At 61.7% G+C, this 229474-nt stretch carries 204 protein-coding genes and 7 pseudogenes (2 of these 211 running past the window's edge); 106 read left to right on the forward strand and 105 right to left on the reverse strand.

What is annotated here, in order from left to right; all coding sequences use genetic code 11:
• Positions 1-15, forward strand: the final stretch of a protein-coding gene (locus NL154_RS24210; protein ID WP_434734169.1) for an alpha/beta hydrolase. It extends 831 nt beyond the left edge of the window; the window shows 15 of its 846 coding nt (coding positions 832-846); its start codon lies off the left edge, out of view; it ends in the stop codon at positions 13-15.
• Here the strand turns inward: NL154_RS24210 and NL154_RS24215 are convergent.
• On the reverse strand, positions 12-641 hold the full coding sequence (locus tag NL154_RS24215) for a TetR/AcrR family transcriptional regulator (protein WP_434734170.1): 630 nt from the start codon (positions 639-641) through the stop codon (positions 12-14). The two genes, NL154_RS24210 and NL154_RS24215, sit on opposite strands and share 4 nt — an antisense overlap.
• A 170-nt stretch (positions 642-811) precedes the next feature.
• On the opposite strand from NL154_RS24215, the gene NL154_RS24220 reads away from it, so the two are divergent.
• Together NL154_RS24220 and NL154_RS24225 are read left to right on the forward strand one after the other, a co-directional pair.
• Complete coding sequence (locus tag NL154_RS24220; protein WP_434734171.1) at positions 812-3277, forward strand: glycoside hydrolase family 3 C-terminal domain-containing protein; 2466 nt, start codon at positions 812-814, stop codon at positions 3275-3277.
• A 234-nt stretch (positions 3278-3511) separates the two neighbouring features.
• Complete coding sequence (locus NL154_RS24225; RefSeq protein WP_210632121.1) at positions 3512-3982, forward strand: Hsp20 family protein; 471 nt, start codon at positions 3512-3514, stop codon at positions 3980-3982.
• Between the two features lie 285 nt (positions 3983-4267).
• Here the strand turns inward: NL154_RS24225 and NL154_RS24230 are convergent, their stop codons facing one another.
• Complete coding sequence (locus tag NL154_RS24230) at positions 4268-4804, reverse strand: OmpA family protein (RefSeq protein WP_434734172.1); 537 nt, start codon at positions 4802-4804, stop codon at positions 4268-4270.
• A gap of 14 nt (positions 4805-4818) precedes the next feature.
• Positions 4819-5493, reverse strand: coding sequence for a L,D-transpeptidase (locus tag NL154_RS24235; RefSeq protein ID WP_210632123.1), 675 nt, complete (start codon positions 5491-5493; stop codon positions 4819-4821).
• Positions 5494-5873: 380 nt separating this feature from the next.
• Here NL154_RS24235 and NL154_RS24240 point away from each other — a divergent pair, with 380 nt between their 5' ends.
• Positions 5874-8048 (forward strand): TonB-dependent siderophore receptor, encoded by a 2175-nt coding sequence (locus NL154_RS24240; RefSeq protein WP_434734173.1) that lies wholly within the window; start codon positions 5874-5876, stop codon positions 8046-8048.
• 4 nt (positions 8049-8052) lie between these two features.
• The gene (fhuF, locus tag NL154_RS24245) at positions 8053-8838 is read left to right on the forward strand and encodes a siderophore-iron reductase FhuF (RefSeq protein ID WP_434734174.1); all 786 of its coding nucleotides are present in this window, start codon (positions 8053-8055) and stop codon (positions 8836-8838) included.
• Between the two features lie 12 nt (positions 8839-8850).
• Here the strand turns inward: fhuF and NL154_RS24250 are convergent, their stop codons facing one another.
• Positions 8851-9768, reverse strand: a complete 918-nt coding sequence (locus NL154_RS24250) for an AraC family transcriptional regulator (protein WP_210632126.1) — start codon at positions 9766-9768, stop codon at positions 8851-8853.
• Between the two features lie 96 nt (positions 9769-9864).
• Here NL154_RS24250 and NL154_RS24255 point away from each other — a divergent pair, with 96 nt between their 5' ends.
• The gene (locus NL154_RS24255) at positions 9865-10614 is read left to right on the forward strand and encodes an SDR family oxidoreductase (protein ID WP_434734362.1); all 750 of its coding nucleotides are present in this window, start codon (positions 9865-9867) and stop codon (positions 10612-10614) included.
• Between the two features lie 10 nt (positions 10615-10624).
• Here the strand turns inward: NL154_RS24255 and fhuB are convergent, their stop codons facing one another.
• The 3 genes from fhuB to NL154_RS24270 are packed head-to-tail and all read right to left on the reverse strand — an operon-like array spanning position 10625 to position 13943.
• Entirely contained in the window at positions 10625-12589 is a 1965-nt protein-coding gene (gene fhuB, locus NL154_RS24260; protein WP_434734175.1) for a Fe(3+)-hydroxamate ABC transporter permease FhuB, read from the reverse strand.
• Positions 12589-13419 (reverse strand): iron-siderophore ABC transporter substrate-binding protein, encoded by an 831-nt coding sequence (locus tag NL154_RS24265; protein WP_434734176.1) that lies wholly within the window; start codon positions 13417-13419, stop codon positions 12589-12591. The genes fhuB and NL154_RS24265 overlap by 1 nt, the downstream gene beginning before the upstream one ends.
• Positions 13420-13451: 32 nt before the next feature.
• Entirely contained in the window at positions 13452-13943 is a 492-nt protein-coding gene (locus NL154_RS24270; protein WP_221156313.1) for a GNAT family N-acetyltransferase, read from the reverse strand.
• 163 nt (positions 13944-14106) lie between these two features.
• On the opposite strand from NL154_RS24270, the gene NL154_RS24275 reads away from it, so the two are divergent.
• Positions 14107-14763 carry a sigma-70 family RNA polymerase sigma factor gene (locus NL154_RS24275; RefSeq protein WP_210632130.1) on the forward strand — a complete coding sequence of 219 codons (657 nt, stop codon included), beginning with the start codon at positions 14107-14109 and terminating at the stop codon, positions 14761-14763.
• On the opposite strand, the gene NL154_RS24280 is transcribed toward NL154_RS24275, so the two are convergent.
• From NL154_RS24280 to NL154_RS24290, 3 genes are read right to left on the reverse strand one after another with little or no spacing between them, the layout of a single operon-like run.
• Positions 14654-15841 carry a PLP-dependent transferase gene (locus NL154_RS24280; RefSeq protein WP_434734177.1) on the reverse strand — a complete coding sequence of 396 codons (1188 nt, stop codon included), beginning with the start codon at positions 15839-15841 and terminating at the stop codon, positions 14654-14656. The two genes, NL154_RS24275 and NL154_RS24280, sit on opposite strands and share 110 nt — an antisense overlap.
• A gap of 10 nt (positions 15842-15851) precedes the next feature.
• Entirely contained in the window at positions 15852-17270 is a 1419-nt protein-coding gene (locus NL154_RS24285) for an MATE family efflux transporter (RefSeq protein WP_210632132.1), read from the reverse strand.
• On the reverse strand, positions 17267-18256 hold the full coding sequence (locus NL154_RS24290) for a GNAT family N-acetyltransferase (RefSeq protein ID WP_210632190.1): 990 nt from the start codon (positions 18254-18256) through the stop codon (positions 17267-17269). Before NL154_RS24290 ends, NL154_RS24285 begins: the two co-directional genes overlap by 4 nt.
• Positions 18257-18450: 194 nt before the next feature.
• Between NL154_RS24290 and NL154_RS24295 the strand changes: the two genes are divergently transcribed.
• The 3 genes from NL154_RS24295 to NL154_RS24305 are packed head-to-tail and all read left to right on the forward strand — an operon-like array spanning position 18451 to position 24035.
• The gene (locus tag NL154_RS24295; RefSeq protein WP_221147124.1) at positions 18451-18669 is read left to right on the forward strand and encodes an MbtH family protein; all 219 of its coding nucleotides are present in this window, start codon (positions 18451-18453) and stop codon (positions 18667-18669) included.
• 18 nt (positions 18670-18687) lie between these two features.
• Positions 18688-22680, forward strand: a complete 3993-nt coding sequence (locus NL154_RS24300; RefSeq protein ID WP_434734178.1) for an amino acid adenylation domain-containing protein — start codon at positions 18688-18690, stop codon at positions 22678-22680.
• Complete coding sequence (locus NL154_RS24305) at positions 22677-24035, forward strand: lysine N(6)-hydroxylase/L-ornithine N(5)-oxygenase family protein (protein WP_434734179.1); 1359 nt, start codon at positions 22677-22679, stop codon at positions 24033-24035. Before NL154_RS24300 ends, NL154_RS24305 begins: the two co-directional genes overlap by 4 nt.
• Here NL154_RS24305 and NL154_RS24310 read toward each other — a convergent pair.
• Genes NL154_RS24310 through NL154_RS24325 form a run of 4 tightly spaced genes read right to left on the reverse strand, consistent with a single transcriptional unit; the run spans position 23993 to position 27848 of the window.
• Entirely contained in the window at positions 23993-24727 is a 735-nt protein-coding gene (locus NL154_RS24310; RefSeq protein WP_434734180.1) for a 4'-phosphopantetheinyl transferase family protein, read from the reverse strand. The genes NL154_RS24305 and NL154_RS24310 overlap by 43 nt on opposite strands.
• A 46-nt stretch (positions 24728-24773) precedes the next feature.
• Entirely contained in the window at positions 24774-25571 is a 798-nt protein-coding gene (locus NL154_RS24315) for an ABC transporter ATP-binding protein (protein ID WP_085781813.1), read from the reverse strand.
• A gap of 11 nt (positions 25572-25582) precedes the next feature.
• Complete coding sequence (gene ntrB, locus NL154_RS24320; protein ID WP_221156245.1) at positions 25583-26476, reverse strand: nitrate ABC transporter permease; 894 nt, start codon at positions 26474-26476, stop codon at positions 25583-25585.
• A 58-nt stretch (positions 26477-26534) separates the two neighbouring features.
• Positions 26535-27848: a CmpA/NrtA family ABC transporter substrate-binding protein gene (locus tag NL154_RS24325; RefSeq protein WP_097601190.1), complete on the reverse strand. Its 1314-nt coding sequence runs from the start codon at positions 27846-27848 to the stop codon at positions 26535-26537.
• Positions 27849-28264: 416 nt separating this feature from the next.
• Here NL154_RS24325 and NL154_RS24330 point away from each other — a divergent pair, with 416 nt between their 5' ends.
• Entirely contained in the window at positions 28265-30028 is a 1764-nt protein-coding gene (locus NL154_RS24330) for a putative bifunctional diguanylate cyclase/phosphodiesterase (RefSeq protein ID WP_221156243.1), read from the forward strand.
• 146 nt (positions 30029-30174) lie between these two features.
• Here NL154_RS24330 and NL154_RS24335 read toward each other — a convergent pair whose 3' ends face one another.
• Positions 30175-30639 carry an Lrp/AsnC family transcriptional regulator gene (locus tag NL154_RS24335; protein ID WP_221156241.1) on the reverse strand — a complete coding sequence of 155 codons (465 nt, stop codon included), beginning with the start codon at positions 30637-30639 and terminating at the stop codon, positions 30175-30177.
• 124 nt (positions 30640-30763) lie between these two features.
• Between NL154_RS24335 and alr the strand changes: the two genes are divergently transcribed.
• The 3 genes from alr (at position 30764) to NL154_RS24350 (ending at position 34296) form a co-directional block, all read left to right on the forward strand.
• Positions 30764-31897, forward strand: coding sequence for an alanine racemase (gene alr / locus NL154_RS24340; RefSeq protein WP_434734181.1), 1134 nt, complete (start codon positions 30764-30766; stop codon positions 31895-31897).
• 30 nt (positions 31898-31927) lie between these two features.
• Positions 31928-33196, forward strand: coding sequence for a D-amino acid dehydrogenase (locus NL154_RS24345; protein ID WP_434734182.1), 1269 nt, complete (start codon positions 31928-31930; stop codon positions 33194-33196).
• A gap of 80 nt (positions 33197-33276) precedes the next feature.
• Positions 33277-34296 (forward strand): AraC family transcriptional regulator, encoded by a 1020-nt coding sequence (locus NL154_RS24350; RefSeq protein ID WP_210632154.1) that lies wholly within the window; start codon positions 33277-33279, stop codon positions 34294-34296.
• A gap of 34 nt (positions 34297-34330) precedes the next feature.
• Here NL154_RS24350 and NL154_RS24355 read toward each other — a convergent pair.
• Positions 34331-34609: pseudogene (locus tag NL154_RS24355) on the reverse strand (amidohydrolase); the annotation flags it as partial.
• Positions 34610-34695: 86 nt separating this feature from the next.
• Between NL154_RS24355 and NL154_RS24360 the strand changes: the two are divergent.
• Positions 34696-35102: pseudogene (locus tag NL154_RS24360) on the forward strand (Lrp/AsnC family transcriptional regulator).
• Between the two features lie 48 nt (positions 35103-35150).
• Here NL154_RS24360 and NL154_RS24365 read toward each other — a convergent pair.
• Entirely contained in the window at positions 35151-36485 is a 1335-nt protein-coding gene (locus tag NL154_RS24365; RefSeq protein WP_210632155.1) for an aspartate aminotransferase family protein, read from the reverse strand.
• A 140-nt stretch (positions 36486-36625) separates the two neighbouring features.
• On the opposite strand from NL154_RS24365, the gene NL154_RS24370 reads away from it, so the two are divergent.
• Entirely contained in the window at positions 36626-37174 is a 549-nt protein-coding gene (locus tag NL154_RS24370; protein WP_210632156.1) for a cupin domain-containing protein, read from the forward strand.
• Here the strand turns inward: NL154_RS24370 and NL154_RS24375 are convergent.
• Positions 37171-37902 carry a pyrroline-5-carboxylate reductase gene (locus NL154_RS24375; protein ID WP_221147168.1) on the reverse strand — a complete coding sequence of 244 codons (732 nt, stop codon included), beginning with the start codon at positions 37900-37902 and terminating at the stop codon, positions 37171-37173. The genes NL154_RS24370 and NL154_RS24375 overlap by 4 nt on opposite strands.
• 410 nt (positions 37903-38312) lie before the next feature.
• On the opposite strand from NL154_RS24375, the gene NL154_RS24380 reads away from it, so the two are divergent.
• The gene (locus tag NL154_RS24380; RefSeq protein WP_434734183.1) at positions 38313-39152 is read left to right on the forward strand and encodes a hypothetical protein; all 840 of its coding nucleotides are present in this window, start codon (positions 38313-38315) and stop codon (positions 39150-39152) included.
• 84 nt (positions 39153-39236) lie between these two features.
• Here NL154_RS24380 and NL154_RS24385 read toward each other — a convergent pair.
• The 9 genes and pseudogenes from NL154_RS24385 to NL154_RS24425 form a co-directional block, all read right to left on the reverse strand.
• Positions 39237-39494: pseudogene (locus tag NL154_RS24385) on the reverse strand (hypothetical protein); the annotation flags it as partial.
• Positions 39495-39577: 83 nt separating this feature from the next.
• Positions 39578-40162 carry a TadE/TadG family type IV pilus assembly protein gene (locus NL154_RS24390; RefSeq protein WP_221147146.1) on the reverse strand — a complete coding sequence of 195 codons (585 nt, stop codon included), beginning with the start codon at positions 40160-40162 and terminating at the stop codon, positions 39578-39580.
• Position 40163: 1 nt separating this feature from the next.
• Positions 40164-40694: a TadE/TadG family type IV pilus assembly protein gene (locus tag NL154_RS24395; RefSeq protein ID WP_210632159.1), complete on the reverse strand. Its 531-nt coding sequence runs from the start codon at positions 40692-40694 to the stop codon at positions 40164-40166.
• Positions 40691-42055 (reverse strand): TadE/TadG family type IV pilus assembly protein, encoded by a 1365-nt coding sequence (locus NL154_RS24400; protein ID WP_210632160.1) that lies wholly within the window; start codon positions 42053-42055, stop codon positions 40691-40693. Before NL154_RS24400 ends, NL154_RS24395 begins: the two co-directional genes overlap by 4 nt.
• Positions 42056-42442: 387 nt before the next feature.
• Positions 42443-43153, reverse strand: coding sequence for an RNA polymerase sigma factor (locus tag NL154_RS24405; protein WP_210632161.1), 711 nt, complete (start codon positions 43151-43153; stop codon positions 42443-42445).
• A gap of 36 nt (positions 43154-43189) precedes the next feature.
• Positions 43190-43510 carry a cupredoxin domain-containing protein gene (locus NL154_RS24410; protein ID WP_210632162.1) on the reverse strand — a complete coding sequence of 107 codons (321 nt, stop codon included), beginning with the start codon at positions 43508-43510 and terminating at the stop codon, positions 43190-43192.
• A gap of 7 nt (positions 43511-43517) precedes the next feature.
• Positions 43518-44039 carry a DUF4142 domain-containing protein gene (locus NL154_RS24415; protein WP_221147149.1) on the reverse strand — a complete coding sequence of 174 codons (522 nt, stop codon included), beginning with the start codon at positions 44037-44039 and terminating at the stop codon, positions 43518-43520.
• Between the two features lie 79 nt (positions 44040-44118).
• A complete protein-coding gene (locus NL154_RS24420) occupies positions 44119-44466 on the reverse strand; it encodes a DUF488 domain-containing protein (RefSeq protein WP_434734184.1) in 348 nt (115 codons plus the stop codon).
• 27 nt (positions 44467-44493) lie between these two features.
• Complete coding sequence (locus tag NL154_RS24425; protein ID WP_210632165.1) at positions 44494-45519, reverse strand: aldo/keto reductase; 1026 nt, start codon at positions 45517-45519, stop codon at positions 44494-44496.
• Positions 45520-45751: 232 nt separating this feature from the next.
• Here NL154_RS24425 and NL154_RS24430 point away from each other — a divergent pair, with 232 nt between their 5' ends.
• The 3 genes from NL154_RS24430 to NL154_RS24440 all read left to right on the forward strand — a co-directional run bounded on the left by NL154_RS24430 (position 45752) and on the right by NL154_RS24440 (position 50333).
• The gene (locus NL154_RS24430) at positions 45752-47680 is read left to right on the forward strand and encodes a diguanylate cyclase (protein ID WP_210632166.1); all 1929 of its coding nucleotides are present in this window, start codon (positions 45752-45754) and stop codon (positions 47678-47680) included.
• 95 nt (positions 47681-47775) lie between these two features.
• On the forward strand, positions 47776-50070 hold the full coding sequence (locus NL154_RS24435; protein ID WP_434734185.1) for an FdhF/YdeP family oxidoreductase: 2295 nt from the start codon (positions 47776-47778) through the stop codon (positions 50068-50070).
• A complete protein-coding gene (locus NL154_RS24440; protein ID WP_210632168.1) occupies positions 50067-50333 on the forward strand; it encodes a hypothetical protein in 267 nt (88 codons plus the stop codon). The genes NL154_RS24435 and NL154_RS24440 overlap by 4 nt, the downstream gene beginning before the upstream one ends.
• Before the next feature lie 51 nt (positions 50334-50384).
• Here NL154_RS24440 and NL154_RS24445 read toward each other — a convergent pair whose 3' ends face one another.
• The 7 genes from NL154_RS24445 to NL154_RS24475 form a co-directional block, all read right to left on the reverse strand.
• The gene (locus NL154_RS24445) at positions 50385-51383 is read right to left on the reverse strand and encodes an AraC family transcriptional regulator (protein ID WP_221123557.1); all 999 of its coding nucleotides are present in this window, start codon (positions 51381-51383) and stop codon (positions 50385-50387) included.
• A 120-nt stretch (positions 51384-51503) separates the two neighbouring features.
• The gene (locus tag NL154_RS24450; RefSeq protein WP_221123558.1) at positions 51504-51830 is read right to left on the reverse strand and encodes a hypothetical protein; all 327 of its coding nucleotides are present in this window, start codon (positions 51828-51830) and stop codon (positions 51504-51506) included.
• A gap of 705 nt (positions 51831-52535) precedes the next feature.
• The gene (locus tag NL154_RS24455; RefSeq protein WP_221123559.1) at positions 52536-53615 is read right to left on the reverse strand and encodes a quaternary amine ABC transporter ATP-binding protein; all 1080 of its coding nucleotides are present in this window, start codon (positions 53613-53615) and stop codon (positions 52536-52538) included.
• Positions 53608-54495, reverse strand: coding sequence for an ABC transporter permease (locus NL154_RS24460; RefSeq protein ID WP_210632172.1), 888 nt, complete (start codon positions 54493-54495; stop codon positions 53608-53610). The genes NL154_RS24455 and NL154_RS24460 overlap by 8 nt, the downstream gene beginning before the upstream one ends.
• A gap of 89 nt (positions 54496-54584) precedes the next feature.
• Positions 54585-55586, reverse strand: coding sequence for an ABC transporter substrate-binding protein (locus tag NL154_RS24465; protein WP_210631724.1), 1002 nt, complete (start codon positions 55584-55586; stop codon positions 54585-54587).
• Between the two features lie 68 nt (positions 55587-55654).
• Positions 55655-56449, reverse strand: coding sequence for a pyrroline-5-carboxylate reductase family protein (locus tag NL154_RS24470; protein ID WP_434734186.1), 795 nt, complete (start codon positions 56447-56449; stop codon positions 55655-55657).
• A 10-nt stretch (positions 56450-56459) separates the two neighbouring features.
• A complete protein-coding gene (locus NL154_RS24475; RefSeq protein WP_210631726.1) occupies positions 56460-57089 on the reverse strand; it encodes a TetR/AcrR family transcriptional regulator in 630 nt (209 codons plus the stop codon).
• Between the two features lie 147 nt (positions 57090-57236).
• Here NL154_RS24475 and NL154_RS24480 point away from each other — a divergent pair, with 147 nt between their 5' ends.
• From NL154_RS24480 to NL154_RS24520, 9 genes are all read left to right on the forward strand, one after another.
• On the forward strand, positions 57237-59273 hold the full coding sequence (locus NL154_RS24480) for an NADH:flavin oxidoreductase (RefSeq protein ID WP_221156204.1): 2037 nt from the start codon (positions 57237-57239) through the stop codon (positions 59271-59273).
• A gap of 42 nt (positions 59274-59315) precedes the next feature.
• Entirely contained in the window at positions 59316-59921 is a 606-nt protein-coding gene (locus NL154_RS24485; protein WP_434734187.1) for a dimethylsulfoniopropionate lyase, read from the forward strand.
• Between the two features lie 131 nt (positions 59922-60052).
• Positions 60053-60802 carry an electron transfer flavoprotein subunit beta/FixA family protein gene (locus NL154_RS24490; RefSeq protein ID WP_430962038.1) on the forward strand — a complete coding sequence of 250 codons (750 nt, stop codon included), beginning with the start codon at positions 60053-60055 and terminating at the stop codon, positions 60800-60802.
• 25 nt (positions 60803-60827) lie between these two features.
• Positions 60828-61757 carry an electron transfer flavoprotein subunit alpha/FixB family protein gene (locus NL154_RS24495; RefSeq protein WP_434734188.1) on the forward strand — a complete coding sequence of 310 codons (930 nt, stop codon included), beginning with the start codon at positions 60828-60830 and terminating at the stop codon, positions 61755-61757.
• Positions 61758-61772: 15 nt separating this feature from the next.
• Complete coding sequence (locus NL154_RS24500; protein WP_210631731.1) at positions 61773-62465, forward strand: dimethylsulfonioproprionate lyase family protein; 693 nt, start codon at positions 61773-61775, stop codon at positions 62463-62465.
• 89 nt (positions 62466-62554) lie between these two features.
• The gene (locus NL154_RS24505; RefSeq protein WP_210631732.1) at positions 62555-63682 is read left to right on the forward strand and encodes an S-(hydroxymethyl)glutathione dehydrogenase/class III alcohol dehydrogenase; all 1128 of its coding nucleotides are present in this window, start codon (positions 62555-62557) and stop codon (positions 63680-63682) included.
• Positions 63683-63684: 2 nt separating this feature from the next.
• Complete coding sequence (gene fghA, locus NL154_RS24510; RefSeq protein WP_210631733.1) at positions 63685-64521, forward strand: S-formylglutathione hydrolase; 837 nt, start codon at positions 63685-63687, stop codon at positions 64519-64521.
• A 55-nt stretch (positions 64522-64576) separates the two neighbouring features.
• Positions 64577-65149 (forward strand): S-(hydroxymethyl)glutathione synthase, encoded by a 573-nt coding sequence (gfa, locus tag NL154_RS24515; protein WP_221123450.1) that lies wholly within the window; start codon positions 64577-64579, stop codon positions 65147-65149.
• Positions 65150-65593: 444 nt separating this feature from the next.
• Positions 65594-66607 carry a GlxA family transcriptional regulator gene (locus tag NL154_RS24520; protein WP_221147421.1) on the forward strand — a complete coding sequence of 338 codons (1014 nt, stop codon included), beginning with the start codon at positions 65594-65596 and terminating at the stop codon, positions 66605-66607.
• 366 nt (positions 66608-66973) lie between these two features.
• Here NL154_RS24520 and NL154_RS24525 read toward each other — a convergent pair whose 3' ends face one another.
• Positions 66974-68620, reverse strand: coding sequence for an acyltransferase (locus NL154_RS24525; protein ID WP_434734363.1), 1647 nt, complete (start codon positions 68618-68620; stop codon positions 66974-66976).
• 301 nt (positions 68621-68921) lie between these two features.
• Complete coding sequence (locus tag NL154_RS24530; RefSeq protein ID WP_210631735.1) at positions 68922-69416, reverse strand: Lrp/AsnC family transcriptional regulator; 495 nt, start codon at positions 69414-69416, stop codon at positions 68922-68924.
• Between the two features lie 172 nt (positions 69417-69588).
• On the opposite strand from NL154_RS24530, the gene NL154_RS24535 reads away from it, so the two are divergent.
• Positions 69589-69795 (forward strand): hypothetical protein, encoded by a 207-nt coding sequence (locus tag NL154_RS24535; protein ID WP_221147342.1) that lies wholly within the window; start codon positions 69589-69591, stop codon positions 69793-69795.
• Between the two features lie 27 nt (positions 69796-69822).
• Positions 69823-73530, forward strand: a complete 3708-nt coding sequence (gene putA / locus NL154_RS24540) for a trifunctional transcriptional regulator/proline dehydrogenase/L-glutamate gamma-semialdehyde dehydrogenase (RefSeq protein WP_221155941.1) — start codon at positions 69823-69825, stop codon at positions 73528-73530.
• Positions 73531-73697: 167 nt separating this feature from the next.
• Here the strand turns inward: putA and NL154_RS24545 are convergent, their stop codons facing one another.
• Complete coding sequence (locus NL154_RS24545) at positions 73698-74549, reverse strand: sugar phosphate isomerase/epimerase family protein (protein ID WP_221155940.1); 852 nt, start codon at positions 74547-74549, stop codon at positions 73698-73700.
• On the opposite strand from NL154_RS24545, the gene NL154_RS24550 reads away from it, so the two are divergent.
• The 5 genes from NL154_RS24550 (at position 74536) to NL154_RS24570 (ending at position 78696) form a co-directional block, all read left to right on the forward strand.
• Positions 74536-74733: a hypothetical protein gene (locus tag NL154_RS24550; protein ID WP_127248936.1), complete on the forward strand. Its 198-nt coding sequence runs from the start codon at positions 74536-74538 to the stop codon at positions 74731-74733. The genes NL154_RS24545 and NL154_RS24550 overlap by 14 nt on opposite strands.
• 157 nt (positions 74734-74890) lie before the next feature.
• A complete protein-coding gene (locus NL154_RS24555; protein ID WP_210631739.1) occupies positions 74891-75778 on the forward strand; it encodes a sugar phosphate isomerase/epimerase family protein in 888 nt (295 codons plus the stop codon).
• Between the two features lie 57 nt (positions 75779-75835).
• Entirely contained in the window at positions 75836-77005 is a 1170-nt protein-coding gene (locus NL154_RS24560; RefSeq protein ID WP_210631740.1) for a mandelate racemase/muconate lactonizing enzyme family protein, read from the forward strand.
• Positions 77006-77007: 2 nt separating this feature from the next.
• The gene (locus tag NL154_RS24565; RefSeq protein WP_210631741.1) at positions 77008-77700 is read left to right on the forward strand and encodes a FadR/GntR family transcriptional regulator; all 693 of its coding nucleotides are present in this window, start codon (positions 77008-77010) and stop codon (positions 77698-77700) included.
• A 21-nt stretch (positions 77701-77721) separates the two neighbouring features.
• Positions 77722-78696 carry an NAD(P)-dependent oxidoreductase gene (locus NL154_RS24570; protein ID WP_221147346.1) on the forward strand — a complete coding sequence of 325 codons (975 nt, stop codon included), beginning with the start codon at positions 77722-77724 and terminating at the stop codon, positions 78694-78696.
• Between the two features lie 66 nt (positions 78697-78762).
• Here the strand turns inward: NL154_RS24570 and NL154_RS24575 are convergent, their stop codons facing one another.
• From NL154_RS24575 to NL154_RS24605, 7 genes are all read right to left on the reverse strand, one after another.
• Positions 78763-79839 (reverse strand): ABC transporter ATP-binding protein, encoded by a 1077-nt coding sequence (locus NL154_RS24575; protein ID WP_210631743.1) that lies wholly within the window; start codon positions 79837-79839, stop codon positions 78763-78765.
• A complete protein-coding gene (locus tag NL154_RS24580; RefSeq protein WP_210631744.1) occupies positions 79839-80948 on the reverse strand; it encodes an ABC transporter ATP-binding protein in 1110 nt (369 codons plus the stop codon). The genes NL154_RS24575 and NL154_RS24580 overlap by 1 nt, the downstream gene beginning before the upstream one ends.
• Complete coding sequence (locus NL154_RS24585; protein ID WP_210631745.1) at positions 80945-81148, reverse strand: hypothetical protein; 204 nt, start codon at positions 81146-81148, stop codon at positions 80945-80947. Before NL154_RS24585 ends, NL154_RS24580 begins: the two co-directional genes overlap by 4 nt.
• Positions 81145-82104: a carbohydrate ABC transporter permease gene (locus tag NL154_RS24590; RefSeq protein WP_003572879.1), complete on the reverse strand. Its 960-nt coding sequence runs from the start codon at positions 82102-82104 to the stop codon at positions 81145-81147. The genes NL154_RS24585 and NL154_RS24590 overlap by 4 nt, the downstream gene beginning before the upstream one ends.
• Before the next feature lies 1 nt (position 82105).
• A complete protein-coding gene (locus NL154_RS24595) occupies positions 82106-82996 on the reverse strand; it encodes a carbohydrate ABC transporter permease (RefSeq protein WP_405047677.1) in 891 nt (296 codons plus the stop codon).
• Between the two features lie 171 nt (positions 82997-83167).
• Entirely contained in the window at positions 83168-84478 is a 1311-nt protein-coding gene (locus NL154_RS24600; RefSeq protein ID WP_210631747.1) for an ABC transporter substrate-binding protein, read from the reverse strand.
• 351 nt (positions 84479-84829) lie between these two features.
• Positions 84830-85468: a TetR/AcrR family transcriptional regulator gene (locus NL154_RS24605; protein ID WP_210631748.1), complete on the reverse strand. Its 639-nt coding sequence runs from the start codon at positions 85466-85468 to the stop codon at positions 84830-84832.
• A 98-nt stretch (positions 85469-85566) separates the two neighbouring features.
• Here NL154_RS24605 and NL154_RS24610 point away from each other — a divergent pair, with 98 nt between their 5' ends.
• From NL154_RS24610 to NL154_RS24625, 4 genes are read left to right on the forward strand one after another with little or no spacing between them, the layout of a single operon-like run.
• Complete coding sequence (locus NL154_RS24610; RefSeq protein ID WP_434734189.1) at positions 85567-86763, forward strand: Tm-1-like ATP-binding domain-containing protein; 1197 nt, start codon at positions 85567-85569, stop codon at positions 86761-86763.
• Positions 86764-86775: 12 nt separating this feature from the next.
• A complete protein-coding gene (locus NL154_RS24615; RefSeq protein ID WP_210631750.1) occupies positions 86776-87618 on the forward strand; it encodes a phosphoenolpyruvate hydrolase family protein in 843 nt (280 codons plus the stop codon).
• A 25-nt stretch (positions 87619-87643) separates the two neighbouring features.
• A complete protein-coding gene (locus NL154_RS24620) occupies positions 87644-88057 on the forward strand; it encodes a cupin domain-containing protein (RefSeq protein ID WP_434734190.1) in 414 nt (137 codons plus the stop codon).
• A gap of 31 nt (positions 88058-88088) precedes the next feature.
• Positions 88089-89279 (forward strand): M24 family metallopeptidase, encoded by a 1191-nt coding sequence (locus NL154_RS24625; protein WP_210631752.1) that lies wholly within the window; start codon positions 88089-88091, stop codon positions 89277-89279.
• Positions 89280-89347: 68 nt separating this feature from the next.
• Here NL154_RS24625 and NL154_RS24630 read toward each other — a convergent pair whose 3' ends face one another.
• Positions 89348-89941 (reverse strand): DJ-1/PfpI family protein, encoded by a 594-nt coding sequence (locus NL154_RS24630; RefSeq protein WP_221147348.1) that lies wholly within the window; start codon positions 89939-89941, stop codon positions 89348-89350.
• Positions 89942-89989: 48 nt separating this feature from the next.
• Positions 89990-90688, reverse strand: coding sequence for a GntR family transcriptional regulator (locus NL154_RS24635; RefSeq protein ID WP_221165006.1), 699 nt, complete (start codon positions 90686-90688; stop codon positions 89990-89992).
• A gap of 94 nt (positions 90689-90782) precedes the next feature.
• On the opposite strand from NL154_RS24635, the gene NL154_RS24640 reads away from it, so the two are divergent.
• The 5 genes and pseudogenes from NL154_RS24640 (at position 90783) to NL154_RS24660 (ending at position 98233) form a co-directional block, all read left to right on the forward strand.
• Positions 90783-91817: an Ldh family oxidoreductase gene (locus NL154_RS24640; protein ID WP_434734191.1), complete on the forward strand. Its 1035-nt coding sequence runs from the start codon at positions 90783-90785 to the stop codon at positions 91815-91817.
• Entirely contained in the window at positions 91814-93043 is a 1230-nt protein-coding gene (locus tag NL154_RS24645; RefSeq protein ID WP_210631756.1) for an iron-containing alcohol dehydrogenase, read from the forward strand. Before NL154_RS24640 ends, NL154_RS24645 begins: the two co-directional genes overlap by 4 nt.
• 14 nt (positions 93044-93057) lie before the next feature.
• Positions 93058-94545 (forward strand): NAD-dependent succinate-semialdehyde dehydrogenase, encoded by a 1488-nt coding sequence (locus NL154_RS24650; RefSeq protein ID WP_210631757.1) that lies wholly within the window; start codon positions 93058-93060, stop codon positions 94543-94545.
• 10 nt (positions 94546-94555) lie between these two features.
• Positions 94556-95469: pseudogene (locus tag NL154_RS24655) on the forward strand (alpha/beta hydrolase).
• A gap of 223 nt (positions 95470-95692) precedes the next feature.
• Entirely contained in the window at positions 95693-98233 is a 2541-nt protein-coding gene (locus NL154_RS24660; protein ID WP_434734192.1) for a methyl-accepting chemotaxis protein, read from the forward strand.
• 29 nt (positions 98234-98262) lie between these two features.
• On the opposite strand, the gene NL154_RS24665 is transcribed toward NL154_RS24660, so the two are convergent.
• On the reverse strand, positions 98263-99588 hold the full coding sequence (locus tag NL154_RS24665; RefSeq protein WP_221098914.1) for an NAD(P)/FAD-dependent oxidoreductase: 1326 nt from the start codon (positions 99586-99588) through the stop codon (positions 98263-98265).
• A 236-nt stretch (positions 99589-99824) separates the two neighbouring features.
• Here NL154_RS24665 and NL154_RS24670 point away from each other — a divergent pair, with 236 nt between their 5' ends.
• Positions 99825-100301: an Lrp/AsnC family transcriptional regulator gene (locus tag NL154_RS24670; protein ID WP_210632195.1), complete on the forward strand. Its 477-nt coding sequence runs from the start codon at positions 99825-99827 to the stop codon at positions 100299-100301.
• A gap of 336 nt (positions 100302-100637) precedes the next feature.
• Here the strand turns inward: NL154_RS24670 and NL154_RS24675 are convergent, their stop codons facing one another.
• The 10 genes from NL154_RS24675 to ltnD all read right to left on the reverse strand — a co-directional run bounded on the left by NL154_RS24675 (position 100638) and on the right by ltnD (position 112195).
• A complete protein-coding gene (locus NL154_RS24675) occupies positions 100638-102293 on the reverse strand; it encodes an ABC transporter ATP-binding protein (protein ID WP_210631762.1) in 1656 nt (551 codons plus the stop codon).
• Positions 102290-103156, reverse strand: a complete 867-nt coding sequence (locus NL154_RS24680) for an ABC transporter permease (RefSeq protein ID WP_434734193.1) — start codon at positions 103154-103156, stop codon at positions 102290-102292. Before NL154_RS24680 ends, NL154_RS24675 begins: the two co-directional genes overlap by 4 nt.
• The gene (locus tag NL154_RS24685; protein ID WP_434734194.1) at positions 103153-104103 is read right to left on the reverse strand and encodes an ABC transporter permease; all 951 of its coding nucleotides are present in this window, start codon (positions 104101-104103) and stop codon (positions 103153-103155) included. Before NL154_RS24685 ends, NL154_RS24680 begins: the two co-directional genes overlap by 4 nt.
• A 73-nt stretch (positions 104104-104176) precedes the next feature.
• Entirely contained in the window at positions 104177-105787 is a 1611-nt protein-coding gene (locus NL154_RS24690) for an ABC transporter substrate-binding protein (RefSeq protein ID WP_434734195.1), read from the reverse strand.
• A 62-nt stretch (positions 105788-105849) separates the two neighbouring features.
• Positions 105850-106563, reverse strand: a complete 714-nt coding sequence (locus NL154_RS24695) for an HAD-IA family hydrolase (RefSeq protein ID WP_210631766.1) — start codon at positions 106561-106563, stop codon at positions 105850-105852.
• A gap of 221 nt (positions 106564-106784) precedes the next feature.
• Positions 106785-108161 (reverse strand): aspartate aminotransferase family protein, encoded by a 1377-nt coding sequence (locus NL154_RS24700; protein ID WP_210631767.1) that lies wholly within the window; start codon positions 108159-108161, stop codon positions 106785-106787.
• A gap of 12 nt (positions 108162-108173) precedes the next feature.
• Positions 108174-109010 (reverse strand): GNAT family N-acetyltransferase, encoded by an 837-nt coding sequence (locus tag NL154_RS24705; RefSeq protein ID WP_210631768.1) that lies wholly within the window; start codon positions 109008-109010, stop codon positions 108174-108176.
• Positions 109011-109177: 167 nt separating this feature from the next.
• Positions 109178-110455 carry a 3-oxo-tetronate kinase gene (gene otnK, locus NL154_RS24710; RefSeq protein ID WP_434734196.1) on the reverse strand — a complete coding sequence of 426 codons (1278 nt, stop codon included), beginning with the start codon at positions 110453-110455 and terminating at the stop codon, positions 109178-109180.
• Positions 110456-110458: 3 nt separating this feature from the next.
• Positions 110459-111235: a 2-oxo-tetronate isomerase gene (gene otnI / locus NL154_RS24715; protein WP_210631770.1), complete on the reverse strand. Its 777-nt coding sequence runs from the start codon at positions 111233-111235 to the stop codon at positions 110459-110461.
• Between the two features lie 15 nt (positions 111236-111250).
• Entirely contained in the window at positions 111251-112195 is a 945-nt protein-coding gene (gene ltnD, locus NL154_RS24720) for an L-threonate dehydrogenase (RefSeq protein WP_434734197.1), read from the reverse strand.
• A 227-nt stretch (positions 112196-112422) separates the two neighbouring features.
• Here ltnD and NL154_RS24725 point away from each other — a divergent pair, with 227 nt between their 5' ends.
• The 4 genes from NL154_RS24725 to NL154_RS24740 all read left to right on the forward strand — a co-directional run bounded on the left by NL154_RS24725 (position 112423) and on the right by NL154_RS24740 (position 116221).
• The gene (locus NL154_RS24725; RefSeq protein ID WP_221155947.1) at positions 112423-113421 is read left to right on the forward strand and encodes a LacI family DNA-binding transcriptional regulator; all 999 of its coding nucleotides are present in this window, start codon (positions 112423-112425) and stop codon (positions 113419-113421) included.
• 16 nt (positions 113422-113437) lie between these two features.
• Entirely contained in the window at positions 113438-114106 is a 669-nt protein-coding gene (locus NL154_RS24730) for an aldolase (protein WP_210631772.1), read from the forward strand.
• A gap of 158 nt (positions 114107-114264) precedes the next feature.
• Positions 114265-114933, forward strand: a complete 669-nt coding sequence (locus NL154_RS24735; RefSeq protein WP_210631773.1) for a haloacid dehalogenase type II — start codon at positions 114265-114267, stop codon at positions 114931-114933.
• 13 nt (positions 114934-114946) lie between these two features.
• The gene (locus tag NL154_RS24740) at positions 114947-116221 is read left to right on the forward strand and encodes an NAD(P)/FAD-dependent oxidoreductase (protein WP_434734198.1); all 1275 of its coding nucleotides are present in this window, start codon (positions 114947-114949) and stop codon (positions 116219-116221) included.
• Positions 116222-116351: 130 nt separating this feature from the next.
• Here the strand turns inward: NL154_RS24740 and NL154_RS24745 are convergent, their stop codons facing one another.
• The 6 genes from NL154_RS24745 to argE form a co-directional block, all read right to left on the reverse strand.
• Positions 116352-117809, reverse strand: a complete 1458-nt coding sequence (locus NL154_RS24745; protein WP_434734364.1) for an NAD-dependent succinate-semialdehyde dehydrogenase — start codon at positions 117807-117809, stop codon at positions 116352-116354.
• Positions 117810-117883: 74 nt separating this feature from the next.
• Positions 117884-118927: a tartrate dehydrogenase gene (locus NL154_RS24750; protein ID WP_434734199.1), complete on the reverse strand. Its 1044-nt coding sequence runs from the start codon at positions 118925-118927 to the stop codon at positions 117884-117886.
• A 9-nt stretch (positions 118928-118936) separates the two neighbouring features.
• The gene (locus NL154_RS24755; RefSeq protein ID WP_434734200.1) at positions 118937-120400 is read right to left on the reverse strand and encodes an aldehyde dehydrogenase family protein; all 1464 of its coding nucleotides are present in this window, start codon (positions 120398-120400) and stop codon (positions 118937-118939) included.
• A 179-nt stretch (positions 120401-120579) separates the two neighbouring features.
• Positions 120580-120933 carry a cupin domain-containing protein gene (locus tag NL154_RS24760; protein ID WP_210631777.1) on the reverse strand — a complete coding sequence of 118 codons (354 nt, stop codon included), beginning with the start codon at positions 120931-120933 and terminating at the stop codon, positions 120580-120582.
• Between the two features lie 41 nt (positions 120934-120974).
• Positions 120975-121898, reverse strand: a complete 924-nt coding sequence (locus NL154_RS24765) for a 2-hydroxyacid dehydrogenase (RefSeq protein ID WP_434734201.1) — start codon at positions 121896-121898, stop codon at positions 120975-120977.
• A gap of 24 nt (positions 121899-121922) precedes the next feature.
• The gene (gene argE / locus NL154_RS24770; protein ID WP_434734202.1) at positions 121923-123047 is read right to left on the reverse strand and encodes an acetylornithine deacetylase; all 1125 of its coding nucleotides are present in this window, start codon (positions 123045-123047) and stop codon (positions 121923-121925) included.
• 253 nt (positions 123048-123300) lie between these two features.
• Between argE and NL154_RS24775 the strand changes: the two genes are divergently transcribed.
• On the forward strand, positions 123301-124203 hold the full coding sequence (locus NL154_RS24775; protein WP_434734365.1) for a GNAT family N-acetyltransferase: 903 nt from the start codon (positions 123301-123303) through the stop codon (positions 124201-124203).
• A gap of 7 nt (positions 124204-124210) precedes the next feature.
• Here NL154_RS24775 and NL154_RS24780 read toward each other — a convergent pair whose 3' ends face one another.
• The gene (locus tag NL154_RS24780) at positions 124211-124411 is read right to left on the reverse strand and encodes a hypothetical protein (protein ID WP_434734203.1); all 201 of its coding nucleotides are present in this window, start codon (positions 124409-124411) and stop codon (positions 124211-124213) included.
• Positions 124412-124561: 150 nt separating this feature from the next.
• A complete protein-coding gene (locus tag NL154_RS24785; RefSeq protein WP_210632198.1) occupies positions 124562-124873 on the reverse strand; it encodes a hypothetical protein in 312 nt (103 codons plus the stop codon).
• A 314-nt stretch (positions 124874-125187) separates the two neighbouring features.
• Here NL154_RS24785 and NL154_RS24790 point away from each other — a divergent pair, with 314 nt between their 5' ends.
• Together NL154_RS24790 and NL154_RS24795 are read left to right on the forward strand one after the other, a co-directional pair.
• On the forward strand, positions 125188-126093 hold the full coding sequence (locus NL154_RS24790; RefSeq protein ID WP_221164995.1) for a LysR substrate-binding domain-containing protein: 906 nt from the start codon (positions 125188-125190) through the stop codon (positions 126091-126093).
• 56 nt (positions 126094-126149) lie between these two features.
• Positions 126150-127280, forward strand: a complete 1131-nt coding sequence (locus tag NL154_RS24795; protein ID WP_210631783.1) for an HPP family protein — start codon at positions 126150-126152, stop codon at positions 127278-127280.
• An 83-nt stretch (positions 127281-127363) separates the two neighbouring features.
• On the opposite strand, the gene ydiJ is transcribed toward NL154_RS24795, so the two are convergent.
• The 4 genes from ydiJ to NL154_RS24815 form a co-directional block, all read right to left on the reverse strand.
• Entirely contained in the window at positions 127364-130411 is a 3048-nt protein-coding gene (ydiJ, locus tag NL154_RS24800) for a D-2-hydroxyglutarate dehydrogenase YdiJ (RefSeq protein WP_434734204.1), read from the reverse strand.
• 244 nt (positions 130412-130655) lie between these two features.
• Positions 130656-130907, reverse strand: coding sequence for a hypothetical protein (locus NL154_RS24805; protein WP_210631785.1), 252 nt, complete (start codon positions 130905-130907; stop codon positions 130656-130658).
• 57 nt (positions 130908-130964) lie between these two features.
• The gene (gene groL, locus NL154_RS24810; RefSeq protein WP_434734205.1) at positions 130965-132593 is read right to left on the reverse strand and encodes a chaperonin GroEL; all 1629 of its coding nucleotides are present in this window, start codon (positions 132591-132593) and stop codon (positions 130965-130967) included.
• 150 nt (positions 132594-132743) lie between these two features.
• Complete coding sequence (locus tag NL154_RS24815; RefSeq protein ID WP_210631787.1) at positions 132744-133058, reverse strand: co-chaperone GroES; 315 nt, start codon at positions 133056-133058, stop codon at positions 132744-132746.
• A gap of 351 nt (positions 133059-133409) precedes the next feature.
• On the opposite strand from NL154_RS24815, the gene NL154_RS24820 reads away from it, so the two are divergent.
• The 6 genes from NL154_RS24820 to NL154_RS24845 all read left to right on the forward strand — a co-directional run bounded on the left by NL154_RS24820 (position 133410) and on the right by NL154_RS24845 (position 138142).
• A complete protein-coding gene (locus NL154_RS24820) occupies positions 133410-133700 on the forward strand; it encodes a hypothetical protein (protein WP_210631788.1) in 291 nt (96 codons plus the stop codon).
• Between the two features lie 107 nt (positions 133701-133807).
• On the forward strand, positions 133808-134164 hold the full coding sequence (locus tag NL154_RS24825; protein ID WP_210631789.1) for a hypothetical protein: 357 nt from the start codon (positions 133808-133810) through the stop codon (positions 134162-134164).
• Between the two features lie 69 nt (positions 134165-134233).
• The gene (locus tag NL154_RS24830) at positions 134234-134557 is read left to right on the forward strand and encodes a DUF2934 domain-containing protein (protein WP_210631790.1); all 324 of its coding nucleotides are present in this window, start codon (positions 134234-134236) and stop codon (positions 134555-134557) included.
• Between the two features lie 5 nt (positions 134558-134562).
• The gene (locus NL154_RS24835; RefSeq protein ID WP_210631791.1) at positions 134563-134982 is read left to right on the forward strand and encodes an HD domain-containing protein; all 420 of its coding nucleotides are present in this window, start codon (positions 134563-134565) and stop codon (positions 134980-134982) included.
• Positions 134983-135180: 198 nt separating this feature from the next.
• Positions 135181-137547, forward strand: coding sequence for a PAS-domain containing protein (locus NL154_RS24840; RefSeq protein WP_434734206.1), 2367 nt, complete (start codon positions 135181-135183; stop codon positions 137545-137547).
• 85 nt (positions 137548-137632) lie between these two features.
• A complete protein-coding gene (locus tag NL154_RS24845; RefSeq protein WP_434734207.1) occupies positions 137633-138142 on the forward strand; it encodes an HIT family protein in 510 nt (169 codons plus the stop codon).
• Here the strand turns inward: NL154_RS24845 and NL154_RS24850 are convergent.
• The 3 genes and pseudogenes from NL154_RS24850 to NL154_RS24860 all read right to left on the reverse strand — a co-directional run.
• Positions 138139-138561 carry a type II toxin-antitoxin system VapC family toxin gene (locus NL154_RS24850; protein ID WP_210631793.1) on the reverse strand — a complete coding sequence of 141 codons (423 nt, stop codon included), beginning with the start codon at positions 138559-138561 and terminating at the stop codon, positions 138139-138141. The two genes, NL154_RS24845 and NL154_RS24850, sit on opposite strands and share 4 nt — an antisense overlap.
• On the reverse strand, positions 138561-138803 hold the full coding sequence (locus tag NL154_RS24855) for a type II toxin-antitoxin system Phd/YefM family antitoxin (protein WP_210631794.1): 243 nt from the start codon (positions 138801-138803) through the stop codon (positions 138561-138563). Before NL154_RS24855 ends, NL154_RS24850 begins: the two co-directional genes overlap by 1 nt.
• 164 nt (positions 138804-138967) lie before the next feature.
• Positions 138968-139321: pseudogene (locus NL154_RS24860) on the reverse strand (DUF2264 C-terminal domain-containing protein); the annotation flags it as partial.
• On the opposite strand from NL154_RS24860, the pseudogene NL154_RS24865 reads away from it, so the two are divergent.
• Positions 139321-139632: pseudogene (locus NL154_RS24865) on the forward strand (carbohydrate-binding protein); the annotation flags it as partial. The pseudogenes NL154_RS24860 and NL154_RS24865 sit on opposite strands and share 1 nt — an antisense overlap.
• Here the strand turns inward: NL154_RS24865 and NL154_RS24870 are convergent.
• Both NL154_RS24870 and NL154_RS24875 read right to left on the reverse strand, forming a co-directional pair.
• Positions 139627-140637, reverse strand: coding sequence for a GlxA family transcriptional regulator (locus NL154_RS24870; protein WP_434734208.1), 1011 nt, complete (start codon positions 140635-140637; stop codon positions 139627-139629). The pseudogene NL154_RS24865 and the gene NL154_RS24870 sit on opposite strands and share 6 nt — an antisense overlap.
• On the reverse strand, positions 140634-141212 hold the full coding sequence (locus NL154_RS24875; RefSeq protein ID WP_434734209.1) for an isochorismatase family protein: 579 nt from the start codon (positions 141210-141212) through the stop codon (positions 140634-140636). Before NL154_RS24875 ends, NL154_RS24870 begins: the two co-directional genes overlap by 4 nt.
• Positions 141213-141393: 181 nt before the next feature.
• Here NL154_RS24875 and NL154_RS24880 point away from each other — a divergent pair, with 181 nt between their 5' ends.
• Both NL154_RS24880 and NL154_RS24885 read left to right on the forward strand, forming a co-directional pair.
• Positions 141394-142062 (forward strand): response regulator, encoded by a 669-nt coding sequence (locus NL154_RS24880; RefSeq protein ID WP_210631797.1) that lies wholly within the window; start codon positions 141394-141396, stop codon positions 142060-142062.
• Positions 142052-143452 (forward strand): sensor histidine kinase, encoded by a 1401-nt coding sequence (locus tag NL154_RS24885; RefSeq protein ID WP_210631798.1) that lies wholly within the window; start codon positions 142052-142054, stop codon positions 143450-143452. The genes NL154_RS24880 and NL154_RS24885 overlap by 11 nt, the downstream gene beginning before the upstream one ends.
• Positions 143453-143533: 81 nt before the next feature.
• Here the strand turns inward: NL154_RS24885 and NL154_RS24890 are convergent, their stop codons facing one another.
• The 5 genes from NL154_RS24890 to NL154_RS24910 form a co-directional block, all read right to left on the reverse strand.
• Entirely contained in the window at positions 143534-144415 is an 882-nt protein-coding gene (locus NL154_RS24890) for an ABC transporter permease (RefSeq protein ID WP_210631799.1), read from the reverse strand.
• Between the two features lie 11 nt (positions 144416-144426).
• Complete coding sequence (locus NL154_RS24895) at positions 144427-145245, reverse strand: ABC transporter ATP-binding protein (RefSeq protein ID WP_221164764.1); 819 nt, start codon at positions 145243-145245, stop codon at positions 144427-144429.
• A gap of 94 nt (positions 145246-145339) precedes the next feature.
• A complete protein-coding gene (locus NL154_RS24900) occupies positions 145340-146353 on the reverse strand; it encodes an ABC transporter substrate-binding protein (protein WP_221147366.1) in 1014 nt (337 codons plus the stop codon).
• Between the two features lie 268 nt (positions 146354-146621).
• Complete coding sequence (locus NL154_RS24905; protein WP_434734366.1) at positions 146622-147350, reverse strand: FadR/GntR family transcriptional regulator; 729 nt, start codon at positions 147348-147350, stop codon at positions 146622-146624.
• A gap of 404 nt (positions 147351-147754) precedes the next feature.
• Positions 147755-148762: a LacI family DNA-binding transcriptional regulator gene (locus NL154_RS24910; protein WP_210631802.1), complete on the reverse strand. Its 1008-nt coding sequence runs from the start codon at positions 148760-148762 to the stop codon at positions 147755-147757.
• 207 nt (positions 148763-148969) lie between these two features.
• Here NL154_RS24910 and NL154_RS24915 point away from each other — a divergent pair, with 207 nt between their 5' ends.
• The 6 genes from NL154_RS24915 (at position 148970) to NL154_RS24940 (ending at position 156697) form a co-directional block, all read left to right on the forward strand.
• Positions 148970-150289 carry an alpha-L-fucosidase gene (locus NL154_RS24915; protein WP_210631803.1) on the forward strand — a complete coding sequence of 440 codons (1320 nt, stop codon included), beginning with the start codon at positions 148970-148972 and terminating at the stop codon, positions 150287-150289.
• A 46-nt stretch (positions 150290-150335) separates the two neighbouring features.
• The gene (locus NL154_RS24920; protein WP_434734210.1) at positions 150336-151556 is read left to right on the forward strand and encodes an ABC transporter substrate-binding protein; all 1221 of its coding nucleotides are present in this window, start codon (positions 150336-150338) and stop codon (positions 151554-151556) included.
• Between the two features lie 52 nt (positions 151557-151608).
• Entirely contained in the window at positions 151609-152535 is a 927-nt protein-coding gene (locus NL154_RS24925) for a carbohydrate ABC transporter permease (protein WP_434734211.1), read from the forward strand.
• Entirely contained in the window at positions 152525-153409 is an 885-nt protein-coding gene (locus tag NL154_RS24930) for a carbohydrate ABC transporter permease (protein WP_210631806.1), read from the forward strand. The genes NL154_RS24925 and NL154_RS24930 overlap by 11 nt, the downstream gene beginning before the upstream one ends.
• A 197-nt stretch (positions 153410-153606) precedes the next feature.
• Complete coding sequence (locus tag NL154_RS24935) at positions 153607-154536, forward strand: substrate-binding domain-containing protein (RefSeq protein WP_210631807.1); 930 nt, start codon at positions 153607-153609, stop codon at positions 154534-154536.
• 16 nt (positions 154537-154552) lie between these two features.
• Positions 154553-156697 carry a methyl-accepting chemotaxis protein gene (locus NL154_RS24940; protein ID WP_434734212.1) on the forward strand — a complete coding sequence of 715 codons (2145 nt, stop codon included), beginning with the start codon at positions 154553-154555 and terminating at the stop codon, positions 156695-156697.
• Between the two features lie 96 nt (positions 156698-156793).
• Here the strand turns inward: NL154_RS24940 and NL154_RS24945 are convergent, their stop codons facing one another.
• Entirely contained in the window at positions 156794-157162 is a 369-nt protein-coding gene (locus tag NL154_RS24945) for an antibiotic biosynthesis monooxygenase family protein (protein WP_210631809.1), read from the reverse strand.
• 97 nt (positions 157163-157259) lie between these two features.
• Here NL154_RS24945 and NL154_RS24950 point away from each other — a divergent pair, with 97 nt between their 5' ends.
• Positions 157260-157736 (forward strand): MarR family winged helix-turn-helix transcriptional regulator, encoded by a 477-nt coding sequence (locus NL154_RS24950; protein WP_221147372.1) that lies wholly within the window; start codon positions 157260-157262, stop codon positions 157734-157736.
• Between the two features lie 134 nt (positions 157737-157870).
• Here NL154_RS24950 and NL154_RS24955 read toward each other — a convergent pair whose 3' ends face one another.
• On the reverse strand, positions 157871-159157 hold the full coding sequence (locus NL154_RS24955) for an ABC transporter substrate-binding protein (RefSeq protein ID WP_210631811.1): 1287 nt from the start codon (positions 159155-159157) through the stop codon (positions 157871-157873).
• Between the two features lie 190 nt (positions 159158-159347).
• Between NL154_RS24955 and NL154_RS24960 the strand changes: the two genes are divergently transcribed.
• The 6 genes from NL154_RS24960 to NL154_RS24985 are packed head-to-tail and all read left to right on the forward strand — an operon-like array spanning position 159348 to position 167482.
• Positions 159348-161870 (forward strand): hypothetical protein, encoded by a 2523-nt coding sequence (locus tag NL154_RS24960; protein WP_434734213.1) that lies wholly within the window; start codon positions 159348-159350, stop codon positions 161868-161870.
• A 17-nt stretch (positions 161871-161887) separates the two neighbouring features.
• On the forward strand, positions 161888-162982 hold the full coding sequence (locus NL154_RS24965) for a glycoside hydrolase family 88/105 protein (protein ID WP_434734214.1): 1095 nt from the start codon (positions 161888-161890) through the stop codon (positions 162980-162982).
• Entirely contained in the window at positions 162979-164343 is a 1365-nt protein-coding gene (locus NL154_RS24970) for a glycoside hydrolase family 28 protein (RefSeq protein ID WP_434734215.1), read from the forward strand. The genes NL154_RS24965 and NL154_RS24970 overlap by 4 nt, the downstream gene beginning before the upstream one ends.
• Positions 164331-165437, forward strand: coding sequence for an ABC transporter ATP-binding protein (locus tag NL154_RS24975; RefSeq protein ID WP_221147376.1), 1107 nt, complete (start codon positions 164331-164333; stop codon positions 165435-165437). Before NL154_RS24970 ends, NL154_RS24975 begins: the two co-directional genes overlap by 13 nt.
• Before the next feature lies 1 nt (position 165438).
• Complete coding sequence (locus NL154_RS24980; RefSeq protein ID WP_210631816.1) at positions 165439-166434, forward strand: carbohydrate ABC transporter permease; 996 nt, start codon at positions 165439-165441, stop codon at positions 166432-166434.
• Position 166435: 1 nt separating this feature from the next.
• A complete protein-coding gene (locus NL154_RS24985; protein ID WP_434734216.1) occupies positions 166436-167482 on the forward strand; it encodes a carbohydrate ABC transporter permease in 1047 nt (348 codons plus the stop codon).
• A gap of 137 nt (positions 167483-167619) precedes the next feature.
• On the opposite strand, the gene NL154_RS24990 is transcribed toward NL154_RS24985, so the two are convergent.
• Positions 167620-168771 (reverse strand): ROK family transcriptional regulator, encoded by a 1152-nt coding sequence (locus tag NL154_RS24990; RefSeq protein ID WP_210631818.1) that lies wholly within the window; start codon positions 168769-168771, stop codon positions 167620-167622.
• Between the two features lie 168 nt (positions 168772-168939).
• Here NL154_RS24990 and NL154_RS24995 point away from each other — a divergent pair, with 168 nt between their 5' ends.
• Positions 168940-169968, forward strand: a complete 1029-nt coding sequence (locus NL154_RS24995) for an AraC family transcriptional regulator (protein ID WP_434734367.1) — start codon at positions 168940-168942, stop codon at positions 169966-169968.
• Between the two features lie 161 nt (positions 169969-170129).
• Here NL154_RS24995 and NL154_RS25000 read toward each other — a convergent pair whose 3' ends face one another.
• Both NL154_RS25000 and NL154_RS25005 read right to left on the reverse strand, forming a co-directional pair.
• Positions 170130-171167, reverse strand: coding sequence for a LacI family DNA-binding transcriptional regulator (locus NL154_RS25000; RefSeq protein ID WP_434734217.1), 1038 nt, complete (start codon positions 171165-171167; stop codon positions 170130-170132).
• A 113-nt stretch (positions 171168-171280) separates the two neighbouring features.
• Complete coding sequence (locus NL154_RS25005; RefSeq protein ID WP_210631820.1) at positions 171281-171913, reverse strand: TetR/AcrR family transcriptional regulator; 633 nt, start codon at positions 171911-171913, stop codon at positions 171281-171283.
• Positions 171914-172021: 108 nt separating this feature from the next.
• Here NL154_RS25005 and NL154_RS25010 point away from each other — a divergent pair, with 108 nt between their 5' ends.
• The 4 genes from NL154_RS25010 to NL154_RS25025 all read left to right on the forward strand — a co-directional run bounded on the left by NL154_RS25010 (position 172022) and on the right by NL154_RS25025 (position 178931).
• Positions 172022-173095, forward strand: a complete 1074-nt coding sequence (locus tag NL154_RS25010; protein ID WP_434734218.1) for an efflux RND transporter periplasmic adaptor subunit — start codon at positions 172022-172024, stop codon at positions 173093-173095.
• A complete protein-coding gene (locus NL154_RS25015; protein WP_434734219.1) occupies positions 173092-174177 on the forward strand; it encodes an efflux RND transporter periplasmic adaptor subunit in 1086 nt (361 codons plus the stop codon). Before NL154_RS25010 ends, NL154_RS25015 begins: the two co-directional genes overlap by 4 nt.
• Entirely contained in the window at positions 174174-177245 is a 3072-nt protein-coding gene (locus NL154_RS25020) for an efflux RND transporter permease subunit (protein ID WP_434734220.1), read from the forward strand. The genes NL154_RS25015 and NL154_RS25020 overlap by 4 nt, the downstream gene beginning before the upstream one ends.
• A 234-nt stretch (positions 177246-177479) precedes the next feature.
• Complete coding sequence (locus NL154_RS25025) at positions 177480-178931, forward strand: NCS1 family nucleobase:cation symporter-1 (RefSeq protein WP_221147380.1); 1452 nt, start codon at positions 177480-177482, stop codon at positions 178929-178931.
• Positions 178932-179020: 89 nt separating this feature from the next.
• Here NL154_RS25025 and NL154_RS25030 read toward each other — a convergent pair whose 3' ends face one another.
• Positions 179021-180904, reverse strand: a complete 1884-nt coding sequence (locus NL154_RS25030) for a methyl-accepting chemotaxis protein (protein ID WP_221147381.1) — start codon at positions 180902-180904, stop codon at positions 179021-179023.
• A 197-nt stretch (positions 180905-181101) separates the two neighbouring features.
• Here NL154_RS25030 and NL154_RS25035 point away from each other — a divergent pair, with 197 nt between their 5' ends.
• The gene (locus NL154_RS25035) at positions 181102-181812 is read left to right on the forward strand and encodes a DUF4272 domain-containing protein (RefSeq protein ID WP_434734221.1); all 711 of its coding nucleotides are present in this window, start codon (positions 181102-181104) and stop codon (positions 181810-181812) included.
• Positions 181813-181972: 160 nt separating this feature from the next.
• Positions 181973-183016: a magnesium and cobalt transport protein CorA gene (locus NL154_RS25040; protein ID WP_221147383.1), complete on the forward strand. Its 1044-nt coding sequence runs from the start codon at positions 181973-181975 to the stop codon at positions 183014-183016.
• Positions 183017-183078: 62 nt separating this feature from the next.
• Here NL154_RS25040 and NL154_RS25045 read toward each other — a convergent pair.
• The 3 genes and pseudogenes from NL154_RS25045 to NL154_RS25055 form a co-directional block, all read right to left on the reverse strand.
• Positions 183079-183330: pseudogene (locus tag NL154_RS25045) on the reverse strand (aminoglycoside phosphotransferase family protein); the annotation flags it as partial.
• Positions 183331-183340: 10 nt separating this feature from the next.
• Positions 183341-184222 carry an MBL fold metallo-hydrolase gene (locus NL154_RS25050; protein ID WP_221155914.1) on the reverse strand — a complete coding sequence of 294 codons (882 nt, stop codon included), beginning with the start codon at positions 184220-184222 and terminating at the stop codon, positions 183341-183343.
• Between the two features lie 70 nt (positions 184223-184292).
• Positions 184293-184655, reverse strand: coding sequence for a hypothetical protein (locus NL154_RS25055; RefSeq protein ID WP_221147385.1), 363 nt, complete (start codon positions 184653-184655; stop codon positions 184293-184295).
• A gap of 269 nt (positions 184656-184924) precedes the next feature.
• On the opposite strand from NL154_RS25055, the gene NL154_RS25060 reads away from it, so the two are divergent.
• Genes NL154_RS25060 through glgB form a run of 3 tightly spaced genes read left to right on the forward strand, consistent with a single transcriptional unit; the run spans position 184925 to position 193635 of the window.
• A complete protein-coding gene (locus tag NL154_RS25060) occupies positions 184925-188152 on the forward strand; it encodes an alpha-1,4-glucan--maltose-1-phosphate maltosyltransferase (RefSeq protein ID WP_434734222.1) in 3228 nt (1075 codons plus the stop codon).
• Positions 188153-191434: a maltose alpha-D-glucosyltransferase gene (gene treS, locus NL154_RS25065; RefSeq protein WP_434734223.1), complete on the forward strand. Its 3282-nt coding sequence runs from the start codon at positions 188153-188155 to the stop codon at positions 191432-191434.
• A complete protein-coding gene (glgB, locus tag NL154_RS25070) occupies positions 191431-193635 on the forward strand; it encodes a 1,4-alpha-glucan branching protein GlgB (RefSeq protein ID WP_221155911.1) in 2205 nt (734 codons plus the stop codon). The genes treS and glgB overlap by 4 nt, the downstream gene beginning before the upstream one ends.
• A gap of 21 nt (positions 193636-193656) precedes the next feature.
• On the opposite strand, the gene NL154_RS25075 is transcribed toward glgB, so the two are convergent.
• Complete coding sequence (locus NL154_RS25075) at positions 193657-195285, reverse strand: thiamine pyrophosphate-dependent enzyme (RefSeq protein ID WP_434734224.1); 1629 nt, start codon at positions 195283-195285, stop codon at positions 193657-193659.
• Between the two features lie 25 nt (positions 195286-195310).
• Positions 195311-196489, reverse strand: coding sequence for an amino acid aminotransferase (locus NL154_RS25080; RefSeq protein ID WP_221147389.1), 1179 nt, complete (start codon positions 196487-196489; stop codon positions 195311-195313).
• Between the two features lie 153 nt (positions 196490-196642).
• Between NL154_RS25080 and NL154_RS25085 the strand changes: the two genes are divergently transcribed.
• Positions 196643-197110: an Lrp/AsnC family transcriptional regulator gene (locus NL154_RS25085; protein ID WP_210631836.1), complete on the forward strand. Its 468-nt coding sequence runs from the start codon at positions 196643-196645 to the stop codon at positions 197108-197110.
• A gap of 18 nt (positions 197111-197128) precedes the next feature.
• On the opposite strand, the gene NL154_RS25090 is transcribed toward NL154_RS25085, so the two are convergent.
• The 5 genes from NL154_RS25090 to NL154_RS25110 all read right to left on the reverse strand — a co-directional run bounded on the left by NL154_RS25090 (position 197129) and on the right by NL154_RS25110 (position 200871).
• Positions 197129-197890 (reverse strand): ABC transporter ATP-binding protein, encoded by a 762-nt coding sequence (locus NL154_RS25090; protein WP_210631837.1) that lies wholly within the window; start codon positions 197888-197890, stop codon positions 197129-197131.
• A complete protein-coding gene (locus tag NL154_RS25095) occupies positions 197887-198927 on the reverse strand; it encodes a FecCD family ABC transporter permease (RefSeq protein ID WP_221147390.1) in 1041 nt (346 codons plus the stop codon). Before NL154_RS25095 ends, NL154_RS25090 begins: the two co-directional genes overlap by 4 nt.
• The gene (locus NL154_RS25100; RefSeq protein WP_434734225.1) at positions 198924-199949 is read right to left on the reverse strand and encodes an ABC transporter substrate-binding protein; all 1026 of its coding nucleotides are present in this window, start codon (positions 199947-199949) and stop codon (positions 198924-198926) included. Before NL154_RS25100 ends, NL154_RS25095 begins: the two co-directional genes overlap by 4 nt.
• 161 nt (positions 199950-200110) lie before the next feature.
• Positions 200111-200392, reverse strand: a complete 282-nt coding sequence (locus NL154_RS25105; RefSeq protein WP_210631840.1) for a hypothetical protein — start codon at positions 200390-200392, stop codon at positions 200111-200113.
• Positions 200393-200418: 26 nt separating this feature from the next.
• On the reverse strand, positions 200419-200871 hold the full coding sequence (locus NL154_RS25110; RefSeq protein WP_221147391.1) for a hypothetical protein: 453 nt from the start codon (positions 200869-200871) through the stop codon (positions 200419-200421).
• A 168-nt stretch (positions 200872-201039) separates the two neighbouring features.
• Between NL154_RS25110 and NL154_RS25115 the strand changes: the two genes are divergently transcribed.
• Together NL154_RS25115 and NL154_RS25120 are read left to right on the forward strand one after the other, a co-directional pair.
• A complete protein-coding gene (locus NL154_RS25115) occupies positions 201040-207339 on the forward strand; it encodes a HAMP domain-containing protein (protein ID WP_210631842.1) in 6300 nt (2099 codons plus the stop codon).
• A 10-nt stretch (positions 207340-207349) separates the two neighbouring features.
• On the forward strand, positions 207350-209023 hold the full coding sequence (locus NL154_RS25120; protein WP_221147393.1) for a response regulator: 1674 nt from the start codon (positions 207350-207352) through the stop codon (positions 209021-209023).
• A gap of 60 nt (positions 209024-209083) precedes the next feature.
• On the opposite strand, the gene NL154_RS25125 is transcribed toward NL154_RS25120, so the two are convergent.
• Entirely contained in the window at positions 209084-209566 is a 483-nt protein-coding gene (locus NL154_RS25125) for a hypothetical protein (protein WP_434734226.1), read from the reverse strand.
• Positions 209567-209871: 305 nt separating this feature from the next.
• On the opposite strand from NL154_RS25125, the gene treZ reads away from it, so the two are divergent.
• From treZ to NL154_RS25160, 7 genes are all read left to right on the forward strand, one after another.
• Entirely contained in the window at positions 209872-211650 is a 1779-nt protein-coding gene (gene treZ / locus NL154_RS25130) for a malto-oligosyltrehalose trehalohydrolase (RefSeq protein WP_434734227.1), read from the forward strand.
• 13 nt (positions 211651-211663) lie between these two features.
• Positions 211664-213583 (forward strand): 4-alpha-glucanotransferase, encoded by a 1920-nt coding sequence (gene malQ, locus NL154_RS25135; protein WP_434734228.1) that lies wholly within the window; start codon positions 211664-211666, stop codon positions 213581-213583.
• An 11-nt stretch (positions 213584-213594) separates the two neighbouring features.
• A complete protein-coding gene (locus NL154_RS25140; protein ID WP_210631846.1) occupies positions 213595-213795 on the forward strand; it encodes a hypothetical protein in 201 nt (66 codons plus the stop codon).
• Between the two features lie 103 nt (positions 213796-213898).
• Positions 213899-214114, forward strand: coding sequence for a hypothetical protein (locus NL154_RS25145; RefSeq protein ID WP_210631847.1), 216 nt, complete (start codon positions 213899-213901; stop codon positions 214112-214114).
• Positions 214115-214124: 10 nt separating this feature from the next.
• On the forward strand, positions 214125-214301 hold the full coding sequence (locus NL154_RS25150; RefSeq protein WP_210631848.1) for a hypothetical protein: 177 nt from the start codon (positions 214125-214127) through the stop codon (positions 214299-214301).
• A gap of 9 nt (positions 214302-214310) precedes the next feature.
• A complete protein-coding gene (locus NL154_RS25155; RefSeq protein WP_434734229.1) occupies positions 214311-214499 on the forward strand; it encodes a hypothetical protein in 189 nt (62 codons plus the stop codon).
• An 83-nt stretch (positions 214500-214582) separates the two neighbouring features.
• Positions 214583-214744 (forward strand): hypothetical protein, encoded by a 162-nt coding sequence (locus tag NL154_RS25160; protein WP_210631850.1) that lies wholly within the window; start codon positions 214583-214585, stop codon positions 214742-214744.
• Between the two features lie 57 nt (positions 214745-214801).
• Here the strand turns inward: NL154_RS25160 and NL154_RS25165 are convergent, their stop codons facing one another.
• The 5 genes from NL154_RS25165 to NL154_RS25185 all read right to left on the reverse strand — a co-directional run bounded on the left by NL154_RS25165 (position 214802) and on the right by NL154_RS25185 (position 216373).
• Positions 214802-214945, reverse strand: a complete 144-nt coding sequence (locus NL154_RS25165) for a hypothetical protein (protein ID WP_434734230.1) — start codon at positions 214943-214945, stop codon at positions 214802-214804.
• A gap of 11 nt (positions 214946-214956) precedes the next feature.
• Complete coding sequence (locus NL154_RS25170) at positions 214957-215178, reverse strand: hypothetical protein (protein WP_210631852.1); 222 nt, start codon at positions 215176-215178, stop codon at positions 214957-214959.
• Between the two features lie 47 nt (positions 215179-215225).
• Positions 215226-215516: a hypothetical protein gene (locus NL154_RS25175; RefSeq protein WP_247241766.1), complete on the reverse strand. Its 291-nt coding sequence runs from the start codon at positions 215514-215516 to the stop codon at positions 215226-215228.
• 207 nt (positions 215517-215723) lie between these two features.
• Complete coding sequence (locus NL154_RS25180) at positions 215724-215912, reverse strand: hypothetical protein (RefSeq protein WP_184491010.1); 189 nt, start codon at positions 215910-215912, stop codon at positions 215724-215726.
• Between the two features lie 200 nt (positions 215913-216112).
• Positions 216113-216373, reverse strand: a complete 261-nt coding sequence (locus NL154_RS25185) for a DUF982 domain-containing protein (protein WP_221155901.1) — start codon at positions 216371-216373, stop codon at positions 216113-216115.
• Positions 216374-216659: 286 nt separating this feature from the next.
• On the opposite strand from NL154_RS25185, the gene NL154_RS25190 reads away from it, so the two are divergent.
• From NL154_RS25190 to NL154_RS25210, 5 genes are all read left to right on the forward strand, one after another.
• Positions 216660-216950, forward strand: coding sequence for a hypothetical protein (locus NL154_RS25190; RefSeq protein ID WP_434734231.1), 291 nt, complete (start codon positions 216660-216662; stop codon positions 216948-216950).
• A gap of 15 nt (positions 216951-216965) precedes the next feature.
• Positions 216966-217373, forward strand: coding sequence for a hypothetical protein (locus tag NL154_RS25195; protein ID WP_434734232.1), 408 nt, complete (start codon positions 216966-216968; stop codon positions 217371-217373).
• Positions 217374-217439: 66 nt separating this feature from the next.
• A complete protein-coding gene (locus NL154_RS25200) occupies positions 217440-217688 on the forward strand; it encodes a hypothetical protein (protein WP_210631857.1) in 249 nt (82 codons plus the stop codon).
• A gap of 209 nt (positions 217689-217897) precedes the next feature.
• Positions 217898-218128: a hypothetical protein gene (locus tag NL154_RS25205; RefSeq protein ID WP_221155945.1), complete on the forward strand. Its 231-nt coding sequence runs from the start codon at positions 217898-217900 to the stop codon at positions 218126-218128.
• Between the two features lie 99 nt (positions 218129-218227).
• Positions 218228-218491, forward strand: coding sequence for a hypothetical protein (locus NL154_RS25210; protein ID WP_210632202.1), 264 nt, complete (start codon positions 218228-218230; stop codon positions 218489-218491).
• A 31-nt stretch (positions 218492-218522) separates the two neighbouring features.
• Here NL154_RS25210 and NL154_RS25215 read toward each other — a convergent pair whose 3' ends face one another.
• Positions 218523-219593 carry a LacI family DNA-binding transcriptional regulator gene (locus tag NL154_RS25215; protein WP_210631858.1) on the reverse strand — a complete coding sequence of 357 codons (1071 nt, stop codon included), beginning with the start codon at positions 219591-219593 and terminating at the stop codon, positions 218523-218525.
• A gap of 178 nt (positions 219594-219771) precedes the next feature.
• Between NL154_RS25215 and NL154_RS25220 the strand changes: the two genes are divergently transcribed.
• The 5 genes from NL154_RS25220 to NL154_RS25240 all read left to right on the forward strand — a co-directional run bounded on the left by NL154_RS25220 (position 219772) and on the right by NL154_RS25240 (position 224390).
• Positions 219772-220599 carry an ABC transporter substrate-binding protein gene (locus tag NL154_RS25220; RefSeq protein WP_434734233.1) on the forward strand — a complete coding sequence of 276 codons (828 nt, stop codon included), beginning with the start codon at positions 219772-219774 and terminating at the stop codon, positions 220597-220599.
• A gap of 76 nt (positions 220600-220675) precedes the next feature.
• Complete coding sequence (locus NL154_RS25225) at positions 220676-222214, forward strand: amino acid ABC transporter permease/ATP-binding protein (protein ID WP_434734234.1); 1539 nt, start codon at positions 220676-220678, stop codon at positions 222212-222214.
• 64 nt (positions 222215-222278) lie between these two features.
• A complete protein-coding gene (locus NL154_RS25230; RefSeq protein ID WP_434734235.1) occupies positions 222279-223415 on the forward strand; it encodes an NAD(P)/FAD-dependent oxidoreductase in 1137 nt (378 codons plus the stop codon).
• Positions 223416-223509: 94 nt separating this feature from the next.
• Positions 223510-224022 (forward strand): hypothetical protein, encoded by a 513-nt coding sequence (locus NL154_RS25235; RefSeq protein WP_434734236.1) that lies wholly within the window; start codon positions 223510-223512, stop codon positions 224020-224022.
• Positions 224023-224138: 116 nt separating this feature from the next.
• Positions 224139-224390, forward strand: a complete 252-nt coding sequence (locus tag NL154_RS25240; RefSeq protein WP_210631863.1) for a hypothetical protein — start codon at positions 224139-224141, stop codon at positions 224388-224390.
• A 149-nt stretch (positions 224391-224539) separates the two neighbouring features.
• On the opposite strand, the gene NL154_RS25245 is transcribed toward NL154_RS25240, so the two are convergent.
• Together NL154_RS25245 and NL154_RS25250 are read right to left on the reverse strand one after the other, a co-directional pair.
• Complete coding sequence (locus tag NL154_RS25245; protein ID WP_434734237.1) at positions 224540-227044, reverse strand: methyl-accepting chemotaxis protein; 2505 nt, start codon at positions 227042-227044, stop codon at positions 224540-224542.
• 211 nt (positions 227045-227255) lie between these two features.
• Positions 227256-227984: an endonuclease/exonuclease/phosphatase family protein gene (locus NL154_RS25250; protein ID WP_434734238.1), complete on the reverse strand. Its 729-nt coding sequence runs from the start codon at positions 227982-227984 to the stop codon at positions 227256-227258.
• A 124-nt stretch (positions 227985-228108) separates the two neighbouring features.
• On the opposite strand from NL154_RS25250, the gene NL154_RS25255 reads away from it, so the two are divergent.
• Positions 228109-229068, forward strand: coding sequence for a lysylphosphatidylglycerol synthase domain-containing protein (locus NL154_RS25255; protein ID WP_434734239.1), 960 nt, complete (start codon positions 228109-228111; stop codon positions 229066-229068).
• On the opposite strand, the gene NL154_RS25260 is transcribed toward NL154_RS25255, so the two are convergent.
• A protein-coding gene (locus NL154_RS25260) for a phospholipase D-like domain-containing protein (protein WP_221147401.1) crosses the window boundary here: on the reverse strand, positions 229015-229474 show its end. It continues 1076 nt past the right edge of the window; 460 of the gene's 1536 nt are visible here — the last part of the coding sequence; its start codon lies off the right edge, out of view; its stop codon occupies positions 229015-229017. The genes NL154_RS25255 and NL154_RS25260 overlap by 54 nt on opposite strands.

A 229474-nucleotide genomic window follows, 5' to 3' on the forward strand; every position in this document is an offset into this window, starting at 1 on the left:
GAAGAGAGTGCCTAGCCCTCGAGGCCGAGGCTCGCCAGCAAGCGACCGACATAAGCTTCCAGGCCGCCGACCATATCGAAGCGATCGGGATCACGCAGCCAGAGCATCTGCAGGCCGTCCATCACGGCGATCAGCTCGGCGGCCATGGCCTTGCTGTCGATCCCTTTGTCGATCGAGCCATCGGCGATCGCCCGCTCGAAGGTCGCGGCGATGTCCTTCTGCATCTCCGCAGTGCGATCGAGAAACCACGCCTTGGCGGGGTGATCCTTCATCAGGCTTTCGGCATTCAGGATGGCGAAGGCTCTGACGACCTCGATCATTTCGGTGTTGCGGCGGAAGATCTCGACCATGCCCTTGAGTAGGGCGCTGACATCGGAGCGGAAGTGCCCGATGAAATTAGCGCTATCGAGATCGCGCTTGGCGAGGATCGCCAGCAGCAGCTCGACCTTGGTTGGGAAATGGTGCAGCAGGCCGGGCAGCGACAGGCCGACATCCCGGGCGATATCGCCGATCGCGGCATTCTGATAGCCGTCTTCGGCAAAACGCCGCATCGCCGCCGCCAGGATCTCTGCGCGTCGTTCCTCTCCCTTGCGGGAACGGCGCCGTCGTTTTTCTTCCTGTCCTGCCTTGTGTTCTGCCATCGTTTCTCCTGTCCGGCCTTTTTAGCGGCGATGCGACGGTCCACAATGCTCCGGCCGATATCTCGTCTGCTTTCTCCTTACATTAGGCCCGTCGGATTGACATCTTAAAAATACCGAGTAATCGGTAGGTTTAATAGGCGCGATGCTCGCGGTCTTTTGAGGAGGTTTGCATGATCGATTCCATTCTCGACAGGATGACGCTCGAAGAGCAGGTCTCTTTGCTGTCAGGCGCCGATTTCTGGACGACCGTTCCCGTCGAGCGGCTCGGCGTGCCGAAGATCAAGGTGACGGATGGGCCGAACGGCGCCCGCGGCGCGGGTTCGCTGGTCGCCGGCGTCAAGGCGACCTGCTTTCCCGTCGCAATCGCGCTCGGCGCCAGCTGGAATCCCGATCTCGTCAAGCAGATGGGCGTTGCCCTTGCGCGCCAGGCCAAGAGCAAGGGAGCAGCCGTGGTGCTCGCACCGACGGTGAATATCCATCGCTCCGGCCTCAACGGCCGCAATTTCGAATGTTATTCCGAAGATCCGATGCTGACATCGGAACTCGCCGTCGCCTATATCGAGGGCGTGCAGGGCGAGGGGATCGCGGCGACCATAAAACACTTCGTCGGCAACGAATCCGAGATCGAGCGTCAGACTATGTCGTCCGATATCGACGAGCGGACGCTGCGCGAAATCTATCTCCCGCCCTTCGAGCAGGCGGTGCGCCGCGCCGGCGTCATGGCTGTCATGTCCTCCTATAACCGCCTTAACGGCACTTATACGAGTGAGCATCATTGGCTGCTGACCAAGGTGTTGCGCGAGGAATGGGGCTTCGACGGCATCGTCATGTCCGACTGGTTCGGCTCACATTCGACGGCTGAGACGATCAATGCTGGCCTCGATCTCGAAATGCCGGGTCCGGCGCGCGACCGCGGCGAGAAATTGGTTGCGGCCGTGCGTGAGGGCAAGGTGGAATCGGCGACGGTGCGTGCGGCAGCACGGCGCATGTTGCTGCTGCTCGAGCGGGTCGGCGCATTTAAGAGCAAACCCGATCTTACGGAGCGGGCGATCGACCTGCCCGAGGATCGGGCGCTGATCCGGCGTCTCGGTGCCGAAGGCGCGGTACTCCTCAAGAATGACGGCATGCTGCCGCTCGCCAAGACCTCGCTCGACCGGATCGCCGTCATTGGGCCGAATGCGGCCACCGCCCGTGTCATGGGCGGCGGCAGCGCGCAGATCGCAGCGCATTATACGGTGAGCCCGCTCGAAGGCATTCGCGCCGCCCTTTCCAACGCCAACAGCATCAGCCATGCGGTCGGCTGCCGCCACAACCGGCTGATCGACGTGTTCAAAGGGAAGATCACCGTCGAATATTTCAAGGGGCGCGGCTGCAAGGGCAATCCCCTTCATGTCGAGACCGTCGACAAGGGCGAGTTCTTCTGGTTCGAGCTGCCGTCGGGCGAACTCGATCCCGCCGATTTCTCGGCCCGGATGGTGATGCAATACGCGCCGGAGGAGAGCGGTGAACATGTCTTCGGCATGACCAATGCCGGGCTGGCGCGGCTCTTCGTCGATGGTGAGCTCACGGTCGATGGCCGTGGGGGCTGGACGCGCGGCGAGAATTATTTCGGCACCGCCAATGACGAGCAGCGCTGTGGGGTGAGTCTGGAAGCGGGCCGGCTGTACGAAATCACCGTCGAATATGAGCCGTCCACGGCGAGCGAGGAGGGGATCAACCTCATCGCCGTCCGTTTCGGCGTCGAAAAGCCGCTCGGCGAGGCCGATATCGAGGCCGCCGTCGAAACCGCCCGTAATGCCGACGTGGCGCTGCTCTTCGTCGGCCGCGACGGCGAGTGGGACACGGAAGGACTTGATCTGCCCGACATGCGGCTGCCTGGCCGGCAGGAGGAACTGATCGAGAAGGTCGCTGCCGCCAACGCCAACACCGTCGTCGTGCTCCAGACCGGCGGTCCCATCGAGATGCCCTGGCTCGGCAAGGTCGGCGCCGTGCTGCAGATGTGGTATCCCGGCCAGGAACTCGGCAATGCCGTCGCCGACATTCTGTTCGGCGATGCCGAGCCGGGCGGCCGCCTGCCGCAGACCTTCCCCAAGGCGCTGACCGACAATTCCGCCATCACGGGCGATCCTGCCGTCTATCCCGGCAAGGACGGGCATGTGCACTATGCCGAAGGCGTCTTCGTCGGCTACCGCCATCACGATATCAGCGCGGTCGAACCGCTCTTCCCCTTCGGCTTCGGCCTCGGCTATACGAGTTTCCGCTGGGGCGAGCCGCGGCTTTCGGTGCGTGAAATGGGACCGGACGGCATAACCGTCAGCATTGACGTCACCAATACAGGCGACCGGCCAGGTTCGGAACTGGTCCAGCTCTACGTACGCTCACCGTTAGCCAAAGTGGAACGTCCGGACAAGGAACTGCGCGCCTTCGCAAAGCTCTCGCTGCAACCCGGCGAAACAGGCACAGCCGTCATGAAAATCGTGCCACGCGATCTGGCCTATTTCGATATCGAGGCCGGCGCCTTCCGAGCCGAACCGGGTGATTATCAGCTGGTCCTGGCGGCGAATGCCGCGGACGCAAGATCCGTGATCGACCTGCCGTCGCCAGCCGGCTACGTGCTGCCGCCTTCGACCTCATGATTCCGATATCGAACGGCCAGGCGCCTATCGTTGAGTTGAATGAAAACAGTGTCAAGAGGTGCTCCGGATTACCGGATAAAGCAGACTGAAAATTTTTAGATTCTCCTCTTGAATCGAAAATCGTGCGAAACCAGATCATCGTCGTCGGCAGCGCAAAAGCGGGCCGATGATCAGAGCGGAGACGCAGGTTTCCAACGCGTCTCCAACCCATGTTGCTTTACGGAGGATATGGCTATGAGAAACGAACTTGATTTCGCCCCCCTTTACCGGTCCAGCATCGGCTTCGACCGTGTCTTCAATCTCCTGAACAATGCGCAGCGCCTGCAGGCAATCGAGGCCTGGCCGCCCTATGACATCGTCAAGACGGGCGAAGACGACTATCGCATTCAGATGGCAGTGGCCGGCTTCGCCGAAGGCGACCTCGACATCACCCAGGAGCGGAACGTCCTTCTCGTGAAGGGGCAAAAAGCCGACGGCAAGGACGGCGAATATCTCCATCGCGGCATCGCCGGGCGCGCATTTGAACGCCGCTTCGAGCTCGCCGATCACGTCAGGGTCGAGAATGCCTCGCTGACGAATGGTATTCTCTCGATTGCGCTGAAGCGTGAAGTGCCCGAAGCCATGAAACCGCGCAAGATCGCCATCGGAGACGGCTCCTTTCAGCAGGCGCCTCTTCAGATCGAAGCCGAGCGTCAGGTGGCTTAAGGAGAGCCTCTCCATGAAGTCCCGGATAAAGCCGTTTATCGTGGAGATCAGGAAACGTCGCGGAAGCAGCGCGAAAAATGCGGCTAAGGCTCTGTTTTCGAAGTCGTTAAGCAAGCTCCGCAGCGCGGACGCGGTTTCTGAAGCGCGATCCTGAACAGGGATTCACATCAACTGGGGCCGGCGCCGTGGGGCCGGCCCTTGTGCACGAATGATCCCCTCGAATTCTCTTGCCGCAACCCCTTGCGGACCAAGCCTGCCTTTGTTCGGTCCCTCCTGTGGGCGCAATCAGACCGCATCAGGCTGAGTGCGCAGATTGGTGACCACGCGCCGGTTCTGCACCTTGCAGGAGCGCTCTGTGCAGTCGCGGACTTCGCGGTCGTTGCCGTAGCCCTTGGCCCACATGCGCTTGGGGTCCACACCCTTCGAGGTCAGATAGGCCATCGCCGCATCGGCACGTTTCTGCGAGAGCGTCTGCATTTTGGAGGCGGAACCGGTATCGTCGGCGAATCCCTGAAGCTTGAGCAGCCAAGTCGGGTTCTTGTTGAGCCAGGCCGCCTGATTATCCAGGGTGGCCATGGCGACGGCATCGAGCGCGGCGGAGTCCTGCTTGAAGTAGATCCGTCGGCCGACACTAAGAATGAAATCCTCCTCGCTGCCCTGCGCGACATTCTCGAAGCCGGGGGCGGGGTCGTTGGTCTGCCCGGTCATCGGCGCCGCCGCCGGTTCTTCCAGGGAGGCGACCTCGGTGGTGGAGCAGGCGGCGAGCGCCAAGAGCATGGCTGCGCCAGCGAGGCGCTTGGTGTATCCGATCATCGCAGACATAGGGGTGATATTCCTCATTCGACCGGAGTTGTTTCGCTAACCTGGGTGGCGCCCTCAGCCTGGTCGGCAATATGCGGCAGAACCTGTACAGCGGTGCCAATGGGGCAGCGCTGATAAAGATCGATGGCGTCTTCGTTGAACATGCGGATACAGCCGCTGGAGGCGTCCTTGCCGATGCTCCATGGCTCCAGCGTGCCGTGGAACCGATAGCCGGTGTCGACGCCGTCGCGATGCAGATACATGGCGCGGGGCCCAAGCGGGTTCTTCGGTGAGCCACCCGAGACGAATTCCGGCAGTTCGGGATGGCGCTTGCGCATCTCCGGCGGCGGCGTCCAGCGCGGCCAGAGCGATTTGGCGTCGATGGTGGCGCGGCCAAACCATTTGAAGCCTTCGCGGCCGACCCCGACGCCATAACGGATGGCGGTCTTGTTCTCCATGATCAGGTAGAGAAAATGGTGCCTTGTATCGACGACAACGGTGCCGATCGGCTCGCTGCTGAAATATTTGACGACCTGGCGATGCCAGCGCTTGTCGATTTTTGCGAAATTGGTGCTGCGAAATGTCACGCCGTTGTCGACGGCTGCGCCGCCGAAATAAGAAGCTGCCGCGGCGGCTGCCGGTTTGCTGGCGGCGCCGGTCCCCAGCAACGCCAATCCACCGAGCATAATACTCCTGCGGGTCCACACCATCGGCTAAACTCCCCCTGAAAGCCAACAAGCGAAGTGCAGTAAACCAGATTTTTTGTTTGCCTCAATAGGAAACTTCTCTTCCTATCAAGAACGGTAGGGAATTGGGGACTTCTGAAGCTGTATTGCTTCGGTCGTTACTCCGGCTGGGATAAGGTTATGCAGTCTGGGTACGGGTTCGGGAACGGACAGGAGGAGCGGCTGGAGCCCGCATCGGAGGTGTGCCCTCCGAGCGGTTCAGACGATCTGCGTGCAACCTGTTCGCGAATGACAGTCACAGACGGACCATCGAATTAAAAGGTGACAAAAATAATCATCTTATGTTGACAAGCTCCATTTCGCTCCATAGGTTCCGCCCGCATCCGTGACGTAGGGACCAGGTAATGGCGCGTGTTTTTTTGAATGTTTCTAATAATGTATCGCGAGTTTACAGAGAGAGCCTTTTTGCTACGACCGCAGTTGTCCTGATCGGCATGACAGCATCGCCGGCTGCCGCCCAGAGCGCCTCTACGGGTGACGCGGCGACGACACTTGAGCCGATCGTCATTCAAGGTGCATCCTCAGATAGCAAGACCGACCGAACATCCGTCACCGCCAAGAACAGCGCCGGTGCGACCAAGATCAGCACACCGCTCGTCGAGACGCCGCGTTCGATCTCCGTCACCACCGAGAAGGAAATCGAGCAGCGCGGCGCCCAGTCGGTCATCGAGGCGGTGCGTTATACGGCCGGTGTGACGACGGGACCGAACGGTTTCGATCCGCGTTTCGACCAGATCTACATTCGCGGCTTCAACGTCACGACGGTCGGAGACTTTCGTGACAGCCTGCGCCAGCCCTATATCAATTACGGCATGTTCCGAACCGATCCCTATCAGTTGCAGCGCGTCGAGGTGATCAAGGGACCGGTTTCCGTTCTCTATGGTGCGGGATCACCGGGCGGCCTCGTCAACAAGATCTCGAAACTTCCGACCGAGGAGCCGATCCGCGAAGTCGGCATTGCCTACGGGACCAAGGACCGGGTGCAAGGGATGTTCGATTTCGGCGGGCCGATCAGCGAAGGCAACGACGATTTCCTCTATCGCATCGTCGGCCTCGCCCGCCGCGGCGACACCAATTTCGATATTGCCGACGACCGCTATTTCCTGGCGCCGTCCTTCACCTGGAAACCCGACGAGGGCACGACCTTCACGGTTTACGGCCTTGTGCAATCCGACGAGACCGACTCCAACGTCGGCGCGATCACGACCCTGGACGGTAAGATTCATGAACTCAGGGCGAGCGACCCCGACTACGACTACCAGAAGGTCAAGCAGCAGCAGATCGGCTATCAATTTGAGCATGAATTCGACAATGGCCTGACCTTCCGGCAGAACCTGCGTTATTCGCATCTCGATCTCAGGGCTCGCTACCTCGGTGTTACCGGTTGGACAGGGACCGTTGCACATCGTGGCACGAATGCGATCCGGGACGAGATGAACGTTTTCCAGCTCGACAATCAGCTCGAGGCGAAGTTCGATACCGGCCCGCTTGCTCACACGATGCTGTTCGGGCTGGACTATACCAATCTCAAATCGAGCTTTGGCTATGGCGCTGGAGCAGCCGATCCGGCATTCGACTTCGATATCGCCAACCCGACCTATGGAGTCTCAGGCGATACGCCGGACTATAGTATCTTAGCGTCCAAGGCCGACATGCGGCAGGTCGGCATTTATGCCCTGGACCAGATCGAGGCTGGAAACTGGCGCTTCAATCTCGGCGGCCGGCAAACATGGGTGAACCAGACGCGCGATGCGACCCTGCCTTCGATCAGCTCGGAGGAGGTCGACAAGAGCGCCTTCTCCTGGCAAGCCGGTGCACTCTATCTGTTCGACAACGGCATTGCTCCCTTCGTCTCCTATGCAACCTCATTCGATCCGGTGACCAACCGGTCGACCTCAGGCAAGATACTGGCGCCGACAGAGGGTGAACAGTACGAGCTCGGTGTGAAGTACCAGCCGCCCGGCTCCGATATCCTCTTGTCGGCCGTTGCCTATCATATTGTCGAAAAGAACAAGCCGGTGCTGGTGGATCCGGTGATGTTTGCCTATGGCTCGATCGGTGAAGTAACCGGAAAAGGCATCGAACTCGAAGCCCGCGCGGCGGTAGCCGACGGCTGGGATCTCATTGCGGCCTACACTTACAACCAGTCGGAAGTGACGGGAGGCGGTGAAAACGAGGGCAATACGCCTGCCCTGACGCCCTCGCATGTGGCAAGCCTCTGGGCCAACTATACGTTCCAGGAAACCAATCCATTCCATGGTCTGTCAGTCGGCGCGGGTGTCCGTTACGTCAGCGAAAATTGGACGGATACGGCCAATACGTCGAAGAATCCTGCGAGCTTCTACATCGACGCCTCCGCCGCTTATGATTTCGGCGCGGCCGACAAGAAATACGAAGGCCTGACGGCGGCCTTTGCCATCCGCAACATCGCCGACGAGCGCGACACCGTCTGCAACGAGGGCTTCTGCTACCTCGGCCAGGGTCGCAACATGACCGGCACCCTGAAGTATCGGTGGTAGCACCATGACGTTAGAGACGAACGGGGCGGCCTCGCGCCCTTCGATCGGCGATCGCCCTGTCGGCCGCCAGGCCATCGACCTCGACGGCCTGGTGGGCGATGGCCCGTTCGCCTATTGCCGCGGCAAGCTGCTCGCCTCTCCGCCGCCGGCTGGTTTGGTGGTTTCCTGCAGGGATCTCGGCGACCGCGACGTCTTTGACGGGATCATCGCCCGCTATGGCCAGAAGTTTCCGGGCAGCGACCGCCGCGCGATTGTCTCCATGTGGACGCTCTATTATTTCAGCATGCTGACGATCGCGCCTAGCGTCCATATGTTCGTCAACCGCATCGCGCTGCCGATGGAAATCGACCGGCTCTCTCTCGTCTGCAACGAACAGACATGCGAGCCGGAAGCGTTCGTGATGTCGGGCAGGCCAGAGCCGACGACCGATCCGGCCGGCGAGCTTCACCGACTGATGCTCGGCCATGCCGAACCGGTCATTGCGGCGATTGCCGCCATTGCCGGCGTGGCGCCGAAGCTTCTCTGGAACAATCTCGCGGCCTATCTTTCCTGGATCCTGAAAGAGATCGCTCACCGCCACGAGCCTGCCCTCGTCGAAGGCGGCCTGGCGCTGCTGAACGATGCCGAGTGGCCGGGCGGCGGTCGCAATCCAATGTTCGGCATGATCCGCATGGCGCGGCAGCAATGCGGTCTGGAATTCGCTCGCCGCAAGGTCTGCTGCCTGCGCTATAACCTGCCTGGCGTCGGCGGCTGCGGCGAGGCCTGCCCGCTGCCGGACGGGCGGCATTGAGGCCGATTAGAATTATGCGGCGGCATTTGACATGGTCTTTGCCTGCTCGGCATATCGTGACGGCGGCAACCCGACAAAGCGCGTGAATGCCGTGCTGAACGCGCTCGCGGAGCCATAGCCGACGCGCTCGGCGATCTCCTGAATTCCGATATCCTCCTGCCTCAGCAGATTTCTGGCGAGCGCCATGCGCCACGATATGAGATATTCCATTGGCGCCATGCCCACAGTGCGACGGAAGCGATTGAAAAACGCCGACCGCGACAGGGCCGCCTCGCCGGCGAGCTGTTCCACCGTCCATTCCCTGGATGGATCTTCATGCAGCCGACGGATAGCCAGGGCGAGGCGTGTATCGCTCAGGCCCCGCAGAATTCCAAGCGGCGCCTTCTCCCCGAAATTCGAACGCAGCGCCTCGACAAGCAAGACTTCCAACAGGCGCGCCAGGATCATGTTCTTTCCCGGCCGCTCGGCGCGGGCTTCGTCGGTGACGAGCTGGACGATCGCCGACAGTCTGCTGTCGCCGCGGATGTGGATGATCCGCGGCAGCAGGGAAACCAGCAACGCTGCATCCGGCGAGCCGAAGGCGAAGTGGCCGACAAGCAAGCGTGCATTCACAGCCCCTTCGGGATCGCCGTGACGGGTTTCTTCAGGAAGCATCGTGACGGTAAAGGGATCAATGCCGGGCGATAATCCGTCGTCCAGGCTCGACATCGTGAAGGCATGGGCGGCCGGGATCAGGATGAAGTCGCCTTCTAGGAGTGTGACTTGCTCGTCCTCCGCGCTCAACCTTGAAGAACCTTCCAGCACGACGCAATAGAAAGGCTGACCCGTCTCCTGGCGCTCGACGCGCCACGTCCCTGCGCCGCTGACGAGCTTTGAATGGCGCGCCGCTGGCTGCAGCAGCGTGACCATATCGGCCAGCGGGTCGCTCATTGATACTCCTGATAATGAAACAAGGACGATGCATGATAGTAAGTGCCGCGTTCGCCGTCTACATCTGTTGCTGGCAGATGGATAGGAGACAAAAATATGAAGACCGTTCTTGTTACCGGATGCTCGTCGGGGTTCGGGCTGGAAATTGCCAGGTTCTTTCTCGCGCAGGGCTGGAAGGTGATCGCCACCATGCGAACGCCTCGCCAAGACCTTCTGCCGCCTTCGGACCAACTCACGATCATTGCGCTCGATGTCACAAGCCCTGAAAGCATCCGTGCTGCGGTTGAGGCCGCCGGGCCTGTGGATGTGCTGGTAAACAATGCCGGCATCGGTTGGCTCAACGCGCTTGAGGGAACGCCGATCGAGATCGCCCGCGAAATTTTCGAGACGAACACCCTTGGAACGATCGCGATGACCCAGGCGGTTCTGCCGCAGATGCGGGAGCGCCAGGAAGGCGTTATCATCAACGTCACGTCAAGCGTGACGCTCAAGCCGCTTCCGCTCCTCTCGGTCTATACGGCGAGCAAAGCCGCGGTGAACGCGTTCACCGAATCTGTCGCGCTCGAGCTCGAGCCTTTCAATGTGCGTGTGAGGATCGTGCTTCCGGGGCGCGCGCCGGAGACGCAGTTCGGCGATACGGCGCGCGCACGGATTCAACAACAGGGCGGCTTCCCGCACGCCTATTCGTCGGTCGTCGCAAAGGTGTTCGCGTCTTGGGAGCAGCAGTCGGTGACCGCCCTGACCCAGCCCGTCGACGTCGTCGAGGCGGTATGGCGCGCTGCGACCGATCCTTCCTCTCCATTGCGCATCCCTGCAGGGGCCGACGCCGAAGCATTGGCGGGATGAAGGCGGCTTCTCAAGGCCGCCGGCGCAGAACGAAAAGCAGCATCGGCGCCCCGACCAGGGCCGAGATCAAGCCGGCCGGCACCTGATAGGGGAAGGCGATCATCCGGCCGGCCCAGTCGGCGATGACGAGCAGGGTCGCGCCGATGAGGGCGGCGGCGAGGAGCTGGACTGAGGGGCGGCGAAAGCCGAGGCCGTGGGCGAGGTGCGGCGCCATCAGCCCGACGAAGCTCAAGGGGCCGACGACCAGCGTCGCGGCTGCCGTCATGATCGCAGAGAGCCCGAACAGGGCCGCGCGCGTGGGGACGATCCTGAGGCCGAGTTCGCTCGCCGCTTCCGGCCCGAGTTGCAGCAGCGCAAGCCACCGGCTGGCGAGAAAGGCGGCGACGAGGCAGGCCGGCGCAATCGACAGGGCGCTTGCGGCAACCGCATTGTCGACGAAATAGGTCGAGCCCGCCATCCAGCGGATGAGCGCGAGGCCGCGGGGATCGCCGCTCGCGGCAAGGACGCCGATCCCGGCATCGAGCATTGCGCCGAAGGCGATGCCGGCGAGCAGAACGCGGTTCGGGCCGAAGCCGGAACCGGCGCTCAGGAGGAAGATCAGCAAAAGCACGGCGAGCGCTCCGCCGCCGGCAAAGGCAAGCTGGACCGTCAGCCCCGGTGCAGAAACGGCGAAGAGGGCGGCGGCGACGCCGAGGGTCGCCCCGGCCGATACGCCGAGCACCTCGGGACTTGCCATTTCGTTTCCGGTCAGCCGCTGCAGAATGAGGCCGGTCACGCCGAGCACCGTTCCGGCGCCGAATGCCGCGGCGACGCGCGGCAGGCGAAGGGGAAGGATGTCGTCCCATGAGGCGGCCGGCAGCCAGGCCCAGTCTCCGTCGGGTGCCCGGCCGAAGAAGATCGCGGCGATCGCCAATGCGACGATCGAGGCCAACAGCAGAACAAGGGGAGCCCCTTTGCTGCCGACCGCGAGCCGTGGCGAGGCGATGCCGGGCAGTGCGCGCGAGGCGGTGGCGAGGCGTGGGAGCAGAGCGATCAGGATCGGCCCGCCGAGCAGTGCCGTCACCGCGCCCGTCGGCACGAAATCACCGGGAGCCAGAAGCTTGATGGTCTCGTCCGTCATGAGGAGAAGGCCGGCGCCTGCGACCGGCGACCAGATCAATTGGCTGAGGATGCGCCTTGCACCGGCCATCCGGACGATCTGCGGGGCGGCCAACCCGACGAAGCCGATGACGCCGACCGCGCTGGTGACGAGGGCGCTCAGCGCAATCGCGATCGCCAGGACGAAGCCCCGCGCCCATTTGATCCGCAGGCCGAGGCTGGTCGCGCCGGCATCGCCGAGCTGGCTCAGCGCCAGCGGCCGGGTGGCGAGTAGGGCAAGGGCGGTAAGCAGCGCCACTTTCGGCAGCAGCGATAGCGGGATCGCCCAGCTTTGCTGCGAGAGCGAGCCGGCGCCCCAGATGAAGATCCCCGAGAGATATTGATCGTTCATCAGAATGAGGATGGCCGCCGCCGCTCCGCACCAGAGGCCGATGATCATGCCCGACAGGATGAGGGAAAAGGGCGAGAAGCCGTGCCGGGCGCTGATCGAAAAGATCGCGAAGGCAGCAGCCGCACTTCCGCCGAGCGCGACCGCGTCGCGGCCCCATCCCGCCAGTGAGGGAAAGGCGAGCATGACGGATACCAGCGCCAGATTGGCGCCGGCCGAGACGCCGAGTGTCGTCGGCGAGGCCAGCGGATTGCGCAGCACCTGCTGCAGAATCGTTCCCGAAAGTGCAAGGGCGGCTCCCGTGATCAGTGCCGTCGCCATGCGAGGCAGCGTGGAATAGAGAAGCAACAGGTGCTGGGCGTCGTAACCGCCTGTCGTCTCGAGATGCGGCAGCGCCGGCAAGAGATCGAGGGCGGCGAGGCTGAGGCCTGAAAACAGCAATAGCGTCGCAAGTGCCGGCGCGCCGAAGCGGGAATATTGAGGCTTCATCAGGCGGCAGTCTCCAGAACATCGACCATCAGGGTCGAAAAGCGCAGCGCCTCCTGGACCATTCCAAACATCAGGACGCCTGGAACGACCGAGATTCGCTGGCGCTGGACGAAGGGAAGGCCTGTCCAGAGCGGGCTTTCGGAAAGCCGGGTCAGGACATCGGGTGGAAACAGCGGCGACACGACGACGAGGTGCACGTCGTCACCGAGTTCGGCGAGCTGCTCCAGGCCGATCGTCTGAAATCCCCAGTAGCTGGCCTCTCCCTTCCAGGCGTTCTCAAGGCCGATGCGTCTCATGGCGCCGCCATAGAGCCCGGGGCCGCCATAGATGCGCGCATGCCTCTGGTCGATAAAGTTGATGACCGCCACAGGAGGCGCGGACAGGCTCTTCGCCGTCTCGCGCAACCGCTCGAATGTAGCATCGGCGCGGGCGAGAAACGCCTCCGCCTGCCTCTTTCGCCCGATCATGGCGCCGAGACGTCGCGTCTCGGCGTAGGAACGGTCGAGCGCATCGCCGTTCGCGGCATAGACGGTGAAGGTCGCGACCGGTGCGATGCGGGAGAGTTTTTCATCCAGCGCTGCCAGGAAGGGCGTGCTGAGGATGAGCGATGGCCGGAGGCTGGTAAGGACTTCGAGATTGATCTCGGACGTTGTGCCGATATCGACGACGCCTTGCGGCATGGCCGGCTCGACGACCCATTCCGACCAGTTCCTGAGCGAGGCGATCGCACGCGGCACGCTGCCGAGCGCCAGCATCGTCGATGCCAGTCCGTAATCGAGCGACACGACGCCGCCGTCGCCGGCGCGCGCCGTGTGGGGCGCGCTCGTCATTGCCAGCGCGCCCAGAAGAAAGTCCCGTCGTTTCAAAGCGCGGTCTCGCTCGGCTGATTTCCGACGAGCGGCTTGACCATGAAGAGGCACGGATGGTCCTCGTGCCAGAGCTTGTCAAACACCTCCGCCCTGACGAAGCCGTTCCGGTCATAGAAGCGGCGCGTCGCCTCGAATTGCGGCTCGTTGCGGCCGCGCGGCGCGAGCGTCTTGACGGTCAGCAGCCGGGCGCCCGATTGATGGGCGAAGCGTTCGGCCGCATCGACAAGATGTCGTCCGCCGCCGCGGCCGCGATATTCCGGCCGCGTCGCGATCAGCGCGATCTCGACTGCGCCTGGCAGGTGCGGCTTCAGCGCGATCATGGCGGTGACGACATCCGCTTCGATATAGGCGAACACCGGCAACTCCTCGATCGCCCGGGCGCTCGCTTCGATGACCTCGGGCTCCGAAAACCAGTCGGGCAAGGCACTCATGATCGATCGGCAGAGCTCCGCCTTGCCCGTCAGGATCTCAACTGTTCGTCCCATTCTTTCTCGCCTTCAGCCCGTCGATTTAAACTTGACTCCTGTTATCACCTTAAAATAGACACTGCAATCAAATCGTGCACATTCGCTTTGAAAAAGGAGCGCCGCGGCCGAACCGACCAGCAAGACAGAGCCTGATTTTCCATTCGTAAAAGGGTACAGGACAATGCGAGCATCGCATCGTGATGTGAACGGGAATGCGGTTGTCAACGCAATGATCGAAAATAAGGAAAAGCTCCTAAGAACGATCGAAAGCGTTATCAAATCAAGGTCATACTCCGAGGATATATTCCAAGACGGAGTCATCAAAGCTTATGGGGTCAATGTCGACGGTATTCGTTGCCCCATCGGCTATGCCTTCCGGATGGTCTATAATCTCGCACTGGATGAGGGCCGCCGCCGGCGCCATCAAACGAACAACCACAGGTCGATAGATCAAATCCAGGAGATCACCGCTCCCGTCCCAACGGTGCTCGACCAACTCGTTGCCGCAGAGACCCTGCGTGACGTGCTTGCTTCGCTCGAGGCGCTGCCGAAGCGCACCAACGACGCCTTCATCCGCCACCGCCTGAACGGCGTGCCGCAGAAGGATATCGCGGCCGAACTCGGCGTCTCGAGGACGCTTGTCAATTTCATGATCAAGGCGGCGGAGCAGCATTGCCATTCGGCGATCACTGAACCCGCCCGCCCCGATCATGAACCTCGCCGGGATACTACCGCCGTGCGGCGTGCAGCGCCTGCTGCAAATCGCTCCACAGCAGTTCCGGTTCTTCCAGTCCAACGGCGAAGCGAACCGTCTGCTCGCTCACGCCGAACCGGATGAATGTGGTCATCCGGTCGGGGATCTGCAGCGCCACCTTGGCGGGGACCACGAGCGTTTCCGGTCCTCCCCAGCTGACGCCGAGACGGATCTCGCGAAGCGCGTTGACGAAGCGCGCGACATCGATGTCGGGCGTGAGGTCGAAGGCGAAGAGCCCGGCATAACCCGACAGCGTCGCCCTGCCGGGATGATCCTGAAAGGCCGGGTGGCGAACGTGGGCGATGTCGGGATGCTGTTTAAGCCGGTCGGCGAGCAGAAGCCCGCTGCGCTCATGCTCCTTGAGACGGACGCGCAGCGTGCGCATGCCGCGCAGCAGGAGCCATGCCTCGAAGGGCGAAAGCTTGGCGCCGACATAGGGATAGGAGGCCGAGTTGATCCTGGCGATCGCCTCCTTCGTGCCGACGACGACGCCGGCGACCGTATCGCTGTGGCCGCCGAGATATTTCGAAGCGGCATGAATGACGATATCGACGCCGTGCTGGATCGGCTTCTGGAAGAGCGGCGTTGCCCAGGAGTTGTCGATGATCGTGGTGACTCCAGCCTCCTTCGCCATGGCAGACAGCGCCACGATGTCCTGAAGCTCGAAGACGAAGGAGGAGGGGTTTTCGAGATAGAGCAGCTTGGCGCCCGGCAGCGCCTTGCGCACCTCGTCATGGTCGGAAGGATCGACGAAATCCACTGTGACGCCGAGCCTTCCGAGCAGCTTCACGAGAAGGCGATAGACGTCATTATAGAGGTGGCGGACGGCAACGACCCGGTCGCCCGCTTCCACGAGGCTCAGAATGGTCGCGGTGATGGCGGCCGTTCCGCTGGAAAAGGCGCGCCCATCCTCCGCGCCTTCGAGGCGGGCGACCAAGAGCTCGAATTCGCGGACGGTAGGATTGTCGCCGCGCGAATAGATGAAGTTGCGCGCCCGGCCGGCGAAGACATCCTCCATCGCCTCGTAGCTGTCATAGGTGAAGAGCGAGGTCTGGAAGATTGGCGGCGACACGGCGTTGAAGGCGGCCGGATCGACGGGGGTGAAGAGATCGTCGGCGGCCGCATGGGCGCCAAGGTCGCGCGGGCTGAAGGACTGGTTCATGATGATCCTCTCATGGACAAAAGCTGGGAGGGGGACGGATAGCACTCAGAGGTTCGGCCGAGCGCTGCCGGAGTGCGCCGATCGACCTTGCCAGGCAGAAGCATGACAGCAGGCCGGTGAGCGCCGAGGCCAGAAACATGGCTGCGAGCAGACCCGAAAAACCGAAGAAGGGCGGCAGGAGAGCAAGCAGCGGAAAGAGAAGATATCCGTTCTGCGCCAGGCCGAGGGCAAGGGCGGCTTTCGGCCTGCCCTGCGCCTGGAAGAGGATCAGCACGGTCTGCCGGATGCCAAACAGCAGGAAGGGCAGGTGGGCCGCGACGATCGCCTGGCCTGCGATCGACACCACGGGCGCATCGTCGGTGAAGAATGAGGCGAGGTGTTCGGAAAAGATGATCGCCGCCAGTCCGTAGACGCCGCCGACCGCGCTCGTGACGGCGGTCAGCATCCGGGCTGACGAGAGCACCCGTGATATATCCCCGCGGCCCCAGGCAAAACTCAGGATGGCCTGCGCGCCGAGCGAAATACCGATGACGGGAAGTGCGCCGACCGCAAGCAGCCGCAGGGCGATCCCGACTCCGGCAATGCCGTCCTCGCCATGATAGATGCCGGCCACCGACAGCATCGCGGCGATTGCGCCGGCCGTCGCAAGGCTCGTCAGCGTCGTCGGCGCGCCCACGGCAAGCACCGGCCTGAGATGCCTGAGATCGCCGAACCGCCTACCGAATGTCAGTCGGATCGTGCCGAGCCGTCTCGCGTGATAGGCGCCGTAGATGGAGAGCGCCACGAGTTGGGAGAGGATGGTTGCCATTGCCACCCCCTGCAGGCCGAGGCCGAAGCCGAAGATCATGATCGGGTCGAGGATGATGTTCAGCGCGAAGCAGGCAACCAGCGTCCACATGCTGAAGCGGGCATTGCCCTCGGCGATCGCCAGGAAGTCGAGAATGATCTGCCCCATCGTCAGCGGGATCGAGACTGCGATGATGAGGAGATAATGCTGCGCAAGCGGCTCGATGGCGGGTGTGGCGCCGAACAGCAGGAAAGATGGGAATGCGACGATGGCGACCGCGCTTGCCACGCCGAAGGCGATGCCGGCGGCAAGGCTGATCGAGGCAAGCGTGCTCGCCCGCGACCGGTTTCCGGCGCCGAGCGCCCGGCCGACCTCGGTTGCCACACCGACGCCGATGCCTTCGCCGAAGGCGGCGACAAGCATCAGGATCGGCAGCACGATCATGATCGCGGCGATCTGGTCTTCGCCGATCATGCCGACGAACACCATGTTGATGGTGTGATGCGCGGCATTGATCGACAGGCCGAACATGGCTGGCAGGCCGAGGCGCAGCAGCAGCCGGAAAAGCTGCGGGCTGGCAAGATCTTCCGGGGCAAGCCGGCGTTTGCGCAGGCTGCCGCTCATCTCGCTCATGTCGTTCATGATGCGGGCACCCAGAGATGATCACCGAAGAAGCGCTCGCGGGTCAGCATGACGAGAAGCGCCCGCTTGTGCGGAAAATCGAAATGCTTGACCTTGGCAAAGCCTGAGCGGTCGAGATTGCGGATTTGCTGCTCGTGGCTGGCGCGCGGCTCGCCGACGATGCGCTTGGTGCGGGGATCGTCGAGGAAGATGAAATGCATCAGCGAGGGAAGCCAGGCGCTGATCCATTTCTTGCCGCGATAATCGGGCTCGCCGATCGCCACATGCCATCCGCGATCGTAATCGTCGGCATCGTAATAGGGGCCGAGTCTGTTTTCCTTGGCCCAGTAGACCTCGAAATAGCCGAAGGGAATATCGGCGAAACTGCCGATCAGCGGCAGGATATGCGGATCGGCGATCCTCTCCTCCAGGATCTTCCGGTGCTTGTCGATCGAGCCCGCATCCTCCCAGATCGTGTTAACCTGCTCGTCGTTCATCCAGCGATGGAAGACCGCAAGATCGGTTTCGGGATCGGCCACCCTGAAGCTGATATCCCGCTCCAGCCAGGGGATGAAGCGCTGGTAGACCGTGTCCTTCGGCTTTGCCGGCCGGCGCGGATGATAGCGACCTGCCGTCATCTCCTGCACGGGCGGCAGCGGATAGGACATCTGCGGCAGCCACGGGGAGGGCCATTGCCAGAGGATCGCGGAATCGAGCCGTCCGTCGATGCCTGCGATGTGCCGGGGAAGGCTCGCCTGATGGCCTTCGAAAGCGACCGATTTGATCGAGCGGTCTTGCGCCGTCACCGCCTCGGCGGCCGCCATGAGAAGCTCCGCCGATTGCACGGGATTTCCCTCGTAGAAGGTCAGCAAGGCGATGCCGGCTTCGGCTTCGACTGTGAGTTCGTGATTGCCGTGTGCGGTGTGGAGATGGACGATATTGGGGGCAAGCCTGACATAGCTGCGCGCCTGCAGAACCCGCCTTTGCTTGGCGGCATCGAAATCCATGATGTTCTCCTTGATCGGCAGGGCTTTTGATGCTGCGAGCATGAAGCCCGCTCCTGCGCCGATTTGATAGAATGACGATCCATCCCCAGGCAGATTTAGGGGTAAACGAAGAAAAAAATTCTCAGCAATTTTCTAAACTCCGGCAGGGGGGATCCGTCATTTGCGCATGGCGTCAATCTTTGCAGGAGCTTCGAATGGACAATCTTGAGCCCCGCGACGATCTCTGGATCGTCGTCATCGACACCGAGCGACATTACTCGGTCTGGCCGCAGGACAAGCGGATTCCGGTGAGCTGGCAGGCCGCGGGTTTTGCCGGTTCGCGCGAGGAGTGCCTCGCCCATATCCGCGAAATCTGGACCGATCCTCGCCCGCTCTCGCTGCGTTCGGCGATGGCCGCCGATGCGCGTCTCTGAAAAGGTCTGGATGGCAAGATGAACAAGCAGATTACCAATTTCGCCGATGCCCGCCCGACCGACGCTGTGGATACCGTCTTCGAGAGCTTTCCGCTGACGATCGCGCAGAAGCGCATCTGGTCGCTGGAGCAGATCGGCAATTACACGGTCTTTCCCGACCAGATCATCGGCTTGCGGCTGGGTGCCGCAATCGACGTCGAGACGATTGCCGGAGCCTGCCGTGCGCTCGTGGCTGAGAACCCGTCGCTTGCCACCCGCTTCCGTCGGCTGGCGGGCGGCCGCATCGAGCAGTATCGCGGCGCATCGAACGCCGTGCCGATGGAAATTCTCGGCAAGGAAGGAGCCGCTCTTTCCGAGGCTGAAGCCTTGGCCGCGCGAAAAGCCTTTCGCGACAGACGCTTCGATCTGCTGGACGGGCCGGGGGCGCGCATTCAGATCATCCTGCTTGCCGATGGGCAATCAATGCTGACGATCGTGCTGCATCCGATCGTCTCAGACGACCGCGAAAAATCCGTACTTGCCGCTTCGCTGGCGCGCATCCTCGACGGCGCGCCGGCCGGCGACGTGCAGCCGGCGGAAGTTTCGACCGGAACGCGGGAGGAAGAATGGCTGGAGACGGATGAGGCGCGGGAAGCGTTTGCCTATTGGTGCGAGACGATCGGTCTCGACTATGCGGCCTCGGCCTTTCCCACCCGTTTCAACAGCGGCGGGCTTGCGGGCGTGGCGCGCGCTGAGCATCGGTTTGCGATTGAGCCCAACCTCTGGGCCAAGCTCGAACGGCATGCACAGGGCAAGGGATACCAGATCGAGCGCGTGCTTCACGCCGCCTTCTGCGCGCTGCTGGCGCGCTACAGCGGCAACTATGCCTTGCTGACCGGGCTGCTGATCGCGCGGCCCCGCACGGAACATTTCGCCAGCCGCGGCCGCGCCGAACAGGTCCTTCCCCTCGTCCTGCCGCTCGCCTCCCGGCATTCCCTCGACCACGTTGTTGCGACCATCTCCAAGGTGACGGAGGAAGGGCTTCTCCGGCTCGTGCCGTTGGAGCGCATCACGCAGGAATTGGTGGTCGACGAAGCGGCCGCCCAGGAAGCCGTGGTCAAGGCGCTGTTCGAATTCCGCGAGCCCTATCCCGTGCCGAGAGACGCGAAAAATTTGGAACCGTCAGGCGCGCGCGCCGACAGCGAGCTTTCCCTGGTGGTCGAGGCGCGTCTGGAAGGCGGTGCATTCGGGCTGATCGACTATGCCCAGGATCTTTACGACGGCGCCGTGATCGCCCGTGTCGCCAAGCATTTCCGCCTGGTGCTCGAACAGATCGTCGCGCAGCCGGATCTCCGGATCAAGGATATCGAACTCGTCGGCAGCGAAGAGCTCGACTGGTTGTCCGCCCCCTACGAGGATGATGTCGTCGACGACGATCGGCCGGTGCACGAACTGATCTCAACCCATTCGCGCCGGACGCCTGAAAAGACCGCGATCGTCTATGGTGACGAGGAGTGGAGCCATGGCTGGCTGGAGGCGAGCACCAATCGCCTCGGGCATCGGCTGCGGCAGTTCGGCGTTCGCGCCGAGGTGACGGTCGCGATCTTCATCAAGCGTTCGCCGGAGGCGATCGTCGGCATTCTCGCCACGCTGAAGGCAGGCGGCGCTTATATCCCGGTCGAGCCCGACCATCCGCCGGTCCGCAACCATCACATCCTGCGAGACGGCGGCGTCAAGATCGTCCTGACCCACAGCTGGCTGCGCCATCGCCTGCCGGACGAACTCGATGCGATTATCCTCGAACTCGACAAGCTTGATCTCGAAGGCGAGCCGGAGACGCCGCTCTACGTTCCCACGCATAAGGATCAGCTCGCCTATGTCATGTACACCTCGGGATCGACCGGATTGCCGAAGGGTGTGGCCGTCGAGCACGGCCCACTGACGCATCATTTGCAGAATACCTCGCGTGTCTACGGCATGAGCTCGGAGTCCCGCGAACTGCCATTCCTGCCCTTCAGCTCGGACGGCGGCCATGAGCGCTGGATGAACCCGCTGATGGAAGGCGGCAGCATCATTCTTCCCGACCAGCCGCTCTGGACACCGGAAGAGACGCTGACGGCGATGCGCAAGCATGGCGCCAACAATGCGAGCATCCCGACAACCTATTTGCAGCAGCTGGTGGAATGGGCCGACATTACCGACGGCGCGTCGCCGATGCGGCTTTACTCCTTCGGCGGCGAAGGGCTGGCGCAATCGACCTTCGATCTCCTGTCGCGGGCGTTGAAATCGGAATGGCTGATCAACGGCTACGGTCCGACGGAAACCATCATGACGCCGATGGTCTGGAAGGTGAGGGCCGGCACCAAGTTCCAGGGCGTCTACGCCCCGCTCGGCCGCGCCGTTGGGCTCCGGCGCGTCTATGTGCTCGACCCCGACCTCAATCCGTGCCCGATCGGCGTGACCGGCGAGCTTTATATCGGTGGTGAGGGCATTGCGCGCGGCTATCTCGGCAAGCCGGATACGACGGCGGACCGCTTCATCCCCGATCCGTTTTCGATAGAGGGCGGCCGGCTTTACCGCTCCGGCGACCTGACGCGCTGGCGCGAGGACGGAACCGTCGAATTCGTCGGCCGCGTCGACCATCAGGTGAAGTTGCGTGGATACCGCATCGAGCTCGGCGAGATCGAAGCGGCGCTGCTGCAGCAGCCCGGCGTCGGCGAAGCCCTGGTCGTGCTGCGTGATCACGATGCCGGCGGCGAAAAGGCCCTCGTTGCTTATGTCGTTCCCAAAAAGGACGAGAGGCTTGATGTCGAGACGGTCCGCGCCGGCCTCGAACGCAGTCTGCCATCCTACATGGTGCCGGCGGCCGTGGTCGAACTGGAAAAGATGCCGACCAATCCGAACAGCAAGCTCGACCGCTTCGCGCTGCCCGCACCCCAGCCGGTCAAGCGTGCCATCGTCGAGCCGGCGACCGCGCTCGAAGAAGAGGTGCTGGATGTCTGGCGCCAGGTTCTCAAGCTGGAAGCGATCAGCGTCGAGGATAATTTCTTCGCGATCGGCGGCAATTCGCTGGGCGCGATCCGCATCCTGTCGCAGCTGCGGCAGCGCCGGCCGAAGATCCCGCTCACCGTCGCCGATATCTTCAACAACCCGACCATTCGCGCCTTTGCCGGCGTGATGGAGCAGGGGGAAGAGCGGGATCTTTCCGAGGTGATCGTGCTGCGGGCATCGGGCGCCAAGCCACGGCTCTATTGCTTCCCAGGACTTCTCGTCAGCACCCGCGAATATGTGAAGCTCGTCGATTATCTCGGCGCCGACCAGCCGGCGACCGGCTTCATTTGCCATTCGCTGTCCGAGAAGAAGGAAGTCGGCGCGCCTGTCGAAGAGATCATCGAGAGCTATGTCGACTATATCAGGAAGCACAGCTGCGGCGCGCCCTGCACTTTCCTCGGCTGGTCCTGGGGCGGGCTTCTGGCTTATGAGGCTGCCCGCACGCTTGCCAACGAGGTCGATGTGCGGATGATGGCGATGGTCGATGTTTGCGACCTCGGATCGGAATTTGCGATCGGCGCCAAGCCGCGTTTCCGGCCGGGCGAACGCGACGCGCTTCACCGGGACGTGCAGGCATGGCTGCAAAAGACGGCGATGCGGCCGGAATGGGACCGGCTGCTGTCGACGATGGATGCCGACACCTACGAGCAGTTCCTGCGCTTCGTCGGCGACGAGAAGGACCCGCTTCCCACAGACGGGCCCGATATCAGCAGCCGCGAGCATACGTTCTGGGTGCTGATCGATAATGCCCTGATCTTCCGCAAGCACCGGCTCGTTCCCCATGACGTGCCGATCTATCCCTGGGCAGCCGACGACAGCCTCAACCGCGGCCTCAACCTGATCGATTGGCGCCGCCTGTCGCCGCGCGCGCATGCTGCCGAGATCATCACCGGCACCAACCACCTGCACATGATCGGGTCGCCCGCCTTCCACTCAAGGCTTGCCCTGCGTCTCAAGGAAACAGAGAAGGATAACGCATGACGGTCGCTTTTACCCGCAGGGATGCCCTCAACGAGCCGCTCGATCTTGCCGGTATCGGCATCGGTCCCTCCAATCTGAGCCTTGCCTGCCTGCTGGAATCCGTGCCCGAGGTCCGCAGCCGCTTCTTCGAGCGGCGCGGCGCCTTCGACTGGCATCCCGGCATGATGATGCCCGGTGTCGAGTTGCAGTCCTCCTTCCTGAAGGACCTCGTCACCCCGGTCCTTCCGACCAGCCGCTGGTCCTTTATCTCCTATCTGGTCGCCCATAAGAGGCTCTACGCCTTCCTGAACGCCAATTACAACGCCGTTCCCCGGCAGGAATTCGCACGTTATCTCGCCTGGGTCGCTAAGGGCGTGGAAGGCTTGCGCTTTTCGAGCGAGATCCGCGACGTCGAACACCGCGACGACCGCTTCGTCCTGCGCTTCGATGACGGCCAGGAGGAAGCGCGCAACCTGGTGATCGGCACGGGCTCTTCGCCCTTCGTGCCCGATTGGGCAAAACCCTTCCTGGGTGCGGATTGCTTCCATAACAGCGAGGCGAAATCGCGTCTCGGCAATCTCGGCGCTTCCCGCATCGTCGTGGTCGGCGGCGGCCAGAGCGGCGGCGAGGTGGTCGATGCGCTGCTTGGCGATCCCGGTTCGATCATGGAACTGACCTGGATCAGCCGGCGCCATAATTTCGAGCCGATCAACGATACGCCGTTCTCAAACCAGGTCTTCTCGCCGGAATATGTGCAGGCCTATCTGAAGCTCGGCGCCGAGCAGAAGCAGGCAGCTCTGACGAACTCGATCCTGACCAGTGACGGCCTGTCGATTTCGACGATCCACTCGATCTACCGCCGCCTCTATGCGCTGCGTTACCTTGAGCAGAGCACGCTGAATGCATCTTTGTCGCCGAACCGCGATGTGATCCAGATGGAGCGGAACGGCAATGCCTATCGGCTCATCGTCCGCAACCATTTCGATGGCGGGATCGAGGTGCTGCATGCCGATGCGGTGGTGCTGGCAACCGGCTACAGGTTCCGTTTGCCGGATGCGCTCGGATCGCTAAGCGAAAGGATCAGCCTCGACAGAAACGGCTATCCCACCCTGAACGACGACTACACGATGCAGTGGACAGGCCCGAGGACCAACCGCCTGTTTGCGCAGAACGCCGGCCGATACTCGCACGGCATTGCCGACTCGCAGCTCAGCCTCATGGCGTGGCGTAGCGCCAAGATCGTCAACACCCTTCTCGGCCGGCAGCATTTCGATGCCGAGCCTGACAATGCCCAACTGGTCTGGGCGACGGAGGCAGCTTCTGCCATGTCGCATCAGCTCCGGGCCGGCCATTCGGACGGCATGCTGTCATCCTGAAACGTCAGGACATGAATGCTGGGGGCGCGAAATTGTGAGTGGACGGCCAGCGCGGCGACGTGCTGGCTGCCGCTCTCGATCAGGCGGTGATGCCATTGCCGGTCCGGTGCGCCGCTCTGAACCAGGTCGGGGATGCCGTCCTGCCAGGAAAAGGCGACGCTGCGGGGATCTTCACGCAAGCCTACCCCGAGTGCCTTGAGATGGCTCTCCTTGAGCGCCCAAAGGGCAACGGCTGCACGCGATCGTTCGCCCGGAGGCAGTTGATCGAGCCACTGCCGTTCGTCCAGGCTGCAATAGCTCTCCAACGCCGCCGCTTCGATTTCGGCGTCGGCGCGTTCGCAGTCGATCCCGACGCGCTCGCATTCTGAAGTGACGGCGACGGCCACCAGCCCGTCGGCATTGGAAAGGCTGAAGTGCAGCCCGTCGTGACCCTCGGCCCTCAGCCTGCCGTACGCATCCGCCTGCAACAGCAGCTTGTCAGGCTGCGTCTTGGTATGCGCGCTCAGCACTTGCCGCAGCAGACAGCGGCCGGCGATGAACGAGGTCCGGTCGCGCTCGAAGCGATAGGTCGCGGCGCGCTCCCGCTCATTCGGTGAAAGCCACTGCATCCAGCGCTTCTCGCCGCTGTCGTTCTTCGGATATTTCCAGAGCACGACATCGATGGCGGCCGGTTGATTTTCTGATTGCTGCATCAGGCCAGTATGCGTAACGCGGCCCGATTGGCAATCTCCGCGGGATTTACTCCGCGGCTTCGATGAAGCGGTGGCGTTCGTAAAGGAATTTGAGCACGGCCTCGCGGCATTTGAGATATGTCCGGTCGGAGGCGAGCTCGATGCGGTTGCGGGGGCGGGGCATGGTGACGTCGAGCACTTCGCCGATGCGGGCCGCCGGGCCGTTGGTCATCATCACGATGCGGTCGGAGAGCAGCACCGCTTCATCAACATCATGGGTGATCATCACCATCGTGTTGCCGAGCCGGCTATGGATCTCCATCACCGCATCCTGAAGATGGGCGCGGGTCAATGCGTCGAGTGCCCCGAACGGCTCGTCGAGCAGCAGGATCTTCGGCTCCATTGAAAGCGCGCGGGCAATGCCGACGCGCTGCTTCATGCCGCCGGATATCTCCGCGGGCCGCTTGTCCCTGGCATGGGCCATCTGCACGAGGTCGAGATTGGCCATCACCCAGTCATGTCGCTCGGCCTTGGTCTTCGTTCGGCTGAAGACCTTGGAGACGGCGAGATTCACGTTCTCATAGACCGTCAGCCAGGGCAGGAGCGAATGGTTCTGAAAAACGACGGCGCGTTCCGGGCCCGGCTCGTTGACCTCTTGATTTTCCAGAAGCACGGCGCCTGCCGAAACCGGGGTCAGGCCGGCAATGAGATTGAGCAGGGTGGACTTGCCGCAACCGGAATGGCCGATGATCGAGACGAATTCGCCCTGTGAAATCGTCAGGTTGATGTCCTTCAGGACTTCGGCGCGCACGCCGCCGCGATCGAAATGCTTGTCGATATGATCGAGCTTGAGATAGGCGTTCATCGATATGGTCCTCAGTTGGCCATGGCGCCGCGGGTGACGAGTTTGCCGAGCGCGGCCACCAGCTTGTCGAGAGCAAAACCGACGATGCCGATATAGGCGAGCGCGACGATGATGTCGGGAAGGCGCGAGGAGTTCCACGCATCCCAGATGAAGAAGCCGATGCCGACGCCGCCGGTCAGCATTTCGGCCGCGACGATGGCGAGCCAGGAAAGGCCGACGCCGATCCTGAGGCCGGTGAAGATGTAAGGGGCCGCCGACGGCAGCATGATCTTCCAGAAGAATTCGAGCTGGTTGAGCCGCAGCACCTTGGCGACGTTGCGATAGTCCTGCGGAATATTGCGGACGCCGACGGCGGTGTTGATGATGACAGGCCAGATCGAGGTGATGAAGATGACGAAGATCGCCGAAGGGCTGGAATCCTGGAATGCGGCGAGCGACAGCGGCAGCCAAGCGAGCGGCGGCACCGTGCGCAGCACCTGGAAGATCGGATCGAGGCCGCGCATGGCCCAGACCGATTGACCGATGATCGCCCCGATGATGACGCCGGTGACTGCGGCAAGGCCGAAGCCATAAGCCACGCGCTGCAGCGAGACCAGCACCCGCCAGCCGAGCCCGATATCCTGGGAGCCGTAGTTGAAGAACGGATAGGCGATGAGGTCGTAGCTATCCTGCCAGACTTGGTGCGGCGAAGGCAGAGAGGCGTCCGCCGATGAACAGAGCGCCTGCCAGAGGAGGAGGACGAGAGCCAGCACGACGGCCGGCGGAACGACATTGTGAAGTGCGGTCAGCGCCGCGCGGCGAAAATCGATCCGCGATGCTTGCTTGCCGGAGAATGACAGAACCTTCGCCGCCGGCTTTGCAGAGGCGACGATCGAGGGATTTTCTTTATTTGCCAGGGCGGACATCAGCGCGCTCCTCACGGGAATGGAAGGCCGGCGCGCCGGTCGCGCGCCGGAGGCGGGATCAGGAGACGGCCTTGATCGAAAGGCTCTCCAGGTAGGCGGAGGGATTTTCAGGGTCGAAGACCTTGCCGTCGAAGAAGGTTTCCTTGCCCCGGGACGACGATGCGGGAATGTCGGCAGCAGCGATGCCGAGATCCTTGGCAGCCTCGCGCCAGATATCCTCGCGGTTCACCTGGTTGACCAGCGCCTTCACATCGGTCGTCGCCGGCAGGTTTCCCCAACGGATGTTTTCCGTCATGAACCAGGCATCGTGGCTCTTGAACGGGTAGGAGGCGCCGTCCTTCCAAAACTTCATGTAGAGATCGGTCGCCTTGACCTCGCGGCCATTGCCATAATTGATATCGCCCTTCAGGCGGCCGAGCACATCCTTGGTCGGAACGTTGAACCATTGACGCTTGCCGAGAATCTCCGCCATCTCCGCCTTGTTGTCCATGCTGTCGCACCATTGCTGCGCTTCCATGACGGCCATCAGCAGGGCCTTGGCGGCATTCGGGTTCTTTTCGATCCATTCGGCGCGGAGCCCCAGCGCCTTTTCGGGATGGCCCTTCCAGAGCTCGCCGGTGGTGGCTGCCGTGAAGCCGATGCCCTGGTTGACGAGTTGCTCGTTCCAAGGCTCGCCCACACAGAAAACGTCCATGTTGCCGACCTTCATGTTGGCCACCATCTGCGGCGGCGGCACGACGATGGTCGAAACGTCCTTGTTCGGGTCGATGCCGCCGGCGGCGAGCCAGTAGCGGATCCAGAGGTCGTGGGTGCCGCCCGGGAAGGTCATGGCGGCCTTGATCTCCTTGCCTTCGGTCTTCTTCTTTTCGAAGGCTGCCTTCAGCTTCGAGGCATCGAGCTGGACGCCGGTTTCGGCATATTCCTTGGCGACGGAGATGCCCTGGCTGTCGAGATTGAGCCGGGCAAGGACTGCCATCGGCACCGGCTTGTTGTTCTGCGTCACCTTGCCGGTGTGCATGAGATAGGGGAGCGGCGAGAGGATGTGAGCGCCGTCGATACCGTTGGCTGCGCCGCCCAACACGAGATTGTCTCTCGTCGCACCCCAGGACGCCTGTTTGGCGACATCCGTTTCCGGAAGTCCATATTTTTCGAACAGGCCTTTTTCCTTGGCGATAATCAGCGGCGCGGAATCCGTGAGCGCGATGAAGCCGAGCTTGATGCCGTTCACTTCAGGGCCTGCCCCGGCCGCAAAGGCGCCGGAGGGAAAGGCGGTCTTGACGGCGCCGATGAGGGCGGCCGCTGCAGTCGTCTTGAGCATGCTCCGGCGGGTGATGCCGGTTGCCGATATCGCAGTCGTCGAAATCTTCTTCATCTGCAGGTTCCCCTCTGCTTGGTGAATTCGGACGCAAAAAAACGCCGCCGGAATGCGTCCACGGGATGAGTGCATCCCGGATGGCAATCCTTGCGACGTCGATGTCTAACGCAAGCGCTTATGTCGCGCCCATCTGCAGCGGTCGCCGTTGACCGATGCACATTGAAGGCCTGCAATTGGTGTGCCAAGTCCAAAGCGACGGCAGTAACTTCATGAGCTGAAAGGCAAAAATAGGTCAGTTCCAGCGTGCTTATTTCCTGGGCAGTCTGAATATGTGATTAGTATTTGTGCTGTTACCAGGGCGGTGGCATTCGCAAGAGCGTTATATTTGTGCATCGCACTGGCCGTTTATCGGCTGACTGATTGGCCAACAGGGTCTTTGGCCTTCGTTCGATTAGCACTCTTTAAGATATTCAATGCGACACTCGGGCGAACGTAACAGCGAGATTGCCTTGAGCAGCAAACGATCCAGAACGAATGTCGAACTTGAAAATCTGCTTCGCCAGCTTGGCTTGGCTCTTGAGGCATCCAGGATTGGCATCTGGCAACACAATATCGCAAAAAATCAGACGCGCTGGGACGAGCAGCTCAAGCTGATCTATGGCGTTCCGAAAGCGCCGCTTGACGTTATCTGGCTGGACAGCGTCCACCCCGATGATCTGGCGGCGACCAATGAAATATTTCTGCGGGCGATCGAAACCAGATCGGATTACGCATCGGAATTTCGCATTGTTCGACCAGACGGAGCGATCCGCTATCTGCGTTCGCGCGCTCGCTATTTCGTCGATGTGGCCGGCGACCCCTGCTTTGTCGGCGCCGAATGGGATGTGACCGACGACGTCCTGCTCAACAAGGAACTGGAGAGGAGCCGCGCGGAAGCTCGGTTCGCGGCCGATCACGATCACCTCACCGGTCTCTTGAACCGGCGTAGTTTCGATTTCGCCCTGTCCGAGCTTGCCAGGCAGGAGGGCGTCAAGGTTGCGCTTCTCCATATAGACGTGGACCATTTCAAGGAGATCAATGATCGCTTCGGGCATGCGGTCGGCGACCTCGTTCTGTGTCATGTCAGCGAGATTCTTCTGGAGGCCATTTCCGCAGATGACGTCGCAGCGCGCCTCGGCGGCGATGAGTTCGCAGTCATCGTCACTGAAGACGAGCCCGACAGGACGAGGGCGGTGCTCGATCATATTCAGCGACGCCTGGAAAGCCCGCTTCCTGGTGTCGACCAGGCACTCAGCGTGCAGTGTTCCATTGGCGTTGCCAGCGCCATGAGCGGAGACTTTGCCAAGCTGCTCTCCCAGTCGGACCTGGCTTTGTACCACGCCAAGCGGAATGGCCGGAATCGCGCCGAGATTTTTACCGACGAGATGGCTTCGAGGCTGGCGAACGAAAGGCAGCTCGTCCAGGATCTGCGATCCGGATTGGCGCTCGGCCAGATCCGTCCATTTTACCAGGTGCAGGTCGACGCCAGGTCTTTCCGGGTAAACGGCGTCGAAGCTCTGGCGAGATGGCACCATCCGACGAGAGGAATTCTCGCTCCGGCGCATTTCCTGCCTCTCGCCTCGTCGAACGGATTGGTCGCAGAGCTTGACGATGTCATCCTGAGAGCCGTCCTATTGGATATGAGATCCTCGGCCTCGCTGCTCGAGCGCGTTCGGCTGTCGATCAACCTCTCCGCCGAGCGTCTCGATGATCCCGAATTGACAACGAAACTCGGCGGCTATGACATCCCGCCCGGCCGATTGAGCTTCGAGCTGATAGAGACGATATTCCTGGACAGCCTGAGCGATCGGGTGCGCCAGAACATCCAGGCCATCAAGTCCTTCGGTATCGACATTGAGATCGACGATCTCGGATCGGGGCATGCCTCCTTGCTGGGCCTGCTCGAGCTCAGACCGGACCGCGTCAAGATCGATCGCCAGCTTGTGATGCCGATCCTGCAATCCGTTCCCAGCCGCCGGCTTGTCAGTTCGCTGGTCGACATAGCGCGCGCGCTTGACATGGAGGTGATTGCGGAAGGCGTGGAAACCTTCGAGCATGCCAAAGTGCTCGCCGATCTTGGCGTCCACACTCTCCAGGGTTATGCTTTTGGACGGCCGCAGTCGTTTGCCGAACTGGCAGGGCGATTGGCGCAGGAAGCATTGGAGTTCGGGCAAGCCAACTCTATCCGGTTAGCCTGACAGAGCCTCGAAGTGATCAGTGACTCCGTTGGAGTGATCGGCCCGACACCGCAACTGCTTCAGGGAAGCAATTCGAGGATCAGTGTCGTCTACGCGTCTGGAGACGCGGGCTGCAAGACTGGAGAGCGATTCAGGCCGACGCCTGCTCATCGCTTATTTTTGGTGCGCGTCGCCAGGACGTTGCGGATCGAGAAGCTGGAGTGAATCCTGAGGACGCCTGGCAAGGCCGATAATATTTCCTTGTGGATCCGTTCGAATTCGCCGGCATTGGCGACTTCCACGCGCAGCAGATAGTCGGATCCACCCGTCATCAGGAAACATTCGCGGATTTCCGGATGACGGCGGACGGCCGCCTCGAAACGGTCGAGATAATCCTCCGTCTGCCGTTCGAGGGTGATGTTGATGATAACGGCAATCATCGCATCCGCATTGCTCGTATCGAGAAGCGCCGTATAGCCGCGGATCACGCCCGTCTTTTCCATGATCTTGATGCGTCTGAGGCAAGCAGACGGCGACAGGCCGACCTCGACGGCAAGCTTGGCATTGCTCATCCGGGCGTCGAGGCGCAGGAGCCTGAGGATGTTGCGATCTGTGGTGTCAAGGGCGGGCATGATCGATTATTCCAAATTTTCACCGATCATGCGCATAAGATGCAATAGATGCAATAATCAATGACAAATTGACCTGCAATATCGCTTATTCTTTCATACACTGCAGGGAAACAAGAGGGTGAACATGGACAGCGATATTTTGGTTTCGCATGCACATACTGCCGTGACCATGCAGGGGGCTACAGGCTACCTGACGGTCGATCTTGCTGCGCTCGGCCGCAATTATCGCAAGCTGGTGTCGATGCTGGCGCCGGTTCGTGCGGGCGCCGTCGTCAAGGCCGATGCCTATGGACTCGGCGCGGAACGGGTGGCGAAAACGCTCTACGGCAAAGATTGCCGGCATTTCTTCGTTGCTCAATTCGTCGAGGCGGCGAGGCTCCGGCCGGTGCTTGCGCAGGACGCCCAGATTTTCGTGCTGAACGGCTTGCAGCCGGGTAATGAAATTGCCTGCGCCGAAATGAATATTGTCCCTGTTCTGAATTCGCTTGCCCAGTGGCAGCAATGGTCGGCGGCGGCGCGCGCGCTGAAGCGCTGCCTGCCGGCCGTCCTGCAATTCGACACCGGCATGTCGCGGCTGGGCTTTCCCCCGGAGGAAAGGGCGGATCTGGCGACAGCCCTTCGCAATGGCACCAATATCGAAGTCCTGTTCATCATGAGCCATCTGGCTTCGGCCGATGAGACCGATGGCGAGCAGAATGGCGACCAGCTGGCAGAAATGTCCTGCATCGCCGACGACTTTCCAGGCTTCGACATCTCCTTCGCCAATTCCGGCGGCGTCTTCCTCGGCGAAGCCTATCATGGCGTGCTCGCCCGGCCGGGCATCGCGCTTTATGGCGGCGCTGCGAGCGCCGGCGCGCCGAACCTGATGGAGCCGGTCGTCAGCCTCGATGTCGCCGTCGTGCAGACGCGGACCGTATCACCGGGCACGAAGGTTGGTTACGGCGGCGCGCATGTCGCGCAACGGGAAATGTGTCTTGCCACCATTGCCGCCGGCTATGCCGACGGCCTGCCGCGCTGCCTCAGCGACCGCGGCGCCGTCTATTACAAGGGCACGCGCCTGCCGATCGTCGGCCGCGTTTCGATGGACAGCATCACGGTGGATATATCGGCGCTGCCCGAAGGCGCGCTGACGCTCGGCAGTCTTGTCGAGGTGCTCGGGCAGCATCAGACGCTTGAGGATATTGCGCGCGATGCCGACACCATATCTTATGAAATCCTGACCGGTCTCGGCGATCGGTATCACAGGCAATATCGCTGAGAGCCGGCTGGCTTCATTCTTGGGGACATCATGAAAGTCATCGTTCTGGGTGCCGGCATCGTCGGCGTCACATCCGCCTATCAGCTGGCCAAGGCAGGCCATGAGGTTACCGTCGTCGACCGGCAATCGGGGCCGGCGCTGGAGACGAGCTTTGCCAATGCCGGCGAAGTCTCCTTCGGCTATTGCTCGCCATGGGCGGCACCCGGCATTCCGATGAAGGCAATGAAATGGCTGTTCATGAAACATGCGCCGCTCATCCTGCGCCCGAAATTGGACATGGCCATGCTCTCATGGATGGCGAGGATGCTGTCGAACTGCAGCTCCGAGCGCTACGCGATCAACAAAAGCCGCATGCTGCGCCTTGCCGATTACAGCCGCATTGCGCTCGCCGAGCTTCGCTCAGAAACCGGCATCACCTATGACGAACGCATGCAGGGAACCCTGCAGCTGTTCCGCACGCAGCAGCAGCTCGATGCTTCGGCCAAGGACGTCAAGGCGCTGGCCGCCGACGGCATTCCCTATGAACTGCTGGACCGCGACGGCTGCATTCGCGTCGAACCGGCGCTCAGGCACGTACGCGACAAGATCGTCGGCGGGTTGCTGACGCCCAAGGACGAAACCGGCGACTGCTTCAAGTTCACCAATGCGCTCGCCGCCAAAGCCGAGGCGCTCGGTGTGCGTTTCGCCTATGGGACGACGATCAAGGCGCTGGATGTCGAGGGAGGCCGCGTGCGCGGGATTGTCACCGCTCCCGATCCCGTTCGGGACCGCGAGCGGATCAGTGCCGAGGCTGTGGTGGTCGCGCTGGGCAGTTACTCGCCGCTGCTGCTGAAGCCCTTTGGTATCCGCCTGCCGGTCTATCCGGTCAAAGGCTACTCGCTCACCATCCCGATTAACGATGCGTCACGCGCGCCGGAATCGACCGTGATGGACGAAACCTACAAGATCGCGATCACTCGGCTCGGCGACCGCATCCGCGTCGGCGGCATGGCCGAAATATCAGGCTATACCAATGATCTCGGTCTCGCTCGCCGCAGCACGCTCGAACATTCCGTCACCGACCTTTTCCCCGGCGGTGATGTTTCCAGGGCTTCCTTCTGGTCCGGCCTCCGCCCGATGACGCCGGACGGCACGCCGGTCATCGGCCCGACCAAGGTCGCCGGCCTGTTCCTCAATACCGGTCACGGCACGCTCGGCTGGACCATGAGCACCGGTTCGGCCCGGCTGATCGGCGATCTCGTCAGCAACCGTTCGCCCGAAATCGACGCCAAGGACCTGGCAATCAGCCGATACGGCTGACGCGAAATGGACGACAGGAGGAATGAACGATATTGTACAAAATGCCTGTCACTCGCGGGCATCACCGTAGGAGGTCACGAATGTCCGTTAGCCCCGATCGGCATGCACCAGGCAGCGTGGTCCAATCGTCGGCCGTATCGAATGTGTCGTTTCGGGCAACGGTGCAGAACGGAACCGACGCGGATGAGCTCGCGGAAGCACTGTCGACGCCGACATCCACAATAAGGGTCTCGACCGAAGGCACGATGCCCATCGCGTATCGCTGCAATTTCATCTCGATGGAAGATGTAAGCGTGGCCGATTGCTCTTATGAAGGCTCGATTTCCAGCAGGCGAGACGGGGTCGCTGATAGATTGGCTGTGTTCCTGCCGACGCAGGGGATGATGTTGTTCGGCGGCAAGCGGGAGCCGATATATTCGCTACCCGGTCGCGGGGTGATCCTGGAACAGGGCGCCGTCAAGGGAACAAGGATCATCGGCCCCCGCCGTCATTTCTGCCTTTTCATCGATCGCGCCAAGATCGCCGCGCAGCTCACCCATATGTGCGAGCGGACGATCAGCGGCGATATCGGCTTCCATACCGACATCGATCTGACGGCCGGTCCGGGATTCCTCCTGCAGCAACTCGTCTCGAACCTCCACAGCGGTCTCACTGGCAACGGCTTGCTGCAGCGCTCACCACTGGCCGTAAAATCGCTCTGCGATGCGGCGGTTTACCTGCTTCTGGAGACATGTCCCCATCACTATTCGGAGGAGTTGGCGCGTGCCGCTCCGCTCCCGGCCCCGCGCCATGTGAAATGGGCCATGGATTTCATGCAGGAACACATCGCCGAACCGATCTCCCTCAGCGAAATCGCCGTGGCGGCCAAGGTAAGCGTTCGGACTTTGCAGCAGGGCTTCCGTCAGTTCAGGAACACCACTCCAATCGCCTATCTGCATGAAATCAGAATGATTGCCGCCCATCGCGAGCTGCTGGAATCAGACGGAACCCAGGCCATCGCCGAAATCGCGCTGAGATGGGGGTTCACCCATCTCGGGCGATTTGCAGCCGACTACAGGAAGCGCTTCGGCCAGTTGCCGTCGCAGACCGCAAAGCGCTAGGGCGCCGACGCGCTAACCACGGCCGGGATTCATCCCGCGCGACGGCAAGCGCTTCCTCGGTCAAGCCAAGATCGTTCGCCAGAGGGACGAATTCCCTGGTGTAGAGGACCTCTGTGCCCTCGGCGATTATCCGCATCTGCCTTTCGATCGTCTCGCTGATCTCGGAGCGGAAGCTGCGGGCATCGCCGAGAATGCGGGCGACGCCGGGAAGCGCATTGCGCGTGCCGTCGGTGATCAGTTCGGTAACCGAGACGACGCCGATATCGGCCGGGTCGAGTCGCCTGGAGACGATGGTCTGCAGGTTGGTCACCACCAGCCGGCCATTTGAACAAGCGCGTTCAGCCATCGCCTCTCGATGCCTTCGATCGCAAGATTCTCGCCGTTTTCCAGCGGGACAATATGACCCCGCAGCGCACGACCGGCGATGCGGTGAACCTGTCCGCGCCCGCCGTTCAGCGCCGGATCAAGCGGATGCGGGAGGAAGGGGTGATCCGGGCGGACGTCTCGGTCGTCGCGCCGGAGGCAGTCGGGCAGTCCATCACGATCTTCGTCGAGGTGGAGGTGATCAGGGAAACCGCGATCAGATCGAGCGGGCGAAGACGGAGTTCGCAGCCGCGCCGGAAATCCAGCAATGCTATTACGTCACCGGCGAAGCCGATTTCATTCTTGTCATCGTCGTGCTGTCGATGGCCGATTACGAGGCGCTCACCCGGCGGCTCTTCTTCGGCAACAACAACGTCAAGCGCTTCCGCACCTTTGTTGCGATGGACCGGGTCAAAGTCGGGCTTGGCGTGCCCCTGGAGTAAGCCGATGCGGTGGCCGGTTCGCCACCGCATCGGCAGGAAGCGGTGGGATTATGCCGCGCGCTTCAGTGCATCGCCGATCGTCGAGACGATCGTGTCGATCTGGTCTTTCTCGACGATCAGCGGTGGAGAAAGCGCGATGATATCGCCGGTCACACGGATCAGCAGGCCCTTCTTGAAGCAATCGACGAAGACGTCGTAGGCGCGGGTTCCCGGTGCCCCGTCACGCGGAGCGAGTTCCACTGCGCCGACCAGTCCGAGATTGCGGATGTCGACGACACTGGGCAGGCCCTTCAGCGAATGGAGAGCGTCCTGCCAATATTCGGCCAAGTCGGATGCACGCGTCAGCAGCCCTTCTTCCTCGTAGATTTCGAGGGTTGCGAGTCCCGCGGCGCAAGCGACCGGATGGCCGGAATAGGTATAGCCGTGGAAGAGTTCGATCGCATTGTCAGGTCCGATCATCAGCCCGTCATGGACTTTACGGCTGGCAAAGACCGCGCCCATCGGGATCGCGCCGTTGGTCAGGCCCTTTGCCGTGGTGACTAGGTCAGGCACGACGCCGAAGTAATCCACCGCGAAAGGCGTGCCGAGACGGCCGAAGCCGGTGATGACCTCGTCGAAGATCAGCAGGATGCCGTGCTTGTCGGCGGTCGCGCGCAGCTTCTCCAGATAACCCTTCGGCGGCAGGATAACGCCTGCCGATCCCGCCATCGGCTCGACGATGACAGCGGCGATGGTTTCGGCACCGTGCAACTGCACCAGGCGTTCGAGATCGTCGGCCAGTTCCACGCCATGGGCGGGAAGCCCCTTCGAAAACGCGTTGCGCTCGACGTCGAGCGTGTGGCGCATGTGGTCGGCCGGTATCTGCGGGAAGACCCGCCGATTATTGACGAGACCGCCAACGGAAATGCCGCCGAAGCCGACGCCGTGATAGCCCTTCTCGCGACCGATGATGCGCGTGCGTGTGCCCTGGCCGATCGCGCGCTGATAGGCGATGGCGATCTTCAGAGCCGTATCGACCGATTCCGAGCCCGAGCCGGTGAAAAAGACCCGGTCGAGATTGGCGTCAGCCCCGCCCGGCGCGGTTGCCGCGAGCTTCGCGGCGAAATCGAAGGCGATCGGATGCCCCATCTGGAAGGTCGGGGCATAGTCGAGGGTGGCAAGCTGCCGCTCGACCGCCTGGGCGATCTTCTTGCGGCCGTGGCCGGCGTTGCAGCACCAGAGCCCGGCCGTGCCGTCCAGCACCCGGTTTCCATCGACGTCGGTGTAATACATTCCTTCCGCAGTGGCCAAAAGCCGTGGCGTGGCCTTGAACTGCCGGTTCGCCGTGAATGGCATCCAGAAATTTTCGAGTACGGGCGCGTTCGTCTTGTTCAGCTGATCCATTCTGGCCTCCTTGGGATGGACCGAGAATGATGATTTCTCCTTTACGAACAAGTCCTTTTCTGTGTCCGCGCAAGCTGTTGAAATATATTGGTTCATCTGACATATTTTAGCTATTCTGGACAACGCAAACGGACCGCATCATGTCAGTCGACATCGGCAGCCGCCTTCGCCATCTCCGCATCGCCCACAAGCTTTCCCAGCGTGAGCTCGCCAAACGCACCGGTGTGCCGAACTCGACGATCTCGCTGATCGAATCGAACGCCTCCAATCCCTCGGTTGGAGCCCTGAAGCGAATTCTCGACGGCATCCCGATCGGGCTGGCGGAATTCTTCGCCTTCGAACCCGAACGTCCAAAAAAGGCTTTCTACGCGGCCGAGGAACTGGTGGAGATCGGCAAGGGTGCCATTTCCTACAAGCAGGTTGGCGAAACCTTGTTCGGGCGCAGCCTGCAGATGCTCAAGGAGTGCTACCAGCCGGGCGCCGACACCGGAAAAATTCCTCTTGTCCACGAGGGAGAGGAGGGCGGGATCGTGCTCTCGGGAAGGCTCGAGGTCACGGTCGACGACGAACGGCGCGTGCTGGGGCCTGGTGACGCTTACTATTTCGAAAGCCGGCGCCCACACCGGTTCCGCTGCGTCGGGCCGGTGGCCTGCGAAGTCATCAGCGCCTGCACGCCGCCTACTTTTTAGTTTCTGCCCTCGATGCGAGCGAGCACGCCGTCGAGCGCTTCGGTCAGCGCCGCGATGCCGCCCTTTTTCTCGAAGTCGGACAGAACCTGCTCGTTCAGCCCGCCCCTGGTTGCGAATTCGCGGCTCAGTGTGCTGAAGGGCTCAGCGCCCGGGCCGCTCGCCTTTTGCGCCAGGCTTGCGAAGAGCGGGGCAATGTAGGCGTGGCCTTTCGCCCTTTCGAGGCCGCTCCTTTCCAGCCAGCCGGCAACCGTTTCCATGATCCCAAAATAGGTCGACATCATCGAACTTGCGGCTGCGAGTAGATCGTATTGCTTCCTCGACTGGCATTGGACGGCGGCACCGAGCGTGTCGAACAGCGCTGCGACCGTATTATCAGGCGGGTAGATGGCGGTCACGCCTTGGCGAGCTGCGACGAAGGGCAGGGGGATCGCCTGCACGAGATGCACGTCGGCGCCGATCCAGTCGATGAGAGCCTGGCGCTCCGTCGCCGCGACGACGCTGACGACTGTCTGCCCGGCCCTGAACGACAGTTCCCGCACGACCTCCTCGGCGATCTGCGGTCGTATCGCCAGGAACACCGTGTCGCTGCGATCGACGACGTCCTGGTTGTCCTTGGCGATCCTCACGGCGGCGAATTCGCCTGCCAGCGTTTCCGCAATGTGGGCGCTTCGCGGAGAGACGTGAATCTGCGAGGCATAGGCCGGCTCAGCGAGGAGCCCGCGAACCATCGCCTCGGTGATGACGCCGGTTCCGACGAATCCGATGCTGTTGACCTGGTAATGTCCTTCGAGCCCGTTCCGCGAATTCGCTTCATTTTCGGTTCTTTGAGACACTTAAGTCCCTTTCTCTCGACCTGGTATCCATTGCGCCAGAAAAACAGCTTGCAGGCAAATTTAATTTTTTCACGTGATCTTGTCGACGCTGCCCCCGACCGGCGGATGGAACCAGCGCATCGCCCAAGAAAGGACGGCCCGATTAAAGGTGGCAGACGATGACGATCCCTACCCTGAAGGCTCTGCTCAAGAGGATATCCGGGATTGAATAGCACGACGTATAGTCGCGAGATCCGCTTTCGTTTCGGGTGTCATTTGTTTACAAGCGGAAGCTGTAAAGATTCGGCCGAACGGAGGCATCGCTCTTGCATATCCTGCGTCGCGCGCTGTTGGGGTCCCTATGGGCCATGGTTGGCTGGAAACCTTCTTTCGCTATCGACACCAGTCCGGAGACAATCGCCCAGGAGGAGGCGTCGTCGGTGACACCCCGGCATGTCCTCTGTTTTCTCGGGAGAGATCGCGACCTCAGCCGCTTGTCCGAAGCGGCGGCCAAAGCGATCCGTGATTTCGCCACCGGCTTCAGCGTCGATAAGGATTATTCGCAGGCGGAGCCGGATGACCGAATGAGCCGGTCATTCGATGTCTGCTGGGATCGGGTCGAACCCGATGCCTGGAACGAGACGGACGAGAAAGCCGTCGCCGATCATCAATCCGTCCTCTATGTCCTCGGGCCGAGCATGACGCAGGCAGACACCATCAAGGTGTCGATGACGGCTCTGCGTCTCGTCGAGCAGCTGATTGACGCGGGAGCGGTTGCCGTCAAGGGCGAAAGCGCCGGTATCGCACATGGGCTCGATCGATGGAGAGTACTGATCGGCCAAGGCGCCGAAGCGCAGAAAGCCGGCGATCCGCTCGCCCAGCAGCGCGTCGGCCGCCTGGCCTTTGCCAAGAGGCCGCTCTCGGCGCGCGGTTATCTGGAAAGCGTCGGCTTCCATCTCGTGGGGCTGCCGGAGGTCTATGTGCCGGAGACGGTCGGTAGCGAAAGGCAGGTCGTTGCCATCATGGATGCAGTTGCCGGGGAGATCGGCAAGCAGGGTCTCGATGCGACGCTCAAGGCACGGGGCGCAAGCCTCTCCTTCGATTCCACCTATGACGTGGATGAGTTCAAGTTCAATCCCTACGGCATCGTCAAGCTCGCCGGGTGAGCCGGCTCGATCTCGCGGTTATCGGCCTGCGACAGGGCGAAGCGCTGGATCGCCGTTGCAGTGACGCGCTCATATGAAAGTCATTCAATCGTTCTGCTGTTCCAATGTCTTGACAAGCTCTCCATAATGGCGCGCTGATCCCGCATTCTTCTCGGCCCCAAATTTGGCGCTGACCAGCCGCGCCGCCTCGGCCGCGATACGAAAGGCGTCTATCCTATCCTGCGGATCGGGATCGGCTTGCCCGCCGATGTCGCCATGAAAACGGCCGGCCCTGTATCCATCGGCGAGATCGATGCCCCCGACCTCGGGAATCCCGTCCTTCATCTTGCCTAAGAAGGCAGGTCAAGCCGGCGAGCAATGCATCATTGTCGACGTGACGGCAAGCGACCGGGAATCTCATAATCCACCGATCACGAACATACAGTCTAGTTGTAACTGATCGTGTCGCTGACTCTCGGGCGATTGAAGAAATGGTGGTCGAAGCTGTAGCCGTTCTGCCCGGTGAAGTTCGAGAAAAATGCCGATACCGGTGTCGTCAAGGTGTATTGCACCCGCGTCAGCACCACCTGGACGCCTGTCTCCTGGATCTTCGCCGGTATGTCGATCGCGCTTGCCGTCCCGGAAGCAAGCGACGCGGTGTTGAACGCGGCGGACCAGTTGACCGTCGCTTTGCCGCTGTTGTCGACGTCATTGACCGTGACCGTGATTGTCAGCCCGGTGGTCTCATAGGGCTGCAGGATGAAGCTCGCGCCGGAAAGAAGCTTGGTGACGTCGGTCTTCGTCCAGGTGCTCTGCTGCGCGATCATGTCGCCTGTGCTGGAGGCGATCTCGTCTATTTTGCGGCTGACGGTGAGGGCATGGCCGAGATCGACGGTGCCGAACAGCAGCACGATCAGGATCGGCAGCACCAATGCGAATTCCACGCCCGAAGCGGCCGTGCGGTCGCATGCGAGGCGGCCGGTGCAGGATCGGGCGAGACCGAGAAGGATGAGGTTCCGTTTCGTGATCATGTCAGAAAGGTTCATTGCGAAACAGAGCGGAGGATCCGAGGAGATAGCGGCCGTCCGAAAGCTTGGCGCTCGACAGGCTGAAGAAGTTGACGGTGGCCTCCCAGGGCAGGAATGCCTGCACGAGGATGTAGTCGCTGCCCTTGCCGATATCATAGGTCTGGGTGACGGCGAGATTTCCGCTGTCGTCGATCGGATCGGCGCGGGTGGCGGAGGACAGGTCGGAAAGCACGCTGACCTTGACGACGAGGCCGCTCGAGCAACTGAAGGACAGAAGCATGTCGTCGCAAATCTTGCTCTTGAAAGTGGCCAGTGTGATCTTCGATGACGCCACCTCGCCGGTGCGGATCATCCGGGAGATTTTATGAACGGAAGCGTCCAGCGAGGAGTTGACGAAGAACATCAGCGACACTTCGATAATGCCGAAGATCATGATGAAGAGCGGCAGGGCCAGGATCGCAAATTCGATCGCAGCCACCCCCTTGCGATCGCCGAGCAGGCGGCGAAGCAATGCAAAGCGGTTTCTTGCGGTCATTGGGTCAGCCGGACGGAAGAGAGATATTGAGTGAAGAGCGTCGACAGGCCCGCCGTGATTTCCGTCGACGATGATGCCGATATGAACAGGCTCTTCGACGATGCGCAGTCGGCAAGCGCGTAGGGAATATAATCGCGTCTCGTAATGCTGGTCGACACGCCGCTGTCCATGGTGCCGCCCCAGGTGTTCTTCCAGTTGGCGCTCGCCATGGTCGAGCCGACGGTTGCGTTATAGCCCCAGTCCGAAGTGAGCGGCAGGTATTCGGTATAGAGCACGGCCATCGTATTGGATTGGTTCTTCAGATAGCCGCACCAGTCGGGATTAAGAGGCGCCACCTTGTTCCAGTAGGATCCGGAGATCGCCTTCCCGCTCTTCCAGACCACTCCGTTGGTCACCCATTCGCGTTTGGACTGGACACCGTCCGTCAGCAGCAGAACCAGTTTGAGCGGAGAGCTCGAGGAGGTTCCGTCCCCTCCGGCGCCGACTTTCTGTTTGAGCGTCGATAGCGAAACGTCGAAATAAGTGGCGGCCTTCGAGGTCGCGCTGGTGAGGCCGTAGCTGGCGTCCGCGAGGCGGGTCCGCGCCGTATCCGTGCTCAGCGTCGGTGCCAGAACCTCTGAAAGCGTATCCCCGAGGCTGTAAAGCCCGACCTTGATACGTTCATGATTCTCGTCGGATTCGTCGATCATGTCGAGCACTTCGCGTACGGCGTCGCCGGCGACATCGGCGCGCAGCTTTATTCCCTTTTCCTTGCTGTAGTCATAGTTGGTGGCGTATGTCTTTTTGCCGATAGTGTGCGCATCACCCGTGTGGCAGGCAAACTGGCATCCGATACCGGAATACATGGTCGACTGGCCGGACGTCGTCGCCGCCAGCAGCATCGACGGCGATGTGTCGATGACGATATAGACATTGAGATAGGACGTGGCGGGGCCCTTGACGGCGCTTGCCACGCTGACGGGAACGGTCTCGATGTTGGCGATCTTCATGAATGTCGTCGGAACGGTGCCGCTCGCCGTCGCCGTGATGTTGTGGTTCACGGTATCGATGTCGATATCAGCAAGCGTGTAGCTGTTGTCCACCTGCGCATGGAACCAGTCGGCAACCTTCTCCTTGAGAGCGTCGGTATCCTCGGTGTTGTTGATCTGCTTGACCGCGGCGATCAGGGCCGCGTCGAGATCGCTCTGCATCCTCTGCCGGACATTGTAGCTGCGAATATAGTCGAAGCTCGCGCCGACGGCGATGAGCATCGGCACGAGGCTGAGCGCGACGACGATGGCGACGTTACCGCCTCTGTCCCTTTCGAGACTGCGGAGGGCGCTCGTAATTCGAGCAAGCGCATATGAAAGAGCCGACTTCAAAACACACCGTGACGCAAGACAAAAAATAGCAAAAGCAAGATGTATCTGGAAAACTTGAGCGTTTGTTAATTTCTCCGTTCGCGATAGAAGATGCGTTGCCGGCTCGCTGTTTGCTGCGCTTATCGGATATGTTTGCGAATTGTGGATATCGCCGCGCTGTCGGCGCGCGGGGTGAGCCTTCTCGGCGCCGCTTCAGCAGGTCGCAGGCGTCTTTTGAGCTTCTGCGATGACATATTCCTGTTACAGCAGAGCCGTGCCCAAGGCGGAAATCATCGTGCTTCGGCGGCACCCTTCAGTTGGCGACTCCAGCCCCAACGAGAGGTGGCGTCGCGGGTAATCGCGCCCGTCACCTGCTGCGTCGAAGCAAACGCGTGCTGTTGTCGGAACTCACGATGTCTGACGAAGAACTGCGATGACGCGGTCGCCCATTGAGGCGCAACGGGCGCCGTCGAAGGGGAACAGGGCCGCAAATGCGCCCGAGAGCTGTTTCTCGATCGACTGGCGCATCGCCTTCCGCGCCCGATGCAGCCTGGTCTTGGCGGTTTCGGGTTTGATGCCAAGATAGGATGCGGCCTCCTCCGTGCTCATGCCCTCGACATCCCGCAGCACGAAGATGGCGCGAAATTCGTCGGGGAGGTCGTCGACGGCCTGTTCGAGAAGATGCCGCGCCTGGCTTCGCGAAAGCTCGCTTTCCGGGTCGGTCGCGGAGAGCGAGGAGGGGAACTGGAGGACTTCGCCGCCCCCCGATGTCGTCTGCATGTCGATTTCCTCAAGCCCGGCGGTGTTCTTTCGGCTGCGCACGCGGCCCAGCGCCTCGTTGAGCGCAATCCGCGTCAGCCATGTCGAAAGCTCGGACTCGCCGCGGAATGTCGCGAGATTGGTGAAGGCCTTGACATAGGCGGCCTGCACGACCTCTTCGGCTTCCCAATCGCTGCGGATAATGGCGCGCGCCGTGCGGAACAGGCGCTGATTGTACCGCTGGACGATGACGCGGATGGCGGGTTCGTCGCCCTGCCTCGCAAGGGGCACGAGTTCGACATCGGGGAGCGCTGATATATTCTGCCGGCGTCGCGCGACCGGAACCGCAATGGCTGTCATGCAAATCTCCGCATTGCTTTGGATCGGAGCCCGGCCTTACGGCCGGACGTCCAGTTCGCCCGTCATGGCGGGATGAAAGCGGCAATAGAAATCGACCGCTCCCGCCCGGTTGACCGTCATCCGCGCCTCCGATTTCGGCGGCAGGTCGACATCGAAGCTCTTGTCGCGAGCCGTCGCTGTATGCCGGAATATATCATCGTTTCGCCAGACGATCACATCGCCGACATGCAGCTCGTTAGGCGGCACCCCGAATTTCATGCCCGCGATCGTGACCTGATATTCCGCCGCTGAGGCGACCCCGCTGCTTGCCCAGAGCTGCGCCAACAACAGCGGCAGCAGTTTCATCAGCGATCCCATCGCGACCCTACTTGATCATCGAAGCGAGATGCTCGGCATGCGTCTGGTGTTGCTTGAACAGGGTCAGGCCCGTTTCCAGCAGCGATTTCAGCTCCTTGTTCTGAGCTGAGGGGATCAGCACCTTGGCAAGGGCATCGTTGACTGACTTGTGATAAGCGACTTCGTTTTCGACATAGGCCTTGTCGAAGGCTGCACCGTCGAGGGCGTCAAGCGTCTTCAGTTCCTTGCTCGCCTGGGTCGAGAGCGATTGGCTGATCTTGTTGTCCTCAGGCGTCACCTTCAGCTTTTTGACGAGGGCGAGCGCCTGGTCGTTGACGGCCTTGTGGTCCCGCTCCATGGTTTTGGCGAATTCGATAACCTCGGCATTCTTGCTCTTCTTCAACGCCTGCGCGGCGGCGGTGACATCGATCTGCCCCGCCGTATAGGCGATGTGGGCGATCTGAGGATCGGTCGGCTTGGCGTCGGCGGCGATCGAGGCGGTGCCGAGCGATGCCGCGATGAAGGTTGCGCCGAGAATTCGTTTGAACATGATCTGTCTCCTTTGTCGGATGGAAGCGAGCATTGGATGCAGATCGATCGAAAAGGTTCCCGGAAATTTTCGAAGCGCTTCAGTCTTCGCCGATAAAACTTTGAAGCACGATCGCATGATTGTGAGCCTGGTCTTTCGCCGAATAGAGAAGCGTGGCGTCCGACCGCCCGATCAGGCGTTCGAGCTCCTCGACGGCTGATGAGTTCTTTTTGAGCTCGTCGCGGTAACGACGCTGAAATTCGCTCCATTTGGCCGGATCATGTCCGAACCATCGGCGCAGCCCCGGACTCGGCGCTATGTCCTTCAGCCAGACATCGACCGCCGCCACCTGCTTCTTCAAGCCGCGCGGCCACAGCCTGTCGACCAGAATACGCGTGCCATCCCTGCCTTCTTTCGGCTCGTAGATTCGTTTGATGCGCAGGGCCAATTTTTCATCCGCAATGAAGTAGGTAAGTCAGCGCGAGAGGGGCGCATCACCGCGCATCAAGCCCAGCGATTTCAGGTCCTCCCACAGTTCGCGAGGGATATGTCTGTTCCGCGCCCGGTCGTTGGACGCCACCTGATCGATCGACTGGCCGCCTGGGATGACGGAAACGACAGCCGGATGGAAGAGCGGAAAGTTGAGAGCCGCGTCCGAGAGAGCGACGTTGTATTTCAGGCAGACTTGTTCGATGCGCCGGACTTTATCGAGGATGTGTGACGGGGCGTCAGAGTAATTGTATTGCGCGCCGGCAATCGGGCCTGTCACCAGTATGCCGGAGTTATAGGGACCGCCGAGCACGATGCCGATATTGCGGGCGACGCACAGGGGAAGAAAGGATTCCAACGCCTCCTGCTCGAGCAAAGTATAGCGTCCGGCAAGCAGAAACAGGTCGAAGTCGCCACGCTCGGCAAGCGTCTGGCACATCTCCCACTCGTTTATTCCGCCACCGATGGCTTTCACCACTCCCTGATCGCGCAGCGAGGTCATGGCCTGATACCCACCGTTCATGAATTGCTCGAGATAATGGTCGCAGGCGGCCTGGTTGCCGTGATTGAAGACATCCAGATCGTGCACGAAGAGAATATCGAAGCAGTCGAGCCCGGTGCGCTCGAAAGAGGCTTCGAACGATCGCATGATGCCATCGTAGCTGTAGTCAAAAACCTCTCGGCGATTGGGCGTGTCGAAGAATTTACCGATGCCGGTCCGCTGTTCGGGTCGACAGACCTTGAGGAGCCTGCCGACTTTTGTCGAGACGACGAAGTCTTTACGCTGTTTCGTAGCGAGAAAGCGGCCAAGCCGCCTCTCGGCGAGGCCAAGCCCGTAGAGCGGCGCAGTGTCGAAGTAACGGATGCCGTGTTGCCAGGCCGCATCCAAGACTGCTGCCGCCTCTTCATCGGTTATCGCCCGATAAAGATTGCCGAGAGGCGCGGTGCCGAACCCGAGTTCGGTAAAGGTCAGCCCGCCGTCGCCCCTGCGGTCCCAATGTCGCGTCCTCATGTCAAGGCTCCGCATTCCATATTCGTTTGCTGCTCGTGGTCGACACTGCATTCTAACCAATAACGCTTCTGCGTGGAATCGAGACTGAAGTGAGAAACCTCGGTCTGCGGTGGTCCGGGCAATGGCGTCCCATCCGGCCGGATCCCGCAGAAGAGCGCGATATCCGGTGCATTAGCCGGTGAATGGCGCAACCGGCTGTCCGACTTAACGAAGCCCAAACCAGTGTTGTCGTATGACATGTCTATTACATGGTTTGGAAGGTGGACCCAACGCGGTGAATGGCATCTGGACGCAATTTGGTGGCAACCTTTCCTTCGTGTCTCTGGCGATGTCGCTGTGGGCGCTCTTTTCTATCCAGTTTCAGCGCCGTTCCTTCGCGCAAGAGAAGATCGCCTTCGGGATAATAGCGGGCGGCGCCTCCATCGGGTCCATACTGCTCGCGATCGAGTTTCATCCCGGCATCTATATCGACCTGCGTTTTTCGCCGCTGGCATTGGCCGGCATGTTCGGGGGGCCGATGGCGGCGGCTTTTGCCGCGTCGCTGGCGATCGCCTTCCGCTTTGCCGTCGGCGGCACGGCGATGGTCGATGGCATTATCACCATTGCATGCGCAGCCGGCATCGGCGTCGCCGGCCATGTCTGGACCCGCAAGAGATCTCCCGGTTTCACCGACGTCGTTCTGCTCGGCCTTGCCCTTGGCGGCACACTGGTTGCAGCGATGGCCTTGCTTCCCACTCTCGTGGCTGCCCATGTGCTGGCCGGCGTGGGTTTCCCCGTGACGGCCTCGAATTGTCTGGCGACTTTGCTCGGTGGCTTTGTTCTCCTGAAGACGCAACGATGGGAACTCGAACGCAGCATTCTGGTGACGGCATTTTCGCAATCGCCGGATTACCTTTATGTGAAGGACCGAAACAGCCGCTTCATCACCGTCAATGAAAACATGACGCGCCTCTTCCGTTTCAGGACGACGGCGGAGATGACCGGATTGTCGGATTTCAATCTGATGTCGCAGCCGCTCGCAGAAGAATTGTATCATCTCGAGCAGCAGGTGATGGAGACAGGGACGCCGCTGATCGACTCCACCGAGCGGATCGAAGGCCGTTTCCTGCTCGCTTCCAAAGTGCCGCTCAGGGACAAGCAGGGACGGATCATCGGCCTTGCAGGCGTGACCCGTGATGTGACCGAGCGTACAGCGCTGGAGCGGGAGCTTCGCGACAGCAAGAACCTGCTGTCACATGCGATGGCGAACATGTCCGACGGCATCGCCATGTACGACAGCAAAGGGTTTCTTCTCTTCTGCAACGATCAATACCGCAACGCCTTTCCGCTCTCCGGGGCTGCCCGCGTGGTCGGCGCGCATATCAGCGACATCCTGCGCCGCGTCGTCGAAACCGGCGAGCGGCCCGCTATCGCAGAGGGTAATGCGGAAGAGTGGATCAAGACCGCCACCGCGACACTGCACAGCAACAAGGACGAGGAGGTTCAGCTTCACAACGGTGATTGGCGCAGCATCCGCACAAGGATTTCCGGGGACGGCACGGCAATGGCCGTCGTCTCCGACATCACGGCGACGAAACAGGCGGAAATCGCGCTCAGGCTGTCGGCGGAGCAATTGAAGAATCTTGCCGAGACCGACGGGCTTACCGGCATCGTCAATCGCCGCGCTTTCGACGAGGCCTTCGCGCGTGAGACGGCGGGCAGCGCCAGGAAAAACACGCCTTTCAGCCTGTTGATGGTCGATATCGACCGCTTCAAAGCCTATAACGATACCTATGGTCATCCCGCCGGCGACCAATGCCTGCGCGTCGTCAGCAAGTGTCTGCGCCAGGCCGTCAGTCGGCCCGCGGACATCGTCGCGCGCTACGGCGGAGAGGAATTCGCCGTGTTCCTCCCCGATACCAGCGCCAAGGGGGCGATGATCGTCGCCGAGCAATTCGCGCGTCGCCTGGCCCAGGAGAATATCATTCATTCCGGCAGCGAATTCGGGCGGGTCACCGCCAGCATCGGCCTATCCTGCGCTACAGGCGCGACCCTGCGGACCAGCCCGAACCGGCTTTTGGCAGAGGCCGACGCCGCGCTCTATGAGGCCAAGACGCAAGGCCGCAACCGCATCCTGGCGCATTCCCGCGAGAACGGGCATGCCCTGAAGGAAACCGGTTAAACTCCGCGCTTCAGAATCTCTCGATAGGTTTCTTCTATCGAGTCATCGCTCGTACGCCCTTGATGTTTAGCGCCCTTCAGCAATACAGGGCGCGCATGGACACAAAATTCATCGGGAAGAAATCGGCGGCGGCTGGCGGCTGGGGCGCTCTGAAAAGCTGCGGCAAACAATTGCTGCAAAGCGGCACGCCGGTCTCGGGTGCGCGGACGATGCTGAAGGCGAACCAGCCGGACGGCTTCGATTGCCCGGGCTGCGCCTGGGGCGATCCGGAACACGGATCGTCGTTCGAATTTTGTGAGAACGGCGTGAAGGCCGTCGCATGGGAGGCCACGGAAAAGCGGGCGACCCCCGCTTTCTTTGCGGCGAATGCGGTCGCTGAGCTTCGCCGGTTGTCGGATTACGAACTGGAACTCAATGGCCGCCTCACCCATCCGATGCGTTACGATGCTGCGAGCGACCGTTACCTGCCGGTGGCGTGGGAGGATGCTTTTGCCGAGATCGGCAGCATTCTGAAGGGCCTCGATAATCCCAATCGGGCGGAGTTCTATACGTCCGGCCGCGCCAGCAACGAGGCTGCCTTCCTCTATCAGCTGTTCGTGCGCATCTACGGCACCAACAATTTTCCCGATTGTTCCAACATGTGCCACGAGGCAAGTGGAATCGCCCTGAATCAGGCGATCGGCGTCGGCAAGGGCACCGTGCTTCTGGAGGACTTCGAGGAGGCCGATGCGATTTTCGTGATCGGCCAGAACCCCGGCACCAATCATCCCCGAATGCTCGGCGATCTGCGCCGGGCGGCGATGCGCGGCGCGCGGGTCGTCGTCTTCAATCCGATCCGCGAGCGCGGGCTGGAGCGTTTCTCCGATCCGCAGGACAAGATCGAGATGCTGCGCGGCGGCTCGACCGACATTGCCAGCCTTTATCTGCAACCGCAGCTCGGTGGCGACATGGCCGCTGTGCGCGGAATGGCAAAGGCGGTGCTGGCTGCCGAAGACGCTGCGGTTGCCGCCGGTCTGCCACCGGTCCTCGATCATGCGTTCCTGGCCGACCATTGCGTCGGATTTGCGCAATACCTGCAAGCGGTCGAGGCGACGGCCTGGGCTGATATCGAAGAGCAATCGGGACTGAGCCGACAGGACATCGAACAGGCGGCCGACGTCTATATCAAGGCCGACCGGGTCATCTGCACCTGGGCGATGGGCGTGACCCAGCACCTGCATTCGGTGGCGACGATCCGCGAGATCGCCAGTTTCATGTTCTTGCGCGGCAATATTGGCAAGCCCGGCGCTGGTCTTTGCCCGGTGCGTGGTCATTCCAACGTGCAAGGCGATCGCACCGTCGGCATCAATGAAAAACCGTCGGATGATTTCCTCGATGCGCTGGAGAAACATTTCCGCTTCACCGTCCCGCGGGAGCATGGTCACAATGTCCTTGCCGCGATCGGAGCGATGCTCGACGGTTCGGCCAAGGCTTTCATCGGGCTTGGCGGCAATTTTGCCCGTGCGACGCCCGACAGCGCACTGGTCGAAAAAGCGCTTCGGCGGCTGAAGCTGACGGTGCACATCGCCACCAAACCCAATCATTCGCATCTGCTGCCCGGTGAGGCGTCCTTCATTCTGCCCTGCCTCGGGCGTACCGAGATGGATCTGAACGCTGCCAGCAATTCCCAACTCGTCAGTGTCGAAGATTCGATGAGCATGGTGCATGGTTCCGCCGGCATCAATCGCCCGGCCTCGCCGCATCTCCGCTCGGAAGTCGCCATCATTGCCGGCATTGCGCAGGCGACGGTCGGCTCCTCCGTGGTCGACTGGGCGGAGCTTGCCCACGACTACGACCGCATCCGTGATCATATCGAGGCAACCATTCCCGGCTTCGAGAATTACAATATGCGCCTGCGCAAGCCGCGCGGTTTCCATCTGCGCAACGCGGCGGCCCACCGGGAATGGCAGACGCCGGCAGGCAGAGCATCATTTTCTTGCCAGCCGCTTCCTGAGGAGACGGTGCACCAGCGTGCGCGAAGAGGAGAGGGGCGGTTCGCTCTGCAGACGTTCCGATCGCACGACCAATACAATACGACGGTCTATGGTCTCGATGACCGATATCGCGGCGTCTACGGAGAGCGGCAGGTCATCTTCATTCATCCGGCGGATCTGAAGGCGATGAATGCCGAGGCCGGTGACCGTGTCGACGTGATCGGCGAGCACGATGACGGTGTCGAGCGTATCGCGCCGGATTTCCGCTTCGTGCCCTATGATATTCCGCGGGGCAGCATTGCCGGTTATTACCCGGAATTGAACGTGCTCGTGCCGCTTGGCAGCGCCGGCGAGGAAAGCGATACGCCGACCTCGAAGTCGATCATGGTTTCCTTGCGCAAGCGAGACGCCGCGTGAGCGAAGCGGTCGATAGGTTTCTTGCCCTTGTCGCTGCGACCCAAGACGGGGACGCCGCACTGACCTCCCTACAGGCCGGTCTGCTCGTTGCTGCCGAGCTCGGGATCGCATCCGACAGCCGCTCCTTTGCGCGTATGCTCGGGATCGCACATGCCCTTGTGTTGCGGGACCTCAGCGCCCTGACGGAGCGTGATGATAAGCTTCGGATCGTCAAGCGGGATCCGAGGACGATGCGAGTGCACTACAGCTTGGCCGCGCTCTAAACATAGCGCAAAGATCGAACTTGAAAGGTCGCGGTGCGCGTCAGATGCAAGTTACCGGCGGCCCACGCGCTTCCTCGTATCGGAAGGGTATTCGCCATATGTTGCCTTGTAGACCGCGGAAAAGCGGCCGAAATGAAAGAAGCCCCATTTCAGGCAGATGGCCTTCATCGTCTCCTTGCACTCGGGATCGATCAGATCCTGCCGCGCCGCGCGCAGGCGAAGCGTCAGCAGATAAGCGGCGGGGGACGTTCCCTTGAATGCGCGGAAGCCGGTTTCGAGCGCTCTGCTGGAGACGCCGGCCGCTTGCGCCACCTTTGGCATGGTGATCGGCTGATCGATATTGGCCTGCATGAACTCGATCGCCCTGCGCACATGCCTCGGAGCAATAAGGGCGGGTGCCTTTTCAAGGAAATGCGACAGCCGATGCGGCACGATGCGCACGACGAGATCGGCGAGCGCCTGCGTCATGTGCGCCATGGCGATCGGCGACTGCAGCAGGGGACCGTCGTCGCGCATTCCTGATATGATCGTCTCCGTGAGGTTGCCGATCGTCCGACCGGCCGGCGTTGACAGATCCAGTTCCGGCAGCAAGTCGAGCGAGCCGCTGAACGGCATTTCGAATGTCTGGCCAATCGCCTGGAGGATGACGGGCCAGTTGATCAGCAACTCGTCGATGACGTTGCCTTGCCCATGCATGAGAACGCTGTCGGGCTCGAAATTGTTGTAGAGAAGCAGTTTGCCTTGCCCGGCCTCGGCCTTGCGCGACCCATAGGTAACTCCCATGCCGCCGCGGCGCGGCACGACGAGCGACAGGTACTCTGCCGTGGTGACGGTCGGCTCGATGTTGAATTGGAACTCCGCCTCATGATAGCCCGTCAGCAGGACGGCTCTCTCGGCCACCGAAAAATCCAATCCCCAATGAAAGTCCTTGGCGCGGCCGACAGGCTCGGCATCAAACGCGCCGAAAGCGCCGCCAAGGGTTTCCACCATATTGTCGAAAGACGAACCGTGGAATCGGAAGGAGAATGGCTGGGCGCTGTTTTCCGTCATGCTGTCCCCGTTATTTCATCTGGCGTCGCACGGCGTGACGCCCCGGCCGCATCGCCATAGATGAAGTACGTCCCTCATTCTGGTTGCACGTCACCGAGCTCATCTTTCTTCTCGCGCCTGTCAGGACCTTGTGGAGGGCATGATGAACGAAGCTTCGCCGTATAATAGCCAATAACAGGCCAGAGCGCAGTAAGCGGCAGCCAGGCGGGCAAGTTTCAGCGTGATCCGGGTGTCGGTTTTGCTGGCCTGGGCAAGGCGGTCCAGCCCGAGCCCGAGCGTGGCGGGCGCCGGAAAACGCGAAGCTTTTAGATACTTTACCGATAATTCCATCCGTCGAATTTTCCCGGCCAGTCGGCAGGAACCCACAGAACCGGTTGCACTTGGCAAGCCTTGGAACTGCTGCTTTGATGGTGGTCCGGTGATGAAACGATTAGCCAACGTGCCCATGAAGCACATTCAAGGCGCCATCCAAGAGTCGCCTGCCGAAGGTTCTGAAGTGGACCGCTCGAGATCGCCTTCGGCAGGCTGACAGGCAGTTGGCATACGCACGGGATGGAGTGCGTATGGACGTAAACCCTTCCATCGTTTGGGGTCATCGATGGAGGGGGGCTTGCAAACCGTAGACCATCATGGCCCCGGTCGGACTGAGATTAGTGTTCTACGGCAATGGAGCAATTGGCGCGTTCCGATATTGTCGGTCAATCGGCTTTTCGCGACGCAGTATGGACCGGTCCTGCGCAAAATGTATAGGCTAGCCCTCCCTCCCCACTCTTTGGTTGCCCCTGAATTAAAGATCCAGTCCGACTCACCTCCTGTCGGAGAAGGCATAGAGATCTGGTATAAAGACAATTCATTTGTCGATGCCTGGACCTCGACAGGTGGCATCAGCCCTCTGAAAGCAGGTTTCGGAGAATCAAACCCGTTGGCAGGGCGACAGCATCGGTACCGATCGCCTCGACATCCGACGTGTCGATATAAGAGTCAAGTCTAACGACTGCCCGCGAGCTTTGTCAGGCGCCGCTCGCGCCGGCCGAGGATCTCCCCGAGCCCGCATTCGTGATCCCTCAGCAGCCGGCTTGCCGATTGCGGTGCGTGGTGACGCGCCGAACGTCGGTGCCGCCGGCCAGACCGGGAGAGCCCGCGCCCGTAGGTTCAGAGCGCGATCGAAAGGGCGCTTTCGCGTGGGGGAGCCACCTCCTGCGAGTTCACCATTGCACCGGCGAGCTGGCGGAAGGTGACAAGGCCCAAGGTTTCTCCCGACGGCGAAACCACCCTGGCATCGTCGTTCGGTGTCGAAGCCAGTATTCGGACGGCTTCTTCCACGGTCGTACCCGATGCGATCGTCAAGCCGCCAGGCGCTGCGGCGGAGTGCAAAGGTGTCATGACGGCTTCGACATGGACGACCCGGCCTCGGTTCACTTCCTTGACGAAGTTGGCGATGTAATCGTCGGCCGGGCGCAGCACGATGTCCTGGCTGGTGCCCTGCTGAATCACTTCGCCGTCGCGCAGGATGGCGATCTGGTCGCCCAGGCGCAAAGCCTCGTCGAGATCGTGGGTGATGAAGACGATGGTCTTCTTGATCTCTTTCTGAATGTCGAGAAGGACAGTCTGCATATCCGTGCGGATCAAGGGATCGAGCGCCGAATAGGCTTCGTCCATCAGAAGCACCGGCGCATCGTTGGAAAGGGCCCGCGCCAGGCCGACGCGCTGCTGCATGCCGCCGGAAAGCTGGTTCGGGTATTTTTGCTCGAAGCCTTTCAGCCCGACGCGCTCGATCCAGCGCATGGCGATTTCAACGGCTTTCGCACGCTCCATCCCCTGCACTTCGAGACCGAAGATGGTGTTGTCGAGGACATTGCGGTGCGGCAGAAGTGCGAATTTCTGAAACACCATCGCCGTCTGTTGCCGCCGAAACGTCCGCAATTCGGCTTCGTTCATCTTCACAACATCGACGCCGTCGACCAGCACTTCGCCGGATGTCGGATCGATCAGGCGATTGATGTGGCGAATGAGCGTCGATTTGCCCGAACCGGAAAGGCCCATGATGACCTGAATGCAGCCGGAGGGGATCTCGACATTGATATCCCTGAGGCCCAGGACGTGACCGTGCTTTTCGTTGAGTTCGGTCTTCGTCAGCCCCTTCTGCACCGCTTCGACATAAGAGGCGGGATTGGGGCCGAAGATCTTGTAGAGGTGGCGGATCTTGATGCCGCCGAAACGATGCTCAGCCATGGACGGTCTCCTGATGCTTCTGGAGCCTTTTGCCATATGCCTGGCTGACCCGGTCGAAGATGATGGCGATGCCGACGATGGCAAGGCCGTTGAAAATGCCCAGCGTGAAGTACTGGTTGGCGATCGCCTTGAGCACCGGCTGGCCGAGACCCTGGACGCCGATCATGGAAGCGATGACCACCATGGCGAGCGCCATCATGATCGTCTGGTTGATGCCGGCCATGATGGTAGGAAGCGCCAGCGGTAGCTGCACCTTGAAAAGCTTCTGAGACCGCGACGTCCCGAAGGCGTCGGCCGCTTCCAGCACGTCCTTGTCCACCAGGCGGATGCCGAGATCGGTCAAGCGGATCATCGGCGGGATCGCGTAGATGACGACGGCGATCAGACCAGGCACCTTGCCGATGCCGAGCAGCATGACGACGGGGATGAGATAGACGAAGCTCGGCATCGTCTGCATAACGTCGAGGATCGGATTGACGACGCGCTGCAGCCGGTCGGAGCGAGCCATCAGGATCCCGATCGGGATGCCGATGGCGATGGAGAGCACGGTACAGACGAAGATCATCGAGACCGTCCGCATCGTGTCGTCCCACATGTCGAAGTAGCCGATCAGCATCAGCGTCACCAGGCAGCCGACGACGATCTTCAAGCTGCGGCTCGCAAACCATGCAATGACGAGGACGATCAAGGTGATGATCGGCCATGGCGTCTGCGTCATGAAGCGTTCGGCGGCGATGAGGAAGTGCTGCAGCGGAACGAAGAGGCTTTCGATGCCGTCGCCATAGCTGCGGGTAAAGCCGCGAAAGCCGTCATCGATCGCCTTCTTCAGATTCCGAAGCGCGTCATCGTTCATGTGCGGGAATTTGTAAAACCATTCCATCTCGGTTCCCCTTTTGTCAAAGAGCCGTAGCAGTCTTTTTGATTTTGTCGGCGCGTGAGGGCGGTGCGCTTTTCGCGCACCGCAATTTTCTAGAGAGCAGCTTCGATCTTCTTGGCTGCTTCAGGCGAGACCCACTTGGTCCAAATGTCCTTGTTTTCTTCCAGGAAGTGCTTGGCGCCGTCTTCGCCGGTCGCCTGATTATCCGTCATCCAGGCCATCAGCTTGTTGACGGTGTCGTTGCTCCAGGAGCGCTTCTTCAGGTAGTCCATGACCTCAGGCCCGACCTTTTCGGAGAAAGGCTTGGCAACCAGGGTGACGACGTGATCGACCGGCCATGCCGCCGGCTTCGGATCGGGGCAGTCGGCAACGGTGATGCAGCGTTTCCACTCGGCGGCATCCTCCGGCACGCCGGCTTCCAGCTTGACCATCTGATACTTGCCGAGCAGAGCGGTCGGCGCCCAGTAATAGCCGACCCAGCCTTCCTTGCGCTCGTAAGCCTTGGCGATCGAACCGTCGAGACCGGCGGCAGAGCCGGTGTCGACGAGGGTGAAGCCCGCCTTTTCGGCATCAAACGCCTTGTAGAGCTGCGAGGTGACGACCGTGCCGCCCCAGCCCTGCGGGCCATTGACGACGGCGCCCTTCTTCGGATCTTCAGAATCGGGGAAGAGTTCCGGATGCTTCAGCGCATCGCCGATCGTTTTGATATCGGGATGGGCGTCGGCGAGATATTTCGGAATCCACCAGCCCTGTACGCCGCCATCCGGCAGTGGCGAGCCGACCTGAACGATGCGGCCTTCTTCGGTGCCCTTCTTGACGACGTCAGGCAGGAGGTCGATCCATGCTTCGGGCGCGATATCCGGCTGGCCTTTTTCGGCCATGGAGGTGATCGTCGGGACAGTGTCGCCGACGGTGATGTCGGCGCTGCAGCCGTAACCTTCGTTCAGGATGAACTTGTCCAGATTGGAGAGAACTTCGGCGCTTTGCCAGTTCATGCTGGCGATGGTGACGCTGCCGCATTCGGCGGCGCCGGCGAAGGACGCGCCGCCGATCAGGCCGAACGTCAAGCATGTCGATGCAAGTAGTTTCTTCATTCTCGTTCCCTCTATTTAGCGGCTGATCTGGCCAGGCGGGGTGCCGCAGTACCCACCCTCAACGGTCGTCAGGAAACAGCTCCCATACTCACCGATTTCTTGAATGCTGCCGATAGTCCTTCCCCCACCGCAGCGTCGAACCCGGCGGCGCGCATGCCTTCGATGGCTGCCGCGGTGGTGCCGCGATAGTCGAGAAAGGTTTGAACGACGTTGTCGGGACATTCGTTGCGGCGCTCCAGCAGCCGGCCGGCGCCTGATATCACCGTATTGACGGCGCGGCGCGCAACCTCGGCGGGCAGGCCGCGGGCGACGGCGTGGCGCATCATGGCGGCGGCGAGCAGCGCCGGGAATGCCGGCCCTGAGCCGGCAAGGCCTGTGAGGTAATCGATGTCGCTTTCCCTTGCGACTTCGTCCTCAGATCCGCAGGTCTCGAAGATCGCGCGGACCATGGCCCGGTCATCTCCAGTGATGCCGCTCGCCCCGATCCATGGCGTATAGGATTTTGCCACTTCGGCAGCGGCATTTGGCAGGGCGCGAACGACGCGGCCGGTCTTGTGGCGCTCCGAAAGGGCGCTCAGGCGAATGCCGGCCATGACTGAGATGACGAGCTTGCCGGAGGCGTCGACGGCGAGCGGATGCCAGTCATCGGGGCGGACGGAGAGAAGGACCACATCAGAGCGGTCGGTAAGCTCCTGATTGTCCCTGGTCCAGAAGGAATCCGGGAAACAGTCGGGCTGTCGGCTGCGATAGGAGAGGCAGAGATTTCGAGCATCAACCAGGCCGGAATCGAGGATCGAGCCCGCGATGGCTCCACCAAGCCAGCCGCCACCGCCAATAATACCAATCCTCAAGGAAACGCTCATCTCGGTTTCCTCAGCCGGACCTATAGCCGTGCCGCGCGAAGAAGCGGTCGAGCTCCCTCTGCTGCGGCACTTCGCCCGTGTAGATCGCGATATATTCCGGAATCCGTTTCATGCGGACGGCGAGTTCCTCCTTCGACTGCATGGAAATGTACCCGATCTGAACGAGATAAGTTGTCCGCGCTCTGACATCCGATGTCGTTTCTGGTACTCCGAACCGCATAAACATGCGTTTGAGTGCCTCCAACCGGATCTGATCGGCCTTGTGGACCTCGGCCAGAAGCTCGTCCGACTGCAGCGCCCAGCTGCGCACGGCAAACTCGAACTTGGCGTCGAAGAGATCGGTGTTCAGCCAGCAATCGAAGACATTGAGCATCGCTTCGGCCAGTGACTCTGCATAGGCTTCGGACTGTTTGACGATATTGCCGGTGTTTTTCTCACGCCATCGCGCCACCAGCGCGCTCAAGAGTTCCTCCCGATCCTTGAAGAACCAGTAGAAGCTCGTCCGCGAGAGATTGAGCTTTTTTGCGAGCGGCAGAATCTTCACCGAATCCACGCCAGATTCCAGCAGCGCCTGGTAGGCTGCTTCCAGCCATCCCTCGTGCGATCCGCGCCAACCGGTGTCGTTCAAAGCCTGGTCCATGCGTTCTCTCCTAGCAAATTCCGCGGCCTCGCACAAGAAAAATGTACATAAGTGTCGAATATGGTGACTGTATTGTTTTCAAGATTGACACTTGTGTACATTGCACTTAGCGTCTGCTTCGACGTTTTTAATCCGGAACCACGGCCCATGTCGAACGATCCTCTTCTTCAGCCCTACCAACTCAAGCATCTGACGTTGCGTAACCGCATCATCGTAACCGCGCATGAGCCGGCCTATCCCGAGGACGGCATGCCGAAGGAGACGTATCGGGCCTATACCGTGGAGCGGGCAAAGGGCGGGGTGGCCTTGACGATGACGGCAGGCTCCGCCGCGGTTTCCCGGGACAGTCCGCCCGTCTTCAACAACTTGCTCGCCTATAAGGACGAGATCGTCCCCTGGATCAGGGAAATGACCGACGCCGTGCATGAAGAGGGTGCGGCGATCATGATCCAGCTTACCCATCTCGGCCGGCGCACGCGCTGGGACAAGGGTGACTGGCTGCCGGTCGTCGCCCCGTCGCATCTTCGCGAGGCTTCGCATCGCGCCTTCCCGAAGAAGGTGGAAGATTGGGACATCGAGCGCATCATCAAGGATTTTGCCGACGCGGCCGAACGGATGAAGGCGGGCGGTATGGATGGAATCGAGCTGGAGGCCTACGGCCACCTGATCGACCAGTTCGCGTCTCCGCTCACCAACGAACTCGACGGCCCCTATGGGGGTGCGCTCGAGAACCGCATGCGCTTCTGTTTCGACGTGTTCAGGGCGATCCGCGAGAGAGTGGGGGACGAATTCATCCTCGGCGTACGCTATACGGCGGACGAGTGTCTGCCCGGCGGAAACGGGCAAGCTGAAGGCATAGAGATTTCGAAGCGGCTGCGCGACAGCGGGCTTATCGACTATCTGAACGTCATTCGCGGCCATATCGACACCGACGCCGGTCTGACCGACGTCATCCCGATCCAGGGCATGGCGAACTCACCGCACCTGGATTTTGCCGGTGAAATCCGCGCCGCGACCAACTTCCCGACCTTTCATGCGGCGAAGATTGCCGACGTCGCCACGGCGCGACATGCGATTGCAGCAGGAAAAGTCGACATGGTCGGCATGACCCGCGCCCACATGACCGACCCGCACATCGTCCGCAAGATCATCGAGAAGCGGGAAGAGGATATCCGCCCCTGTGTCGGCGCCAACTACTGTCTCGACCGCATCTATCAAGGTGGGGCCGCCTACTGCATCCACAATGCCGCCACCGGCCGCGAATTGACGATGCCGCATATCCTGGCAAAGGCCGACGTCAGAAAGAAGGTCGTCATTGTCGGCGCCGGCCCGGCCGGGCTGGAGGCTGCGCGCGTCGCTGGCGAGCGCGGCCACCAGGTGGTGGTTTTCGAAGCGGCGAACAATCCAGGCGGTCAGATCCGCCTCACCGCCCAAAGCGAACGCCGCAGGGAAATGATCAGCATCATCGACTGGCGCATGACCCAGTGTGAGAAATACGATGTCACCTTCCACTTCAACACCTGGGCGGAACCCGACACGATCGAGGCGGAGAACCCCGATGTCGTCATCATCGCCACTGGCGGCCTGCCGCATACCGAGGTGCTCACCAGCGGCAACGAGCTGGTGGTCTCCTCTTGGGACATCATCTCCGGCGATGTGAAACCCGGAACCAACGTGCTTGTTTTCGACGACGCCGGCGATCATGCAGCGCTTCAGGCGGCGGAGTTCATTGCCAAGGCGGGCTCCAAAGTCGAGATCATGACGCCGGACCGGTCCTTCGCGCCGGAGGTCATGGCGATGAACCTGGTTCCCTATATGCGCTCGCTCCAAAAGTACGACGTGACCTTCACCGTTACCTATCGGCTGGAGGCCGTCGAGAAGAGAGGTAACCAGCTCGTCGCCCTCATCGGCAGCGATTACGGCGGAATTGCCCGTCAGCACAGCTACGACCAGATCGTCGTCAATCACGGGACCATCCCGCTCGACGAACTCTATTTCGAGCTGAAGCCCAAGTCGAATAATCTCGGCGAGGTCTCGCACGACCAGCTTCTCCAGGGGCAACCGCAATCCGTCATCCGCAATCCAGAGGGCAAGTTCCAATTGTTCCGGATCGGCGACGCCGTCGCTGCCCGCAATACGCATGCCGCTGTCTATGACGGTCTGCGCATCGCAAAGGATATATGATTGTCAGAGCGGCCGCCTGTCGGCCGATCGGGAGGGGATGATATGAGTCTGCGCAACAAAAGCCTCCAGCATTTCCTGGAAGCCGCTTCGGTCGCTTTCGGCCAGTTCGCCAGGGCTCCGGAAGCCCGCCGCTCGATCGGGCAGTTCTTCGCGGCGCTGGAGCGTCAGGGGACTGCGCGCGCCGGAGAGGGAAGCCGGTTACCGGTCTGCGCTCACCTCGATATGGCGCTCGCCGTCGATACGTCCTATGCTTCGCTGGCGCGATTGATCGAGGGGTTCAAAGGCATCGAGCTAATGCTTGAATGGCGTCGCCGCACAAAGTATGACCACACCACGGCCAGCGACAATTTCGTTGATGGGCATGCCAATGCCATGATCGTCGGGCCGGGTGGATTGGAGGAGCGAAGTGACCTGTGGTTCGGCGTGACATTGATGGCGCCTCACGTGCGCTATCCCGATCATGACCATGCGCCGGAGGAAGTCTATCTCATGCTGTCCAAGGGAGAGTTCCAGCAGGGGGAGGGGAACTGGTTCTCGCCTGGTATCGGCGGGTCGTTCTATAATATTCCCAGGATCAAACATGCCATGCGGTCGGCGGAGACGCCGCTCTTCGCCTTCTGGGCGTTGCTTGCCGAGCGGTCGCATTGACGGCCGGCTGTCTAAAGCATGTCGCGCAAAGCTGTGCGGCGGTTGCGGCAACGGCTTACGTAAAAACGAGTTAAAGCGCAGAGCAAGCGAATCTGAAAGATCGCGGCGCGCTTTGGATAAAGGGGCTTGCCATGAAGATTCTCGTGCCCGTCAAGCGGGTTGTCGACTACAACGTGAAGATCCGGGTGAAGCCGGATGGCACGGGTGTCGAGCTTGCCAATGTGAAGATGTCGATGAACCCGTTCGACGAGATCTCGGTGGAAGAAGCGCTGCGGCTGAAGGAGGCCGGCAAGGCGGAAGAAGTGGTGGTCGTGTCGATCGGCCCCGCCAAGGCCGAGGAGACGCTGCGGACGGCGCTCGCCATGGGCGCCGACCGGGCGATCCTGGTCGAGACCGACGATCAGGTCGAGCCGCTCGCCGTCGCCAAGATCCTGAAAGCGGTGGCTGATGCCGAGCAGCCGGGGCTTGTCATCGTCGGCAAGCAGGCGATCGACGACGATTCGAACCAGACCGGCCAGATGCTGGCGGCGCTGCTGGGCTCAGCCCAGGCAACCTTCGCCTCGAAGATCGAGATTGGGGACGGCAAGGCGCAGGTCACCCGCGAGGTCGATGGCGGCCTGCAGACGATCGAGATCAAGCTGCCGGCGGTCATCACCACCGATCTCAGACTGAACGAGCCGCGTTATGCCTCGCTGCCGAACATCATGAAGGCGAAGAAGAAGCCGCTCGACAAGAAGAGCCCTGCCGATTTCGGCGTCGACACGACGCCGCGGCTGAAGGTGCTGAAGACCGAGGAGCCGTCCGGCCGCAAGGCCGGCGTCAAGGTCAAGTCGGTCGCCGAACTCGTCGACAAGCTGAAGAACGAAGCCGGCGTGCTGTAATCGGGCTGGAACAGGAGCAACTATCATGACCATTCTTCTTCTGGCCGACCATGACGGCAATCACCTTTCCGACCAGACCGCCAAGGCGCTGACGGCGGCAAGCCAGATCGGCTCCGACGTGCATGTGCTGGTTGCCGGCAAGGCTGCCAGGGCTGCGGCCGATCAGGCGGCAAAACTTTCCGGCGTCTCCAAGGTGCTGCTCGCCGAAAGCGACGCGCTTGCCAACAATCTCGCCGAATCGCTGGCCGACCTGATCGTCTCGCTCGCCGGCTCCTACGACACGATCGTCTCGGCCGCCACTTCGGTCGGCAAGACGGTGCTGCCGCGGGTGGCCGCCCTCATCGATGTCGCCCAGGTCTCGGAGATCATCGAGGTCGTTTCCGCCGACACCTTCAAGCGGCCGATCTATGCCGGCAACGCCATCCAGACGGTGCAATCAAGCGATGCCAGGAAGGTGATCACCGTGCGCACCGCCTCGTTTGCTTCCGCGGCTGAAGGCGGCTCTGCCTCTGTCGAGGCGATCCCGGCGGTCTCCGATCCGGGGCTGTCGCGTTTCGTCTCCGATGCGCTGTCGGCCTCGGAACGGCCGGAACTGACCTCGGCCAAGGTCATCATCTCCGGCGGTCGGGCGCTCGGCTCGGCTGAGAAGTTCAAGGAAGTCATCCTGCCGGTTGCCGACAAGCTCGGCGCCGCCGTCGGCGCATCCCGTGCCGCCGTCGATGCCGGTTATGCCCCGAACGACTGGCAGGTCGGTCAGACCGGCAAGGTGGTGGCGCCCGATCTCTATATCGCCTGCGGCATCTCCGGCGCCATCCAGCATCTCGCCGGCATGAAGGATAGTAAGGTGATCGTCGCCATCAACAAGGACGAGGAGGCGCCGATCTTCCAGGTCGCCGACTATGGCCTCGTCGCCGATCTCTTTGAAGCACTGCCGGAATTGCAAAAGGCGCTCTGAGCGAGGAGACTGAACGTGGCGCGTGCGGTGGGACGTCCAATCAGACCTGGTGCCGACCTTCTCCTGAACGATGAGGAAAAGCCGGCCTATATCAGGCTGCACGACATCGGCAGGGAAAGGCGTCCTCGACCGCTGCAGGAATTCCTCAACGATATCGGCGGGCTGATGCTGTCGGCGGAGGCTCCCGCCGTGGCCAGTTTCGTCGCCGGCAAGGTCCTGCAGAGGCTGCTCAAGACAGGCAAGGTGCGGCCGGAGGCCGGCCCTCTTCCCGGCGTGCCCGAAGGTCTGGATGACGCCATCGGTCATCTGGCAAAATCCGGACGGAAATATGAGGCGATCGCCGGCCAGTTCAAGAGTCTCGCCGACAAGCTGTTGTGGAGACGCGGCCGGACCGGCCCCTTTGCAAGCCTGAACTTCGGCAACATGCACTCGCATGCGGTTCTGGTCGGTCCGGGCGGCATGGAGGAACGAGCAGATCTCCGGGTGGGGGTGATCTATATGGATCGCTACACCCGCTTCCCCGATCATGTTCAGACGCAGCCGCGCGCCTTCATTCTGCTGTCGCCGGGCGAAGTCCGTCTCGGCGATTCCCAATGGTTTTCCGCCGCGACCGGAACCGTCTTCGCGAACGATGCCGGGCAATCGTTCGCGATCCGATGTACGGCCCAGCCGCTTCTCGCCGTCTGGTGTCAGGTCGAGCCGGGATGACAAAGGTGCCGCCGAAGATCGTTTCGATCTCTCGGTCGTATCTCAGCATATCTGACTATCGAGATTGATTTAATAGGAAGGATTATCAAATGGACGTTCGCGCCGCCGTTGCCGTTCAGGCTGGAAAACCGCTCGAAGTGATGACCGTGCAACTCGACGGCCCGAAGGCCGGCGAAGTGCTGGTGGAAGTCAAGGCGACCGGCATCTGCCACACCGATGATTTCACCCTGTCGGGCGCCGATCCGGAAGGCCTGTTTCCGGCCATCCTCGGCCATGAGGGCGCCGGCATCGTCGTCGATGTCGGCCCGGGTGTGACCTCGGTGAAGAAGGGCGATCACGTCATCCCGCTTTATACACCGGAATGCCGCGAGTGTTATTCCTGCACCTCCCGCAAGACCAATCTCTGCACCTCGATTCGATCAACCCAGGGTCAGGGCGTGATGCCGGACGGCACGAGCCGCTTCTCGATCGGCAAGGACAAGATCCATCACTATATGGGCTGCTCGACCTTCGCCAACTACACGGTGCTGCCGGAGATCGCGCTCGCCAAGATCAATCCCGACGCGCCCTTCGACAAGGTCTGCTACATCGGCTGCGGCGTCACCACAGGCATCGGCGCCGTCATCAACACCGCCAAGGTCGAGATCGGATCGACAGCGATCGTCTTCGGTCTCGGCGGCATCGGCCTCAACGTGCTGCAGGGGCTGCGGCTTGCCGGCGCCGACATGATCATCGGCGTCGATATCAACCCGGATCGCAAGGCCTGGGGCGAGAAGTTCGGCATGACGCATTTCGTCAATCCGAAGGAGGTCGGCGACGACATCGTTCCCCATCTGGTCAACATGACCAAGCGCAACGGCGACCTGATCGGCGGCGCCGACTACACCTTCGACTGCACCGGCAATACCAAGGTGATGCGCCAGGCGCTGGAAGCTTCGCATCGCGGCTGGGGCAAATCGGTCATCATCGGCGTTGCCGGCGCCGGCCAGGAAATCTCGACGCGGCCATTCCAGCTGGTGACCGGCCGCAACTGGATGGGCACCGCCTTCGGCGGCGCGCGCGGCCGCACCGACGTGCCGAAGATCGTCGACTGGTACATGCAGGGCAAGATCCAGATCGATCCGATGATCACCCACACGATGCCGCTCGAAGACATCAACAAGGGCTTCGACTTGATGCACAAGGGCGAAAGCATCCGCGGCGTGGTGGTGTACTGAGAATGAAGACGATATCGGCTGATAAGTCTCACGGCGGCACACAGGGCGTCTATGTCGAACGTTCCGAGGCCTGCGATTGCGACATGACCTTCGCGGTGTTCCTGCCGCCGCAGGCGGCCGAGGGCAAGCTGCCGGTCCTATGGTATCTGTCCGGCCTGACATGCACGCATGCCAACGTCATGGACAAGGGCGAGTATCGGCGGCTTGCCGCCGAACTCGGTCTCGTCATTGTCTGCCCGGATACCAGCCCCCGCGGTGACCACGTTCCCGATGAGGCCGACAACTGGCAGTTCGGCAAGGGTGCGGGCTTTTATGTCGACGCCACCCAGCCGCCCTATTCGGCGAATTATCGCATGTACAGCTATATCGTCGACGAGCTGCCGCGGCTCCTTGCTGCGGAATTTCCGGTCGACATGGAGCGCCAGGGGATCTTCGGTCACTCGATGGGCGGACATGGCGCGATCACGATCGCGCTCAAGAACCCCGACCGTTTCCGCAGCTGCTCGGCCTTCGCGCCGATCAGCCATCCTTCGGTTTCCGGCTGGTCGAGACCGGCCTTCCGAAAATATCTCGGCGCCGATGAAAAGACCTGGCGGGCCTATGACGCCTGCTCGCTGATCGAGGACGGGCATCGGATCCCCGAACTGCTCGTCGACCAGGGAACGGCGGATAGCTTCCTGGAGGACGGTTTGCGCCCCGACGAACTCAGGCAAGCCTGCGAGGCGGCTGATATCGACCTCAGGCTTCGCATGCAGGAAGGCTACGGCCATTCCTACTTCTTCATTTCCACATTCATGGAGGACCATCTGCGCTGGCACGCGCAGAGGCTGGCAAAGTAGTTGCAGAGCTCGGCCGGGCATAATGCAAACGGCCAGGGAGGGAAGGAGAAAAGCGATGACCAGCATAGCCATACATCCCGCAGTGGATTCAGGCTTTCGAGCGACTGACGCTGCTTTCGCAGGCGGAACGCTCGTGTGCAACTGCGCGAGCAACCCGGTCAAGGTGAGGATCAAGGGTGACATCGCCCACAACCACGTCTGCGGCTGCACCAAGTGCTGGAAGCCGAAAGGCGCCGTCTTCTCGGTTGTGGCTGTAGCGCCGACCGAAAGCGTCGAGGTGCTGGAAAACGGCGACAAGCTCGCAGTCGTCGATTCCGCAGCCTTGATCCAGCGGCATGCCTGCAAGGAATGTGGCGTGCATATGTACGGGCCGGTCGAGCGCGAACATCCTTTCCAGGGACTGTCCTTCGTCCACCCGGAGCGCTTCCAGGAGGGCGGCTGGGCAAGGCCGACTTTTGCGGCGTTCGTATCGTCGATCATCGAAAGCGGCTTCGATCCTTCGAAGATGGACGCCGTCAGGGCGCAGCTGAAAGCGTTGGGCCTCGAGCCCTATGATTGTCTCTCGCCCGGCCTGATGGACTATATCGCAACTTGGACCGCCAAGAAGAGCGGCGTCCTGGCTGCCTGAACCTTCCGGGGAGCGCTGGCGTGCCGGCGCTCCCCGATCGAGTTCGGCATCTATTGATCGAGGGCGGCTCTCAATTCGCGGCTTACGGCTCCGGCAATTCGCCTCGACGTCGGCCACAAGCAGTGACCCCGCGATAGTATCAATCGCCGCGGCGGGACCATTGATGTCCCTCGGCCCAGTTCGAGGCATTCGGAATGACATCGGCAAAATGTCTGAATATCTGGGGAGAAATGATCTACGGCGCGATCAGGATGATCGATATCGCGGCTTCGATCAATGCGTCGATCGCTTCGTGGTATTGATTATCGTGATGAACTCTTGGTTCACTTGCGGAGGCTGGGCGCGCGTCATCGGCCACAACACCATTTGTGTTGACGATCGGCACCCGCTGGCGCACGGTTTTCAGATTAGATGAGCGCATTCAGAAACGGTGATGAGATGAATATCCGACCTGGGCAGCATCGGCAGGCAGACGGCGCTGCGAAACCCGCCGCCCGTCTCAAGGTTGGGTTTGTCTTGTCGCGGTCGTTCACGTTGTCCGCCTTTGCGCTGTTCGTGGATACGCTGCGGCTTGCCAGCGACGAGCAGGACCGTTCCGGACGGGTGCTTGCCGACTGGCAGGTGATCGGCAGCACGCGGCACCTGATCACCTCGAGCTGCGGCGTCCAGGTCGCTCCGACGTCGGACTTCGTCGATCCCACGCGCTTCGACTATATCGCCGTCGTCGGCGGCCTTCTGAGCGTGGAGAACCCCGTCGATCAGCAGACCATCACCTTCCTCAAGCAGGCGGATGCCAAGAAGGTGCCGCTGATCGGCGTGTGCACCGGTACCTTCATCCTTGCCGCGGCGGGCCTGATGAAGCGGCATGAATCCTGCGTCAGCTGGCTGCATTATAAGGAGTTCCGCGAGCGGTTCCCCGACCTCAGCGTTCGCTCCGACCGGCTCTTCAATCTCGATCGCCAGCGTGGGTCCTGCGCCGGCGGCAGCAGCAGTGCCGATATGGCGGCGCTGCTGGTCAGGAAATACATCAGCCGCGATGCCGAACGGAATGCGCTTGAAGTGCTGCAGATCGAGAAGGCCCGCGCTCCGGCCGACATTCAGCCCAGGCGTCCGCTCTACGACGATTATGACGACGCCCGCGTCAAGGCGGCGATGATTACCATGGAGCAGTTCGTCGATGGCAGCATGCCGATCGAGAAGCTTGCCGCCATGGTCGGGCTATCCAGGCGGCAGCTGGAGAGGATCTTCATCGAGAAGACCGGAATGTCTCCCGCCAAGGCCTATAATCGCGTCCGCATGGAACGGGCAAAATCGATCCTTGCCCAGTCGAAGGCGCCGCTGATCGAGATCGCGCTCGATGTCGGCTTCGAAAACGCTTCGCAATTCACGAGGACGTTCAAGCGCACATTCGGGCAGACGCCCTCGCAGCATCGCGCGGCGGCTTTGAGAGCGCACTGAACACGAGACCGTTTCAGATATCCTCCCAGGGAAGCTGTCCAGCCGCTCCGCGCCTTCGTCGTGACCCTGGGTTTCCAGATTGATGCTCCCGGAGCCGGCTCGTCGATCAGGCTTTCGAGATTGAGCATGCGTCACCCAGGCAAGCGTCAGCCGGCAGGTCGCTGCCCTCGAGGACGGCTCGGCCAGCTGCTGGTCCTGCGTGTCACCGGGTGATCGAGCCGACGGCTGCCTGATCGGCACTTTCCGGAGGACGGAGCCCTGGTGCGCTTCGAGACAAACGAGCTTGCCGCCGAAGATCGCTACAAAGTGATCGTGCGGTCGAGGCCAGGTGCAGCAATGCCCGCAAACTCGCCGCCGCCTGGTTGATTACAGGCCGAGCCCGGGCGTTGCCGTCCGGTGTACGCCCTTGGGAATGAAGGCGAAACGATCCGCAAGGCCGAGGAAATCAGCCGATAGGTGGATGACCGAAAGCCACATCTCCGTTCCCTGCAGGCTCGGCTCGGTACCATCGGCGAACGGGAATCCCTCGCCGTCCCGCCATCTGTCCAGCGCCCTTGCAATGAGATCACGGGCAATCGACTGACCATCTGCCCGCCGATAATCGGTCTGTCGGGCAATCAGCAGCAGGGGATGGATCGTGTCGAGCAGGTTGCAGGCATTATGCTTCGCGCCGACGAAGCCCTTGTGGTTGCGGTAGTTGAGGTGAACCGTTTCGAGGGCGGCGTGGGGGTGCGGAAGCGGAACGCCGAACTGGGCGTAAGTGCCGCGTGTCAGGCGATAAAAACCGTTCACCGGCTGGAGCCATCCCTCCAGCGCCGTCGGCTCGCCCCATAGGCCGGAGACGCTGTTGGCATTGCGGTTCAGCCACTCGAACAGCGGTTGGCGCGATTGCCGGAGGCCGAAGTACCGGGCGTTGAAATACATGGCCGTGCCGATGGCGTCGACCGCGCTGCCGGCGTGCCATGCCCTGCTTTGCCAGGGCAGCGCACTCAGCCATTCGTCCAGCTCTCCGGCATCGAGATCGACCGCCCCGACAGGATGCCGCGGATTCGAGCCGAGCAGTTCAAGCGCGTAGCCGACCGAAAGAACATTGTAGAGCGCTTTCGGATCATCCCTCAGCGACGTTCCGTGCACGCCCGTACGGTCTTCAGGAAAAAGGCCTGTGTCGCGATCCTGGAGGCCTTGTAGCCGCTCGATTGTCTCGGACGGATCGAGGCCGGGCGGCAGCTGGCCAAAACCGGCTGCGATCTCGATCGCATCACAGAGATGCCGGATCGCCGGCCTTTTGACGCCATCCGCCTCGAGCGATTCATAGGAAACCTCGGTTTTCCAGCGCGCAAGAATCTCCGGCCATTGCTCCTTCGCCTTCTGTCCGAGCCTGACCAACTGGTCTTCAATGTTTCTCGCTGTGGATTTCGGGGGCGCGCTGCCCCGACGCCGCAGCACCCGCGCAGGGACGCCGCCGGCGATCGCCATGGGGGGAATATCCCCCGTAACGACTGCCCCGGCGGCAATGACGGCGCCTTTGCCGATTGTGACGCCGTCGAGGATCACGCAATTGGCGCCGATCCAGACGTCGTCACCGATGGCGATGCCGAGGCTGATGACGCCCTGGCGGTGTATGGGGCGATCAGGATCGTCGAAGCCATGATTGAAGCCGACGATCGATGCATGCGAGGCAATGCGGACCCCATTGCCGCACGTCACCTTTCCGGAAACGCAGGCATAGGGATTGACGGAACAATCGTCGCCGAGGATGACATCGCCGCGCACGAGAGCGTGCCCCGCAATCCACGACCGCTCGCCCATCGTCAGGCTTTCGGTGAAGATCGCGGCGTTCTCCGCGACATAGGAGGTCTCTGCCAGTTCCGCGCCGCAGGACCGCCTGAGCGCGGCTTTGCGGGCGAGGTGAGTGGGATGGTCGAGGTCCGACGCGATGCGTTCCCAGGGGAGATATCGCAGCCGGCGTGGTTCGTTCTCTTCGCTCGCCGATACTTGCGGGCTGTGATCCATCGTGCTCCTCATTCTCAGATTCCGCCGTCGGCTGTTCGTCTGCCTTGGCGGTCTTGCCTGACTACATCAGATGGCGTGCTTTGTGTGAAAGCAAGACCGTCGAAGGCGCGTTCTGGGGAGGTCAGCGCGTCGCCCAGGCATAAGGGGAGGGTGTATCACGGGCGTCGTTCTGCAGCACGAATGAGGTGGTCAGCAGCGCCAGGCCGATCGTTGCCGATGAAACCAAGCGCACGCGGCAGGAAACCGAGACACGGCTGCGCGGCCCGCGAGGCAACTGCCCCAACGGCTTAGACGTTCATGATCACGAAAGACTCGAACCGAATTTGTCCCAGCCTTCCTTGATCGTTTCCATCGCGACATTTGTCGAAGTGTTGGCAACATGCGGCAGGGTCGAGATGCGTTCGCCGAGAACGCGGCGGTAGCGGCCGATATCGCGGGTGCGGATCTTCAGGAGATAGTCGAACCGGCCGGCGATCATGTGGCACTCTTCGACCTCCCTGATCTTCTTGATGGCCTCGTTGAAGCTTTTGAGCGCAGCCTCGCGGGTGTCGGAAAGTTTCACCTCGACGAAGGCAATATGGTCGAGCTGCATTTTCGCGGGGTTGAGGACGGCTTTGAAGCCTTCGATATAGCCGTCGTTGATCAGCCGCTTGAAGCGGATCTGGCAAGGCGTCTTCGAAAGCCCGACGCGCGCCGCGAGATCGGTGATCGACAACCTGCCATCCTCGGCCAGCGCCGCGAGGATCTTTCTGTCGAACTGGTCCAAATCACTATATGTGTCGGTTTCTGTGGCCATATGAACTCTTGGCGATCGGTTTATAAGTTCATACAGCTTGAAAATGGCTAAAATCAAGTGAGATCGCGATTTGCGGCTGTGATAGATTATGCGTCGGCAAATGGGAGGACGGCGTGAGCGTCTGGCGCATTGCCGGGATCGGCAGCGGCGCCGCACCACAGGGGGATCATGGATGCACGGGAAACAAATCGATGACGATCAGAAGCCGGACTTGCTCGTCCACTACAGGCCGGTGGCGATAAGAGCGGTTGCGGCCGCATTCACCCTCAAGCGCGACAAGCCGGAGGCGCGCCCGCTTCGCGAGACGGAATATTCCGGTCCGGCTTTTCTGGATGATGCACTCTGGGATGACGAGCCAGGTGTTCCATTTATCCGCTAAACAGATTTTGATTGAACAGGGACTCCCATGTTGAACGCAGCGATCGACCCCGCCTCCTCCATTGATCCCGCTGAGGGCGCGCCATTCGCCGCCTTCGCGCCGCCGATCCGGCCGCAATCCGAGCTTCGCCAGGCAATCACGGCCGCCTATCGCCGCCCGGAAACCGAATGCCTGCCGCCGCTCGTTGCCGCCGCACGCGTTTCCGAGGCGAAGCGTTATGATATCCGCAACACGGCCCGCACTCTGATCGAGGCGCTGCGTGCCAAGCACAAGGGCACCGGCGTCGAAGGGCTGGTTCAGGAATATTCGCTTTCCAGCCAGGAAGGCGTGGCGCTCATGTGCCTTGCCGAAGCACTGCTGCGCATTCCCGATACGGACACCCGCGATGCGCTGATCCGCGACAAGATCGCCGAGGGCAACTGGACCTCGCATATCGGCGGCGGCAAATCCATGTTCGTCAACGCCGCCACCTGGGGTCTCGTCGTCACCGGCAAGCTCACCTCGACGGTCAACGACCGCAGCCTGTCGGCGGCGCTGACGCGGCTGATCGCGCGTGCCGGCGAGCCGGTCATCCGCCGCGGCGTCGATATGGCGATGCGCATGATGGGCGAGCAGTTCGTCACCGGCGAAACGATCGAGGAGGCGCTGAAGCGCGCCCGGCCGCTCGAAGCGCGCGGCTTCCGCTATTCCTACGACATGCTGGGCGAGGCGGCGACAACCGCAGCAGACGCCGAGCGCTATTTCAAGGATTACGAGAAGGCGATTCATGCCATTGGCAAGGCAGCGGATGGGCGCGGCATTTATGACGGCCCCGGGATTTCGATCAAGCTTTCGGCCCTGCATCCTCGCTATGTGAGAGCGCAAGCCGGCCGGGTGATGGGCGAGTTGCTGCCGAAGGTCAAGGCGCTCGCCGCTCTCGCCAAGTCCTATGATATCGGCCTCAATATCGATGCCGAGGAAGCCGACCGGCTGGAGCTTTCGCTCGATCTTGTCGAAGAACTCTGCTTTGCTCCGGAGCTTGCCGGATGGAACGGGCTCGGCTTCGTCGTGCAGGCCTATGGCAAGCGCTGCCCCTTCGTGCTCGATTACATCATCGATCTCGCCCGCCGCTCCGGGCGCCGGATGATGGTCCGGCTCGTCAAGGGCGCCTATTGGGATGCGGAGATCAAGCGCGCTCAGCTGGATGGTCTCGACGATTTTCCGGTCTATACCCGCAAGATCTATACGGACGTCGCCTACATCGCCTGCGCGCGCAAGCTGCTTGCCGCCGCCGATGCCGTCTTCCCGCAATTCGCCACCCACAATGCGCAGACGCTCGCCACGATCTATCATCTGGCAGGGCCCGACTTCGCAGTCGGCAAATACGAGTTCCAGTGCCTGCACGGCATGGGCGAACCGCTCTATGACGAGGTGGTCGGCAAGGATAAGCTCGACCGGCCCTGCCGCATCTATGCCCCCGTCGGGACGCATGAGACGCTGCTAGCCTATCTCGTCCGCCGCCTGCTCGAAAACGGCGCCAACTCCTCTTTCGTGCATCGCATTTCCGATCCCAATGTTTCGGTCGAGGCGCTGATCGCCGATCCGGCCGAGACCGTCGCGGCCATGCCCGTCGTCGGCGCCCCGCATGTGCAGATTGCCGCGCCCCAGGCGCTTTACGGCAGCGCCCGGACCAATTCGAGCGGCCTCGATCTCTCGAGCGAAGCCACGCTTTCGGATCTGGCGGAGACGCTGGCTTCCACGGCTGCGATGCCCTGGCATGCGGTTCCGATTCTCGCCGATGGCTCCACGGATGGCGTGACGCGCGATGTCCCCAATCCTGCCGATCACAGCGATGTCGTCGGCACAGTGACCGAGCTGAAGGTCGAGGAAGCCGCCCGCGTTGTTGCGATGGCAGCCGAGTATGCGCCGCAATGGGCGGCCGTGCCGCCGGCAGAGCGTGCCGCATGTCTCGATCGGGCCGCCGACATTATGCAGGCCCGTATCAAGGTGCTGATGGGCATCGTCATGCGCGAAGCCGGCAAATCCGCCGCCAACGCCGTCGGCGAAGTGCGCGAGGCGGTCGATTTCCTGCGCTATTATGCCGATCAGGCGCGCAAGACCCTCGGGCCCTCGCATCTGCCGCTCGGCCCGATCGTCTGCATCAGCCCGTGGAACTTCCCGCTGGCGATTTTCACCGGCCAGGTTGCCGCTGCCCTCGTCGCCGGCAATCCCGTGTTGGCGAAACCTGCCGGTGTGACGCCGATCATCGCTTCGGAGAGCGTCAAGATTCTCCACGAGGCCGGTGTGCCCGTCGGCGCCCTGCAATTCGTGCCCGGCAGCGGCCGCCTTGGCGCCGGCATGGTCGGGGCTCGGGAAACGGCAGGTGTCATGTTTACCGGCTCGACCGAAGTTGCCCGCATGATCCAGGCGCAGCTCGCCGAGCGCCTGTCAGCGACCGGCAAGCCGATCCCGCTGATTGCCGAAACCGGCGGCCAGAACGGCATGATCGTCGATTCGTCCGCCCTGGCCGAACAGGTCGTGGCCGACGTCGTGACATCGGCTTTCGACAGCGCCGGCCAGCGCTGCTCGGCGTTGCGCGTCCTCTGCCTGCAGGACGACGTCGCCGACCGGACGCTCGCTATGCTGAAGGGGGCTTTTCGTGAATTGACCATCGGCCGCACCGATCGCCTGAGTATCGATGTCGGGCCTGTCATCAACGACGGCGCGAAGGCGGAGATCGACCAGCATATCGAAGCGATGCGGGCCGCCGGCCGCAAGGTGGAGCAGCTGCCGCTGCCGCAAAGCGCAGCAAAAGGCACCTTCGTTCCACCGACGATCATCGAGATCAAGTCGCTGTCTGACCTGACGAGGGAGATCTTCGGTCCGGTCCTGCATGTCGTCCGCTTCAAGAGAAACGGCCTCGATCGGCTGATCGACGACATCAACGCCTCGGGTTACGGCCTGACATTCGGCCTTCACACCCGGCTTGACGAAACGATCGCCCATGTGACGAGCCGCATCAAGGCCGGCAACCTCTACGTCAACCGCAACATCATCGGCGCTGTCGTCGGCGTGCAGCCTTTCGGCGGCCGTGGCCTGTCGGGAACCGGTCCGAAGGCCGGCGGCCCGCTCTATATCGGCCGGCTGGTGCAGCGCGCCCCGGTGCCGCCGCAGCAGGATTCCGTTCATACCGACCTCGCCCTTCGCGATTACATCGTCTGGCTCGATAAGAAGGGCCTGACGGTCGAAGGGGAAGCGGCGCGCGGCTATGCGAGCCGATCGGCGCTCGGGCTCGAACGTGAGCTCACCGGCCCTGTCGGCGAGCGCAATCTCTATGCGCTCCATCCGCGCGGCCGTATCCTGCTCGTGCCGCAGACCGAAACCGGACTGCACCGCCAGATCGCCGCGGCCCTTTCCACCGGTAACCACGTCGTCATCGACGCGGGTTCGATATCGAAGCCTGTCCTGGCGGACCTTCCGGCAGCTGTGGCCGGGCGTCTTTCCTGGACATCGGATTGGGAAAAGGACGGGCCTTTCTCCGGTGCGCTCGTCGAAGGGGACCGCGACAGGGTTCTTGCCGTCAACCGGAAGATCGCCGCGCTGCCCGGCCCGCTTCTGCTGGTCCAGGCCGCGACAAGCGAGGAACTGGCGAGCGATCCCGAAGCCTACTGCCTCAACTGGCTGCTGGAAGAAGTGTCGACTTCGATCAACACAGCGGCGGCCGGCGGCAATGCGAGCCTGATGGCCATCGGCTGAGGCACGAGACGGACGCGCTGAAAACGCACCTCTTGCCGGCAAGCGAGAGAAACCGGCGGTCTGCGTGAGCAGCGCGCCCCCCGCATTCCTTCTGGCAGCTCGGCCGTGTCCGCCGTCTGCCGTGCTGTGCAGCCCTGCCGGCACCGAAACCTTTGGTCGGTTGGCGGTTATGCCGCCGCCTCCCATCCGTCGCGGATATGACGGTACCCTTCACGATAAACCGATTCCGGTGTCTCGAAAAAGTCGCGCCAGACCTTCGTTGCGGCGGCGAGCTCCTCGAGCGCCCGACCAAAGGCTTCGATTGTCAGCCATCCGTCGTAGCCACTCGCGCGCAGTGCCCTGAACGTCTCCGCCCAGGGAATGTTGCCACGCCCTGGAACGCCGCGGTCGTTCTCCGAAATGTGGACATGCACGATGCGGTCACTGTTGCGCGTAAAAGCGCCGACAGGATCGGTTTCTTCGATATTGCTGTGAAACGTGTCGTACATGGCACGGATATTCGGATGTCCGACCGCGTCGATATGGGCCGCAAGGTCGTCCATCGTGTTGAACAGGTAACATTCGAAACGGTTCAGCGCCTCAAGTCCTATCGTAACGCCGTGCTTTGCTGCATGATCGCCAATCGCCAATTGCGAGGAAACCGAGCGCTTGAGTTCCGCCGCGCTTGGCCCGCTTCCGGAAAATTTGCCGAGCGTCGAATGCAGCGGCCCGCTCAGCATAGTCGCGCCAAGCGCATTGCTGCAGTCGATTGCCCATTTCACGTAGTCAATGCCGCGTCTGCGGGTTGCCGCGTCGGAAGCGATCAGGTTCATCCGGAGGTCGCCCATGGCGGAAACGGCGGTCCGTTCCAGACCGATCCGGTCGAGCAACGCCGCCAGCCGTCGGTAGTCGTCGGGTTTGCCCGAAAAGATCGGGATCTCGACGCCATCAAAACCCGTCTCCTTGATATCGCGTAACAGTGCCTCGTGTTTTGGGCCGACAGCTGTCGTCCAGAGGAACATGCACATGCCGATCTTCATCTCTCCCCCTTGGCACTTCGCCACTGCGTTGCGGCGTCCGCGCTTATCACTTCCCAAATCTGGTCATACCAAAATGGCGGCTCTGGTCAAGCCGCTGCGCTCACCACTGGGAGCGGGGATTCCGCGCATGAGCGGGAAATACAGCGACAAACAACCGAATACGCCGACTTTCTCGACATTTTGAGGCCGTCTTGCGGACGCTCGGGAATTGGGTTAGAGCTTTCAGATAACAAAAATTGGCCAAACCAGATGGCCGCCGGTAATGAGATTGGCCATCATAAGGTGACGTTTCGATGCCAAGCTGCTGTCGAGCTTGGCCGCAACAGTCTAGGAGGAACCTCATGCATCTTTCTACGCACAACTGGATGCGGGCTGAACCGCTCGCCGTCACGCTGAAACGCATCAAAAAATATGGCTACGAGAGTATCGAGATATCCGGCGAGCCGGCACAGTACGACGTGAAGGAGACGCGTGCGCTGCTGAAAGAGCATGGCATCCGCTGCTGGGGCGCTGTTACCCTGACGCTCGGCGAGCGAAATCTTGCCGCCAGGGATGAGGGCCAGCGCGCCCGGTCCGTGGACTATGTCAAGAGCGTCATCACCATGGTCAGCGAACTCGAGGGCGAGATCCTCACGCTCGTACCGGCAACAGTCGGCAAGGTGGTGCCGGATGGGACCGAGGAGGAAGAGTGGACATGGGTGGTGGACGCCACCAGGGAGTGTTTTGCTCACGCTCAAAAGAGGGGGGTGCGGATTGCCGTCGAGCCGCTCAACCGTTTCGAGACCTATTTCTTCAACCGTGCCGCCCAAGCGCTGGCGCTCGCCGATGCCGTCAGCCCTGAATGCGGAGTCTGCCTGGATGCCTTCCACCTGAACATCGAAGAGGAAGACATCTATGAGGCGATCCGGCTCGCCGGGAAACGCCTGTTCGACTTCCACGTCGCCGATAATAATCGTTTCGCCGCCGGCCTCGGCCACCTCGACTGGCCGAAGATCATCGGCACGCTGAAGGAGATCGGTTACGACGGCGCCGTCACCAACGAATTCGTCGCTCCGGTTGACCGGACGCCTGCCACCAAATATCCCGACATGGTCGAGCGCAACCCCGTCGACATCCCCCCGGAACAGCTGAAATTTATCCAGGATCACGGCTCGAGCCTGCTCACCGAGAAATTCTACGACGATCAGATGCGGATCACCGCCGAGACGATCCTGCCGCTGATCAAGTAACGAATGGAAGATATCTCCCGCGGCCCACCGCGGGCCTTGAGGAGCGGGGGCAGAGACATGCGTATCAAAAGCGTCGAGGCCTGGTGGGTCAAGATTCCCATCGAGGCGAGCCGTCAGCACCGCAGCGACTTCGGCCGCCTGATGACCTTCGACAGTGCGATCCTGCGTATCGAGACGAACGACGGCATTGTGGGCTGGGGGGAAGGTAAGAATGCCGCGGGCAGTGCCGGCAGCTATGGCACGCTGGTGCACATGATCAATCACGAGGTAGGGCCCAAGCTCATCGGCCGCGATCCTGGCGACATCTTCACCATATGGGAAATGCTCTACAACGGTGTACGCCACGAGACGGCGGCGAGTTCGGGTCACGCCATGCCCGAGATCGCGCGGCGCGGCCTTTCGGTCGCTGCGATCAGTGCGGTCGACATAGCGCTCTGGGACATCCTCGGCAAGTCGCTCGGCGTCCCAGTCTGGAAGCTGCTGGGTGGCCGCAAGGCGGACCGCTTGCCTGCCTATGCCTCGGGCGGTTGGGAGAGCACGGACCGGATCGGCGAGCAGCTCCGGTCCTATATCGCGGCAGGCGGTTTCAAGTCAGTCAAGATGCGCGTCGGCGCGATGGACGGTGCGCCGCATGTCTCGGCAGCGCGCGTGCGTGCCGCTCGCAAAGCTGTCGGCCCCGACGTCGATCTAATGGTCGATGCGCATGGCACATATACTGTTGGCGAAGCGAAGCGCTTTATCCAGATGGTTGCGGACTGCGACCTCGCCTGGTTCGAGGAGCCTGTCATAGCCGATGACAAGCCGGGCATGGCGGAGGTGCGCGCGGCCGGGAACGTGCCGATCGCTGCCGGCGAGAGCGAGGCGACGCGTTTCGCCTTCCGAGATCTTGCGATGCTCCGGGCCGCAGACATATTCCAGCCCGATCCGGCTTTCTGCGGTGGCATTACGGAAGCGATGCGCATCAGTTCGCTCGCCAGCGCCTTCAACCTCCGTTTCGCACCGCATCTTTGGGCTGGGGCGCCCTGCTTCTTTTCCGGTCTGCACGTGTGCGCGGCCTCTCCGGCAAGCTTCGTCATCGAATATTCCCTCGGCGCAAATCCGATGATCCACGATCTTGTCGAGGACGCTGTGTCTGTAAAGGACGGTATGATAGAGATCCCGGACCGACCTGGCCTGGGCTTCACGATCAATCAGAGGGTCCTGGAGACTCACGCGCAAAGACAGTGACGATGAAAGAAAACTCCCTCCTCTCCGATCTCGCAGCTTATCTTTTCTCAAACTCGAGCGACACCGGCCGCACGCCATCGGAGCGCGAGCTTGCAGAACATTTCACCGTCAGCCGGGGCCAAATTCGCGAGGCATTGGCGATCCTGGAGGCAATGCGCATCGTAGAGCGTCGAGCCAAGTCGGGCATCTATTTGACGACCACGGAGGCGAGCGTGGAGGCAATGGCGCTTTTTGCCCGCGCCGGCGTTCCCCTAGACCCCATTCTGATCTACGAGACCGTGGAGCTTCGCAAGATCCATGAGATCAAGGCCGCGGAACTCGCCTGCGGCCGGGCGACGGAGGAGAATTACAAGCGCTTGCGCGATATACTCGCTGCGTCCGAGGCGAAGCTTGCCGCGGGCGAGGGGCTGGCGCGCGAAGACCGGGATTTCCATCTGGAGATCGTTCGAGCCACCAAGAACAGCGTCTTCTATCGGGTGTGCAGCGTCTACTACGTCATGGGCGAACACCGGCTGCCTATCTATTTTGCCGATGCCGCCCGAAGCCGGCGCTCGCATGAGGAGCATATCCGCATTTACGAAGCGCTGCTTGCCCGAGACGGCAATCTCGCCCAGGCGCTGATGAGCGCGCATCTTCAAGGTGCGGAAAGCTATTGGAAGGGTCTTATCGGCGGTCCAGCGACGGCGGCCGGATAGGCGTAACCGGCGGGGAGGCCGATGAGCTTCATCTTTTCCACACATCCCCTGCACCCCGCGGCCAAGGCCGTGCTTGAGGGGGCGGGTGATCTGCGCGTAGCTTCCGCGCCCGATCCGGAAACCTTGCTGCGAGAAGGACGCGGCGCGGGTATTGTCGTCGTGCGCGCGCCGATCCCGCCGGCCTTCTTCGAGGATGCGCCAGCGCTTCGCGCGGCGATCCGCCATGGTGCGGGCCTCGACATGGTTCCAATGGAGGCGGCGACCCGCGCCGGCGTGCTTGTCGCAAACGTCCCCGCTGTCAATGCGTCGACTGTCGCCGAGCACGTATTCTTGGTGACATTGGCCCTGCTGAGACGCTTCCGCCAAATGGATCGGGAACTGCGTCAGGACGGCTGGGCGGCGGGCCGCGCCCAGTCGGATGCGGCCGTCGACCTCGGCGGCCGCACTATGGGCATCGTCGGTATGGGCAATGTCGGCAAGGCGATCTTCAAGATCGCGAAGTTCGGCTTTGGCCTGGAGGTGGTCGCAACGAGCCGGTCGCCGGAAAGCGTGCCTGCGGGCGCGCGCTTCCTGGCGATCGATGAGCTTGTTGAGCGGGCCGACATCGTCGTGCTCTGCTGCCCGTTGACGCCGGAGACGACTGGCTTGCTCAATGCCGGGCGCATCGGTCGGCTGAAGCCAGGAGCAATCCTGATCAACGTGTCACGCGGTCCCGTCATCGATGATGCGGCGCTGATCCAGGCGCTAGGCGATGGCCGAATTCGCGGAGCAGCGCTTGATGTCTTTGCAACGCAGCCATTGCCGCTCGACCATCCCTATTTCGGCTTCGCCAACGTCATCGTCACTCCGCATCTGGCTGGTCTGACGGAAGAGAGCATGATGCGCATGGGGACAGGTGCGGCCAGCGAAGCGCTGCGCGTCATCAGAGGCGACTTGCCCGTCAATTTGCGCAATCCCGAAGTGGTAGAACACTACCGCCGGCGCTTTCCGGCATAGGCCGTCCGACCGGGAACGTTGGTTGCCTGCCGCGCCACCGAGACCATTTGTATTGGGTGGATCAGGTCAGCCTGCGTGCCGCAGGCTGACCCCGCTTCCGGCGTCAAACAGGACGACCTTCTCCGGATTCCACGAAAAGCGAACCGTATCCTCGATCCGCAGCGCCGTTTGCGTCGGCACGGTCGCGTGGATAAACTTCTCGCCGGTGCGCAGTGTCACGATCTTTTCGACGCCATGGTTTTCCACGTCGTGCACCCGTGCTTCCCCCGGCGCGCCACTGTCGAGGAAGATGTCCTCCGGGCGAATGCCGAAGGTGAGCGGGCGGCCGTCCGTCGCAATTGCGTGGTCGCTGCCCAACGGCAGCCGATAGCCCTCGCTGGCCACCGCCTCGCTGCCGGCGAGCGTGCCGTTGATCAGGTTCATCGGCGGTGAACCAACGGCGCGCGCGACGAAGGTGTTGACCGGATTCCGGTAGATCTCCTGCGGTGTCCCGGTCTGCACCAGTTGACCGTTGTTCAGGACGCCGATCTTGTCGCCCATCGACATGGCCTCGATCTGGTCATGAGTGACGAAGAGGAAGGTCGCGCCGAGGTTCATCTGCAGGTTCTTCAACTCCGTGCGGAGTGCTTCGCGAAGCTTCGCGTCGAGCGCCGAAAGCGGCTCGTCCATCAGGAACACGCGCGGCTTGCGCACGATGGCACGGCCGATAGATACGCGCTGCATCTCGCCTCCCGACAGCCGGTCCGTCTTGCGGTCGAGCAGATGCTCGATGCGCAGGGTCTTCGCAACCCGAGCGACGCGTTCCTTGATTTCCTCTGGCTCAATGCGGCGGATGCGGGATTTTAATGGAAATTCCAGGTTCTCTCGGACCGTGTAGCGCGGGTAAAGCGAGTACTGCTGGAGCACCAGGGCCACGTCCCGCTCGGCGGCGCCCCAGTCGGCGACGTCGTGCCCGTCGATGTAGATCTGGCCTGCGGTGGGCTTTTCGAGCCCGGCGATCAGGCGAAGCGTCGTTGTCTTGCCGGCGCCGGTCTGCCCGAGCAGCACGAAGAACTCGCCGTCAGCGATGTCGATGTTCAGGTTTTTCAGTGCCGTGTGGCTGCCGAAAGTCTTGGTAATGCCCTTAAGTTCGATATGCGCCATCAGAGTCTGATCCCGAGCGATGAACCGGTTGCCGTATTGAAGAAATGAGCCTGGGCGGGGTCGATGCGTGCCCAGACGGCTTCGCCTGGACCGGGTACGAAACCGCTTTTGGTTCGCGCCCTGATCATTTGCTGGCCGACCTTCAGGTCAACGATATCGTGTGAGCCGAGCGGCTCGATAATATGCGCCTCGACCGGCACGAAGCCCTCACGTGCTTCCCGTGAAACGATCACGCCCTCGGGCCGAACCCCGAGTGTTAGCTGGCCGTTCGCGGCCTTCGCGTCAGAGAGACGGTTGGCCAGTGCGGCGGGGAACTCAAAGCCCGTTACGCCGTCGCCAACCTGCACGCGCGTATGGTCGCCCGTTTCGCTGACGGTTGCCGGCGCCATGTTCATCACCGGGCTTCCGACAAACTGCGCGACAAACATGTTGGCGGGTTGACCGTAAACCTCTTCCGGCGTGCCGATCTGCTGGAGGATGCCCTCGTGCATGATGACGATGCGGTCGGCGAGCGACATGGCCTCCACCTGGTCATGCGTCACGTAGATCGTGGTTGAACCTTGCTTGATGTGCAGACGCTTGATTTCCGCCCGCATCTCCTCTCTCAGCTTCGCGTCCAGCGCACCGATCGGCTCGTCCATCAGCATGGCCTTCGGCCGTCGCACCAGAGCGCGGCCGATTGCGACACGTTGCATGTCTCCTCCTGACAGTGCCGAAGGCTTGCGGGCCAGCAACTCGGTGATGCGCAGAACCGCGGCGATTTCCCGGACCGCCTTATCGACATCGGCGCGGCTCATCCGGGTGGCGCGGAGCGGGAAGGCGATGTTTTCGTAGACCGTCATGTGCGGATAGAGCGAAAAGGATTGAAACACCATGGCGATGTCCCGGCCGGATGCCTTGATATGTTGCACCGGCTTGCCGTCGATTAGGATGTCGCCTTCGTCGATCGTCTCCAGGCCGGCGACGGCGCGCAATGTCGTCGTCTTCCCGCAGCCCGATTGTCCGAGCAGCACGATGAACTCGTTATCGGCAATGGCGAGATTAAGGTCTTTGATGACCTGGACGGCACCGAAATATTTCTGAATGGCGCGAAGCTCGATCTGCGTCATGACTGGCTGCCTTCGTCTGATTGCGCGTCCCGGGGGATTTTGGTCGCCACCATGAAGGCGATCAGTCCGACCAGCGTCATCGTCATGCCGTAGCGGTGCAGGAACAGGTTCCAAGGCTGGCAGAGCGCGATAATGCCCAAGATCATCAGATACTGCGAACCGGGTTCGAGATATTTCTGGTTGAAGGCGCGCAAGGTCATTTGCGGATCGCTCCGAAGCTCATGCCGCGCAGGAGATGGTTCCTGAGCAGGAACGTGAAGATCGCGACCGGTAGCAGGAACAGGAACGTACCGGCCGCAATGACCGTCCAATCCGGCAGGCCGGAGCCGACCTGGCTCGGAATGAAGGGTGGAGCGGTTTGCGCGCGCCGGTTCGTCATGATCAGCGCAAACGCATATTCGTTCCAGGCCGTTATGAAGCAGAAGACGGCGGTCGCAGCGATGCCGGTGGCCGCTTCGGGGATGACGATCTTGAAAAACGCCTCCATCCGCGTGTAGCCATCGACGAGCGCGGCCTCCTCGTATTCCTTTGGGATCTCGTCGATGAAACCCTTCATCAGCCAGACGGAGAAGGAAAGATTGAAGGCGGTGTAGAGGATGATCAGCCCCCAATGCGTGTCGTTGAGGCCGACGGCGCGGTACATCAGGAACATCGGGATCGCCACGACGACGGGCGGCAGCATGCGCGTCGACAGGATGAAGAAGAGAAGGTCGGCCTCCCCTTTCACTCTGAAGCGCGAGAAGCCATAGGCGGTGAAGGTTCCCATGCCGACTGCCAGCACCGTGGACGTGATCGCGACGATCAGCGAGTTCATGAAGCGGTTCGGATAGCCGGATGGCTGCACCTCGCCGCGGCCGGAACGGACGATTTTCTCACCACCGTCGAACACCATCCGCTCCCACCAGGGGGCGGCGGCATATTCTTCGGGGGTCGGCACGCCACGCAGCTGCGAGCGCTTGGTGAAGAGCTTCACGAAAGGCGAGAGCTCCGGCTCGAAGAGCACTGTCGGTGGTATGGTGGTGGCGAGGTTGCGGGGCTTGAAGGCCGTCGAGGTGATCCAGTAGATCGGCGCCAGGAAGATCAGCGTAATGACAAGTACGGCGGCGATTGCCACCCGGTTCAGCGCGCGTTCGGAGCGGGTTTGAACGGCGGCCATCTTAGCGTTCCTTCACTTTGTTGAGGTACTTGACGTAGATATTGGTGATGGCGAGGATCATGATGAGAACGATGTAGGCGAGTGCGCAGGAGCGCCCGGTCTGCCACTCCTGGAAGGCCATTTTATAGAGCCGGATGGAGATCACCTCAGTCGTCGGCTGGCTGGTCAGGATGTAGGCGAGGTCGAAGGTCTTGAAGGCTTCCATCGTACGGAAGATGATTGCGATCATCAGGATCGGCGCCACAAGCGGCAGCGTGATGCGGAAGAAGGTATAGAACGGTCCTGCCCGGTCGATCGCCGCTGCCTCGTAGAGATGCTTTGGCACGGCCGAAAGGCCGGCGAGCGACAGCAGCATCACGAAGGGCGACCACATCCAGATGTCAGTGATGGCAACCGCATAAAGCGCCACATCCGGATTCGACAGCCACTCGAAGGAGCCGAGACCGAGCGTGTAGTTTATGATGCCAAACGAGGGATCGTAGAGCAGCTTCCAGAACAGACCGACCACTGCCATCGATAGCATCATCGGCAGTAGCAGCAGTGTCGTCAGGAGACCCTTCAGCGGAATATCGCGGTTGAGCAACATGGCCGTGCCGAAGCCGACGATCACCTGTCCCGTAACAGAGACGATCACATATTTTGCGGTGATGGCGAAATTCGACCAGATGAACGGGTCGTTCAGCAGTTCGCGGTAGTTCTGCAGGCCGACGAAGTTGGCTGGTGCGTTCGACGAGGCGCGAAAGTCGGTGAAGGAATAGCCGAGCGAATAGATCAGCGGAAAGATGTTGAAGACGATCAGAAACAGGATCGTCGGGATGATGAACAGATTGCGAATGTGAATGTCGCTCATGCCGCGGGATGCGGCACGCGATTTCGTGTCCAGCGATATCATGACTGCGGTGGCCAATCCTCTCCTCCTCCGAGAGTTCGGCGCCTGATGCCGGAAGGCATCACGATGCGCGAAGTGAATGCCGGGCGCCGCGCCCTCTCGAACCGCGCCCCTGGGCGCGAGATGCAGAATGAAACTGGAGGGGCGGCCAGGCCCCTCCGCTGATCGCGTCTGCTATTTGTTGCGTCCGTATTTCTTGAACGTCGCATTCCAGTCCGCTGCCAGAGCGTCGAGCGCTTCCTTCGCCGTGCCTTGGCCGGCCGTGACGAAGGGGTAAATGCGTTGGTTCGCCTGGATCAGCAGCTCGGCGTATTCAGGCGTTGCCCAGAAGTCCTTGACCTTGAACATGGTCTCGTAGAAGGCCTTGTTATAGGGCGTCGCGTTCTGAAATTCCGGGGATTCGAGCACCTTGGCGCTTGCCGTGTAGCCACCGAGTTCAGCCCAGCGCTTCTGGGTCTCGTCCTTGATGAACCATTCGAGGAATTTCATCGCCTCTTCCTGGTTCTTTGAGTAGGAGATGACCGATATGCCTTGTCCGCCGAGTGCTGCGAACTGCTCGCCATTCGGGCCTGCCGGATTGGCAAAGAATCCGGTAACCTTGGCATTCGGGTTCGAGGCCTCATTCACTAGAGCCGGGAAGAAGGCGAAATAATTCATGCTCATCGCGGCCAAGTTTTCGGTGATCGCCTGGTTGTTCTCGACGAAGAAGGACTTGGCCCAGCCTGGAGGCGTAAAGCCGTAGAGCTCGCGATAAAGTTCGAGCGCTTTGACGTTCTTCTCCGAGTTGATGATGCCGTCGACCTTGTAGTTCTGGTAATCGCCGAGTTCGCCTCCAAACGAGAAGATCGCGTTTTCGACCCCCATGACGAGCCCGTCGTAAGAATTGTCGGTGTAGATGGCGATGCCGTAGCGCTTCTGGTCTGGACGGTGGAAGAACTCGGCGATGTCGCGCATCTGGGCCCAGGTCTTTGGCGGGGCGAGATCGTAGCCGTATTTCGCCTTGAATGCCTCCATCTCCTTGGGGTCTTCGAACCAGTCCTTGCGGTAGGACCAGCCGACGGCGTCACCCTCTGCAGGAATTGACCAGTACTTCTTCGAGTTTGCCGGATACTCGGAGTAGTATTTCACCGTTGCCGGAGCCATCACCTGAGTCAGATTGTGCTTGGTGAAAAAATCGGTCAGATCGACGTAATGTCCTGCTTCCGACGCCGCCCCGATCCACTGGCTGTCGCCGACGACCAGGTCATAGGCTGAGCCCTTTGCATTGAATTCGGTGAAGGCCTTGGTCTGAAAGTCGGCCCATGGGGTGGTCTCGACAGTGACCTTGACGCCCGTTTCAGCCTCGTATTCGTTTGCAAGTTCCTGAAGGTAATTTGCCGGGTCCCACTCGGCCCAGAAAATCGTCAGTTCCTGGGCCTGTGCGGACGTTCCGCAGGCCCACATCAATCCGACACCGGCAACGAGACCGGTCATAGTTTTGCGCATAACGTTTCCTCCCATTTATGCACTTCCCGCGTCGTCGCGGGCCTCCCGATCCGGCTTCTTGATCCTTCTGGGTTGATTTCGTGCTTGAGTCCTCCCCGACCCCAGCGCGTTTCAGATCTCAAGCCTGAATATTATTCCCTGATCTGGTAGTACCAAACTCCATTACCGTCAAGAGCGACCCACGGAGAGCTTTCATCTTCGGTTCTTCTTCCAGACTTCTGGATATATTCCCGTAGCCGCGGCTTACCTAAGCAGTTTTGTCGGGCGGCCTCAAATTCCTTGTCGCAAATCCCGGCCCATGATGTAGGACATGTTACTTCATCTGGTCGAACCAGTTGGCGGGCTGCGATGTCATGCACTACCCTCCGCCTGCCGTAGTGCGCTGTCGACGAGCGCCTTGGCGGCCCACTCGGCAACAGATTGCGCGCCTTCGGAGGTCAGGCCCCAGATATCCTTCAACACGATCAGCACCTCGACGCCGAAGACAAGCGAAAGCGCCTGCGCAAGGCGCTCCCGGGACTCCGCTGGCACGCTGCCCTGCAGGGGCGCCGTCACGCACTTCAGCAGGTCGACACGGTGGCCGCGCTTGAACAGCGGTTCGTTGCCGAGCGTGCCCGCCTGGCGCTGCGCCCACTGGTCCAGCGAAAGTTTCAGCGCCGCCTTGAAGGTGGCCTCGAACTCGTCGATCCGCGGCATCGCGGTCGCCAAAAGGTCGGCAACGCGGGTGCGTGCATCCGGACTGTCGGACGACCAGCCGAGTATTGGTCCCAGAGCCTCATCCACCACGGCATGCACGAGCGCGGCCTGGCTCGGAAAGTAACGGTAGGCGGTCGCCCGCGAGACTTCAGCAGCCTCGGCCACTTCGCTGACCGAGGGCGTAATGCCGGACTGCATGAGCCGCGTTGCTGTTTCGAGCATCAGTTTTCGCGTGCGGGCACGCGGGCCTCGCTCGGTCCTGGCTGTTTCGTTCTGTTGACGTGAGACATCCATATCTTTATGATACGCGCGTCTCACAAATTTGCAAGGGCCATCGCTTGCTCCGAACGTGGGATATGCTGGGAGGAAACCCGCCCGGTTGCGGAGGGGAAATGAAGCAGATCTACGTGGTTGGCACGGCTGACACGAAGGGCGAGGAGCTTGATTATCTCGCCGCTTGCATCGAGGCGTCGGGCGGGGCGGTTACCCGCGTCGACGTCGGCATCCGTGAGCCTCGGACCACCGTCGACGTGGCGGCTGACACGGTTGCCGCTTGCCATCCCGAGGGTGCTGGAGCCGTCCTTTCCTGCGAAGACCGCGGAAGGGCGGTCGAAGCGATGGGCATTGCCTTCGCGCGCTTCCTGGTGGCGCGCCAGGACATCGCCGGCATCATCGGTATCGGCGGAGGCGGGGGCACCTCGATTATTACTGCGGGCATGCGCCAATTGCGGCTCGGCCTGCCAAAGATCATGGTATCGACGCTCGTCTCCGGCAATGTTGCTCCCTATGTCGATGTTTCCGACATCGTGATGATGCCTTCGGTCACGGACATGGCTGGCCTGAACCGGCTTAGCCGGGTCATCCTTCACAACGCTGCCCAGGCGATTACGGCGATGTCCAGCCGGCCGGCTGAGGTGACGGCATCGAAGCCGGCGCTCGGGCTCACCATGTTCGGCGTGACCACACCTGCCGTATCCGCCATGGTCGAGCGCCTCCGGCCGGACTATGACTGCCTGGTATTCCACGCGACCGGAACGGGCGGGCGCGCGATGGAGAAGCTTGCCGACAGCGGCCTGATCTCAGGCGTGCTCGACATCACGACCACCGAGGTCTGCGACCTGCTTTTCGGGGGTGTTTTGCCGGCCACCTCCGACCGTTTCGACGCGATTGCCCACACGGGTCTGCCCTATGTCGGCTCGGTCGGCGCGCTTGATATGGTGAACTTCTGGGCGCCGGATACCGTCCCCGAACGCTATGCCGGCCGGCTGTTTTACCGCCACAATCCAAACGTCACCTTGATGCGCACGACCTCGGTAGAATGCGCTGAGATCGGCCGCTGGATCGGCGACAAGCTCAATCTTTGCCACGGCCCCGTGCGCTTCCTCATTCCCGAGAAGGGTGTCTCGGCCCTCGACATTGAAGGCGGTGCGTTCTTCGACCCAGAAGCCGACGCCGCGCTTTTTGCCGCGCTCGAGGCGACGGTGAAGCCGACGGCGTCGCGACGTATTGTTCGATTGCCGCTCCATATCAACGATCCGGATTTCGCAGAAGCCGCCGTCGCCGCCTTTCGTGACATTGCCAAACCGTGAGAGACAAAATCGATGCCAGCCATACCCCGCAAGACCATCCTCGAAAAATTTCACGGCATGATCGCAGCCGGCGTGCCGATCGTCGGCGGTGGTGCCGGCACCGGCATCTCCGCCAAGGCCGAGGAGGCAGGCGGCATCGACCTCATCATTATCTACAATTCCGGGCGCTACCGCATGGCGGGGCGCGGCTCGGCGGCAGGACTGCTGGCCTACGGCAACGCCAACGAGATCGTGAAGGAGATGGCGCTCGAAGTGTTGCCGGTCGTGAAAAAGACGCCGGTGCTCGCCGGCGTCAATGGCACGGACCCCTTCGTGCTGATGCCGCGCTTCCTTGCCGAGCTGAAGGCGATGGGCTTTTCAGGTGTGCAGAACTTCCCCACGATTGGCCTCTTCGACGGCAGGATGCGGCAGAGTTTCGAGGAGACGGGTATGAGCTACAATCTGGAGGTCGAGATGATAGCCACCGCCCATGGGCTCGATCTGCTGACCACGCCCTATGTTTTCAACGAGAGCGAGGCTATCGCCATGACCGGCGCCGGCGCCGATATTGTCGTGGCGCATATGGGGGTGACGACCGGCGGCACGATCGGCGCCACATCCGGCAAGTCGCTCGATGACTGCATCGACGAGATCACCGCGATCGCCAAGGCGGCGCGGTCGGTGCGCGACGACGTCATCGTGCTCTGTCACGGTGGTCCCATCTCCATGCCGGAGGATGCGCGTTACGTTCTCGAGCGTTGTGCTGGCTGCCATGGTTTTTACGGCGCAAGCTCGATGGAGCGACTGCCGGCCGAGGCGGCAATCCGCAAGCAGACGGAAGATTTCAAGGCGCTCGCTGTCGGCGCGGTCGTCTGAGGAAGGTCATGGAGGAGGCCGTTTCATGGTAAAGGACAACTACTTTGTCTATCCGCAGGATGTAAGCGCCTTCGGTTTCGACTGGGGCAAGCTGTCGCTGACCGTGGCGCCCGAAGTCAATGGCGCCAGTCGTTTTTCCGGCGGGGTAGTCGAACTGCCAAGCGGCGAGGGCCACTCACGTCACAATCATCCGGGTGCAGAGGAAATCATCTTCGTAATATCCGGCGAGGGCGAGCAGATGGTCGAGGACGAGAACGCAAATCCGGTGACGCGCAAGGTCGCCAGCGGCTGCACGATCTATATTCCCGAAAGTCGCTTTCATTCGACGAAGAACACCGGTGGCGGGCCGATGCTCCTGTTCGTCGTCTACTCACCGGCGGGGCCGGAGCTTGCGCTTCGCGATTTGCCGGACTTCCGCCTGCTGCCGCAGGGCATCTGAGGCGGGCATCCATTTTGTGGGAGGAAAGACAATGAACGACAATGCAGGGCAGACAAGGCAGGCCGCCGTGGCGCCGTTCGATACGGCCAAGCTCGACCGCCTCATGGAGGAGGCCGGTATCGACGTCCTGATCGCCACTTCCAAACACAACACGCAATATCTGCTGGGCGGATACAAGTTCATCTTCTTCGCAGCCATGGATGCGATCGGGCATAGCCGGTACCTGCCGATGGTGATCTATGAGAAAGGTGCGCCCGATCACTCCGCCTATGTGGGGAACCGCATGGAGGGCGCAGAGCATCAGAACAATCCATTCTGGACGTCCGCAGTGCATACGGCGAGCTGGGGCACCCAGGATGCGGCCGGGCTCGCTGTCGAGCACCTGAAGAAAATCGGCAAGGCCGGCGGACGCATCGGTGTCGAGCCTGCCTTTCTGCCTTCCGACGCCCGTGATCTTCTTGCCTCTCGGCTGGATAGTGCGCGGTTTGTCGATGCCACACATGTGTTGGAGCGGCTGAGGGCGGTTAAGACGCCAGATGAACTGGCAAAGCTCAAACGCGCCTCCGAACTGATTACCGACTCGATGCTGGCGACAATCGCCGCCGCCCGCGCCGGCTCGACGAAACTGGAGATCATCGAGCAGCTGCGCAGGGAGGAAACCAACCGGGGACTGCACTTCGAATATTGCCTGCTCACGCTCGGCGCCAGCCACAATCGCGCGGGCTCGCCGCAGGCCTGGGCTGAGGGCGAGGTCCTGTCGATTGATTCCGGCGGCAACTATCACGGATACATCGGCGACCTCTGCCGCATGGGTGTGCTCGGCGAGCCGGATGCGGAGCTGGAGGATCTTCTGGCTGAAGTCGAAAGCATACAGCAGGCGGCCTTCGCCAAGGTCAGGGCAGGGGTTGTGGGCAGTGAAATGATCGCGGCGGCGGAAGCCGAGCTCAAGGCCTCGCCATCGGCGGGCTTCACCGACTTCTTCTGCCATGGCATGGGCCTCATCACGCACGAAGCGCCGTTCCTCATGACGAACCACCCCGTCGCCTATGAGGGCATCGATGCCGACAAGCCGCTGGAAGCCGGCAGTGTGATCTCGGTCGAGACGACGATGCTTCACCCGAAGCGCGGTTTCATCAAGCTGGAGGATACGCTCGCGATCACCGACGGGGGCTATGAAATGTTCGGCGAACGTGGCCGTGGCTGGAACCGCGGCGGAGTGTGACTGGAGGCCGGCACAATCAGATGCCCGGCAGACTTCACTACCGGGCATTTTGTCCGGGCGCCGTGGTCTCAGGTGTGGCGGATCTCCGTTCCCAGCACCTTCAGGCATTCGCGCATGAAGGCGGCGAGCGCCGTCCAACCCTTGGCCGAGACCATCGTCCCATCGACATAGGCTTCAGTGGGCGAGAGGTCGATGTAGGTTCCGCCCGCCAGCGTGACCTCAGGTTCGCAGGCCCCGAGCGCACCCACCTTCTTGCCGCGAACGACACCGTCGACTGCGATCAGGATCTGGACCCCGTGGCAGATGGTGAAAATCGGCTTCCGCTGCTCGTGGAAGTGACGCACCATTGCCTGCACCCGTTTGTCGGTGCGGATATATTCGGGCCCGCGCCCGCCGGCGCAGTAAACGGCATGATACTGATCGAGCTGGTCTTCCGCTTCGGAAAACGTCTTGTTGATGGTGACATTGTGCCCGAGTTTCTCGGTGTAGGTCTGATCTCCCTCGAAATCGTGCAGCGACGTCCTGAGAATATCGCCCGCCCTCTTGTCCGGGCACACCACGTGCACCGTGTGCCCGACCGCCTCCATCGCCTGCTGGAAGACGAAGATTTCGTACTCCTCGGTGAAATCGCCAGTGAGCATCAGGATTTTCTTGCCTGCCATGGGTTCTCCTCCTCGTTGTCACAGGCACGCTCTTGCCTGCGGGTTGAATCAGATGTCGTCGAACGCCGGCAACAGCCGGTCTCGCGAACGTTCAATGTGGATGCGCATTGCGTTCTCAGCAGCGCGGGGGTCGCGCGCCGCGAAGGCGTCGAGTAGCGTCTGATGCTCGCCGAGTGCCTCCTCCGTGACGCGGCGATGAAACATCAGGCGGAAAATGTGGAAATGCGTGTGCTGGAATGCCAGCATTTCTCGGATCAACTCGTTACCGGCAAACTCCATGATGCGGTCGTGGAAAATAGCGTCCTTGCGGGCGAAGGCCGAATAGTTCGCCCGCTCGTCCCTATCGTCGCGACGTGTCATCACGCCTGCGGCGTCCGTGAGGATGGCCAGTTTTTCGTCGTTCATCGCCTGAGCCGCCTTCGCAGCGCCGGCAGGTTCCAGCAGCAGACGAAGTTCATAGAGTTCATCGAAGCGGTGGCGCGTAATCTGGGGCGCGGCGCGGTAGCCGACGAGATGCTGCTTGACGACGAGGCCTTCGCCCTCAAGCCGACCGAGAGCTTCGCGGATCGGAGTGTGGGAGACGTTGAACTCCCTGACCAGGTTGTCGACCGTAATGCGCTCTCCGGGGGCGATCTTCAGCGACATGAGCTGGTTGAAGATTGCCTCGTAGACGTCGACAGCTAAGCCGTTGGCGCGCTGGATCTGGGCCGTTCCCGTTGAGGGTTCTCTAAGTCTCGTCGAAATCATCTGATGCCTTGCCTCTTGACAGGTTCAATCGCTAGCACGATGCTGCGTGTAAGACAATCCTATATCCTATACGATTTAATATAGGGGACAAATCATGCGCGTTTCCGAAGCGGCAGCCCTTGCGCTTGCCACCCGCCTGCTCGAAGAGCGTGGCGCACCGCGTGACCATGCGGCGCTGCAGGCTCGCGTCCTGGTGACGGCCGAGATGAAGGGGCACCCCTCGCATGGCCTGTGCCGGCTCTCGCGCCTCGTCGAAAGGATCAAGCGCGGTGTCATCGACCCACAGACGAAGGGAACGCAGCGCTGGCGGGCGGATGCGGTGCTGGAGGTCGAGGGATCGGCGGGACTTGGCCCCATCGTCGCCATGGCCGCGATCGAGCGGTTGGCGCCTCATATTCCTGATCTTGGCATCGGCCTGGTCGCCGTGCGCAATGCGAACCATCTCGGCATGCTCGCGCATTATGTTGAGGCCGTTGCTGCGATGGGTTTGGTCTGCATCGCGCTATCGTCCAGTGAGGCGCTGGTCCATCCATTCGGCGGTACACGGGCAATGCTTGGCACCAACCCCATCGCCATTGGCGTTCCGACCGCCGAAGACCCACTTGTGCTTGACCTTGCCACCAGCATCGTGCCGATGGGCAGGATCCATCATCACGCGGCGACCGGCAGACCCATTCCCGAGGGATGGGCGCGCGATGCGGCCGGCAGGCCGACGACAGATCCGAAGCGTGCCAAGGCCGGCGCGATTGCACCCTTCGGCGATGCAAAAGGCTATGGCCTCGGCATTGCCCTCGAGCTGCTGGTGGCGGCTCTTGCAGGCTCCGCGCTCGCACCCGAGGTGCACGGCACGCTCGACAGCCAGTCGCCATGCAACAAGGGCGACGTCTTCATTCTGATCGAGCCCAGTCTGGCGCCGGGTCTTCCGACGCGGCTGTCAGCCTATCTCGCTGCGGTGCGCGCCTCACCATCCGAGATGGCCGGCGAACCGGTTCGCGTCCCCGGGGATCGTGCGCGTCAGCGGCGTGCGGCCGCCAGCCGCAATGGTTTTGAGATCGACCAGCGCCTTTGGGACGACCTAAACGCGCTTTCCCCCTCCCGCATCCTGGCCTTCGAGGGACAAAGATCATGAGCCTGTTTGCCGCCTTGAGGCTGCCGCGGGAAATCCTGTTTGGTGTCGGCCAGCGTCATGCACTACCGAGCGTCGCCAGCAAGACCGGACGGCGCGCTCTCGTCTGCACGGACGCGCGTTTTGCCGCAACGCCCGTCTTCGCGGAAATGATCGCTGCCGTCAAAGCGGCCGGCATTGGCGTCGTAGTGCATGACCAGACGCTGCCGGACGTGCCGCGCGATACCGTAGCTATCTGCGTTGAAGCCGCGCGCGGCTTCGAACCAGATATGGTGATCGGGATTGGCGGTGGCAGTTGCCTCGATATGGCGAAATGCGCCTCGCTCCTGCTCGCTCATGGCGGCGCGCTCACCGATTATTATGGTGAGTTCAAGGTGCCTGCACCGGTCCTGCCGGTCATTGCTGTGCCGACCACGGCCGGCACCGGCTCCGAGGTAACGCCGGTTGCGGTTGTTTCCGATTCCGACCGTATCCTGAAGGTTGGAATTTCCAGCCCATATCTCATCGCCGCAGCGGCGATCTGTGATCCCGAACTCACCTTGTCCTGCCCGCCTGGGCTGACGGCGATTGCCGGTGCCGATGCGCTGACGCATGCCATCGAGGCGTTCACGGCGATGCGCCGCCCCGGCGATGCGGAGCTTGCGCAGCAGCATGTCTTCGTCGGCAAAAGCGATCTCACCGACCAGTTCGCTCTGCATGCCATCCGGCTCCTCAGCCGGAGCCTGGAAAAGGCCTTTGCCGACGGTTCGGACGTCGATGCGCGCGCCGATGTGATGATGGGCGCGCTTGCAGCCGGCTGCGCCTTCGGAACCGCGGGCACTGCCGCAGCCCACGCGGTGCAATATCCGGTCGGCGCCCTGACGCATACGCCGCATGGACTCGGGGTAGCGACCATGCTTCCCTATGTGATGGCATTTAATCGCCGCGTCGCCGTCGCGGAAATTGCCGCGGTCGGTAAAGCGCTCGGCCTCGATCCCAATGGAATAGAGAAGGACGAGACAGTTGCCGATGCCGCAATCGCCGAGGTGAGCCGCCTCTTTGCGGCGATCGGCATTGCGCCGACGCTCGCCGGACTCGGCCTTCCCGAAGACCGGATCGACTGGGCGGCCGGGGAGGCCCTCGGAATCGGCCGGCTGATCAAGAATAACCCACGCCCCCTCGATTCGGCCGCCATGCGCGGCCTGGTTCGGGCCGCCTATGACGGCGACCTGGCCGCTTCCGCCCTCTGACCTCGGAAATCATCATGAACGTCAACCAGCTTTCTCTCCACCCCGACGATGATACCTTCGGGCTCAGCTCGTTTTCCCGTGGTCTCTATATAGGCGGCGCCTGGCGGCCTGCGGCAGGCGAAGGTCGGATCCAGGTGATCGATCCGTCGACCGAGGTGGTCATTGCCGCCGTGCCGGATGCGACGCTTGCGGATGCGGCAGCGGCCGTGGAGGCTGCGGCGAGCGCCGCGGAAAGCTGGCGCGAGACTCCGCCGAGAAAGCGTTCCGAGATCCTGCGCCGCTGCTTCGAACTTATGGTGGAGCGCTCCGAAACGCTCGCGAGACTCATTTCGCTCGAGAACGGAAAGGCTTTGCGCGATGCGCGCGGCGAGGTGGCCTATGCGGCGGAATTCTTCCGATGGAACGCTGAGGAGGCGGTGCGGATCTCAGGTGAATTCGGCATCGCCCCGGCCGGCGGAAACCGGATCGTCGTCGATTACCAGGCTATCGGCATCTGCGTACTCATTACACCCTGGAATTTCCCGGCCGCGATGGCGACCCGCAAGATTGCGCCGGCCCTTGCCGCAGGCTGCACCGTCATCCTCAAGCCGGCGAGCGAGACGCCGTTGACGGCCTATGCGCTTGCTGCTCTCTACGAGGAGGCTGGCGTGCCGCCGGGCGTGGTGAACGTGATGACAACATCGACGCCGAGCCCCGTCATCGCCGCTATGCTGGCTGACCCCCGTGTGCGAAAGCTTTCCTTTACAGGCTCGACGGGTGTCGGGCGCACGCTGCTGGCGGAAGCAGCAAAAAATGTCATCTCCTGCTCCATGGAGCTCGGCGGCAACGCGCCATTCATCGTTTTCGACGACGCCGACGTTGATGCTGCGATCGAGGGTCTGATGGTTGCGAAAATGCGCAATGCCGGTGAGGCGTGCACCGCTGCGAACCGGATCTATGTCCAGTCCGCTATCCACGATGCCTTCGCGGAAAAATTTACCCGGCGCATGGCCGCCCTCGAGATCGGCCCAGGTGTAGATCCGGATACCGAATGCGGTCCGATGATCACACGCAAGGCAGTGGAGAAGATCGACCGTCTGGTTACGGACGCCATTTCAAAGGGGGCGCGCGCGCTCTGCGGCGGACGAACATTGGCAGGGCCGGGCTTCTTCTATCCGCCGACGGTGCTCGTCGACGTCTCGCCGGCCTCAGACATGGGGTGTGAAGAGATTTTCGGTCCCGTCGCGCCGCTCTATCGTTTCGACAGCGAGGCAGAGGTCATAGCTGCGGCCAATGATACCGAGTACGGCCTCGCCGCCTACATCTATACCCGCGACATCAGCCGTGGCATGCGCGTCGCTTCGAAGGTCGAGGCGGGCATGATCGCTCTCAATCGTGGACTGGTCTCCGATCCCGCTGCCCCCTTTGGCGGTGTGAAGCAGAGCGGCCTCGGACGTGAAGGAGGGCAGCATCACGGTATCGCAGAGTTCATGGAAGCCAAGTACATTGCCACCAGCTTCTGAGGAGGAGCGCGTGACCGCCGATCCGTTCCGCATTCGTGATCATGTCTCAGATTTCGACGAGATCGTCGCCGATCTCCGTGCCCGCAGCCTTGCAACGCGGCGCACCGTGACCATGGAGGCCAACATCGCTTACGGGGCTGGGCCAGGCGAGACGCTCGATATCTTCGTGCCGAATGATGCCGACCCTGACATGCCGATACACATGTTCATCCATGGTGGCTATTGGCGAATGTTTTCCAAGGAGGATTATTCCTGCGTCGCTGAGACGATCACAGGCGCCGGCGCGGTCGCAGCCATCGTCGATTATTCGTTGATGCCCGGCGCGAGAATGGACGTTCTGGTTGGTCAGGTCCTGAAAGCCAAGGCTTTCCTGCTGGCCCATGCCGATCGTTTTGGCGCCACACCGCACCGATTCTCCGTCAGCGGTCACTCCGCCGGTGCACATCTGGCAACCTTTCTCTTCCACCGGTCTCCTTCGCCTTCGCGCGTCGTTGCCGCTTTCCTGCTCGGCGGGCTCTACGACCTCGAGCCCCTGCAGACCTCCTTCCTGCGTGACGAGATCGCCTTGAGCGACGAGGAGGTGAGACGGTTTACGCCCATGCGTCACGAGCACGATCCTGCAACGCGCGTCGCTATCATGGCCGGCGAACAGGAAACTGATCCGTTTAAAATTCAGGCAAATGCGTTCAGAAAGATTCTTGCCGCCCAAGGGCTTGATGTGTGGGCATCGCTCGCCGCAGACGGGAACCACATGAGCACGGTACGCGACCTCGCCGTCGCTGGCACACCTGTGGCGGCAGCGTTGCGCGCCGCAATTGCCAATATGCCGGTGAGGAACTGAAGCGACCAACGTTCCCCTACCGCCGTTTGTCGCGATGGTGGCAGTCGAAGAGTGTGCATTGTCATGATCGGACCAATTTGTAGCGACCGGCGCGTTGAAGACAAAATGCCGTGCCCGCTGCGCCGGCGGCAAACAGGGGGCTTGTCAGGACTTGAAGATCGTAGGGGTTTTTCTTCACCATCTCCTACGCGCCGGATAACTCGACACCATTGACCATTTTTTTAAGAGTTATGCCTATCGTGATGGCCTCGGACGCGGCCGCCGCCGGAGAAAGAGCCGAATTTCCTGGGCAGGGGCGAACATTTCATGTCGTTGATTGATCGACTGTTGCAGCGCATGCGGATCGTGACGAAGGTTCTCTTCTTCGTCGTCCCTCTGATCGTCCTCATAGCGGGCATCGGGCTTTTCGGCTATTTCACCGCCGGCACGCTCAAGGGCCAGATGACCCTGACGCGGCAGACGATCGACGCGCTTTCCAGTTTCCAGCAGCTGCGATCCTCGCTGACGGCCTTTACCGATCTTCCGACGGCGGCCACACGCGATCGGCTGATCGCCAGCATCTCCGATCAGGAGAAAGGCGCTACGACGCTCGATGCGATGTTGATCGATCCGTCCCAGAAGCAGCAGATCTCGGCGGTGCGCGACCTCGGCGGCAGGATGCAGGGTAGTGCGGACGCGCTTTGGGCCGTGGCTCAGGAGCGCACGAATACCGAACAGGCGATCGATGCGGCCGTGGCGCAGCTTTTCAAGGAGAGCCAGACCGCCCGCAAGCAGCTCGACGTCCTTCAGGATCAGGCGAACGGAAAGGAAGCCTTCGTCCGGGCGCTTCTCCTCGATGCCTCCGCCTACAAGAACATCGCCCAGCGCATTGCGAAATTGCGCAAGGCGACCGCGCAGGCGACTGCGCCCGCGGATATTGCCGGCGCTCTCGGCAGCCTTCTGCCGCCGCTCGTCAAGGAGGTCGGCGGGAGCGCCGCAGTCGCTTCCGACAAGGCCCAAAGCCAGATTGCCGCGCTGAAGCCGGTATTGGACAAACTCGCCGCGATGGCCAAGGACAGCGCCAACCTGACGCTTGTGGGCTATGCTCCCGTCGACCAGGATCTGCAGGGCTTTGAAGAGAAGTTCGTAAAGCTCGCCTCAGGAAATGCGGATACCGCTATCGAGCGTTTTGTCGGTATGGATGCGAATATCGGCACGCTGCGCTCCATGGTGGCGATCGTCAGTGCCGCGTTCAAATCGATCGACGATCTGCGCCTGCACCTGAGTGAATTGAACAGACGGGTCGATGCCGAAGCGCGGGACGCCGTTCTCGCCGATCTCAAGGGGCTGCGCGAAAGCGCTGGACAGCTCGTGCCCTTGAGCGGCAAAAACGCCGCCTTGCAGGAACTTGCGAAGAAGATAGAGCCATCCCTCGCCACGATCGAGAAGGACACGTCGCTGCTGATATCGGTCGCAGATCGGTGGCGGGCAGAGAGGGGGACGGCGACCGAACTCGTGGCATCGGCAAGCCATACTCTGGAGCAATTCGTCAGCACGGCGCAGGAAAGCGGCAAGGACATCAGCCAGCGCTCGGCCACCATGTCGCTCTCGGCAATGATCGCGGGCACGGTGCTTGCGATCATCGGCGGCCTGATGCTGATCGAAACGCTGCGCGGACCGCTGAAGCGGATCACCCAGACGATGACGAGACTTGCCGCCGGCGATCTCGACGTTCCGATCGGCGACGGCAAGCGCGGCGACGAAATCGGTGATATGATCCGGTCCGTGACCGTCTTCCGCGACCAGGCGCTTGAAAAGACCAGGCTCGAAGAGGTGGCTGAGGCTAACAGGGCGCGGGACGAACACGAGCAGGCCCGCCGCGAAGCCGAGCAGGCGCGCATCGAGGCCGAGCAGAGCGAGGCTCTGGACGCCTTGTCCGACATGCTCGGCAAACTCGCCGACGGCAATCTCGCAGCCGTGATGAGCGAGGAGCTGGCCGCCGATTATGTCGCGATGGCCAGGACCTACAACCAGGCGATCGATGCGCTTCGCCGCACGCTCGCCGAGGTCCGCAACACCACCTACGAAATCGCCGAGGGCAGCACCAATCTTTCGGGTGCGGCCGACGATTTGGCGCGGCGCACGGAACAACAGGCGGCCGCTCTCGAAGACAGTTCACGCGTGCTTGGCGAACTCACAGCCAGCGTTCGCACGACAGCGGAAAACGCGCACCAGACATCGGTTTCCGTCGCCGAGGCGCATCGGCAGGCGGAGCATTCCGCGGCTGTCGTCGCCAAGGCCGTTGACGCGATGGACGCGATCAATCGTTCGTCGGACAAGGTCTCCAGCATTATCGGCGTGATCGACGAGATTGCCTTCCAGACCAATCTTCTCGCACTCAATGCCGGCGTCGAGGCGGCGCGGGCAGGAGAGGCGGGCAGGGGTTTTGCCGTCGTCGCACAGGAGGTGCGCGAGCTTGCACAGCGTTGCGCCAAGGCCGCCCGCGAAATCAAGGATCTCATTTCCAACAGCGCGTCGCAGGTTGGCGCGGGCGTCAGGCTCGTGGAGGAGACTGGGGAGGCGCTTTCCGTGATCATAGAGCATTTCACCTCGATCAACGGGCTGGTGCAGGTCATCTCGACCGCCACCAGCACGCAGTACAAAGGGATCGACGAGGTCAACAGCGCGGTTCGCGACATCGAGCATATCACTCAGCACAATGCCGCCATGGTGGAGGAAAACACCGCCGAAATTCACAGGCTTCGGCAGCAGGTGGAACTGCTGAACGAAAGGATTTCCCGATTTCAGACCGCCGACGGCCGCAAGCCTTCCACCGCCGTGAGCCCGCGAATGGCGGCCGCCTCCTGAGTGTCCTTCGCGGCTTCGTGCGACATTGTCTAGAAGTCAGCGACCTTGCCCCAGGCGGATTCCGCGAAGCGGTTGGGATGATAGGGCCTGGGATCGACGATCGGCTCATTGCCGGTGACGATATCGGCAATCAGATGACCGGCGCCGGGTCCGATGCCGAAGCCGTGGCCGCTGAAGCCCGCAGCGAGGATGAAGCCCGGAAGGGTAGCGATCTCGCCGATCCCCGGCACGCCATCTGGCGTGCTGTCGATATAGCCCGCCCAGGCCGCGTTGATTTCGGCGTTCTTCAAGGCGGGCAGCAGCTGGAGCGCCCGTGAATGCGTGAGAGCGATGGTGGTCTTGTCGATGGCCGGGTCGAGGATGCGCATCCGCTCCATCGGCGTCGGCCTGTCGAGCCGCCATCGCGCCAGAGATTCGTGCCCTGAGCGAATTCCTTCCAGTCCGCCGGGTGCGAGGCTGCGCCAGCGCCGGGCGAACATCGGCAGGAACTGCGGCGCGAAACGGAGCTGCTGCGCGGTTGGGTCGACGCGGCCGCGGCCGCTGATCGCCAGCGTGTAGCCGCCGTCGCCGCGGCGTGTCACTGATACCGCTGATGTATGCAGCGCATCCGGCAGGCCGAGTGCACCCGGCGAAACCGACAGGATCGACGAGCGGATCGAAGCTTGCGGAAATCGAATGCCGAGCTGGCGGCAGAAGGACGAGGCCCAGGCGCCGCCGGCCAGGATCGCGATCTTTGTCCCTATGGTGCCGTGCTCGGTGACGACGCCTGAAACCCTGCCGCCTTCAATGTCGACGCCGCGGGCCGCACAGGATTGATGCACCGTGCCGCCGAGCTTCAGGATCGCACGCGCGACGGCAGGCGCGGCTCTTCCAGGATCGGCGGTGCCGTCGGTCGGCGAAAAGACCCCGCCTTTCCATACGGCGCCGGTGGCCCGCCCGCGTTCGGTTGCCTCCGCGCCACTCAACATATGGGTTGTGACACCGACCGATCGGGCGAAATCGCGCCAGCGGGCCCAGCCTGAAAGTTCTTCCTCGCTATTGCTGAGATAGAAGAGGCCGCAGCGGCGGAAGCCGGTGTCCTCGCCTGTTTCGATGGCGAAGCGCTCCCACAGATCGAGGCTCTTGGTCGAGATCGGCAATTCACGAGCATCGCGGTTCTGCTGCCGGCACCAGCCCCAGTTGCGGCTCGATTGTTCTGCCCCGACAAGGCCTTTCTCGACGAGGGCGACCTTCAATCCACGTTTGGCCAGATAATAGGCGGCGAAGACGCCGACGATGCCGCCGCCGATCACGACCGCATCGGCGGCAGCGGGTAGCTGCGGTGTAGTGTCGACGCGCGTCAATGGTGCGGGCATGGCATGGTCTCCGTTTCAGGCCAGTCTAACGGACTCACCGCCACGCCTTTGCCGGAGTTCATCCCACGGCAGCAGAAGATTCCGTCTTGCGGGCCGGCCGGCAGCCATTTGTGCTTCGGCATGTCCCGCAATCCGGTCGACACCCCTTTGTGATGTGTTAAGCTCGACGTTGGAGAGGCTGCAGCATAATCTGCTGCGCCGTTGGCGATCTCGAGCAAGCGAAGGCGCGTGTGATGATGAAACTCGACCGGATCGACATAAAAATTCTCTACGAACTGCAGAAGAATGGCCGCGTCACCAATGTGGAGCTCGCCGAGCTGGTCAATCTGTCGCCGAGCCCCTGCCTGATGCGGGTGAAGAAGCTGCAGTCCGAAGGTTACATCGAAGGTTATTCGGCTCAGATCAACGTCAGCAAACTCGGGCGGACACTGACCGTGTTCACCGAAATCACCCTGAAAAACCATCGGCAGATCGACTTCGCCCGGTTCCTCGCAGCGATCGAGAAGGTCGACCAGGTGATCGAATGCCATCTGGTTTCGGGCGGCTACGACTATCTGCTGAAATTCGTCACCGCCGGAATTGACGAATACCAGACGATCATGGAGCGGCTCACTGACATGGACGTCGGCATCGACAAATATTTCAGCTTCGTCGTCCTGAAATCACCGATCGTCAAGGCGCACATGCCACTGACGACCTTGTTCCCGCATTAGGGCTATTCAAGCAAAACGGCACAGCGGTTTTGCGTCTCTCATCCTGCGTGCATATCGGTTCCCTGTGTCGCAGGTCGTTCCCCCCATAAATAGAAGCCTTTCAATGGTTGGAAGGACTTGCGACAAAATCTCATCCCTGCCTTCCAAAGCCATGTTGGCTGCCACTTGCTGGGATTCTGCAGTCGAGTCGAGGCTTTCCAGCACGACCCGACCCGGCGTGCGCTCGATTTGGCTAGCGCCTTGCTTTGATTTAAAAGGGTGGATCAGTCGCGCATAGAACGACGGCATGATTCCTGGGGCAAAAACTGAGCCAGGAAATGCGCGTGGGACCGGCCCTCAGTGCCGGCAATAGGCCCGCACTAGTTCCGGATCCTGCTGGAGCTCGTCGAGCCAGGCCGGATCAAGCGTCGGCACCGACGAGAAGAGCAGTTGCGAATAGGGATGCTGCGGCGCCTTCACCTTCGCGGGGCTGATTTCTTCGATCTTTCGGCCGCCATACATGACGACGATCTCGTCGCAGATCGCTTCCACCACCGACAGATCGTGGCTGATGAAGATGTAGGAGAGGCCGAGTTCCCGCTGCAGTTCCTTGAGGAGATCGATCACGGCGGCAGCGACCACGGTGTCGAGCGCCGAGGTGATCTCGTCGCAGAGGATCAGCTTCGGATCGGCGGCGAGCGCCCGGGCGAAGTTGACGCGCTGCTTTTGCCCGCCCGAGAGTTCCCCCGGCCTGCGGTGGCGCAGGTTGCGGGGAAGGCGCACCATGTCGAGGAGTTCGTCGATCCGGGCATTTCGCGCCTGTCGATCCATGCGATGGTAAAAAACCAGCGGCCTGGCGAGGATGTCCTCGACGGATTTTGCCGGATTGAGCGCCGTATCGGCATATTGGAAGACGATCTGCATCTCGCGCAACTGATCACGTGAGCGCTCGCGAGCGCTGCGGCGCAGTTCCGTGCCGTCGAAGATGATCTTGCCGACGGCTGCCGGCAGGATGCCGGCAATGGTGCGGGCGAGCGTCGATTTACCGCAACCGGATTCTCCGATGATGCCGAGGTTGCGCCCTTTTTCCACCGTCAGGCTCACATGCTCGACTGCGCGAACCAGGGGAAGGCCGTCGGCTTGGCGCTGTCCGTACCCAGCGACGAGATTTTCGATCGTCAGAAGCGGCGCCGTCGCGGCCTCTATTGCGCCCGCCGTGCCGCGCGATTTCGGCTCGAAGGCTGCAAGCAGTTCTCTGGTATAGGGATGCTTTGGATCGTTCAGAATCTCTTCGGTGGTGCCGGTTTCCTGGGTTTCTCCGCCTTTGAGAACGACGATGCGGTCGGCGATCTGGGCGACGACGGCAAGGTCGTGCGAGACATAGACGCCCGATATGCCGCCTTTTTTCATCACCGATTTGAAAGCGCGCAGAACTTCGATCTGGGTCGTCACGTCGAGCGCCGTTGTCGGCTCGTCGAAGATGACCAGAGTGGGATCGCCGATCAGCGCCATGGCGGCTGCAAGGCGCTGCAACTGGCCGCCGGAAACCTGGTGCGGGTACCGGCTGCCGATCGTCTCCGGTTCCGGTAGGGAAAGCGCCCGAAAGAGCTCGATAGCCCGGGCACGCGCATCTTCCGGCGACATCAGCTGATGAATGCGGGTAACCTCGATCACCTGGTCCATGATCGATGTGGCCGGGTTGAAGGCGGCGGCGGCCGATTGCGGCACATAGGCGACTTGCGTGCCGCGCACCTTGGCGCGCTGCTTCTCGCTGAGGGTGACCATGTCCTTGCCACCGACCGAAACGCTGCCGCCGGAGATGCGGCAGCCCGCGCGGGTATGGCCCATGAGCGTCAGGGCGATGGTCGTCTTGCCCGAGCCGCTCTCACCGATCAGCGCGACGATCTCGCCCTCGGCAATATCAAGACTGACACCCTTGATGATCTCGACGCGTCGGCCGGAATCGGTGGTGGCTTCGACCTTCAGGTCACGAATTTCGATGAAATTGCTCATGACGGGCTCCGGTCGCGAATCTTCTGCGGCAGGTTGTCGATCAGCAGATTGACGCTGATCGTGAGGCTGGCGATGGCAAGTGAGGGGAACATCACCGCCGGCGCGCCGAATGGCAGGCCACCGATATTCTCGCGCACGAGCGCACCCCAGTCGGCATAGGGCGGCTGGACGCCGAGGCCCAGGAACGACAGTCCCGACAGCAGCAGAACGATGAAGACGAAACGAATGCCGAGATCGGCAAGCACCGGCCCGACGATATTGGGCAGGATTTCCGAGCGAATGAGATAGAGGGTGCTTTCACCGCGGATGCGCGCGACGGTGATGAAATCCATCGTATTGATGTTGACGGCGAGCGCCCGGGCGAAGCGGTAGGAGCCAGGGATGTAGATCACCGACAGCGTCAGGATCAGAACCGGGATCGAAGACCCGACCGCGGCGACCACCACCAGACCGAAAAGCTTGCTCGGAATGGAATTCATGGCGTCGAGGAAGCGACTGAGGATCGTGTCGAGCCAACCGCCGGCGACCGCCGCGATCATGCCGAGCACCACACCGCTGAAGCAGGCGATCGTTACCGCCGCGAGCGAGATGCCGACCGTATAACGCGCGCCCATCAGAATCCGCGACAGCATATCGCGGCCTAGATAATCAGAGCCCAGCCAGAGCTCCCGGCTCATCGGGCCGAAATAATCGAGATCGACAATTTCGCCGATGGGATAAGGGATAATCAATGGCGCGAAGATCGCGACGAGCGCCCAAGCGAGGATGACGGTCAGGCCGATCGCTCCGACGAGGTTGAAGCGATAACCAAGCCGGGTTCCGGGCAGCCGGGCGGAAGTGGTCTCGGAGCTGGTCATGGTCATCGGAGCCTCGGATTGGAAAGAATGGCGATGATATCGGCGATGGTGATCAGCAGCAGATAGCCAAGACAGAAGATCATCGCGCAGCTCTGGATCAGCGGCAGGTCGCGGGTGGCTACGGCGTCCAGCATCAGCTTGGCGATACCGGGAAAGTTGAAGATGGTCTCGACGATGATGACACCCCCGAGCAGATAGGAGAGCGACAGCGCGACAGCATTGACGATCGGGCCGAGAGCATTCGGCAGCGCATGGCGAAAGACGATGCGCGGCCGGGAGGCGCCCTTGAGCAACGCCATCTCGACATAGGGCGTGTTGAGCGTCTCGATCACCGCTGCACGCGTCATCCGGATCATCTGGGCCGAGACGACGAAGGTGAGCGTGATCACCGGCATGGCATAGACGCGCAACAGGTCGCTCAGACTGTGGACCTCGTTGGCCAGGGAGAGCGCCGGCAGCCATTTCAGGTAGACGGCGAAGATGAGCGCGGCGGAGGTCGCGACCATGAATTCCGGCACCGAGATGACACCGATGGTGATTACGGTGACGATCCGGTCGTAAAGAGTGCCGCGCAGCATTGCCGCGGTGATCCCGAGTGTCAGCGCAATCGGCACGGAGAACAGCGCGGTGACGCCGGCAAGTTTCAGCGTATTAATGAAGCGGCCGGCAATCAGGGCTGCGACCGGCATTTCGTTGGCATAGGACGTGCCGAGGTCGCCCTGCAATAGACCGACGATCCAGCGCAGGAAACGAAAGAGGGCCGGCTCGTCGAGATGCATGGCCTTGCGCAGCCCTTCGACGGCTTCCGGCGTGGCGGCCTGACCGAGCAGGATCGTCGCCGTATCGCCCGGCAGGAGCGTTGTTGCGAAGAAGACCGCGAAAGAGACGATCAGCAGTGTGATCACGGCGACGAACAATCTGCTCAGCACAAGGGATAAGACCTGGTTGTTCACGGGTGGCTCCCCTTTCGTCTCGGTCGGTTTCGAAAGAACCGGGGCTGGGCCGCAGCCCCGGTTCTTTAATCTATCAGGCTTCAAGCCAGACGTATTCGGCAAAGGCATATCCCATCTGGCCGCCGAGCGGGTTGGGCTCCAGACCCTTGAGTTTGGCAGTGGTGGCGTCGACATTCGAGAGATAAGCCGGAATGATCGTGCCGGCTTCATTGGCAATCATTGCCTGCATCTCGTCATAGATTGCCTTGCGCTTTTCCTGGTCGAGCGACCCGCGTGCTTCGATCAGCATCTTGTCGAACTTTTCCGACTTGTACTGGCTCTCATTCCAGGGAGCCTGCGAGGAATAAAGCAGCGAGAACAGGATGTCGGGGGTAGGACGTGGATTGATATTGCCGAAATGGATCGGCGCCTTGAGCCAATAATTGTCCCAGTAACCGTCGGAGGGAACCCGCTGGACATCGAGCTTGAGGCCGATCTCGGCGCCTGACGCCTGAATGATCATCGCCATGTCGATCGACGAGTTTGCCGCCTCGGAGGCGATCACGGGAATGGATTGACCGAGCACGCCAGCCTTGTCGAAGTGGAATTTCGCCTTGTCCGGATCGAAGGCGCGCGGCTTCAGATCGGCGTTGCGGTAATAGTTGACGGGGGAAACCGGCTGGTCGTTGCCGATCTCACCGAGGCCACGAAGCGCCGATTTGACGATCTGTTCGCGGTTGACGAGATACTTCATGCCCTCGATGAAGTCCCGCTTGTTGCCGGGATTCATGTCCAGCCGCATGTTGAGGTTGGTGTAGTTGCCGGACGTCGTCTTCGACAAGGTGAAGCCGTCACCCTGGGCTTCGACAAGGCGCATCGAGCGTGGATTGATCGAGGCTGCGAGGTGGATATCGCCTGATAGCAGGGCGTTGACGCGGGCATTGTCGTCGCTGATGGCGAAATATTCGAAGGAATCGACGTTGGGGCCGGATTTCCAGTAGTTCTTGTTCTTGATCCCGACGGAACGAACGCCCGGCTCGAAGACTTCCCTGACGAAAGCGCCGGTGCCGTTGGCCTTGGTGAAATCGGTCGTCCCGTCGGCAACGATCATGAAGTGGTGCATCGACAGGATGGTCGGCAGGTCGGCATTCGGATCGGCAAGCGTGATCTCGACGGTCTGCTTGTCGATAGCCTTGAAGCTGGTCATCTGGGCGGCGATCTTGGCAACCTTCGAACCGACGGACGGGTCGAGATGGCGCTTCAGCGAGAAGACGACGTCTTCAGCCGTCAGCGGTTTGCCGTCATGGAAAGTGACGCCCTTCTTCAGCTTGACGGTCCAGGTCTTGGCGTCCTTGGATTCGATCGCCTCGGCAAGCTCCATCTGCGGCGTACCGCTCTTGTCGAGGAAGGTGAGGCGGTTATAGAAGGAGCAGCAGCGGACATAGTCGGTAGAGAGCGACGCCTTTGCTGGGTCGAGTGTATCAGCCGTCGACGACGACCAGCCGGCCGCCTTGAGTGCTCCGCCGGCAACGGGCGTCGCAGCGAGCGCCTTGCCGGCGCGGCCGAGCACAAGCCCGCCGGCCGACATGGCAACGCCGCCCGCAATCATCATATGCAGCAATTCGCGACGGGTTGCGCCACGACGGATGGCGGTTTCGATCATGGCGTCGTCGGATCTGGTCCAATTGGTGATCTTGTTGTTCATCTCATTCCCCTTTTCCTCTGTGACGGGCCGCCTTAGTGGCGGGCCCGATCCGGCTTTAAAAGTCAGGCGCGCGCGGCGGCGACGGCCTCTGCAAGGTCGGCCATCGACGTGAAATGATAGTCGGGTGCGGTGAACTCGGCCGGCTCGATCGTGCCGCCGTAGCCCTTCTGGGCATGCCGCCGCTCGATCCAGCAATTGACCAGGCCGAGTTTCCTGGACACCCCGATATCGTGGTACTGGCTCTGGGCGACATGCAGGATTTCATCTTTCGAATGCCCTTCCGAAGCGATGTAGGCGAAGACTTGCTCGAAGAAGGCCGGGTCGGGTTTCTCGGTCCCCGTATCGTCGGCAGTGAAGGCCGCGTGGAAGGGATTGCCGAGCTCCTTCTGGAAGAATTCGAATGCCCAGCGGCGGGCGTTGGTCATCGCTACGAGGCGGTAATCTTTTGCGAGCTCTGCCAGTGCTGTGGCGCTGTCGGTGAAACCCTTCCAGCTCTTTGCCGAGTCCCGCAGTCGTTCGCCGTATTGGCGATCGGCCGGCAGGTCGAGCTTCGGCGCGATCGCGAGATAGACGCGCACGAGATCGTCGGGAAAGAGGTCGGCGTCGTCGGAGTAGCGGACCTCGCGGTAGAGGCTGAGCGCCCGCTCGCCATCGATTTCATTTCCCGTTTCGGCCGCGATCTCGGCAAGACAAGTCTTGAGACCGCCCTCGAAATCGATGAGCGTGCCGACGACGTCGAAGGTCAGGTATTTGAATTCCGAAAGGCTCTTGCTCACGTGAATTCCCCAGTGTTCGGCCCCAATCGGAGCGCGGCTTCTCGAAGAAGAATTTTCTGTTCCGCCGGCGGTCTCGTTGTCCCGCTCTTGTCTGGAACGCTCGCATCCGCCGGTTCCAGGTCTTTTCTTGATCTCAGTTTGTCACCTGCGCTGCGTCGGATTCTCCGAAAAGGCGCCATGAGGCGGCACAAAATACCGAATCTCGCTGTTTCGCGATATTCTCAGGCCCGCAGCGCCCGACGCACATCCGGGTCCTCCAACGTCTCGTCGAGCGTCATACGGGTGCGCTCGACGATTGCGTCGATCTCCGTTTCAGTGCAGCACAGCGGCGGGGCATAACCAAGCACACCATTGCCGAACGCGCGGATGACGAGGCCGTTTTCCCAGGCGCGATCGAAGATGCGGCGCGCCGGTTCGGCCGATGCCGGCAGCGGTGTCTTGTTCACCTTGTCTACCACAAGCTCGATGGCAGCAAGCATACCGCGCCCGCGGACATCGCCGACGAGCGGGTGATCCCTCAGCGAGTCCAGGCCCTGCATCAGCCGCCTCCCGGCCTTGACTCCATTGTCGAGAAGGCCGTTTTCGTAGAGTTTCAACACTTCGAGGCCGACGGCGGCGCTGACAGGGTGGGCCGAATAGGTGTAGCCATGGCCAATCGCGCTGGCACCCGCCCCGTCGGCAATCGTCTCATAGACGTGATCGGCCATGAAAACGGCGCCCATCGGCACGTAGCCTGAGGTGAGGCCCTTGGCGGCTGTCATAAGGTCAGGCACGACCCCTTCCTCACTGCAGGCAAAAAGCGGCCCGGTCCGGCCAAAGCCGGTGATCACCTCATCGGCGACAAAAAGGATGTCGTGCTCGCGGCAGAATTCCCGCATCGCCTTGAGCCAGCCTTTCGGCGGCACAAGCACGCCCCCCGAACCCTGGATCGGTTCGACGTAGAAGGCGGCGACGCGTTCGGGCCCGATCGCCTCGACCTTGCTTTTCAGTGCCACGAGCGAGGCCTCAATGATCGCCTGCGGGCTGTCGCCGACTGGATTGCGGTAGGCGTAATGCGACGGGATTTTATGCTGCCAGTCGAAAGGAAGGCCGAAGCCGGCATGGAAGGCTGGCAAGGCGGTGAGGCCCGCACCCACCGTCGAGGAGCCGTGATAGCCCTGTTCGACCGAAATGAACTGATCGCGTTCGGGCCGCCCTCGAGCATTCCAGTAGTAACGGATGAAGCGGATCGTGCTATCCACCGCATCTGAGCCGCCGAGCGTGAAATAGACATGGTTCAGATCGCCCGGCGCCCGGTCGGCAAGCTCTCCGGCGAGTCGGATCGCAGGCTCGGAGCCGAGGCCGAAATAGGCGGTCGCATAGGGAAGCTCCCGCATCTGCCGGGCCGCCGCCTCGACAATGCTCTCGTGGCCGTAACCGGCATTGACGCACCAGAGGCCGGCGAAACCGTCGATCAGTTGTTTGCCCGAGGCGTCGGTGACCGTTGCTCCCTTGGCCGAGGCCAGCACCCGTACGCCATGCTTTTCATGGCTGCGGTAGGATGCCACCGGATGAATGAGATGGGCGCGATCGAGTTCGATGAGCGAATTGCTGTACATGGGATCTCCGGATCAGCCGAGGGCCTGACTGGCAAGGGCAAAGTTGGTAGCGGTCCGGGCGGCGACGTCGCCGGCCGATGGCTTTCTCATAACGATGCCACCGCCGACATGGGCGAGCCCCAGCGTGACCAGCCATGGAGAGAGTCCGGTTTCGGCAGTCGTATCCACCCGGAGGAACCGTCCTGCCCGTGCGGCGATGTGATGTTCGATGAGCTTGCGCGCGTCTTCGATATCCGCGGCGACCACGGGTCCGATCACCTCACCGCGACCGAAGGGACGCAGGCAGGCGAAACCAGAGACACCGCCGTCGCGGCGAATGACGGCGAATTCGCCGATCCTTGCGAGATAGGAGATGAGCTTTTCTCGGTCGGCGCCGAAGGCAAGGCGGTCCACCCCAATGATGGCCGGGAGATCGTCGGCGGTGGCAGCGCTCGTGCCGGCCGGCGCGCCGATTTCTCCGACAAGGCCTTGGTGCTGCAGCACGGTCCCGGTTTCATGAAAGCCAAGCTTCTCGTAGAGCGGTAGGCCCACCGTTGTCGCGACCAGCCGCAGCGGCCGGTCGCCTGCGATCCGCAAGGCGGCTTCCATCAGCCTGCGGCCGAGGCCACGGCCGCGCATGGTTTCGTCGACGATGACCATGTTGATGGTCGCGCAATCTTGCCTGTAGGGTGTGACGAGGATGGTGCCGACGACCCTGTGGTCCTCGATCGCGACCACGCCCTCGCTCAACGCGAGCGCCATCTGCCAGTCTTCCCGCCGATGCGGCCAGCCCGCCTGTCTGGAGAGCGCAACAGCGCCTTCCAGATGGTCTGGACTGAATGCAGCGATTTCGATCTGACGAGTTTGCATCGGGCCGTCCTTCATGTCGTGCCCGCAAGTCTGCCGGAACCCCGGCGGGCAGATCGTCTGAAGGCCGCGGTTCAGGCGGTATCTTATGGCTTTACCTCGGCGGACCGCCGCATCTTATGCTGGAGCCGATCGATATATTCCATCGGGATGCTCCATGGCTGGTGGGATTACCTCATCATCGCCAGCGCTGCCTCAAAGAAGTCGTCGCCACCGAAGTTTCCTGATTTCAATGCCAGAAGCATGTCGCCCTGCCGATTGCCGACCGTCCGCAGCACCGGCACGCCGGGGGCAATTTCGGGGCCGATCAGAAATGCCGGAATGGCAAGCCTGTCGACGGCGGCCCCCGAGGTTTCGCCGCCGGCGACCACCAGGCGGCGCACGCCTCTTTCAACCAGTTCGGCGGCGATGATGGACGTCGCGGTCTCGATCGCGTGGCCGGAAGCCTCCCGCCCATATTGCAATTGCAGCCGGGATACGGTTTCCGGCGCCGCGCTCGCGGCGACGATCACGGGACCGGCGGAGATGCGGTCTCCGGCCCAGGAAATCGCCGCGGCGATCTCATCCGGGCCTGATATCAGCCGCTCCGGATCAAGCCGCAACACAGGCATCGACCGTTCGGCGACCTCGAGCTGGCGTAGCGTTGCTTTCGAACAGCTGCCGGCAATAATCGCCGAAAACCCGCCGACAGGGCGAATGATGTCTTCAGCTGCTGCGCCGCCTGATATGCGGCCGGAACGGACGAGCGCCCGGGCAAGACCGAGGCCAAGGCCGGACGCACCGGTCGACATCGGCGTTTCGAGTGCGATCTCGCCGAGAGTTTCCAGATCCCTCTCGCAAATCGCGTCGGCAATAGCCATGGTCACCCCTGTCGTGCGCAACGCATCGAGCCTCGCCCTGGCGGCGTCAGGGCCGGCCGCGACGGCTGCCAGGTCGATCAAGCCGACGGCGCCGCGCGATTGGCGGGTGAGAACCCGCACGAGGTTGGCGTCGTGCATGGGGTTGAGGGGGTGATCCTTGAGCGGACTTTCGTTCAAGGGTTGGCCGCCGACGAAGAGATGGCCGAGATAGACGGTGCGGCCGGTTTCCGGAAAGGCTGGTGTAACCAGCACGCTGCCGCCGCCCGCAGCATTGCGCAAGGCCTCGGTGACGGGACCGATATTGCCGGCATCGGTGGAATCGAAGGTCGAGCAGATTTTGTAAAGCACATGGCCCGCGCCCCGATGGCGCAGCCATCGCTCGGCTTCGGTGGCAGCTGTGACGGCCTCTGGGGCCGGGACCGAGCGAATTTTCAGGGAGACGACAACGGCATCCACGTCGGGCAGTGCCAGCGATGGATCAGGGATGCCGACCGTCTGCACCGTGCGCAGGCCATTCTTTGTCAGCGTGTTGGCAAGATCCGACGCGCCCGTATAGTCGTCAGCGATCGATCCGAGTGAAATAGCCATCGTCTAGCTCCGTGCAAAGGGTTTGAACCAGCCTAGACCGTCCAGTGTGTGGCTGCGCGGGATGTATTCGCAGCCGATGAAGCCGTCATAGCCCAGGCGGTCGATTTCGCCGAACAGATAGGGATAGTTCAGCTCCTCCCCATCCGGCTCGTTGCGTGACGGCACGCTGGCAATCTGGATATGGCCGGTGATCGGCAGCAGGCGCCGCAACGCCATGACGACGTCGCCATGGATGATCTGACGGTGATAGATATCGAACTGGAGCTTCAGGTTCGGCAAGCCGCATTCGGCAATCAGCAGTTCGGCTGCGTTGAAGTCGTTGAGGAAATATCCCGGCATGTTTCGCCCGTTGATCGGCTCGAGCAGGAGATCGATGCCCTTTTCCGCAAGCCGCTCGGCCGTATAGGTGACGGAGCGCCGATAACGGGAGGAGGCGTCGCCGTCGTGACGGTCGGCGATGCCCGCCATCAGGTGCAACCGTCCGACTCCCGTCGCTGCCGCAAAGTCCAGTGCCTTGTCGACATCGGCTTTCAGCGCATCGAACCGTTCGGGAAGGGCGGCAATGCCACGTTCGCCTGCTGCCCAGTCGCCCGGCGGCAGGTTGAACAAGGCCTGCTGCAGATTGTTGCGGGCAAGCCGCTCGGCAATTGCCTCCGGCGTGGCTTCATATGGAAAGAGGTATTCGACGGCGGCAAAGCCGGCATCGGCTGCGGCGTCGAAACGATCGAGGAATGCCCATTCGTTGAACATCATCGTCAGGTTGGCGGCGAAAACCGGCATGTCTAGCGTTCCTTTTTACAGCCTCTGCGGCTTCTCGTTGGAACCGGGCAACTCAGCGCCGGAAAGTCTGGCATAGAGCCGCGCGAGCGAGGAGTCGTCGTCCCGGCCCATGCCGGCGCCTGCGGCGGCCAGATACATCTGCAGGGCCGCGGCCGCGAGCGGTGACGGATATCGTTCGGAGCGCGCCATATCCTGGACGATACCGAGATCCTTGACGAAAATCTCGATGCTGCTGAGCGGCGTATAGTCTCCGGCCAGCACATGCGGCACGCGGTTTTCGAACATCCACGAATTGCCGGCCGAGGCGGTGATAACCTCATAGACCTTGTCGAGGTCGAGGCCCTGCTTGGCGGCAAAGGTGATGGCCTCGCAGGCGGCGGCGATGTGCACACCGGCGAGAAGCTGGTTGATCATCTTGAAGGCAGCGCCCGTTCCGGCCGTGTCGCCGAGTTCGTAGACCTTGCCGGCCATGGCGTTGAGACCTGGGCGCGCCCTGTCAAAGGCCTGGCTGGAGCCGGATGCCATGATCGTCAATTCGCCAAGCGCCGCCTTGGCTGCGCCGCCGGAAATCGGCGCATCGAGATAATGCAGACCGAGAGCCTCTACTCTTTGCGCCAGATTGCGTGCGACGGCGGGATCCATGGTTGCCGACGAGATGAACACGGCGCCTGGCTTCATCGTGCTCGCAACGCCTTCCGGGCCGAACAGCACGGCCTCGGTCTGCGCGCCGTTGACGACGACGGAGACGACGATGTCGGCATCCTTTGCCGCGCCGGCCGGGGTCTGTGCACCCCGTCCGCCGTCGGCGATGAAGCGGTCCACCGCCGCCGACCTGATGTCATATCCAACGACATCGAGCCCTGCGCGCTTCATCGACCGGGCCATTCCGAGCCCCATTGAACCAAGGCCGATGACGGCCGCGATGAAAGTGGAGCCTGAGTTTTCGGCAAGCGGTGTCATGGGAGTTTCTCCAGTCCTGAAAGAGCCGCGCCCCGGCATCTGCAGCCAAGTTTTGGCAGCGCTGCCATTTCTTACTCCCTTTTGGCAGCGCTGCCAACTGCAGATTGGCAGCGCTGCCAAAAATATCTTGCTTCTGGCCGGAAGTGATGAAAGATGGATGTCGCAGCGAGGCGTCCCAAGGATCGCTTCGCACTTAAAGATTCCAGATGCCGGGTTCAAAAGCGACCATGGAATTCAAACATCAGGCGACCGTGACCCTTGCAGAGGTCGCGGAAGCGGCCGGAGTCGGCGAGAGTACGGTGTCGCGCGTGCTGCGCAACCACGGTTCGTTTTCCGGCAGAACGCGGGAGCGGGTGATGGCCGCCGTCGAGCGGCTGGGCTATGTCCCGAACCGGATCGCCGGAACGCTTGCCTCCACCGGTTCGCGTCTTGTCGCCTTCGTCATTCCCTCGCTGTCCAACATCGTATTTTCCGACGTGCTGCGTGGAGCGAGCGCCGTTCTGGAAGAAAACCGCTATCAGGCGGTCTTTTCGGTGACGGACTATGATCCGGGCAAGGAGGAGGCGCTCGCTACTGCGATGCTTGCCTGGCGGCCGGCAGCGGTGATGCTGGCGGGGTACGAGCACACCGACGGCACGGTGAAGATGTTGCGCGCCAGCGGGTGCCGGGTCGTGGAACTGCTCGATCTGGATGGCGATGCCCTCGATATCGCCGTCGGCTTCTCGAATCGTGCGGCCGGGCGGGAGAGCGCTGCCTTCCTGCTCAGACGGGGCTACCGAAGGATCGGCTATGTCGGTCACGACCTGGACCGCGACACCCGCGCCGGCAAGCGTTTTTCGAGCTTTTGCGAAACTCTCGACGCCAACGGAACTCCGCTCATTGCTCGCGAAATCCTGGCGGGTGCCTCGTCAGTGGAAAACGGCAAGAAGGGGCTGGAGCGACTGTTGGCACGAGCGACCGATCTCGATGCCGTCTATTTTTCCAACGACGACATGGCGCTCGGCGGTTATTTTCACTGTCTCTCTCAAGGGATCGTTATCCCCTCGCAGCTCGCCATATTCGGCTATAACGGCCTAGATATCGGCCGGGCAATACCGCAACCCCTGTCGACGATCCGGACGCCGCGCGTGGCGACGGGACAGACAGCCGCTGAGTTGGTCGTCGCCAACGCGCCGCCGCAAGCCATCGATCTCGGTTTTGAACTGATCGAAGGCGCAACTGCGTAAGATCGGAGGAACTGCCATGTCCGACGCCCGCCTGCGTGAGGAAATCTGCCGATACGGTCGCTCGCTGTTCGAGCGCGGGCTGACGCCGGGTTCGTCCGGCAATATATCGTTGCGGCTGGAGGACGGCGGCTGGCTGGTGACGCCGACCAACGCCTCGCTCGGCTTCCTCGACCCGGCCCGGATCTCCAGGCTCGATGCGGAAGGCCGGTTGCTGTCGGGCGACAAGCCGACCAAGGAAATCCCGCTTCACACCGCCCTCTACGACACACGCGGCAGTGCCCGCGCTATCGTCCACCTTCACTCGACACATGCGGTGGCGCTGACCATGCTGCCGGAGATCGATCCGCGTGCCGCCCTGCCGCCGATGACGCCATATTATCTCATGCGCGCCGGCGAGACCGCGTTGGTGCCGTATTATCGCCCAGGGGATCCGGCAGTGGCCGACGCGATCCGGGGACTGGCCGGCAGATATTCGTCGGTGCTTCTGGCCAATCATGGACCTGTTGTCGCCGGTGACAGCCTGGAGGCGGCGGTGTTTGCGACTGAGGAACTGGAGGAAACGGCAAAGCTCTATCTGCTGCTGCGCAACCTCAACCCCCGTTTCCTCAGCCCGGCTCAGGTGGCCGATCTCGTCGATACATTCGGCCTCGACCTTCCGTCGCAGCATGGCCACGATCACGATTGAACAGATCCCCGGCGCCCCGGGGAGGCGCAACCTTCTGCCAAACGCCGCTTTCGATACGATAGATTCTGCTTCCGATGCGGCCAATTCAGGCAGCCATGGGCGAAGCGGAGCCTATGATTGTGAACAGGTCCCAGTTCCGATCGCTAAAGGATACGCAGATGACGACGTTCCGTCCGAAATACATCACCTTCGATTGCTACGGCACGCTGACCAACTTCCAGATGGCGGAAGCGGCGCGCGACCTCTACGGCAATCAGCTTGACGAGCCGCGCATGGTGGAGTTCATCAAGAATTTCGCCGCTTATCGCCTTGATGAGATCATGGGCGCCTGGAAGCCCTATGCCGAGGTGGTGCACAATTCGCTCGAACGGACTTGCAAGCGCAATGGCGTGGAATTTCGCCACGAAGCAGCGCAAATGGTTTACGAGCGTGTTCCCACCTGGGGGCCGCATCGCGACGTACCCGAAGGTCTTGCCAGGGTTGCCCGCGAAATTCCGCTGGTGATCCTGTCCAATGCCATGGATGCGCAGATCATGTCGAATGTCGAAAAGCTCGGCGCGCCCTTCCATGCGGTCTATACCGCGCAACAGGCAAATGCCTATAAGCCGCGTTTCCAAGCCTTCGAATATATGTTCGACATGCTCGGCTGCGGACCGCAGGACGTGCTCCATTGCTCGTCCTCCTTCCGCTATGACCTGATGTCTGCCCACGATCTCGGCATCAAGAACAAGGTCTGGGTCAACCGGGGCCACGAGCCGGCCAATCCCTATTACGGCTATGTCGAAATCCCTGATATCTCAGGTCTGCCCGGTGTCGTTGGCCTCTGACGGAGACAAACGGATGCAGTTTCAATCCTACTGGCATGACACAGCCCGCGCTTTTGCCGATGCGGCTCACGGTCCTGTCGAAGGACATTATGATGTGGCCGTCATCGGCGCCGGTTTTACCGGGCTTGCGGCCGCGCGCCAGCTTGCGAAAGCCGGCGTCAAGGTCGTCGTGCTGGAGGCCGAACGCGTGGGCTGGGGGGCGTCGGGACGCAATGGCGGCCATCTCAACAACGGGCTAGCCCATAGCTTCCTGTCTGCCAAGTCAGCACTCGGCACCGAGCGTGCCGTCGCGCTTTATCGGGCGTTCGACGAGTCGATCGACACCATCGAGGCGATCGTCGGCGAGGAGGGCATCGACTGCAATTTCCGTCGCGCCGGGAAGCTGAAGCTTGCCTCCAAGCCGCAGCATTTCGATGCCATTGCCCGCAATTTCGAGGCTGTGCATAGAGAGGTCGATCCGGAGACGGCGCTTCTTTCGGCGGATGACTTGAAAAGTGAGGTCGGCTCGCCTTTCCATGGCGCCATGCTCTCGAGGAAGAGCGCGATGATGCATATGGGGCGCTATGTCGCCGGGCTCGCCGCCGCGGCCGTCCGCCACGGCGCCGTCATTTTCGAAAAGGCCGCCGTGACCGGCCATCGGCAAGGCAATGGATGCCACAGCCTCAAGACGGGGCGCGGCACCGTCACCGCCGACCACGTACTGGTCGCGACAGGCGCCTACACCCCGTCGCTCTTCGGCTATTTCCGCCGCCGGATCATTTCCGTCGGCAGCTTCCTGCTCGCCACGCGGCCGCTGAGCGACGCCGAAATCGCAGCGACGATGCCGGGAAACCGGACCTGTGTCACCTCGCTGAATATCGGAAACTATTTCCGGCTGTCGCCGGACAAGCGGCTGATCTTCGGCGGTCGAGCACGCTTTTCCGCCACGTCGGACCAGCGGTCGGATGCAAGGAGCGGTGATATTCTGCGCGCCGGTCTGGCTGAAATCTTCCCGCAACTTGCCGGCATCGAGATCGACTACTGCTGGGGCGGGCTCGTCGATATGACGAAAGACCGTTATCCCCGCGCGGGCTATGGCGACGGCGTTTGGTACGCCATGGGCTATTCCGGCCACGGCGCCCAGCTCTCCACCCATCTCGGCATCATCATCGCCGATGCCATCATGGGCAAGGCGGACCGCAATCCGGTCAAAGGCCTCGAATGGCCTGCCGTCCCCGGCCATTTCGGCAAGCCGTGGTTTCTGCCGGTCGTCGGGCTCTATTACAAGACACTCGATCGCTTCATGTAAGCGCGGCGTGACGAGAGCGGCTCAGCCTTTCTCAGGCATCTCCCGTAAACTTGCCGCCGTTTGGAAGACAGTCAGAAAAACCATATGGGAAGGCGCCGGCTGAGCTTCCGGCGCCCTTTTTTTATGACGGTCAGGAGAGCCCGCCGATGTGGAAGCTCTTCATTTCAAGATATTCCTCAATGCCGCATCGTGCGCCCTCACGCCCGAGGCCGGATTGCTTGACGCCGCCGAACGGAGCGACCTCAGTCGAGATGGCGCCGGTGTTCAGGCCGATCATGCCGAATTCGAGCGCCTCGCCGACGCGCCAGGACCGTTTCAGGCTCTCGGTGTAGAAATAGGCTGCAAGGCCGAAGGGAGTGGAATTGGCGATGCGGATCGCCTCCTCCTCGGTGTCGAACCGGAACAGCGGTGCAACCGGTCCGAATGTCTCTTCGCTGGCGAGCTGCATGTCGGTGGTCGCGCCGCCAAGCACCATCGGAGCGGCATATTGATCGCCTGCAGGCATGGAATCCGCAGTGGCGAGGATCTTGGCTCCCCTTTTTACGGCATCCTCCACGTGACGGTTGATCTTCTCGATCGCCGCCTTGTTGATCATCGGCCCGATATCCGTGCCGGCCTCGGTGCCTGCCCCGACCTTCATGGCTGCGACCCGCGCGCCAAGTTTGGCGGCAAAGGCGTCATAGACGCCGGACTGGACGAGAAGGCGGTTGGCGCAGACGCAGGTCTGTCCGCCATTGCGGAATTTCGACGCGATGGCGCCTTCCACGGCAAGGTCGAGATCGGCATCGTCGAAGACGATGAAGGGTGCGTTGCCGCCGAGTTCGAGGCTGAGCCGCTTGACGCTGTCGGCCGCCCCGCGCATCAGCAGCGAGCCGACGCGGGTCGAGCCGGTGAAAGAGATCTTGCGGACGGTCTGGTTCGTCATCAATTCGTCGCCGATCGCGGCCGGCATGCCGGTGACGATGTTGATCACGCCCTTGGGGATGCCGGCGCGTTCCGCCAGTACGGCGAGCGCCAGCGCCGAAAACGGGGTCAGGTCCGATGGCTTGATGACCACCGTGCAACCTGCCGCAAGTGCCGGCCCCACCTTGCGGGTGATCATCGCATTGGGAAAATTCCAAGGCGTGATGATCGCCGATACGCCGACGGGCTCCTTCAGAACGATGATCCGCCGCTCCGCGGTGGGCGAGGGGATGGTTGTTCCGCCGATACGACGTGCTTCCTCGGAAAACCATTTGATGAATGAGGCGCCGTAGCGGATTTCGCCTCGCGCCTCCGTCAGCGGCTTTCCCTGTTCCGTGGTCAGGATCAGCGCCAGATCCTCGATATTGTCGAGCATCAGATCGTGCCAGGCCTCGAGCAGGGCGGCGCGCTCGGCATGGGTCTTTGCCCGCCATGGACCAAAAGCCTTTTCTGCCGCCATGATCGCGGCCCGCGTGTCGGCTGCGTCCATGTCGGGCACGCTGCCCAGCACATGCTGCGTCGCCGGATCGATGACCTCGATCGTGCGCCCCGCTGCGCCCCCGCACCATTCTCCGTCGATGAGCCCCTGCTGGCGCAGCAGGCTGCCATCCCTCAATCCGTTCATCTTGTCCTCTTTCATCAAAGCGTCCTCTCCACAATTCCGGGCGCAAAACCGCGGCGCAACCTGCGCGAGATGCTCTAGTCGAGTGCCGAAAGCACCGATGTCGTGATCGTCTCCGTCTTGTCCTTGCCGGGAACAGCGCCGATGCCGCGCGCCGTCGTCGCCTCGATCGCGGCCATTATCCTTGCGGCAGCAGCCGCCTCTCCGAGGTGTTCCAGCATCATTGCGCCCGACCAGATGGCGGCTATCGGATTGGCAATTCCGAGATGAGCGATGTCAGGCGCGGAGCCGTGCACGGGTTCGAACATGGACGGCGCCGAGCGATCGGGATTGATGTTGGCCGATGCCGCAAAGCCGAGCCCGCCCTGGATGGCGGCCCCAAGGTCGGTCAGAATGTCGCCGAAGAGATTGGATGCGACCACGACATCGAGGCTCTCAGGCGCCATGACCATGCGGGCGGCCATGGCGTCGATGTGGTAGCTGGTCACCTCGACATCCGGATATTCCGCAGAGAGCCTGTGGGTGATCTCGTCCCAGAAGACCATCGAATATTTCTGCGCATTGGACTTGGTCACCGAAGCGAGTTTGCCACGCCGCGCGCGTGCCTGCTCGAAGCCGAAACGCAGGATGCGTTCTATCCCCTTGCGGGTGAAGATCGAGGTTTCCACAGCTACTTCGCTGTCCGTGCCCTGATGGACGCGGCCGCCGGCGCCGGAATACTCGCCCTCGGTATTTTCGCGGATGCAGAGGATGTCGAAGCCCTCGGAGCGCAGCGGCCCCTGCACGCCCGGCAGCAGCCTGTGCGGGCGGATATTGGCATACTGAACGAAAGCCTTGCGGATGGGCAGCAGGAGCCCATGCAGCGACACGGAATCGGGCACCTTGCGTGGCCATCCGACGGCGCCGAGCAGGATGGCGTCGAAAGAGCTCAGCGTCTCGATCCCGTCGGCGGGCATCATGCTGCCGTTTTCGAGATAATAGTCGCAGGACCAGGGGTAGCGGGTCGCTTCAAGAGAAAATCCGCCCGATCCGGCGGTCTTTTCGAGCACGGCCCAGGCAGCGTCGGTCACGTCGCGGCCGATGCCGTCTCCTGGCAGAAGGGCAATCCTGTAGGTCTTCATCGCAGCTCCTTAAAGGCTGATGAGCACGCTCTTGCTCTTGCGGTTGGCATGATAGGCTTCGCGGCCGAGATCCTTGCCGATGCCGGACTGCTTGTAGCCGCCGGTCGGCAGGATATGGTCGCGCGAGCGGCCGTAACGGTTGACCCAGACGGTGCCGGCCTGCAGGCGGCCGGTGAGGCGGATGGCGCGCGCGAGATCGCGGGTGAAGAGGCCGGCGGCCAGCCCATAGGATGGGTGGTCGGCCAGCCTCAGCGCCTCCTCCTCATCCTCGAAGGTCTGGATGGTCAGGACCGGTCCGAAGATTTCCTCGAGAACCGCGGGCGATGTTGCCGTCACGCCCGAAATCAGCGTCGGCGCGTAGAAATAGCCCTCACGGTCGAGCCGGCCGCCGCCCGTAAGGCACTCCGCGCCGCCGTCGATGGCGGCGCGGATGATGCCATCCATGCGGGCGATCTGGCGTTCGGAGATAACGGGCGAATAGTCGGTCGTTTCCTCCCAGGTCGGTCCCGGGCGGATTGCCGCCAGTCGGGACAGCAGTGCTGCCGCGAGCGCGTCCGCCACCTTCGCCTCGACGATGAGGCGGGATCCGCATATGCAGGCCTGGCCGGCATTGGACAAAATGCTGGCGGCGATGGCGCCCGCGGCGAGATCGAGATCGGCATCCGCGAAGACGAGTTGCGGGCTCTTCCCGCCGAGCTCCAGCGTCATCGGCTTCACGCCGGTACGGGCGATATTGGCCATGATCGCCGCACCGGCCGCAGTCGAGCCGGTGAAGCTGACCTTGGAAATCCCCGGATGCCCGGTGACGGCCGTTCCGGTGGTGGGGCCGTCGCCGAGCACGACATTCACGAGGCCGGCGGGCAGGCCGGCCCGCACTGAAAGTTCGGCCATGTAGAGCGTTGAAAACGGCGTCATCTCCGATGGCTTCAACACCACCGCATTGCCCGCGGCCAGCGCCGGAGCGAGCTTCCACCCGGCCATCGACAGGGGGAAATTCCAGGGCGTGATGGCGCCAACGACGCCATAGGGTTCCGTCATGATCATGCCGAAATTCGCGTCGTCGGTCGGGACGAGATCGCCGCCTTCCTTGTCGGCGAATTCGGCAAAGAAGCGGATCTGTTCGGCGGTGACGGCGATGTCGCCGGCAACGAGCTGGCCGACGGGGCGGGTTGAGGAGAGCGCCTCAAGCCTGGCGAGGGTCTCTGCCTCGGCTTCGATCAGGTCCGCCCAGCGCTGCAGCGCCTTGGTGCGCTCGCGCGGGCGCACACCGCCCCAATTGCTTTCATTCAATGCACCCTTTGCCGTTTCCACGGCCTGATCGACAAGGGCCGCGTCGGCAAGCGGACAGCCGGCATAGGCCTTGCCGTCGGACGGCCGATGCATGTCGATGACGGCTTCGGCCGGAACCAGCCGGCCGCCGATGAAATGCCCTACGGGCAGTGAGATCGAGTTCGGATCGAAGCTGAGTGTCATTGCGTGTCCTCGGCATGAGCTTGCTTAAGCCTAGCTTGCGAAACCGAGCAGCATGCATCGACCGATATTGTTGCGGCGGATAAAAATTGCGTTTTCCCCGCCGCCACCAGTCAAATCTACGGCTGGTGTCCGCGCCCCGCGCCGCGCTGCCCGCGCAGAGAGGACAGCCGCCCGCCAGCTCACGTCACTGTCACGTAGATCTTGCGCACCGTCTCGATCGTCTTCCAGACGCCGATAAAGCCCGGCTTCATGACGAAGCTGTCGCCGGCCCTGTAGACCACCGGTTCTCCGCCTTCCGGCGTGAGTTCGACCAGACCGGACAGAATATGGCAGAACTCGAACGTCTCGCCCTTGATCGAACGCGTCTCACCGGGCGTCGCCTCCCATATGCCGGTATGAACCGTCTCCGCGCGAGCGACATCCTGTGCCCAGGTCTTGAAGGTGGGATTGCCCGCGATCAGGCGCTCGGGAAGGGGGCCGGACTCGCGCGGCGGATGGGATGGGTTGGCGTCGATGGTCTTGAGCAAAGACATTGTTTTCCTTTCCGGGGTGCAGATTTGTGTGGCGAGATAGATCAGTAGCCGCGGCTGCGATCGACCAGCCCGATCGGATCGAGGCCGGATTGATGCCGTTTGATGTTGCCGATCACGGCGGCCGCCGCGGTTTCGGCTTGAGTGACGCTGGCGATATGCGGCGTCAGCAGAATTTTCGGATGATTCCAGAAGGCGTGGCCCGGTGGCAACGGCTCCGGATCGGTAACATCGACGACGGCGCCGGAGAAATGCCCGGTGTCGAGCGCGCCGACGAGCGCCTGATGATCGAGCTGGGCGCCGCGGCCGGCATGAACGAGTGCGGCCCCGGCGGGAAGCCTGGCGAAGAGCTCGGCATTCAGGAAGCCGCGCGTCTCCTCGGTCAGCGGCAGCATGCAGACCAGAATATCGGTGGTGGCAAGCAGGGTCTCCAGCCACTTGCCGCCGCTGAGGCACCGAACGCCCTCGATCGCGCGCGGGGTGCGGCTCCAGCCGGACAGCGGGAAGCCGAAGGGGCGCAAACTCTCAAGCACTGCGCTTCCCAGCATGCCAAGCCCCAGCACCCCGACGCGGCGTTTCGCGGCCTGAACGGGTGGGATCGGCTGCCAGATCCCGCGCCGCTGCTGGTCGAGATAGGCCGGCAGATCGCGATGGAGTGCGAGGACGGCCAGCGTCACATATTCCTGCATCATCCTGACGATGCCGTCCTCGACCATGCGCACCACCTTGACCTGCGCCGGCACGGCGTCGATGCGGAACTGATCGATGCCGGCGCCGATCGAAAACAGGATTTCGAGATTGCGGTAGCGCGCGAGATCATCCGGCACGGTCCAGGTGATGAGGTAGCGCACCGCCTCCGGTTCGACCGACGCCGGATCCGTGGCGAAGTCTATGTCGGGAAGGTCGCGCGCGAAGGCCTCAGCGAATACGGCGCCCCGCTTCGCATCGGAATTGAAGAGAAAGGTCATTGCATCGGCTCCTTGATCTGACGGTCAGGCGATGCAATGTCGGGCGAGTGCCTCGATCATCGCCTGGCAGGCCAGGAGTTCGCCCTTGAGGATGAATTCGTCCGGCCGGTGAGCACGGGCGATATCGCCCGGCCCGCAGATGATCGCATCCATCCCGGCGCGCTGAAAAAGGCCGGCCTCGGTGCCGTAGCTGACGGCGGCGAGCGGCTCGCTACCGGTAAGTTCGCCAAGCAAGCGCGCAAGTGGCGCATCGGCGGCAAGCGACAGCGCCGGATAGACGCTGAGTTCGCGCCATTCCACTTGGAAGCCGCGTTGCGGTAGCGCCTCGGCCACGGCCCGCAGCGGCGCAAGCAGCGTGGCCGGGTCGATTCCGGAAATAGCCCTGGCCTCGAACTCGGCCTCGCAGCTATCGGGAATGATGTTGACCGCCTGGCCGCCCTTCAATGTGCCGACCTGGAGCGAGGAATAGGGCGGTTCGAACACATGCTCGAACGGACCATGCGTCAGCCGTTCGGCTTCGGCGCTAGCGCAAGCCAAAACCTCGGTCATGGCGTGGATGGCATTCAGTCCCTGTTCCGGGCGCGAGGAATGGCCGGAGCGGCCCATGACAGTCAGCCGAGCGGCTGCCTTGCCCTTGTGGGCCCGGATCGCCCGCATGCCGCTCGGCTCGCCGATGATCGCGCCGAGCGGACGTGCGCAGAGCTCAGGCAGGCGCGCGATCATGTGCGGGACACCGCGGCAGCCTGCCTCCTCATCGTAGGAAAAAGCGAGGTGGATGGGCCGGCGGAGCCCTGCCGCCGCGAGCGCGGGGGCGGCGGCAAGCATGACGGCGAGAAAGCCCTTCATGTCGGTGGTTCCGCGACCGTAAAGGCGGTCCTTTTCGGCGCGCAGGCGGAACGGATCGCTGCTCCACCCGCCCTCGGCGGCGGGAACGACATCCATATGGCCGGAGAGCATGTAGCCGGGGCTCTCCCTTGGGCCGATCGTCACGAAGAGGTTCGACCGGTCCCCCTCAGGGCCGGGAAGCTCGGTGGCGGCAATGCCGTGACTTTGCAGGTACTGCCGGATCCAGGCGACGATTTCGCCGTTGGGTGTGCCGACGATGGAGGAAAAGCCGACAAGCCTTTCGAGGATTTCAATTGCCTGCATGAGCCTCCTCACTGCACGGATGGATCGAATTGCCGCCGGGCTTTGGCCATCACGGCGCCGTCGGCGCTCGGGATCTGGTCAATGACTGTAGAGGCCTGCCCCGGCTTTATTTGCCGAAAGTGCCTCGGATTTGGACGATTGTTGTGTTCGCGCGGGCTTCGCCAGTGAATTGTATCGCACGATCCGTCCTAATCTGGATAACGGAGTTTCAGGAGGGCGCTTTCCCTATGGGACATGCGCGAGGAGGGCGGGAGTGAGTGCACTGACATCCGAATCCAGATTGGTCGACAGTTTCGAGACGCGCATTGCCGGGATCGACAGTGTCGACCTCGACAAGCTGCATGCGCTGTCGATGTCCGTTGCCTGGCCGCATCGCCGTGAAGACTGGCAGTTCCTGCGGGAATTCGGCCAGGGCATCGCGGCCATAGATGAAATCGGCCGCATCCTCGGCTCTGCGATGTGGTTTCCCTATGATGAACGGTTCGCCACGATCGGTATGGTCATCACTTCGCCGCGCCTGCAGGCCAATGGCGCCGGGCAATGGCTGATGCGCCACGCGCTCGACCAGGTTGCCGGGCGTAACCTTGGGCTGAACGCGACGCGGGCGGCGCGACGCCTCTATTTGTCGTTGGATTTTGTCCGTGAAGCGCCCGTCTTTCAATGCCAGGGTGAAGCGATAGCGCCACCGGATGTGGAGTTGCCGCCCGGTGCCGCGATGCGGCCTGTGGAAGCTGAAGATCTGGAGGCGATCGCAGAACTGGATCGCGTGGCCTTCGGCACGGACCGCACGCCGCTTCTGGCTCGGCTCATGGGACATTCCAAGGGCATCGTATTGGTTCGCGCCGGCCGGATCGAGGCCTTCTCGCTTTGCCGAAGGTTCGGGCGCGGCCATGTCGTCGGCCCGGTGGTGGCCGCCAGTGACGCAGACGCGATTGCTGTCGTCCATCCGCATGCGCTCGAGCATGCGGGGTCATTCCTGCGCCTCGATACGCGCGAGAAAGTCGGGATATTTGCCGATTTTCTCTCCCGCTGCGGCCTTGCTGTCTTTGACTTCGTGACAACCATGTCGCTGGGCGCCCCTTGGCTTCCAATTCCGGGAGGTCATGTCGGGCATCGGCCGAAAACCTATGCGCTGGTCAGCCAGGCGCTCGGCTGACGGGGAATTAAGCGCCGGGATAAATGGGCGTGGCGGCCGCAGCCTTGATACGTTCGACTTCGGGTCGGAAGGAACGATATTGCCACAGTCCTTCCGCCGTTTCCCGCCGGTATACGGTCTCGAGCCAGAACACCGTGTCATCGATTGGCGGGACAGGATGCCAGGCATACCACTCCGACCAGATCCTCTCTCGCTGCTCGATATTCATCGCCCTCTCCCATTCTTGAAGCGATCCGCTTCGAAAAATATTCAGAAGGAGAGAATCATATTACGAAACTATTCTGTCACGAAGATCGTTGTTGGCGCCGCGCGAAGCTGCTCAGCCATCGTCTCACTGCGGCTGGCGCGCATGACGGCCTCAACCGATCGAGCGTAGCCCGAGATAGGCGGCCAGGCTAACGGCAGCAAGGGCGATGGTCAGCCTGGGGCGGGCGTCGTCGAACATTGCCGCCAGCATAAGGCATAGCATCAGCACGACGGATTTTGCCCAGAGATTTTGGTCGGAGACGGTGAAGGCGACTGCCGCCAGAAAGACCGCGCTTGCGACGACCGTCACGGGAGCGGATTTCTCAGCGAGATCGCCGCCGGAAAAATACGGCAGAAGAAAACGCCGCATGCTGAGGCCTGAAGCGACGCTCAGAAGAAGGCAGGTCAGGACTAGGTGCAGCATATGGTCGGCGCCGGTCGTTCTACAGATCAGCATTGAGACGCAATCTCCATGCCAGCCGTAAAACGCCCGGTAGCCGAGCCGATGCAGCGATTGGCGTGGCTGTTTCGGCGGCGTCTCGATCTTTTTTTCGGCAATCACTTGGCTGTCTGGCCTGCGGATGGCGCGGACATTTTTAATGAGAAGGTCGAGCCGGGAGCCTTCACGCGCTGCCCCGATTCCGTTGTTTCGCCTGGGCCTAAACCCGCTTGAGCTCGGGTGATGATTTTTATATAGAGAACAATGACTCGCTTTAATTCCGGAAAAGAGATTTTTCATTGGACCTGTCGTCAATCGAGATATTCCTCGCCGTTGCCAGCGATCGCAGCGTTACCAAGGCCGCCAAGGCGGTCGGGCGGGTGCCGTCGAATGTGACGACGCGCATCCAGCAACTGGAGGAGGACCTTGGTGCATGCCTGTTCAGCCGTGACGGCAAGAAGATGACGCTGACACGGGAGGGCGAAACCTTTCTCGCCTATGCCAACCGGCTGATGGCGCTGGCGCTTGAAGCGCGTCAAGCCGTGCGGCCTCTTGCTCCATCGGGAACATTGCGGGTCGGCACGATGGAAAGTACGGCGGCAAGCAGGCTGCCGGCGGCGTTGACGCAATTCAATCAGATGTGGCCCGACGTGTCGCTGCATCTGACGATGGGCGCGTCTCGCGATCTCGCCCGCGATGTTCTGGCCGATGTGCTGGATTGCGCGCTGATTGCCCGGCCACCGAAGGCGATGCGGGAGGAGGATTTGGAGTTCGATGCCGAACTCAAGGCGCTGGAGATGGAGACGGTCTTCGTCGAAGATCTGTTGATCGTGCTGCCGTCCGGGCATCCCGCCATCAAATCCGCGGCCGACCTGCGTATCGGGTCGCTCGCGGCTTTGGAACCCGGCTGCACCTATCGCCGGATTGCCGAAGACTGGGCGCGCAAATCGAGCGACCTGCCGACGAGCCAGCACGGTTCCTATCATGCGATCCTGGCGAGCGTTGCGACCGGGAATACGGCGGGTGTGATGCCAAGGTCCGTTCTCGATCTCATGCACTGGCCGACCGCCGTTCAGACCCATCAGCTCGGGCCGGTCGAGACCCTGCTGGTCTACCGCAAGGATCATTGCCCCAGTGCCTTCAGCGCCTTCCATGAGGTGCTTGGTGCAACCAAAGGCAGAGATGTCAGGCTGGCAACGAACTAGCGCCTGGGTCTCTTCCTTCGCCCTCCAGATAATCCTCATTCATCATTGGTCTTCGCATGCAGTTACCCGTTTCACCGAAGGTGGGGCCGAGCCGTTTTCGCCGCTTTCGCTTGTTTTCGCCCATTCTGGCCGGCGCAACGCTAAGAGAACGATTAATTGCCTGTTTCGGCGCCTTGCTGGGCATCGGTCTCACCGGCGTCATCAGCGGTTATCTGTTCGGTCAGGGGCCGCATCTTCCGCTGATCGTCGCACCGATGGGGGCGTCGGCGGTGCTGCTTTTCGCCGTGCCGGCAAGCCCGTTGGCGCAGCCTTGGTCGATCATCGGCGGCAATACGATTTCCGCCACGATGGGCATCATTGCCGCGTATTTCATTCGTGATCCGATCATTGCGACGGGCGTCGGCGTTTCGCTGGCCATCGGGGCGATGTCGTTCACGCGATGCCTGCATCCGCCGGGAGGGGCTGCGGCACTGACCGCCGTGCTCGGCGGCCCCGTCGTTGCTGGCTGGGGATTCGTCTTTCCCTTCGTGCCGGTCGCTTTGAACTCCTGCATACTCGTCGGGCTCGGGCTGCTGTTCCACAAGCTTTCCAGGCGGAACTATCCGCACGTCGTTCCTAAGCCGGCGGAAAACACCCACCAGACGATCGATCCGCCATCTGCCGTGCGGGTGGGCTTTCGCGAGGAGGATGTCGACGCCGCCCTTGAAGCGCTCGACGAAACCTTCGATATCGACCGGGCCGACCTCGGGCGACTGCTGCAGCAGGTCGAGCTGCAGGCAGCCATCCGATCAAACGACAAGATCAGCTGCGCCGATATCATGTCGCGTGACGTGATCGCCATCGGTGAGGCGTCTGGGCCGGACGCCGCGCGGCATCTTCTTTTGAAGCATAATATCCGTACCTTGCCGGTGAAGGATCCGGAAGGCCGTCTGATCGGCACTGTCGGCTTGCGTGAATTGTTTGCGGACGGCGATACGATTGCCCATGCGATCTCCAAACCGGCGACGGCGAGAGCTTCAGATGCGGCTCTGTCGCTCCTGCCGGTTCTGACGGACGGGCGCACCCATGCCGTCATCATTGTCGACGACGACCACCGGATCCTCGGCCTGATATCGCAGACCGACCTTTTGAGCGCCGTGGCGCGGCTGCTGCCGAATGACGGCGACACGATCGCGGCCGTGGCGTGAGCTTGTCGAGCGGCTCGGATTGCCGCCGGAGATCTCGCTGTCACAGGCTGCATGCTGCGTCGTCATTTCCGCGAAGTTGCCGTCTACAACTGCGGGACTTCGGACGTTTCCGAAATGATCCCGGCGATGACCTGAAACGGATGTGGAATGCGCTTCGCGTCAATTTCCTTCACCTGCGACCGGCAGGAATATCCTGTCGCCATAAGGATATCGGTATCGCCGGCCGCATCGACTTCCGGTTTCCAGCTCATCGCGTAGAGGCGTTCGGAGATCGGGCGGTTGCGGGCCTCGTGCCCGAAGGTGCCGGCCATGCCGCAACAGCCGGTTTGCGCAACCTGAAGGTCAATGCCAAGGCTTTCGAAGATCTTTTGCCATTGTGCGACGGAGGCCGGCGCATTGGTGCGTTCGGTGCAATGAGGCATCAAGCGGAAGCTGTTGCCCTTGACGACCGAAGGGGAAGCGGCGAGCCGGTCGAGATTGGCGGCGAGCCATTCCTGGGGAAGAAGGACTGCCGCCTTCAGCATTCCTTTATACTCGCTGCGGAAGGCGAGCGTCATCGACGGATCGAGGCCGACAAGCGTCATTCCGGCATCATCGAGCTGCTGAAGATAGCCTGCTGTCCGTTGGGCTGCATCGGCGAAGCGTCCGAGATAGCCATGCACATGCAGGGCTTTGCCATTGACATGGGAGGCCGCGAGAAGGGGTGAGAAGCCTGATTTCCTGGCGAGAACGATTGCGGCGAGTGCAACGTCAGGATCGAAATAGGCGGTAAAGCTGTCGGCGACGAAGACCACGCTCCGCTGCCTTTCACCCGGCGACAGCGCTTCGATCGTCTGAGCGGTCGCAAGCGGCACGCCGAGGCGGGCGGCTTCCTTTGCCAGTGAGATTTGCGGCAGACGCGGCAGCGAGGTCAGCCCCACCACACGCATCAACCTTCTGCCGACCCGCGTGCCGACGACCATGTTGTAGGCGGGGCGGATGCGCTGGACGAGCGGCAGGGTCGTCTCGATCGCCGCGACCAGCGGGTCCTTCAGCGGACGGAGATAACGTCCGTAGTAGAGTTCCAGGAATTTCGAGCGGAAGGCCGGCACGCTGACCTTCACCGGGCATTGCCCGGCGCAGGCCTTGCAGGCGAGACAGGTCTCCATCGCCGCGCGCACCTCATGGGAAAAATCGTCCCGATTTGCCGGGCTCAGCGAGTTGAAGGCGCGTCGCGCGAGGCTCGCGAGCGGAGCGCTTCGCCGCAGGCGCGTTGCCTCATCGCGGGGATCGATGCCATTTTCGGCAAGCAGCATCAGCCATTCCCGCATCAGCGCGGCACGGCCCTTGGGCGAAAAGCGGCGGTCGCGCGTCGCCTTGTAGGAGGGGCACATCGGGCTCGTTTCGTCGAAATCGAAACAGGCGCCATTGCCGTTGCAATAGGCGGCATTGTCGAAGGCGGAGCGGATCTGGTTGCCGATGATACGGTCGGTATCTCCCCGCAGCGGGACATCGTCGATCTTTGTCAGCGCCTCTGACGAAGGCGTGGCAATCTTGCCCGGATTGAGCCGGTTATCCGGATCGAAAGCCCGCTTGATTTCCTGCAGGCAGGGATAAAGATCGCCGAAGAATTCAGGCACATATTCCGAACGCACCCCTTTGCCGTGCTCTCCCCAGAGCACGCCGCCATATTTGCGGGTGAGCGTCACCGCGGCGTCGCTGATCTCCCGAACCAGCCGGACATGAGCGTCGCGGGTGAGGTCAAGGGCTGGCCGCACGTGCAGCACGCCGGCATCGACATGGCCGAACATGCCGTAGGAAAGGCCAGCGCCATCGAGAAGGGCGCGGAATTCGCGAATATAGGCCGCCAGATTTTCCGGCGGCACGGCCGTATCCTCGACGAAGGCGACAGGCCTGACCGGCCCCTCCACATTTCCGAGCAGGCCAACGGCGCGCTTGCGCATCGACCAGATCGCCTCGACCTCAGCATGGCCTCGGGCAATCGTGTAACCGGCATGGCGGGTGCTTATGCCGGCGTCGAGAGCTGCGGTCACTTCCGAGAGCTTGCGTTCGAGCTCCTCCTCGTCGTCGGCGAGGACTTCGACGATATTGATGCCATCGGTCACCGCGTCCGGTTCATCCGGAAAAAAGCGGGCGATGCCGGTCCAGACGATGTCGCGTCTCGCAAGACCAAGTACTTTCTCATCGATGGTCTCCACCGAGGCGACCTTCAGCGCCGCGAGATCGCGGGCGTCTTCCAGGGCGGTATTGAAATCGCCATAGCGGATATTGATCAGCGCCGCATGAGCGGGGATCGGCAGAAGGTTGAGTTCGGCTTCGGCGATCAAAGCCAGCGTTCCCTCCGATCCGCAGAGAACGGCGTTGAGGTCGAAGCATCCGTCGTCGCGCCTGACATGGGCGAGGTCGTAGCCGGTCATGTAGCGATTGAGTTTCGGGAAAACCTCAGTGATCCGGTCCCGCTTTTCGCGTGTGATCCGCTCCACCGTTCTGTGGATCTCGCCGACGCGGTCCTTACCTGCGACGATCTCATCGAGCGCTTCCGCATCGAGCGGGCGCGACCAAAAATCGGAGCCGTCCACCAGCACGATGCGCAATCCGAGAATATGGTTGCTGGTCTTGCCGTAGAGGCAGGAACCCTGGCCACAGGCGTCGGTGGAGATCATGCCGCCGATCGTGGCGCGGTTGGAGGTGGAGAGTTCGGGCGCGAAAAAGAGACCGTAAGGTTTCAGCGCCTGGTTCAACTGATCCTTGACGACGCCCGCCTGCACGCGCGCGACCCTGCGGACGGGATCGATTTCGAGAATGGACCTCATGTGCCGCGAACAATCCACCACCACGCCAGATGTCAGGGATTGCCCGTTCGTGCCGGTGCCGCCGCCGCGCGGTGCAATACTTATTCCGCGGAACGTGGGTTCTGCCAGCACGGACGCTAGGTGCTGCAGGTCTTCTACGCCTCGCGGAAAAAGGATGCCCGTCGGCTCAAGCTGGTAAATGGAATTGTCGGTCGAAAATACGGTTCGGCTGGCCGGGCCGGTCTCGATGTCGCCCTCGAATCCCGCTTCGACGAGCCGCTGGAAAAACCCTATGGCGGGGAGGGCGAGGGTAACCTTCGGCTGGAGGCGTGGAATCATTGCGAACCTTCAGAATGCACTCGAACTCTGTCACTAGCGCATCAGCCCCAGAATCGGAATCGATTTCCGAGGGCGATGTGAGGATCAAGTGCCACGGCTCCTTGCAGCGGCTGATAAAACGCGCAACGCCAGTCCCAGTCCCAGTCCCAGTCCCAGTCCCAGTCCCAGTCCCAGTCCCTGTCCCTGTCCGTGTGCGCGGCGGAGGCTGCATTATATCAGCCTTCGCCGTGACGGTTCCGTGCAGTCAGTGAGCAGCCGGTGGGCGTCCGTTTGTCTCGAAGAGACCGCGAGCCGCCTCGACCATCGCCTGCAGATGATTGGGATCGCGCACGCCCTGTCGGTAGAGCTCGATGATGATGCTCGCCATTCGTTCGGCTTCGTCGCTGTCTCTTGCCACTGCGTAATCGGCGCTGAGCTTGTCGAAGACGCGCTGGCAGGTTTCGAGATCGCGGGAGTCCAGCGGCACCTGCGATCGGTTTAGGATCGTTTGAACCATCTTCATTCCCTCGGAAAAGGCCCGCCAGGCGTGTCCAGGCGAGCCTGCGGCCTTGTCTTAAAAGTCCATACCGGCGCCGGGGGGCATCGCCGGAGGAGCATCCTTCTTCGGCTTCTCGGCGATCATCGCTTCCGTCGTCACCAGCAGGCCGGCGATGGAAGATGCGTCCTGTAGCGCGGTGCGGACGACCTTGGCCGGATCGATGACGCCCTGCGCGTAGAGATCGCCGAATTCGCCGGTCTGAGCGTTCCAGCCATAGGAAAATTCGCTCTTCTCGCGCAGCTTGCCGACAACTACCGAACCTTCGGCGCCGGCGTTTTCGGCGATCTGGCGAGCCGGGGCCTCGAGCGCACGGCGCACGATTTCGACGCCGACCCGCTGATCGTCATTGGCAGTCTTCAAATTGTCGAGTGCCTTGACAGCGCGCAGCAGCGCCACACCGCCACCGGGCAGGATGCCTTCCTCGACCGCCGCGCGTGTTGCATGCAGCGCGTCGTCGACGCGATCCTTCTTCTCCTTCACCTCGACTTCCGTCGAGCCGCCGACGCGGATGACGGCAACACCGCCGGCGAGCTTGGCAAGACGTTCCTGCAGCTTCTCGCGATCGTAGTCGGAGGTGGTTTCTTCAATCTGGGCCTTGATCTGGGCGATGCGGCCTGAAATCTCCTCCTTCGAACCGACGCCGTCGATGATGGTCGTGTTTTCCTTCTCGACCGTGATCTTCTTTGCCCGGCCGAGCATATTGAGCGTCACATTCTCAAGCTTGATGCCGAGATCTTCGGAGATGACGGTGCCGGCGGTCAGGATGGCGATGTCCTCAAGCATGGCCTTGCGGCGATCGCCGAAGCCAGGCGCCTTGACGGCAGCGATCTTCAGGCCGCCGCGCAGCTTGTTGACGACCAAGGTCGCAAGGGCTTCTCCTTCGACGTCTTCAGCGATGATGAGGAGCGGCTTGCCGGACTGAACGACAGCTTCGAGGATCGGCAGCATCGCCTGCAGGTTCGACAGCTTCTTCTCATGAATGAGAATATAGGGATCCTCGAATTCGACCCGCATCTTGTCGGCATTGGTGACGAAATAGGGGCTCAAATAGCCGCGGTCGAACTGCATGCCTTCGACGACCTCGAGTTCGGTTTCGGCGGTCTTGGCTTCTTCAACGGTGATGACGCCGTCATTGCCGACCTTTTGCACGGCCTCCGCCAGGAAGCGGCCGATTTCCGCATCGCCATTGGCGGAGATGGTGCCGACCTGGGCAATTTCGGCATTGTTGGATATCTTGCGGGCGTTGGCCTTCAGTTCTTCGACGATAGCGCTGACGGCGAGATCGATGCCGCGTTTCAGGTCCATCGGGTTCATGCCTGATGTCACGGCCTTGGCGCCCTCCTTGACGATCGCCTGGGCGAGCACCGTCGCAGTCGTGGTGCCGTCGCCGGCGATGTCGCTGGTCTTCGAAGCGACTTCGCGGACCATCTGGGCACCCATGTTTTCGAACTTGTCTTCGAGCTCGATTTCCTTGGCAACCGAAACGCCGTCCTTGGTGATGCGCGGCGCGCCGAACGACTTGTCGATCACGACGTTACGGCCTTTCGGACCCAGTGTCACCTTTACGGCGTTGGCCAGGATGTCGACACCGCGCAGCATTTTTTCGCGGGCTTCGACGCTGAATTTGACTTCTTTAGCAGCCATGTCCTCACTCCTTCATCGGCAGCTAGCGCATGTCGCCAAGTGTACAGCGGTTTTGCGAGAACGACATGCGAAGAAATTAAGATCCAAAGCGCGAGGGACGACCCTCAGAGATCGCAACGCGCTTTAGCGTTGACTTCCGACTTGATGGACTCAGGCGGCCTCTTTCCGCTCGCTCTGAGCTTCGATGATACCCATCACGTCGCTTTCCTTCATGATCAGCAGGTCTTCGCCATCGATCTTGATCTCCGTGCCGGACCACTTGCCGAACAGGATGCGATCGCCGACCTTGACGTCGAGTGCCTGGATTTGGCCGGCATCGTCGCGTGCGCCGGGACCGACGGCGATGACCTCGCCTTCCTGCGGCTTTTCCCTGGCGGTGTCGGGAATGATGATGCCGCCCTTGGTCTTTTCCTCGGAATCGACGCGGCGGACGAGAATGCGGTCATGAAGCGGTCGGAACGACATGTCTTCCTCCATAGACAAACAATGACGACGGTGTCGGTGCTGGCCGGACCGGATTGATGAGATCCGGACGGGTGCAAGTCGCGCGCATTGCGCGAATGATCTGGTTCGAGCGTTTTTCGATTTCAAGAGGAGCAGGAGAAAAATTAGCACTCTCTGCTGTCGACTGCTAGCAACTCTCCCGGGAACAGAAGCCCCCTTCCTGCGTTCGACATAATGAAGATAGTCGTCCCCTCGTCTCGAAGGCGAGTTCAAACTGCACAAGGCTTGAATCCGGATGTCGGCGTTCCTAGCTCTCTGGCGATCGAGGCTCGATGAGCTCGATCACCGTCGCACGTCTTAGGAGTGAGTGACATGGAAGAGAAGACCAATATAATCAAAGACCTCAGTATCGAGGAACGCGAGGAGATCTTCGTCGATATCGCTCGCACGCTGGAGGATACGGCGCGTGAGGCTCTTGTCGAAGGCAATACGCAATTTGCCGTGCTCTCCAACAACATGGCCGAAGCGATCCGCGTCAATGCCGACGAACTCGCCAGGGACGATCCCGAGAATGCCGAGCGCGTGTTGCTCCAGGCAACGGCGATGATCTCGCAGTTCGAGGCCGTGCACCCCTATCGCATGGTAAGCATGGCCGTTCACTGATTGCCGGCAGGACGGCTTGGCTTGGCCGCCCGCTCGAATCAATCGCCAGCATGCGGAACTCTCGCGGCTGGCGGAGGTTATTGGATCACAGCATCGAAAGGTGATCCATGACCACTTCCCCAACCAACATCTCACCCGAGAGTGGAACCGACGATGCGCGCTCCTTCGACACGCAGCAAGCTGAGGCCGATCGCCAGGCGGCATTGGAAGCCGCCCGCTGCAATGTGCGTTCGACGTTGGATCGCGAGAGCGGCACCGAGACCCCAAGCCTGAAACTGGCGAGGGAGTATCTCAGTCTCGGCGGGCGGCGCCGGTCCAAGATCGACGACAACATCACCACTGTTCGTCAATGGAATGAGGATCCCCCGGCGGCCGAACGCTTTTGGAAAGAGCGAGTGGAGACGCTTTCAAAGGATCAGCGCAAACAGGTGGAGGATTTTCTTCCGACCATCAACACGCCTTGAAGATGGCCGCCCGGCTCGTCGCCGCGCGCCAAATTGAGTAGCGAGGTCAGGTCGAAACTGGAGAAGATCATGGCCATAGATAAACACGAGCAGATACGCCGGCGCGCCTATGAAATCTGGGAAGCCGAAGGCCGCCCTGAAGGTTCGGACCTGCGTCACTGGATGCAAGCTTGCGACGAACTGGCTGGCGAAGACGAGCATGAGACGCTGCAAGACCTGCTTGATCAAGACGACAGAGATGATGCGGCCTTGCTGCAAGGAGCCGGGGAAAGCGGTGATCTCGATCCGCCGCGAGCCGACCTTGGTGTTGCCGGCTCCACGACGCCCGATATCGAGATAACAACCGGGGAGAACCCTTCCCGGCGAAAAATCAGAAGGACCGAAGGACCGTAACCGCCATGCAGCATCTCGACCATGCCATGCAAATCGCCTTAGAGGCGCATGAAGGGCAGGTGGACAAGACCGGGCGGCCATTCTTTGAGCATTGCCAGCGGGTCGCGCTTCTCGTGTCGGGAGACGAGGCGCGAACGGTTGCCTATCTTCACGACGTCGCCGAAAAAGGCAGTGGCTGGACGCTCGACAGGTTAAGGGAGGAAGGCTTCCCGCCGGCGATCATCTCTGCGGTGGATGCCTTGACGCGGCGGCCCGAGGAGCCTGACGACGAATTCGTCAGACGCGCCGCATCGAATTCGCTGGCCCTGCCAGTCAAACAGGCGGACCTTGAAGACAATCTCCGACAGGCCGAACAAGCCGGCAAGAAAACCGAAAAATACCAGCGCGGTCTGGATCTCCTGCACGACATCCGGAACGAACGCTAGGTCTGTTCGGGCGGTGCCGGCGAAAGTCCCGAAGAATGTCTGCCGTGCGTCCTCTTGCATCACCGGATATTTTCCGCCTCGCTCGCAACCATTCTTCAACCATAGAAAGCGGAGCACCCTGAGGCCGACCTGAGGTGAGGGTCGTGTTAACCGGTACGACCTATAGTCGCGTCCATGTGGATGAACGAGGGAACGGTCGTGTCCGGCGAACTGCACACAATCTTGGCAATGGATGGCACGTTGGCAGGCCTGCAGGGTGTCGGCGACGCCCTCGAGCGACATGGTATCGTGCTGCGCGTTCACCTCGACCGAGCTGAGTTTCACGAATGCGCCGCCAAACGACCGCTGCCGGCGCTCATTCTGCTGGACGCCCTGTCGCCGGAGGGAGGTGGGCTCGAAGACTGCCGGCGTTTCAAATCAAAGCCTATAACGTGTGATATTCCAGTCATCATTCTGGTCTCGCCGGAGGACGAGGAGAGCCGGATCGGAGGGCTTGCCGCCGGTGCGGTGGATTGCGTTTCCAACCTTGTCTCCGCCGCGGAGCTCGTCGCCCGCATTAAGCGACATATCGAGCTCGGCGCAGTCCACGCGCGCCTGCAGCGGCGCAACGAGCAACTCGATACGGCACTTGCCAGCATGGGACAAGGCGTCTGCCTGTTCGACGAGGCCGGCCGGCTGCTGCTTTCAAACAACCGTTATGCCGAAGTCTACGGACTTGATCCCTCCGTCATCCATCCGGGACAGTCACTCAAGGACATCCTCAACCTGAGACAGGGGGTCGGCGCCGTTCCCGCCACCTCGACCTCGGAATATCTCGCCTGGGCCGAAGCGACCAATAGGGGCGATACGCCTCGGGATTGGATCAAGGAACTCAAGTCGGGCCAGATCATCCGCGGCTATCATCAGCGCACGTCGGACGGCGGATGGGTATCGACCCACGAGGATATCACGCAGGCCTGGCAGGCTGAAAAGGCCCTTGCGAAGGCGCATGTCCAGGCAGAACGCGCCGAGCAGGAGGCGCGGGCAGCGCATTCACGTCTTCTGGCGGCTTTCGAAGTCGTCCCGGAAGGTCTCGTCCTATTCGACGAGGAAGACCGCTTCGTCCTCTGGAACCAGAGATATGAGCAGCTTTACGCCGAAAGCGGCAATATGCTCGTAAAAGGCATGCGCTTCGAAGACCGCCTGCGTGCTGGCCTCGAGCGCGGCCAATATCCGGAAGCGGTCGGACGCGAAGAGGAATGGCTGGCGGAAAGGCTGGCCCATCATGCAAAGCCCACCAGCAAACACGAGCAGCGCCTACCCGGAAACCGCTGGATACGGATCGAAGAACGCCAGATCTCCGAAGGCGGCAGCGTCGGCATACGTGTCGACATTACCGATCTCAAGATGCAGGAGGCATCGTTCAGGCTGCTGTTCGAAGGCAACCCGATGCCGATGTGGGTTTACGATCATGAAACGTTGAGATTTCTCCACGTAAACCAAGCCGCCATCGATCACTACGGCTATCGTCTGGAGCAATTCCTGACGATGCGACTATCCGACATCGAGGCGCAGGAATCCAATCCGCCGCAGGCCGTCGTTTTCGATGTCGAGGATCCTGCTTCGTCCCGCTCTTGCCGCCATCTCAAGGGAGATGGCGCGGCCATCGAGGTCACCGTCTATTCCACCTGCTTGAACTACAAGGGCCAGGCGGCATCGCTGATGGCTGTCGTCGACGTCACCGAGGCCAAGCGCGCCGAAAAGGCATTGCTGCAGCACCGTGACACGCTTGAAGAGATGGTGCGCTCCCGCACGGTCGAACTGGCGCGGCAGACAGAAGAGCTCGAACGGATGCTCGAACAGGAAAAGCAGATCAACGAATTGCAGCGGCAGTTCGTCTCGATGGCGTCGCATGAATTCCGCACCCCGCTTGCGGTGATCGACGGCGCGGCGCAACGGCTCATTCGGCGCAAAGAGGCAGCGACGCCGGAGTTTCTTTGCGAAAAAGCCGATCAGATCCGCAGCTCGGTTTCGCGCATGCTCGAACTGATGGAAAGTATTCTTGCTGCCGGGCGGCTGGACCATGGCAGGATCACCATCGTGCACAAGCCGTGCTCGATCGCGGAAATCATCGAAATCTGCCGCGCCCGCCAGGAGAGCATCCGGCGCACCCACCGTTTTCTGCTTGACCTCGATCGGCTTCCTCCGACCATCTATGGGGATCATCCTGCGCTCGACCAGGTCTTCAGCAATCTCTTCTCGAACGCCGTGAAATACGCACCGGATTCGCCGAACGTCCACGTCACCGGATGGCAGGAAGGGGACAGCGTTTGCATCACTGTCCGCGACGAAGGCATCGGCATCGACGCCGATGACCTCCCGAAGATGTTCCAGCGTTATTTCCGTGCCAGAAGTTCCACGGGCATTGCCGGCACTGGCATCGGCCTTAATCTCGTCAAGCAGATCATCGAGCTTCACGGCGGATCGATAGAAGTAACAAGCAGCCGCGGGGACGGCACGACGTTTACGCTTCGGATTCCGATCGGCGCGGAGGTGCCAGATCAGTTGCGTGTCGCTGCCGGATAGGCAGACGGCATCTTCTCCGAGCGGCGGCGGCCTTCGCTGTTGGTCGCATTGTTTAGCGCTCGCCGCTGGGAGATGGAGGTTCAGAATGATCGATCGCCAACCCTTCGATCTCAAGACCTATGTGCGCGACATTGCGACGCGGCCATGCTTTATCTGCGGCTTGATCGAGAATGATCCGGCTTGTTTTCATCATCGTATTTTCGAAGACGATGAGACGATTATCTTCCTGAGCAAATATCAGACACTGCCCGGTTATTGCCTTGTCTGCCCGAGAGAACATCGGGAGGATTTGGCGCAAGACATGTCGACCGATGAGTATCTTCGACTGCAGGAGAAGGTGCACCTTTTGTCTCGTGCGCTGAAAAGCGTCTTCGATGCTGAACGAATTTACGTGCTTTCGCTCGGCAGCCGGCAGGCCAATAGTCACTTGCATTTTCATGTCGTTCCTTTGCCTGCAGGTCTACCTCTTGAGAAGCAGCAATACCATGCGTTGATGGCGGAACATGGCGTTCTGCAGATGCCCGAAAATGAAATGGCGGAGCCGGCGCGGCGGATCGCTGAAGCATATCACGCAGAGGGGACTAATCGTTGTTAGACTTCACGTCGTTCGAGTGGCCCGAGGATGGTGATGCCTTCGTTGCGCGCCGCGTCCGCCATCTTTCGATCGGCTGTGGCCAGAGGCAGGCCATCCGCTTTCGCAAGGGCAACATAACTCGCGTCATATGCCGTGAGTGCATAGCGGTTTGCCAGATGAAGTATCAATCCGTCTCCTCCTGATCCGGCGTCCTCCAAGGACAGGCCCCGCAATTGCGTCATCAGCAGCACCGCTTCGCCGGATCGAAGCCGTCCACGTCGCTCCGCCATCAGAAACAGATTACGGGTTTCGAACCAGAACAAGGTCGGCACTAATCCAACCGTCGTGTTGAGATCGGACATAAGCCGGTCGGCAGCATCGTGCTGCTCATCAGGGAGAAACCACGCTGCGGCGATCGAGGCGTCAAGGACAAAGGTCATCAGTAACGTCGGCCTTCGTCACGCCACTCGCGGATTTCTTCCTGCGTCGTGAATTGACGGCTGGCACGTTGAGCTTTGATCTCGGCGATCAGTGCAGCGATATCGTTTTCGCGGCGAATGCGCGAAAGCCGAGCAACCGGCTTGTTGCCGCGGGAGATGATAACCTCTTCGCCGGCCTCGACCTTGGCGAGTAGTTCTGACAGATGGGTCTTTGCTTCAGCGACTTTGACTGTGACCGCCATGACGGCCTCCCCTGCTGTTGCGTTTATTGTCGAGCGGGCGCCACAGCGGCCTGCCGATATCTTGAGCGATGATAGGCTTCGAATTGCAACTTGGTCAACCGCAAACCAACCTGCCTCGACAGCCTCAGGCCCGGAGTGCGAGACGGCGGAGGCAGGCTTTGAAGCTACTGCGGCAGAGAGAATGCCGGCACCCGAACGCTCTTCTCGCGGAAGTGCCGCTCCACTTCATCAAGATCCGGGCAGGCCGGCGAATTCTCCAGCGCCAGCACCCAATTCTCCTGAACCGGCAGAGCCAGTGCCGCGGTGACCAGCACGGTAGTTCCTGGGTCGATTTCGCCGTGCAACTGCGGCAGCAGGGTCTTGGCGTGGATGAGGTTGGTGTTGGGTATAGGGCTCATCGCATGGCCGGCTCTCGGGCGAGTCGAGAGATCGACGATAGCGCTGATATCGGTCTGGCCGTACCAGACGGCACGGCCCTCTGCCTGTTCGGATCGGTCGGCGTTGAAATCGGCGCGCTCGGCCGGTGCGGATCGATGAGATCGTCTTCTATCTCAGGGCGGATTTTCCGCATGATTCCTGGTGGGAAAAGGCGAACGTCACCTTTTCCAACGGTAGGAGTTTCTCGTTTCCGCTACTGAAATCGGGCGCCGCGCAAGGCTTTGCGATAGAGCCGTGCATCATCGAATGGGTGGAACTGCACGGGCTTGTAAAGGCCGAGGACGCCTCGCCCTTCCCGGCGCTGACGCAGATCGAAATCTGGGGGACGGAGGTGGCTGCCGTCGTCGCTGTCGAAGACGAGGCCGGGCACCGCCTTCCTCTTACGCTATGAGCCGAGGGCCGGCTTGGGCCGCGCCGCGCTCGGCGGGCTGTCATGCAGTCTGTTCCAGGCGCGACGCAGCTGCCGGGCCGAGCCGAAGCCGGCGCGCATCGCCACGGCCTCCATATCCAGCCGTGAACCGGCGAGCATCTCGCGGGCGAGCGCCACGCGCATACGGTTGACGAAATCCGTGACGCTCATGCCGGTATATTCGTTGAACAGCCGCGAGAGGTTTCGCGGGCTGGCGCCGCTGAGGCGCGCGAGCGAGGCGACCGACCAGTCGCGGGAGGGATCGGCAGCGACTGCGTCCTGGGCGCGATGGATGGCCGGATGGATATGGTTGCGGCCTTCGAGCCAGGGCGAAAGCTGCGGATCCGAGCCGCCGCGCCTGAGATAGACGACGAGATAGCGCGCCACCGCAAGCGCGCAGGCATGTCCCGCCGCTTCGGCAACAATGTGCAGCATGAGGTCTATACCGGCGGTGATGCCGGCGCTCGTCAGGCGCTCTCCATCCTCGACATAGAGCCGGTTGTCCCGGATGCGCGCGGTGGGCGCAAGCCTCGCCAGGTCCTCCATGCAGCCGTGATGGGTGGTGCATTCGCGGCCGTCGAGCATTCCGGCCTCGGCGGCGAGCAAGGCGCCCGAGCAGATCGAGGCCAGCCGAACCCCTGGACGAATGGCCCGCTTCAGCCAGGCGACGATCGCGGCCTGGGCGGCGCGCTCCTCTTCGTCCCACGGACGGTTGTTCTCCATCGGCGCGTCGGCGCTGCCGGCGATGACGACAAGCGCCTGGTCGGGCAATCGCTCCGGCAAGGCGGCGACGCCGGTCACGGCAAGGCCGATCGAGCTGCCGACCGTTGCCGAGGGGCCAATATAGGTGACGCTGAAACGCACCCCCGTCTGTTCGAGGTTCGCCTTGCGCAGCACTTCGATCGGGCCAGCGACATCGAGCAGCAGCACGCGCGGCGGCACGACGACGTAGACGGGAATATCGAAGGGCTGCGCTGTACCAGTCATGCCGCGAGTTGCTCTTCGCGCCCCGCCAGCGCCTGTTCGACCGTGGCGATCCGGGCGAAGCGGCCCGACAGCACCAGTTCCGTGCGGCCCCGGATTTCCCCGGCGCTCCAGGTGCGCCCCGCCGCGTCGGTCATCGGGAAGGTCAGAGTCGCTTCGCCGACATAGTCGACCTGATAGCCGAGATCCGAGGCGTGGCGCGTCGTGGTCTCGCAGCACTGTTCGGTGCGGATGCCGGAGACGATGATGCGACGAACACCATTCTTGGTGAGCCACACGTCGAGCCCGGAACCGACGAGCGCACTATGGCGGCTCTTCCTGAAGGTTGCTTCGGGAGCGATCCTGAGCGGGGCGAGCGTTTTGACGAAGCCGGAGCTTTCCGAAAACGGCCCGCCTCCATCGACATGAAAGATCTGGATGGCGGGTATTCCGTGGGCTGCGGCGCCGTCGATCAGAGACTGCTGGCGTTCGATATAGGCGGGTGCGAGGGCTCCATCCCAATAATCGCGCTGCCGAAAAGACTCCTGGGCGTCTATGACGAGAAGAATGGTTTCATGGCCGGACATTTTCTGCTCCATGGCGGTTAATCATGAAGCCATATTCGACGACATGAAGACAGAGGAAAATGCACGCGCCGGACAAATAGCGGACAATTCGCGCCAATGCGGCCGAGGGCGGCCTCGTGCCGGGAACGGCGGGCGAGACACAACGCCATAGGCACGCTTCCGCCAGCCCCTCTGCCCGTGCTAAGGGGGACGGATGAGACTGCTTGTGGTGGAGGACAACAAGGAACTGGCGGCCTGGCTGGGCAAAGCCCTGCGGCAGGCGCAGTACACTATCGATATTGCCTATGACGGCGAGGACGCCGAGCATCTGCTCAAGGTGGCGGAATATTCAGCGATGATCCTCGATCTTGCGCTGCCCAAGCTTGACGGACTGACGCTTTTGAAGCGGCTGAGGCAATCGGGAAACAAGCTGCCGGTCATCATCCTGACCGCAAATGCGAGCCTGGACGGCCGTGTGGCAGGGCTCGACAGCGGCGCCGACGATTATCTCGCCAAGCCTTTCGAAATCGCCGAACTCGAGGCGAGAATCCGCGCGGTCGTCCGCCGCGGCCAGCACCGGGCGTCCTCGGAGATCACCGTCGGAAACCTGCGCTTTTCCGGCGGCACGCGGCAGTTTTTCGTCGCAGACGAACCGCTGCAACTGACGCCGCGGGAATATGCCGTTCTCGAACAGCTCGTCATGAAGCTCGGCACCACGGTCTCGAAAGCCGCCCTGTCGGAAAGCGTCTTCGGTTTCCATGATGAGGCCGATCCCAGCGCCATCGAAATTTACGTCCACAGGCTGCGCAAGAAGCTCGAAAACAGTTCGGTTCAGATCGCGACGCTGCGCGGGCTCGGCTATCTCCTCAGACATGTCCAATAGCGCCGTGACAAAGGCCGGCGGAACGATCGCGCGGCTCAGCCAGAGCCTGAGGGTGCAATTGCTCTGCTGGGTGCTGCTGACGCTCTTCGGCGCGATCGCCTTCAATCTCTACGACAGTTTCTGGTCGGCCGACGCGACGGCAAAGCTGGTGACGGATCGAACGCTTCTCGCCTCCGCCCGCGTCATCGCCGAGGCGGTACGCGTCGATGAGGGCGGCAATGTTCAGGTGGATGTGCCGCCGGCCGCGCTCGAGATGTTCGATACCGGCTTTGGCGACCGTGTATCCTATCAGGTCATCACCGCCTGGGGCAATCTGGTGAGCGGCTTTCCCGACCTGCCGCGGCCAGCCGTCCAGCGGGCGGGCGATGATCGCGCCTTCCACGGCGCCGATGTGCGTGTCATCATGCTCGACCATCCCGTCGTCGGTCTTCCCGATGACGGCACGATCTCGGTGACCGTCGCCGTGACCCACAACAGCCAGTACGCGATGCGACAGCAATTGTGGCTTTCGGATTTTTCGAAGCAGTTCGTGCTTGTCTTCGTCGCAAGCCTGGTGACCATCCTCGGGCTTCAGCGCGGCCTCGCGCCGGCGCTCAGGTTGCGGGACGCCGTGCGGCGGCGCGGACGCAACCGCCTCGATCCGCTGCCGCCGGAGATGGTCCAGAGCGAATTACGCCCGCTCGTCCATGCGCTCAACGATTACATGGAGCGCGTCCAGAACCAGATGGCCGCGCAGCGGCGGTTCGTATCGAATGCGGCGCATCAGTTGAGGACGCCGCTCGCGCTGATTTCGACGCAGGCGAGCGTGGCATCCCGGGAGGATGATGCGGCCCGCCGCGACGAGGCGCTTGCAGCGCTGCGCACCAGCACACGGCAGATTTCGCGCCTCGCCAGCCAGCTTCTCACCTTGTCGCGAGCCGAGCCCGGCAGCCGGCGCCCCCGCAGCGACGCGACCGATCTCAGCAAGGCTGCCCGCGAGATCCTGGAGGCCTATGCCGAAGAGGCACTCAAGCGCAACATCGATCTCGGCCTAGAGGCGGACCGCTCCGCCATCGTGGCGGGTGACGGGACGATGCTGCGCGAAATGCTGGTCAATCTCATCGACAATGCGATCCGCTATAGCAAAGCCGATGGGCGAGTGACCGTCGCCGTCGGGAAGGAGAACGGCCACGCCGTCGTCACCGTCTGGGATAATGGGCCGGGGATTCCCGAAGGGGAGCGCGAGCAGGTTTTTGAACGGTTCTATCGGATCATGGGAACCGAAAGCGAAGGGAGCGGTCTCGGGCTTGCGATCGTTCGGGAGGTCGTCGAAGGCGCCGGAGGTTCGGTTTCGCTGAGCGATGCGGAGGGCGGCGGTCTCGTCGTGACCGTGCGGCTTCCGCTCGCTTGAACCGGCGACGCTCCAAATTGACAAAGGCCGGGCATGGAGCCCGGCCTTCGCTTCGATCTGCCTTGGGAGGAGGCGGATTTATTACTGCGTGTCGAGGTGCTGCTGCGGACGCCATTTTGCCAGGCGGTTCTCGATCAGCGTCATGATGTATTCGGCAAAAAGCGTGACGACCATGACGAGGAGGATGGCCGCGAACATGCCGGCTGCATCGAACGTGCCCTTTGCAATCGAGATCAACTGACCGATGCCGAAACGGGCGCCGACGAATTCGCCGACGATCGCGCCGATGATCGCGAAGCCGAAGGAGACGTGCAGGCTGGCGAAGATCCAGCTCATCGCTGAGGGAATGACCACCGTGCGCGTCACCTGCCAGTCGGAAGCGCCGAGGATGCGGGCATTGGCAATCATGTTGCGGTCGGCTTCGCGCACGCCCTGGAAGGCGTTGGCGAAGACGACGAAGAACACCATGATGAAGGCGAGCGCCACCTTGGACGGCAGGCCGAGACCCATGATCATGATGAAGATCGGGGCGAGCACCACGCGGGGGATCGAGTTGATTGCCTTGATGTAGACGGAGAAAATGTCCGACAGGAAGCGGTTGCGACCGAGGCCGATGCCGACGAAGACGCCGGTGATCGAGCCCGCAAAGAAGCCGATCAGTGCCTCTTCCATCGTCACCCACAGATTATACCAGAGCGATCCTTCGGTGGTGCCTTCGGTCGCCCATTCGTAAAGCCGCTCAACGACGCCGCTCGGGCTGGAATAGAAGAATGGGTCGATCCAGTTCATGTTGGAGGAAAGCTCCCACATGCCGATCACGAAGACCAGGATGGCGATCTGCCAGAAGCGCACCAGCGTGTTGCGCCGGCGTATCGCCTTCAGCGCGGAGGCTTCGATCTCGGCATCCGACGTGCCCGGGCGAAACAGAGTGGCCGAACCGGCCTCGAATGTGACGTGTGCCATGATATCCTCCGTCAGGCCGCTTCGCTTGCGCGGCGGTAGCTGGTCTCGACCTCTTCGCGCAGGTCTTCCCAGATCGTCTTGCAGTAGTCGATGAAGCTCTGCTCGTAGCGGATTTCCGATACGACGCGGGGGCGGGGAAGGTCGATCGGATAGACCGATTTCACCGTGGCCGGGCCGGCGGTCAGCACATAGACCTTGTCGGCAAGCGCCACGGCCTCTTCGAGATCGTGGGTGACGAACACCACAGACGCCTTGCGCTCGGCCCAGAGCTTCAGCAACTCTTCGTGCATGACCGTGCGGGTCTGCACGTCGAGCGCCGAGAAGGGCTCGTCCATCAGCAGGATTTCAGGTTCGTTGATGAAGGTCTGCGCCAGCGAGACACGCTTGCGCATGCCGCCGGAAAGCTGATGGGGATAATGGTTCAGAAACTTCGACAGGCCGACGCGGGCCAGCCAGTCGCGGGCGCTCTGTTCCGCCTCGGCGCGCGACTTGCCGCGAAACAGCGGGCCGGCCATGACATTGTCGATCACGTTCTTCCACGGGAAGAGCGCGTCGGTCTGGAACGCAAAACCGACACGCGGGTCGATGCCGGTGATCGGCCCGCCCATCAGGCGGACTTCGCCGGCACTCGGGCGTGCGAGGCCCGTCACGAGGTTGAGTGTCGTCGACTTGCCGCAGCCGGTGGGGCCGACGACGGCGACGAACTCGCCGCGGGCGACCGTCATGTTGAAATCGCGCAGCGCAGTGAGCGACTTGCCGGTCGGAGAGACGAAGCGCCGGCTGACATTGATCAACTCGATCGCCGGGGTCTGATTGTTGTCCTGTTGCATGGTGATACCTGAGGCGTGCTTAGGGGCGCGCACGCGATGCCCGTGATCGAACGGACGCCGCTTCCGCTCGGGAGCTGGAAGCGGCGCGGCGGCCTCACTTGACGTTCTTGACGAACTCGGTCGTGTAGGTCTTGGAAAGGTCGATCTGCTTGCCCTTGACGTTCTTGGAGAACTCCGAGAGCACGGCAAGCACGGTCTGCGGACCGTCTTCCGGCATCACGCCGTCAGGCGTGAACATGCCCTTGCCCTCGTCGAGAGCCTTGACGTAGCCGTCCTTGTCGCCGACGTAGAAATCCTTCGGCATCTTGTCGGCGATCTCGGCGGCGGAATGCGTATTGATGTACTTCAGCGTTTTGACGAAGGCGTTGGCAAGTTTCTGTGCCTCGTCCTTATGTTCCTCGACCCACGAAGTTTCCATGTAGAGCGAGGCAGCCGGGTAGGTTCCGCCGAGTGCCTTGCGGGTCGCTTCGACCGTGCGCATGTCGACGAGAACGCTCGCTTCGCCTGTCTTGATCAGGCGCGAGATCGTCGGCTCCGTCGTCATGCCGGCCTGGATCTGATCCTGCTGCATGGCGGCGATGAAGGTGCCGCCGGCGCCGACCGGAATGGTGACGACGTCGCCGGGCTTCAGGCCCGCCTTGGAGGCCATGAAGAGGGTGAGGAAGTTGGTGGAGGAGCCGAGACCGGTGACGCCGAGGCTCTTGCCCTTGAAGTCGGCGGGCGACTTGATGTCGGGGTGCTTGCTCGAAACCATCTCGACCTCGCCAGGCGCCTGGCTGAACTGAACGATGGATTCGACGAACTTGCCCTTGGCCTGCAGGTCCACACAGTGATCGTAGAAGCCGACGACACCCTGCACGGCGCCTGCCAGAAGCTGGTTTTCGGCATCGACGCCAGCCGCTTCGTTCAGCAGCTCGACGTCGAGACCTTCGTCCTTGAAGTAGCCCAGGGATTCAGCGAGCTTGGCCGGCAAATAGATCTGCTTTTCATAGCCGCCGACCATGATGGTGATCTTGTCGGCCGCGTGGGCGGCGCCTGACGTGAACGAGGCTGCGGCGAGAAGCGCGGAAAAAGCGACGGTGTGAAAAAGGCTGCGTGAAGAACGCATTGATATCTCCTCCTGATGGTTTACCCGCATCGTCGTCTCGTCACCTTGACCCGTGTCTCCTCCACGATGCTGCCCTTTCCTAAGACGTCGAAGCTTTCAACTAGCTTTCAGCCGCAGACAGGTTAACAGCCCGTCCATCCATCACGCCGATATGGGCTGCGCACGTCCCTTACCATAACGCGGCTGCGCAATCGGCCAGCAGATTTGCTCGCGGCAGCCGGGATAGCGGTTGGTCTGGTGATGTCTGCTGCAGCGCTCTGCGTTAGCCTCAGCTCGTAAAACTTCGCAGATCCTTCAGCAGGTTGCGATACCTGGCCTGGCTGCCGACCAGATGCTCACGCATGGCGTTGCGGGCCGCCTGATCGTCCCTGTCGGAGATCGCCACGATGATCGCTTCATGTTCCCGGTGAATGAGCTTGCGGTAGGCGGTCTGTTCGGCCGCCCTTGTTTCCGGAACGACCCTCGATTGCGGGATGATCGCCGAGCCTTGAGACACCAGGAAGTGCTTGAACAGCGGATTGTTCGTCGCCTCGGCGATCGCGACATGGAGTTCCAGATCCGCCTCGCGGATGGACTGATCGGTCTCGATGCAGTGGAGGATTTTCCGATGGCATTCGAAGATCGCTTCCTCCTGCGCCGGCGAGCGGCGCAGCGCGGCGAGCCCCGCCGCCTCGATTTCGACAGGTGTGCGGATCTCCAGCACTTCCAGATCGGAGGCGACGCGGGCCTTGTCGACTTTCCGGCCCGACAGCGCCGCGTCGGGGCTGATCACGAAGATGCCCGCGCCCTGGCGCACCTCGACCAGCCCGTCGGAGCGAAGGGCTGCCACGGCTTCGCGCACCACGGTCCGGCTGACGCTGTGCGTCTCGGTCAGTTCATGCTCGCTCGGAAGCTTGTCGCCGGCGGCGTACTGGCCGCTGAGGATCGCTTGCCGCAGGCTTTCGCCAACCTGTGAGACCAGAGACCCCGAGCCCCTGCTGCGATCCTTCCCCTGCATAGCCACGCCTCGATCCCCGCATCGGCTTCGATCCCGCCGGCCAGGGCCGCGACATCCCGAAATTACGATTCATCACACATGCATGACAAATCTTGTGATCTTTCAATGGACGCACAATTGTGGGTGCTTGCCGATTTTGGCGGTAGGGTGCCCCGTTGCATATGATCTGAGTTATTCGCTATGATTGCGATGGTCGATAAGAGAGCTGCGATGGGAACCAGAATCCCGGCTGAACAGGTTTCGCTTCCGCCTGTGCAGGAAAGCGCCGCAGTTTGACTCTTGAAGCACTGGTTGATGTGGACGAGGGCAAGACTGTCGATCACGGGTTGATGCAAGCATGGGCTGATAGCCTCGATGATGATCGGCCTCTTCCCTGGCCTCGCAAGGAAGTTTAGGCCAGCGCCTTATAGCCGCTTTGTCGACTCCCCACGCACGAATCTCGGCGTCAGGATGAAATCCTGCGGCGGCTCGGCGGCGGCCTCGGGGCTTGCGATCCTGGCCAACAGGCGCTGTGCAGCCAGTTCCCCGAGCTTCTGCGCATCCTGCACGACCATGGTGATGCGCGGCGTGATGACGTTGCTCCAGGGCACGTCGTCGACCATTGCCAGCGATACGTCGTCGGGACAGCGAAAGCCCATCTCCTGCATCACTTGCAAGGTTGCCAGCCCCATCATGTTGTTGGCGCCGATGATCGCGGTCGGGCGATCGCGGCGGGTGAGCAGGCGCATCGCCTGCGTGTGGCCGCCGCTCCTGGTATAGCCGCCCTCGACCACGAGTGAAGGATCGACGTCGACGCCGGCGCCCGCCATCGTATCCATGAAGCCCTTCAGGCGTTCGTCGGCGGTGTGCAGGCCGCTCGGGCCGGAGATGAAGGCAATGCGCCGGTGGCCGAGCTGCAGCAGGTGCTCGGTCAGGATCGTCGTCGTCAGCGGATTGTCGGAGCCGACGAAATCGCGTTCGGCGCCCTCCACCTTCTGGTCGAACATGACGATCGGCGTCTTGAACTCGCGCAGGAAGCTTGCGTATTCCTCGCCGCGCCCGTTTGCCGCCAAAGCGATGCCGGCGATCTTCTGCGCCTGCAGCCGCTCCAAGAGCGCCCGTTCGAGATCGGCCCTGCCGGAGGAGTCGGCGATCAGCACGAAATAGCCGTGGTCGAGCGCCTGGTGCTCGATCTCGCGGCGGATGTCGCCGAAGAACATGTTGCCGAGATTGGCCGACACGAAGCCGATCAGCGAACTGCGCCCGCGCGCCAGCGTCTGGGCCACCGGATCGATGCGGTAGCCGGTCGATTGTATCGCCTGCCGGATGCGGTCGAGCGTCTCGGCGCCGACCCGCTTCGGGCTGTTGAGCGCGAGCGAGACGGTCGAGATCGAAACCCCCGCCAGGCGCGCGACATCTCGTATGGTCGTCATGGTTATCGAACCGGTTCTAAAGCTTTCTTTTGTCAGATTTTATCCGCCGTTGCAACAGAACCTGGCGAAATGACTACTTCTGAGCCGGCTCTTTCGGAGTTTGCGAATTGTGAATTTCGGCTTGACATGCGCTGGATCCAGGACGATGTTCAGTCACCGAACCGGTTCGACATGAGGTGGGGCCGGAAAACAGGGAGGAGAAAACCTGTGACGAGTTCGGAGCGCCAGCCTGAAAATTCGGTGTCGGGAGCGGGTAAGCACGCCTGGTTCAGCCATGATCGTCTTGGCATGTTCATCCATTGGGGTCTCTATGCCCTCGGAGCGCGGCATGAGTGGCTGAAGAACCGAGAAGAGCTGACTGACCACCATTACCAGCGCTATTTCGATAATTTCGATCCCGATCTTTACGATCCGAAGGAATGGGCGCGCCGCGCGCGTCTTGCCGGCATGAAATATGTCGTGGTTACGACCAAGCATCATGAGGGCTTCTGCCTCTGGGACAGCAAGGTGACCGACTACAAGGCGCCGAACACGCCTTGCGGCAGGGACCTGCTGACGCCGCTGGTCGAGGCCTTCCGCGCCGAGGGACTGAAGATCGGCTTCTATTACTCGCTGCTCGACTGGCACCATCCCGATTTCCCGATCGACGTCCACCACCCCTTGCGCAATCATCCGGAAGTCGAGGCGCTGAATGCCGGCCGCAACATCGTCAATTACGCCGCCTATATGCGCGAACAGGTGCGCGAGCTTCTGACCGGCTTCGGCCGCATCGACATCATCTGGTTCGATTTCAGCTATCCCCGCCGTGAATATCGCGGCCTGCCCGGCAAGGGGCGCGCAGACTGGGAGAGCGAACGGCTGCTGGAGCTGGTGCGCGAGCTGCAACCCGAAATTATCGTCAACAACCGCCTCGATCTGCCGTCGGGCAAGCTGCCCGACATCACGACGCCGGAGCAATATACGCCGCGCGTGGCGCCGGCTCTTGCGAGTCAGGGCGTGCTCTGGGAAGCCTGCCACACCTTCAGCGGTTCCTGGGGCTATCATCGCGACGAGGACAGCTGGAAGAGCCCGGAACAGATCATCCAACTGCTCATCGATTCCGTCGCGCTCGGCGGCAACCTGCTGATGAATGTCGGCCCGACCGGCCGCGGCACGTTCGATGCCCGCGCCATCGCCGCACTCGAGGTCTACCAGAACTGGATGGCGGTCAATGCCCGGTCGATCTACGGAGCCGGTCCGTCCCAATTTCCGGTGCCGGCCGGCTGCCGCTACACCCAGCGCGGCAACCGCCTCTACCTGCATGTCTACAACTGGCCTTACCGCCACATCCATATCGAAGGTCTCGCCGACAGGATCGCATATGCGCAATTCCTGCACGACGCCAGCGAGGTGCGCTGGCTCAGCCACACCAGGGATGTGGATTCCAATATCGGCGTGATGGTGCCGGAAGGCATGATCACGCTCGAACTGCCGGTGCGACGACCCGACGTTACCGTCCCGGTGATCGAGATCGTCCTCAAGGCGTAGTCGATCGCACTTGCGTGTTCATTGCGTCATGGAGGAGGAGAAACCCATGAAGGTTCTGAAAAAAACGCTTTTGCTTGCCGCAATTAGCGGCAGCCTCTTTGCCACAGCCGCCTCGGCCGAGCAGATCAACCTGACCTGGCAGATGTGGACCGGCTCCGATGCCGATACCAAAGGCTGGCAGCACCTGGCCGACATGGTGAACGCCAAATATCCCGATATCAAGGTGACGCTGACGACGACGGGCTGGGTCGACTACTGGACGCGGCTGCCGGTGCTGGCGGCGTCGGGGCAGCTCGCCGACATCGTGTCCATGCAGTCGCTGCGCATGCCGAATTTCTATTCGCTGCTCGAGCCGCTGAACGACCGAATCGCGGCCGACAAATTCGACGTCGGGGCCTTCACCCCCTCGATCATCGGCGGCATGTCCGTCGACAAGCAGCTCTACGGCCTGCCCTATGACGTCGGTCCGTGGGTCATCTACTATAACCAGGACGCGCTCCAAGCCGCCGGTATTCATTTACCGAAGCCGGGCTGGACGCTTGCCGAGTTTACCGATGCCGCCAAGAAGCTGACGAAGGACGGAAAGTACGGCTTCGGCATCACCCCGCAGAACTATTCGGTCCTGGCCTCGGCCTGGGGCGATAGATACGTCAACGATGCCGGTGAGCTCGACCTCACCAATCGGAGCGCCATTGCCGCTGCCGAGAGGGTGATCGGCTTTGCCGCCAAGGACAAGGTCGCGCCGCTGGTGCCGTCGAGTGCCGATGCCGGCACGGTCATCCAGGGGCGCTTCTATTCTGGCAATGTCGCCATGTATATCGACGGTCCGTGGTCAATCATCGGCATGAAGGACAAGGTCAAGTTCAAGGTTGGTTCCACCACCCTGCCGCGCGCAGACGGAGAGCTTACGGCCGTCACGGCAGGCTCCGGTTTCGGCATCGCCACGACGAGCAAGAACAAGGATGCGGCCTGGAAGGCGATCCAGGTGCTGACCAGCCCCGAGGCACTGCAATATCTCGCCGAACAGGGCCGGGCGCTGCCGGCGCGCACAGCCTCGCAATCCTCCTGGTACAAGGTGGCGGCCAAGGACATCACCAATGGCGGCGAGGCGCTCGATTATTCGCTGGCGCATTCGGTGCCCTATGTCATCACCAACAATTGGGCGGCGGTGGAAAATCTCTTCAACCAGTATTTCCCACCCGCCTTCGGCGGCAGCGCCGACGCCAAGCAGACGATGGAGTCCATCCAGAGCCTCGCGCAGCAATAGAGCGTGCCGTGCTAGAGCGCGGCGGCGGGAGCTGCCGCGCATGGAGGAAGAGATGTCGGAAAGCGCCGTTGCCGAAATTGCCCTGCAGCCCGGTCATCCCAGGCGCTTCTTGAAACCCGAGACGCAGACGGCCATGCTGTTCCTGCTGCCGAGTTTCCTCGGCTTCATGATCTTCATGGCCCTGCCGATCGTCGCGTCGCTGGCGCTCTCCTTCACCAACTGGCAGCTGATCTCGACGCCATCCTTCGTCGGCTTGCAGAATTACATCAAGCTCTTCACCGTCGATCCAGCCCTCTACACCATATTGCGCAATACGCTGTTCTTCGCCGTCGAGTATCTGGCTGTGAATATCATCGTTTCGCTGACGCTCGCGGTCTGGATATCGAGCCTGAAGCGCGGCAAGGCGATCTTTCGGGTGATCTTCTTTCTGCCGACCTTTACTCCGACGATCGCAGCCTCTGTGGTGTGGCTGCTGATCTTCACGCCGGACGGGCTCGCCGACAGCGTCATCCGTTCGCTCGGCCTCGGCCTGCCGAACTTCCTGCTGAGTTCGAGCTGGGCCATGCAGGCGGTCGTGCTCGTCACGCTATGGGCCAATGTCGGCTACAACGTCGTGATGTTCAACGCCGCGCTCGACCTGGTGCCGAAGCATTATCTCGAAGCGGCGATGATCGACGGCGCCGGTCCCTGGCGGCGCTTCTGGCGCATCCGCCTGCCGCTGATCTCGCCGACGGTCTTCTTCGCCACGGTCATGACGGCCATCACCTCGCTGCAGGTCTTTGACGAGATCTTTGCGATGACGCGTGGCGGCCCGGGCTCGGCGACGGCCACCCTCGGCTTCGCCATCTACCAGAAGGGCTTCACCAATTTCCAGATGGGTTACGCCTCGGCGCTCGCCTGGGTGATGTTCGTCATGATCATGGCGCTCACCATCCTGCAGTTCCACATGCAGCGCAAATGGGTGCATTATGACGACTGACCCGGCCTCGCGGTATCCGCATTCCCAGTCCCGGAACCGGCATCGCATCCTGCGGCGGATCGGCAGCTTCGTCAGCTACGCAGGACTGTCGCTGATCGCGCTGCTCTTTCTCTTTCCCTTCTTCTGGATGGTGTCGAATGCAGTGCGTTCCAACACCGAAGTGCTGGCCGTGCCGGTCCGTATCCTGCCCGAGGAATATCAGTGGGGTAATTTCATCGAGGCGCTGGTGTCGTTGCCCTTCGGCACCTTCCTGCTGAACTCCTTCGTCGTTGCCTGCGGCGTGACCGTGATCGTCATCGTGGTCTCCTGCCTGTCGGCCTACGCTTTCGCCCGCCTGAGGTTCCCCGGCCGTGAAGGGCTGCTGCTCACCTATCTCAGCACGCTGATGATCCCGCAGGTGATGCTGGTCATCCCGCTCTTCCTTCTGGTCAGCAAGCTCGGCTGGATCAACACCTATCACGGCATGATCCTGCCGGTCGCATTCTCCTCTTTCGGCACCTTCTTGCTGCGGCAGTTCATTCTCGGCATTCCCAAGGACCTCGATGAGGCGGCGATGATGGACGGGGCCTCGCGCCTGCGCATCCTGGTCAGGGTCATCGTTCCGCTCGCCATGCCGGCGATCGGCCTGCTGTCGCTCTTTACCTTCATCGCGCAGTGGAAGAGTTTCCTCTGGCCGCTGATCGCCACCAGTGGGCTCGAAAAGGCCACGTTGCCGCTCGGGCTCACCTTGTTCCAGACGCAGCAGGGCACCGCCTGGAACTACATTATGGCGGGCGCCACCATCTCCATGGTGCCTGGGGTAATCCTCGCCATCGTGCTGCAGAGAGTAATCTACAAGGGCATCAGCGTCGGCTCCGGATTCGGCGGAAGATAACGTCAATGAAACAAAGACTTGAGGCATCAGTTCCGAATTTGCCGCAGCGCCTCTCAAGTCCACGTGACCGGAGCCGAAGAAGGGGCTGCCGCCACGGCATCAAGTCCCCCGCCGATACTTCCAGCTCCGGCGCGAAAAGTAAAATTTAACCAAAATTTGAAATAACGCGCTTCTATCCGAATTGCGCAGGGGAATTTATGAAAACGGCCACGCTTGTATCCATCGCCTTGGCGATGTCGGTCTCTGTTGCCAATGCTCAGACGATCGGCGTTTCGATGTCCGATCTCGACAAATTCAGGACAGCGCTTCTCAATGGCGTCGTCACGCACGGGCAGATGGTCTCCGGCCTCAAGCTGGTTACCGAGAACGCCAAGGGCGACAACGAGCTGCAGAAGAAGCAGGTCCAGAAGCTCATCGCCGACAAGGTCGACGCCATCATCCTGGCGGTTTCGGATGGCGATCTCGGGCCGCAGATGACCAAGATGGCGGCGGATGCGGGCATTCCGCTTGTTTACATCAACAACGTTCCTTCCAACCTGCTCGATCTTCCTGAAAATCAGGTCGTGGTCGCCTCCAACGAAAAGGAATCGGGGACGCTGGAGACGAAGCAGGTTTGCGCGCTGCTCAAGGGTAAGGGCCGCGTCGTCGTATTGATGGGCGAGCCTTTCCACGCGGCCGCCCGCGCCCGCACCCAGGATATATCGGATGTCATCGCCACGCCGGAATGCAAGGGCCTGGAGATCGTCGAGCGGCAGGCCGCCTACTGGTCGCGCGATTATGCCGACCAGCAGATGCAGGAGTGGCTTGCGGCCGGCGTCAAGTTCGACGCCGTTATCGCCAACAATGACGAGATGGCGCTCGGCGCGATCCGCGCCATGAAGAAGGCCGGCATGCCGATGAAAGATGTCGTCGTCGCCGGCGTCGACGCGACCGACGATGCGCTTGCCGCAATGGTGGCCGGCGATCTCGACGTCACCATTCTCCAGAGCGCCGTCGGGCAGGGCGCGGCCGCAGTCGACGCTGCCGTGAAGCTCGTCAACAAGGAGAAGGTGTCGCGCGAAAACAACGTTCCCTTCGAACTCGTGACGTCTGAGAACCTTTCCAAATACCTGCCGAAGAGCCAGTGAGCATAAGAGGCCTATAATGTTGCATTTCTGGAATAAATTCGGCATTCGCGCGCAGATCACGGCGGGCTTCGTGCCTTTGATCCTGCTGATGAGCCTGCTCACGGTCAGCGCGATCTCCGGCATGAACGGGCTTGCCGCCATCTTCGCCTCCTATCGCGCCACGGCAGGCCAGAGCCTCGCCATCTCGGATTACAGCGACCAGCTGCACGAGATCCAGTTGTCGGCCGAAGCCTTCCGCTCGACGCCGACGCAGGCCGTCGTCGATGGTTTCCGCGCCGGCGTGAAGGCCTTCGAGGCGGATGACCCGCGTTTTGCCGGCAACAAGGAGCTGCAGTCCGGCCTTGCGATGATCCGCCAGGATATCGCTGCCTACGAAAAGGCCTTCGAACAGATTGTCACCCTTCAGGCCCGGCGCGACCTGCTGATCTCCAAGGTCACCGAATTCGGCCCCTGGACCAGCATCGCGCTCAACGACGTCATGCGCAGCGCCTGGCGCCAGACCGACGTTGCCCTGCTGCACATGACAGCGGAAACGCTGGAGGCCCTGAACCGCAGTCTCTATTTCTCCGAGCGCTTCGTTCACTCCGATGACTTCGCCGCCTATGACACGGCGCAGGCAGCACTTGCCCAGGCAGTGGCGTTGAACGACGCCGCTGCCAAGGCTGCCAAGAACGAGCTGCAGAAGAAGCGCCTGATGGGCGCCGGCCAGCTCATGCAGAATTACACCGCGCGCCTCGGCGACATGAAGGAGGTGCTGCAGGCCTCCGGCAATATCCGCCAGACGCAGCTCAACGTTTTGGCGCCGAAGATCGCAGGCGAATTCAAGGATCTGCAGGCGACGGTGACCGGCGCGCAGAAGAACCTTGATGGCTCGGTCGAAGCAACGGTTGCCTCGGCGACCAGCACGACGCTCGTCATCAGCGGCCTGCTGATCGTCATCGGCCTCGTGCTCTCCTATTTCGTCGGCCGGCTGATTTCCTCGGCTGTCCGGGGCATGGCGCAATCCATGGAACAGCTCGCCCGCGGCGACGACGTTATCGTCATCACAGGCGTCGAGCACCGCCATGAACTGGGCGCCATGGCGCGTTCGCTGAAGGTGTTCCAGGAAACGGGTCGCGCCAAGCTGATCGCCGAGGCCAATGCCGAGCGCGCCCGCCTGGCGGCCGAAGAAGAGCGGCTGCGCCAGGAGGCCGAGCGGCTTTCCGACGCGCAGGTGATGGAACATGCCTTCCGACAGATTTCGCTTGGTCTCGACGCGCTCTCGAAAGGCGACCTCTCCGTCCGCGTCGGCGAAGTGGACGCCCGCTACGTCAGAATCCGCGATCACTTCAACAATTCGGTCGCAAGCCTCGAGGAGGTGGTCGATTCCGTCATCAGCGCGGTTACGACGATCCGCTCCGGCCTTGCGGAAATCTCCACCGCCTCGAACGATCTTGCCCGCCGCACCGAGCAGCAGGCTGCGTCGCTGGAAGAAACCGTCGCGGCGCTTGGCGACGTGACGCGGGGCGTCAACGGGACGGCCGAGGGTGCAAGCCGCGCCCAGGCTGTCGTGGCGACGGCCCGCACCAATGCGGAAAAGGGCGGCGAGATCGTCTCCCGCGCCATCGCCGCAATGACGGAAATCCAGAATTCGTCGTCGAAGATCGGCAACATCATCAGCGTCATCGATGAGATCGCCTTCCAGACCAACCTGCTTGCACTGAATGCCGGTGTCGAAGCGGCTCGAGCCGGTGAAGCCGGCAAGGGCTTTGCCGTCGTCGCCCAGGAAGTCCGCGAGCTTGCCCAGCGCTCGGCCAATGCGGCAAGGGAGATCAAGGAACTGATCTCCACCTCCTCGGCGCAGGTCAAGACGGGTGTCGAGCTGGTCGGCGAATCCGGCGTCTCCTTGGAGCAGATCGTCGAGCAGGTCTCTTCGATGAATGAGACCGTTGCTGAAATCGCGGTTGCCGCCCGCGAGCAGGCGACGAGTCTGCGCGAAGTCTCGGCCGCTGGCGACCAGATGGACAAGGTGACACAGCAGAACGCCGCGATGGTCGAACAGACCACGGCCGCCGCCCAGAGCCTGACCCAGGAAACCGAAAGCCTCGCCGAACTGCTGCGCCGCTTCAAGACCGGCAGCGGCAGGGGGTCGGAGCAGCGATACTACGCATTGGCGTCCTGATGTCCTGCTGATGCAAACATCCAACCGCTCCCGCCGGCAAGCCGGCGGGAGCCGCGTCTACCTTCCTTCACGGGCCCGAATTCCTCACTCTTTCGGCTAAGCCACGCAGATGCCTGGCACCGCAACCTTCTGAAAGAGGTGCGGCGAGGCGATCGCCGAGGAGGGATAGGCCGAAATCTTGGCCCGGAACTCGGGATGGGTGAAGGCCTCGCGGAAATGTTCGTTCGATTCCCAGACGGCGTAATTGAGATAGGTCGGGTTCTCGCCCAATGCGCGATGCAGCTGGGTGGAGATGAAGCCCGGCTGCTTCTTCATGAAGGTTGCGTCGTCCTGCCAGTTTTCGAGGAATGCCTTTTCATCGGCCTTGTCGAGCGTGAACAGGTTGACGAGTACGACCGGGAACGCATCGATGCCGATCTGGCGCTCGATCGGGAAGGCAGGGTCCATCGGGCGAATGCGTGACATGGTACACTCCATTCTGTATGGTTGCGTGATGTCAATTCGACATAAACGAGACATATGATATTGACATTATGATGTCAAATATATTGCATGGTGACAAATGGATAAACCTGAGCGAACAGCTGCTGGATCCGCATTGACCATTCTCATTCTCGACCTGTTCCGGCTGAACAACCGTATGCTGACGTCGGGCGACAGGCTGGTTGCCGGCCTTGGGCTGACGAGTGCGCGCTGGCAGGTTCTCGGCACGGTCGGCGCGTCGGCGCGCCCTCAGCCGGTCGCTTGGCTCGCGCGTGACATGGGCGCGAACCGCCAGAATGTGCAGCGCATCGTCAACGATCTGGAGAAGGAGGGCCTTGTCGCCTTCGCGGCCAATCCGCATCACCGGCGCGCCCAACTCGTGGTGCTGACGGAGAAGGGCCGCGAGACCTTCAACGCCGCTATGCGCCTCCAGGCCCCATGGGCAAGCGGCCTCGCGGAGGGCCTCGAAATCACCGACATCGAAATCACCCATCGGGTCATGAAGGCGCTTCTCCAGAAGCTGGAAGGAAGCGAAGGCGGCGAGGAGCCGGGTTGACGGCAGTTGAAATAACGCTGCCGCCGATCCTCGGAAACGGATCTGTGAGAAAGGGGCCAAAAACGATCAGCCACGGCCCGCTGCGAGGCCGTGGCTGATGCAGCGCGCAATCTGTGGGAGACAGGCGCGGCCGATTACTTGTTGGCGGCAAGCGCTCCGTTGATCTTGTCGACGTCGGCGCTCATGGCCTTGAAGGTGTCGTCGAGGGAAAGCTCGCCGACGATCAGCTGGCTCATCCGCTGGACGATAAGCTGATAAATGGCCCCGGATCCCTTGAGGCGTTCCAGGTCGCGGGCGGCCTGCGGCGCACTGTCGCGGGCCGCAAGGAAGACGGCCATGGCTTCCTTGGCGTTCTTGCTCTCGAGCTTGTATTGCGGATCCTTGATGTCGGCGCCGGTCAGGATGACGTAATTTTCGGCGATTTCACGCTGGATCTTTTCAGAGCCGAGGAACTCGATGAACGCGGCCACGGCTTCGGGATATTTGGTGCGCTTGAAGCCGACGATCGCGGTGCCGCCCGGCATTGCATAGCAGCCGGCATCGCCGCACGGCGCGCTGATCGCCGTCCAGTCGAAAGCGTCGGCGATCTTCTTCTGGAACGGATTGACCATCCAGTTGCCAGCAAGATAGGTCACGACATTGCCGTTGACGAACTCGTCACCCATGTTCTTGTACTGGGTTCCGCCGGCCGCACCCCACATTTCCTTGGGGAATGAGCCGTCCTTCGTCCAGTTGTAGAGGTCGGTGATGTAGCGCTTGGCAGCATCGTCGGGGAACGAGAACTTGCCGTCCTTGACGTAGTTCGAGCCGTAGGAGAAGGCAGCGCCCGAGAAGCGATGGCCCGAGCGGTCCATCGTGAAGGGGATCTGCGCACCCGTGGCCTTGGCGACGCGCGCGGAGGCTTCGACAATGTCCCTCAGTGTAGCGGTCGGCTGGGGAAGCGGTTCCTTGGCCTGCTCGAAGAGCGTCTTGTTGACGAAGGGCAGGTTGAAGGTCTGTGACGCAACATAGCCGTTGATCGAGTTCGGATCGTTGACGCCGGGGAAGCGAAGCGTGTTCAGGCTGTCGCCGTGCAGCTTGGCGAAGCCATCCGGATCCTTCATCAGCGGGCGCATGTCGAGGTAATAGGGCGCCAGCTGCCAATCGGTGATCTTGGCGATGTCGGGACCCTCGCCGACGGCAAGTTGTACCGGCAACTGCTTGGCGACCGCATCATAGCCCGATGAGACGAAGTTGACCTTGATGTCGGGATGCGCCGTTTCGAATTCCTTGCTCAGGGCTTCCATCCGCTCGACGTAAGCCTGATCGTCGTCGGTGAATAAGAAGGTGATCGTCTTGGTTTCCGCCATGGCAGTGCTGGACCAAGCGAGGGAAACAGTCGTCAACGCCAGTGCGAAAGCCCCTGATAGATAGTTTTTCATTTTCATCCTCCCATGAAAACATTTTCATCAATCGCGGCCTTGGCCATCGATAAGTCAATTTCATATACTTGACATTCATCTCGTCAAGCTATTTCCTGCAGCAATAGCGGCGTTCTTGAGCAATTTTCAAAAATCACGCACCAAATAACCTGATGAAAATATTTTCATTGGATTGCGGAGGAGGCGATCTGTGAAAACGGAAAGCATCAAGCAGCCGGACGACATGGCGCCAGCCTATGGCGTGGGCCAGAGGCAGACGATAACAGCGTGGGCCGTGTCCGCCCTCATCGCGCGCTATTTTCCCGGCGAGCCCGCGCCCGCCGAAGACCGCGTCGACTATCGTTTCATCAACGGTTTTGTCGATGTCGGCGACCTGCCGTGCCGCAAGGCCTTCTGGTCCACCATGGTCGGCCGCGAGCTTATGCCCGACACATCCTGGCAGACCGAGAGCCTCAATCTTCCCGGCTCCAACCGCCGCGTCGAATTCACCAGCTTCTGGCATGTGCCGACGCATGTCAGGAAATGGCTGAAGGGCACCTTCAGGACGGAGGCGCCCCGCACGCTCAATCTCGCGCTCAAGACCTGCGGCGGCGTTCGCATATGGGTCAACGGGCAGGAGGCGGTGCGCTTCGAACCTTTCAAGCGTAACATCGAGAGCGCAACCGAGATAAGGCTGCAGCTCGAGGCGGGCGACAACGAGATTCTCGTCCATACCGAAGATCTTGCCGAGCGCGACACGACTTGGTTCTTCGAGCTCGAAATGCTGGACGAGGAGCCGCTCTGCGTGCTGCTGCCAGTATCGCTGGATCAGGACGAGGTGCGGGAGCTGGAAGCGCTTTCGCGCGGCGTGCGCCCGGCCCGCGACGTCTTCGTCAAAGAGCCGCTGGAGATCATCTTCGATACGGCGCCCGAGCGCGACCTGCCGGTGGAGCTCAAGGTGGTCGGCCATGGTCACGAGCGGCCGGTTCTCGCCCATGCGAAGCTGACCCTGCACGCCGGCCAGAACCGGCTGACGGCCGACGATGTCTGCGCCATTGCCGACGGTTATCACGGCATCCATATGACGATCGGCTCCGGGACGGGCTCGGTCACCCGCGTCATCGATGCCGCCTTCATGAGCAGCATCTCGCCATCGCCGGCAGAGGCGTCGCTTGCCGCCCGCAAGCGGCAGGCGCTGGAATACAGCGCCCGCTTCGGCGCCAACCGCGCCGGCCGCCTGATCGCCATGATGGAAACCGGCTACGGCGACCAGGAAAGCTTCGACCGCATCGTCGATGCGACGCTCGCCTCCATCGATCAGCGTGAGGATTGCTCGGATTTCATCATGGTGCCGCTCTTGTGGCTGCTTGGCGCCTATGGCGACCGGATGCCCAAGGCCATGGTCGAGCGCATCCGCCATTCCGTTCTCTCCTACCGCTACTGGGTCGACGAGCCGGGCAACGACGCGATGTGGTTCTGGAGCGAGAACCATGTGCTCTGCTTCCATACCAGCCAGCTTCTGGCCGGACTTCTCCTGCCCGACGAAATGTTCTCGGCCTCGGGGCGCACGGGCCGTCAGCAGGCGGCGCTCGCCACCGAGCGCCTCGGGCGCTGGTTCGACAGCGTCGAAGCGCATGGCCTGGCGGAGTGGAACTCGGCCGCCTATTACCCGATCGATTTCATCGGCCTGCTGGCACTGGAGCGCTGGGCGGAGAGCGGGATCGCCGGCCGCGCTCGCGGCCAGATCGATCTCATCTTCCGCATGATCGCCCTTCATACGCTTGCCGGCGTTCCGGCGGGGTCGCAGGGGCGCGCCTATGACAAGGAACTGCGCGCCGGCCCGCTGACCGAGCTTGCGCCCTTCGCCCAGGTCGCCTTCGGCACGGGCTGGCTCAACAACGGCGTCGCGGCGCTGACCATGTTCTGCGCCGGCGATTATGAGCCTCCGGCCGATCTCGCCGAGCTTGCTTCGCTTTCGCGCGGAAGAAGCGTCGAGGCGCGCTACAGCCAGGGGCTCGAGAGCGGCAAGCTCGTGCTCTTCAAGAACGAGGCCGCACAGCTTTCGACTGTCGTCGGTCACAAGACCGGCCGGAAGGGGCATCAGCAGCACGTTCTCGATATCCGGCTCGCCGGCCATCCGATGGCGAGGCTCTGGGTCAACCATCCCGGCGAAGACGACCCGTGGGGCAACCAACGACCGTCCTATTGGGCCGGCAACGGCATCCTGCCGCGTGTCGCCCAGCATCGCAACGTCGCCCTTTTGATCGAGGACACGGGTGATGCGCGGCATGCCTGGACGCACGCCTATATCGGCCGCGACGGTCTCGACGATCTGATCGTCGAGGACAAATGGCTGATCGCCCGGTCGGGCAGGGGATTTGCCGCCCTCTGGGCCTCGAACGGCCTGGAGCTGATCACCGACGGGCCGACCGCCGGCCGGGAGGCGCGCTCGCATGGATCGCTCTGCGGCTGGGCGGCCATCGTCGCATCCGGCAATGACGATGCTTTCAAGGGCTTCATCGAGCGCCTGTGCCAGACGGCGGTGTCCTTCGATCCGACCCTTCGGCGTCTTTCCCTGACGCCGCCGTGCGGTCCGGCGATCGCTCTATCCTATGCGGAGGGTTTTTCGATCGCCGGTCAGCCCCGGGCGTTCACGCATGATCAGCCGCACCCGATCCTCACCCACGACAGCGCCGCTTGCCAAGCCGGCGCTGACGGGCCGTTCTACTGCTAAAACATAGGTTCTTCAGCATGAACACAGCATCTGTCGACAACGCCGCCCTCCTGACGACGATCGATCGCGTGGCGACGGCTTTCAGCCGGCTCCGGGGCATCAAGGAAGGTCTCGTGACGGACGATGCCGCCTCCGGCATCCAGTTCGACGAATGGGATTGGGAAGTCGGCGTTGGCCTTTATGGATTTCTGCGCCGCGCGATTTCCGCCAATGACCATAAGGCGCTGGAGGAGCTCGTCGCCTGGTACAGCGCACAGATCGAACGGGGCCTTCCGCCGCGCCAGATCAACAGCACGGCGCCGATGCTGCCGCTCGCAATCCTCGTCGAGCATGTCGACCGCCCCGATTTCCGCGCCCTCGTCGAGGACTGGGCCGACTGGCTGATCATGGAATTGCCGAAGACCGAGGAGGGCGGCTTCCAGCACGTCGTCAAGGAACGCCTCAACGACGGCGAATTGTGGGACGACACGCTGTTCATGGCCTGCCTCTTCCTCGCGCGCGCCGGCGTGCTCTGCGAGCGCAACGACTGGGTCGACGAGGCCGTCTATCAGTTCGTCATCCACACCCGCTATCTCTCCGATCCCGTGACCGGGCTCTGGTATCACGGCTGGACCTTCAACGGCCGGCACAACTTCGCCAGTGCCTTCTGGGCGCGCGGCAACGCCTGGATCACTGTTGCCATTCCCGAGCTCTTCGATCTCGTGCCGACGCTCAGTGAGAAGGATCGGCGTTACCTCTCGAACGTCCTCGTCAGCCAAGTGCGCTCCCTGAAAGTCTATCAGCGGCCGGACGGCATGTTCACGACGCTTCTGGATGATCCGTCCTCGCCGATCGAAACCTCGGCCACGGCAGGCATCGCCTATGGCATATTGCGCGCCATCGATGCCGGCATTCTCGACGAGAGCGACAGGGTTCATGCGGAGCGCGCGCTCAAGGCCGTGATGGCGCAGATCGACGACGAGGGCGTCGTCCACGGCGTTTCCGATGGCACGCCGATGGGCCATGACCTCGATTTCTACCGGCGCATCCCGAACCTGCCGACGCCTTACGGCCAGGCGCTGACCATGCTGCTGCTGACCGAAGTCCTGATCGAAGGCGGCCGCCGCCAATGAGCGCCACCTCCCTCGTCGCGATCGAGGCGCTCGACGGCGACAATACCGACGGTCTGCAAGCGGAGATCGACCGTCTTTCGGCGTCCGGCGGCGGACGCCTGGAACTCCTGGCGGGCATCCACCTCTGCCGGGGGCTCCGGCTGCGCTCCGGCGTCGATCTGCATCTTGCCGCCGGGGCGATCCTGCGTCCGGTTCCCGATTATGCCGCCTACGCGCATACGACGGTTTCGGTGATCGCCGAGAAATCGGATCGCGGCATGATCGTCGCCAAGGATGCGCAGCGGATCAGCCTGACGGGGAAAGGGCGCATCGAAGCCGGCTGCGAGAGCTTCATCATTGGCGACGATGAGACTGTGGGAACCTTCATCCCCGCCGAATCCCGCCCCCGCGTCGTCGTCTTCGAAGGCTGCGACGACGTCGAGATCAGTTCCATTCATGTCAGCCGCTCGCCGATGTGGACACTGCATTTCGTCGACTGCACCGATGTCGTCGTCCGCGACGTCACCATCGAGAACGACCGCCGCCTTCCCAATACGGATGGCATCGTGCTCGATGCCTGCCGCGGCGCCGTCATCGAGGATTGCAACATCTCGACCGCCGACGACGGCATCTGCCTGAAAACCAGCATCGGTCCTCAAGGCGTCGCCATCGGCCGGTGCGAGAACATTCTCGTGCGCCGCTGCTCCGTTCAGAGCCTAAGCTGCGCGCTGAAGATCGGCACGGAAACACATGGCGACGTCAGCAATGTCCTGTTCGAGGATTGCAGCGTCTCGGCTTCCAGCCGGGCGCTCGGCATATTCTCGCGCGACGGCGGCCGGATCTCGAATGTGAGGTTTTCCAGAATTTCGGTAGAGTGCCGCGAAACGCCGGATGGTTTCTGGGGTTCGGGGGAGGCGCTGACCGTCAATGTCGTCGATCGCATCGCCGAACGCCCTGCGGGCGCCATCGAAAATCTGATCGTCGAGGATGTGACCGGGCGGATGGAAGGCGCGATCACCATCATTGCGGCGGTGCCGTCAGGCATCCGGAACGTGTCGCTGGCCCGTATCACCGTCGATCAGCAGCCGGGGCAGCTTGGCACCGGGCGGACCTACGATCTGCGCCCGACGAATGCCGACCTCGCGCCGAAGACGGGTGGCGGCGGGCGTGCCAATGCCTGGACCCGAGGTTCGGACGGACGGGTGATCGGCCTGCAGGAGTATCCCGGCGGAATGCCGGCCGTCTACGTGGCCGATGTCGCCGGGATATTGATGAACGAGGTGCGGATTACGAGGCCTGCACCGCTGCCGCAAGGCTGGAACGCAATCGACGTCGTCATGGAAACGGCGGCATCTGATGGGAGTGGGGCATGGCAGAACTGAAACTTTCCACCGTCAACAAGTCGTATGGCGCCGTCAAAATCCTGCATGACGTCGAACTCGACATCAAGGACGGCGAGTTCGTCGTCTTCGTCGGTCCGTCGGGGTGCGGCAAGTCAACCCTTTTGCGCATCATCGCGGGCCTTGAGGAGGTGACTTCGGGCGCAATCGCGATCGGTGGACGCGACGTCAGCGCGCTGTCGCCGGCCGAGCGCAAGATAGCGATGGTCTTCCAGTCCTATGCGCTCTATCCGCATATGAGCGTACGCAAGAATCTTGCTTTCGGCCTGGAAAATTTGAAGTTCAAACGTGCCGAAATCGAGGCGCGCATTGCCGAGGCGGCCAGGATGCTGGCGATCGAACCGTATCTCGACCGACGTCCGAAGCAGCTTTCGGGCGGCCAGCGCCAGCGCGTGGCGATCGGCCGGGCGATCGTGCGCGAGCCCGACATCTTCCTCTTCGACGAGCCACTGTCGAACCTCGACGCGGCGCTGCGTGTCCAGACCCGGGCCGAGATCACCAAGCTCCACCGCGACATCAAGACGACGATGATCTACGTTACCCACGATCAGGTCGAGGCGATGACCATGGCCGACAAGATTGTCGTTTTACGCGCCGGTCGGATCGAGCAGGTCGGCGCACCGCTGGAGCTCTTCGATCATCCGCGCAATCTCTTCGTCGCCGGCTTCCTCGGTTCGCCGCGCATGAACATCATCAAGGGCAAGGTCTCGGGCGTCGGCGAAAGCGGCGTCGTCGTCGATGTCGGCAACGGCGGCACAATCGTCAGCAGTGTCGATCCAGCCGGCATTGCGGTCGGTCGGTCGGTTGTTGCCGGTATCCGGCCAGCGCATTTCACCCGCTCCAGCGAGCGCGGCCTGCCATTCGTCGTGCAGTATCACGAAGGGCTCGGGACCGAGACCTATGTCTATGGAAATCTCGCCGGGCAAGACGATCAGATCATCATCCATGAAGCCGGCCATTTCGCGCCGGTTTCCGGCGACCGGATCATGATCGATGCCGATCCGGCCCGCGTTCATCTGTTCGATCCCGAAAGCGGCCTGGCCTTTGGCAGACGGTCCGGGCAGGGGAGGCGCTGATATGGCAGAGCTCACGGCCGGTACGTTGCTGTCTCAGACAGGCGAAACGGCGATGAGGGTGGTCGAGGCGCCGATGAATGCGATCGAGCGTCTGTTCGGCCGCAAGCGGATGCCATGGCTGTTCCTGGCGCCGAACCTCATCCTGTTCGCCATCTTCACCTTCCTTCCCATCGCCATCGCCGTTGGCTACGCCTTCACGGGCGGCACCAATCTCTTCGTCTCCGACCGGCCGTTCGTCGGTCTCGACAACTTCCGCACCCTGCTTTCCTGCGGCAATTATCTGCAGCCCGGAACCTGCCAGGAATCGCTGTTCTGGACGGCGGTGTGGAACACGCTTTGGTTCGTGGCCTTCAACGTCATCGCCACATTGCTGGTGGCGTTGATCACGGCGCTGATCCTCAATCGGGCGATCTTGGCGCGTGGCTTCTTCCGAGCGATGTTCTTCTATCCGGTTCTGCTGTCTCCCGTCGTCATCGGCCTGATCTGGAAGTGGTTCCTCGATCGCAACGGCCTGCTGAACGCCTTCTTTCAGATGCTTGGTGTTCCGCCCGAGATCTTCCTGCTCGACGTTGGCTGGTCGCGCTTTTTTGTCGTGGTCGTGTCGGTCTGGTTCCATATGGGCTTTTACACGTTGATCCTGCTCGCCGGCCTCCAGGCGATCCCGAAAGATCTCTATGAAGCCGCGTCCATCGATGCCGCTTCACCGCGCCGCACGCTGTTCAGGATCACGCTTCCACTTCTTGCCCCGAACCTGCTGGTCGTATTCATCCTTCTGATGATCAAGTCGGTGCAGATCTTTGACGAAGCTTGGGTTCTGACCAATGGCGGCGGCCCGGGCACGGCCAACAGCTTCATCGTCCAATATATCTACCAGATGGCCTTCGGCAGCGATCTTCGTCTCTTCGGGCTTGCCTCCGCCGCCTCGGTTCTCATGGGGCTGGTGCTTCTGGTTCTCACCCTCATACAGCTGCGCCTCGGCAAGCGGATGGAGTCCTGAGATGAACCCGATCAGTTTTCTCTCACGCACACGCCGGGCCGGACGCATCGATATCACCGATATCTTGTCATGGGTCTGGCTGATCGGCGGAACGCTCGCCGTGCTCATTCCCGTCGTCTGGGCAGGCCTCTCCTCGCTGAAGCCGGCGGCCGAGATCACCCGCTTTCCGCCGTCGCTGCTTCCGCGGGCCGCCGTGGAGCAGACCGTGCCCGGATTCGACAAGCCTCTCAGCCTTTGGAACGTAACGATTGATGGCCAGCAGCGTGAAATGGCCATGATGCGGCGCATCGGTCTCAAGGCGCAGATGGTCGATCCTGCAAATCCGGGGCAACCGATCGGTGTCGATGTCAAGGGAATCACGCCGGTGCAGCATCTGACCGTTGCCACCGAGAACTACACCGATCCGTTGACGCGCTTCAACTTCCTGACCTTCCTGAAAAATTCGGTCTTCGTCACCGTGGTTGCGACGCTGCTGACGCTTGTTGTCAACGCCATGGCTGCCTTTGCGCTGTCGAAATACAAATTTCGCGGTGACACGACTGTGTTCGTCATCATCATCTCGACGCTGATGATCCCGCTCGCCGTCGTCATGGTCCCGGCCTATCTCGTCATTGTCGGGGTCGGGCTCGCCGACAATCTCTGGGGTGTCATCCTGCCGACCGTCGCCTCGCCGACGGCCGTTTTCCTGCTGCGGCAATATATGCTGACCATACCGGACGAACTGATCGAGGCGGCACGCGTCGATGCGGCGAGCGAATTCTGCATCTTCTGGCGGATCATCCTGCCGCTGACGGCGCCGGCGCTTGCCGTGCTGGCGATCTTTTCCGTGCTCTGGCGTTGGAACGATTTCCTCTGGCCGCTCATCGTCCTCAACAGCCGCGAGAATTTCACCCTGCAGGTCGGGCTCAACGCCTTCCAGGGAGAGTTCTCGGTGCAGTGGCACTATATCCTGGCGATGACGTTCCTCAGCTTGTTGCCGGTCACCGTCGTCTTCCTGTTCCTGCAGAAATACATCACCACAGGCATTGCCGGTACGGGAATGAAGTGAACGAATCCTGGCGCGCGGCACCGATTGGGGTCGAGGCGAGGAAACCTCCAAGGATTTAAGTCTGCCTTTCCGATTTCGTCGCGCCAGCTTCAGTCCTATTTGGATCGGAGCCGTGCAGGATTAACTGGCAGAGGCCATCACAACACGGTTTCGAATAGCGGGATCAATGCTGCGCCGATCGCGCCGGGGGCATCGATGATCTGGGCCACTGCGAGCTGCGGGATGTCGCGCAAGGCGCCATGCCGAGGCAGATTGTTGAATTCGGTGCGTTTGATCAACATTCTCGCAAGCGAATGTGGAAGCTCGCCGCCAAGCACGATCAATGCCGGGTCGAAGATCGCGCAGATCGCGTTGATGGCACGATTGTGGGCCGGAGTGACGCGGTCGATCCATTCCTCGACACCATCCCACTCCACCATATTTTCGTCCTTCAGATCCCTCAGGGTCAGGCCGCTGCGCCCCTTGCCGCGAAGATGCTCGAGCAGCTGGTTGAGAGCGGGGCGATCATCGTAGTCCTGACGCCCGAAAAGAACGGAGATTTCGCCGGCATTTCCGAAACTGCCGCGAAACGGCATGCCGCCGGAGACAAGGCCGCCGCCGTAGCCATGAAGGTGGGCGATATAGGCAAAATCGGCAACGTCACGCCCGACGCCGAAAATTGCTTCCGCCAAGGCCGCAGTCCTGGCGACATTGTCCGCCCAGACCGGCAGGCCAAGCCGCTCCCCAAGCAATGGCGCCAGATCGATCAGCGACCAATGGGCCAGCGGCAGGGGACAATTGAAAGCCGTATCCAGCATGCGATGGCCGGAGACTGCGAGGCCGACGCCGAGGATGTCGCGCCGCTTGGCGCCGCGCCGGGCGAGGATCTGTTCGACGGCTGCTTCGATCCGCTCCATTTCCAGGGATAGCGACGAGCCGGCCTGGGGAATTTCCATATTGTCCAACGGTTCGCCGAAACCCATGAGGCAAAGGCCAATCGTTCCGACGTTGATGGAGATGCCGAGCGTCAGACACCACTCCCTTCGCAGTGTCAGCTCCGGACTTGGTGGACCGGCGCGCCGGTTTTCCGATTGGGAAAAGACGACCATTCCCCGATCATGAAGCCGGCCGACGATTCTGTGCAACGATTGCTGGGTGAGATCGAGTGGATCGGTCAGGCTGGAGCGCTCGATGCCGGGCGACTTCCAGATCAACCGCAAGAGGTCCCGTTCGTTACGGGAGGCTACTCTCGCGGGCTCTGTGTCTCGCAGGAAATGTGGGGCAACGTGGTCCAGCGGAGCGTACTTCATTTTCCAAACATATTGATTTACACTGTAAGTGTGAAGCAGGTGGAGGGGACGCTTTGCTTCTGCGGGGCAACGAAATCATCCGTGGTTTTGCCGGTCCTGCTTAACCCATCAAGATTGGCCAGACCAGTCGCGATGATGTCAGGCGGCAGAAGAAAAGAACCGAGCGGCATGGATGCGTTAACACGGGAGAAAATGGCAATTGCCGAGCATCGTGGTTATGGATTCGAGCCCACGCATGGAGGCACCAGCTTCGAATCAATGGTTCAGGCCTTTACGGCTGGTTACGGCGTTTTCGGCGCACAGCCGTTGAAGGATGACCGAAAATTCGCCTGGGCCGCGGATCTGAGAAGGACCGAGGCGCTCACGGTGCTTCATTCGGTCTATCAGAGTTCCTGGACGATTCGGACGCTTGATGACTCTCCGCAGCATCTCGCGTTTTTCATGCCGCACACAGGCTCTTTTCGACTGTCGATAGGGAAGAGAACGGTCGAAAGCGGCGCCGGTTACTTTCTCATGGCCAACAATCACGAAGTCGGCGATCGTGTGGTCCAGGGAGGACCGCACCGCTCGGACGCCCTTTTTCTCGACTGGAAGGTTTTGAAAAGGGTCCTCGCCTCGCTGGTGGAAAAGCCCCTCTCGGAGTCGTTCGATCTCGACCCGATTCTCGATCGCGCGACGCAGTCAGGCCAACTGATCGGCAATCTGCTCCAGACGATCGTGCAGGGCATGCGCGGCGCCGGTCCGTTGCTATCCTCGCCTCTTGCCGCAGCCGCGATGAGCGAAACTCTTGCTCACCTCGTGATCCGATTTGGCCGGCATCGGTTTTCCGATCATCTGGAAAAAAAGAAAGTACCGTTGATTGCACCTTGGCATGTCCGACGCGCTATCGACTACATGCATGCCAATATCGCGGAACCTATCACCATGACGATGGTTGCGGATGGCGTCGGCGTTTCGCTCCGGGCGCTGCAAACGGGCTTCAAGGCCTTCAGGGGAACCTCACCGGCCGGCTACCTCCGCACGATCCGGCTGCAGGCGGCCCGCGAGCAGCTGCGGGATCCGACAAACCAGCAATCTGTCCGCGAAATCTGCGCGATCTGGGGTTTTGCGCATGCCGGCAGGTTCTCCATCATCTACCGCAGCACTTTTGGTGAAAGTCCGAGGGATACGCGGTTACGGGCTGAGCGATTGCGCTGAATGAGTTTCTACATTCTCCCAGGTGAGAAGATGGAGCCGGCACATACATGAATCCCCGGTCTCCCGGGCAGTCCCTATGGCGTGATGTTTCTTCTCGACGCGGCGGAGCACTCGATGCATTGCTGAGAGGTCGCGCCTTCTGCATTCTCCGACGGCTGGGATCACGGAGGCGGCGCGATGCTGCCGCGCAGGACGAGATGGCAGCCGAGCTCCAGGCGATGGGCCGGCCGTTGCGGATCATTGGCGATCAGCCGCTGTTCGATGAGCGCGAGCGCTGCCGCCCCGAGACGGTCGGTCGGCACGCTCACGGTGGAGAGCGGCGGGCGGCTGAACTCGCCGGGAACGATGTCGTCGAAGCCGAGCACAGATATCGCGTCGGGCACGCGTATGTCGCGATCGGCCAATGCCTTCAGGCAGCCGAGCGCCAGATTGTCGGCCGCGCAGAAGACGGCGGTTGCGCCTTTCAACGCGGCGTCGCGATCGAGCAGCGCGTTGATGGCCGCTTCGCCATGCCGGGGCTCATATCCCTCGGCTTCGATGATCATGTCCTTCGGCACCGGAAGCTGTGCGGCCAAATAAGCATCGGAAAAACCGTCATACCGGCGCTGGATGGTCGTTCGGCCCTTCCAGGTCAGATGCAGGATCCGGCGGTGGCCGAGCGCCAGGAGGTGCTCGATGCCGAGCCGTGCGCCGAAGCGGTTTTCTGGCGTCACCGTATCGACCAGCATGGCGGGATCCTCGCCGTTGACGATGACGACGGGCATGTCAGCCGAGGCGAGGCTGCGGATGAGTTCGGGCTGATCGTCGTTCAGCACCACGATACCGTCAGCGCGTTCTGCTATCGCAATCTGCTTGACTTCGGCGCCGTCGATGCGCCGGCCGCTGCTGACATAGGGTACGATCCGGATGCCTCGACGCTCGCATTCCCTGCGAAGACCGTTGAGAATCGTCCAGCTCACCAGATTGAGGTCGCTCTCCGGGGCGGCATCGTCAGGAATGGCGAGAAGCAGAACGTGCAAGGCGGCAATCGTCGCCTTCTTTCTGCGGCGATCGAGATAACCGAGCCGTTTTGCCGAATCCAGCACTCTTTCCCGCACCTCGATCGTGAGCGGCGCAGTTCCGTTCAGGGCGTGCGAGGCCGTGCTCAGCGACACGTCGGCATCGCGTGCGACATCTTTGAGATTGACTTTACGTTCCACTTTTTCCGCCGCGAATTCAGATCGTACCTTCGAAGCATAAGCTAACTTGATGTTTTCACATAAAGGACTTTAAAAAAGCTATGTGCTTGCGCCGATATTTTCGTCATTCGCAATCAGCGACGTTCGGCAAGCAGCCCGTTGAACAGCAGGTCGAAATAGGCGCGCATGAAGGCGTCCTTGTCGGGCGTCGGCACCCGGCGATCATCGAATATCAGCCGCAGAACCGTCGTCGTCAGAATCGGCGCAACCACGATGTCGGAAAATTCGACAGGAATTTCGCGAAATTCCCCCAACGCAACACCTTCCAGGATGAGAGCGTCGATCCTTGCGATAATCGGCGCGATGAATTCATCGTGGTGGCGATCGATCAGGTCGGGGAAGCGCTGTCCTTCCGAAATGACCAGACGCGTCAATTCGCGGGTTGTACGATCCTCCGCGATTTGGTCGTAAAGCAGACCGAGAATGGACATCAGCCTGTCGGTGGCGCTGCCGCTGAGGCCAGCGGTGATTTCAAGCAGTTCCTGAAAGGGGACGGAGAAGTGACTGATCATGGCTTCGAAGAGCTTTTCCTTCGTCTCGAAGTAAACGTAGACCGTGCCTTTGGTGACGCCGACCCTGTCTGCGATGTCGTCGACGCGGGCGCCCGTGAACCCGTTTCTGACGAATTCCTCGAATGCGGCATCCAGGATCTGGATGGGTCGCAGCGCCTTCTGTTCCGCGCGTGTGAGTTTCTTCTGAGCTGTCATTCGTGCCTCGCCTCCCTTGTCTTGCGCTATCGGTCCTGTGCAAAAGTTTCATTGACTAATCCGTCAGTCAATTATATAGCAGCTGCCGTTGAGAGCAAGAGGTCAACTATGAGAACCATTCTGTTCGCCACAGCGATCGTATGCACGATCGGTCTCGTCTCCTGCAGCGAATCGGACGGGCCGAAAGAACCCGGCGCGCGGCAGGTCGGCGTCGTCGTGGCCAAGTCTGAGCCGCTGAGTGATGGCGGTGCGCTGACGGGAGAGGTGCGCGCCCGGGTCCAGACCGATCTGTCCTTCCGGGTCAGCGGCAAGATCATCGAACGGCTGGTCGAAGTCGGTCAGTCAGTGAAGGCGGGGCAGGTACTGGCGCGCATCGATCCCGAAGAGCAGAAGGCCGATCTCGATGTGGCCGCGGCCAATCTTCAGTCGGCTGAAGCCCAGCAGACCCAGGCACAGCTCGCCTTCGACCGTCAGCAGAGCCTGTTTCGGACGCAGGTGACGACGCGCGCCGCACTCGACCAGGCACAGGAGGCGCTTCTGACCGCGCAGGCCTCGACGAAGTCGGCGCAGGCGCTCTTCGAGACCGCGCAGGACACCCTGTCCTATACGGAGCTGAAAGCCGATGCCGATGGCGTGATCACCGCCCGCAATGCCGAGGTCGGGCAGGTGGCGCAGGCCGCCCAGGTTGTCTTCACCCTTGCCCATGACGGCGACAGGGACGCCGTCTTCGAAGTGGTCGAGAGTGCGTTCCTGCGCCCGATCGACGGCGACGGCACCGTGAACCTGCTTGCGAACCCCTCGCAGAAGATCACGGCGAAGGTGCGCGAGATATCGCCGACGATCGATTCTTCCACCGGCACCATCAGGGTCAAGGTCGCGATATCGAGCGATGCTCCCATTCCTCTCGGCGCTCCCGTCGTCGGAAAATTCAACTACGTCCCGCAGGACGTGATCCAGCTGCCCTGGTCGGCAATGACCTCAAAGGACGGCAAACCGGCCGTCTGGATCGTCGATCCTGCATCCTCTGCGGTTGAGGTGAGAGCGATCGAGGTCGCCCGTTACGAGACCGGCAGCTTCGTCGTCAAGTCGGGCGTGTCGGCGGGAGATGTCGTGGTGACCGACGGGACCAAATTCCTCAGGCCCGGTGAAACCGTGTCTTATGTCAAGGAAGCATCCAAGTGAGTATTCGTCCCAAGATAATCGCCCTGTTGATGGGTGCGGCCCTGATCTCCTCCTGCACGAAGCAGGAGGAAAGCAGGCAGGAAGCGCCCCGTCCCGTGCTGTCAATGACGGTCAGGCAGACGCCCGCCACAAGCCTCGGCCTGACCGGCACGATCCAGCCGACCATAGAAACCGATCTAGGCTTCCGGATCCTCGGGCGGATGATCGCCCGCAACGTCAATGTCGGTGATGTCGTCAAGAAGGGTGACGTGGTTGCCGCCATCGATCCGCTGGCGCTGGAGCTTGCCGTGCGCAGCGCCCAGTCCGATGTAGAGAACAGCGACGCTCAGCTCCGAAACGCCGTGACCACGGAGCAGCGCCAGCGCGCGCTTGTTGAATCGCGCTCCGGCACGGAAGCCTCGCTCGAAGAAGCCGAGCAGGCGAGACGGACGGCCACGGCCGCGGTCGCCAAGGCGCAGGCCAACCTCGACAAGGCCAAGGAGCAGCTCGGCTATGCGCAGCTTCAGGCTGAATTCGATGGGGTCGTCACGGCGACTTCGGCTGAGGTCGGCCAGGTCGTGTCGGCCGGCCAGACGGTCGTGACCATCGCCCGGCCGGACAAGCGAGACGCCGTCGTCGACGTGCCCCAGGCCGCTGCGCAGAAACTGGAGATCGGCGCGCCGTTTGAGGTGACGCTGCAGCTCGAGCCTTCGATCCGCACGAGGGGCGTCGTGCGCGAAATCGCGCCGGAGGCGGAGACCGCCACCCGAACGAGTCGGACCAAGATCGCGCTCGCCGATCCGCCTGAAGCCTTCAGGCTCGGCGCGGTCATCACGGCTTCCGCAACCATCGCTGCCGATCCCGAGATCATGCTGCCGTCCTCGGCGATCCTTGCCGGTGCCGACGGCGCCAGTGTCTGGATCGTCGACGTAGCCGGCAAGAAGGTGACGCTACGGCGCGTCACGATCGACGGCAAGTTAACCGACGGCGGCACCGTTCGCGTCACCGAAGGACTCGCTCCCGGAGAGCGGGTGGTCGTTGCCGGCGTGCATAAACTTCAAGATGGCCAAGCCATCAGGATCGACCAGGAGATCAGCCAGTGAAGTCCTTCAATCTTTCCGACTGGGCGCTCGAGCACCGTTCGCTCGTCTGGTACTTCATGATCGTCTTCATTCTCGCAGGTGCATTCTCCTACCTGAACCTCGGCCGCGAGGAAGATCCGAACTTTACCATCAAGACGATGGTGATCACCGCCCAGTGGCCCGGCGCATCCGCCGAAGAGGTGACGCGGCAGGTGACCGACAGGATCGAGAAGAAGCTCCAGGAACTGGAATCGCTCGACTACACCAAAAGCCAGACTGTTGCCGGTCAGACCACCGTCTTCGTCGAACTGCTGCCGACGACAAAGGCTAAGGATGTCGCCCCGACCTGGCTGCGCATCCGCAACATGATCGCCGACATCAAGGGAGATTTCCCGAGCGGGGTCGTTGGTCCCTTCTTCAATGACCGCTTCGGCGACGTGTTCGGCAACATCTACGCGTTCACCAGTGACGGGCTGACCCAGCGCCAGCTTCGCGATCTCGTGGAAAATGCGCGCTCCGAAGTTCTCACGGTACCCAATGTCGGCAAGGTCGACGTGATCGGCGCCCAGGACGAGGCGATCTATCTTGAATTCTCCACGCGCCAGATCGCAGCGCTCGGCATCGACCAGCAGTCTGTTATCCAGACCTTGCAGGCCCAGAACGCCGTCACCCAGTCCGGCTTCGTCGATGCCGGTCCGGAGCGCATCGCATTGCGGGTGAGCGGACAGTTCACCTCCGAGGAAAGCCTGCGCTCGATCAACCTTCGCATCAACGACCGCTTCTTCCCGCTGACCGATGTCGCCACCATCAAGCGCGGTTATGTCGATCCACCCTCGGCTTTGTTCCGCTTCAACGGCGAGCCGGCGATCGGACTAGCCATCGGCATGAAGCAGGGCGCCAATCTGCTGGAGTTCGGCGAGGCGCTCGACGCGCGGATGAAACAGGTCGTCGCCGATCTTCCGATCGGGGTGGACGTCCACCGCGTCTCCGATCAGCCGCACGTCGTCGACGAGGCTGTCTCCGGCTTTACCCGCGCGCTCTTCGAAGCGATCGTCATCGTCCTCGTCATCAGCTTCATCAGCCTCGGCCTGCGCGCCGGCATGGTGGTGGCGATCTCCATTCCTCTCGTGCTGGCAATCACGTTTGTGGTGATGGAATACTCCGGCATTTCGCTTCAGCGCATCTCGCTCGGTGCGCTCATCATTGCGCTCGGGCTGCTCGTCGACGACGCCATGATCGCCGTCGAGATGATGGTGGCTCGCCTGGAGGCAGGTGACGATCTGAGGAAAGCCGCCACCCACGTCTATACGTCGACGGCCTTTCCGATGCTGACTGGAACACTTGTCACCGTCGCCGGCTTCATCCCGGTCGGTCTCAACAGCAGTGCGGCCGGCGAATTCACCTTCACGCTTTTCGTCGTCATCGCGGTTTCGCTTGTGGTGTCCTGGATCGTCGCCGTGCTGTTCACGCCGCTTCTCGGCGTCACGATCCTGCCGAAGACGATGAAGTCGCATCACGAGAAGAAGGGTCGTTTCGCCGCCGTGTTCTCCTGGCTTTTGGGGCTGGCGATGCGCTGGCGTTGGGTCACCATCGTGCTGACGGTCGTCGTCTTCGCCCTTTCGGTCGGGGGCATGGGGCTGGTGCAGCAGCAGTTCTTCCCGAACTCGGACAGAACAGAGCTCGTCATCGACTGGAACCTGCCCCACAACAGCTCGATCGCCGAGACAAACAGGCAGATGGCCAAGTTCGAAAAGGAGATGCTGGCCGATAACAAGGATATCGATCATTGGACAACCTATGTCGGCCAGGGCGCGCCGCGCTTCATCCTGTCCTTTGACGTGCAAACGCCCGATGTCACCTTCGGACAGACCATCATCGTCACCAAAGGCCTCGACGTGCGCGACAAGGTGCGGGCGGAACTGCAGGATTATCTGACGAAGACCTTCCCCGGCACAGACGCCTTCGTGAAGCTTCTCGATATCGGCCCGCCGGTGGGCAAACCGGTCCAGTACCGGATCAGCGGCCCGGATATCCAAAAGGTACGTGATATCTCCCAGCAGTTTGCAGGCGTTGTCGGTACTCATCCGCTGCTGTCGAACATGGTGCTGGACTGGAACGAGCCTTCGCGGGTGGTGAAGGTCGATGTGCTGCAGGACAAGGCGCGCCAGCTCGGCGTCTCTTCCGAGGACATCGCGACCGCCCTCAACGGCATTGTCGAAGGTTCGACCGCGACGCAGATCCGCGACGATATCTACCTGGTCAATGTCATCGGCCGGGCCAGGGCGTCCGAGCGCGATTCCGTCCAGACGCTTGAGAATCTGCAGCTCTCGACCTCCAATGGCAAGGTCGTGCCGCTCTCGGCCGTGGCGAATTTCCGCTTCGAACTTGAGCAGCCAACGATCTGGCGTCGCGACAGGCAGCCCACCATCACGCTCAAGGCGGCCGTCATCGGTTCGACACAGCCGGCTACGATTGTCGATCAGCTGAAGCCGAAGGTGGAGGAATTCCAGAAGAACCTTCCTGTCGGATACAAGGTGGAAATCGGCGGCGCCGTCGAATCCAGCGCCGAGGCGCAAGGGCCGATTGCGGCCGTGGCTCCGCTGATGCTGTTTACGATGGCGACGATCCTGATGATCCAGCTGCAGAGCTTCAGCCGCCTCTTCCTGGTCTTTGCGGTCGCGCCGACGGCCCTGATCGGCGTGGTGGCGGCGCTCTTGCTCAGCAATGCTCCCATGGGCTTCGTCGCCATCCTCGGCATTCTGGCGCTGATCGGCATTCTGATCCGCAACTCGGTCATCCTCGTGGTGCAGATCGAGCATCTGCGTGCCGAAGGTGTGACGCCATGGCAGGCGGTCATCGAGGCGACCGAACACCGCATGCGGCCGATCATGCTGACGGCGGCGGCGGCAACCCTCGCGCTGATCCCGATCTCGCGCGAGATCTTCTGGGGTCCGATGGCCTACGCCATGATGGGCGGCATCGTCATCGGCACGGCCCTCACCCTGCTGTTCCTGCCGGCGCTCTACGTCGCATGGTTCAGAATCCCAAGGGATGAGGGTACTCGGGCCGAAGCCACGGCAGAGGCATGATGCGGTCTTCGATGGCCATCGCCTACGGCCGCCGCGGCAAGGTGAAGCACATCATCCTGTTCGGGCACAGCATGGCCTGGCCGGGCGTGTCCTTCGCCCGCAATAGGCTGATGGCCTGTCCATCTGGTCGATCAGGATTGTGTACAATGTGACTCTTAAATTGTCAGGTGCCCAAATGAGGAGCAGACTTCCGTCTGTGGCCGAGTCGGCCTCAGGGGATATGGGAGGGCATTCATGAGCGTACGAAATCCGTCTCCCTCGTTATATAACGAGGATCTTGCACCCGCCGAGGAGCGTAAGTGGGGTGCATTCAGCATCTTCAACGTCTGGACATCGGACGTTCACAGCCTGTGGGGCTATTATCTAGCGGCGAGCCTGTTCCTGCTCTGCGGCAGCTTCGTGAATTTCGTCATCGCCATCGGCATCGGCTCTCTCGTCATCTTCTTCCTGATGAGCCTGGTCGGAAATGCCGGCGTGCGCACCGGTGTCCCTTTTCCGGTTCTGGCGCGCGCCTCCTTCGGCACCTTCGGCGCCAATGTTCCCGCACTCGTCCGGGCGGTGGTCGCCTGCTTCTGGTACGGCGCGCAGACTGCCGCCGCCTCCGGCGCAATCGTTGCCCTGCTGATCCGCAACGAAAGCCTGCTCGCCTTCCACCAGAACAGCCACATGCTCGGCCATTCGACCCTCGAACTCATTTGCTACGTCATCGTCTGGGCGCTGCAGCTGCTGATCATTCAGCGCGGCATGGAAACTGTCCGCAAGTTCCAGGATTGGGCAGGTCCCGCCGTCTGGATCATGATGCTGATCCTGGCCATCTATCTGGTCGTCAAATCAGGCACCTTCTCGTTCGGTTCCGAAATCCCGCGCGACGTGCTGATCGAAAAAACCAAGGATGCCGGCGTGCCGGGCGAGCCGGGCTCGATTGCGGCGCTTGCCGCGGTGGCCGCCACCTGGATCACCTATTTCGCGGCACTCTATCTGAACTTCTGCGATTTCTCGCGTTACGCGACGAGCGAGAAGGCGCTCAGGAAGGGCAATCTCTGGGGCCTGCCGATCAACCTGCTGGCATTCTGCCTCGTCGCAGGTGTCACGACCACGGCAGCCTTCACCGTATACGGTGAGGTCCTGCTGCATCCGGAAATGATATCGGCGAAATTCGACAGCTGGTTCCTGGCGCTGCTTGCGGCGCTGACATTCGCGGTTGCAACGCTCGGCATCAACGTCGTGGCGAACTTCGTTTCGCCCGCCTTCGACTTTGCCAATGTCTTCCCGCGCCAGATCAACTTCAAGCGCGGCGGATATATCGCCGCGCTGATCGCCCTCGTGCTCTATCCCTTCGCTCCCTGGGAGACGGGTGCTGCGCATTTCGTCAACTTCATCGGTTCGACGATGGGGCCGATCTTCGGCATCATGATGGTCGACTACTATCTCATCAGGAAGAGCCAGCTGAACGTCGAGGCTCTCTACCAGGAGAATGGCGAGTTCCGGTTCCAGAACGGCTGGCACGGCAATGCCTTCATCGCCTTTGCGGTCGGTGCGCTGTTCTCGTCGATCCTGCCGACCTTCACCTCCATCCTGCCGGACTGGTGGGGCACCTATGGCTGGTTCTTCGGCGTCGCCATCGGCGGAGCGATCTATTTCGTGCTGAGGATGGGCGCACGGCGCAATCCGGCCTTCGCCGCATGACGAAACAAAGGCGCCTGGCCATCGCCAGGCGCCTTCATGTTCTGTTTGGAAAATCTGCCGGCCCGAGGGAGCCGGTCATTTCGCCCGGTTCAACGGCGTGCCGCCACCGCATGGATGGCCCCACGGCCGATGGGCTGGGCCATGGATTTTGCCGTCGAGCGGAGGGCTGCGGAATGGCTGGAGACCACCTCGTCGAGCCTGAACTGTGCGACAAGTTCGCGAAGCTTCTGGGCCTCCTGCGCCAGTGAATCGGATGCTGCAGTCGATTCTTCCACCATCGCTGCGTTCTGTTGTGTGGTCTGGTCCATCTGATTGACCGCGACGTTCACTTCGCTCAGTCCGATCGACTGTTCTTTCGCAGAGGTGGCGATCGAATCCATGTGGTGATTGATCTGGGTGATGAAGCCGCCGATGGTCTTCAAGGCCTGGCCGGTATCGCGCACCAGCTTGACGCCGCTTTCCACTTCCCTCGATGAGTTCTGGATAAGCCCCTTGATTTCCTTGGCAGCGCCGGCAGAGCGCTGTGCGAGTTCGCGCACTTCCTGGGCGACGACCGCAAAACCCTTGCCGGCTTCGCCGGCTCTCGCCGCTTCGACGCCGGCATTGAGGGCAAGAAGGTTGGTCTGGAATGCGATTTCGTCGATGACGCCGATGATGTTGGAAATCTGCTGCGACGAGGCCTCGATGCGTTCCATCGCTTCCTCCGCATGGGAGACGACTTCCGCCGAAATCCCGGCGCTCCGGTTTGCCTCGGTGGCGACTGCGCGCGTCTCCTCGGTCCGCTTGCTGGAGTTCGACACGTTCGCTGTGATTTGTTCTAATGCGGCCGCCGTTTCTTCGAGCGAGGCCGCCTGCTGCTCTGTCCGTTTCGAAAGATCACCGGCGCCCGAGGAGATTTCCCGGGTGCCTTCGTCGATCGTGCCGATGCTTTCGGAGATTGCTCTCAGCGTCGCGCCAAGCTGCGTGACCGACTGGTTGAAGTCATGGCGGAGTGCTTCAAACTCGGGGGCGAAGGCCTCATTGAGCTGGAAAGCGAGATCGCCCGAAGCGAGCCGTTTCAGACCGGCGGCCAGACCGGAAGTGGCGATGCGCAACCGCTCTGATGCGTCGGCTTCCGCCTGCATCTGCGCCGCAACACGATCTGCCTCCGCCCTGTTGCGGTTCTCCTCGGCTTCCACCGCCAGGCGCTTGTTCGCAATCGCGGCCTGGCGGAAAATCTCCACCGCTCCCGCCATCAATCCGATTTCGTCGGCGCGATCGGCAAAAGGAATTTCCGAGCCGGTGTCGCCTTCGGCGAGATGCCGCATCGAGGCGGTGATGTTGGTAATCGGATTGGCGATGCTCTTCAGTACGAAGACGATCGCGCCGAGAACGAGCAATCCCGCAAAGGCGATCGTTGCAAGGAGGTAGGATTCGATGGAGGCGAAGGTCTCCTTGCTGAGATCGGCAGCCTTCTTGCTGCCGCTGACGTTCAATTCGACCAGGGCCGCCGTGGCCTCCTTGAGCTTGTCCGAATAGGAACGCATCTCGCCGCCCAGATATTGGCCAGCTTCTTCGGTCTTGTTTGCACGGGAAAGAGCAAGCAACTGCGAACTGCTGGCGACGTAGCCTTCGACACTTTCTTTGATCGTCTTGATCAGATCCCGCTCGCGATCGGATGAAGCCAGCTGAAGATAAGCGTCTGCCGATTTGCGAGTTGCATCTTCGGCGGCCTTAATGGCCTCTTCACGGGATTTCTTCTCTGCTTCCGCCTGGACGATAATGTGATCGCGGTAAGCGAGGCGCAAATTTGTCATGGCGAGGCTGATCGCTTGCGAAGCCTGCACGCTCGGCAGCCAGTTGGCGGCGATTTCTTCGGTGGAGCCGTTCGTCTTTTGCAGGCCGTCGACCGCGAGATAGGCAACGAGCCCGAAAAGGAGAGCAATGCCGCTGAAAATGAACAGCAAACTCGATTTAATGTTTGGACGGCGCATCAAAGTCCCCATCGAACAGTCCGGTGTCGTGCCGGTTTGACCAGGCATGTTTGTAACGGAAAAAATTTAACGATGTGTTCCGGAGTGTAAAACGCCGTTTACCAGTTTACGCGAAACTCGCCGCCCTCTTCGTGTTCAGATTCCCGCTCCAACCGGAAAACGCTTAATCGACGGCTCAGGGACAATAGGAGCCAGACATGGTGAAGCGCATATTTTCCGCCCTTCTTGCCTTGATCCTTCCGGTACAGGCAGCCGTTTCTCAACCCCCTGATGACGCACAGGCACGCAAAGCCCGGTCTGTCGCCCAGCTTCAGTCGGAAGGCGTGCCGACCATCGATCATCTGCCGTCCATCGAGGCAGAGAGCGACAGTACCCGCCGCGATAAAAGAGCAGTCGTTCAGCGCGCTATCGCGCTTGCGATCGTTGCCGTAAAAGGCGAGACTGGTGATCACTCGATGGGCCAGGCTCTCATCCGGCAATTCGATGCAGCAAGTTTCTTCACCCCCAAGGAACAGGCGTTCATGGACGACCCCGATCCTTCGGAGCAGGACCGGGTGAACTTCGCTTGGCGCTATGAGGGCGTGCACGTCATGTTATGGGCGCTCGGGATCACGGCCGATCTCGAACGTCCCGACCATATTTGCGATGTGCCATCCATCGCCGGGACGCTTCGCGAACTCGGCACCGACGGGCTGATGCGCCGCGCCAGGCTGCGTCCGCAGAAAGAACTGGTCGACGCCGCCGACCTGATCTACCGCTACGATTGGGCGGTCGTGAATGCACGGCTGAAGGGCGAGGAGGCGCCGGCCGGACTGGACAAGGGCGTGGTTTACGAGCGCCACTACGCCCTCAACTGGCTGATCGGTTACCTGAATCAGGACTGGGATGATATTTCCACCGATACGTGACGAGTGTGGACTTCCTGCCCAAGTCGAGGATTGAGGCGGGGCAGTCGGCCCCCGTGCCGAAGTGGATGCATGTTTTGCGAAATGGCATTATGATCGGCGCATCGCCTGACCGGCGTTGGTTTCGGACACGTGATCCGCAGGACGGGGAGGACGGCAGGATTTGGAACGGCTGAAGGATCTGGACAGTGTTTCCGCGCGGGTTGGCAGCGGGTCGGCGTCGTCTCCCTACGAGCGGCGCGGCGTCGTGGCCGCAGCCGTATACCAGCATGGGCAGCGCATTCGCGACATCAGGATAGAGGAGGCTGGCGAATGGCGGAACCGGGAGGATGCGATCGTCTGGATCGGCCTGCACGAGCCGGATGAAGTGCTGCTGCACCAGATCCAGGCCGAATTCAATCTCCATCCGCTGGCGATCGAGGATGCGGCGCAGCCGCACCAGCGTCCGAAGCTGGAGATTTACGGTGACGCGATGTTCATCGTCGCCCGGACCGCCCATATGAAGGATGGCGAGATCATCTTCGGCGAAACGCATCTGTTCGTTGGCCGCGGTTATGTCGTCTCCGTTCGCCACGGAGAATCGTCTTCCTATCTGGCCGTCAGGCAGCGATGCGAGGCGACGCCCGCCGCCCTTGCCCATGGCGAGAACTACATTCTCTATTCCATCCTCGACTTCATCGTCGACAACTACATGCCTGTTATCGAGGTGGTGCAGGAGGAGGTCGAGATGCTCGAGGATCTCGTGCTGCGCGAACAGCTGGGAAAATCCGACATCGAGCGGCTTTACATGCTGCGGCGCAAGCTTCTGCGGCTGCGCAACGCAGTAGTGCCGCTCGTCGACGTCTGCCGGCGATACGAGCATATCGATCTTCCCGGCATGGATCCGACGCTGCAATCGCTGTTCCGCGATGTGACCGATCACGTGCGCCGGGTTCAGGAGGATATCGACGCGTTGCGCGAGGTGCTCGCTTTCGCCTTCGAGGCCAGCGTGATGATCGGCCAGACGGAACAGACGGCAATCGCCCGCAAGCTCGCCGCCTGGGCGGCGATTCTCGCTGTTCCCACCGCGATCGCCGGCATCTACGGCATGAATTTCAGCGACATGCCGGAATTAAAATTCCAATATGGCTATTTCGTCGTGTTGGGCGTCATCGTCGTCCTGTGCCTCAGCCTTTTCGGCTTCTTCCGCCGGCGAAAGTGGCTTTAGTCAGGACAGGGCTTTCAGCAGCCGATTTCGGTGTATCCCGATATAGCCGATGTCGTTCAGATAGCGGAAATCAGCATGCGCTCCGATCCGACAAGGGGATCACTGAGGTCTTCGCAGACGCGCCCGTCGACATAGCTGACGACCTCCTGATCGTCGCCGATAATTTGAATGGGCTGCGGAGCCGCCGGGAAGCCGTTGCTTCTGAGATGGCGCAAGAACCGGTGCGTGGTCGGCGTCCATGCTCCTGATGGTCTGATGACGGTATCGCCGTCGCGCCAGATCTGCCCGGTTCGACCGCCCTCCAATAATTCCACGCATGGCCTCCTACGCAGATTTCAGTTTTTCGATATGGGCCTGAACCGTAGCGCCAAGGTTCGTCTCATGGCAGTTCCTGTAGAACGCCGCCGTGTCCGACGGCATCCCGTTGGGAATGGCGACGAAGTCGTCAAGCCGGAAACCACTTGTACTGCCGAGTTGCGGGTCAGCCAGCTGGCTTTCACTCAGGGCGCCGACGCGAACGGCCAAGTCTTGGAAATAAGCGAGGTTCTCGTCCACTGCCGAAGGCGTCGATGTTCTGCCGTGTGCGGGAATGACCAGTTTCGCATCAAGGTCACGGATAAGCCTGAGTGAGGAGCGGATCTGGCGAAGATCATCGGCACTCCTGCTCCAGACTTCGGGAATGGGATATTCCACCGCGTCGACGGCGAGGCAGATGCGGAGTTCCGGAATCCAGACGGCGATATGGTCAGGCGTGTGTCCCGGCGTGTGAATGAGTTCCAACGTCAGATCGCCGCCGTTGAGGACCATCGAGCCGGAGAAGGTGATATCCGGGCCGATAAGTTCGACGTTCGCAAACCGCGTTTCCTGTCTCGCCTTGTCCTTCAGGATCTGCTGCGTAGAGGCATCACGCAGACGGTCGAGCGCGGCGGCATGCGCGATGATCGGAGCACGCCCTGAAACCGCAGTGTTCCCCCAGAAGTGATCCCAATCCATATGCGAATTGACGACGATCAGCGGGCGATCCTCGCCTCTGTCCCCAACCAGATCGAGCGCAATCCGGCACAGTTCCGGCGTGCCGAGTGTATCGACCAGGACATTGAACCTCTCGGTCCGCACAAACACGGCATCGACCTCGTCTCCCGCCCGGAGGATAATGATGCGCTCGTCAAGTCCGGGATAGGAGCACAATTCTACCGCTGGGTTCACGTCTGCCCGCCTTCGCTGCAATCGCAGTGATATCATCTACTACATCAAATCTCGTTTGGATGCTCGCCCTCTAAGGGCTTCCCGATTTCCGCTCCACCGGCACTGGCACATCCCACCGTTCCATCACGGCGTTCGGCACAGCGGCCGCGCAGATCACTATAACGCTGGGCTTCGAGCGGCCGAGGCTCTTCGGCGTCCATCGTGCCTGCAGGGGCACCGCGCATCGGGGCACAAGCACCTTCGCATTGGGTTCTAGCACGTTCCACTGCTCGTGCGCCTTGGCGTTCTCCTGTGCGATGAAGCGCCTGGCCTTTTCGCGGATTTCGAACAGGCCGTGCTTATCCGGCGTCGAGCGATCGGTCTCGATGCTCCAGGAGGCGAGGCAGGGTATGCAAGCCGTGAGGGCGGTGATGAAGACTATTGATCGAAGCATTGATGGGCTCTCAACCGCTCGAGATTTCCGGATCGGAAACAGTCGGACGATCTTTTATCGCATGGCGGCAATATCTCTACTGGCAAATCGTGAGGACTTCCTTCTCTCGCTGAGCGAGATCGGCCTGCCGGATCACGTCGTCTCCCACCTCGCGCGCAGGCGCGTTCAGCCTTTAGCCATGTGCCCCATGCAGCCGTGAATTGACGGTTTGAGTGGAACAACCTCCGCCAAAAGAAGTTTGCCTGAAAAGCAACACGAGGCGGCGGCCGATGTTACTCTCTGCGAAGCAGGGTGCGTTCAGCACCCCACCCCGGATCTATTATGTCAACCCGCTACTTCTCCAAGGCATCGATGCATGGCGCGAGGTTTTCGACCATGCGGCGGATACTGGCTTTGAGTATGTTCTGACGGCGCCGCTCTTCGACCGAGGCGGGGACTGCAGCGTCTTTACCTCCCGGGATTTCGATCGGCTCGATCCTGAACTGCAGCTCGGAAGCGCGGTCGATGATGGGATATCGCGCCTGTCGGAGGCCGCTGACAAGAGCGGCGTCGGCCTGATGATGGACCTGATGCTCGACGGGAAAGTCGGCGATGCGCAAGTGGGCTTTCGTCCGATCGATCCTCGACGCTCGCCGCTCGATCCGGCGGAGCCGATGAACACGATCGGGTCCGAGCGGCAATTGCGTTTGTTGGGGGAGTGGACCGAACGGCTGTGGCGGCTGTCCGGGCTCGGCCTCTCCGGCTACCGAGTGCTCGGGATCGATCGCGCTGAACCGGCGCTTTTCAAATCGCTGATCGCTGCGGTGCGCGAGAAGGCTGACGCGCAATTCCTCGCCTGGACGCCCGGCACCGACTTTGCGGTAAGAAGAGGGATCGCGGATGCGGGCTTTTCTGGATGTTTTTCATCGATGGCCTGGTGGGATCTCGACGAGAGATGGTTCGTCGAGGAGCATCGCGTTCAGGAGGCGCTCGGCTGGCAAATTGCCTTTCCCGAACCGCCCTTTGCCAGACGGATTGCGCATGGGACCGAGAGCCGTGAAATTCTCGAGCGGCGTGCCGTCAGAGCGCTGCGGCTCGCCGCCTCGCTCGGCGGCGGCCTCATGGTTCCGATTGGTTTCGAATATGGTGCGGCGACGCCGCTCGATCCAACCCACGGCGATGGTTCGGGGCTGCGGAAGCTGCGCCATGATCTCGCCTTCGACATCTCCTCTGAAATACGCGCCGCCAATGCCGAGATCGGCAGGCCCGGCCACGCGCGCGCTCCGTCGCTTCGCCTGATCCGCAACGCCAACGGGCCGGTCTCCGCGCTTGTGCAATCCGAGGAGCAGGATCTCCGCAGTGCATCGAATGTGCGGTTCGTCCTGATTAACCGGGACCTCCGGAGAAGCGCGCCCGCGCCGATGACGGCGCTTCGCGAGGCGGTGTCCGGCTATCTTCCCGTCGCGGCCGATGGCGCAATCCTGCGCCTGCGGGCCGGGGAGACGCGGATCATCGGAGCCAGAGCGCCGGAGCCGATCACATCCCGACCCGCCCTCGACGTTGAGCAGGCGATCGCTTCGCCGCGGCTTGCCATCGAAAACATCATGCCGCGGGTCGATGACGGACGCTTTCCTGTCAAGCGGGTGGTCGGCGAGACCGTCACCGTCGAGGCCGATCTATTCGCCGACGGTCACGACCCGATCGCGGCCGTCCTGCTCTGGCGGCCGCACGACGCCATGGCGGAGTGGAACGAGACTGAGATGCAGCTGGGCGAGAACGACCGCTGGCGCGCCGAATTCCTGCTGGAGCGCATCGGACGCTACGAGTTCGCGGTCGAAGCGTGGAAGAATCCGTTCGCGATCTTCCGCTACGAACTGACCAAGAAGAACGATGCCAGGTTGGACCTGAAGCTGGAGCTTCAGGAGGGGTTGAACCTCGTGCGCGCCGCGAGGGCCGAAGCGCCGGCGGCACTCGGCGCCGACTTGCAGGCGCTCATCGACGGTCTGGAAAACGCCTCGGATGCCGAGCGCACGGCAATCCTGCTCGACCCCGAGACCTCCGAGTTGATGAACAAGGCTGACAGGCGGCCCTTCCGGCTTCGCTCCACGACAGGCGCCGTCGATGCTGAACGCAAGTCAGCGGCCTTCGCCAGCTGGTATCAGATCTTCCCGCGCTCACAGAGCGGCGATCCCAATCGGCACGGCACCTTCGACGACGTCATCCCGAGATTGTCTGCCATCCGCGACATGGGTTTCGACGTGCTCTACTTCCCGCCGATCCATCCGATTGGAACGACCAACCGAAAGGGACGCAATAACAGCCTGAAGGCAGCGCCTGATGATCCCGGAAGTCCCTATGCCATCGGTTCCGAGGAGGGCGGCCATGATGCCATTCATCCCGAGCTTGGCGATTTCGAGGATTTCGGCCGGCTGGTCGAGGAGGCGGGCCGGCATGGGTTGGAGATCGCGCTCGATCTCGCGATCCAGGCTTCGCCCGATCATCCCTGGCTGACGGAACATCCCGGCTGGTTCGACTGGAGGCCCGACGGCACGATCAAATATGCCGAGAACCCGCCGAAAAAGTACGAGGACATCGTCAATGTCGATTTCTATACGAAAGACGCGCTGCCCTCTCTGTGGGTGGAACTCAGGGATATTGTCCAGCTTTGGGTCGACCAGGGCGTCAAGCTGTTTCGTGTCGACAATCCGCACACAAAGCCATTTCCGTTCTGGGAATGGCTGATCGGCGATATCAGGGCGCGCCATCCCGACGTCGTCTTCCTGTCGGAAGCCTTCACCAAGCCGAAGGTCATGTACCGGTTGGCGAAGATTGGCTTCTCCCAGTCCTACACATACTTCACCTGGCGCAATACCAAGTGGGAGCTCGAGCAATATATGCGAGAGCTGACCGAGACGGCGCCGAAGGAATTCTTCCGCCCGCATTTCTTCGTCAACACCCATGACATCAATCCGGATTTTCTGCAGAACGCGCCGCGCCCGGCCTTCCTGATCCGCGCTGCACTCGCCGCGACGCTTTCCGGTCTGTGGGGCGTTTATAACGGCTTCGAACTCTGCGAGGGCCGTCCCGACGCCAAGCGCAAGGAATATGCCGACAGCGAGAAATACGAGATCCGCGCCTGGGATTACGACCGGCCGGGCAACATCATCGCCGAAATCAGGATGCTGAACCGCATTCGGAACGAAAATACCGCGCTGCATTCGCATCTCGGGCTGACGCTGCTGGACGCCTGGAATGACAACATCCTGTTCTTCGAGAAGGCGAGCCAAGCCCGCGACAATGTCTTGCTGATCGCGATCAGCCTTGACCCCCATAATTTTCAGGAAAGCGATGTCGAACTGCCGCTTTGGAAGTGGTCGTTGGATGATGGCGGCGCGCTCGACGCCGAGGACTTGGTCACGGGGCACCGGTTCAGGTGGAACGGCAAGCGGCAGAGAGTGGGTTTCAATCCTCAGATCCTGCCCTTTGCGATCTGGCGCGTTCGCGCAGCGGAGGCATGAATGGACACGATGAATCCCGGTAGCGTCGACCCGCTGCTCTGGTACAAGGATGCGATCATCTACCAGCTGCACATCAAGTCATTCTACGACGCCAATGGCGACGGCGTCGGCGATTTTGCCGGCCTGCACCAGAAGCTCGATCACGTCGCAGCCCTCGGCGTCAACGCGATCTGGCTTTTGCCTTTCTTTCCCTCACCGCGTCGTGACGACGGCTACGACATCGCCGACTACGGCAATGTCAGCCCGGATTACGGGACTATGGAGGATTTCCGCGCCTTCGTCGACGCCGCCCACCAGCGCAATATCCGTGTCATCATCGAGCTCGTCATCAACCACACCTCCGACCAGCATCCCTGGTTCCAGCGGGCACGTCATGCACCTGCGGGATCGCCGGAGCGGGATTTCTATGTCTGGTCGGACAGCGATCAGAAATTTCCGGAAACGCGCATCATCTTCCTCGACACGGAAAAATCGAACTGGACGTGGGATGCCGTCGCCGGCGCCTATTATTGGCACCGCTTCTATTCCCACCAGCCCGACCTCAATTTCGACAGCCCGCTTGTTATGGAGGAGCTACTGAAGGTGATGCGCTTCTGGCTGGAGACCGGTATCGACGGTTTCCGCCTCGATGCGATTCCGTACCTCGTCGAGCGCGAGGGGACGATCAACGAAAACCTTCCCGAGACGCACGCAATCCTCAAGCGCATCCGTGCCGCCCTCGATGCCACTCATCCCGGCGTGATGCTGCTTGCCGAAGCCAATCAATGGCCGGAGGACACGCGCGAATATTTCGGCGAAGGCGACGAATGCCATATGGCGTTCCACTTCCCGCTGATGCCGCGCATGTACATGGCGATTGCCAAGGAAGACCGCTTCCCGATCACCGACATCCTGCGCCAGACGCCTGAAATCCCGGAGAATTGCCAATGGGCGATCTTCCTGCGCAATCACGACGAACTGACGCTTGAGATGGTCACCGACGCCGAGCGGGACTATCTCTGGGAGACCTATGCTTCCGACAAGCGCGCCCGCATCAATCTCGGCATCAGGCGGCGCTTGGCGCCGCTGATGGAACGCGATCGCCGGCGCATAGAGTTGATGAACGCGCTTCTTCTGTCGATGCCGGGGACGCCCGTTATCTATTACGGTGATGAGATCGGCATGGGCGACAACATCTATCTCGGCGACCGTGACGGGGTGCGGACGCCGATGCAATGGTCACCCGACCGCAATGGCGGCTTCTCCCGAACGGATCCGGCGCGCCTCGTCCTGCCGCCGATCGCCGATCCGCTCTACGGCTTCGAAGCTGTCAATGTCGAAGCCCAGAGCACCGATGCGCATTCGCTGCTTAACTGGACGCGCAAGATGCTGGCGCTGCGCGGTCGGCATCCGGCCTTCGGACGCGGTTCGCTGCGTTTCCTCTCGCCTGAGAACCGCAAGATCCTGGTCTATCTCAGGGAATATGAAGGCGAGACGCTGATGTGCGTCGCAAACCTCTCGCGACTGCCCCAGGCGGTCGAGCTCGACCTCTCGGCCTTCGAGGGCCGCGTGCCGATCGAACTGACGGGCATGTCGCCCTTTCCGCCGATCGGGCAACTGACCTATCTCCTGACGCTGCCGCCCTATGGCTTCTTCTGGTTTCAGCTGGAGGCCGATGCCGATCCGCCGGCATGGCGTACTGCTCCGCCCGAACAGCTTCCCGATCTCGTGACGATGGTCCTCCGCCGCGGTCTGCTCGACCTCGTCGATGAACCGCGGCTGGGACGCGTCCTCAGCAACGAAATTCTGCCCGCCTACCTCTCCAAACGGCGGTGGTTCGGCGCAAAGGATCAGCCGCTTCAGGCGGCTCGACTGATTTCGGCAACGCCGATCCCCTATGCCGATGGGATCGTTCTCGGCGAGTTGGAGGTGGAGCTGCCGGATCACAGCGAATCCTATCAGTTGCCGCTGGCGGTCGCCTGGGATGATGCGCAACCCTCCGCTCTGACACAGCAGCTTGCGCTCGGGCGGGTTCGTCAGGGCAGGCGGGTCGGCTTCCTGACAGATGGGTTCGCGGTCGAGCCGATGGCGCGCGGTATCCTGCGCGGGCTGACCGACCGCTCGCGCATCACCGGACGTACCGGCACCCTCGAATTTCTCGGCACCGAGCGGCTCGACCGCCTACAGGTTACCGACGGCATGCCGGTTCATTGGCTATCGGCCGAACAATCCAACAGTTCGCTGATCGTCGGCGACGTCGCCATGATCAAGCTGATCCGGCACATCTTTCCGGGCGTCCATCCGGAAGTCGAGATGACGCGGTTTCTGACCTGCGCGGGTTACCATCACACCGCTCCACTCCTCGGCGAGGTCGCGCATACGGATTCCAGTGGGCGTCGCTCGACCTTGATCATCGTCCAGGGCGCGATCCGCAACCAGGGCGACGCCTGGAACTGGATGCTGAACAATCTGCGCCGCGCGGCCGACGAGCTCGTGTTGAACGATCCGGCGGTCGAGCCCGGCGACGACGTCTTCCGGCCGCTGATCAGCTTCGTTGCCATGGTCGGTATGAGGCTCGGCGAGTTACACGTCGTGCTCTCCGGGGAAAACGCGGACGAGGCTTTCAGCCCTGTGGTCGCTGGCGACGATGAGGTCGAGGCGATCAAGAAGGCGGTGGCGGGCGAAGTCGCCTATGCCATGTCGAAGCTTGCCGAGCGCGAGGAAAATGCCGAGCCCGCTATCGATCTGCTCGCCCGTCCGCTTCTGGAACGCCGCTCCGAACTGGTTGAACTTGGCGCGCGCCTGGCGGAGAGCGCCCGCGGCACGCTGATGACGCGTACGCATGGCGACTTCCATCTCGGTCAGATCCTGGTCAGTGAGGGCGACGCCGTCATCATCGATTTCGAGGGCGAACCCGCGAAAAACCTCGCTGAACGCCGCGCCAAGACGGTTCCGCTGCGCGATGTCGCCGGGCTTCTCCGGTCGCTCAGCTATCTCGTCGCCACCGCCCAGCTCGACAATGACGCAGTCACCGAACACGAAAACGAGGTGCGCCATGACGCCATCGCCCGTTTCGGGCGCAATGCCGAGCAGGCTTTTCTCGATGCCTATTGGCAGGCGGTCTCGGCCTCGAAGGCGCTCGCCATGCCGACCGAACAACGACGGAGGGTTCTCGATGCTTTTCTTCTCGAAAAGGCGGCATACGAAATCGCCTATGAGGCCCGCATCAGGCCGAAATGGCTGCCGATCCCGCTTGCCGGCCTTACCGAAATCGTATCGCGCTTAGCGGGGGTCGAGGCATGAATGTTGAACGCTCGGAACTTCTCGCCGGCATCGGACATGATGCGCTCTGGGCGCTGATCGAGGGACGCCACGGCGATCCCTTCTCGATCCTCGGCCCGCATGAAAGCGGCGGCATGACGATCGTGCGCGTCTATTTGCCGGGTGCCGAAGGCGTCGATCTCATCGAAGCGGCGAGCGGCAGGGTGGTGGCACCCTTCAGCATCGCTCACCCCTCAGGCTTGTTTGCGGCGGCGATGGGTTCGAGGATGCCCTACCGGTTGCGGATCACATGGCCGGATGGCGAGCAGATCACCGAGGATCCCTATAGTTTCGGACTTCTGCTTGGAGAGCTCGATCTCCACCTGATCTCCGAGGGCACGCATTATAGCCTGAGCCGGACGCTCGGCGCGGTTGAAATGTCGGTCGACGACGTCGCAGGCGTCCGCTTCGCCGTCTGGGCGCCGAATGCCCGCCGCGTTTCGGTTGTCGGCGATTTCAACGCCTGGGACGGGCGGCGAAACCCGATGCGGTTGAGGCAGTCCGCCGGCGTCTGGGAGCTGTTCGTGCCCCGGCTGGCGCCCGGCGAAAGATACAAGTTCGAGATCATCGATCCGCATGGAAACTGTTTGCCGCAGAAGGCCGATCCGGTGGCGAGAGCGAGCGAAGCTGCCCCGTCCACCGCTTCGATCGTCGCATCGTCGATGCGATTCCGGTGGACTGACGACAATTGGATGAAGGGCCGGTCGCGACAGCAAAGACTGGAAGGGCCGATCTCCGTCTACGAGGTGCATGCCGGTTCCTGGCTGCGGGAGAATGGCGGGCGGTCGCTCGACTGGGTCGAGCTCAGCCAGCGGCTCGTTCCCTATGTTCGCGATATGGGATTCACCCATATCGAGTTGCTGCCGATCATGGAACACCCCTTCGGCGGCTCCTGGGGGTATCAGCCGCTCGGCCTCTTCGCCCCGACCGGCCGTTATGGCACGCCTGAGGATCTCGCCTATTTCATCGACCGCTGCCATGGCGCCGGGATCGGCGTCATCCTCGATTGGGTGCCGGCTCATTTTCCCACCGACGTCTGGGGGCTCGCCCGCTTCGACGGCACCGCGCTCTACGAACACGAGGATCCGCGTGAAGGCTTTCACCGTGACTGGAACACGCTGATCTACAATCTCGGCCGCAACGAGGTGAAAGGCTTCCTGATCGCCAGCGCGCTGGAATGGCTCGAACGCTACCATATCGACGGATTGCGCGTCGATGCCGTCGCCTCGATGCTCTACCGCGACTACAGCCGCAACGAGGGGGAATGGATTCCGAACCGGTATGGCGGCCGTGAGAACCTGGAAGCGGTGGAATTCTTCAAGCACCTGAACAGCATCGTCCATGAGCGCTGCCCGCATGCGATGACGATCGCAGAGGAGTCGACCGCTTGGCCCGGCGTCACCAAGCCGCCGGAAGAGGGTGGGCTCGGTTTCGACATGAAGTGGAACATGGGCTGGATGCATGACAGCCTGAGCTATATCGAGAAGGACCCCGTCCATCGGAGCTACCATCACGGCACGATGACCTTCGGCATGATCTATGCCTATTCCGAACGCTTCATTCTGCCGATTTCGCACGACGAGGTGGTCTACGGAAAAGGCTCGCTGCTCGGCAAGATGCCGGGCGACGAGTGGCAGAAGTTCGCCAATCTGCGGAGCTACCTCGCCTTCATGTGGGGCCATCCCGGCAAGAAGCTGATGTTCATGGGAGGCGAGATCGCTCAGCTCGGCGAGTGGAACCACGACGCCTCAATCAGCTGGGAAGTGCTGGATCGGCCCGCGCATGCGGGAATCCAGCGGCTGGTCAAGGATCTGAACGGCTTCTACAAAGACGAGCCGGCATTGCAGTTCGGCGATTTCCATCACCAAGGCTTCGAATGGGCGGCGGCCGACGACGCGGTGAATTCAGTGCTCGGCATGCTGCGTTATGCCCCCGATCGCTCGTCCTCGGTTCTCGTCCTCTCGAACTTCACGCCGGTGCCCCGTTACGGCTACAGGATCGGCGTGCCGCAGGATGGCGTGTGGGTCGAACGGGTCACGACGGATGCGCGCGAATATGGCGGGTCCGGTCTCGTCAACGGCGCAGTGTCGAGCGAACCCGTGGCCGCCCACGGCAGGCCGCATTCCCTCGCGCTGACACTGCCACCGCTGGCGACGATATTTCTCAAGGGGCCGTCGCCGTGAAAAGGTCTCGGCCCCTTGCGGTCATTCGGCATGCGGAGCCGGATGAATGAAAGGCCAGGGACTCGCCTCAGATCCCCTTCCAACCGGAACTTCGATGAGAACGGGCTCGTCGAGTGCGAGTGCCTTCTCCAGCACCTCTCTCAATTCGCCGGGGCTTGTCGCCCGGAAGGATCGGATGCCGAAGCTCTCGCCAAGGACGACGAAATCGGGATTGGTCAGATCCGAGCCGAGAGTGCGGCCCTTGTAGATCTGCCTCTGGTCGCGCAGCACATTGCCGTAGGCTGAATTGTTGAAGACGATGGCGACGACGGCGATCTTGTGCTGGACGGCTGTGGCAAGTTCCTGGACGCCGAACATGAAGCCGCCATCGCCCGAAACGGAGACCACTGCCTTATCGGGATGGGCGACTTTCACGCCTAAGGCGGTGTTGAAGCCGAAACCGAGATTGTCCTGATAGCCGCATGTCACGTATTGGCGAGGGCCGTAGGTCGGGAAGGCAAAGCGGGCGGCAAAGCCAGTCTGGCTGATTTCCTCGACGAAGAAGCCGTCTTTCGGCAGGGCCTCGCGAATGGCTTCGAGATAGCCAAGCTGTGGCTGCACCGCCGAGAAACGAGATCTTGCTTCTTCATTGAGTTCGGCAAATTCGTGCCTGCGATCCCCTCGGAAGTACCCCGCCAGCGCGTCGGTAAGAGCCTGGGCCCCATCCTTGGCGTCCGAGACGATGCCGACATCCGGCTTGAGACGGACCATCTCGGTCGGATCGATATCGATGCGGATGATCTTGAGCCCCTTGGGAAGCCACTTCCAGCGCATGAACTGCAATTCGAGCCTGCTGCCGATCCCGATCAGCACGTCGACCTTCTTCCAGTATTCATAGGCGGCCACGAAATTCAGATAGTTCGGATGGTCGTCGGGCACGATGCCCTTGCCGGAGCGATGCGATGTCACCGGCGCCTGCAGCAATTCCGCTAACGCGGCGATCTCCGCGCCGGCATCCACCGCGCCGCCGCCGACCATGATCATCGGATTGCTTGCGCTTGATATCAGTGCTGCCGCGGCCGCGATCTGATCGGGATCGACGGTTGGATGAGGCGCTCTCGCGCCAACGGGAATGTCGATTTCAGGGCCGGATTGTCCGAACACGTCCCAAGGGGCTTCGACCGCTCCCGGGCCTTGGCGGCCGGAGAGCATCTTGCCGACGACCGCCGCCATGACCGGGCCGGCTTCGGACTGATGGTTGATGCGTTCTGCCGCCTTGGTAATCCCGCGCATCGTCGCAAGCTGATCCGGCAGTTCGTGCAGCTGTCCTCTGCCTCGGCCGATGAGGTGCGACATGATGTTGCCGGTGATGCAGAGCACCGGCGCGTTGGCGCCGTAAGCGGTGCAGAGGGCGGCGCCCGAATTGAGAACACCCGGGCCGGGCACGACGGTATAGGCGCCGATCCTGCCGGTGGATTTGGCATAGCCGTAGGCCATGTAGGCCGCGCCCTGTTCATGCCGGGTGTGGATGAACCGGATCTTGTCGCCGGCGTCGTAGAGGGCATCGTTGAAATCGTACATGTGGGCGCCGGGGATGCCGAAGACTGTATCGATCCCATGGGCGACAAGCGATCGGGTGATCGCCTGGCCGGTCGTTTCTTTCCTGTTCATTCAAAGGCTCCAATGGTGCGATCGGTTATGATTTCAGGCAGCCTTCGGCCCGGAGCGCCGCGACGATGGCGCCGGCATCGGCGGGCTGCATGCCGGCAAGGTTCATGCGCCCGGAATCCGCCATGTAGATGCCGTGGTTTGCCCTGAGCGCGACCGCCGTTTCCTTGCGCATGGAGAGATTGGAAAACAGGCCGCGCTGACGGCTGATGAAAGCCAGTTCGGGCGAGGCAGCAGCCAGCGCCGCGCGATTGCCGTTGATGCGCTCGCACATCTCTTCGAGTTCGGCGCGCCACATTGCCGTCATTTCCGGGTTTTCGAGAATGGCCCTGACGATGGCGGCCCCATGATCCGGCGGCATGGACCAGTTGACGCGGGCAAGCGCCGCCATGTTGCTTTCCGCCTTTCTGGCGTCATCGGCATGGCGAGCCACGACATACAGCGCGCCGACGCGTTCGCGATAGAGGCCGAAGTTCTTGTCGCAGGAATAGGCGATCAGCGCTTCCTCGACCGCATCGAGGATTATGCGCGTCGGTGCTGCATCTTGTTCAAGACCGTCGCCGAGCCCCTGATAGGCAAGATCGATGAAGGGCACGAGCCTGTGCGCAACGAGAAGTTGGGTAATCTCTCGCCACTGTTCCACGGTAAAATCGATACCCGTGGGATTATGGCAGCAACCGTGAAGCAGCACGACGTCGCCTTCCCCGGCGGAAGACAAAGCGGAGACCACGCTTTCGAACGTCACCTGCTGTGACGTCAGGTCGACGAAGGCATATTCCTTTACGTCCAAGCGTGCCGAAGCGAAGATCGGTGCATGGTTAGGCCAGCTCGGCGTTCCCAAGAGAACCTTTGCCGATGGATTTGCCGTTTGGATGAGTTCCGCGCCGAGACGGAGCGCGCCGCTGCCGCCCGGCGTCTGAATGCCGGCGAGCCGTTGGGCGAATTTCGGCGAGTTGCCGAAGATGATCGGCTCAAGCAGGCGCACGAATTGCAGATCACCCTCGGGGCCGAGATATTTCTTGCTGTCCTGGGTCTCCAGGAGAAACTGCTCCGCCGCCTTGACGGCCCGCATGACGGGCGTGCGTCCCATGGCATCGCGATAGACGCCGACGCCGAGGTCGATCTTTCCGGGACGATCGTCGGCCTGGAAGGCTTTGATGAGCGCGAGCAGGCTATCGGCCGGCCGGCTGTTCAGTTGGTCAAACACTGTCACCTCCACTTGCATGTCAGAGGCCGAAGATTAACGGAACTATCGCGACGAATTTCTGCGATTATCTTCCTGTTTAAGCGTAATTGTGCAGATAATCTGCGTCATATCGGTATAATACGCAGAAACTCACCGCAATCGAGGCCGATGACCATGCTGGACCCATTTGATATCAAACTGCTCGCCGCTCTCCAGCAGAACAGCGAACTGACGCAGAGCGAACTCTCTCAGAAGGTCAATCTCTCGGCGACCCAATGCGCCCGCCGTTTGGAAAGGCTGCGCAACGAGCAATATATTCAGAGCGTCGTCGCCATCCTCAATCCGGTGAAGCTGGGTTTCACCGTCGTCGCGCATACGCTCGTCAGCCTTCGCGCGCATACAGAAGGCGGAAACGAGCGGCTCCATCGTTTCATCGAGACTGCGCCGGAGATCCTGGAATGTTATTCGCAGACGGGTGACGCCGACTTTCTGATGAAGGTCATGACGCGCGACCTCGACCATCTCAGCCAGTTTCTCGAAAGAATGATCCGGGTCACCGACAATCTGGCGTCGGTGAAATCGAGCATCGTCCTGAAGACGATCAAAAAAACGACCGCTCTGCCGCTGCAGATCGTGACGTGAGGGCGGCTCCGGCCGCTTTCACCTGAGATAATGGATATGCGGGCGCGAATGATGGGGTGAAGCTTCGATGCGGGCTTCGACCGAAAAGACTTCGCGCAGCAGTTTCTCGCTCAACACGTCCTCTGGCGCGCCGGAGGCGACGATCCTGCCCTGCTGCATGATAATAAGCTCATCGCAGAACATGGCGGCATGGTTGAGATCGTGCAGCGCGACGATGCTGGTGATCGGCAGGCCGGAAACGAGCCGCATTAGGCCGATCTGGTGCTGAATGTCGAGATGATTTGTCGGTTCGTCGAGGATCAGCTCCTGCGGCGATTGGGCAAGCGCCCTGGCGATATGGGTGCGCTGCTTTTCGCCGCCCGACAGGCTCTGCCAGCGCTCGTCGCGCTTTTCGGCCATGCCGGCGCGTGCGAGTGCGGCCTCGACCGCCTCTTCGTCGGCTCTCGTCCAGCCCGAGAACATCGACCGGTGCGGGAAGCGGCCGAGCTTGACGACGTCGACGACCTTGAGGTTGGCGTTCGTCGTCGCGTGCTGCTCGACGAAGGCGATGCGCCGGGCGATCGACCGGCGGCTGATGGTACCGATATCGCTACCGGCGAGGATGACGCGACCCGAATGCGGCCGCTTCAGGCCGGCGAGAAGCCGCAGCAGCGAGGTCTTGCCCGAGCCGTTTGGCCCGAGCAGGCCGAGCATCCGGCCGGGCTGCGCCTCCATGGAAACACCGTCCAGAATGGTCTTCCTGCCAATTTTCCAGGTGAGGTTGTCAGCCTTGATGCTCATGGCGCGCGCTGGAACCGGTAGAGGATGATTGAGAAGAAGGGCACGCCCACCAGCGCCGTGACGACGCCAATCGGCAGGATCTGGTTGGGAATGAGGGCGCGCGCGGCAATGTCTGCGAGCACCATGAAGATCGCTCCCGCGATGGCGCAGGCCGGCAGGAGACGGATATGCAGCGGCCCGACGACGAAGCGGGCGACATGCGGCACGACGAGGCCGACGAACCCGATCGAGCCGACCATGCTGACGATCGTCGCCGTCATCATCGCGGTCAGCGCGAAGAGCGCCATTCTGGCGCGGCTGACATTGACGCCGAGCGAGGACGCAGCTTCGTCGCCGAAAGCGAAGGCGTCGAGCACGCGGGCGTAGAGCAGACAGGCGGCGAGGCCGAAACCGACGACGATCGAGACCAGCGCGAATTCCGGCCAGCGCACGCCGCTGAAGCTGCCGAGCAGCCAGAACATGACGTCGCGGGCCTGTTGCGCGTTGGCCGAGGTGGTGACGATATAGGAGGTGGAGGCGTTGAAGAGCTGCGATGCGGCGACACCGGCAAGGATGGTGCGGTCCGCGCCGCCGCGCGTGCCGTTCGACAGCAGCGCCACGAAGAAGAAGGCCGCGAAGGCGCCGGCGAAGGCGCCTGCCGAGAGCGATACAGCGCCCGCGCCGACGCCCAAGATGACGATCGCGACGGCGCCGGTGGAGGCTCCGGCGGAGATGCCGAGCACATAGGGTTCGGCCAGCGGATTGCGCAGCAGCGACTGCATGATGGCGCCCGACAGCGCCAGCCCCGCGCCGCAGAAGGCGGCGACGAGCGCGCGGCTGAGCCGATAGTCCCAGATGACGGTCTCATGGATGCGGTTCAGCTCGACCGCGGTCCAGCCGAGCCGGTTGGTGACGGCCGAAAAAGTGGTCGCAAGCGGGATCGGCAGGTCGCCGATCCCGACGCTGACGCCAATGGCGACAGCGATGAGGCAGAGGGAAGCGAGCAGCAGTGCGGTGACCGCTCCCAGCCGCCGGAAGAGACGGCCTGCGTTGGTCACTTCAGCAGACCAAGGGCCTTCAATTGCTCGGCAACCTGCTCGGCGCCGTAGATCGTGCGGATGGTCGGATTCATCGCCTGGCCGTCCATCACGACGAGAGCCTTGTTCTTGACGGCCGGGATCTGGCTGACGGCCGGATCGGTGATCAGGAAGTTGATCTTGGCCTCGGGCTTGTCGAGCTCCCAGCGGTTGCGGTCGAGGCTGGCGACGACGATGACGGCGGGATTGGAGGCGATGATGCCTTCCCAGCCGACGGTCGGCCATTCGGCGTCCGCGGTGATCGCATTGTGGCCGCCAAGCAGGTCGGCGATGAAGCCGGAAGCGCTGTACTTGCCGCCGACATAGGCATCGGCCGAGGGGCTGGGGCTGGAGAACCAGAAAACGTAGGAGAGGTTCTGGCCGTCCTTGGCAACGCTGCCGCGGAGCTTGGCTTCACGCGCCTTGAAATCGGCGATCAGCGCCTGGCCGCGATCGGCGACATCGAAAATCTGCGAGAGTTCGTCGATCTCCCTGTAGAGCAGATCCATGTTCCATGGCTCGCCGCGGCTGCCGTACTGGTCCTTGACATCCTTGGTGCTGAGGCAGGTGCTCGGCGAGAGATAGGTTGAAACGCCGACCTTGTCGAAATCCTCGCGCTTGGCGATCTTGCTGTTCGGGCCGACGAGGCTCGGCAGGGCGACGGCCACGAAATCGGGATTTTCGGCAAGCATGGATTCGAAGGTCGGCATCTCCACGGTGAGGAGCTTGACCTTGGCATTGGCTTCGGCGAGTTGCGGCAGGACCTTGCTCGGCCAGAAGGCGGTGCCGACCATCTTGTCCTGGAGGCCGAGCAGCAGCAGGATTTCCGCGCTGTTCTGCCCAAGCCCGATCGCCCGCTCGGGCGCTTTCTTGAAGGTCACCTGCGCGCCGCAGTTTTCGAGCGTCAGCGGGTAGGTTGTCGAACCGGCGAATGACGGGGCTGCGGCAAGGCCGATCAGGGCGGAGAGGCCACAGGCGGCCAGAAGTGATTTGAGGCTGGTCACGAAGAAAATCCCGGTGCGTGAATATATGCGGCCGGGGTATAGCCACAGGAACGATCGGAAAACAAGACAAAAAAGATCAACTTATCGCAAAAATCGACGGCACTGAACATTGCCGCCGGAACAGTGCTCGCCGGTGTCGAGCGAAAAGCCTTCGAACATGATCAGCTGAGCTTGCCCACAAGCTTGGCATAGTCCGAAAAAGTGGCGCCTTCGCCTTTTCCGCCGGCTTCGCCGGCAAGCTGCAGTACGCGGATCGGAAATAGGATTGCCGCCAAGTTGGCGCCGGACAGCTCGTGGTCATCGTCTTCCTCAATCGCCTTTTGAGCTTTCGAGAGCGCGGCGTCGATCTCGCCGCGCGTGAGCAGTTCCTTTTCCACGATGGCGTCGAATATCGAGGCCATCGCCATGATCAGGCCTTTGAGCTGCAGATTGGCGGTATTCATGAGAACTCCCAGGTGAAGAAAGGATCCTAGTCTGGCTCGACGGGCCGGATTGTTTCGACCGAGACCGTACCCTCGAGTATACCGCGCTTTATATCATGTCTGTTCCGATCGATCTCTATCACGGTGTAGAGTTTATCGTCGCGAAAGGCGCTAGCATTGGCGGTCGTGACGTCCTCGGCGGGCGCCGCATCGACTTCCATGAAATCGAGTTCTCGTGCGGCCGCGACGATCCTGGCATCGCCTGGCGTTCGGGCGGCCACGACGATCGTGCCGTGATTGGTGGCATTGCCCCATCTGGGATCATCGGGTTTCGCAATCGGTTCCAGCCGATAGATGTTGAGCACCTCGCCGCCGGCCTCTGGCGATGCCTCCGCGGCGGCATCCTGCATCTGCGCCTGACTCTCGACCGAGCGCCCGAAGGTCGTCGGGCTGGTCGCGTTGTTGATCTCGTCTTTGCCTGTCCTTGAGACGTTCGACATGTCGCTCTCCTTGTCAGGGCGGAAACGACGGGCGGCGGGAAACTGTTCCCGCGCAGGCAAGGTTTGGGCGTTGACGATGGGTTAGGCCTATCTCTGCAACCCTGCCGCACACCCATACCCTTTTTCCAGCCGAGCACTAGTTACCTTCTGTCGAATAAGGGGGATTCCGTGAGCAAGCAGACCAGTGAATATTCGGCCGATAGCATTGCGGCAGAGAGCCTCAACGGACGTGACCATAAAAGCATGGCGTTTGACGATGCCAGCGCGCTTCTGGAGGTGCTTGTCGCGGTCCGGCGCGGCGATTTTTCCGTACGGATGCGCTCCGACCTGACCGGTGTTACCGGCAAGGTCGCTGATGCGCTGAACGATATCATCGCCGCCAACCAGCGCATGGCAAAGCAGCTCGAACATGTCGGCCAGGTGGTCGGCCGCGACGGGCGGACGAGCACGCGCGTGCGCTTCGGCCTGTCGGATGGTTCATGGTCCGAGATGGAAGGCTCGATCAATGGTCTCATCGACGATCTCCTCTGGCCGACGACGGCCGTCACCCGCACGATCACCGCGGTCGCCAAGGGCGATCTGCTGCAGACCGTGCCGCTCGATGTCGACGGGCGGGCGCTCAAGGGCGAATTCCTGCGCTCGGCCGATATCGTCAACACGATGATCAAGCAGCTCAGCGTCTTTACCTCGGAGGTGACGCGCGTTGCCCGCGAAGTGGGCACCGACGGCAAACTCGGCGGGCAGGCGCAGGTGCCTGAAGTGACCGGCGTCTGGAAGGACCTGACCGAAAGCGTCAACTCGATGGCGTCGAACCTGACGGCGCAGGTGCGCAATATCGCGGAAGTGACCATCGCCGTTGCCAACGGCGACCTTTCCAAGAAGATCACTGTCGACGTGCGCGGCGAGATCCTTCAGTTGAAGGAAGCGATCAACACCATGGTCGACCAGCTGCGCTCCTTCGCTTCCGAAGTGACGCGCGTCGCCCGCGAGGTCGGCACCGAAGGCAAGCTCGGCGGCCAGGCGCTGGTGCCTGGCGTCGCCGGCACCTGGAAGGACCTGACCGACTCGGTCAACGCCATGTGCGGCAACCTGACTGCCCAGGTGCGCAACATCGCGCAGGTGACGACGGCGGTTGCGCGCGGCGACCTCTCGCGCAAGATCACGGTCGACGTCTCGGGCGAAATCCTTGAACTGAAGGAAACCATCAATACGATGGTCGATCAGCTGAACGGCTTTGCCGGCGAGGTGACGCGCGTGGCGCGCGAAGTCGGCACCGAGGGCCGCCTCGGCGGCCAGGCGCAGGTGCCCGGCGTCGCCGGCACCTGGAAGGATCTGACCGACAACGTCAATTCGATGGCCTCGAACCTGACGGCGCAGGTGCGCAATATCGCCGAAGTCTCCACAGCCATCGCCAATGGCGACCTGTCGAAGAAGATTACGGTGACGGTGTCGGGCGAAATCCTCGAACTGAAGGAGACCATCAACACGATGGTCGACCAGCTGAACGCCTTTGCCTCGGAAGTGACCCGTGTGGCGCGCGAAGTCGGCACGGAAGGCCGGCTCGGCGGCCAGGCGAACGTGCGTGGCGTCGCCGGCACCTGGAAGGACCTGACCGAAAACGTCAACTCGATGGGCGGCAACCTGACGGCGCAGGTGCGCAATATCGCCGAAGTCTCGACTGCGATCGCTAACGGCGACCTGTCGAAGAAGATCACCGTCGACGTGAAGGGTGAAATCCTCGAACTCAAGGAAACCATCAATACGATGGTGGACCAGCTGAACGCCTTCGCTTCGGAAGTGACGCGCGTGGCGCGTGAGGTCGGCACGGAAGGCCGGCTCGGCGGCCAGGCGAACGTGCGCGGCGTCGCGGGCACCTGGAAGGACCTGACCGATAGCGTCAATTCCATGGCCTCGAACCTGACCGGCCAGGTGCGCAACATCGCCGAAGTCGCGACCGCCGTCGCCCAGGGCGACCTTTCCAAGAAGATCACCGTTCCGGTTTCGGGCGAAATCCTCGAGCTGAAGGAGACCATCAACACGATGGTTGATCAGTTGAACGGTTTTGCCGGCGAGGTGACGCGCGTGGCGCGCGAGGTCGGCACGGAAGGTCGGCTCGGCGGACAGGCGAACGTGCTCGGAGTCGCCGGTACCTGGAAGGACCTGACCGACAGCGTCAACTCCATGGCCGGCAATTTGACGGCGCAGGTGCGCAACATTGCCGAAGTCTCCACAGCGATCGCCAATGGCGACCTGTCGAAAAAGATCACCGTGTCGGTCTCGGGCGAAATCCTCGAGCTCAAGGAAACGCTGAACACCATGGTGGACCAGCTGAACCGCTTCGCCTCGGAAGTGACTCGTGTCGCCCGCGAAGTCGGCACCGAAGGCAAGCTCGGCGGCCAGGCGCAGGTGCCTGGCGTGGCCGGTACCTGGAAGGACCTCACCGAAAACGTCAACTCCATGGCCTCCAACCTGACAGGCCAGGTGCGCAACATCGCCGAAGTCACCACCGCCGTGGCGCGCGGCGACCTCTCGCGCAAGATCACCGTCGACGTGAAGGGGGAAATCCTTGAGCTGAAGAACACCATCAATACGATGGTGGACCAGCTCAACGCTTTCGCCGGCGAAGTGACCCGCGTCGCCCGCGAAGTCGGCACCGAAGGCAAACTCGGCGGCCAGGCGCAGGTCTCCGGCGTCGCCGGCACCTGGAAGGACCTGACCGACAGCGTCAACTCCATGGCCGGCAACCTGACGGCGCAGGTGCGCAACATCGCCGAGGTGGCGACCGCGATCGCCAATGGCGACCTGTCGCGCAAGATTACCGTCGACGTGCGCGGCGAAATCCTGCTCCTCAAGGATACCTTGAACACCATGGTCGACCAGCTTCGCTCCTTCGCCGGCGAGGTGACGCGCGTCGCCCGCGAAGTCGGCACCGACGGCCGGCTCGGCGGCCAGGCCGTCGTTCCCGGCGTGGCCGGCACCTGGAAGGACCTGACCGATAACGTCAACCTGCTCGCCGCCAACCTGACGACCCAGGTGCGCAACATCGCCGAAGTCACGACCGCAGTGGCGCGCGGCGACCTGTCGCGCAAGATCACCGTCGACGTGAAGGGCGAAATCCTCGAACTGAAGAACACTATCAACACGATGGTGGACCAGCTCAACGCCTTTGCCGGCGAAGTGACGCGCGTGGCGCGCGAGGTCGGCACCGAAGGCAAGCTCGGCGGCCAGGCGCAGGTGCCGGGTGTGGCCGGCACCTGGAAGGATTTGACCGACACCGTCAACGTCATGGCAGCCAACTTGACCGAACAGGTGCGCGGCATCGTCAAGGTGGTGACGGCGGTCGCCAACGGCGACCTCAAGCAGAACCTCACCGTCGCCTCCAAGGGCGAGGTGGCCGCGCTTGCCGAAACCATCAACAACATGACCAATACGCTCGCGACCTTCGCCGATCAGGTGACGACGGTGGCGCGTGAAGTCGGCGTCGAGGGCCGCCTCGGCGGCCAGGCGAATGTCCCCGGTACCGCGGGAACGTGGAAGGACCTGACCGGTAACGTCAACCTGCTTGCCGCGAACCTCACGACCCAGGTGCGCGCCATCGCCGAGGTCGCCACCGCCGTCACCAAGGGCGACCTGACGCGCTCGATCAAGGTCGATGCACGCGGCGAAGTGGCCGAGCTCAAGGACAACATCAACACGATGATCGACAACCTGCGCCTGACGACGGAGCGCAACACCGAGCAGGACTGGCTGAAGACCAACCTGGCGCGCTTCACCAACATGCTGCAGGGGCAGCGCGACCTGACGCTGGTCGGCAAGATGATGCTCTCCGAGCTCGCGCCGCTGGTTGGCGCGCATCAGGGTGTCATCTATCAGGTGGATGCCGACGAAGAGCAGGCGTTTCTGTCGCTGCTGTCGGTCTATGCGCAGGGCGTCGAAGCGGCGCATCCGCCGCGGCTCGATTTCGGCCAGGGCCTCGTCGGGCAATGCGCCAGCGATGCCCGCCGCATCCTCGTCACCGATCTTCCCGACAACGTCGTTCCCATCAGTTCGGGCGTGTTCACGACGCTGCCGCGAAGCGCCATTGTCCTGCCGGTGCATTTCGAGGGGCAGGTGAAGGCGGTGATCGAGCTTGCCTCCGCCGGTGAATTCACCGAGCTGCAGCTTTCCTTCCTCGACCAGCTGACGACCTCGATCGGCATCGTTCTCAACTCGATCGAAGCGACGATGCAAACCGAAGGCCTGCTCAAGCAGTCGCAGCAGCTTGCCGCCGAACTGCAGACGCAGCAGCGCGAGCTGCAGCAGACCAACGAACAGCTCGGCCAGAAGGCGCAACAGCTGGAGGAACGCAACGTCGAAGTCGAAGCGAAGAACCAGGAAATCGAGCAGGCGAGACGCGCGCTCGAGGAAAAGGCGACGGAGCTTGCACTGACCTCCAAATACAAATCCGAATTCCTCGCCAACATGTCGCATGAGCTGCGCACACCTTTGAATTCGATCCTCATCCTCGGCCAGCAGCTCGGAGAAAACCCGGACGGCAATCTGTCGGTCAAGCAGGTCGAATTCGCAAAGACGATCCACGGCGCCGGCACCGATCTGCTCAACCTCATCAGCGACATTCTCGACCTCTCGAAGATCGAGTCCGGCACGGTCTCGGTCGATGCCGAGGAGATCTTCGTCAGCAACCTGCTGGAGGTGATGGCGCGGCCGTTCCGCCACGAGGCGGAAAACCGCAACCTCTCCTTCGCGGTCGAGGTCGGCGCCGATGTGACAAAGAGCATCATCACCGACTCGAAGCGGCTGCAGCAGATCCTCAAGAACCTGCTCTCGAACGCCTTCAAGTTCACCGCGCAGGGCGGCGTGACGCTTCGCGTCGCATCGGCGACGAGCGGCTGGTCACCGGAGCATCCTTCTCTGCGGCACGCGCCTTCGGTCATTGCCTTCGAAGTGGTCGATACCGGCATCGGCATACCGCCCGAGAAGCAGCGCATCATCTTCGAGGCGTTCCAGCAGGCGGATGCCTCGACCAGCCGCAAATATGGCGGCACCGGACTTGGCCTGGCGATCAGCCGCGAACTGGCGAACTTGCTCGGCGGCGAGATCCAGCTGCGCAGCACGCCCGGCGTCGGCAGCACCTTCGTGCTTTACCTGCCGCTCACCTATGTCGGCGCCGGCGCGGTGGCGCCGAAGTCCACTCCGGCAGCGGCGAACGTCGTCGAGTTCGCCGAGGCGGCTGCCCGTCGGGCTGACAAACCGGTCGAACATGTCGCGGACGACCGTCACCGGATCGAGCCCGGCGACTCCGTGCTGCTCGTCGTCGAAGACGATGCGCATTATGCCCGCGTCCTCGTCGATCTCGCCCGCGACAACGGTTTCAAGGTGCTGGTCGCGATGCGCGGCAGCGACGCGCTTGTTCTCGCCCAGGAATACAGACCGTTGGCGATCTCGCTCGATATTTTCCTCCCTGATATGCTGGGCTGGACGGTGCTGAGCCAGCTCAAACAGAATTCCCAGACGCGACACATTCCGGTGCAGATCATCAGCCTCGACGAGGACCGCCAGCACGGGTTGACCCGCGGCGCCTTCGCCTTCATGAGCAAGCCGACGACCCCGGAAGGCCTCGGCAAGGCACTGTCGCGGCTGAAGGCCTATGCCGAGCCGCGCCGCAAGCAGTTGCTGCTGGTGGAAGACAACGAGGCCGAGCGCGTGAGCGTCACCGCCCTTCTCGGGCACGACGACATCGACATAACAAGCGTCGGCTCCGGCTCGGAGGCGCTCGCCGTTCTCCGGCAAGGCTCTGCCGACTGCGTCGTGCTCGACCTTACGCTGCCTGACATGTCCGGCTTCGAAGTGCTGGAGCAAATCCGCGACGACGACGGGATCGCCGAAGTCCCGGTGGTCGTCTTCACCGGCCGGGAGCTTTCACCTGACGAAGACGCGATGCTGCACAGCATGGCCCGCAGCGTCGTGGTGAAGGGCGTGGAGTCGCCCGAGCGCCTGCTCGACGAGACTGCGCTCTTCCTGCACCGCGTCGTCGCCGACCTGCCGGCCGCAAAACAAGCGACGCTGCAGGAGCTGCACAGCTCGGACGAGGATCTGGTGGGCGAGACCGTGCTGCTCGTCGATGACGATGCGCGCAACATCTTCGCGCTGAGCAGCGTTCTCGAACGTCGCGGCATGAAGGTGCTGACGGCGACGACGGGCAGCGAGGCGATCGACGTCATCAACAATGAGCCTTCCGTCGCGATCGTGCTGATGGACATCATGATGCCGGGGATGGATGGCTATGAAACAATGCAGGTGATCCGATCTGAGCCCCGCTTCCGGCGGCTGCCGATCCTGGCGCTGACGGCCAAGGCGATGAAGGGCGACCGGGAAAAATGCCTGGAAGCCGGCGCCTCGGACTACCTGGCGAAGCCCGTCAACACAGAGCAGCTGCTGTCGGCTCTGCGCATGTGGCTGCACCGCTGAGGATCCGGTCATGAGCCCCGTCAATATCCTCCTCGTCGACGATCAGCCTGCAAAGCTTCTGAGCTATGAGGTGATTCTCGAAGAGCTCGAGGAAAACCTGATCAAGGCGCAGTCGGCGCGCGAAGCATTCGAGCACCTGTTGCGCACCGAGATCGCCGTGATCCTCGTCGACGTCTGCATGCCCGAGCAGGACGGTTTCGAACTCGTCGGAATGATCCGTCAGCACCCGCGCTATCAGAACACGCCGATCATCTTCGTCTCGGCCGTGATGCTGGCCGAACCTGACCGGCTGCGCGGCTACGCGGTCGGCGCCGTCGACTATGTCTCGGTCCCGATCGTGCCCGAGGTGCTGAGGGCAAAGGTCAGAGTCTTTGCCGATCTCTACCGGAAGACACGGGAACTCGAGCGCCTGAATGCCGAACTGGAGGCCAGGGTGCACCAGCGCACCGCCGAGCTCGAGGCCTCGGCCGCGCAATTGCGTCAGCTGAACGAGGAACTCGAACACCGCATCGACCAAAGGACGCGCGAACGCGAGGAGGCGCTGGCGCAGCTGTTCGAGGCGCAGAAGCTCGATACGATCGGCCACCTGACAGGCGGCGTGGCGCACGATTTCAATAATCTTCTCATGGCGGTGCTCGGCAGCCTCAGTCTGCTCAAGAAGCGGCTTCCGGCCGATGAGCGCAGCGAACGCCTGGTGACGAACGCCATCCAGGCGGCCGAACGCGGTACGGCGCTCACCCAGCGTCTGCTCGCCTTCGCCCGCCGACAGGAGCTGAAGCCACAGGCGGTCGACTTCCTCCGGCTGTTCGAAAACGTCGAGGATCTGCTCGCAAAGGCGGTTGGACCGCGCGTCGAGATCCGAAAGCGCATACCGGCGGATCTGGAGCCGCTTCTGGTGGACAGCAATCAGTTGGAACTGGCCCTGCTAAATCTCTTCGTCAATGCGCGGGATGCGCTTGAAAGTGGCGGTGCGGTGACGGTCGCCGCGGCGGCGGAGCAAGACCGGCCCGCCGGTCTTGCAGGCGGAAACTACATCAGGATATCGGTCTCGGATGACGGCGAAGGGATGGACGAGGCGACGGTCCTGCGCGCCGCCGAGCCATTCTTCACCACGAAAGGAATCGGCAAAGGCACTGGTCTTGGCCTATCGATGGTGCACGGCCTGGCGGCGCAATCGGGCGGTTCCATCCAGATTTCGAGCACAAGAGGGAAGGGCACAACCGTCTCGCTCTGGCTGCCCGTTGCGCAGAGCATTGCCAAGGAGGAGCCGGCGGTCGTGCCTGCGGCCGCGGAACCCTTGAAACCGGTCTCGCGATCGCTTGCCATCCTCGTCGTCGACGACGACGCGCTCGTCAGGACCGGAACCGTGGCAATGCTGGAGGATCTCGGACATCTGCCGCGGGAGGCGGCTTCCGCTACCCAGGCCCTGGAATTCCTCGCCGGCGGACAGGAGTGTGATCTCGTCATCACCGATCATGCCATGCCGGGGATGACCGGCGCCGAGCTCGCGCGCCACCTTCGTTCAGCCTTCCCCAACCTGCCCGTGATCCTCGCTTCAGGTTATGTCGAGCTTGCCGAGGATCAGGGGCTCGGCCGCATGCTCAGGATGGCGAAGCCGTTCACGCAAGAGCAACTCCAGGCGGCCATGGACGAGGCGCTGAGGGACAAGGTCGCGGCGGCATGATGATCGAGGCGCGGCGGCTGGGGAGAGCTTGACTGGTTGGAGCAGGATCAGTTCCATTTCTTAATTGCCTCGCTCCCAGGAGAGGATCAGAAAATACGAAAAGCTGTCAATTTTACTGTCCTTTGGATTGATGGCCAAAGCTGCCTCCTCAAAACTCCTGGCGCCGCCCAGGAGATAGACTGTTTTGCATCTTCCGAGAGTATCTACAGGCGGATTGCAGAATATTAAGTGTCGATTTTTGATGTTTAATTCTTCATTTATAGTTTTACCAACGTCCAGCAATATTTCCTTTGCGTAGATGTCTGGATTTCTAATATACGAAGCGCCGTCAAAATTTAAGCTCTTGGCAATCATCAACGTCCGTTTGTTTCCATCGCATTGCATGACGAGCGACGCGTCTGATGAAGTTTTTCCAAAACCTGGACAGCTAGTAGCGACGGAATCGAGCGACTTTATAGAAAAGCTCTCTGGTAGTGCAGGCGTATACAGCCCGACTGCAAGCAAAATTGATACAAAGCTGAAGGCGTGAGGCGCTGCTGTCATCTTTGCATCCACACTCGATTAATCCGCGACATAACGCGCATATCATATTTGGGACTGGTTTGGCGCTGAAATCGCGGCCTTTACCCCGCATGGTTGAATCACAACCGCGTTGCAAACGGAATACGAAAAGCTAGTCTTTCGTCCGCGTGAATCCTTCACGATCAACGAGATGACGTCGCGGCTAAATTCGGACTTGCGCCGCCCGCTGATCAGGTCTCGCTCGCTTGCTGCGCTCCACCCCAGGCGAAACTTTTTGCCCTGACAAAAGTTACTCAAACCCATCTCACGTCACCGAAGGCTTTCCTTTGACCAAAACGATGTTCGGCCCCGCGTTCACCGAAGATGGCGTCCTGTTTCGCCTGTGGGCTCCCCTGCATGAAAGCGTTTCATTGAAAATCGAAAGCACCGATCCGCGTCCGATGCAAGCGGCTGAAGACGGCTGGCATCGGTGCACGGTCGCGGATGCCGGCCCTGGTACGCAGTATCGCTTTATCCTGCCGGATGGACTCGAAATTCCCGATCCTGCCTCGCGCTTCCAACCGCAGGATGTGCATGGTCCGAGCGAAGTGGTCGACCTTGCTGCATATCGCTGGAGCACGCGCGAATGGACCGGCCGGCCCTGGGAGGAGATGGTCATCTACGAACTGCACGTCGGCTGTTTCACACCCCAGGGGACTTTCAAGGCCGCGATCGAGCGTCTCGACCATCTGCGGCAGCTGGGCGTCATGGCGCTGCAGATCATGCCGCTCAGCGACTTCCCGGGTCGCTACAACTGGGGCTATGACGGCGTGCTTCCCTACGCGCCCGACAGCAGTTACGGCCGGCCGGAAGATCTTATGGCGCTGGTGGATGCGGCGCACGAACGTGGCATCTCGGTTTTCCTCGACGCGGTCTACAACCACTTCGGACCCGACGGGAACTATATCCCCTCCTACGCGCCGCTCTTTACCGATCATCACAGGACGCCCTGGGGCCACGGCATCAATTACGACGGCGACGGCTCCGAGATGATCCGCGAATTCTTCATCGAGAACGCCATCTATTGGATCAACGAGTTCAGGCTCGACGGTTTTCGCTTCGACGCCGTCCACGCCATCAAGGACGACAGTTCTGAGCATTTTCTTCACGCGCTGGCCCGCCGCCTCAGGGCTGCGGCCGGTGACCGGCATGTTCATCTGATCTTGGAAAATGAGGAGAATGACAGCGACCTTTTGAAACGTGACGCAGACGGCGAGGCGAGGTTGTTCACGGCCCAATGGAACGATGATGTCCACCATGTTCTGCATGTTGCTGCCACGGGTGAAACCTTCGGCTACTATGCCGATTATGCCGGCGACACCGGCAAGCTCGGTCGGGCGCTGACGCAAGGATTCGTGTTCCAGGGCGAGCACATGCCGTATCGTGGAGGAAGCCGAGGCAGGCCGAGCGGCCACCTGCCGCCCACCGCCTTCGTGTCCTTTATCCAGAATCACGACCAGATCGGCAATCGGGCGCTGGGGGACCGGATCATGGCTTCGAGCCCGACCGATGCCGTCAAGGCCGTCACATCGATCTACCTGCTGGCGCCTGAGATACCGATGCTGTTCATGGGTGAGGAATGGGGTGCGCGAGAGCCTTTTCCGTTTTTTTGCGATTTCGACGAGTATCTGAACGAGAAGGTCAGGAAGGGCAGGCGCGAGGAGCTTTCGCGCCTGCCGGGTTTCGACGCTGACGAGCTTCTTGACCCGACGGCGCCGTCGACCTTTGCGGCCGCCAAGCTCGACTGGTCGAAAAGTGTCTCATCAGAAATGCTTGAATTCTATAGGACGCTTCTCGACCTCCGACGTCAACGGATCGTACCTCTGCTGAAAGGTGCCGGCGGTGGAAACGCGGCCTATCGTTCGAGTTCAACGCTTGCGGTGGATTGGGCCCTGGCCGGCGATCGGCGGCTTCATCTGGATGCCAATCTCGGCAGCGAAGCGGCGCCGCTTCTCCAGCAGCGCAACGAAGGCGAGATGATCTTCCGCCTCGGCGGCAGCGAGGGAGGCAAACTGGCGCCCTGGACGGTGATCTGGAGCATTTCGAAAGGTGAGGGCTTGGCATGAAGGCGATCGGACGATGAAATCTGCCGAGCTCGACAAGCTCGCCCGTCGATACGGGATCAGCCCAACCAGGCCCAGTCCCGAGGATCACGAGGTGGCAATTTCCGCCGACACCAAACGCAAGATACTCTCGGCTTTGGGAGTCGAGCTATCGGGAAACACCCATCCCGAGATCTATCCACTGCGACGGCAGCGGCAGTCGGGGCCGGCGGATGAGGCGATCCCCAAATCATTTCTGCCGGATTTCCTGCTCAAGACGCGGGTCTGGGGTATCAGCCTGCAGCTTTACGAACTCCGTTCGGTGCGCAACTGGGGCATCGGAGATTTCGAGGATCTGTCCGATGTGGCCGACCTGGCGGGAAAGCTTGGCGCCGATTTCATCGGCCTCAATCCGCTTCACGCACCATTTCTTGCCGATCCCGATCGCTGCAGCCCCTATGAACCTTCAAGCCGTCAGCATCTCAACCCGCTCTATATCGCGGTCGACCGATTGCCGGGTTTTGTCAGTAGTGCCGAACTCGAACGGCAATTGGAGGGACTTCGCGGAAGCGACCTCGTCGATTATGCCGGAGTTGCGAGGGTCAAGCTTGGAATTCTGCGGGATCGCTGGCGCGCCTGGCTGCAAGCGGATGCCGCCGATGAAACCTACAATCCCGTCGATTTCGATGTCTTCGTCGCGCAGGGCGGCGACAGCTTGCGGCGACACGCGCTTTTCGAATGCCTTTCGCTTTCCATGGTGGAGCGTGGGAGGGGCGCCGGTTGGCAGGGATGGCCGGCCGATTTCCGGCGCTTCGACAGCGCCGCCGTCGCCGAATTCGCACGTGAGCATGCGGAGGAGGTCCGTTTTCATATGTGGTTGCAGTGGCTCGCCCACCGGCAGTTGCTGCAGGCGGCGGACCGGGCGCGCGAAGCCGGCCTGCGGATCGGGCTTTATCTCGATCTTGCCGTGGGCGAGGCGGTCGACGGATCGGCGATGTGGAGCGAGCCGGATGTCTATATCTCGAAGGCGACCATCGGCAGCCCTCCCGATCCATTCGCGGTAGAGGGGCAGGACTGGCATCTCGCCGGATATCTGCCGTCCGCGATCGCTGCGGGAGACAATTCTCCTTACCGGCGCATGGTAAGCGCCGCCATGCGCTATGCCGGTGCGATCCGGATCGATCACGCCCCGGCGCTCCGACGCCTCTTTCTGGTGCCGCTCGGCAGCAGGCCGGATGGCGGCGCCTATGTCCGCTACCCCCAGCATCGGCTTCTACAGATCCTGGCCGAGACCTCCGCTGAGCATCGATGCCTCGTCATCGGTGAAGCGCTGGGAGTGATACCGCCGGATTTGCCTGACGAGCTCGCGGCGGCGCAGATCCTTTCGTATCGCATTCTCTCCTATGAACAGGACGGGAAAGGCTTCAAGCCGCCGGATGCCTATCCCGTTTTCGGCCTGGCCTGCATTTCGACGCACGACCATCAGACGCTTGCCGGTTGGTGGCGCAGCGCCGACATCCAGGATCGCCGCGACCATGGTATCGTGCCGCCCGATCTCACGGCAAAACATCTTCAGCACCGCCGACGCGAGCGACGAAATCTGAAGACGGCGCTCCGCGCTGCCGGCATCGACGTGCCGGCCCGTCTCAACGCAAGGGCGAGCCGGGAGACCTTGAGGGAATTGACCGTCAGCGCCTACCGCTTCATCGCCCGTACTCCGTCGCTTCTCGTCGCGGTTCGGGTTGCCGACCTGACCGACGAGAAAAGCCCCACCAACATCCCCGGCACGAGCGACAGCTACCCCAACTGGAAACCGAAGCTGTCGGTTTCGCTGGAGGGGCTGGCGTCGAACCCGCTGCTGCATCGCATTACGGCGGCGATGCGGGAAGAAAGGCCACGAATTCACGCGGCGAGGGAACGATCAGGGAGCAGGCGGATTTCGAATAGACAGGGATAAGGATCGCCGAGATGAAAGCCAGAAAACCACTTGTCGAGGTCGCGGTAGAGACCGAGGAAGGCCGGGTGCCGTTGGGCATCATGAACGCCAAGCAGGCATTGTCGCTTCCTGACGATCTCGATGTGAAGGTATCGCATCCTGATCACGAGCCGGGCAGCACCGACATTTTCATTCCCAAGGACGAACTGCACCGGCATCTGGACAAGTCATAGGATGCGTCACCTTACCAGCTCGACGCGGGCAGGCGATTTGAATTCGAGCCCGGAACCTCGGCGGGCCTGGAGTGTTTGACTCGATAAACCGAAGGAGAAAATCATGGCACATGCCGACCGGAAACATATTGGTGCTGGCACGAAGGGAAAGGGCGACGGCGGCGGCGCGATGACCGATCTCGACCGGGAACAGCTTCCCGAAAACATGGTCCTCTCGAACCGCGACAAGACGCAGCATTCCAAGGAGCGCGGCCTCGACGGCAAGACGATCCAAACTGAGCAATACGCGGATCACAGCTCCAATCGGAATCCTAAGTGAGGAAAAGGTGATGAGCAGCAGATTGCCCCCCATTCCCGCCAAAAACGTCAGCAACAAGGGAGCCGGCAAGCCGGCGCGGACCGAGGCGGAGGATACCGCAAGCGGCAACGAAAACCCTGAGAAGAAGGGTCAACAAGGAAACACCAAAGTCAACACTACCCATCAGGGTTACCAGCAGGACAGGTAGGAGGCATCGATGTCTACCTCGCAGAAGAGCCCGTCAACTATCCGCCAGGGCGGCCCAGGCGCATCCCACGAAAACGCCAAGGCGCCGCTCGAGGTACCAAAGCCGGCAGCCGAGTCGGATAGACGCACGCGAAGCAAGGTTTCCGGCGGCGGCGGCGAGCATGATCGCCACCACACCCACGACGCAAGAGAGAAGTGAGGGACAGACCTGGCGGCGGAACCCTGATCGGCCAACGTCGCAGGTCCACCGCTTCACATGATCAACATGACGGAAAACAGACCATGACGACCGCATTCATCCTTGTTGCACTGGCTCTCCTCATCATCTACGCCGGCCCGACATTGCTTTACATCTGCGTTGGTTATGCTGACTACATGATCGAGCGGCGCCGACATTTGCTGGCTGTGAAACACGCCGTAAAGCGTCGCAGCGACGAGCTTTAGCTGTCCGTTACAACGGGCCATCAATACTTGGGGTGCCGTATCTTTGGCTCCGCAGGTTCATTCTTCTTCGTTGGAGCGCTGGGTGATCGCGAAGTCCTGGAGGATGCCGGCCTTTTCAGGCCCGCTGCCGGCATGGGCGATAAGAGCATGGAAGGCGGCTCGAACGATCTCTTTCTTGGTGGCCTGCGGATGCGATTTCATCACCGCCTTGATCAGCTGTTCCCCGAACCGTCGTCTTCGATTTCCTCGACATCATGACGAGGCAGAATGCGCTGCTTCACTTCCTCGGCCGCGACCGCGATACCTCTGGCCGTTCCCGCCAGCGCCAGTTCAGCGGCGATAAGAGGGTGCTTGCGCACAAGCTTGCCCAGCACTTTGGCGGCTGCAGCCGCCTTGGCCTGGGACAGGACGCCTTTATTAGCGCGTTTGCGCAAGAGAGATTCCAGCTTTCGCTTCGAACGCTTTCGGGGCGGCGTCGAATCTAATGTACGGCGACGCCCTTCCGAGGGTTTTCTTCGGCCTGTTTCCGGACTTTCTTCGGGAGCGCCGAACTGGCGGCGTCACGCACGACGCCGACGGCCGCATCGGTTGCGCTGTGAAAGGCTCGGCCGACTAGCCCAAGGGTCTTGGCGCCCTTGCGCCCACCCGATTTTGCGGCGCCGGCAATGTCGTCGCTATCCTCCACGAGCACGGCCGCTGCAGCGCCGGCCCCGGCGATCAGCGCCTTTCCCAAGATATCGCGGCCTGTCGAGCTCGCCAGTAATGTTTTCACTATAGAATTCTTCCGGATGCCTTTAGGTACCTTGTATCCTGCAATCCTCTTCGGAATCTTTGTCTTGGCCATAGTACAGCTCCCTTTTGAACGTTGGAAACGCGGTAAAGCGCACCCTGTTCCCAGATTAGGTGGCACAGTTCGCGATGGCGGGATCTCCGGCAGTGCGGGAACTCCGGTCTCGTCGCAGCAAAGGGAGAATAGACGTTAGTGGATCGACTGCGAGGTCGGAGCGTTGATCTTGAGCAGATCCGGGGCGGGAAACATCTCGATCAATCCTGCTGCGAGGTCGTCGACATCCGTCTTGCCGTCATTGAAGAGCTGAATGGCGGCGCTGCACAGGATCTGGCTGTCGTGTTCGCTCACCGAGACGCCGAAATGGCGATACCAGCTCATGACAGCCTTCGAAAGGCATCTGAAATCCTGCGGTAGTATCGGTCTGTAGAAAATCGCCATGAACGCCCACCACGATTGCCGCTTGTCGCCTTCACTTAATCAAGATAATGCCCGTCCTGTTTGATACCAAGCGGCTTGTTTCTTCGGTGCGTTAGCGCACGGACCAGCTGTTTCGAGCGGCGTGCCGAGCCTCCTTTGCCTCAGGCAAGGACACCCGCGGCAATGGCGGCCTGGATGAAACGTTGGCGCGCCAGTTCGGCGCTTCCGCGTCGGCGAAGCGCATCGACGCAGCGCCGCTTCGCTTCGAAATAACCGCCGCCCCGAACGTTGGTCCAGCGATGATTCAGGATGTCGAGTGCCGCGTCCGGACCTTCTATGCGCTGCTGCTCGCTCTCGGCGGTGCGGATGAAAACTGGATATTGCCAAACCAGGTGGAAATCGACCTCGATGACGTCAGCCATGATATGATCCAGAATGGTCTTTCGGACGGTGGCCCCTGCCGCTGTCCTGGAACGTCCGGTACTGGCCCGGGTGAACAAACGCATGGCGGGCCCTGGCCGGGAGCCTTGGTCGGATCGGTGCTTCATGGTCCATATGGCATCTCCTTTGCCGGTCGAACTACGCCATGGCACGGTTGTTCCTGTTCGAAAAAGGAACTCCTGCCTGCCGCCACCGAGTACTGGAACAATGTCTGCCTCGCCTTGTTATTTGTGCGACAGGCGAATGCCGAAGCAGCCGGAGGATACGATGAGGCGGAGCATTGTGCTTGGGCTGGTTCTGGCCATCGCGCTGACGGGTTGCACCACCAGCGCAGGCAGCTACACATCGGGGGGACTTGAGCCTATTCCGGGCAGCATCACCTATCAGGGGCAGCCGCGCACAAAGCTGACGAAATCGCCGGTCGGTTCATCGTTCCCGCACAGCTTCACGGATCAATGGGGGCGCCAAGTCGAGGAGATCTATATTATCCAGCCGGACCGCAGCTTACTGATTTCCCAGCGCCACTACCGACCGGTTTTTTCGCTCGACGACGACTAGGAAGGAGACCTGATCATGCCGCGCCGTAAGAACAATGTTGGGACGACGCTCGACACCGAGGGAGCCAAGATCGGCGAGCCTGTTCCGAAAGCGATCATCGATATCAACACCGCCTCTGTCGGGGTCCCCCGCCAGGCCGAGCAAGATTTGCGCACTGAATTGGGCGCTCTGCGGCAACAGGTTGATAGGCTACAGCAACAGGTCATCAGTGCCGGGCGTTCTGCGAAGGGCGGCGCCCGAAACGCAGTCCGCGAGACCGAGGCTCTGGTGAAGCATTATCCGCTCTCAACGTTTGCCCTCATGGCTGCTGTCGCGGGTTTGTTGACGTTTGCCTCACGTCAGCTCTCCCCACCACGCCATCGTGAGTCCTCAGCCCTACGAGGTCTCAGGGATTTCTACGACAGGATGCGCGAGCGGATCTGACAAGATTTTAGGATTGCCAGCATTCCGATTCTGCCCGACTCTCTGTCAGGCAAGGAGGGAAAATGCATGCTCGACGTCCTTATACGAAGCGCTCTCGATATTGTCCGGCGCGCGGAGCGCTTGATCGAAGCGGCGAGACGGCTGCTTGACAGGCATGATCTTGCTGAGGGCGAGCGATATGAACTCGATTATGAGATCGAGCGGCTGAGGGACGCGGTTCTTGCGGTGGAGGAGGCCGTCCGGTCGCTCGCGCGCAGGAGCGAACGCTGGCCGCAGGCCGCTCGTGTCCATGCGTTGCAGACGACATTGCACTGATTGCGTGACTTCACAGGCTCCCTGTCGTTTTCCATAAATTACTGTTTTCCAAGGGATTTTCTAACGCGTAACTGCATGTCACGCCGATGTCACGCGACCATGGAAGCAATATATGCTTGATTGGGCCGCTTAGCGCTTATGATTTCCGGCACCGGGTGCATGGAACGGGGGACGAGGAACAGGGGCGCTGTGATCGTTGGGGCATCGCGATGACTTTGGAAACATCCGGGCAAATATCCGAGCCCGACGAATTCGTATTTCCGGTTCACACCCGGACGATCGCTCAGATACGCTATGATATTCGCAGTCATGTTATGACGGTCGTCTATCACGACGGCCGCTCGCGCACGACAACCGGCATACAGGGTCCGGCGATGCTAAAGATCCTCGCCCAGCGTCCGCTGGAGCGTTCCCCGTTTCTTTTGCGGACGGTCATCTGATCGAGAAAGTCGAGCATCCACCGCTAAATCGTGTTGGTGGTGCATCCATTTCAGTGGAGCTGCGTTCATCCTGGGTAGTCAGACATGAAGGGAACGCCGATGACCTTTCCACCGCCAAAAGCCGAGGCTCCCGCTCAGCGGTTCGAAGAAGCGAGCGCTGCTGCGCGCGACGCTTTGGAGGAGCTGATTGCAGCCGCCAATCAAGCCGGATGGGCAACCGAAGAAATCTCGGTCGCATTCCTTGAGGCGGCGCGGTTTTTGACCGAGGCCAATAAAAAAGATCCCGATCCTGCGGAAGATCCCGTGATTAGCGACGTGCCGGGCAAGCGGGAGCAGATCGGCCACGGTGAACTTTTCGATTAGGACGTCGCTCACATCCGGCTCAGGACGCATCTCACCGGCCAATCCTTGCGACCGAGCTGCGTATGACGAGGCTCGTGCTGACCCGCAGCCGTTCAACGGCTAGGGGGATCTGTTCGATGCGGGCGACGAGCCGCTCGCCGGCGAGTTTGCCCATCTCGTATACGCGCTGGTCAACGACTGTGATCGGGGGAACGGTAACGCTTGTCCAATCGGCATCCAGGAAGGAAATCATCGAGATGTCGTCGGGAATTGAGAGGCCGAGTGATTGCAGCGACTTGAAGACGCGCAGCCCCACCAGGCTGTCTGATGCGAGGATTGCCGTTGGCGGTGATGAATCCGAGAGCAGGCGTCTGATCACGGCGTCCGTCTGCGGTTGGTCCGTCGCGCCGAGCCGCACATAGTGAAGGGGGTTGGGCAAGCCTGCCTCTGTCAGGACGCTCACGAAGCCCTCCACGCGTTCACGCACGGCAGAATTCGATATGCGGGCGACATCGGTGGGTCCGCCGTCCTCGGCGTCCATGGCCGAAACGTAAGCGAGATGTCGGTGTCCTGCCTCGACCATAAACCGGGCGGCGGCGATGGCAGCCTCGCGATCATCGCCGGTCACGGCGTCGACATCGAGTTCCGGGATGCTCCGGTCGAAGAGGACCAGCGGCATACCGGCGCGGCCGACGTGCCGGAGATGGTCGACGCTGTCGCAGCGAGCGGGCGTCACGATCAAGCCATCAACACGCTTGCCGATCAGGAGGTCGACGGCTGATTTCTCCGCTTCGAGCTTCTCGCCCGAATTGGAAATGATCACGTTGAAGCCGGCGAGCCGAGCCGCATCGCTGATGCCGCGTACCGCCAGACTGAAGAAGGCGTTTTCGATATCGCCGACGACGATCCCGATGATGCCGGACCGGCCGGTGCTCATGCTGCGCGCAAGTTCGTTCGGCCGGTATTCGAGTGCGGCCGCCGCCGCCAGGACCTGATCCTTTATCTTACCGCTAACGACACCGTAGCCGCCGAGCACGCGGGCGGCCGTCGCTTTCGACACCCGTGCCGCCTTCGCGACGTCGGCGACAGTAACTGAACGTTTCGGGCCAGCGGAATTTTCCATGCCGCAGCACTACAAGAGTTATTGACGGGCGGTCAATTGACAGTTATCAAAATGGCTGTGAGACCGGTCTCTTTTAGATAGAGACCGGTTTCCTTGCAGAAAGTGTTGCCGCAAAACGGCGGCAACGGATAAACAGCTAATGCCGACAAGAGCATTCCTTCCGGAGCGGAGAACGAACATGAAACTTTTTGAATCACTTCCGGCAGTCATTGCGCCTCTGCAAGCCGGCCTCACGGCTTGCTTTCTGGCGATGGGAGTGGGTTTCGCAGCAGCGGCCGACAATCCCTACAATCTGATCGAGCCTGGCGTTATCAGCGTCGGCACGATGGGCGATGCCAAGCCCTATACGTTTGCGACCGCGGACGGCCAGTTCACCGGTTTCGACATCGAACTGTTTCTCAACGTCGTGTCTAGGCTCGGCTTTCAGAAAGACAAGGTGACATTCACCGGCCAGGAATTTTCCGCCCTCCTGCCATCGGTTGCGAACGAGCGGTTCGACGTTGCGGTCGCCGCGATCGGAACCACCGAAGCCCGCAAGAAGACCGTCGACTTCTCCGACGGCTATCTCGCCGGTTATCTCTCTGTGCTGACGTCGGACGGTGCCATCAAGGACGCGGGCGGGCTGAAGGGCAAGCGGCTTGGTGTCGTGCAGGGAACCTTGCAGGAAGTCTACGCCGCCAAGAATTTCGGTGAGACCGATCTCGTTAAATTTCCTGACAACAATTCCGCCGTCGCCGCGCTCAACAACGGCACGATCGATGCGCATTTCCTCGACTACGAGGCGGCCAAACAATATGGCGAGCGCTATCCTGCGCTGAAGGTCGCCGTCAACATTCCATCCTTCGATGCGCCGGCGGGCTTCGTGATCAGGAAGGGAAACGACGCCTTCCGCACGGCCCTGAACAGTGCCCTTCACGACGCGATGCAGGACGGCACCTGGAAGACGCTCTATGAGAAGTGGTTCCCCGGCTCACCGATGCCGGACCAATATCTCCCGAAGAAATGAGGCGCCAAGCCGTCCGCCGAGGCGGACGGCCTAGTCTCGGCGGCTGCATGCCCGACAAGGCCTCACGGGGATCACGATGAACTGGATAGACAATCTGCGCCGCAGCTTCCTCGATTGGAGCGCGATGGCGGACGTGCTGCCGAGCATGATCAGTGTCGGCCTGAAAAATACTCTGATCCTTGCCGCGGCATCGACCGTGCTCGGCGTCGTCATCGGCATGGTTCTTGCCGTGATGGGCATCTCTCAGTCTCGCTGGCTGCGGCTGCCGGCGCGCATCTATACCGATATCTTTCGCGGGCTGCCGGCCATCGTTACGATCCTGATCATCGGCCAGGGCTTTGCCCGGATCGGACGGGATATCTTCGGCCCGTCGCCATTCCCGCTCGGCATACTGGCGCTCAGCCTGATTGCCGGCGCCTACATCGGCGAAATTTTTCGATCGGGCATCCAAAGCGTCGAGCGCGGCCAGATGGAAGCCTGCCGGGCGCTCAGCATGAGCTATGGGCAAGGCATGCGCCTGATCGTCATTCCGCAGGGTGTGCGGCGCGTGCTGCCGGCGCTGGTCAATCAGTTCATCGGCAACGTCAAGGATTCGAGCCTTGTTTATTTCCTCGGATTGCTCGCCTCAGAGCGGGAGATTTTCCGCGTCGGGCAAGACCACGCGGTCGTAACCGGCAACCTGTCGCCACTGCTCCTGGCAGGTGTTTTCTACCTCGTGATCACCGTGCCGCTGACCCACTTCGTCAATTACATCGATGCGAAGCTGCGATTGGGAAAACAGGGGCGGGGTCCCGGTCCCGGGAGTGGATTGGTCGAGGTGACCGAGCTTGCGGCGGCGGTGGGCCCCCACTCCATCACCGGCGTCGCGAGCTGCGATAATCAGCATTTCAAGGGCGGGACGCTTGAAATCCGAGATGTGAGTATGGCTTACGGAGAGCTCGAGGTACTCAAGGGTGTCGATCTCGATATCGCCGCCGGAACCGTCACTTGCATCATCGGCCCTTCCGGCTCGGGAAAATCGACGCTGCTGCGTTGCATGAACAGGCTCGTCGAACCGAAGGGTGGCGACATACGGCTCGACGGCGAAAGCATCCTGGCCATGAAGCCGGAAAAGCTCCGTCGTCGGGTCGGCATGGTGTTCCAGCACTTCAACCTCTTTCCCGACCACACCGCTTTCGAAAACGTCATGCTTGCACTGACGAAGATCAAGAAGATGCCGAGGCAGGAGGCGCGGCGCGTCGCCGAGGCGCGCCTGGCCGATGTCGGTCTTGCCGCGCGCCGGGATCACCGGCCGGCAGGCCTCTCCGGCGGGCAGCAGCAGCGCGTCGCGATCGCGCGGGCATTGGCCATGGATCCGGAGATCATCCTGTTTGACGAGGTGACGAGCGCGCTTGACCCTGAATTGGTGAAGGGCGTGCTCGACCTAATGGCGAGGCTCGGTCGTCAGGGCATGACGATGGCAGTCGTGACGCATGAGATGGGGTTTGCCCGCCGCGTCGCCGACCAGGTGGTCTTCATGGATGAGGGCCGTATCGTCGAAGCCGGCTCGCCGCAGCAGATCTTTGACAATCCGCGAAGCGAACGGCTGAAGCGCTTCCTTGCGGAAGTTCTCTGAGGCGCCAGCCGTAAGGCGTGCAAATTCGGTTCGATCAAGCAAGAGCAGGAACAGGGTACCCGACATGAATGCTTCCACCAAACCTTCGAAGGTCGTTGTCATCGGCGGCGGGATTTTCGGCGTCTCGACCGCGCTCCATCTGGCCCGGCTCGGGGTTGATACCATGCTCATCAATGACGGCCCCCTTGCCAACGGGGCTTCCGGCCGGTCGCTCGCCTGGCTGAACTCGGCGCGAAAGCGCTCCGATGCCTATCACCGGCTGCGTCTGGCAGGCATTGACCGCTATCGTACGCTGGCTGCTCGATATCCCGATGCGCCGTGGTTGCGCTTCGACGGCGGCCTGACCTGGGACGCGGACGACGCGAGCAACGAGATCGCCGAAGTCTTCGACTATGAACGTGACCTCGGCTATCACGCACAATGGCTCACCCGGGAGAAGATCGCTGCGGTAACGCCCGGCGTCGACCCAAGCGCTGTGACGCCGCAAGGCGCTATCTTCAATCCGGGGGAGGGGTGGGTCGATCTTCCATCCCTGATTGGTAGGCTTTCGGAAGAATTCCAGGCGCTGGGCGGCGAGATCATCACGGATGCCGGACGCGCGGCGGTCGATGTCAGCAACGGGCGTGCCAGCTGCGTGGTCACACCGGACGGCACGCGCCACGACGCCGACGCCGTGCTGCTCGCTGCAGGCAGCGAGGTTCCCGCAATCGTTGCGGAGGCCGGCCAACAGATCGAGGATGCAACGCCTGTCGCCCTTCTCGTCAGGACAAAGCCGATCCGCCACCCGCTGAAGGCCGTGCTCAACACGCCGCGTGTTGCCATTCGACCGATGTCCAATGGCGGCTTCGCACTCGATTCCGCCTGGTCGGAGGAAGAGGTAGGCGTCAACCCCGACGGCAGCTACAATGTCAGGCAATCGACGCTGCAGGGACTGCTGCGGGAAGCGTCGAAAGTCCTCGAAGGCAATCCGGTCCTTGAGATCGAAGATTATGGGGTCGGTCCGAAACCTATTCCTGGCGATGGCGAGCCTGTTTTCGGCGAGCTGTCCTCGATCCCGGGTTACTTCGTCGCCTTTAGTCATAGCGGCGCCACCCTTGGCCTGATTGCCGGCGAGCTGTTGGCGGATGAGATCGCCACGGGCCGCCGCCATCCGCTGCTGGCGGCGTTTCGCCCTGAGCGCTTCAGCGCATCGTGCCGGTGACGTCCGCGATATGGGTGGCTGCCAGCCTCATCGGCGCGCGGATCATTTAGAGCCATCAAGCGTTCTGCCGAAAGGAACCAATGGGAGACGCAACATGTTCAAGGATCAGGCCGCCGCCTTCGGCGCCGAAAATAACCGAGGCGATGCCGCCGCTTCAATGCCGAATGGAGAGGAACCAGCCATCAATCCGGATCTCATTCGGCGTGAGGGCTTCGCGAGCGAGGCCGAATACCGCGCCTACTTTGCCACATTGGGCAGAGATGTGTCCGCTCCGACCGAAGATCACGTGGGAGAACCGGTGCGGACCTCCGGGGAACACATCCTGGAAAGCCGGCTGCAGGAATTGAGGTGGGAACTCGAAATTCTGCAGGCTCGTCTTCATGGAATCAGACGCCAGGCCGCGACCGTTGTCACCGAAAACCTCCGGTGGGCTGATTCCAGCGCCCATGCCCAGCTTGGCGATCAGCCCTGGCTGAAGCTCGCCGGCGCGATGGCGGGTGCCTTCGTCATCACCAGGGGTCTGAAGCGCCTGCCTTGGGGAGCCGTGATGACAACGGCATTGCCTTTGGCCGTCGCTGCGATGAATCGAAACCTCGCTCGGCGGTGATGTGGCAGGCACAGATGGTTCTGCGTGAGATCGCGCGCCGGTTCCTTAATCATGAAGGGACGCCATCATCTCGCCGAAGTGTTCGTGACATCCTACCGCTTTAAACGGAGGCGAACATGGCTGGACATGACGATCGCTACGTCGAGATTACCACGCGTCTTCGCTCGGTACGGTCGTTCTGCGACTTCCTCTCGCAGGGCGGAACTGTCCGCGTCGCCCTATCGGAGGGCGAACCGTACAAGGATGTTACTGCCGCGCTGCTGGAGCGGAACCGCCGGGAGGCGGAGGCACTCGCCCGCACGCGCAGGTACCTCTACCCGGAGCTGGCCGACGAAGAGGTGGCGCCGCCGCTCTACAGCCATCACTGACGCACCCGCGCGTCGTGACCATCGCGAGGGTAGGATGGGATGGGCCTAAAGCGCGTCGCGATCTTTCGGATTCGTCTGCCGCGCTTTGCGTCCTTGTGCTTACGCATGTCGTTGTTGCAAAACCGCTGCACACTTTTGCGCGACATGCTCTATGCAGCGGCAACCCGGCGTGCCTCCGTTTGATCCAGCTGGAACTGGTCGATCAGCTGCAGGAGCGTTCTGGTCTCATCGGCAAGTTCCTTCGTCGCCGCGCTGGTTTCCTCGACCATGGCGGCATTCTGCTGCGTCATCTGGTCCATCCTGTTGACGGAAGAATTGACCTCGTGCAGCGCGTTGTACTGCTCCCGGCTCGAGCGGGCGATGACATCCATCTGCTCGGATGCGGTGACCACTTTTGCGGAAATGCTTTCAAGGACCTCACTCGTTTCGCGAACGACCCGCGCGCCGTTGGTGATCTCGGCTCGCGAACGTCCGATGAGTTGCTTGATCCGTTGGCCGGCCTCCGCTGAGCGCTGGGCGAGATCGCGGACTTCCTGGGCCACGACCGCAAAACCTTTGCCGGCCTCGCCGGCGCGGGCCGCTTCGATGCCGGCATTGAGCGCGAGCAGGTTCGTCTGAAAGGCGATGTCATCGATAACGCCGATGATCTGCACGATCTCGTTGGAAGCCGCCTCTATCTTGCTCATCGCCTCGATGGCGCTGGCTACCACCTCGGATGAAGAATCGGCGGTCTTCTTGGTATCCGTGATAATCTCACGGGCATCGTCGGCGCAGGCCGCTGATGAGCGAACCGTCGTTGTAATCTCCTCGATGGCGGCGGCGATCTCTTCGAGCCCTACGGCCTGCTGTTCCGTGCGCTTCGCGAGGTTGCTGGCGGACAGATCCATCTGACCGGCATTGCCCTCGATCATCCGCGTGTTGGTGCGAATCTGGTCAATCGTTTCCTGCAGACGAAGCAGCGACGAATTGAAATCGTTACGAAGTTGCTCCAGCCGGCCGAAGAAAGGCGTCGCGATCGTCTGGGAGATGTCGCCTCGCGCCAGGCGCCCGAGCCCCTCGGCCAGTGCCGTCACAGCAAAATCGATCTGCTGCTCGACAGCGCGTTTCTCCTCATCATTACGGTGCCTTTCCTCCTCGGCCCTCGTCCGTTCGATCTCGCTGCGCTCCTCAATCTCGACCTTGGCGATCGCATTGTTCTTGAAGACACCAAGCGCACGAGCCATGTCGCCGATTTCATCGGCGCGGCTTTCGCCGACGATCGACGTTTCCAGCCTGCCGTCCGCCAGTCGCCGCATTGCCGAGGTGATCTGATTGATCGGCCCTTTAAGCGTCACAGTCAGACCGATGCCGGCTAGAATTGCGATCACCACGCCGAGGATCGTTGTTCCAAGCGACATGGAGTTGGCGTCATCGCGTTCGTCGGCCGCGTTCTGCCGCTGCATTTCGGCGAAAGCCGTCAGCTGGGACCACATCCGATCCACATCGGCGGCGGCGGCACGGAATTCGTCCTGGCGCTGCGCGCTGATGCGGACGAGGTCGGCAGCGGATTTCTGCATCTTGTCCAGCGCCGGCAGAAGCTTCGGTTTGAGATTGTCGAATTGTGTAACGCCGCCGGCATTGGAAACCAGCATGTCCAGACCTTTTCTGACGGCGGTGATCTCCTGCGAAAGCCGCTGGAGATTGGCGTCCGTCGGGGCCAGCGCCAGCTTCGCCAGGACGATCTGGATCACGTAAGCCGAGGTCGTCAGCTTCTGACCATCTCTCTGACTGGTCTTGGCGCGCTCGACCATTTTGGCTGTCTCGGCCGCCTTGTCGGTCACGGCCTTCAGCCGCCGTGTGGCGACCACCCGCAATTCGGGCAGGCTGCCGACGATCTGGCCAGTTTTATCGCTAAGCGCGGCTGCGCGTTCATCGGTCTGGCCAGAGGTTTCGACGAGCGGCTTCAGGGAAGCGACGGCGTCTTCGATCGCCTTTTTGGCATCCGGCGCTTCGCCGCCAAGGGCCATTCCCACGATGCGCTGCTGCCGGGCGAGTTGCTCCATATCCGGCCTGGCAATCGTGCCTGCGGCCTGGGCCTTGTCGTTCAGCAATTGGGCGAAGGACGCGAAGTCCGAAATACGCTGTGCGTCGGCGAGGGTGTTGCGGGATTCATCTTCCTGCAGGTCGGCGGTACGCTGGAGAGCCTTGGTCCCTTCGACAATATCTGTCTGAGACGATACGACGACGCTCTGGGCTTTCTGAAGATCGGTGAGCAGCGCTGCCCTGCTCTCCTGAAGCTGCCACAGCAAATCCATGCGGGCTGCAATTCGGTCAATGGAAGAGAGCACCTGCTCCAGTTCCTGCTGACCACTATGATCTGCGCTGAGCCGCTCGATGCCGGATTTCAAAAGGCTGCGCTGGTCGGCAAGTCTGGCGTTGACGGCCTCCCGGTTTTCCTGCGTGGCATTGGCGAGGAACTCGGCCATTGCCGCCGACAGATTGCGAAAGCCGCTCAAGGATTGCAGGACGGAGTTGGAAATATCCATCCGCCCCTGAAGCAGACTCGATGCATAAAAACCCGTCGCGCCCACGGCCATGATGCTCAAGATGAACGGAATGATGAACAGCATCACCTGCGTCTGGATGCGAACCCGCGATAACAGCCTTCCCAGCATCAAACCCCTCCACCCCTGCAGGAAACAGCCGATCTCGAGTGAAGGTCCCGATCCGCTCGAATCGACTCTATCCGTCTCCGTCCCGACACCTATGGGATCGCGGAATGAATATTTCATAACGCCTAACTCGTGAAATATTCGTTTCAATGTCGCTATGGGTGAACGTTGAATGCCGTTTTCTGCCGGAGACTCCACCGCCGCTGGCGAATGATCAGGCGAAACTGATTTCTGCAAGAAGAGGGAGGTGGTCGGAGGCGACCCTCGTCAGCCGGCTTTGGAGCACTATTGCCCGTTGGACGACCAGGTCTTCGGTGACGAAGATGTGGTCGAGACGCATCAGCGGATAGCGGGAGGGGAAGGTCGCTCTCGGCGCCTCGCTGCCTGCGAGCTGGGCGTCGGTCAATGAGCGCGCGGCAAGCCGGTAAGTCGCCGATGACGGAATGGCGTTGAAATCGCCGCAGAGAATGCTTGGAACCGGTTGGTCCGACGGACCGCGCAGCCAGCCGGAATTCAAGAGCGTCGTCATCTGCCGAATGCGCTCGCGCCCTCGAAGGCCGAGATGAGTATTGACCACGAGCAACTTCCTGTCGCCGAGCAATATTTCGACGGACAATGCGCCCCTCGCTTCGCCGATGGAGGGCAGCGGACCGGCCTTGACCGCGCCGGTTGGCAACGCGGTGATGATTGCATCGCCATATTGCTCCTCGGCAATTGACAGCGCAGGGTGAAAATGAGCCTGCATCTTTAGAAGGGAAGCGATTGCATGGGCCTGGTCGACGCCGCCGGTCCTGCGCCTGAGGACGTCGACCTCCTGCAGGGCGACAATGTCGGCTTCAGCCTCGGCGATGACCGAAGCGATCCGCCCGGGGTCGAGCTTCCGGTCGTTGCCGATGCAGCTGTGAACGTTATAAGTTAGGAGTTTGATCGATCTATCCGGCATAGGTCCGCTGAAGCTGATCTCCCCTCGAGAGACGGGACTCGTTCTCCCCCAGGGGAACACAGAACTCTTTTGATCGTTCCAAATGATCGAGCCGTGGGGCTCGCACTTCGGAAACGGACAATCGATGAATCTGAAAACCATAATCTGGAATGGACTGCTCGTTGCCGCCCTTTGCGTCGCGGGCTTTCTACTCTATCGGATTTTCCGCCAGTACAGCCTGGAGCAGATCGTCCAATCGGTCCGCGGCATACCGTTTGAGACCTTCGCCACCGCGTTGCTCTTCGCGGCGGCATCCTATCTATGCCTCAGCTGTTTCGACCTGCTGGCGATCCGTTCCCTTGGCAAATCCCTGCCTTACCGGAGGGTCTTGCTCGCCTCATTCATCAGCCTTTCGCTCGGTCACAATATCGGCTTTGCAGGTCTGAGTAGCGGCGCCTTCCGCTATCGTTATTATTCCCGCTGGGGACTGACGACGGAGGACGTGGCGAAGATCATCCTGTTCTGCGGTGTCACAGTGGGGCTCGGCCTCATCACGCTCGGCGGCTTTGCCCTGATCGTCAATCCCGCTGACGCGGCACGTCTGCTGCGTCTCGATGCGGCAAGCACCCGGGTGTTCGGGCTGCTGGCTCTGACCGTGCCGGCCGTCTACGCGGGGTTGGCGTTCTTCATCCGCGGCAAGCTGCGGCTGTGGCGATGGTCGTTTCAACTGCCGCGCTTTCCGATCGCGGTGGCGCAGGTAGGCGTCGGGACGATCAACTTCATGCTGGTGTCCGCCTGCCTGCACCAGATGCTCGCGACCTTCGGCGACGTTGCCTTCTTCCGCTCCGTCACGGCTTACGTGCTCGCCAATTCGGCGATCCTGGCAACCCATGTCCCCGGCGGCCTCGGCGTGCTGGAGGCGACCGTCTCCTACGCCGTGCCGCAGCAGGCCTCGATCGGCGCGCTGATCGCTTTCCGCTGCGCTTATTTCTTCATCCCGCTGACGCTGGGCACGACACTTCTCCTCGTCAGCGAATTCATCTTCCGGCGGTCACGCAGTGCGGGCGAACAGGCGGAGGAGCGCGCCGAGGCCCAGTCGGTGTAGGAGCAGAAAGGGCCGGCTGGGGTCGACGATCGCCGTACCTGTGATCGGCGAGACTTTGCCTGACAGTTCGACGGCAAATTCCCTGAGGCCGCGAGCCCCCTGGTTCAGCGCGTCTATCGCCTCGATCATCGAACCGCGTTGCGCGTAGGCAGCCGCGAAAGCCTCGGGAGCGGCTCCGAGATATTCCGCGAGAAGCCGATTGTACAGCTCCGCGATCGCGCGGCGATGCTCGCCGGTTTCAGCCTCGAACAGCAGATCGCATTCTGAATCAAGCCCTTCCGAGCGATTGTTGAGATTGGAAGAGCCGATGCGGACCAGTTCGTCGTCGGCGATTATCAATTTCGAATGGATGAGCACCTCGACCTCGCTGTCTGCCTGCGCCGACTGCCCGGGCGCCTCAGGCCCT

The organism is Rhizobium sp. YTUHZ044, assembly GCF_051123975.1.
Taxonomy (GTDB): domain Bacteria; phylum Pseudomonadota; class Alphaproteobacteria; order Rhizobiales; family Rhizobiaceae; genus Rhizobium.

Bases quoted from the DNA above. Each gene is read 5' to 3' on its own strand.
- NL154_RS24425 (WP_210632165.1), bottom strand. From the start codon at position 45,519: ATGAGGACGCGACATTGGGACCGCAGGGGCGACGGCGGGCTGACCTTT.
- NL154_RS24495 (WP_434734188.1), top strand. From the start codon at position 60,828: ATGACCATTCTTCTTCTGGCCGACCATGACGGCAATCACCTTTCCGAC.
- alr (WP_434734181.1), top strand. From the start codon at position 30,764: ATGGACAGCGATATTTTGGTTTCGCATGCACATACTGCCGTGACCATG.
- NL154_RS24590 (WP_003572879.1), bottom strand. From the start codon at position 82,104: ATGGCCGCCGTTCAAACCCGCTCCGAACGCGCGCTGAACCGGGTGGCA.
- NL154_RS25215 (WP_210631858.1), bottom strand. From the start codon at position 219,593: ATGGAAAATTCCGCTGGCCCGAAACGTTCAGTTACTGTCGCCGACGTC.
- NL154_RS24705 (WP_210631768.1), bottom strand. From the start codon at position 109,010: ATGCAAACTCGTCAGATCGAAATCGCTGCATTCAGTCCAGACCATCTG.
- NL154_RS25190 (WP_434734231.1), top strand. From the start codon at position 216,660: ATGAGGCGGAGCATTGTGCTTGGGCTGGTTCTGGCCATCGCGCTGACG.
- NL154_RS24285 (WP_210632132.1), bottom strand. From the start codon at position 17,270: ATGAACGACATGAGCGAGATGAGCGGCAGCCTGCGCAAACGCCGGCTT.
- fghA (WP_210631733.1), top strand. From the start codon at position 63,685: ATGAAGACGATATCGGCTGATAAGTCTCACGGCGGCACACAGGGCGTC.
- NL154_RS24635 (WP_221165006.1), bottom strand. From the start codon at position 90,688: ATGATTTCGACGAGACTTAGAGAACCCTCAACGGGAACGGCCCAGATC.
- NL154_RS24650 (WP_210631757.1), top strand. From the start codon at position 93,058: ATGAACGTCAACCAGCTTTCTCTCCACCCCGACGATGATACCTTCGGG.
- NL154_RS24845 (WP_434734207.1), top strand. From the start codon at position 137,633: ATGATCGATCGCCAACCCTTCGATCTCAAGACCTATGTGCGCGACATT.
- NL154_RS24490 (WP_430962038.1), top strand. From the start codon at position 60,053: ATGAAGATTCTCGTGCCCGTCAAGCGGGTTGTCGACTACAACGTGAAG.
- NL154_RS24930 (WP_210631806.1), top strand. From the start codon at position 152,525: ATGACGACTGACCCGGCCTCGCGGTATCCGCATTCCCAGTCCCGGAAC.
- NL154_RS24475 (WP_210631726.1), bottom strand. From the start codon at position 57,089: ATGGACCAGGCTTTGAACGACACCGGTTGGCGCGGATCGCACGAGGGA.
- NL154_RS24305 (WP_434734179.1), top strand. From the start codon at position 22,677: ATGACGGTCGCTTTTACCCGCAGGGATGCCCTCAACGAGCCGCTCGAT.
- NL154_RS25025 (WP_221147380.1), top strand. From the start codon at position 177,480: ATGAGCGTACGAAATCCGTCTCCCTCGTTATATAACGAGGATCTTGCA.
- NL154_RS24450 (WP_221123558.1), bottom strand. From the start codon at position 51,830: ATGGGCACGTTGGCTAATCGTTTCATCACCGGACCACCATCAAAGCAG.
- putA (WP_221155941.1), top strand. From the start codon at position 69,823: ATGTTGAACGCAGCGATCGACCCCGCCTCCTCCATTGATCCCGCTGAG.
- NL154_RS25010 (WP_434734218.1), top strand. From the start codon at position 172,022: ATGAGAACCATTCTGTTCGCCACAGCGATCGTATGCACGATCGGTCTC.
- NL154_RS25120 (WP_221147393.1), top strand. From the start codon at position 207,350: ATGAGCCCCGTCAATATCCTCCTCGTCGACGATCAGCCTGCAAAGCTT.
- NL154_RS24735 (WP_210631773.1), top strand. From the start codon at position 114,265: ATGACGACGTTCCGTCCGAAATACATCACCTTCGATTGCTACGGCACG.
- NL154_RS24945 (WP_210631809.1), bottom strand. From the start codon at position 157,162: ATGTCACGCATTCGCCCGATGGACCCTGCCTTCCCGATCGAGCGCCAG.
- NL154_RS24595 (WP_405047677.1), bottom strand. From the start codon at position 82,996: ATGATATCGCTGGACACGAAATCGCGTGCCGCATCCCGCGGCATGAGC.
- NL154_RS25165 (WP_434734230.1), bottom strand. From the start codon at position 214,945: ATGAAATCGCATCCGCAGGCCACCAAGAAAGAGATCGTTCGAGCCGCC.
- NL154_RS24470 (WP_434734186.1), bottom strand. From the start codon at position 56,449: ATGAGCGTTTCCTTGAGGATTGGTATTATTGGCGGTGGCGGCTGGCTT.
- NL154_RS24375 (WP_221147168.1), bottom strand. From the start codon at position 37,902: ATGGTTCGCGGGCTCCTCGCTGAGCCGGCCTATGCCTCGCAGATTCAC.
- NL154_RS25210 (WP_210632202.1), top strand. From the start codon at position 218,228: ATGACCTTTCCACCGCCAAAAGCCGAGGCTCCCGCTCAGCGGTTCGAA.
- NL154_RS24505 (WP_210631732.1), top strand. From the start codon at position 62,555: ATGGACGTTCGCGCCGCCGTTGCCGTTCAGGCTGGAAAACCGCTCGAA.
- NL154_RS24455 (WP_221123559.1), bottom strand. From the start codon at position 53,615: ATGGCTGAGCATCGTTTCGGCGGCATCAAGATCCGCCACCTCTACAAG.
- NL154_RS25110 (WP_221147391.1), bottom strand. From the start codon at position 200,871: ATGTCGAACGTCTCAAGGACAGGCAAAGACGAGATCAACAACGCGACC.
- NL154_RS25075 (WP_434734224.1), bottom strand. From the start codon at position 195,285: ATGAACAGGAAAGAAACGACCGGCCAGGCGATCACCCGATCGCTTGTC.
- NL154_RS24850 (WP_210631793.1), bottom strand. From the start codon at position 138,561: ATGACCTTTGTCCTTGACGCCTCGATCGCCGCAGCGTGGTTTCTCCCT.
- treS (WP_434734223.1), top strand. From the start codon at position 188,153: ATGGACACGATGAATCCCGGTAGCGTCGACCCGCTGCTCTGGTACAAG.
- NL154_RS25250 (WP_434734238.1), bottom strand. From the start codon at position 227,984: ATGCCGGATAGATCGATCAAACTCCTAACTTATAACGTTCACAGCTGC.
- NL154_RS25185 (WP_221155901.1), bottom strand. From the start codon at position 216,373: ATGGCTGACGTCATCGAGGTCGATTTCCACCTGGTTTGGCAATATCCA.
- NL154_RS24565 (WP_210631741.1), top strand. From the start codon at position 77,008: ATGAAAGAAAACTCCCTCCTCTCCGATCTCGCAGCTTATCTTTTCTCA.
- NL154_RS24395 (WP_210632159.1), bottom strand. From the start codon at position 40,694: ATGACCGCAAGAAACCGCTTTGCATTGCTTCGCCGCCTGCTCGGCGAT.
- NL154_RS25085 (WP_210631836.1), top strand. From the start codon at position 196,643: ATGCTGGACCCATTTGATATCAAACTGCTCGCCGCTCTCCAGCAGAAC.
- NL154_RS24535 (WP_221147342.1), top strand. From the start codon at position 69,589: ATGCACGGGAAACAAATCGATGACGATCAGAAGCCGGACTTGCTCGTC.
- NL154_RS24270 (WP_221156313.1), bottom strand. From the start codon at position 13,943: ATGGGACGAACAGTTGAGATCCTGACGGGCAAGGCGGAGCTCTGCCGA.
- NL154_RS25255 (WP_434734239.1), top strand. From the start codon at position 228,109: ATGAATCTGAAAACCATAATCTGGAATGGACTGCTCGTTGCCGCCCTT.
- fhuB (WP_434734175.1), bottom strand. From the start codon at position 12,589: ATGAAGCCTCAATATTCCCGCTTCGGCGCGCCGGCACTTGCGACGCTA.
- NL154_RS24745 (WP_434734364.1), bottom strand. From the start codon at position 117,809: ATGAACGGATTGAGGGATGGCAGCCTGCTGCGCCAGCAGGGGCTCATC.
- NL154_RS24310 (WP_434734180.1), bottom strand. From the start codon at position 24,727: ATGCAGCAATCAGAAAATCAACCGGCCGCCATCGATGTCGTGCTCTGG.
- NL154_RS24600 (WP_210631747.1), bottom strand. From the start codon at position 84,478: ATGCGCAAAACTATGACCGGTCTCGTTGCCGGTGTCGGATTGATGTGG.
- NL154_RS24740 (WP_434734198.1), top strand. From the start codon at position 114,947: ATGCAGTTTCAATCCTACTGGCATGACACAGCCCGCGCTTTTGCCGAT.
- NL154_RS24225 (WP_210632121.1), top strand. From the start codon at position 3,512: ATGAGAAACGAACTTGATTTCGCCCCCCTTTACCGGTCCAGCATCGGC.
- gfa (WP_221123450.1), top strand. From the start codon at position 64,577: ATGACCAGCATAGCCATACATCCCGCAGTGGATTCAGGCTTTCGAGCG.
- NL154_RS25225 (WP_434734234.1), top strand. From the start codon at position 220,676: ATGAACTGGATAGACAATCTGCGCCGCAGCTTCCTCGATTGGAGCGCG.
- NL154_RS24550 (WP_127248936.1), top strand. From the start codon at position 74,536: ATGCCGATCTTCATCTCTCCCCCTTGGCACTTCGCCACTGCGTTGCGG.
- NL154_RS24795 (WP_210631783.1), top strand. From the start codon at position 126,150: ATGCAGTTACCCGTTTCACCGAAGGTGGGGCCGAGCCGTTTTCGCCGC.
- NL154_RS24965 (WP_434734214.1), top strand. From the start codon at position 161,888: ATGAACACAGCATCTGTCGACAACGCCGCCCTCCTGACGACGATCGAT.
- NL154_RS24300 (WP_434734178.1), top strand. From the start codon at position 18,688: ATGAACAAGCAGATTACCAATTTCGCCGATGCCCGCCCGACCGACGCT.
- NL154_RS24785 (WP_210632198.1), bottom strand. From the start codon at position 124,873: ATGCTGCACCTAGTCCTGACCTGCCTTCTTCTGAGCGTCGCTTCAGGC.
- ltnD (WP_434734197.1), bottom strand. From the start codon at position 112,195: ATGACACCGCTTGCCGAAAACTCAGGCTCCACTTTCATCGCGGCCGTC.
- NL154_RS24240 (WP_434734173.1), top strand. From the start codon at position 5,874: ATGGCGCGTGTTTTTTTGAATGTTTCTAATAATGTATCGCGAGTTTAC.
- NL154_RS25245 (WP_434734237.1), bottom strand. From the start codon at position 227,044: ATGCTGGGAAGGCTGTTATCGCGGGTTCGCATCCAGACGCAGGTGATG.
- NL154_RS24370 (WP_210632156.1), top strand. From the start codon at position 36,626: ATGTCAGTCGACATCGGCAGCCGCCTTCGCCATCTCCGCATCGCCCAC.
- NL154_RS24315 (WP_085781813.1), bottom strand. From the start codon at position 25,571: ATGAACGCCTATCTCAAGCTCGATCATATCGACAAGCATTTCGATCGC.
- NL154_RS24995 (WP_434734367.1), top strand. From the start codon at position 168,940: ATGGATGCGTTAACACGGGAGAAAATGGCAATTGCCGAGCATCGTGGT.
- NL154_RS24805 (WP_210631785.1), bottom strand. From the start codon at position 130,907: ATGGTTCAAACGATCCTAAACCGATCGCAGGTGCCGCTGGACTCCCGC.
- otnI (WP_210631770.1), bottom strand. From the start codon at position 111,235: ATGCCGGTTTTCGCCGCCAACCTGACGATGATGTTCAACGAATGGGCA.
- NL154_RS24545 (WP_221155940.1), bottom strand. From the start codon at position 74,549: ATGAAGATCGGCATGTGCATGTTCCTCTGGACGACAGCTGTCGGCCCA.
- NL154_RS24910 (WP_210631802.1), bottom strand. From the start codon at position 148,762: ATGACGACCATACGAGATGTCGCGCGCCTGGCGGGGGTTTCGATCTCG.
- NL154_RS25205 (WP_221155945.1), top strand. From the start codon at position 217,898: ATGACTTTGGAAACATCCGGGCAAATATCCGAGCCCGACGAATTCGTA.
- NL154_RS24985 (WP_434734216.1), top strand. From the start codon at position 166,436: ATGAACCCGATCAGTTTTCTCTCACGCACACGCCGGGCCGGACGCATC.
- NL154_RS24235 (WP_210632123.1), bottom strand. From the start codon at position 5,493: ATGGTGTGGACCCGCAGGAGTATTATGCTCGGTGGATTGGCGTTGCTG.
- NL154_RS24640 (WP_434734191.1), top strand. From the start codon at position 90,783: ATGCGCGTTTCCGAAGCGGCAGCCCTTGCGCTTGCCACCCGCCTGCTC.
- NL154_RS24880 (WP_210631797.1), top strand. From the start codon at position 141,394: ATGAGACTGCTTGTGGTGGAGGACAACAAGGAACTGGCGGCCTGGCTG.
- NL154_RS24950 (WP_221147372.1), top strand. From the start codon at position 157,260: ATGGATAAACCTGAGCGAACAGCTGCTGGATCCGCATTGACCATTCTC.
- NL154_RS24855 (WP_210631794.1), bottom strand. From the start codon at position 138,803: ATGGCGGTCACAGTCAAAGTCGCTGAAGCAAAGACCCATCTGTCAGAA.
- NL154_RS24925 (WP_434734211.1), top strand. From the start codon at position 151,609: ATGTCGGAAAGCGCCGTTGCCGAAATTGCCCTGCAGCCCGGTCATCCC.
- NL154_RS24870 (WP_434734208.1), bottom strand. From the start codon at position 140,637: ATGACTGGTACAGCGCAGCCCTTCGATATTCCCGTCTACGTCGTCGTG.
- NL154_RS24645 (WP_210631756.1), top strand. From the start codon at position 91,814: ATGAGCCTGTTTGCCGCCTTGAGGCTGCCGCGGGAAATCCTGTTTGGT.
- NL154_RS25030 (WP_221147381.1), bottom strand. From the start codon at position 180,904: ATGCGCCGTCCAAACATTAAATCGAGTTTGCTGTTCATTTTCAGCGGC.
- NL154_RS24615 (WP_210631750.1), top strand. From the start codon at position 86,776: ATGCCAGCCATACCCCGCAAGACCATCCTCGAAAAATTTCACGGCATG.
- NL154_RS24620 (WP_434734190.1), top strand. From the start codon at position 87,644: ATGGTAAAGGACAACTACTTTGTCTATCCGCAGGATGTAAGCGCCTTC.
- NL154_RS25060 (WP_434734222.1), top strand. From the start codon at position 184,925: ATGTTACTCTCTGCGAAGCAGGGTGCGTTCAGCACCCCACCCCGGATC.
- NL154_RS24560 (WP_210631740.1), top strand. From the start codon at position 75,836: ATGCGTATCAAAAGCGTCGAGGCCTGGTGGGTCAAGATTCCCATCGAG.
- NL154_RS25150 (WP_210631848.1), top strand. From the start codon at position 214,125: ATGAGCAGCAGATTGCCCCCCATTCCCGCCAAAAACGTCAGCAACAAG.
- NL154_RS24665 (WP_221098914.1), bottom strand. From the start codon at position 99,588: ATGCCCGCACCATTGACGCGCGTCGACACTACACCGCAGCTACCCGCT.
- ntrB (WP_221156245.1), bottom strand. From the start codon at position 26,476: ATGTCCGCCCTGGCAAATAAAGAAAATCCCTCGATCGTCGCCTCTGCA.
- NL154_RS24605 (WP_210631748.1), bottom strand. From the start codon at position 85,468: ATGGATGTCTCACGTCAACAGAACGAAACAGCCAGGACCGAGCGAGGC.
- NL154_RS24295 (WP_221147124.1), top strand. From the start codon at position 18,451: ATGGACAATCTTGAGCCCCGCGACGATCTCTGGATCGTCGTCATCGAC.
- NL154_RS25195 (WP_434734232.1), top strand. From the start codon at position 216,966: ATGCCGCGCCGTAAGAACAATGTTGGGACGACGCTCGACACCGAGGGA.
- NL154_RS24760 (WP_210631777.1), bottom strand. From the start codon at position 120,933: ATGTCTTTGCTCAAGACCATCGACGCCAACCCATCCCATCCGCCGCGC.
- NL154_RS25200 (WP_210631857.1), top strand. From the start codon at position 217,440: ATGCTCGACGTCCTTATACGAAGCGCTCTCGATATTGTCCGGCGCGCG.
- NL154_RS25005 (WP_210631820.1), bottom strand. From the start codon at position 171,913: ATGACAGCTCAGAAGAAACTCACACGCGCGGAACAGAAGGCGCTGCGA.
- NL154_RS24365 (WP_210632155.1), bottom strand. From the start codon at position 36,485: ATGGATCAGCTGAACAAGACGAACGCGCCCGTACTCGAAAATTTCTGG.
- NL154_RS25105 (WP_210631840.1), bottom strand. From the start codon at position 200,392: ATGAATACCGCCAATCTGCAGCTCAAAGGCCTGATCATGGCGATGGCC.
- NL154_RS24330 (WP_221156243.1), top strand. From the start codon at position 28,265: ATGCGACACTCGGGCGAACGTAACAGCGAGATTGCCTTGAGCAGCAAA.
- NL154_RS24625 (WP_210631752.1), top strand. From the start codon at position 88,089: ATGAACGACAATGCAGGGCAGACAAGGCAGGCCGCCGTGGCGCCGTTC.
- NL154_RS24920 (WP_434734210.1), top strand. From the start codon at position 150,336: ATGAAGGTTCTGAAAAAAACGCTTTTGCTTGCCGCAATTAGCGGCAGC.
- fhuF (WP_434734174.1), top strand. From the start codon at position 8,053: ATGACGTTAGAGACGAACGGGGCGGCCTCGCGCCCTTCGATCGGCGAT.
- NL154_RS24485 (WP_434734187.1), top strand. From the start codon at position 59,316: ATGAGTCTGCGCAACAAAAGCCTCCAGCATTTCCTGGAAGCCGCTTCG.
- NL154_RS24815 (WP_210631787.1), bottom strand. From the start codon at position 133,058: ATGTCGTTCCGACCGCTTCATGACCGCATTCTCGTCCGCCGCGTCGAT.
- NL154_RS24255 (WP_434734362.1), top strand. From the start codon at position 9,865: ATGAAGACCGTTCTTGTTACCGGATGCTCGTCGGGGTTCGGGCTGGAA.
- NL154_RS24350 (WP_210632154.1), top strand. From the start codon at position 33,277: ATGTCCGTTAGCCCCGATCGGCATGCACCAGGCAGCGTGGTCCAATCG.
- groL (WP_434734205.1), bottom strand. From the start codon at position 132,593: ATGGCTGCTAAAGAAGTCAAATTCAGCGTCGAAGCCCGCGAAAAAATG.
- NL154_RS24970 (WP_434734215.1), top strand. From the start codon at position 162,979: ATGAGCGCCACCTCCCTCGTCGCGATCGAGGCGCTCGACGGCGACAAT.
- NL154_RS25140 (WP_210631846.1), top strand. From the start codon at position 213,595: ATGAAAGCCAGAAAACCACTTGTCGAGGTCGCGGTAGAGACCGAGGAA.
- NL154_RS24325 (WP_097601190.1), bottom strand. From the start codon at position 27,848: ATGAAGAAGATTTCGACGACTGCGATATCGGCAACCGGCATCACCCGC.
- NL154_RS24875 (WP_434734209.1), bottom strand. From the start codon at position 141,212: ATGGAGCAGAAAATGTCCGGCCATGAAACCATTCTTCTCGTCATAGAC.
- NL154_RS24465 (WP_210631724.1), bottom strand. From the start codon at position 55,586: ATGAAGAAACTACTTGCATCGACATGCTTGACGTTCGGCCTGATCGGC.
- ydiJ (WP_434734204.1), bottom strand. From the start codon at position 130,411: ATGATTCCACGCCTCCAGCCGAAGGTTACCCTCGCCCTCCCCGCCATA.
- NL154_RS24405 (WP_210632161.1), bottom strand. From the start codon at position 43,153: ATGACAGCCATTGCGGTTCCGGTCGCGCGACGCCGGCAGAATATATCA.
- otnK (WP_434734196.1), bottom strand. From the start codon at position 110,455: ATGGCTATTTCACTCGGATCGATCGCTGACGACTATACGGGCGCGTCG.
- NL154_RS24610 (WP_434734189.1), top strand. From the start codon at position 85,567: ATGAAGCAGATCTACGTGGTTGGCACGGCTGACACGAAGGGCGAGGAG.
- NL154_RS24280 (WP_434734177.1), bottom strand. From the start codon at position 15,841: ATGAACCAGTCCTTCAGCCCGCGCGACCTTGGCGCCCATGCGGCCGCC.
- NL154_RS24445 (WP_221123557.1), bottom strand. From the start codon at position 51,383: ATGACGGAAAACAGCGCCCAGCCATTCTCCTTCCGATTCCACGGTTCG.
- NL154_RS24725 (WP_221155947.1), top strand. From the start codon at position 112,423: ATGGAATTCAAACATCAGGCGACCGTGACCCTTGCAGAGGTCGCGGAA.
- NL154_RS24430 (WP_210632166.1), top strand. From the start codon at position 45,752: ATGACATGTCTATTACATGGTTTGGAAGGTGGACCCAACGCGGTGAAT.
- NL154_RS24660 (WP_434734192.1), top strand. From the start codon at position 95,693: ATGTCGTTGATTGATCGACTGTTGCAGCGCATGCGGATCGTGACGAAG.
- malQ (WP_434734228.1), top strand. From the start codon at position 211,664: ATGAAATCTGCCGAGCTCGACAAGCTCGCCCGTCGATACGGGATCAGC.
- NL154_RS24215 (WP_434734170.1), bottom strand. From the start codon at position 641: ATGGCAGAACACAAGGCAGGACAGGAAGAAAAACGACGGCGCCGTTCC.
- glgB (WP_221155911.1), top strand. From the start codon at position 191,431: ATGAATGTTGAACGCTCGGAACTTCTCGCCGGCATCGGACATGATGCG.
- NL154_RS25145 (WP_210631847.1), top strand. From the start codon at position 213,899: ATGGCACATGCCGACCGGAAACATATTGGTGCTGGCACGAAGGGAAAG.
- NL154_RS24955 (WP_210631811.1), bottom strand. From the start codon at position 159,157: ATGAAAAACTATCTATCAGGGGCTTTCGCACTGGCGTTGACGACTGTT.
- NL154_RS25035 (WP_434734221.1), top strand. From the start codon at position 181,102: ATGGTGAAGCGCATATTTTCCGCCCTTCTTGCCTTGATCCTTCCGGTA.
- NL154_RS25090 (WP_210631837.1), bottom strand. From the start codon at position 197,890: ATGAGCATCAAGGCTGACAACCTCACCTGGAAAATTGGCAGGAAGACC.
- NL154_RS25055 (WP_221147385.1), bottom strand. From the start codon at position 184,655: ATGCTTCGATCAATAGTCTTCATCACCGCCCTCACGGCTTGCATACCC.
- NL154_RS25220 (WP_434734233.1), top strand. From the start codon at position 219,772: ATGAAACTTTTTGAATCACTTCCGGCAGTCATTGCGCCTCTGCAAGCC.
- NL154_RS24835 (WP_210631791.1), top strand. From the start codon at position 134,563: ATGCAGCATCTCGACCATGCCATGCAAATCGCCTTAGAGGCGCATGAA.
- NL154_RS24755 (WP_434734200.1), bottom strand. From the start codon at position 120,400: ATGACACTCAGCTTCGATCCGAACTCGATCTCACTGCCCGTAGGGCAT.
- NL154_RS24900 (WP_221147366.1), bottom strand. From the start codon at position 146,353: ATGCGTTCTTCACGCAGCCTTTTTCACACCGTCGCTTTTTCCGCGCTT.
- NL154_RS24730 (WP_210631772.1), top strand. From the start codon at position 113,438: ATGTCCGACGCCCGCCTGCGTGAGGAAATCTGCCGATACGGTCGCTCG.
- NL154_RS24335 (WP_221156241.1), bottom strand. From the start codon at position 30,639: ATGCCCGCCCTTGACACCACAGATCGCAACATCCTCAGGCTCCTGCGC.
- NL154_RS24345 (WP_434734182.1), top strand. From the start codon at position 31,928: ATGAAAGTCATCGTTCTGGGTGCCGGCATCGTCGGCGTCACATCCGCC.
- NL154_RS24415 (WP_221147149.1), bottom strand. From the start codon at position 44,039: ATGTTCAAACGAATTCTCGGCGCAACCTTCATCGCGGCATCGCTCGGC.
- NL154_RS24530 (WP_210631735.1), bottom strand. From the start codon at position 69,416: ATGGCCACAGAAACCGACACATATAGTGATTTGGACCAGTTCGACAGA.
- NL154_RS24460 (WP_210632172.1), bottom strand. From the start codon at position 54,495: ATGGAATGGTTTTACAAATTCCCGCACATGAACGATGACGCGCTTCGG.
- NL154_RS24525 (WP_434734363.1), bottom strand. From the start codon at position 68,620: ATGGATCACAGCCCGCAAGTATCGGCGAGCGAAGAGAACGAACCACGC.
- NL154_RS24750 (WP_434734199.1), bottom strand. From the start codon at position 118,927: ATGAAGACCTACAGGATTGCCCTTCTGCCAGGAGACGGCATCGGCCGC.
- NL154_RS24630 (WP_221147348.1), bottom strand. From the start codon at position 89,941: ATGGCAGGCAAGAAAATCCTGATGCTCACTGGCGATTTCACCGAGGAG.
- NL154_RS25125 (WP_434734226.1), bottom strand. From the start codon at position 209,566: ATGACAGCAGCGCCTCACGCCTTCAGCTTTGTATCAATTTTGCTTGCA.
- NL154_RS24555 (WP_210631739.1), top strand. From the start codon at position 74,891: ATGCATCTTTCTACGCACAACTGGATGCGGGCTGAACCGCTCGCCGTC.
- NL154_RS24885 (WP_210631798.1), top strand. From the start codon at position 142,052: ATGTCCAATAGCGCCGTGACAAAGGCCGGCGGAACGATCGCGCGGCTC.
- NL154_RS24820 (WP_210631788.1), top strand. From the start codon at position 133,410: ATGGAAGAGAAGACCAATATAATCAAAGACCTCAGTATCGAGGAACGC.
- NL154_RS24265 (WP_434734176.1), bottom strand. From the start codon at position 13,419: ATGACGAGCGCGCCCCACACGGCGCGCGCCGGCGACGGCGGCGTCGTG.
- NL154_RS24895 (WP_221164764.1), bottom strand. From the start codon at position 145,245: ATGCAACAGGACAACAATCAGACCCCGGCGATCGAGTTGATCAATGTC.
- NL154_RS24975 (WP_221147376.1), top strand. From the start codon at position 164,331: ATGGCAGAACTGAAACTTTCCACCGTCAACAAGTCGTATGGCGCCGTC.
- NL154_RS25240 (WP_210631863.1), top strand. From the start codon at position 224,139: ATGGCTGGACATGACGATCGCTACGTCGAGATTACCACGCGTCTTCGC.
- NL154_RS24230 (WP_434734172.1), bottom strand. From the start codon at position 4,804: ATGTCTGCGATGATCGGATACACCAAGCGCCTCGCTGGCGCAGCCATG.
- NL154_RS24480 (WP_221156204.1), top strand. From the start codon at position 57,237: ATGTCGAACGATCCTCTTCTTCAGCCCTACCAACTCAAGCATCTGACG.
- NL154_RS24905 (WP_434734366.1), bottom strand. From the start codon at position 147,350: ATGCAGGGGAAGGATCGCAGCAGGGGCTCGGGGTCTCTGGTCTCACAG.
- NL154_RS24830 (WP_210631790.1), top strand. From the start codon at position 134,234: ATGGCCATAGATAAACACGAGCAGATACGCCGGCGCGCCTATGAAATC.
- NL154_RS24825 (WP_210631789.1), top strand. From the start codon at position 133,808: ATGACCACTTCCCCAACCAACATCTCACCCGAGAGTGGAACCGACGAT.
- NL154_RS24980 (WP_210631816.1), top strand. From the start codon at position 165,439: ATGGCAGAGCTCACGGCCGGTACGTTGCTGTCTCAGACAGGCGAAACG.
- NL154_RS24390 (WP_221147146.1), bottom strand. From the start codon at position 40,162: ATGATCACGAAACGGAACCTCATCCTTCTCGGTCTCGCCCGATCCTGC.
- NL154_RS24575 (WP_210631743.1), bottom strand. From the start codon at position 79,839: ATGGCGCATATCGAACTTAAGGGCATTACCAAGACTTTCGGCAGCCAC.
- NL154_RS25155 (WP_434734229.1), top strand. From the start codon at position 214,311: ATGTCTACCTCGCAGAAGAGCCCGTCAACTATCCGCCAGGGCGGCCCA.
- NL154_RS24220 (WP_434734171.1), top strand. From the start codon at position 812: ATGATCGATTCCATTCTCGACAGGATGACGCTCGAAGAGCAGGTCTCT.
- argE (WP_434734202.1), bottom strand. From the start codon at position 123,047: ATGCAGGCAATTGAAATCCTCGAAAGGCTTGTCGGCTTTTCCTCCATC.
- NL154_RS24275 (WP_210632130.1), top strand. From the start codon at position 14,107: ATGCGAGCATCGCATCGTGATGTGAACGGGAATGCGGTTGTCAACGCA.
- NL154_RS24680 (WP_434734193.1), bottom strand. From the start codon at position 103,156: ATGACCATGACCAGCTCCGAGACCACTTCCGCCCGGCTGCCCGGAACC.
- NL154_RS25180 (WP_184491010.1), bottom strand. From the start codon at position 215,912: ATGAGCTGGTATCGCCATTTCGGCGTCTCGGTGAGCGAACACGACAGC.
- NL154_RS25230 (WP_434734235.1), top strand. From the start codon at position 222,279: ATGAATGCTTCCACCAAACCTTCGAAGGTCGTTGTCATCGGCGGCGGG.
- NL154_RS24765 (WP_434734201.1), bottom strand. From the start codon at position 121,898: ATGACCTTTCTCTTCAATTCCGATGCGAAGCGGGGCGCCGTATTCGCT.
- NL154_RS24585 (WP_210631745.1), bottom strand. From the start codon at position 81,148: ATGACCTTGCGCGCCTTCAACCAGAAATATCTCGAACCCGGTTCGCAG.
- NL154_RS24890 (WP_210631799.1), bottom strand. From the start codon at position 144,415: ATGGCACACGTCACATTCGAGGCCGGTTCGGCCACTCTGTTTCGCCCG.
- NL154_RS24675 (WP_210631762.1), bottom strand. From the start codon at position 102,293: ATGAGCAATTTCATCGAAATTCGTGACCTGAAGGTCGAAGCCACCACC.
- NL154_RS25235 (WP_434734236.1), top strand. From the start codon at position 223,510: ATGTTCAAGGATCAGGCCGCCGCCTTCGGCGCCGAAAATAACCGAGGC.
- NL154_RS24435 (WP_434734185.1), top strand. From the start codon at position 47,776: ATGGACACAAAATTCATCGGGAAGAAATCGGCGGCGGCTGGCGGCTGG.
- NL154_RS25160 (WP_210631850.1), top strand. From the start codon at position 214,583: ATGACGACCGCATTCATCCTTGTTGCACTGGCTCTCCTCATCATCTAC.
- NL154_RS24935 (WP_210631807.1), top strand. From the start codon at position 153,607: ATGAAAACGGCCACGCTTGTATCCATCGCCTTGGCGATGTCGGTCTCT.
- NL154_RS24290 (WP_210632190.1), bottom strand. From the start codon at position 18,256: ATGGATTTCGATGCCGCCAAGCAAAGGCGGGTTCTGCAGGCGCGCAGC.
- NL154_RS24410 (WP_210632162.1), bottom strand. From the start codon at position 43,510: ATGGGATCGCTGATGAAACTGCTGCCGCTGTTGTTGGCGCAGCTCTGG.
- NL154_RS24990 (WP_210631818.1), bottom strand. From the start codon at position 168,771: ATGAAGTACGCTCCGCTGGACCACGTTGCCCCACATTTCCTGCGAGAC.
- NL154_RS24250 (WP_210632126.1), bottom strand. From the start codon at position 9,768: ATGAGCGACCCGCTGGCCGATATGGTCACGCTGCTGCAGCCAGCGGCG.
- NL154_RS24690 (WP_434734195.1), bottom strand. From the start codon at position 105,787: ATGAACAACAAGATCACCAATTGGACCAGATCCGACGACGCCATGATC.
- NL154_RS24780 (WP_434734203.1), bottom strand. From the start codon at position 124,411: ATGAATATCGAGCAGCGAGAGAGGATCTGGTCGGAGTGGTATGCCTGG.
- NL154_RS24700 (WP_210631767.1), bottom strand. From the start codon at position 108,161: ATGTACAGCAATTCGCTCATCGAACTCGATCGCGCCCATCTCATTCAT.
- NL154_RS24670 (WP_210632195.1), top strand. From the start codon at position 99,825: ATGAAACTCGACCGGATCGACATAAAAATTCTCTACGAACTGCAGAAG.
- NL154_RS24570 (WP_221147346.1), top strand. From the start codon at position 77,722: ATGAGCTTCATCTTTTCCACACATCCCCTGCACCCCGCGGCCAAGGCC.
- NL154_RS24580 (WP_210631744.1), bottom strand. From the start codon at position 80,948: ATGACGCAGATCGAGCTTCGCGCCATTCAGAAATATTTCGGTGCCGTC.
- NL154_RS24940 (WP_434734212.1), top strand. From the start codon at position 154,553: ATGTTGCATTTCTGGAATAAATTCGGCATTCGCGCGCAGATCACGGCG.